217 protein-coding genes, 3 tRNA genes and 1 riboswitch (2 of these 221 only partly in view) are annotated in these 230686 nt (G+C 38.1%); of the genes, 123 read left to right on the forward strand and 97 right to left on the reverse strand.

The window, feature by feature from the left end; translation table 11 throughout:
• A protein-coding gene (locus tag ACQ7EO_RS07380; RefSeq protein ID WP_434279279.1) for a methylenetetrahydrofolate reductase C-terminal domain-containing protein crosses the window boundary here: on the forward strand, nucleotides 1-902 show its 3' portion. 487 nt of this gene lie to the left of the window's left edge; the window shows 902 of its 1389 coding nt (coding positions 488-1389); its start codon lies off the left edge, out of view; the stop codon is at nucleotides 900-902.
• A 22-nt stretch (nucleotides 903-924) separates the two neighbouring features.
• Here ACQ7EO_RS07380 and ACQ7EO_RS07385 read toward each other — a convergent pair whose 3' ends face one another.
• Entirely contained in the window at nucleotides 925-1587 is a 663-nt protein-coding gene (locus ACQ7EO_RS07385; protein WP_081401524.1) for an epoxyqueuosine reductase QueH, read from the reverse strand.
• 319 nt (nucleotides 1588-1906) lie between these two features.
• Here ACQ7EO_RS07385 and ACQ7EO_RS07390 point away from each other — a divergent pair, with 319 nt between their 5' ends.
• The 8 genes from ACQ7EO_RS07390 (at nucleotide 1907) to ACQ7EO_RS07425 (ending at nucleotide 12217) form a co-directional block, all read left to right on the forward strand.
• On the forward strand, nucleotides 1907-2821 hold the full coding sequence (locus tag ACQ7EO_RS07390; protein WP_004724679.1) for a LysR family transcriptional regulator: 915 nt from the start codon (nucleotides 1907-1909) through the stop codon (nucleotides 2819-2821).
• Nucleotides 2822-3302: 481 nt separating this feature from the next.
• A riboswitch (guanidine-I (ykkC/yxkD leader) is annotated at nucleotides 3303-3404 on the forward strand.
• A gap of 30 nt (nucleotides 3405-3434) precedes the next feature.
• Entirely contained in the window at nucleotides 3435-4190 is a 756-nt protein-coding gene (locus tag ACQ7EO_RS07395) for an urea amidolyase associated protein UAAP1 (protein ID WP_434279280.1), read from the forward strand.
• 11 nt (nucleotides 4191-4201) lie between these two features.
• A complete protein-coding gene (locus ACQ7EO_RS07400; protein ID WP_434279281.1) occupies nucleotides 4202-4870 on the forward strand; it encodes an urea amidolyase associated protein UAAP2 in 669 nt (222 codons plus the stop codon).
• 2 nt (nucleotides 4871-4872) lie between these two features.
• Nucleotides 4873-8478 carry an urea carboxylase gene (gene uca / locus ACQ7EO_RS07405; protein WP_434279282.1) on the forward strand — a complete coding sequence of 1202 codons (3606 nt, stop codon included), beginning with the start codon at nucleotides 4873-4875 and terminating at the stop codon, nucleotides 8476-8478.
• A gap of 331 nt (nucleotides 8479-8809) precedes the next feature.
• Nucleotides 8810-8935, forward strand: a complete 126-nt coding sequence (locus ACQ7EO_RS07410) for a hypothetical protein (protein ID WP_262086276.1) — start codon at nucleotides 8810-8812, stop codon at nucleotides 8933-8935.
• Between the two features lie 4 nt (nucleotides 8936-8939).
• Complete coding sequence (locus ACQ7EO_RS07415) at nucleotides 8940-9374, forward strand: CopG family ribbon-helix-helix protein (RefSeq protein WP_004822751.1); 435 nt, start codon at nucleotides 8940-8942, stop codon at nucleotides 9372-9374.
• Between the two features lie 12 nt (nucleotides 9375-9386).
• Entirely contained in the window at nucleotides 9387-11198 is a 1812-nt protein-coding gene (gene atzF / locus ACQ7EO_RS07420) for an allophanate hydrolase (protein WP_434279283.1), read from the forward strand.
• The gene (locus ACQ7EO_RS07425) at nucleotides 11195-12217 is read left to right on the forward strand and encodes an ABC transporter substrate-binding protein (RefSeq protein WP_434279284.1); all 1023 of its coding nucleotides are present in this window, start codon (nucleotides 11195-11197) and stop codon (nucleotides 12215-12217) included. Before atzF ends, ACQ7EO_RS07425 begins: the two co-directional genes overlap by 4 nt.
• 256 nt (nucleotides 12218-12473) lie before the next feature.
• Here ACQ7EO_RS07425 and ACQ7EO_RS07430 read toward each other — a convergent pair whose 3' ends face one another.
• From ACQ7EO_RS07430 to ACQ7EO_RS07455, 6 genes are all read right to left on the reverse strand, one after another.
• Nucleotides 12474-12803 carry a DMT family transporter gene (locus ACQ7EO_RS07430; RefSeq protein ID WP_004724663.1) on the reverse strand — a complete coding sequence of 110 codons (330 nt, stop codon included), beginning with the start codon at nucleotides 12801-12803 and terminating at the stop codon, nucleotides 12474-12476.
• A gap of 16 nt (nucleotides 12804-12819) precedes the next feature.
• Entirely contained in the window at nucleotides 12820-13707 is an 888-nt protein-coding gene (locus ACQ7EO_RS07435) for a hypothetical protein (RefSeq protein WP_434279285.1), read from the reverse strand.
• Nucleotides 13704-14708 carry an isopenicillin N synthase family dioxygenase gene (locus ACQ7EO_RS07440; protein ID WP_034611809.1) on the reverse strand — a complete coding sequence of 335 codons (1005 nt, stop codon included), beginning with the start codon at nucleotides 14706-14708 and terminating at the stop codon, nucleotides 13704-13706. The genes ACQ7EO_RS07435 and ACQ7EO_RS07440 overlap by 4 nt, the downstream gene beginning before the upstream one ends.
• A gap of 77 nt (nucleotides 14709-14785) precedes the next feature.
• Nucleotides 14786-15667: an ABC transporter ATP-binding protein gene (locus tag ACQ7EO_RS07445; protein WP_004822741.1), complete on the reverse strand. Its 882-nt coding sequence runs from the start codon at nucleotides 15665-15667 to the stop codon at nucleotides 14786-14788.
• A complete protein-coding gene (locus ACQ7EO_RS07450) occupies nucleotides 15667-16611 on the reverse strand; it encodes an ABC transporter permease (RefSeq protein WP_303577195.1) in 945 nt (314 codons plus the stop codon). The genes ACQ7EO_RS07445 and ACQ7EO_RS07450 overlap by 1 nt, the downstream gene beginning before the upstream one ends.
• 451 nt (nucleotides 16612-17062) lie before the next feature.
• On the reverse strand, nucleotides 17063-17296 hold the full coding sequence (locus ACQ7EO_RS07455) for a hypothetical protein (protein ID WP_004724652.1): 234 nt from the start codon (nucleotides 17294-17296) through the stop codon (nucleotides 17063-17065).
• A gap of 277 nt (nucleotides 17297-17573) precedes the next feature.
• On the opposite strand from ACQ7EO_RS07455, the gene ACQ7EO_RS07460 reads away from it, so the two are divergent.
• The 9 genes from ACQ7EO_RS07460 to ACQ7EO_RS07500 all read left to right on the forward strand — a co-directional run bounded on the left by ACQ7EO_RS07460 (nucleotide 17574) and on the right by ACQ7EO_RS07500 (nucleotide 26263).
• Nucleotides 17574-18185, forward strand: coding sequence for a LexA family protein (locus ACQ7EO_RS07460; RefSeq protein WP_004822739.1), 612 nt, complete (start codon nucleotides 17574-17576; stop codon nucleotides 18183-18185).
• Between the two features lie 349 nt (nucleotides 18186-18534).
• Entirely contained in the window at nucleotides 18535-19335 is an 801-nt protein-coding gene (gene rutD, locus ACQ7EO_RS07465; protein WP_303577196.1) for a pyrimidine utilization protein D, read from the forward strand.
• A gap of 723 nt (nucleotides 19336-20058) precedes the next feature.
• The gene (gene rutA, locus ACQ7EO_RS07470) at nucleotides 20059-21174 is read left to right on the forward strand and encodes a pyrimidine utilization protein A (RefSeq protein ID WP_303577197.1); all 1116 of its coding nucleotides are present in this window, start codon (nucleotides 20059-20061) and stop codon (nucleotides 21172-21174) included.
• A 5-nt stretch (nucleotides 21175-21179) separates the two neighbouring features.
• A complete protein-coding gene (gene rutB / locus ACQ7EO_RS07475) occupies nucleotides 21180-21956 on the forward strand; it encodes a pyrimidine utilization protein B (protein ID WP_434279604.1) in 777 nt (258 codons plus the stop codon).
• 88 nt (nucleotides 21957-22044) lie between these two features.
• Entirely contained in the window at nucleotides 22045-22428 is a 384-nt protein-coding gene (gene rutC, locus ACQ7EO_RS07480; RefSeq protein ID WP_244013320.1) for a pyrimidine utilization protein C, read from the forward strand.
• A gap of 91 nt (nucleotides 22429-22519) precedes the next feature.
• The gene (gene rutF, locus ACQ7EO_RS07485; protein WP_081407363.1) at nucleotides 22520-23089 is read left to right on the forward strand and encodes an NADH-dependent FMN reductase RutF; all 570 of its coding nucleotides are present in this window, start codon (nucleotides 22520-22522) and stop codon (nucleotides 23087-23089) included.
• Between the two features lie 24 nt (nucleotides 23090-23113).
• Entirely contained in the window at nucleotides 23114-24472 is a 1359-nt protein-coding gene (gene rutG / locus ACQ7EO_RS07490; protein ID WP_434279286.1) for a pyrimidine utilization transport protein G, read from the forward strand.
• 473 nt (nucleotides 24473-24945) lie between these two features.
• Nucleotides 24946-25185, forward strand: a complete 240-nt coding sequence (locus ACQ7EO_RS07495; protein ID WP_004724636.1) for a hypothetical protein — start codon at nucleotides 24946-24948, stop codon at nucleotides 25183-25185.
• Nucleotides 25186-25510: 325 nt separating this feature from the next.
• Nucleotides 25511-26263, forward strand: a complete 753-nt coding sequence (locus ACQ7EO_RS07500; protein WP_056517856.1) for a class II aldolase/adducin family protein — start codon at nucleotides 25511-25513, stop codon at nucleotides 26261-26263.
• A gap of 81 nt (nucleotides 26264-26344) precedes the next feature.
• Here the strand turns inward: ACQ7EO_RS07500 and ACQ7EO_RS07505 are convergent, their stop codons facing one another.
• Nucleotides 26345-27034 carry a pirin family protein gene (locus ACQ7EO_RS07505; RefSeq protein WP_004724634.1) on the reverse strand — a complete coding sequence of 230 codons (690 nt, stop codon included), beginning with the start codon at nucleotides 27032-27034 and terminating at the stop codon, nucleotides 26345-26347.
• A 174-nt stretch (nucleotides 27035-27208) separates the two neighbouring features.
• Nucleotides 27209-28438: a L,D-transpeptidase family protein gene (locus tag ACQ7EO_RS07510; RefSeq protein ID WP_034611785.1), complete on the reverse strand. Its 1230-nt coding sequence runs from the start codon at nucleotides 28436-28438 to the stop codon at nucleotides 27209-27211.
• A 275-nt stretch (nucleotides 28439-28713) separates the two neighbouring features.
• Between ACQ7EO_RS07510 and hemE the strand changes: the two genes are divergently transcribed.
• The 4 genes from hemE (at nucleotide 28714) to ACQ7EO_RS07530 (ending at nucleotide 33345) form a co-directional block, all read left to right on the forward strand.
• Entirely contained in the window at nucleotides 28714-29787 is a 1074-nt protein-coding gene (gene hemE, locus ACQ7EO_RS07515) for a uroporphyrinogen decarboxylase (protein ID WP_034611784.1), read from the forward strand.
• Between the two features lie 21 nt (nucleotides 29788-29808).
• Nucleotides 29809-30615: a DUF817 family protein gene (locus ACQ7EO_RS07520; RefSeq protein ID WP_034611783.1), complete on the forward strand. Its 807-nt coding sequence runs from the start codon at nucleotides 29809-29811 to the stop codon at nucleotides 30613-30615.
• 143 nt (nucleotides 30616-30758) lie between these two features.
• The gene (locus ACQ7EO_RS07525; protein WP_004822723.1) at nucleotides 30759-31229 is read left to right on the forward strand and encodes a DUF3015 family protein; all 471 of its coding nucleotides are present in this window, start codon (nucleotides 30759-30761) and stop codon (nucleotides 31227-31229) included.
• A gap of 169 nt (nucleotides 31230-31398) precedes the next feature.
• Nucleotides 31399-33345, forward strand: a complete 1947-nt coding sequence (locus ACQ7EO_RS07530) for an Lnb N-terminal periplasmic domain-containing protein (protein ID WP_434279287.1) — start codon at nucleotides 31399-31401, stop codon at nucleotides 33343-33345.
• 74 nt (nucleotides 33346-33419) lie between these two features.
• Here the strand turns inward: ACQ7EO_RS07530 and ACQ7EO_RS07535 are convergent, their stop codons facing one another.
• Nucleotides 33420-34253 (reverse strand): helix-turn-helix domain-containing protein, encoded by an 834-nt coding sequence (locus ACQ7EO_RS07535; protein ID WP_419286516.1) that lies wholly within the window; start codon nucleotides 34251-34253, stop codon nucleotides 33420-33422.
• Between the two features lie 308 nt (nucleotides 34254-34561).
• Here ACQ7EO_RS07535 and eat point away from each other — a divergent pair, with 308 nt between their 5' ends.
• The 4 genes from eat to ACQ7EO_RS07555 all read left to right on the forward strand — a co-directional run bounded on the left by eat (nucleotide 34562) and on the right by ACQ7EO_RS07555 (nucleotide 39549).
• Entirely contained in the window at nucleotides 34562-35992 is a 1431-nt protein-coding gene (gene eat / locus ACQ7EO_RS07540) for an ethanolamine permease (protein ID WP_004822717.1), read from the forward strand.
• 2 nt (nucleotides 35993-35994) lie between these two features.
• Nucleotides 35995-37377, forward strand: a complete 1383-nt coding sequence (locus ACQ7EO_RS07545) for an ethanolamine ammonia-lyase subunit EutB (protein ID WP_004724618.1) — start codon at nucleotides 35995-35997, stop codon at nucleotides 37375-37377.
• 15 nt (nucleotides 37378-37392) lie between these two features.
• The gene (gene eutC / locus ACQ7EO_RS07550) at nucleotides 37393-38208 is read left to right on the forward strand and encodes an ethanolamine ammonia-lyase subunit EutC (protein ID WP_434279289.1); all 816 of its coding nucleotides are present in this window, start codon (nucleotides 37393-37395) and stop codon (nucleotides 38206-38208) included.
• A gap of 471 nt (nucleotides 38209-38679) precedes the next feature.
• The gene (locus tag ACQ7EO_RS07555; RefSeq protein ID WP_434279290.1) at nucleotides 38680-39549 is read left to right on the forward strand and encodes a metal-dependent hydrolase; all 870 of its coding nucleotides are present in this window, start codon (nucleotides 38680-38682) and stop codon (nucleotides 39547-39549) included.
• Between the two features lie 170 nt (nucleotides 39550-39719).
• Here ACQ7EO_RS07555 and ACQ7EO_RS07560 read toward each other — a convergent pair whose 3' ends face one another.
• From ACQ7EO_RS07560 to ACQ7EO_RS07630, 15 genes are all read right to left on the reverse strand, one after another.
• Nucleotides 39720-40466 carry a hypothetical protein gene (locus tag ACQ7EO_RS07560; protein WP_434279291.1) on the reverse strand — a complete coding sequence of 249 codons (747 nt, stop codon included), beginning with the start codon at nucleotides 40464-40466 and terminating at the stop codon, nucleotides 39720-39722.
• Nucleotides 40467-40624: 158 nt separating this feature from the next.
• Nucleotides 40625-40984 (reverse strand): cupin domain-containing protein, encoded by a 360-nt coding sequence (locus ACQ7EO_RS07565; protein WP_434279293.1) that lies wholly within the window; start codon nucleotides 40982-40984, stop codon nucleotides 40625-40627.
• Between the two features lie 76 nt (nucleotides 40985-41060).
• A complete protein-coding gene (gene folE / locus ACQ7EO_RS07570) occupies nucleotides 41061-41609 on the reverse strand; it encodes a GTP cyclohydrolase I FolE (protein ID WP_171064926.1) in 549 nt (182 codons plus the stop codon).
• 126 nt (nucleotides 41610-41735) lie between these two features.
• Complete coding sequence (locus ACQ7EO_RS07575) at nucleotides 41736-42437, reverse strand: Smr/MutS family protein (protein ID WP_314338082.1); 702 nt, start codon at nucleotides 42435-42437, stop codon at nucleotides 41736-41738.
• 192 nt (nucleotides 42438-42629) lie between these two features.
• On the reverse strand, nucleotides 42630-43436 hold the full coding sequence (gene trpC / locus ACQ7EO_RS07580; protein WP_262086256.1) for an indole-3-glycerol phosphate synthase TrpC: 807 nt from the start codon (nucleotides 43434-43436) through the stop codon (nucleotides 42630-42632).
• An 18-nt stretch (nucleotides 43437-43454) separates the two neighbouring features.
• Complete coding sequence (gene trpD / locus ACQ7EO_RS07585; protein ID WP_434279294.1) at nucleotides 43455-44501, reverse strand: anthranilate phosphoribosyltransferase; 1047 nt, start codon at nucleotides 44499-44501, stop codon at nucleotides 43455-43457.
• An 18-nt stretch (nucleotides 44502-44519) separates the two neighbouring features.
• Entirely contained in the window at nucleotides 44520-45104 is a 585-nt protein-coding gene (locus tag ACQ7EO_RS07590) for an anthranilate synthase component II (RefSeq protein ID WP_004724599.1), read from the reverse strand.
• A gap of 113 nt (nucleotides 45105-45217) precedes the next feature.
• The gene (locus ACQ7EO_RS07595; RefSeq protein ID WP_419305833.1) at nucleotides 45218-45484 is read right to left on the reverse strand and encodes a hypothetical protein; all 267 of its coding nucleotides are present in this window, start codon (nucleotides 45482-45484) and stop codon (nucleotides 45218-45220) included.
• A 9-nt stretch (nucleotides 45485-45493) separates the two neighbouring features.
• The gene (locus tag ACQ7EO_RS07600) at nucleotides 45494-45757 is read right to left on the reverse strand and encodes a hypothetical protein (RefSeq protein WP_419305835.1); all 264 of its coding nucleotides are present in this window, start codon (nucleotides 45755-45757) and stop codon (nucleotides 45494-45496) included.
• A 57-nt stretch (nucleotides 45758-45814) separates the two neighbouring features.
• The gene (locus tag ACQ7EO_RS07605) at nucleotides 45815-46084 is read right to left on the reverse strand and encodes a response regulator (protein ID WP_434279295.1); all 270 of its coding nucleotides are present in this window, start codon (nucleotides 46082-46084) and stop codon (nucleotides 45815-45817) included.
• Nucleotides 46081-47424, reverse strand: a complete 1344-nt coding sequence (locus ACQ7EO_RS07610) for a hypothetical protein (RefSeq protein WP_434279296.1) — start codon at nucleotides 47422-47424, stop codon at nucleotides 46081-46083. The genes ACQ7EO_RS07605 and ACQ7EO_RS07610 overlap by 4 nt, the downstream gene beginning before the upstream one ends.
• A 12-nt stretch (nucleotides 47425-47436) precedes the next feature.
• Nucleotides 47437-48219, reverse strand: coding sequence for a hypothetical protein (locus ACQ7EO_RS07615; RefSeq protein ID WP_434279297.1), 783 nt, complete (start codon nucleotides 48217-48219; stop codon nucleotides 47437-47439).
• A 2-nt stretch (nucleotides 48220-48221) separates the two neighbouring features.
• Nucleotides 48222-48524 carry a hypothetical protein gene (locus ACQ7EO_RS07620; protein ID WP_434279298.1) on the reverse strand — a complete coding sequence of 101 codons (303 nt, stop codon included), beginning with the start codon at nucleotides 48522-48524 and terminating at the stop codon, nucleotides 48222-48224.
• A complete protein-coding gene (locus tag ACQ7EO_RS07625) occupies nucleotides 48524-48991 on the reverse strand; it encodes a hypothetical protein (protein WP_434279299.1) in 468 nt (155 codons plus the stop codon). Before ACQ7EO_RS07625 ends, ACQ7EO_RS07620 begins: the two co-directional genes overlap by 1 nt.
• A 216-nt stretch (nucleotides 48992-49207) precedes the next feature.
• Entirely contained in the window at nucleotides 49208-49963 is a 756-nt protein-coding gene (locus tag ACQ7EO_RS07630; RefSeq protein ID WP_434279301.1) for a S24 family peptidase, read from the reverse strand.
• A gap of 131 nt (nucleotides 49964-50094) precedes the next feature.
• On the opposite strand from ACQ7EO_RS07630, the gene ACQ7EO_RS07635 reads away from it, so the two are divergent.
• The 28 genes from ACQ7EO_RS07635 to ACQ7EO_RS07770 all read left to right on the forward strand — a co-directional run bounded on the left by ACQ7EO_RS07635 (nucleotide 50095) and on the right by ACQ7EO_RS07770 (nucleotide 71618).
• Nucleotides 50095-50301, forward strand: a complete 207-nt coding sequence (locus ACQ7EO_RS07635) for a transcriptional regulator (protein ID WP_434279302.1) — start codon at nucleotides 50095-50097, stop codon at nucleotides 50299-50301.
• 84 nt (nucleotides 50302-50385) lie between these two features.
• The gene (locus ACQ7EO_RS07640) at nucleotides 50386-50727 is read left to right on the forward strand and encodes a hypothetical protein (protein WP_434279303.1); all 342 of its coding nucleotides are present in this window, start codon (nucleotides 50386-50388) and stop codon (nucleotides 50725-50727) included.
• A 61-nt stretch (nucleotides 50728-50788) separates the two neighbouring features.
• Nucleotides 50789-51094, forward strand: a complete 306-nt coding sequence (locus tag ACQ7EO_RS07645; protein ID WP_434279304.1) for a hypothetical protein — start codon at nucleotides 50789-50791, stop codon at nucleotides 51092-51094.
• The gene (locus ACQ7EO_RS07650; RefSeq protein WP_434279305.1) at nucleotides 51091-52128 is read left to right on the forward strand and encodes a replication protein; all 1038 of its coding nucleotides are present in this window, start codon (nucleotides 51091-51093) and stop codon (nucleotides 52126-52128) included. The genes ACQ7EO_RS07645 and ACQ7EO_RS07650 overlap by 4 nt, the downstream gene beginning before the upstream one ends.
• The gene (locus ACQ7EO_RS07655) at nucleotides 52125-53588 is read left to right on the forward strand and encodes a DNA cytosine methyltransferase (RefSeq protein ID WP_434279306.1); all 1464 of its coding nucleotides are present in this window, start codon (nucleotides 52125-52127) and stop codon (nucleotides 53586-53588) included. The genes ACQ7EO_RS07650 and ACQ7EO_RS07655 overlap by 4 nt, the downstream gene beginning before the upstream one ends.
• On the forward strand, nucleotides 53589-53990 hold the full coding sequence (locus ACQ7EO_RS07660; RefSeq protein ID WP_434279307.1) for a DUF559 domain-containing protein: 402 nt from the start codon (nucleotides 53589-53591) through the stop codon (nucleotides 53988-53990). It begins immediately after the preceding gene.
• A gap of 4 nt (nucleotides 53991-53994) precedes the next feature.
• Entirely contained in the window at nucleotides 53995-54483 is a 489-nt protein-coding gene (locus ACQ7EO_RS07665) for a hypothetical protein (RefSeq protein WP_434279308.1), read from the forward strand.
• A 101-nt stretch (nucleotides 54484-54584) separates the two neighbouring features.
• Complete coding sequence (locus tag ACQ7EO_RS07670) at nucleotides 54585-55286, forward strand: hypothetical protein (RefSeq protein WP_434279309.1); 702 nt, start codon at nucleotides 54585-54587, stop codon at nucleotides 55284-55286.
• A 107-nt stretch (nucleotides 55287-55393) separates the two neighbouring features.
• Nucleotides 55394-56386, forward strand: a complete 993-nt coding sequence (locus ACQ7EO_RS07675) for a hypothetical protein (protein WP_434279310.1) — start codon at nucleotides 55394-55396, stop codon at nucleotides 56384-56386.
• Between the two features lie 52 nt (nucleotides 56387-56438).
• Nucleotides 56439-56915, forward strand: coding sequence for a hypothetical protein (locus ACQ7EO_RS07680; protein ID WP_434279311.1), 477 nt, complete (start codon nucleotides 56439-56441; stop codon nucleotides 56913-56915).
• Entirely contained in the window at nucleotides 56875-57516 is a 642-nt protein-coding gene (locus ACQ7EO_RS07685; protein WP_434279312.1) for a putative metallopeptidase, read from the forward strand. The genes ACQ7EO_RS07680 and ACQ7EO_RS07685 overlap by 41 nt, the downstream gene beginning before the upstream one ends.
• Before the next feature lie 58 nt (nucleotides 57517-57574).
• The gene (locus ACQ7EO_RS07690) at nucleotides 57575-58081 is read left to right on the forward strand and encodes a DUF2280 domain-containing protein (RefSeq protein ID WP_434279313.1); all 507 of its coding nucleotides are present in this window, start codon (nucleotides 57575-57577) and stop codon (nucleotides 58079-58081) included.
• Nucleotides 58078-59736 carry a terminase gene (locus ACQ7EO_RS07695; RefSeq protein ID WP_434279314.1) on the forward strand — a complete coding sequence of 553 codons (1659 nt, stop codon included), beginning with the start codon at nucleotides 58078-58080 and terminating at the stop codon, nucleotides 59734-59736. The genes ACQ7EO_RS07690 and ACQ7EO_RS07695 overlap by 4 nt, the downstream gene beginning before the upstream one ends.
• Nucleotides 59737-59748: 12 nt before the next feature.
• Nucleotides 59749-61158, forward strand: a complete 1410-nt coding sequence (locus tag ACQ7EO_RS07700) for a DUF1073 domain-containing protein (RefSeq protein ID WP_434279315.1) — start codon at nucleotides 59749-59751, stop codon at nucleotides 61156-61158.
• On the forward strand, nucleotides 61130-61819 hold the full coding sequence (locus tag ACQ7EO_RS07705) for a phage head morphogenesis protein (protein ID WP_434279605.1): 690 nt from the start codon (nucleotides 61130-61132) through the stop codon (nucleotides 61817-61819). The genes ACQ7EO_RS07700 and ACQ7EO_RS07705 overlap by 29 nt, the downstream gene beginning before the upstream one ends.
• 44 nt (nucleotides 61820-61863) lie before the next feature.
• A complete protein-coding gene (locus ACQ7EO_RS07710) occupies nucleotides 61864-63165 on the forward strand; it encodes a DUF2213 domain-containing protein (RefSeq protein WP_434279316.1) in 1302 nt (433 codons plus the stop codon).
• Nucleotides 63166-63167: 2 nt separating this feature from the next.
• Nucleotides 63168-63644: a structural cement protein Gp24 gene (locus ACQ7EO_RS07715; RefSeq protein WP_434279317.1), complete on the forward strand. Its 477-nt coding sequence runs from the start codon at nucleotides 63168-63170 to the stop codon at nucleotides 63642-63644.
• A 64-nt stretch (nucleotides 63645-63708) separates the two neighbouring features.
• Complete coding sequence (locus tag ACQ7EO_RS07720; RefSeq protein ID WP_434279318.1) at nucleotides 63709-64737, forward strand: DUF2184 domain-containing protein; 1029 nt, start codon at nucleotides 63709-63711, stop codon at nucleotides 64735-64737.
• A 9-nt stretch (nucleotides 64738-64746) separates the two neighbouring features.
• Nucleotides 64747-65121, forward strand: a complete 375-nt coding sequence (locus ACQ7EO_RS07725) for an STY1053 family phage-associated protein (RefSeq protein ID WP_046761228.1) — start codon at nucleotides 64747-64749, stop codon at nucleotides 65119-65121.
• 2 nt (nucleotides 65122-65123) lie between these two features.
• On the forward strand, nucleotides 65124-65528 hold the full coding sequence (locus ACQ7EO_RS07730; RefSeq protein ID WP_434279319.1) for a DUF4054 domain-containing protein: 405 nt from the start codon (nucleotides 65124-65126) through the stop codon (nucleotides 65526-65528).
• Nucleotides 65525-66022 (forward strand): hypothetical protein, encoded by a 498-nt coding sequence (locus ACQ7EO_RS07735; RefSeq protein ID WP_434279320.1) that lies wholly within the window; start codon nucleotides 65525-65527, stop codon nucleotides 66020-66022. Before ACQ7EO_RS07730 ends, ACQ7EO_RS07735 begins: the two co-directional genes overlap by 4 nt.
• Nucleotides 66015-66383: a hypothetical protein gene (locus ACQ7EO_RS07740; RefSeq protein ID WP_434279321.1), complete on the forward strand. Its 369-nt coding sequence runs from the start codon at nucleotides 66015-66017 to the stop codon at nucleotides 66381-66383. The genes ACQ7EO_RS07735 and ACQ7EO_RS07740 overlap by 8 nt, the downstream gene beginning before the upstream one ends.
• Before the next feature lie 2 nt (nucleotides 66384-66385).
• On the forward strand, nucleotides 66386-66922 hold the full coding sequence (locus ACQ7EO_RS07745) for a phage neck terminator protein (RefSeq protein WP_309285721.1): 537 nt from the start codon (nucleotides 66386-66388) through the stop codon (nucleotides 66920-66922).
• 9 nt (nucleotides 66923-66931) lie between these two features.
• Nucleotides 66932-68053 (forward strand): DUF3383 family protein, encoded by a 1122-nt coding sequence (locus ACQ7EO_RS07750; protein WP_434279322.1) that lies wholly within the window; start codon nucleotides 66932-66934, stop codon nucleotides 68051-68053.
• A gap of 9 nt (nucleotides 68054-68062) precedes the next feature.
• On the forward strand, nucleotides 68063-68506 hold the full coding sequence (locus ACQ7EO_RS07755) for a phage structural protein (protein ID WP_239045839.1): 444 nt from the start codon (nucleotides 68063-68065) through the stop codon (nucleotides 68504-68506).
• 13 nt (nucleotides 68507-68519) lie between these two features.
• A complete protein-coding gene (locus ACQ7EO_RS07760) occupies nucleotides 68520-68981 on the forward strand; it encodes a phage tail assembly chaperone (RefSeq protein ID WP_105712880.1) in 462 nt (153 codons plus the stop codon).
• A gap of 56 nt (nucleotides 68982-69037) precedes the next feature.
• Nucleotides 69038-69166 (forward strand): DUF6889 family protein, encoded by a 129-nt coding sequence (locus tag ACQ7EO_RS07765; protein ID WP_265596885.1) that lies wholly within the window; start codon nucleotides 69038-69040, stop codon nucleotides 69164-69166.
• A 16-nt stretch (nucleotides 69167-69182) separates the two neighbouring features.
• On the forward strand, nucleotides 69183-71618 hold the full coding sequence (locus tag ACQ7EO_RS07770) for a glucosaminidase domain-containing protein (protein WP_434279323.1): 2436 nt from the start codon (nucleotides 69183-69185) through the stop codon (nucleotides 71616-71618).
• On the opposite strand, the gene ACQ7EO_RS07775 is transcribed toward ACQ7EO_RS07770, so the two are convergent.
• Together ACQ7EO_RS07775 and ACQ7EO_RS07780 are read right to left on the reverse strand one after the other, a co-directional pair.
• Nucleotides 71615-71968 carry a hypothetical protein gene (locus ACQ7EO_RS07775; RefSeq protein ID WP_434279324.1) on the reverse strand — a complete coding sequence of 118 codons (354 nt, stop codon included), beginning with the start codon at nucleotides 71966-71968 and terminating at the stop codon, nucleotides 71615-71617. The two genes, ACQ7EO_RS07770 and ACQ7EO_RS07775, sit on opposite strands and share 4 nt — an antisense overlap.
• A gap of 4 nt (nucleotides 71969-71972) precedes the next feature.
• A complete protein-coding gene (locus ACQ7EO_RS07780; protein WP_434279325.1) occupies nucleotides 71973-72290 on the reverse strand; it encodes a hypothetical protein in 318 nt (105 codons plus the stop codon).
• A 140-nt stretch (nucleotides 72291-72430) separates the two neighbouring features.
• Between ACQ7EO_RS07780 and ACQ7EO_RS07785 the strand changes: the two genes are divergently transcribed.
• From ACQ7EO_RS07785 to ACQ7EO_RS07840, 12 genes are all read left to right on the forward strand, one after another.
• On the forward strand, nucleotides 72431-73060 hold the full coding sequence (locus tag ACQ7EO_RS07785; RefSeq protein WP_333666291.1) for a phage baseplate protein: 630 nt from the start codon (nucleotides 72431-72433) through the stop codon (nucleotides 73058-73060).
• Between the two features lie 2 nt (nucleotides 73061-73062).
• Nucleotides 73063-73362 carry a phage baseplate plug family protein gene (locus ACQ7EO_RS07790; protein WP_434279326.1) on the forward strand — a complete coding sequence of 100 codons (300 nt, stop codon included), beginning with the start codon at nucleotides 73063-73065 and terminating at the stop codon, nucleotides 73360-73362.
• Nucleotides 73359-74354, forward strand: a complete 996-nt coding sequence (locus ACQ7EO_RS07795; protein ID WP_434279327.1) for a baseplate hub protein — start codon at nucleotides 73359-73361, stop codon at nucleotides 74352-74354. Before ACQ7EO_RS07790 ends, ACQ7EO_RS07795 begins: the two co-directional genes overlap by 4 nt.
• 3 nt (nucleotides 74355-74357) lie before the next feature.
• A complete protein-coding gene (locus tag ACQ7EO_RS07800) occupies nucleotides 74358-75035 on the forward strand; it encodes a Gp138 family membrane-puncturing spike protein (protein ID WP_434279328.1) in 678 nt (225 codons plus the stop codon).
• 36 nt (nucleotides 75036-75071) lie between these two features.
• A complete protein-coding gene (locus ACQ7EO_RS07805; RefSeq protein ID WP_105712873.1) occupies nucleotides 75072-75428 on the forward strand; it encodes a hypothetical protein in 357 nt (118 codons plus the stop codon).
• On the forward strand, nucleotides 75428-76609 hold the full coding sequence (locus tag ACQ7EO_RS07810) for a baseplate J/gp47 family protein (protein ID WP_434279329.1): 1182 nt from the start codon (nucleotides 75428-75430) through the stop codon (nucleotides 76607-76609). Before ACQ7EO_RS07805 ends, ACQ7EO_RS07810 begins: the two co-directional genes overlap by 1 nt.
• On the forward strand, nucleotides 76602-77195 hold the full coding sequence (locus ACQ7EO_RS07815) for a DUF2612 domain-containing protein (RefSeq protein ID WP_434279330.1): 594 nt from the start codon (nucleotides 76602-76604) through the stop codon (nucleotides 77193-77195). Before ACQ7EO_RS07810 ends, ACQ7EO_RS07815 begins: the two co-directional genes overlap by 8 nt.
• Before the next feature lie 2 nt (nucleotides 77196-77197).
• Nucleotides 77198-79945, forward strand: coding sequence for a pyocin knob domain-containing protein (locus ACQ7EO_RS07820; RefSeq protein ID WP_434279331.1), 2748 nt, complete (start codon nucleotides 77198-77200; stop codon nucleotides 79943-79945).
• Nucleotides 79942-80358 (forward strand): hypothetical protein, encoded by a 417-nt coding sequence (locus ACQ7EO_RS07825; RefSeq protein WP_434279332.1) that lies wholly within the window; start codon nucleotides 79942-79944, stop codon nucleotides 80356-80358. The genes ACQ7EO_RS07820 and ACQ7EO_RS07825 overlap by 4 nt, the downstream gene beginning before the upstream one ends.
• A gap of 69 nt (nucleotides 80359-80427) precedes the next feature.
• Nucleotides 80428-80799 carry a hypothetical protein gene (locus ACQ7EO_RS07830; RefSeq protein WP_419331826.1) on the forward strand — a complete coding sequence of 124 codons (372 nt, stop codon included), beginning with the start codon at nucleotides 80428-80430 and terminating at the stop codon, nucleotides 80797-80799.
• The gene (locus ACQ7EO_RS07835; protein ID WP_434279333.1) at nucleotides 80796-81311 is read left to right on the forward strand and encodes a glycoside hydrolase family 108 protein; all 516 of its coding nucleotides are present in this window, start codon (nucleotides 80796-80798) and stop codon (nucleotides 81309-81311) included. The genes ACQ7EO_RS07830 and ACQ7EO_RS07835 overlap by 4 nt, the downstream gene beginning before the upstream one ends.
• A 217-nt stretch (nucleotides 81312-81528) precedes the next feature.
• A complete protein-coding gene (locus tag ACQ7EO_RS07840) occupies nucleotides 81529-82182 on the forward strand; it encodes a hypothetical protein (protein WP_434279334.1) in 654 nt (217 codons plus the stop codon).
• A gap of 192 nt (nucleotides 82183-82374) precedes the next feature.
• On the opposite strand, the gene ACQ7EO_RS07845 is transcribed toward ACQ7EO_RS07840, so the two are convergent.
• The 5 genes from ACQ7EO_RS07845 to ACQ7EO_RS07865 all read right to left on the reverse strand — a co-directional run bounded on the left by ACQ7EO_RS07845 (nucleotide 82375) and on the right by ACQ7EO_RS07865 (nucleotide 87398).
• Nucleotides 82375-83670 (reverse strand): DinB/UmuC family translesion DNA polymerase, encoded by a 1296-nt coding sequence (locus ACQ7EO_RS07845; RefSeq protein ID WP_434279335.1) that lies wholly within the window; start codon nucleotides 83668-83670, stop codon nucleotides 82375-82377.
• Nucleotides 83667-84284 carry a LexA family protein gene (locus tag ACQ7EO_RS07850; protein WP_434279336.1) on the reverse strand — a complete coding sequence of 206 codons (618 nt, stop codon included), beginning with the start codon at nucleotides 84282-84284 and terminating at the stop codon, nucleotides 83667-83669. The genes ACQ7EO_RS07845 and ACQ7EO_RS07850 overlap by 4 nt, the downstream gene beginning before the upstream one ends.
• 92 nt (nucleotides 84285-84376) lie before the next feature.
• Nucleotides 84377-85021 (reverse strand): SOS response-associated peptidase, encoded by a 645-nt coding sequence (locus ACQ7EO_RS07855; protein ID WP_434279337.1) that lies wholly within the window; start codon nucleotides 85019-85021, stop codon nucleotides 84377-84379.
• 174 nt (nucleotides 85022-85195) lie between these two features.
• Nucleotides 85196-86047, reverse strand: a complete 852-nt coding sequence (locus ACQ7EO_RS07860; protein ID WP_434279338.1) for a hypothetical protein — start codon at nucleotides 86045-86047, stop codon at nucleotides 85196-85198.
• Nucleotides 86048-86183: 136 nt separating this feature from the next.
• Nucleotides 86184-87398: a tyrosine-type recombinase/integrase gene (locus tag ACQ7EO_RS07865; RefSeq protein WP_434279339.1), complete on the reverse strand. Its 1215-nt coding sequence runs from the start codon at nucleotides 87396-87398 to the stop codon at nucleotides 86184-86186.
• A gap of 1481 nt (nucleotides 87399-88879) precedes the next feature.
• Here ACQ7EO_RS07865 and ACQ7EO_RS07870 point away from each other — a divergent pair.
• The 7 genes from ACQ7EO_RS07870 (at nucleotide 88880) to glnA (ending at nucleotide 95445) form a co-directional block, all read left to right on the forward strand.
• Nucleotides 88880-89665, forward strand: a complete 786-nt coding sequence (locus ACQ7EO_RS07870; protein ID WP_034611763.1) for a hypothetical protein — start codon at nucleotides 88880-88882, stop codon at nucleotides 89663-89665.
• A gap of 142 nt (nucleotides 89666-89807) precedes the next feature.
• On the forward strand, nucleotides 89808-90089 hold the full coding sequence (locus ACQ7EO_RS07875) for a hypothetical protein (RefSeq protein ID WP_034611761.1): 282 nt from the start codon (nucleotides 89808-89810) through the stop codon (nucleotides 90087-90089).
• Nucleotides 90090-90251: 162 nt separating this feature from the next.
• Nucleotides 90252-90611 (forward strand): hypothetical protein, encoded by a 360-nt coding sequence (locus tag ACQ7EO_RS07880; protein WP_034611759.1) that lies wholly within the window; start codon nucleotides 90252-90254, stop codon nucleotides 90609-90611.
• Nucleotides 90612-90726: 115 nt separating this feature from the next.
• A complete protein-coding gene (locus ACQ7EO_RS07885; RefSeq protein ID WP_034611757.1) occupies nucleotides 90727-91368 on the forward strand; it encodes a TonB family protein in 642 nt (213 codons plus the stop codon).
• Nucleotides 91369-91977: 609 nt separating this feature from the next.
• Nucleotides 91978-92919 (forward strand): hypothetical protein, encoded by a 942-nt coding sequence (locus ACQ7EO_RS07890; RefSeq protein ID WP_434279340.1) that lies wholly within the window; start codon nucleotides 91978-91980, stop codon nucleotides 92917-92919.
• Between the two features lie 134 nt (nucleotides 92920-93053).
• A complete protein-coding gene (locus ACQ7EO_RS07895) occupies nucleotides 93054-93587 on the forward strand; it encodes a GTP-binding protein (protein WP_096735536.1) in 534 nt (177 codons plus the stop codon).
• 442 nt (nucleotides 93588-94029) lie between these two features.
• The gene (gene glnA / locus ACQ7EO_RS07900) at nucleotides 94030-95445 is read left to right on the forward strand and encodes a type I glutamate--ammonia ligase (protein ID WP_016539490.1); all 1416 of its coding nucleotides are present in this window, start codon (nucleotides 94030-94032) and stop codon (nucleotides 95443-95445) included.
• Between the two features lie 215 nt (nucleotides 95446-95660).
• Here glnA and ACQ7EO_RS07905 read toward each other — a convergent pair whose 3' ends face one another.
• The 5 genes from ACQ7EO_RS07905 to ACQ7EO_RS07925 all read right to left on the reverse strand — a co-directional run bounded on the left by ACQ7EO_RS07905 (nucleotide 95661) and on the right by ACQ7EO_RS07925 (nucleotide 99007).
• Nucleotides 95661-96068 carry a DUF3106 domain-containing protein gene (locus ACQ7EO_RS07905; protein ID WP_434279341.1) on the reverse strand — a complete coding sequence of 136 codons (408 nt, stop codon included), beginning with the start codon at nucleotides 96066-96068 and terminating at the stop codon, nucleotides 95661-95663.
• A complete protein-coding gene (locus tag ACQ7EO_RS07910; protein ID WP_004822689.1) occupies nucleotides 96058-96384 on the reverse strand; it encodes a hypothetical protein in 327 nt (108 codons plus the stop codon). The genes ACQ7EO_RS07905 and ACQ7EO_RS07910 overlap by 11 nt, the downstream gene beginning before the upstream one ends.
• Nucleotides 96377-96991, reverse strand: a complete 615-nt coding sequence (locus ACQ7EO_RS07915; protein ID WP_434279606.1) for an RNA polymerase sigma factor — start codon at nucleotides 96989-96991, stop codon at nucleotides 96377-96379. The genes ACQ7EO_RS07910 and ACQ7EO_RS07915 overlap by 8 nt, the downstream gene beginning before the upstream one ends.
• Before the next feature lie 154 nt (nucleotides 96992-97145).
• On the reverse strand, nucleotides 97146-97922 hold the full coding sequence (locus ACQ7EO_RS07920; RefSeq protein ID WP_004724547.1) for a TrmH family RNA methyltransferase: 777 nt from the start codon (nucleotides 97920-97922) through the stop codon (nucleotides 97146-97148).
• A 110-nt stretch (nucleotides 97923-98032) separates the two neighbouring features.
• The gene (locus ACQ7EO_RS07925) at nucleotides 98033-99007 is read right to left on the reverse strand and encodes a class 1 fructose-bisphosphatase (protein WP_034611751.1); all 975 of its coding nucleotides are present in this window, start codon (nucleotides 99005-99007) and stop codon (nucleotides 98033-98035) included.
• Nucleotides 99008-99182: 175 nt separating this feature from the next.
• Between ACQ7EO_RS07925 and ACQ7EO_RS07930 the strand changes: the two genes are divergently transcribed.
• Both ACQ7EO_RS07930 and ACQ7EO_RS07935 read left to right on the forward strand, forming a co-directional pair.
• On the forward strand, nucleotides 99183-99368 hold the full coding sequence (locus tag ACQ7EO_RS07930; protein WP_004724542.1) for an NF038105 family protein: 186 nt from the start codon (nucleotides 99183-99185) through the stop codon (nucleotides 99366-99368).
• Between the two features lie 79 nt (nucleotides 99369-99447).
• Nucleotides 99448-100053 carry an SMI1/KNR4 family protein gene (locus ACQ7EO_RS07935; RefSeq protein ID WP_434279342.1) on the forward strand — a complete coding sequence of 202 codons (606 nt, stop codon included), beginning with the start codon at nucleotides 99448-99450 and terminating at the stop codon, nucleotides 100051-100053.
• A 161-nt stretch (nucleotides 100054-100214) separates the two neighbouring features.
• Here ACQ7EO_RS07935 and pal read toward each other — a convergent pair whose 3' ends face one another.
• The 7 genes from pal to ybgC all read right to left on the reverse strand — a co-directional run bounded on the left by pal (nucleotide 100215) and on the right by ybgC (nucleotide 106026).
• Complete coding sequence (gene pal, locus ACQ7EO_RS07940; protein WP_004822680.1) at nucleotides 100215-100784, reverse strand: peptidoglycan-associated lipoprotein Pal; 570 nt, start codon at nucleotides 100782-100784, stop codon at nucleotides 100215-100217.
• Nucleotides 100785-100835: 51 nt separating this feature from the next.
• On the reverse strand, nucleotides 100836-102119 hold the full coding sequence (gene tolB, locus ACQ7EO_RS07945; protein ID WP_434279343.1) for a Tol-Pal system beta propeller repeat protein TolB: 1284 nt from the start codon (nucleotides 102117-102119) through the stop codon (nucleotides 100836-100838).
• A 277-nt stretch (nucleotides 102120-102396) separates the two neighbouring features.
• Complete coding sequence (locus tag ACQ7EO_RS07950; RefSeq protein WP_434279344.1) at nucleotides 102397-102843, reverse strand: hypothetical protein; 447 nt, start codon at nucleotides 102841-102843, stop codon at nucleotides 102397-102399.
• A gap of 67 nt (nucleotides 102844-102910) precedes the next feature.
• Nucleotides 102911-104443 carry a cell envelope integrity protein TolA gene (tolA, locus tag ACQ7EO_RS07955; protein ID WP_434279345.1) on the reverse strand — a complete coding sequence of 511 codons (1533 nt, stop codon included), beginning with the start codon at nucleotides 104441-104443 and terminating at the stop codon, nucleotides 102911-102913.
• Between the two features lie 3 nt (nucleotides 104444-104446).
• Entirely contained in the window at nucleotides 104447-104896 is a 450-nt protein-coding gene (gene tolR, locus ACQ7EO_RS07960) for a protein TolR (protein WP_004724530.1), read from the reverse strand.
• Nucleotides 104896-105594 carry a protein TolQ gene (tolQ, locus tag ACQ7EO_RS07965; protein WP_004724528.1) on the reverse strand — a complete coding sequence of 233 codons (699 nt, stop codon included), beginning with the start codon at nucleotides 105592-105594 and terminating at the stop codon, nucleotides 104896-104898. Before tolQ ends, tolR begins: the two co-directional genes overlap by 1 nt.
• A 24-nt stretch (nucleotides 105595-105618) precedes the next feature.
• Complete coding sequence (gene ybgC / locus ACQ7EO_RS07970) at nucleotides 105619-106026, reverse strand: tol-pal system-associated acyl-CoA thioesterase (RefSeq protein WP_434279346.1); 408 nt, start codon at nucleotides 106024-106026, stop codon at nucleotides 105619-105621.
• A gap of 641 nt (nucleotides 106027-106667) precedes the next feature.
• On the opposite strand from ybgC, the gene ACQ7EO_RS07975 reads away from it, so the two are divergent.
• Nucleotides 106668-107810, forward strand: coding sequence for a tetratricopeptide repeat protein (locus ACQ7EO_RS07975; RefSeq protein ID WP_434279347.1), 1143 nt, complete (start codon nucleotides 106668-106670; stop codon nucleotides 107808-107810).
• Nucleotides 107811-108027: 217 nt separating this feature from the next.
• Here the strand turns inward: ACQ7EO_RS07975 and ACQ7EO_RS07980 are convergent, their stop codons facing one another.
• Nucleotides 108028-109437: a short-chain fatty acid transporter gene (locus ACQ7EO_RS07980; protein WP_434279348.1), complete on the reverse strand. Its 1410-nt coding sequence runs from the start codon at nucleotides 109435-109437 to the stop codon at nucleotides 108028-108030.
• 824 nt (nucleotides 109438-110261) lie between these two features.
• Here ACQ7EO_RS07980 and ACQ7EO_RS07985 point away from each other — a divergent pair.
• On the forward strand, nucleotides 110262-112445 hold the full coding sequence (locus ACQ7EO_RS07985; protein WP_434279349.1) for a TonB-dependent receptor domain-containing protein: 2184 nt from the start codon (nucleotides 110262-110264) through the stop codon (nucleotides 112443-112445).
• Between the two features lie 105 nt (nucleotides 112446-112550).
• On the opposite strand, the gene ruvB is transcribed toward ACQ7EO_RS07985, so the two are convergent.
• The 4 genes from ruvB to ACQ7EO_RS08005 are packed head-to-tail and all read right to left on the reverse strand — an operon-like array spanning nucleotide 112551 to nucleotide 116184.
• On the reverse strand, nucleotides 112551-113552 hold the full coding sequence (gene ruvB / locus ACQ7EO_RS07990) for a Holliday junction branch migration DNA helicase RuvB (protein WP_004724408.1): 1002 nt from the start codon (nucleotides 113550-113552) through the stop codon (nucleotides 112551-112553).
• A 17-nt stretch (nucleotides 113553-113569) separates the two neighbouring features.
• Complete coding sequence (ruvA, locus tag ACQ7EO_RS07995) at nucleotides 113570-114172, reverse strand: Holliday junction branch migration protein RuvA (protein WP_434279350.1); 603 nt, start codon at nucleotides 114170-114172, stop codon at nucleotides 113570-113572.
• A 9-nt stretch (nucleotides 114173-114181) separates the two neighbouring features.
• The gene (locus ACQ7EO_RS08000; protein WP_434279351.1) at nucleotides 114182-114844 is read right to left on the reverse strand and encodes a hypothetical protein; all 663 of its coding nucleotides are present in this window, start codon (nucleotides 114842-114844) and stop codon (nucleotides 114182-114184) included.
• Nucleotides 114844-116184, reverse strand: coding sequence for a deoxyguanosinetriphosphate triphosphohydrolase (locus ACQ7EO_RS08005; protein WP_004724400.1), 1341 nt, complete (start codon nucleotides 116182-116184; stop codon nucleotides 114844-114846). Before ACQ7EO_RS08005 ends, ACQ7EO_RS08000 begins: the two co-directional genes overlap by 1 nt.
• A 492-nt stretch (nucleotides 116185-116676) precedes the next feature.
• Between ACQ7EO_RS08005 and ACQ7EO_RS08010 the strand changes: the two genes are divergently transcribed.
• From ACQ7EO_RS08010 to ACQ7EO_RS08020, 3 genes are all read left to right on the forward strand, one after another.
• Nucleotides 116677-117417 (forward strand): hypothetical protein, encoded by a 741-nt coding sequence (locus ACQ7EO_RS08010; protein WP_434279352.1) that lies wholly within the window; start codon nucleotides 116677-116679, stop codon nucleotides 117415-117417.
• 185 nt (nucleotides 117418-117602) lie between these two features.
• Nucleotides 117603-121436 (forward strand): phosphoribosylformylglycinamidine synthase, encoded by a 3834-nt coding sequence (purL, locus tag ACQ7EO_RS08015; protein WP_434279353.1) that lies wholly within the window; start codon nucleotides 117603-117605, stop codon nucleotides 121434-121436.
• A 310-nt stretch (nucleotides 121437-121746) separates the two neighbouring features.
• On the forward strand, nucleotides 121747-121872 hold the full coding sequence (locus tag ACQ7EO_RS08020) for a KGW motif small protein (protein WP_004822645.1): 126 nt from the start codon (nucleotides 121747-121749) through the stop codon (nucleotides 121870-121872).
• A gap of 166 nt (nucleotides 121873-122038) precedes the next feature.
• Here ACQ7EO_RS08020 and ACQ7EO_RS08025 read toward each other — a convergent pair whose 3' ends face one another.
• Entirely contained in the window at nucleotides 122039-123283 is a 1245-nt protein-coding gene (locus tag ACQ7EO_RS08025; protein ID WP_262086299.1) for a transposase, read from the reverse strand.
• A gap of 304 nt (nucleotides 123284-123587) precedes the next feature.
• Here ACQ7EO_RS08025 and ACQ7EO_RS08030 point away from each other — a divergent pair, with 304 nt between their 5' ends.
• Together ACQ7EO_RS08030 and ACQ7EO_RS08035 are read left to right on the forward strand one after the other, a co-directional pair.
• The gene (locus tag ACQ7EO_RS08030) at nucleotides 123588-124118 is read left to right on the forward strand and encodes a hypothetical protein (protein ID WP_270386222.1); all 531 of its coding nucleotides are present in this window, start codon (nucleotides 123588-123590) and stop codon (nucleotides 124116-124118) included.
• Between the two features lie 4 nt (nucleotides 124119-124122).
• Nucleotides 124123-124530 carry a hypothetical protein gene (locus tag ACQ7EO_RS08035; RefSeq protein WP_434279354.1) on the forward strand — a complete coding sequence of 136 codons (408 nt, stop codon included), beginning with the start codon at nucleotides 124123-124125 and terminating at the stop codon, nucleotides 124528-124530.
• Nucleotides 124531-124550: 20 nt separating this feature from the next.
• Here ACQ7EO_RS08035 and ACQ7EO_RS08040 read toward each other — a convergent pair whose 3' ends face one another.
• The 9 genes from ACQ7EO_RS08040 to ACQ7EO_RS08080 all read right to left on the reverse strand — a co-directional run bounded on the left by ACQ7EO_RS08040 (nucleotide 124551) and on the right by ACQ7EO_RS08080 (nucleotide 135287).
• Nucleotides 124551-126194, reverse strand: a complete 1644-nt coding sequence (locus ACQ7EO_RS08040) for an ArnT family glycosyltransferase (RefSeq protein WP_434279355.1) — start codon at nucleotides 126192-126194, stop codon at nucleotides 124551-124553.
• Between the two features lie 5 nt (nucleotides 126195-126199).
• Nucleotides 126200-126595, reverse strand: a complete 396-nt coding sequence (locus ACQ7EO_RS08045; RefSeq protein ID WP_434279356.1) for a GtrA family protein — start codon at nucleotides 126593-126595, stop codon at nucleotides 126200-126202.
• 4 nt (nucleotides 126596-126599) lie between these two features.
• Nucleotides 126600-127577: a glycosyltransferase family 2 protein gene (locus ACQ7EO_RS08050; RefSeq protein ID WP_034613749.1), complete on the reverse strand. Its 978-nt coding sequence runs from the start codon at nucleotides 127575-127577 to the stop codon at nucleotides 126600-126602.
• 11 nt (nucleotides 127578-127588) lie between these two features.
• On the reverse strand, nucleotides 127589-128398 hold the full coding sequence (locus ACQ7EO_RS08055; RefSeq protein WP_434279357.1) for a ChbG/HpnK family deacetylase: 810 nt from the start codon (nucleotides 128396-128398) through the stop codon (nucleotides 127589-127591).
• A gap of 320 nt (nucleotides 128399-128718) precedes the next feature.
• Nucleotides 128719-130008 (reverse strand): glutamate/aspartate:proton symporter GltP, encoded by a 1290-nt coding sequence (gltP, locus tag ACQ7EO_RS08060; protein WP_004822623.1) that lies wholly within the window; start codon nucleotides 130006-130008, stop codon nucleotides 128719-128721.
• A 277-nt stretch (nucleotides 130009-130285) separates the two neighbouring features.
• Complete coding sequence (locus ACQ7EO_RS08065; RefSeq protein WP_419315008.1) at nucleotides 130286-131395, reverse strand: ABC transporter permease; 1110 nt, start codon at nucleotides 131393-131395, stop codon at nucleotides 130286-130288.
• Complete coding sequence (locus tag ACQ7EO_RS08070) at nucleotides 131388-132521, reverse strand: ABC transporter permease (protein WP_434279358.1); 1134 nt, start codon at nucleotides 132519-132521, stop codon at nucleotides 131388-131390. Before ACQ7EO_RS08070 ends, ACQ7EO_RS08065 begins: the two co-directional genes overlap by 8 nt.
• A gap of 2 nt (nucleotides 132522-132523) precedes the next feature.
• Nucleotides 132524-133780 carry an HlyD family secretion protein gene (locus tag ACQ7EO_RS08075; RefSeq protein WP_434279359.1) on the reverse strand — a complete coding sequence of 419 codons (1257 nt, stop codon included), beginning with the start codon at nucleotides 133778-133780 and terminating at the stop codon, nucleotides 132524-132526.
• 13 nt (nucleotides 133781-133793) lie between these two features.
• Complete coding sequence (locus ACQ7EO_RS08080) at nucleotides 133794-135287, reverse strand: TolC family protein (RefSeq protein WP_034613744.1); 1494 nt, start codon at nucleotides 135285-135287, stop codon at nucleotides 133794-133796.
• A 198-nt stretch (nucleotides 135288-135485) separates the two neighbouring features.
• Between ACQ7EO_RS08080 and ACQ7EO_RS08085 the strand changes: the two genes are divergently transcribed.
• Nucleotides 135486-135896 (forward strand): SRPBCC domain-containing protein, encoded by a 411-nt coding sequence (locus ACQ7EO_RS08085; protein WP_434279360.1) that lies wholly within the window; start codon nucleotides 135486-135488, stop codon nucleotides 135894-135896.
• An 85-nt stretch (nucleotides 135897-135981) separates the two neighbouring features.
• Nucleotides 135982-136578: a LysE family translocator gene (locus ACQ7EO_RS08090; protein WP_004822610.1), complete on the forward strand. Its 597-nt coding sequence runs from the start codon at nucleotides 135982-135984 to the stop codon at nucleotides 136576-136578.
• A gap of 40 nt (nucleotides 136579-136618) precedes the next feature.
• Here the strand turns inward: ACQ7EO_RS08090 and ACQ7EO_RS08095 are convergent, their stop codons facing one another.
• Nucleotides 136619-137431 carry an AraC family transcriptional regulator gene (locus tag ACQ7EO_RS08095; RefSeq protein WP_434279361.1) on the reverse strand — a complete coding sequence of 271 codons (813 nt, stop codon included), beginning with the start codon at nucleotides 137429-137431 and terminating at the stop codon, nucleotides 136619-136621.
• A gap of 351 nt (nucleotides 137432-137782) precedes the next feature.
• Here ACQ7EO_RS08095 and serC point away from each other — a divergent pair, with 351 nt between their 5' ends.
• Entirely contained in the window at nucleotides 137783-138862 is a 1080-nt protein-coding gene (serC, locus tag ACQ7EO_RS08100) for a 3-phosphoserine/phosphohydroxythreonine transaminase (RefSeq protein ID WP_004822607.1), read from the forward strand.
• A gap of 879 nt (nucleotides 138863-139741) precedes the next feature.
• Here the strand turns inward: serC and ACQ7EO_RS08105 are convergent.
• Complete coding sequence (locus ACQ7EO_RS08105; protein WP_004822598.1) at nucleotides 139742-140671, reverse strand: hypothetical protein; 930 nt, start codon at nucleotides 140669-140671, stop codon at nucleotides 139742-139744.
• A gap of 245 nt (nucleotides 140672-140916) precedes the next feature.
• Between ACQ7EO_RS08105 and ACQ7EO_RS08110 the strand changes: the two genes are divergently transcribed.
• The 7 genes from ACQ7EO_RS08110 (at nucleotide 140917) to ACQ7EO_RS08140 (ending at nucleotide 149085) form a co-directional block, all read left to right on the forward strand.
• Nucleotides 140917-141417, forward strand: coding sequence for a YaiI/YqxD family protein (locus ACQ7EO_RS08110; RefSeq protein ID WP_171066881.1), 501 nt, complete (start codon nucleotides 140917-140919; stop codon nucleotides 141415-141417).
• A gap of 190 nt (nucleotides 141418-141607) precedes the next feature.
• Nucleotides 141608-142516 carry a DMT family transporter gene (locus tag ACQ7EO_RS08115; protein WP_004822597.1) on the forward strand — a complete coding sequence of 303 codons (909 nt, stop codon included), beginning with the start codon at nucleotides 141608-141610 and terminating at the stop codon, nucleotides 142514-142516.
• A 298-nt stretch (nucleotides 142517-142814) separates the two neighbouring features.
• Nucleotides 142815-144206 (forward strand): LLM class flavin-dependent oxidoreductase, encoded by a 1392-nt coding sequence (locus ACQ7EO_RS08120; RefSeq protein WP_434279362.1) that lies wholly within the window; start codon nucleotides 142815-142817, stop codon nucleotides 144204-144206.
• A gap of 232 nt (nucleotides 144207-144438) precedes the next feature.
• Complete coding sequence (locus tag ACQ7EO_RS08125) at nucleotides 144439-145689, forward strand: SfnB family sulfur acquisition oxidoreductase (protein ID WP_434279363.1); 1251 nt, start codon at nucleotides 144439-144441, stop codon at nucleotides 145687-145689.
• Between the two features lie 32 nt (nucleotides 145690-145721).
• A complete protein-coding gene (locus tag ACQ7EO_RS08130; RefSeq protein WP_434279364.1) occupies nucleotides 145722-146978 on the forward strand; it encodes an acyl-CoA dehydrogenase family protein in 1257 nt (418 codons plus the stop codon).
• A 182-nt stretch (nucleotides 146979-147160) separates the two neighbouring features.
• Nucleotides 147161-147988, forward strand: coding sequence for an SDR family oxidoreductase (locus ACQ7EO_RS08135; protein WP_434279365.1), 828 nt, complete (start codon nucleotides 147161-147163; stop codon nucleotides 147986-147988).
• Nucleotides 147989-148134: 146 nt separating this feature from the next.
• The gene (locus tag ACQ7EO_RS08140; RefSeq protein WP_004822592.1) at nucleotides 148135-149085 is read left to right on the forward strand and encodes a LysR family transcriptional regulator; all 951 of its coding nucleotides are present in this window, start codon (nucleotides 148135-148137) and stop codon (nucleotides 149083-149085) included.
• A gap of 46 nt (nucleotides 149086-149131) precedes the next feature.
• Here the strand turns inward: ACQ7EO_RS08140 and ACQ7EO_RS08145 are convergent, their stop codons facing one another.
• Together ACQ7EO_RS08145 and cysS are read right to left on the reverse strand one after the other, a co-directional pair.
• The gene (locus tag ACQ7EO_RS08145; RefSeq protein ID WP_004822589.1) at nucleotides 149132-149752 is read right to left on the reverse strand and encodes a TetR/AcrR family transcriptional regulator; all 621 of its coding nucleotides are present in this window, start codon (nucleotides 149750-149752) and stop codon (nucleotides 149132-149134) included.
• A gap of 322 nt (nucleotides 149753-150074) precedes the next feature.
• Complete coding sequence (gene cysS, locus ACQ7EO_RS08150) at nucleotides 150075-151496, reverse strand: cysteine--tRNA ligase (protein WP_004822587.1); 1422 nt, start codon at nucleotides 151494-151496, stop codon at nucleotides 150075-150077.
• Between the two features lie 197 nt (nucleotides 151497-151693).
• On the opposite strand from cysS, the gene ACQ7EO_RS08155 reads away from it, so the two are divergent.
• From ACQ7EO_RS08155 to ACQ7EO_RS08195, 9 genes are all read left to right on the forward strand, one after another.
• The gene (locus ACQ7EO_RS08155; RefSeq protein WP_434279366.1) at nucleotides 151694-152686 is read left to right on the forward strand and encodes a KpsF/GutQ family sugar-phosphate isomerase; all 993 of its coding nucleotides are present in this window, start codon (nucleotides 151694-151696) and stop codon (nucleotides 152684-152686) included.
• Nucleotides 152687-152689: 3 nt separating this feature from the next.
• Nucleotides 152690-153229 carry a KdsC family phosphatase gene (locus ACQ7EO_RS08160; protein WP_004822583.1) on the forward strand — a complete coding sequence of 180 codons (540 nt, stop codon included), beginning with the start codon at nucleotides 152690-152692 and terminating at the stop codon, nucleotides 153227-153229.
• 39 nt (nucleotides 153230-153268) lie between these two features.
• Nucleotides 153269-153814 (forward strand): LPS export ABC transporter periplasmic protein LptC, encoded by a 546-nt coding sequence (gene lptC / locus ACQ7EO_RS08165; RefSeq protein ID WP_004822582.1) that lies wholly within the window; start codon nucleotides 153269-153271, stop codon nucleotides 153812-153814.
• 10 nt (nucleotides 153815-153824) lie between these two features.
• Entirely contained in the window at nucleotides 153825-154367 is a 543-nt protein-coding gene (lptA, locus tag ACQ7EO_RS08170) for a lipopolysaccharide transport periplasmic protein LptA (RefSeq protein ID WP_085942773.1), read from the forward strand.
• On the forward strand, nucleotides 154367-155110 hold the full coding sequence (gene lptB, locus ACQ7EO_RS08175; RefSeq protein ID WP_004724336.1) for an LPS export ABC transporter ATP-binding protein: 744 nt from the start codon (nucleotides 154367-154369) through the stop codon (nucleotides 155108-155110). Before lptA ends, lptB begins: the two co-directional genes overlap by 1 nt.
• 611 nt (nucleotides 155111-155721) lie before the next feature.
• On the forward strand, nucleotides 155722-170598 hold the full coding sequence (locus ACQ7EO_RS08180) for a BapA/Bap/LapF family large adhesin (protein ID WP_434279367.1): 14877 nt from the start codon (nucleotides 155722-155724) through the stop codon (nucleotides 170596-170598).
• A 115-nt stretch (nucleotides 170599-170713) separates the two neighbouring features.
• Nucleotides 170714-171310, forward strand: a complete 597-nt coding sequence (locus tag ACQ7EO_RS08185) for an IMPACT family protein (RefSeq protein ID WP_434279368.1) — start codon at nucleotides 170714-170716, stop codon at nucleotides 171308-171310.
• Nucleotides 171303-171920, forward strand: coding sequence for an acyltransferase (locus ACQ7EO_RS08190; protein ID WP_096734469.1), 618 nt, complete (start codon nucleotides 171303-171305; stop codon nucleotides 171918-171920). The genes ACQ7EO_RS08185 and ACQ7EO_RS08190 overlap by 8 nt, the downstream gene beginning before the upstream one ends.
• 128 nt (nucleotides 171921-172048) lie before the next feature.
• Nucleotides 172049-172891, forward strand: coding sequence for a universal stress protein (locus tag ACQ7EO_RS08195; protein WP_004719212.1), 843 nt, complete (start codon nucleotides 172049-172051; stop codon nucleotides 172889-172891).
• A 382-nt stretch (nucleotides 172892-173273) separates the two neighbouring features.
• Here the strand turns inward: ACQ7EO_RS08195 and ACQ7EO_RS08200 are convergent, their stop codons facing one another.
• Entirely contained in the window at nucleotides 173274-173939 is a 666-nt protein-coding gene (locus ACQ7EO_RS08200; RefSeq protein WP_004822576.1) for an O-methyltransferase, read from the reverse strand.
• A gap of 199 nt (nucleotides 173940-174138) precedes the next feature.
• Nucleotides 174139-175191 carry a Rieske 2Fe-2S domain-containing protein gene (locus ACQ7EO_RS08205; protein WP_434279369.1) on the reverse strand — a complete coding sequence of 351 codons (1053 nt, stop codon included), beginning with the start codon at nucleotides 175189-175191 and terminating at the stop codon, nucleotides 174139-174141.
• 857 nt (nucleotides 175192-176048) lie between these two features.
• Between ACQ7EO_RS08205 and ACQ7EO_RS08210 the strand changes: the two genes are divergently transcribed.
• The 4 genes from ACQ7EO_RS08210 (at nucleotide 176049) to pstB (ending at nucleotide 180859) form a co-directional block, all read left to right on the forward strand.
• A complete protein-coding gene (locus tag ACQ7EO_RS08210) occupies nucleotides 176049-177056 on the forward strand; it encodes a substrate-binding domain-containing protein (RefSeq protein WP_004822573.1) in 1008 nt (335 codons plus the stop codon).
• 103 nt (nucleotides 177057-177159) lie between these two features.
• Complete coding sequence (gene pstC, locus ACQ7EO_RS08215) at nucleotides 177160-178539, forward strand: phosphate ABC transporter permease subunit PstC (RefSeq protein ID WP_004822570.1); 1380 nt, start codon at nucleotides 177160-177162, stop codon at nucleotides 178537-178539.
• On the forward strand, nucleotides 178536-179930 hold the full coding sequence (pstA, locus tag ACQ7EO_RS08220) for a phosphate ABC transporter permease PstA (protein ID WP_004822568.1): 1395 nt from the start codon (nucleotides 178536-178538) through the stop codon (nucleotides 179928-179930). Before pstC ends, pstA begins: the two co-directional genes overlap by 4 nt.
• Before the next feature lie 17 nt (nucleotides 179931-179947).
• Nucleotides 179948-180859 (forward strand): phosphate ABC transporter ATP-binding protein PstB, encoded by a 912-nt coding sequence (gene pstB, locus ACQ7EO_RS08225; RefSeq protein WP_004719228.1) that lies wholly within the window; start codon nucleotides 179948-179950, stop codon nucleotides 180857-180859.
• A 477-nt stretch (nucleotides 180860-181336) separates the two neighbouring features.
• Here pstB and ACQ7EO_RS08230 read toward each other — a convergent pair whose 3' ends face one another.
• Nucleotides 181337-182683 carry a dicarboxylate/amino acid:cation symporter gene (locus ACQ7EO_RS08230; protein WP_004719230.1) on the reverse strand — a complete coding sequence of 449 codons (1347 nt, stop codon included), beginning with the start codon at nucleotides 182681-182683 and terminating at the stop codon, nucleotides 181337-181339.
• Between the two features lie 626 nt (nucleotides 182684-183309).
• Between ACQ7EO_RS08230 and sohB the strand changes: the two genes are divergently transcribed.
• The 3 genes from sohB to ACQ7EO_RS08245 all read left to right on the forward strand — a co-directional run bounded on the left by sohB (nucleotide 183310) and on the right by ACQ7EO_RS08245 (nucleotide 186217).
• Nucleotides 183310-184272, forward strand: coding sequence for a protease SohB (gene sohB / locus ACQ7EO_RS08235; RefSeq protein ID WP_004822565.1), 963 nt, complete (start codon nucleotides 183310-183312; stop codon nucleotides 184270-184272).
• Nucleotides 184273-184466: 194 nt separating this feature from the next.
• On the forward strand, nucleotides 184467-185609 hold the full coding sequence (locus ACQ7EO_RS08240; protein WP_004719235.1) for an acyl-CoA dehydrogenase family protein: 1143 nt from the start codon (nucleotides 184467-184469) through the stop codon (nucleotides 185607-185609).
• Nucleotides 185610-185917: 308 nt separating this feature from the next.
• Nucleotides 185918-186217: a DUF1905 domain-containing protein gene (locus ACQ7EO_RS08245; protein ID WP_004822562.1), complete on the forward strand. Its 300-nt coding sequence runs from the start codon at nucleotides 185918-185920 to the stop codon at nucleotides 186215-186217.
• 359 nt (nucleotides 186218-186576) lie between these two features.
• Here ACQ7EO_RS08245 and ACQ7EO_RS08250 read toward each other — a convergent pair whose 3' ends face one another.
• Complete coding sequence (locus tag ACQ7EO_RS08250) at nucleotides 186577-187095, reverse strand: DJ-1/PfpI/YhbO family deglycase/protease (RefSeq protein ID WP_004719237.1); 519 nt, start codon at nucleotides 187093-187095, stop codon at nucleotides 186577-186579.
• Nucleotides 187096-187346: 251 nt separating this feature from the next.
• Here ACQ7EO_RS08250 and pheA point away from each other — a divergent pair, with 251 nt between their 5' ends.
• From pheA to ACQ7EO_RS08270, 4 genes are all read left to right on the forward strand, one after another.
• Complete coding sequence (gene pheA, locus ACQ7EO_RS08255) at nucleotides 187347-188453, forward strand: prephenate dehydratase (RefSeq protein ID WP_004719240.1); 1107 nt, start codon at nucleotides 187347-187349, stop codon at nucleotides 188451-188453.
• A gap of 32 nt (nucleotides 188454-188485) precedes the next feature.
• The gene (locus tag ACQ7EO_RS08260; protein WP_434279370.1) at nucleotides 188486-190732 is read left to right on the forward strand and encodes a bifunctional prephenate dehydrogenase/3-phosphoshikimate 1-carboxyvinyltransferase; all 2247 of its coding nucleotides are present in this window, start codon (nucleotides 188486-188488) and stop codon (nucleotides 190730-190732) included.
• Nucleotides 190733-190850: 118 nt separating this feature from the next.
• Complete coding sequence (locus ACQ7EO_RS08265; RefSeq protein WP_004822559.1) at nucleotides 190851-191231, forward strand: hypothetical protein; 381 nt, start codon at nucleotides 190851-190853, stop codon at nucleotides 191229-191231.
• A gap of 21 nt (nucleotides 191232-191252) precedes the next feature.
• Nucleotides 191253-191837: a GAD-like domain-containing protein gene (locus tag ACQ7EO_RS08270; RefSeq protein WP_434279371.1), complete on the forward strand. Its 585-nt coding sequence runs from the start codon at nucleotides 191253-191255 to the stop codon at nucleotides 191835-191837.
• A gap of 86 nt (nucleotides 191838-191923) precedes the next feature.
• Here the strand turns inward: ACQ7EO_RS08270 and ACQ7EO_RS08275 are convergent, their stop codons facing one another.
• The 10 genes from ACQ7EO_RS08275 to ACQ7EO_RS08320 all read right to left on the reverse strand — a co-directional run bounded on the left by ACQ7EO_RS08275 (nucleotide 191924) and on the right by ACQ7EO_RS08320 (nucleotide 202422).
• Complete coding sequence (locus ACQ7EO_RS08275) at nucleotides 191924-192367, reverse strand: DUF2147 domain-containing protein (RefSeq protein WP_004822556.1); 444 nt, start codon at nucleotides 192365-192367, stop codon at nucleotides 191924-191926.
• Between the two features lie 185 nt (nucleotides 192368-192552).
• Complete coding sequence (rtcA, locus tag ACQ7EO_RS08280; protein ID WP_434279372.1) at nucleotides 192553-193584, reverse strand: RNA 3'-terminal phosphate cyclase; 1032 nt, start codon at nucleotides 193582-193584, stop codon at nucleotides 192553-192555.
• The gene (locus ACQ7EO_RS08285; RefSeq protein WP_434279373.1) at nucleotides 193562-193840 is read right to left on the reverse strand and encodes a CPCC family cysteine-rich protein; all 279 of its coding nucleotides are present in this window, start codon (nucleotides 193838-193840) and stop codon (nucleotides 193562-193564) included. The genes rtcA and ACQ7EO_RS08285 overlap by 23 nt, the downstream gene beginning before the upstream one ends.
• 487 nt (nucleotides 193841-194327) lie before the next feature.
• The gene (locus ACQ7EO_RS08290; protein ID WP_004822548.1) at nucleotides 194328-194789 is read right to left on the reverse strand and encodes a DIP1984 family protein; all 462 of its coding nucleotides are present in this window, start codon (nucleotides 194787-194789) and stop codon (nucleotides 194328-194330) included.
• Between the two features lie 2 nt (nucleotides 194790-194791).
• Nucleotides 194792-195700 (reverse strand): hypothetical protein, encoded by a 909-nt coding sequence (locus ACQ7EO_RS08295; protein WP_434279374.1) that lies wholly within the window; start codon nucleotides 195698-195700, stop codon nucleotides 194792-194794.
• 5 nt (nucleotides 195701-195705) lie between these two features.
• Nucleotides 195706-196971, reverse strand: a complete 1266-nt coding sequence (locus ACQ7EO_RS08300) for an RtcB family protein (RefSeq protein WP_434279607.1) — start codon at nucleotides 196969-196971, stop codon at nucleotides 195706-195708.
• 209 nt (nucleotides 196972-197180) lie between these two features.
• Entirely contained in the window at nucleotides 197181-197666 is a 486-nt protein-coding gene (locus ACQ7EO_RS08305) for a hypothetical protein (protein ID WP_096734453.1), read from the reverse strand.
• A 97-nt stretch (nucleotides 197667-197763) separates the two neighbouring features.
• Nucleotides 197764-198027: a hypothetical protein gene (locus ACQ7EO_RS08310; RefSeq protein ID WP_434279375.1), complete on the reverse strand. Its 264-nt coding sequence runs from the start codon at nucleotides 198025-198027 to the stop codon at nucleotides 197764-197766.
• A 1166-nt stretch (nucleotides 198028-199193) separates the two neighbouring features.
• Nucleotides 199194-200825 carry a TROVE domain-containing protein gene (locus ACQ7EO_RS08315; RefSeq protein ID WP_434279376.1) on the reverse strand — a complete coding sequence of 544 codons (1632 nt, stop codon included), beginning with the start codon at nucleotides 200823-200825 and terminating at the stop codon, nucleotides 199194-199196.
• Between the two features lie 619 nt (nucleotides 200826-201444).
• Nucleotides 201445-202422, reverse strand: a complete 978-nt coding sequence (locus ACQ7EO_RS08320; RefSeq protein ID WP_434279377.1) for a ribonuclease Z — start codon at nucleotides 202420-202422, stop codon at nucleotides 201445-201447.
• A gap of 273 nt (nucleotides 202423-202695) precedes the next feature.
• Here ACQ7EO_RS08320 and rtcR point away from each other — a divergent pair, with 273 nt between their 5' ends.
• Nucleotides 202696-204297 carry an RNA repair transcriptional activator RtcR gene (rtcR, locus tag ACQ7EO_RS08325; RefSeq protein ID WP_239045373.1) on the forward strand — a complete coding sequence of 534 codons (1602 nt, stop codon included), beginning with the start codon at nucleotides 202696-202698 and terminating at the stop codon, nucleotides 204295-204297.
• Between the two features lie 52 nt (nucleotides 204298-204349).
• Here rtcR and ACQ7EO_RS08330 read toward each other — a convergent pair whose 3' ends face one another.
• Nucleotides 204350-204982: an alpha/beta hydrolase gene (locus ACQ7EO_RS08330; RefSeq protein WP_004719268.1), complete on the reverse strand. Its 633-nt coding sequence runs from the start codon at nucleotides 204980-204982 to the stop codon at nucleotides 204350-204352.
• Between the two features lie 124 nt (nucleotides 204983-205106).
• Here ACQ7EO_RS08330 and yaaA point away from each other — a divergent pair, with 124 nt between their 5' ends.
• Complete coding sequence (yaaA, locus tag ACQ7EO_RS08335) at nucleotides 205107-205886, forward strand: peroxide stress protein YaaA (protein ID WP_434279378.1); 780 nt, start codon at nucleotides 205107-205109, stop codon at nucleotides 205884-205886.
• A gap of 42 nt (nucleotides 205887-205928) precedes the next feature.
• Here yaaA and ACQ7EO_RS08340 read toward each other — a convergent pair whose 3' ends face one another.
• A complete protein-coding gene (locus tag ACQ7EO_RS08340) occupies nucleotides 205929-206501 on the reverse strand; it encodes a hypothetical protein (protein ID WP_004822528.1) in 573 nt (190 codons plus the stop codon).
• Between the two features lie 56 nt (nucleotides 206502-206557).
• On the opposite strand from ACQ7EO_RS08340, the gene ACQ7EO_RS08345 reads away from it, so the two are divergent.
• Entirely contained in the window at nucleotides 206558-207190 is a 633-nt protein-coding gene (locus tag ACQ7EO_RS08345; protein ID WP_434279379.1) for an HD domain-containing protein, read from the forward strand.
• Between the two features lie 137 nt (nucleotides 207191-207327).
• Nucleotides 207328-208017 carry a hypothetical protein gene (locus tag ACQ7EO_RS08350; protein WP_419263378.1) on the forward strand — a complete coding sequence of 230 codons (690 nt, stop codon included), beginning with the start codon at nucleotides 207328-207330 and terminating at the stop codon, nucleotides 208015-208017.
• A 36-nt stretch (nucleotides 208018-208053) separates the two neighbouring features.
• Here the strand turns inward: ACQ7EO_RS08350 and ACQ7EO_RS08355 are convergent, their stop codons facing one another.
• The 4 genes from ACQ7EO_RS08355 to ACQ7EO_RS08370 all read right to left on the reverse strand — a co-directional run bounded on the left by ACQ7EO_RS08355 (nucleotide 208054) and on the right by ACQ7EO_RS08370 (nucleotide 209557).
• Nucleotides 208054-208491 carry a PaaI family thioesterase gene (locus ACQ7EO_RS08355; RefSeq protein WP_105713762.1) on the reverse strand — a complete coding sequence of 146 codons (438 nt, stop codon included), beginning with the start codon at nucleotides 208489-208491 and terminating at the stop codon, nucleotides 208054-208056.
• A 146-nt stretch (nucleotides 208492-208637) separates the two neighbouring features.
• The gene (locus tag ACQ7EO_RS08360) at nucleotides 208638-209024 is read right to left on the reverse strand and encodes a type II toxin-antitoxin system death-on-curing family toxin (protein WP_434279380.1); all 387 of its coding nucleotides are present in this window, start codon (nucleotides 209022-209024) and stop codon (nucleotides 208638-208640) included.
• The gene (locus ACQ7EO_RS08365; protein ID WP_166782259.1) at nucleotides 209021-209200 is read right to left on the reverse strand and encodes a hypothetical protein; all 180 of its coding nucleotides are present in this window, start codon (nucleotides 209198-209200) and stop codon (nucleotides 209021-209023) included. The genes ACQ7EO_RS08360 and ACQ7EO_RS08365 overlap by 4 nt, the downstream gene beginning before the upstream one ends.
• 111 nt (nucleotides 209201-209311) lie before the next feature.
• Nucleotides 209312-209557 (reverse strand): hypothetical protein, encoded by a 246-nt coding sequence (locus ACQ7EO_RS08370; protein ID WP_004719281.1) that lies wholly within the window; start codon nucleotides 209555-209557, stop codon nucleotides 209312-209314.
• A 166-nt stretch (nucleotides 209558-209723) separates the two neighbouring features.
• On the opposite strand from ACQ7EO_RS08370, the gene ACQ7EO_RS08375 reads away from it, so the two are divergent.
• Nucleotides 209724-210143: a GFA family protein gene (locus ACQ7EO_RS08375; RefSeq protein ID WP_434279381.1), complete on the forward strand. Its 420-nt coding sequence runs from the start codon at nucleotides 209724-209726 to the stop codon at nucleotides 210141-210143.
• A gap of 108 nt (nucleotides 210144-210251) precedes the next feature.
• Here ACQ7EO_RS08375 and ACQ7EO_RS08380 read toward each other — a convergent pair whose 3' ends face one another.
• The 6 genes from ACQ7EO_RS08380 to ACQ7EO_RS08405 form a co-directional block, all read right to left on the reverse strand.
• Entirely contained in the window at nucleotides 210252-212264 is a 2013-nt protein-coding gene (locus ACQ7EO_RS08380; RefSeq protein ID WP_270384133.1) for a lipase family alpha/beta hydrolase, read from the reverse strand.
• Nucleotides 212265-212366: 102 nt separating this feature from the next.
• Nucleotides 212367-213293 carry an ABUW_2363 family tetratricopeptide repeat lipoprotein gene (locus tag ACQ7EO_RS08385; protein WP_434279382.1) on the reverse strand — a complete coding sequence of 309 codons (927 nt, stop codon included), beginning with the start codon at nucleotides 213291-213293 and terminating at the stop codon, nucleotides 212367-212369.
• A gap of 148 nt (nucleotides 213294-213441) precedes the next feature.
• Complete coding sequence (gene cysE, locus ACQ7EO_RS08390; RefSeq protein ID WP_004822508.1) at nucleotides 213442-214266, reverse strand: serine O-acetyltransferase; 825 nt, start codon at nucleotides 214264-214266, stop codon at nucleotides 213442-213444.
• Nucleotides 214266-215099, reverse strand: coding sequence for an RNA methyltransferase (locus ACQ7EO_RS08395; RefSeq protein WP_434279383.1), 834 nt, complete (start codon nucleotides 215097-215099; stop codon nucleotides 214266-214268). Before ACQ7EO_RS08395 ends, cysE begins: the two co-directional genes overlap by 1 nt.
• Before the next feature lie 41 nt (nucleotides 215100-215140).
• A complete protein-coding gene (gene dnaE, locus ACQ7EO_RS08400; protein WP_209828518.1) occupies nucleotides 215141-218713 on the reverse strand; it encodes a DNA polymerase III subunit alpha in 3573 nt (1190 codons plus the stop codon).
• Between the two features lie 467 nt (nucleotides 218714-219180).
• Entirely contained in the window at nucleotides 219181-220053 is an 873-nt protein-coding gene (locus ACQ7EO_RS08405; RefSeq protein WP_004822502.1) for an ATP-binding protein, read from the reverse strand.
• A 201-nt stretch (nucleotides 220054-220254) separates the two neighbouring features.
• On the opposite strand from ACQ7EO_RS08405, the gene ACQ7EO_RS08410 reads away from it, so the two are divergent.
• The 5 genes from ACQ7EO_RS08410 (at nucleotide 220255) to ACQ7EO_RS08430 (ending at nucleotide 223003) form a co-directional block, all read left to right on the forward strand.
• A complete protein-coding gene (locus ACQ7EO_RS08410) occupies nucleotides 220255-221766 on the forward strand; it encodes a DUF3336 domain-containing protein (protein WP_434279384.1) in 1512 nt (503 codons plus the stop codon).
• Nucleotides 221763-222575, forward strand: coding sequence for a protein kinase domain-containing protein (locus ACQ7EO_RS08415; protein WP_434279385.1), 813 nt, complete (start codon nucleotides 221763-221765; stop codon nucleotides 222573-222575). Before ACQ7EO_RS08410 ends, ACQ7EO_RS08415 begins: the two co-directional genes overlap by 4 nt.
• Nucleotides 222576-222683: 108 nt before the next feature.
• Nucleotides 222684-222768 (forward strand) — tRNA-Leu (locus ACQ7EO_RS08420).
• A gap of 41 nt (nucleotides 222769-222809) precedes the next feature.
• Nucleotides 222810-222883: transfer RNA gene (locus ACQ7EO_RS08425), tRNA-Trp, on the forward strand.
• A gap of 35 nt (nucleotides 222884-222918) precedes the next feature.
• Nucleotides 222919-223003 (forward strand) — tRNA-Leu (locus tag ACQ7EO_RS08430).
• Nucleotides 223004-223176: 173 nt separating this feature from the next.
• Here ACQ7EO_RS08430 and ACQ7EO_RS08435 read toward each other — a convergent pair.
• The 7 genes from ACQ7EO_RS08435 to ACQ7EO_RS08465 all read right to left on the reverse strand — a co-directional run bounded on the left by ACQ7EO_RS08435 (nucleotide 223177) and on the right by ACQ7EO_RS08465 (nucleotide 228924).
• Nucleotides 223177-223380, reverse strand: a complete 204-nt coding sequence (locus ACQ7EO_RS08435) for a hypothetical protein (protein ID WP_004719296.1) — start codon at nucleotides 223378-223380, stop codon at nucleotides 223177-223179.
• A gap of 321 nt (nucleotides 223381-223701) precedes the next feature.
• The gene (locus tag ACQ7EO_RS08440) at nucleotides 223702-224481 is read right to left on the reverse strand and encodes an alpha/beta hydrolase (RefSeq protein WP_434279608.1); all 780 of its coding nucleotides are present in this window, start codon (nucleotides 224479-224481) and stop codon (nucleotides 223702-223704) included.
• Nucleotides 224463-225194: a hydroxyacylglutathione hydrolase gene (gloB, locus tag ACQ7EO_RS08445; protein ID WP_034613366.1), complete on the reverse strand. Its 732-nt coding sequence runs from the start codon at nucleotides 225192-225194 to the stop codon at nucleotides 224463-224465. The genes ACQ7EO_RS08440 and gloB overlap by 19 nt, the downstream gene beginning before the upstream one ends.
• Nucleotides 225195-225398: 204 nt before the next feature.
• The gene (locus tag ACQ7EO_RS08450) at nucleotides 225399-226019 is read right to left on the reverse strand and encodes a hypothetical protein (RefSeq protein ID WP_434279386.1); all 621 of its coding nucleotides are present in this window, start codon (nucleotides 226017-226019) and stop codon (nucleotides 225399-225401) included.
• 201 nt (nucleotides 226020-226220) lie between these two features.
• Nucleotides 226221-226916, reverse strand: a complete 696-nt coding sequence (locus tag ACQ7EO_RS08455; protein ID WP_004719300.1) for a methionine ABC transporter permease — start codon at nucleotides 226914-226916, stop codon at nucleotides 226221-226223.
• Nucleotides 226913-227938 carry a methionine ABC transporter ATP-binding protein gene (locus tag ACQ7EO_RS08460; protein ID WP_434279387.1) on the reverse strand — a complete coding sequence of 342 codons (1026 nt, stop codon included), beginning with the start codon at nucleotides 227936-227938 and terminating at the stop codon, nucleotides 226913-226915. Before ACQ7EO_RS08460 ends, ACQ7EO_RS08455 begins: the two co-directional genes overlap by 4 nt.
• Before the next feature lie 113 nt (nucleotides 227939-228051).
• Nucleotides 228052-228924 carry a MetQ/NlpA family ABC transporter substrate-binding protein gene (locus ACQ7EO_RS08465; RefSeq protein WP_004719302.1) on the reverse strand — a complete coding sequence of 291 codons (873 nt, stop codon included), beginning with the start codon at nucleotides 228922-228924 and terminating at the stop codon, nucleotides 228052-228054.
• A gap of 560 nt (nucleotides 228925-229484) precedes the next feature.
• On the opposite strand from ACQ7EO_RS08465, the gene ACQ7EO_RS08470 reads away from it, so the two are divergent.
• Nucleotides 229485-230147, forward strand: coding sequence for an RBBP9/YdeN family alpha/beta hydrolase (locus ACQ7EO_RS08470; protein WP_434279388.1), 663 nt, complete (start codon nucleotides 229485-229487; stop codon nucleotides 230145-230147).
• 95 nt (nucleotides 230148-230242) lie between these two features.
• On the opposite strand, the gene purD is transcribed toward ACQ7EO_RS08470, so the two are convergent.
• Nucleotides 230243-230686 carry the 3' end of a phosphoribosylamine--glycine ligase gene (gene purD, locus ACQ7EO_RS08475; RefSeq protein WP_004822476.1) on the reverse strand. It continues 840 nt past the right edge of the window, so only the last 444 of its 1284 coding nucleotides appear in the window; its start codon lies beyond the right edge, outside the window; it ends in the stop codon at nucleotides 230243-230245.

The following is a 230686-nucleotide window of genomic DNA, read 5'->3' on the forward strand; positions in this document are numbered from 1 at the left end:
AAGCAGGCGCTGATTATATTATTACCCAATTGGGCTTTGACCTCGTTGCACTTAAACAAGCGCATGAGTTTTTAATTGAAGAAAACTATACACAAAAAATTCTTGCTTGTGTGATGCCGCTGACTTTAGCACGAGCGAAATTTATGCTGAAACATAATGTCGCGGGTATTGTGATTACGCCACATATGCTTGAAGTGTTAGCCCAAGAACATGATTCTGATCAAACTGAAAATACTTATTTACGTTGTGCTTTACAAATATTGATTTGTCAGCATATTGGTTATGCAGGCGTACATCTTTCTGCGTGCCATAAAGCCGATGAGCAAGCGATTTTAACGGGTTATATTGAACAGTATCGACATCTTGATCTCAAACAATGTCAACAATTATGGGATCAATTATGGCAGCTTAAAACTGGCAATGAATTACGTCCAGCTGTAGTAGAAAAGTCTAAGCTGAGTAATTTGCATCAGAAAGTGAAATATCAATTTTTAGATACTATTCACAGTACCATGTTTAATTCCAATTTGGTCAAAGGGCTGGGTGCTTATATTTTTAGTGCGGGTTTTTGGAATAAAGCCCTTGCAGCAAAATTGCTGTTACAAGCGGAATATTTGAGTAAACATTTTATTGTAGGGTGTGAGAGTTGTGGCCAGTGTAGGCTGGCTGAAACCTTATATATTTGCCCTGAAACTTGCCCCAAAGGTCTGGCAAATGGGCCATGCGGTGGCACACATTTAGACCGTTGTGAGTTTGGGGATCGAGAGTGTATACACTCTGTCAAAGCTCGATTGGCTGAAGAAGTCGATCAAATTCAGGTATTAAAAAAGCAGCTGATTCCAACTGTACCGATAGAAATACGTGGAACCAGCTCTTGGAAAAACTGGTATGTGAAGCAGTGATAAGGGGAGGTGTCTGGATAAATTAATTTTCCTCATCCATCACGTTGGTATAAAACTTTTCACCTAATTTGATCCGGTCACGACCATTTTTCATGCGCCAGCGATTGGTATCTCGCAGTGAATAAACACAGCCACAGTATTCTTGTTGGTAAAATTCTTCACGTTTGCTGATTTCGATCATACGATGTGCACCGCCGCTTTTGCGCCAGTTATAATCCCAATATTCAATTTGTGGATAATGTGCAGCAGCTCGAATTCCACAGCCGTTAATTTGTTGCATATCTTTCCAACGCGATATGCCCAATGAACTGCTGATTAAACTAAATCCATGTTCGTGTGCGTAGAGTGCGGTTCTCTCAAAACGCATATCGAAACACATGGTACAGCGGATGCCTTTTTCAGGCTCATTTTCCATACCTTTGGCACGTTCAAACCAATTGTCTGTATCGTAGTCACAGTCAATAAATGGAATATTATGCTTCTCAGCAAAGCGAATATTTTCTTCTTTGCGAATTAAATATTCTTTGACTGGATGAATATTTGGATTATAGAAAAAAATTGAAAAGTCGATGCCTGATTCAATTAAGGTTTCCATGACTTCACCTGAGCACGGCGCGCAACATGAATGCAGTAACAATTTGTCGTGGCCTTGGGGGAGTGTGAGCTTTTGGCGTTCCAGAGTCATGCTAAACAATATAAAAAATGAATAATCTTCTATTGTAAAAGTTTTAAAGTCTTGTGGTGTTTGAATTCACTGAAATGTTTTCAGTCTATGCTGAAAGTTTTTAAGGATGATATTTTAAATCGCCAGATTTCGTTCATTCAAAAATGGAGTGATTTAATTGTATGGATGAGTAAGAGCATCTTCAATGTTTTGCTTATTATTTAAAAATGAATAAAAATAACAAATTTAAAATTTAAGTGAAAATAATTAAACGTAAACGCCATCAATCCGTTATGCTATAGCCAGATCACCTTTAACATATTAATTTGGTAATGACGGAATGTTAGAACTTCGACATCTAAAAACACTTACTGCTTTACGTGAACATGGTTCATTGGTTGCAGCAGCAGGAGATTTGTGTTTAACGCCTTCTGCTTTATCACACCAGCTTCGAGAGTTAGATCAATGGTTTGGTGTCGAAGTGGTGAATCGCCGCTCACGCCCTGTGAGTTTTTCTAATGTTGGTCAACGATTACTGAAACTTGCTGATGATATTTTGCCACAAGTGCAAATTGCCCAGTCTGATATTACCCGTATTGTGCATGGGCAAACGGGACGAATCGTTTTCTCTTCTGAATGCCACAGTTGTTTTGATTGGCTTATGCCATTGCTGAATCAGTATCGTCAGCAATACCCAGATGTAGATTTGGATTTTGCCTCAGGATTTGAAGCCAATCCGCATGAGTTATTACAAACCGGTGAATTTGATCTGTTAATTACAGCAGATCCAATTGCGCTAAAAGGGGTAGAGTATTTTCCAATTTTTGAATATGAATCGCGATTGGTGCTCTCAATCACGCATCCTTTAGCACGAATGAAAGAAATTACGGTGCAAGAGTTGGCGGAAGAAACCTTGGTGACCTATCCAGTGGATAAGCATCGGCTGGATATCATGTCTAGATTATTTATTCCTGCCAATATTCAGCCAAAACATATTCGCACCACAGACTTAACTCAAATGTTGATTCAACTTGTGGCAAGTGGTCATGGTATCGCAGCACTGCCTGATTGGGTGGTCAATGAATATGAGCAAAAGGGCTGGGTGGTTTCTCGCCGTTTAGATTGTGTCGCGCCTGAAGGTTTACGTCGAACCTTATATGCAGGTTATCGTGTAGAAGAAAAAGAAAAAGATTATTTTGATGGCTTTCTCAAGCAATTGGATAAATTCTCGAAAAAAAGAGCAACGTACTACTAAAATGTATTATTAATGAGTCATCGTGTAGCACCTGCTTGCTGAGTACCATGAATCACTTTAACACGCGCTGACTCAGGCTGGTTTTGGCCTGAATGAGCGCGTGTTTTTTATCGGGTGTTTTCGCTATATCCCTGAATTATCTTCTTAAGCAGAATATGAGCAAAAACAAAGCTTGGCTTTGCTTGCAGCGCAAGGTTTGCCATGCCATAAGCCAACCAATCGACGAGCCTAAATATTTTTGCGCCGTGTTGTTTCTATGACAGGTTTCTTTTAGAAAAGGAGTTTATTAGAGATAGCTTTCAATTAGAGATCGTTTTATTTAGAACGGATTTTTATTTGGCGCATCGCCATTTTTTAGCTCATTAATAACTCATTTTTGCTTTCGATGTCCTGAAATGCACTCTTATCGCACAAAATTAGTATTACTAAAGCCTAAAAACGTAATACTCAATTGGCACATCCTTTGCATTAAATAAAATTATAAAAAGTGATCTAGGGTTCCGATACTTGTCTAAAAGAGTATGTCTGGACCGAGAGTTCGCGGTTCGAAAGAACTACACGGAGGGATAAAAGCCCGGGAGGAAGTCAATAAACTATCCGAACAGGAGTGGCTATGCATACGACAAATTATCATGATCAACAGGTCATTTGGTCTGAAAAATTACCCGGTGGACATCACTGGTCAGGTCGCATTCCCAAAGGAAGCGTACTTCAATTTAAAGCTTTATCTGCCGATGCCAATGTCTCTTTATTTTGTGTGAATGCCCATGACAGGCTTGAGCGTTTTAATATGCCAGATAGTTTAAAAGGGCAACATACTGCTTTTTTAACGCAAGGTCATGTGTTGTATTCCGATTTGGGGCGGGTTATGGCCTCAATTATTCATGATGATCATGGCTGGAATGACGCTTTGTGTGGTCCAAGTCGTCCAGAACAAATCCAAGCTACTTTTGGAGTAAAGACATTCCACGATGCCCGAAATCAAATGATTCAAAATGGTCTAGATGGTTTGCTGATTGAAATGAGCAAATATTCACTTGGGCAAATCGACCTCAGCGCAACAGTGAATTTATTTTCAAAAGTGACCCCAGATGATGCGGGTGCATTGTCTTATATTGGCTCAGACAATACTGGGCAAATCATTGAACTGCGTTTTGAAATGGATTGTTTTGTATTCTTATCGGCTGCACCGCATGGTTTAGATCATTCAGCGCAATATGCCCCCGCTGATATAGAAATGGGTCTTTTTACTGCATTGCCCTTAACAGAAAACGATATTTGTCGAGATTCATGTCCGCAAAATCAACGTGCATTTGACAATAACCAGCGTTATTACGCGCTGAGTTCATCTCACAACACACGCATTTAAGGACAATCAGCATGAGCATTTTAACTTCAATCGAAAAACCTATTTTAGATCAAGCCTTGTTAAATGAAGTGTGTCCTGCGGGTGAAGCATGGATGGGTGAAGTAAAAAAAGGCCAATATTTCCGTATAGTTGATTTAGAAGGTAACCAAGCCGTCGATACCTTATTTATTTCAGCAGAAAACCCAGCAGAACGTTATAGCGCAACAGATACTTTGGCCATTAATCAACATGTTTACCTTGAAAAAGGGACAACCTTATACAGTAATTTAGGCCGTGCAATTGCGGTGATTGTCGATGATAACTGCGGTCGTCATGACACCTTAGGAGGTGCCTGTTCATGTGAAAGTAATACGGTTCGCTATGCGCATGACACTTATCCAATGCACAGTTGCCGTAATAATTTTATGTATGCATTAGCCAAGCATCCGATTGCACAAAAACATCAGTTAAACGTTCGGCACATCGGCCCCAATATTAATTTCTTTATGAATGTGCCTGTCAGCTCGGACGGTCATTTAACCTTTGCTGATGGTATTTCTGCCGCTGGAAAATATGTGGAAATTCAAGCAGAGATGGATTTGATCGTACTGATTTCAAATTGCCCGCAATTAAATAACCCATGTAATGGCTATAACCCAACGAAAATTCAATTGCTGATACACAATGGTATGGGAGCATAAATATGTTTAATAAAGTTCTTATTGCCAATCGTGGTGCAATCGCTTGTCGTGTGATTCGTACACTTAAAAAACTTGGTATCGCTTCCGTTGCTGTTTATTCAGAAGCTGATCAGGATTCTTTACATGTGACTTTAGCCGACGAGGCATTTTGTATTGGTGCTGCACCAGCACAACAAAGTTATTTAAATATTGAAAAAATTCTACAAATTGCCAAGCAAACTGGCGCTGAAGCAATCCATCCGGGTTATGGTTTTTTGTCTGAAAACGCGGAGTTTTGTGACCTATGTGAAAATCAGGGTATTGCCTTTATTGGGCCAACTTCAAGCCAAATGCTGGATTTTGGTCTAAAACATACGGCGCGCGAACTGGCGATTAAAAGCCAAGTGCCACTGTTGCCGGGGAGTTCTTTGCTTTCTGGTGAATTAGAAGCAATCACCGAAGCAGCACGTATTGGCTATCCTGTGATGTTAAAAAGTACCGCGGGTGGTGGTGGTATCGGTATGCGTTTGGTTTGGGATGAAGCTGAACTCAAAGACGCTTATCAAACTGTGTCGTATTTGGCCCAAGCCAACTTTAAAGATGCAGGTTTGTACTTAGAAAAATTTGTGCAGCATGCTCGACATATTGAAGTACAAATTTTTGGTGATGGAAAAGGGCAAGTGCTGGCTTTAGGGGAACGCGACTGTTCTGTACAACGTCGTAATCAAAAAGTCATAGAAGAAACGCCGGCACCACATTTAACCGATGAGCAACGTGACTATATTCAAACTGTCGCGATTCAACTCATGCAATCTGTGAATTATCGTTCAGTAGGTACGGTTGAGTTTGTGATGGATACTGAAACTGAGCAGTTCTATTTCTTAGAGGTGAATACCCGTCTGCAAGTTGAGCATGGTGTGACAGAACAAGTCTATGCTGTAGATCTGGTTGAATGGATGGTGACTTTGGCCAGTGGCGATTGGACAGCACCCACTGAAAAATTAGCGTCAAAAGGACATTCGATTCAAGTTCGCTTATATGCGGAAGATCCGATTAAACAATTTCAACCCAGCGCAGGCTTGCTGACCTATGTGCAATTTGATCAAAATGCACGGGTCGAAACATGGGTCGAAACTGGTTCAAATGTATCTTCATTTTATGATCCCATGCTTGCCAAAATCATTGTGACGGCATCAGATCGAGGTGCAGCGATTCAAGCCATGCAATCTAGTCTGGCAGATACACAGATTGCAGGAATTGAAACCAATCTGGAATACCTACAAAATATTATTGCGGGTGAGGTGTTTAATTCAGGGACACAAACCACACGCTTCTTAAATAGCTTTGTGTGGAAAACCCAAAAAATTGAGGTTTTACAATCGGGCATTCAAACCGCAATTCAGGACATTACTGGTCGGTTAGGGTATTGGGATGTGGGTGTACCACCATCCGGTGCAATTGATCCTTTAAGTTTAAATGTCGCCAACCAACTTTTAGGCAATCCATATAATACTTCTGGATTGGAATGTACTTTACAAGGGCCAAGTTTAAAGTTTCATTGTGACAGTCAAATTGTGATTACCGGCGGCGATATGCCATCTAAGCTGGATGGCGTACTGGTTCCAATGTGGCAAACCGTGAATGTTAAAAAAGGTCAGGTGTTAAAGTGTGGAACAATGAGCACTGGATGCCGAAGCTATATTGGGATCAAAGGTGGTTTCCATGTTCCCGAATATTTAGGATCAAAAGCAACCTTTACTCTGGGGCAGTTTGGTGGGCATGCAGGGCGTAATTTATTAATTGGGGATATGCTTGCGATTACTGAATATTCATCTGATCAAAGCAAAAGTTTAGCCGCAGATCAAATCCCTAAATTTGCGCGTCATTGGGAAATTGCAGTGATGTATGGTCCGCATGGCGCACCAGATTTCTTTACCAAAAACGATATTGATAGATTTTTTAGTAACCAGTTTGAGATTCACTATAATTCCAGTCGTACCGGTATTCGTTTAATTGGGCCAAAACCTGAGTGGGCACGTGAAGATGGCGGTGAAGCAGGTCTACATCCATCAAATATTCATGACAATGCTTATGCAATTGGTGCGATTGATTTTACAGGCGACATGCCGATCATCTTAGGGCCTGATGGTCCAAGCTTAGGTGGTTTTGTTTGTCCAGCAGTGGTGATTCATTCTGAACTTTGGAAAATTGGTCAGCTTAAAGCAGGCGATAAAGTTAAATTTATTCCTGTTAGTTATGCGCAAGCAAAAGCCTTGGATCAAACATATCATCAAAGTGTTATTGCTTCTGACACAGATGCGGTGAATTTTAATCCTGTATTCCACGCGGAAAATGACACATTAGAAAATGCTGTTTTAGCTACACGCGTAGCACAAGCAGATTTACCGAGTGTGACTTATCGACCTGCGGGGAATAGCTATTTATTAGTTGAATATGGTGATCTGGTTTTAGACTTAAATCTACGTTTCCGTATTCATGCTTTGATGCAATGGGTAAAAGAGCAGAATATCCACGGAATTATTGATCTCACCCCGGGGATTCGTTCATTACAAATTCATTTTGATTCAATTCAAATTGATCAACTTGAGCTCTTGGAAAAACTTCAACACGCGGAAGCGGAACTGCCTGATATACACAATATGCAAGTACCTTCACGGACCGTGTATTTACCACTGGCATGGGAAGATTCACAAACTCAATTGGCGACTGAGCGCTATACACAAATCGTCCGTCCTGATGCACCGTGGTGCCCTGATAATATCGAGTTTATTCGTCGTATCAATGGCCTAGCATCAAAGCAAGCGGTAAAAGATGTGGTCTATAGTGCCAATTATCTAGTCATGGGATTGGGTGATGTCTATTTAGGCGCACCGGTTGCCACACCACTTGATCCGCGTCAGCGTTTGGTCACAACAAAATATAACCCTGCACGGACTTGGACACCAGAAAATGCTGTTGGTATCGGTGGGGCATATATGTGTGTTTATGGTATGGAAGGTCCCGGGGGCTATCAATTTGTGGGACGTACCACACAAATGTGGAGTCGCTATCGTAAAAATGCCAATTTTGAAACTGGCAAGCCGTGGTTATTACGCTTCTTTGATCAGGTTAAATTTTATGAGGTTTCAGAAGCAGAATTGCTACAGATGCGCGAAGATTTTAAAGCAGGGCGTTTGCAACTGCGTATTGAAGACGGTGTGCTTAATCTGAAAGAATACAATGATTTCCTTGCTGCAAATCAAGACAGTATTCATGCTTTTAAACAGACCCAACAAGCCAACTTTGAAGCAGAGCGCCGTCGTTGGCATGCCGCAGGTTTACAAGAATATGTATCTGAAAGTTTAGATACTGTAGAGGATGGTGAAGCGGTCAGTATTCCCGAAGGTGGTTGTGCAGTTGAATCACATATGCCGGGTTCAATTTGGAAAATCGAATGTGCTTCTGGAGATATTGTTGAAGAAGGTGCAACCCTTGCGGTGATTGAAGCGATGAAAATTGAAATTCCGATTGTTGCACCTGAACGGATGAAGGTAGAAGCCATCACCATTGAAAAAGGCCAGACGGTTAAGACTGGACAGGTATTGTTTACCTTGGCACCTGTAGCCTGATAAAAATCAACACAGGAGCATCAGTGATGATGCTCCTTATCTGTTTCAAACATAGATTTAATTTTTTCTATTTGCTTTACAGCCATAATCCTATCAAGTGTCATAAGTTAGAAAGACTTAGCCGATTAAAATTAAAATAGCAAAGGCTTTACTGTTAAACCTATATAACGCTTCGCGCTATGCTTGTGCATTTAATTTGTTTTTGCCCAAAAATCATCCATAAATACACGCTAAAACCAGCAAAAACGTGGTTAAAAACTGGCACATTTTCTGCATTGTTATATCAGTAATACAAAAACCGAATTTGGTAATACTGAGATGGAGTTGTGCTATGAATCAGGTCAAAACAACAGTTAAAAAAACACATCCGCTTAAAGCATTTTTTGTTGATTTATTCAGTGTACGTGCAGGCGTGTATATCAAACAAAACACTTCTGTCAACAAGCTAAAAGGATAAGTCTGTGGCTAAACAAAAGTTGGCTCGAATCAGCATTACTGTACCTGAAGCAACGCTAAATGCACTCGATCAGAAAATTGTTGATCAGCACTACGAAAGTCGCTCTCAAGCGATTGTTGACATGATCAATAAACACCTGATTGCGGAACAGGCGCAAGCAAATGAAGTCATGGTCGGCACTTTGACCATTCTTTATGATGCAGGACAAATGCCACTTCGAAATCAACTGATTGATTTACAACAACAGTTTTTAACACAAGTGATCAGTTCACTGCATATTCAACTTGATCAACAAAAAATCTTACAAGTCATGCTGATGCAAGGGGCAAGTTCTGAGCTTCGGCATATAAGCCAACAATTTACAGCACTCAAGGGTGTGATCAAAGGGCATCTGGAGCTGATGGATGCTGTGATGCCACCAATTCTGCAAAATGATTAAATCGGGAGTAGAGTGATGCAAGACTTATGGACGATCCAAGACTGGCAAAAGGCATATATCAGTCAGCAAATCAAGATTGAGGGTTTAATCGATTATGTTAAAACCATTCACAATGACGATCATGCTTGGATTGAAATCGCATCTGCCACGCAAATTCAGGCACAAATCGAAGCGTTAAAACAGCAAGATATAGCTGATTTACCTTTATACGGTGTGCCATTTGCTGTTAAAGACAATATTGATGTCGCGGGGTTCCATACCACCGCCGCGTGTAAAGACGTTGAATATTTAGCAGCCACAGATGCAGTGGTGATTGCCAAGTTAAAAAAAGCTGGTGCTGTGGTGATTGGAAAAACTAACCTTGACCAGTTTGCAACGGGATTGGTCGGGGTACGTTCACCTTATGGCGCGGTCAAAAATAGTTTTAATCCAGAATATATCAGCGGTGGTTCAAGCTCTGGTTCATCGGTTGCGGTTGCAAATGGTATGGTGCCATTTAGCTTAGGGACCGATACAGCAGGTTCGGGTCGTGTTCCAGCAGGGCATAACAATATTGTTGGTCTTAAACCGACCAAAGGCTGGTTTTCAACCACAGGCTTAATGCCTGCTTGTAGAACAATTGATGTAATTTCTATCTTTGCTTTGAGCAGTGACGATGCTTGGACGGTTGCCAGTGTTATGCAAGGCTATGATGAAACAGATGAATATTCACGCACTCACCCCGCGAATGTTCCGACTCAGTTTTCTAAAGGGAAAATTGCCATACCCGCACAGCTTGAGTTTTATGGTGATAGCGAAACTGAAAAAGCTTTCGCAATCGCTGTAGAAAGAATTCAATCACTCGGCTATGAAGTTGAAAGCATTGATTTTACGGATTTTAATGCACTTGCCAAAGCACTCTATAACGAGGCTTGGGTTGCTGAACGAACTGTAGCGGTCGAAAAAGTGGTAACACGCGAACAAGCACATCCTGTTATCGCTGAAATCATTGCCCAAGCAGATAGCTTTAGCGCCACCGATGCACTTCAAGCTGAATATAAACGCGCTGTATTGGCTCGAAAAATTAATTTGGCTTTACAAGGCTATGATGCATTGATGGTACCGACCTCACCCACGATTTATTCTATTGCTGATGTTGAAGCTGACCCCATCATAAAGAACTCACTCATGGGGGCTTATACCAACTTTGTCAATTTTGCCGATTTAGCTGCAATAGCATTGCCCAATACAATTCGCTCAGATGGTTTACCCAGTGGAGTGACTTTTATCGCGCCTGCTTGGCACGATCAAGCTTTGGCAAATTTTGCCCAAAAATGGCAAGCACTGATAGCGCTTACATTGGGGAAATCTCAGCAGTATTATAAAAAAACGCTTGAGATTACTTCGAAAAATTCAGTCAAGTTAGCGGTAGTGGGCGCACATTTAACAGCGATGCCACTTAATTTTCAGCTCACTACACGTCAAGGGACTTTATTAAAGAAAGCCTATACCGCAAAAAATTACAAATTATTTGCTTTAAAAAATACCAGTCCAGCAAAACCTGGTCTGCAATCTGATGCAACAGGAACATCTATTGAAGTTGAGGTTTGGGATATTCCATTGGCAAATTTTGGGGCAGTCGTTGCAGAGGTTCCAGCGCCGTTGGGAATCGGTAATGTACAACTTGAAGATGGCAGTTGGGTTAAAGGTTTTATCTGCGAAGGCTATGCAATCAATGACGCTATAGATATCAGTCATTTTGGGGGGTGGCGTGCATATATACAGTCGCTAAATCAAACCAATACACAATTTAAAGGCGAAAAAACAGGGGGCGTTTCTGTATGATCCATAAATCATTATTATCAGTATCACTATTGTCTGCGATGTTGTTCGCTGGTTGTGACAACACAGCAAAAATTCCAGAAGCGAAAGAAGCTACTCAAGCTTCAGCAAATGCGAAAGCAATCACCATCGGTTATAGTGATTGGCCCGGTTTTGTGGCATGGCAGGTTGCGATTGAAAAAGGCTGGTTAAAAGAAGCTGGTCTCAATGTTGAGTTTAAATGGTTTGATTATTCTGCGTCACTCTCAGCCTTTTCAGCCAATCAATTAGATGCCGTATTTGTCACCAATGGCGATAACTTGGTGACGGCGTCAGGTGGTACCCAAGGCATGATGGTTATGGCGACGGACTATTCTGCGGGCAATGATGTGATTATTGCCAAAGATGGGATCAATAGTATTCAGGATTTAAAAGGTAAATCTGTTGGCGTTGAAAAAGGTCTGGTCGATCATTTGCTCCTTGCAACAGCAATGTCAGATCAAAAAATCCCAATCAATGAAATCAAATTGGTCAATTCTGCGACCAATCAATTACCGCAAGTCCTATCCAGCCCCGATGTTTCAGCGATTGCAGTATGGCAACCTGTAGCCAGTCAGGCATTGAAAGCGGTTGCAGGATCAAAAATCATTTATACCTCGAAGGATAAACCCGGTTTAATTTATGACACCTTGACCGTAAATATGAGTCATTTAACTGCACATAAAGATGAATGGAAAAAGATCCTTCAAGTGTGGGACAAAACGGTGAAATACATCAATGATCCTGCGACACATGCAGATGCTGTAAAAATTATGGCAATTCGTTCTGGGGTCGATCCAAAACAATACGAAACGATGGTGAATGGTACCCATTTACTTGATTTGGAAGCCAATCAAAAAGTCTTTAGTAAAGGCAATGGCTTTGATTCGATCTATGGCTCGTCGTATCACGTCAATAAATTTAACGTAGAAAATGGCATCTATAAAACTGAACAAAATGTCGATGGTCTGATTTATCCAACATTGTTACAAGAGTTGAAATAACGTTTTTTTAAAAGAGTCGAATAGTTTGAAAATAGCCTAAGCATGTCTTGGGCTATTTTTTAGCTGCAAAAGTTTTATTTAGAGCATAGAGATTAATCGCAAACTTTAAACAGATTTGAATGCTAGAGCCGCATTAGAAACTAAACAAATTTTAAAATTTTCACTTTAGTAGATTTGATAAAAAATCAGCAAGTTAAGTTTAAATTGAATAACAAGGGCATCACTTCAATCACATTAAAATATAAATATCTATTGATTATATTTCTGTGCTTTTTGAAAAAAGATGAATAATTAAAATTCCAATAATCATAAATACCAAACCGATGATTGCAGCTAAATCTAAGTGTTGTTTGTAGTAAAAGAAGCCGACTAAAGAGACTAAAATAATACCTGCACCCGACCAAAGCGCATAAGTAATACCAACAGGAATCGTTTTCATGGTCAGTGATAAAAAATAAATGGCAACCGCATATCCGATCACGGTGATGATCGATGCAGACAACTGACTAAAACCATCAGATGCTTTCATGGCAGAAGTCGCGATGACTTCTGCCACAATGGCAATGATTAAATATAAAAAAGACATTGCTTGGAAATATTCCTTATAAGGCTATTCTTGCATGATGGAAAAGGTGATTTTCTTCATGTTCAAACCAACTTTGGCTAGCAGTGGAAGTGCCCGTATGTGTAGTAAAACAAAAATCTTCTTGAAATACATCGAGTGTGAAATATAAACGGCAATGTTGACCATCGATAATTTGCTGTTGAACCAGTGTGTTGTGATCAAGCTGTTGGAAATTTTCAAGATCAATCTTGCTTCCAACTTTGTTGGTGATAGTACTAAGATCAATGATCTGTTGATCAAAACTGATCGAAACCTCATAGTCTTGGATAGCTTCTAGACTGATCTGTTGCTGAGAAATAGCATCTGTTAACGTCTCAGCGGATTTAAAAGCCTGTTGTATATCGGGATGTCGAGACTTGGCAAAGGCAATAAAATGATCACAAAGGATCAAGCCGCCATCCGCAGGATAACTGGTATTTAACTCAGTATTTTCAATTTTAAATAAACGTAAGCCAAGATATATGCCACGAGTCGCTTGTTGACGCCAATCCTCAACATAAGCATGGCTGGGTGAAAACTCGAGTATGGCATTGCCAATCGAATACAATTTTGCGGGTTCGGGCCATTGCACATGATTTTGATAATTACTGCTGAGATGCCATGAAAGCAATTGATTTTGAGCATCCCAAAGGGTATCGCCAACCCAACCTTGTCGTTCTAAAACGGGGGTTGATCGAGGGTCTTTTAAGCGTAAATCAATGGTAAATGTCTTGGATTGAAACCAATAGACGAGGGTATTTTCATCGGTTAAACCATTGGCAAAGGTAATGCTCTTACGGCGGAAAGCACCCAATAAGTATTGGGGTAATAAGCAGGTTGAGTCATCCGTTGGTTTAAGTTGTGTACAGAGTTCTAATAAGTTCATTTCGACTCCTCATTTTGGCTTAAACCAAATGAGTAAAGCGGGCGGGCATTTTCAAGTTGAATTTCGCCCCGTGCCACTTTTTCTTTGAGATACTGAAAGGTTTGTGCGGTTTGATTAAAAAGATGTTCACCACCTTTTAAAGGCGCATATTGTGCAGGCTGATCTTTGATTAAAGGCTGAATTACATAGTCATAATCACAAGAGAAGAAAAACGGGAATGAATAGCGTTCTTCAGCCACTTTTTTTACACGATGTTTGGTTGCTAAATATCGGCCATTGGATAAAATTTCCATCATATCGCCAATATTCATGACCAATGTATTTTCAAGTAGGGGGATATCAATCCATTGCCCCGTTTTATCAAGCACTTGTAATCCGGGCGCTGTGGGTAAGAGCAAAGTAAAACATTCATAATCGGTATGCGCACCGATACCTTCTTTATCCTGAATTTCAGGATGGTAAGGATAATGAATCAGGCGAAGTTGGCTGGGAGCTTTGGAAATATGTGCATCAAAATAATGCTCATCTAGACCAAGTGCTAGTGCAAAACTTTGGAAAATTTCATGCCCAACCGCTTTGATATGCTGATAATAGGCAGAGACTTGCTGCTTAAATATCGGGTCATCAGGCCACTGTGTTGGGCCAACCAAGGGGCGACGATCTGCTTGGCTCTGGTGATCATAATTGACATCATAGGCCTCTTTGAGATCATAACTTGTTTCAACAAAGCGTTCTTCACCGATCGGCACATAACCACTATGATTTTCTGATAAGCCAATATAATGCTGCATTTTAATGGCAGTATCTTGGGCAAAGTATTGCTGGGCAGTGTGATAAAGCTTTTGAAATAACTCAGGTTTAAATTGTTCTCCTGTTAAATATAAGAAACCAACATCTTTACATGCCTGATCTAAAGCGTGTGCGACCGTGAGTCGATCTTGAAGCTCAGGGCTGGAGAGTAAAGAAATGTCCACAAGCGGTAAAACATATGTGTTTGACATGAATATCACCAAGGTTGGCCGTCCAACAAAGAATTTAGCGATTTGGGTCGTCCCAAATGCTCTAAAAATCCGTCTGCTTATTGACCTGTACTGACTTGGGTCATACGCGGTATTTTTGGTAAGTCTTGTAGTGATGGATCAAGCTCATCTTCCTGAGCATGGACCAACTGATCCACTCGCGCTCTTAAATGTTGAAAAGCGGGCGTTGTCATAAGATCTAATGAACGCGGGCGCGGTAAATCTACTTCAATAATTTCTTTAATTTCACCAGGATTGGCTTTTAACGCGACAATACGGTCAGCCAATAAGATGGCTTCATCCATATCATGTGTAACAAAAATAATCGTGATATCAATGTTTTGCCATAAATCCATTAAGTGCTTTTGCATCTTCTGGCGGGTATGCGGGTCAAGCGCACCAAAAGGTTCATCCATCAATAAGATTTTTGGTTCATTAACCAAAGCTCGTGCAATAGCAACGCGCTGTTTCATTCCACCTGAAAGTTGATGTGGATATTGGTTTTCGTATTTGTCTAAGCCAATAATATTGATCCATTCCCGTGCATGGGCTTCCGCAGTCATTTGGCTGGCACCTTTCATTCGTGGGCCGAACATGACGTTTTCTTTAACCGTTTTCCAAGGAAATAGGGTATAGCCCTGAAATACCATGCCACGTTCAGGGCTTGGGCCTGTAATAGCTTCGCCATCGACCAAGATCTCACCACTATGGTATGGATCTAAACCTGCAATCACTCGGCTTAAGGTTGATTTTCCGCAACCTGATGGACCGATCACACAAATAAATTCACGCTTATGGATTTTAAGATCCAATTGATTTAAAACGGTTCGTTCAGTTTTACCATGTTTAAATACTTGACTGAGTTGTTTGGCCTCTAAGATGACAGGGCGTGCATAAATTTTTTGAAAATATTCAGCGGAATTAAAAGTTGAGTCATTCATTATTTTGCCCCTGCTTTCCATGCGAACATACGCTCGCCCAATTTCATTAATAACACATCACACACCAGTCCAATCACCCCGATAATCAAGATCGCAGCATAGACATTGTCAAAGTTTTGATAGCGTGCTTGTTGGGTAATAAACCATGTAATACCCGAGGTCGTACCAATCAATTCAGAGACAATCAAATAGGTCCACGCCCAACCCAACAAGACACGTAAATCACGGTAAATATCTGGAAAAGCCGCAGGAATTACTACATTGAATAGGCTTTTAAGCTTATTGGTTCCAAGGGTATAGCCGGCTTCAATTAAGCCTTTATCGACCATACGGGTTGTATTGGCAATAATTAGGATTTGTTGAAATAGCGTTCCAATTACAATAATCGCAATCTTAGGTGCATCATTGATTCCGAGAATGGCAACAGCAAGCGCACCGAATGCAGGTGCAGGTAAATAACGGAAAAATTCAACAAAAGGTTCTGTAAGTAGCGATATTTTTTGTGAGAAACCACAGAGGATCCCCAGCGGAATACCAAAAATTGAAGAGATTAAAAAAGCGGAAAAAACGATTTTAATACTGTGCCATAAGCTTTGATGAAACCATGGTGTATCTGGTTGTTCTGGCGGTGTGGTAAATGCAGTGACCAAGGCTTTAGCCACTTCATGTGGTGCAGGTAAGTAAATGGGATTAACTAAAATACCTTGTGGTGGTGCAGAATGGTGATCGACCGCATTTTGTGCCTCACTATAGAACACACTTTTTTCTACACGGCTGCCAACTTGAAAATACGAGACACTACCAGAATTTGTAATTTGCACTTGAGGGTGCCAAATAAAAGGTAAATAACTGACCGCACACCAGAGCAAAATAGGGATCAGAAAAGAACACAAGCTCAGTAATAGCTTGTTCTTTTGACCAATTTCCTTTGCGACATAACCCATATTTACCGCCCTCATTTTAGCTTGAGTATTACGATTATTGAAAAACGTAATATTTATTAAGCAAAATAAGTGCCATGAATAAACAGGAGGGATTGGATTGATCTGCGTATTTCAGCAGCTCGTGAATACGAGGTGATCAATGATCTTTATAAGTGACTGGTAAAGAACTCAGTAGAGGCTCAATAAAAGGACAAGATAATCAAGAAATGGATAAAGTAGGAATAACGAAAAAGAAATAATCAAACAAAAGATTATGGATGGTAAGCAGTTGATTCACAAGTTCAGTGCTTAAGACAAACATCTAAATGCAATCGATAGCGTGATCAATTGAAAATTAAATCGTCGTTGTATCGAGGGGAATACAACGACATTTTAATCACGAAATACATATCAAATCATAAACTTCAGTTGAATATTTAAGCAGATCCAATTTTATTAGGTTGGCATCCGCTTAAAGTGGAAGAGGTTCTAAACCTTTAACAATATCACTAAATTCAGAACCATTGAGCCAAAATGATTTCTTTAAAAATAATGTGGTCATGATACTTTCAGCGATATCGCTATTGGTATTTTCACAAAATAAACCATACTGGCTGCCTAACACATTATTGTCTTCAATCAAACGAATATAGTAAGCATGTTGTTCGTCTGCATAACCAAGAATTGCATCACGTTGAGTCGCCATTTTTATGTCTCCACATAGAAAATCAATCAATTAAGTGCTTAAGTGGGATCAGAGAACTTATTCAAAAATATCAATAAATTAACAAGATGTCTGTATTCTAAATTATTGATTTATGATAAGTATATTGATTATCTTTGTCGTCCTTGTTCAAATAGATGTATCAAAACTGATCGATAGAGTTATTGTTATTCAAAAAAAACTTGCCGTCAACTTGAATTTGTAACTTTTTCAAGCTATATTGATTTTACAGGCTTTTATGAAGCATATAGGATAAATAATGTCTAAGAAAGTAGAATTTGAACACGGAGGTGCGAGAGCCAATGCTGGGCGCAAGGCACAGTTTAGTGAGCCGACCAAAGTCATCCGTGTCCCAGAGTCACAAGTAGATTTTATCAAAAACTGGTTACTGAAAAATTTCAAAAACGGCCAGCTCAGTGATTTAAGCTCTAGCATAAATATCCAGACCATTCAGCCTAAGAATGATAAGGTTTATCAGATTCCGCTTGCGACAGAACGAGTCGCTGCTGGCGTGCCATTTTCTGTTCAAGATAGCATAGAACAATCATTGGATATGAATGAATATTTAATTCGAAATGAGAGTTCTACCTTTATTGTTAAAGCAAATTCGCTTTCAATGTTGGATGTTGGTATAGATATTGAAGACCCCTTGATTGTAGATCGTAGCATTTCTGCAAAATCTGGCGATATTGTCATTGCCCGTATTGATAATGATTTTACCGTGAAGCGCTTGATGATTGACAAGCAGTTTGATCCACCGAAAGTTTGGTTAAAAGCTGAGAATCCAGAATTTAAAAATATTTATATTGAAGAAGGGCAAGAATTTGAAATTTGGGGCGTTGTAACTTATAACTTAAAACGGATGCGTTGATTGAAACAATCTATACGGATAAGGCTGAAAGTCTTTGCTATTTTAAAGCAACATTCTTGTTGCTTTTTTTATGATACATTAAATGATTTGATTCAATGTCCAAATTTTAATGGGTAGGTCTATGTTTGGGATGTCGAATTATTTGAAAAAGATTCATTTCATCAAAAGTCTTTTTAGTTTTATGTCAAAAATATGCTGATGTTATGTTGAGCGTGTAAACGAATAGGATAAAAAATCCGAACGTTAACATTCTTTATCAAAAGCCTCAAAAAAACCAACTTAAACATAACAAGTATTCGGCATATTTTTTGCTGTTATTAAATGAACAAATTAATAGAATGGTAAAACAATGAGCTATCGAATTTTTCCATGTGTTACTCAGCAAGATGCTGAAATTGTCGTCTTATCTTCAGGTTTAGGTGGGCACGCTTCATTTTGGCAACCACAAATTGAAACATTAACCCAATATTTTCAAGTGCTTGTTTATGATCAAGAAGGTTGTCATGCGGATTCTGATGCATTGCCAACATCATACTCAATCAAAAATATGGCAAAACAAATTCTCGATATTCTGCAACAACAACAGATCAAACAATGCCATTTTATTGGACATGCTTTGGGCGCAGTCATTGGGGCAGAATTGGCGGTCTTGGTTCAGAACACAGATATATCATTAACCAGTCTTACTTTTATTAATGCTTGGGATGCGCTTGATCCGCATACACAGAAGTGTTTTCAGGCACGTATGACTTTATTAGAAAATGTAGGTGTTGAAGCTTATATACGGGTACAAGCTTTATTCCTATATCCACCTGCCTATATTTCAAAACATATTCAAAAAATTCAGGATATTGAAAATTCTGGATTTGATGATTTTCCACCCATCAACAATGTATTGGTACGTATGAATGCATTAATGAATTTTAAAATTTTACCTGAACATGTCGCAGCTTTGGCGAAAACGGATGTGTATTATATTGCCAACAAAGATGATTTTTTAGTGCCTTACCAAAAGAGTATCGATCTTAAAAAAGCATTGGGGCATGGCGTATTAACACTGTTGGAAACAGGAGCACATGCATCCTCAGTAACGGAGAGTAAGACATTCAATCAGATTTTAATTCAAAATTTAGTAGAAGAGGTGCTATAAACCACAACCTAAATATGGATTCACATCAATAGGTCTTAGTAACCAATCTCTCAATCGCTGGTTAGATAAGGAAACTAGCGCTGAACAAATTCAGTAGATTTATGATGTAGTAAAAATGGGGCCTATTTCTGCCAATCGTTGTCCTGTACGATTTATATTTTTTGACGATATTTTAGGTCAAAGTAAGATGAAAGCCAGTGCTTTCTTTAGAAAATGAAAGTTAGGAAAAACCATAACAGCTGCTAATAGGATTATTAATATTGGTTATGTTGCTCATAAAGAATATATGCAAGATTGCCTCGATTAGCTGTTGAGGATGCTTATAAAATATTATAAATATTGATTTTGTTATAGCTTTAATTGCGGTTTAAATTTTGATTTTTATTGGGTTATTTATTGTATTGAAATACTGGTTTATTCAAAGCCAATTGTTATGCCATCGAACCGCATTTTTATGCGGGTTTTTATTTTTTGTTCAATCAGATTTTAGAATTTTCAATGATCTAAAATGATGCATTTATGCACTATTTTAGTTTAATTTTTTTGCTTAATAAAATCTTAAATTTTACCAAAAGGTAAAATAAAAAATAATAATTAAAATTTTTTCAATAAAAACAATTCTCTAAATTTAGTGGCATGCAGTATGCATTGTTGATAATTATAAGCTGAGTGAATTTTTAATAAGATTTTTTTAGAATGTTTTTTGTCCAGTGAGGTTTAGCTATGAAAATTGGTGTGTTTTGTCCGATTGGAAATAATGGCTGGTTGCTTTCAGAAAATGCACCGCAATATAAGCCAACATTTGAGTTAAATAAACAGATTGTACAACGTGCAGAGCATTATGGTTTTGACTTTGCATTGTCGATGATTAAATTGCGTGGTTTCGGTGGTAAAACTGAATTTTGGGATTATAACTTAGAAACTTTTACATTAATGGCGGGTTTAGCTGCCGTCACCAGCAAAATTAAAATTTTTGCGACAGCCGCAACTTTGGTGATGCCACCAGCCATCGTGGCACGTATGGCATCTACGATTGATTCAATTTCAAATGGACGTTTTGGGCTAAATGTTGTGACGGGTTGGCAACCACCAGAATATACCCAGATGGGGCTATGGCCAGGGAATGATTATTTCTCTAAACGTTATGATTATTTATCTGAATATGTCGAAATTTTACGTGAACTTTGGGCAACAGGAACATCTGATTTTAAAGGTGAGTTTTTCCAAATGGAGGATTGCCAAGTTAAGCCTAAGCCACAAGCTGATATGAAAATTATTTGTGCAGGCCAGTCTGATGCGGGCTTAGCATTCTCAGCAAAATATGCAGATTATAATTTTGTCTTTGGCAAAGGGTTAAATACACCAATCGCCTACGCTGAAATTAATGACCGTTTAAAAGTACATACCGACCAAACTGGAAGAGATGTACAAACCTATGTGCTGTTTATGGTGATTGCCGCAGAGACAGATCAACACGCCATGGCGAAATGGGAGAGCTATAACCAAGGCGCAGATCTAGAGGCGATTAATTGGTTAATGAACCAAGGCGGCAAAGATCAAACATCGGGTACAGATACCAATATTCGTCAAATGGCTTCAAGTGTTTCACCCGTCAATATCAATATGGGAACAATCGTTGGTTCTTATGAAAATGTAGCCAAGATGCTGGATGAAATTTCTACAATTCAAGGTACAGAAGGGATTCTTTTAACTTTTGATGATTTTATACAAGGGGTTGAGGATTTTGGACAACGTATTCAGCCCTTGATGACTTGTCGTGAGGAGGTTGTTGCAAGCTATCAAAAACCAGCTCAACCCGTTTTGGAGAAAAGCGCATGACTATGATGAATGACACTAAAACTGTAGAACATCTGGTCTGTACAGATTTTACCGCACATGCAGGAACCGGCAGAGTCTTAAAAGCAGAACCAGAATCAATTCAGCTTGCACCAGAACAAACGGCGCTTATCGTGATTGATATGCAAAATGCGTATACCTCAATCGGTGGTTATTTAGATTTGGCTGGTTTTGATGTTTCAGCCACTCAACCTGTGGTCGCCAATATTAAAAAAAGCATTGATACAGCACATACCGCGGGCATTCAAGTGATCTATTTCCAAAACGGATGGGATGAGCAATATGTAGAAGCAGGTGGCCTAGGTTCTCCTAACTTTCATAAATCCAATGCCTTAAAAACCATGCGTAAAAACCCTGACTTACAAGGCAAGTTATTGGCAAAAGGGGGGTGGGATTTTGCATTAATTGATGAGTTAAGGTCTCAAGCTCAAGACATTGTGATCGAGAAACCACGCTATAGCGGTTTTTTTAATACAGCGCTGGACAGCATTTTACGTGCTCGTGGCATCCGAAATTTAGTTTTCGTTGGGATTGCCACCAATGTTTGTGTGGAATCAACCCTCAGAGATGGTTTTTTCTTGGAATACTTTGGTGTGGCGCTTAAAGATGCATGTTATCAAGCGGGTCCTCCAGCAGCGCAAGAGGCGGCCTTATATAACATTCAAACTTTTTTTGGATGGGTGTCTGACACGGCGTCATTTATAAAGACTTTTAATACTCAACAGGCACAGCCAAATCACCTCACTTTCAGTCGAACGGCTTAATGGTTTTCAACAGGTTATGTGTCTTGTGCCTTCTCTAGTATTGAAGTCTATGGTGAAGATGCTTTCAGGAAAAATAAAGGAATTCAAAATGTCGAAACAAGTTGTGATCCCAGCAGGTACGGCTAAGCCCCTTGCACCTTATGTGCCAGCAACCAAAGCAGACAATATTGTTTATGTCTCAGGTACTTTGGCTTTTGATGAAAATAATGATGTGGTCTGTGTCGGTGATGCCGCAGGGCAAACCCGGCATATTTTAGAAACCATTAAAAGCGTCATCGAAACTGCAGGTGGGACAATGGATGATATTACCTTTAACTCAATATTCGTCAAAGATTGGGCGGATTATGCCGCAGTAAATGTGGTCTATGCTGAATATTTTCCCAATGATAAACCCGCTCGATATTGTATACAGGTCGGACTGGTTAAACCTGAAGCCTTAGTAGAAATTGCATCTGTAGCACATGTGGGATAGAGCATGTCTAGATTTGTCTATGCGTTTTAATCATTTTTTTCAAAAAGAATTTTAACCTCGATGAACATTTGCGCATTGGGGTGGGAGCGTCATGATGCAAATGATCAAACAGGAAAGTGCACTTGCTGGTGAAATAATTGAGTTTAACACGCCGTGTGAAGCCAATGTCCATTTAGAAATCGATCAAGCTATCTTTAGACAAGGTATGTCTAATCTGGGTGCAGCGGTCAATGTGATCACTACCAAAGGTGATGCAGGGCAGGCCGGTTTTACTGCATCTGCAGTGTGCAGTGTAACGGATTCACCTCCAACCTTATTGGTATGTCTCAATCGGGCTGCTTCGGTATATCACATTTTTTCTGAAAATAAAGTTTTGTGTGTCAATACATTGGGTTCAAATCAAGCCGAATTATCGAATCTCTTTGGTGGCAAAACACCGATGCAACAGAGGTTTGCACAAGCTGAATGGAGTGAACTGGTGACGGGTTCTCCCGTGTTAGATAACGCCCTAATCTCATTTGATTGTGAAGTGGTATCCAGTCAAGTGGTCGGCAGTCATGATGTATTGTTTTGTCAGGTCAAAGCAATTCGTCACAACCCAAGTTTAAATGCGCTTCTATATTTCAAACGCAGTTACTGTGAACCTCAAAATGTATGTTGATCTCTCAATATGGGGACTTAGAAAATGGCGACAAAAGAACCATGGTTTACATCATTTAAACCATACACAGGAAATTTAGATCAAACCCCTGTGCAAATTGATGAATATTTACCTGTCGGAAAAAGTATTGTTTTGGGCTTGCAACATGCATTTGCAATGTTTGGTGCAACGGTTCTCGCGCCTTTGCTGATGGGCTTTGATCCCAATTTAACCATATTTATCACGGGTATCGGCACGATTTTATTCTTCTTGATGACGGGTGGAAGAATGCCGAGTTATCTCGGATCGAGTTTTGCATTTATCGGTGCTGTTGCAGCTGCAACGGGCTATGCAGGTGTGGGGTCAAATCCGAATATTGCCTTGGCTTTGGGGGGGACCATCGCTTGTGGTTTGCTGTATGCCGCGATCGGTTTAATTGTCATGAAGACGGGAACGGGGTGGATTGAAAAGTTGATGCCACCGATTGTTACGGGGGCAATCGTGATGATCATTGGACTAAATTTGGCACCTGTCACCATTAAAAGTGTTTCAGCAAATTCATTTGATACTTGGATGGCAATTCTAACCATTCTGTGTATCAGTGCAATTGCTGTATTTACCCGAGGCATGATGCGCCGCTTATTATTATTGTTGGGTTTGGTCTGTGCATATGTCTTATATTTTATCCTTGCCAATGTAATGGGCTTTGGCAAAGCTATCGATTTTGCAGTCATTAGCAATGCTGCATGGTTAGGCCTACCACATTTTGTTGCACCGACGTTTAATGCCAATGCCATGCTGTTAATTGCGCCTGTGGCAATAATTCTGGTCGCTGAAAATTTAGGTCATTTTAAAGCAGTATCTGCAATGACAGGCCGTGATTTATCACCTTATATGGGACGTGCTTTTTTTGCCGATGGTGTATGTACCAGCTTATCAGCTTCTGTTGGTGGGACAGGCATGACCACCTATGCTGAAAATATTGGGGTTATGGCTGTCACTAAAATTTATTCAACTACTGTCTTTGTGATTGCTGGGATCTTTGCCATTTTGTTGGGCTTATCACCTAAGTTTGGAGCTGTGATCAGTACTATTCCTGTTGCGCTTTTAGGTGGTGCTTCGATTGTGGTGTTTGGTTTAATCACAGTGGCTGGTGCAAAGATTTGGATTGATAACAAAATTGATTTCACTAAAAACAGTAGCTTAATTATTGCTGCGGTCAGCTTGATCATGGGGGCAGGTAATTTTAGTGTACATATTGGATCATTTGATCTGGGTGGAATTGGTACAGCAACTTTGGCTGCAATTTTATTGAATCTATTTTTAAATCGTGGAGAAAAACAGCCCGATGAGATCAAGCTAGAATCAAGTGATGCTGCAAAGTCCATATCACAGTCTTCTTAAGGCAAAGGGATAAGATTGTGACTTCAAATGATTAAACAGCAGATTTTACCGTGAAAAGCGTGGCATTTATTGGTTGTGGGGAATGGGATTGCGTATGACATCTCATTGAGCAAAATTTTGTACACGAGTGAAAGTATAAAATCGTGATTTTGCAAAGGTCAATCACATGCACAAAAATTGGGACGCTCGCAGTGAGTTTGTAAGAAGCGCTACAAGCAGAGGTAAGTTTTCCTTGTTTGACTATAAGTACGAGAACAGCATATAGGGGATGAATTCAAGCTTTAATATTGCAATTTTAAAGCGCTTGTAGGGGAAATTCTGATTCATATTCATGGATGAAATTTATACAGATATTACGAGTTTTTATGGTGATGCCCTATGCGACAAATTTTGTCGCATAGGGCGTTTCTCTATCTAGTATTTAATTCTCCAATAAATATAATAGAACCTGTAAGCACGATGAGATTTAAAATATGAAAGACTGGATTAAGATACGCGAAATTCTAAAAAATATTCAAAATCGACAAAATAAAAATCAGGCTATTTACTTAGTCGGTATGGTTGATTTAAACGAATTGGATATTTCATGGTTGATTGATGAAGACTACATTGAAATTGATGATGCTATTTCTTACTTAGATAATAGAGATATTGTTTTTATTAAAGATTTAACTTTTAAGGGTAAGAAGTTGCTCTATCAGCTCAGTATTTAAATCTATTTTTTATAACAACGAATGAGGGCGTTTTATAACAATAATGAAGAATTAAAATAAATAATAATTTAATTTTTTAATTTAATAAAAATAAATAAAAGATAAATCTTTATTATAATGATTTAATAAGTATAAATAATAAAAAAATATGATAATTAATAATTTTAATCCAAATCAATATTCAATTATTGGTTTGGATTTTTTATATTCTGTAACTCCAAAATTGATGCTTTAGTCGCCATTCACGAATTAAAACTTGTTAATTTGTTGAACTCTCGTTAAAAGTAATGATGTTTTATACATTGGCAATAAAAAGGATTTTAGGATGAAACGTCCAAAGCATATTGATAAGGCTGAATGGGAAGCACGTTGTCAGTTGGCAGCACTGTATCGTTTAATTGCACACTATAGAATGACCGATTTGATTGATACTCATATCAGTTTACGTGTCCCGCATGAGCCTGATCATTTTCTGATTAACCGCTATGGTGTGACATTTGATCAGATGAAAGCATCAGATTTGGTGAAGATTGATCATGAAGGGAATATTGTGGCCGATTATGACCAAGGGAAAATGGTCAATGTCGCAGGTTTCGTTATTCATTCTGCCTTGCACCATGCTAAAGATGATATTCACTGTGTTATTCATACTCATACGGCAGATGGGATTGCGGTGTCTGCACAAGAAAAAGGTTTATTGCCTTTGTCGCAACATGCACTGAAATTTTATAATAATATTGCTTATCATGAATATGAGGGCATCGCTTTTTCCACCGCAGAGCGAGAGCGTTTGGTTGAGGATTTAGGCAATTATCGTTGCATGATTTTACGTAATCATGGTTTGTTAGCCACTGGTAATAGTATTGCTAGAGCATTTCATGAAATTTATTTTTTAGAGCGGGCTTGTCAAGTTCAGATCAAAGCCATGAGCAGCTCAAAACTGCATTATCCGAGTAAGCAAATATGTGAATATACGGTCAAGCAATTTGAAAGTGATGCTGCTGAACCGATTATTCAGGCCGCTTGGAATGCTGCTTTATCATTGATTAAAGATCAGAAAAAAGATTATTGCGCTTAAACACTGCTGCTAACTTATTCAATAAGCTCGACATAAAAAACCTCCATATATTACATACGGAGGTTTTTTATTGCATACGGATTAGCTGTTTAAATCAAACCAAATAAATTGGCTATCTTCATGTGCAGTGAGTGTTGAATCTTCGTCAAATAAATAAGCATCACCTGCTTTAACGACTTGACCGGCAATATCAATCTCACCTTCGATCACATGTACATAGTTAAATTTTTGGGTTGCTTTCACTTCAAGTGTGTGACCTTTTTCCAAATATGCTGCTTTAATTTCAGCATCTTGACGAATATGCATCGGCGCATTGTCATTTGGTCCCACAATCAATTGCCATTCATTTGGTGATTTTTTAGGATCACGTTCAATTTGTTGATAATTCGGTTCAGCATCTTGAACATTTGGAATCACCCAAATTTGTAGCATATGAACGGCTTCATCACCTTGGTTGATTTCACTGTGTTGTACACCTGTACCCGCACTCATCAATTGCCATTCACCCGCATGGATATGACGTTCATTTCCCATACTGTCTTTGTGTGAAATGGTACCTTTGAGTACACAGGTCAAAATTTCCATATTGTCATGTGGGTGAGTACCAAAACCTTTATGTGCTGCAATGGTATCGTCATTGATTACACGTAAAGAACCAACACCCATATATTTAGGATCATACCAGCTACCAAAGGAGAAACTATGTTTGGTGTCTAACCAACCCATTTTTACGTGACCACGGTTTTCGCTGTGATGTAAAAAAGTATTCATCTCAAGTCTCCAATTCTTTATTTTTTAACATGAGTAAATATTAATATTTAACTAATTGGGATGAAATAGCAAAATAGCAACATGTTGTTTTGTTTTTGGAACGATAAAGTTTTTAGCTTTTGCAATAAAAAAACCAGTGTATGTACACTGGTTTTCATTTCATCAAGTATAAGATTATTCTAAGAATTTAACCGTTACACCCGATTTAACTTTTTTACCTAAATCATTGGCATCCCAGTTGGTCAAACGAATACAACCATGAGAAGCTGTTTTCGAAATTGCAGATGGGTTTGGCGTACCATGAATACCAAATGATTTTTTACTCAAGCCAATCCAGATGTTGCCTACAGGGGCATTTGGACCAGGTGGTAATGATAATGGTTTTAAGTTTTTGCCTTGTACAAAATTACTTGGCGAGTAACTATACCAAGGGTTGCGAGCAACACCGGTAACTTTATACGTTCCTGTTGGCGATGGCGTATCAGAACTACCAATTGTGGCAGGGAATGAGCCAACCATTTGGTTTTGCGCATTAAATAAATACAATTGTTTCGCACCTTTATGCGCCACAATTAAATGGATATTTTCAGGCAATTCGTTACGGATATTGGTGACAACGATTTTTTCACCAACTTTGTTAAATGTTGCTTTAGGATTAAGTTTCTTTAAGAACTCTTCATCCATATGGAATTTTTCACCCAACATTTCGGTGACACGGGTGTAGTACAAACCTGGCATTTTTGCTTGTAAAGCATAATCACGCGGAATTGATTTTGCATAAGGACCTTTTAGATCTTCAGCCGTTATCGTGTATTCCACAAAAGCAGGTTTATTGCCTTGTTGAGACACTAACGCATCCCAAGTTTCTTTGGTCAGCTCACCTGTCGGTTTAATACCATTCATTTGTTGGAATGAAGCAATGGCTTTCAGGGTATTCATACCGCTTGAACCATCAATTGCACCAGGTGAAGCATGTGCATTATTTAACATGACATGGGCACGGGCATAGACAGGGAATTGACCCTTGCCAATATTTTCGTACCATTGTGCATTGTTGATCCCATCCAAAGTCCATGATGCTTTCGGTGCATTGGGATTGCTTGCCGTTTTTGCAGTCGTGGTCTGTGGAGACGATGGGGCAATAGCAGTACCTGAGTTTTTATCCTCAGTTTTTTCTAAATTTTGTAGCGTGTTTGCAGCTTTGTCTAAGTCTTGTTGCTCTTGCTGGCTTATCTGTGTTTCTACACTTGAAGCAGAACTGTCAATAGCAAGTGGATCAATAGGATCTTCAACGGGAGCAGCAACTTTTTTAGGCGTTAGAGGTTGCTCAGCTGTAGATGCAGCAAAAGCTGTACCTGTTAATAAACAGCTTAAACTCAAAGCAAGAATTGAGCGAACGAACATGTAGATCAACCTTAAGAATTATTCATAATTTATGACTAAAAATCTGTGTAAGTATTGCAGAAATTATAAGGTGTTGCAGTATTTGTTTTGTGTTAATCATTTTTTTCTATAGACATTTTCTCTGTCAGCAGGTTTTGTTTTATTTTCGTATACCAAATGAAATTTAAATCAAAGCAAGCAAATAAAACTTTATTGAGAAAAATTTTCTAGAAATGGTTATGTAGCAGGCCTTTTTGCTATGATGGGGCGAATTTAATTTTTGATTGGGAAAGTAAATGACGACCTTAAAAAATGATCGTTTTCTACGTGCCTTATTGCGTGAACCTGTAGATACGACTCCAGTTTGGATGATGCGTCAGGCAGGACGTTATTTACCAGAATATCGTGAAACACGTGCGAAAGCAGGTGATTTTCTTTCTCTTTGTAAAAATACAGAATTTGCTTGTGAAGTGACTTTACAGCCTTTGCGCCGTTATGAGCTTGATGCTGCAATTCTATTTTCAGACATTTTGACTGTTCCCGATGCTTTGGGTTTAGGGCTTTATTTTGAAACAGGTGAAGGTCCTAAATTCCATAAAACAGTTCGTACTGAACAGGATGTGGCAAATTTACCCAAATTCGATGCCAAATCTGATCTGGCTTATGTCATGAATGCGGTTTCAACCATTCGTTCAGCTTTGGGTGGTCAGGTGCCTTTAATTGGTTTTTCGGGTAGTCCGTGGACCTTGGCAACCTACATGGTGGAAGGTGGTTCAAGTAAAGACTTCCGTTTTACCAAACAGATGATGTATGCACAACCTGAAGTTTTACATGCTTTATTAGATCGTTTAGCCGATGCTGTTATTGACTATTTAAATGCTCAAATTGAGGCTGGTGCTCAAGCTGTACAAATTTTTGATAGCTGGGGTGGCGCATTGGCGCATCGTGAATATCTAGAATTTTCACTCAAATATATGCAGAAAATTGTTGCAGGATTAAAACGAGAGCATGAAGGGCGCAAAGTACCTGTGATCTTATTTACCAAAGGCGGTGGTCAATGGTTAGAGCCAATGATTGCAACAGGTGCAGATGCATTTGGCTTAGATTGGACAACCCCGTTAAACGTGGCGCGCCAAACCGTTAATGGACGTGCAGCGCTACAAGGAAATTTAGATCCAGCAACATTGTATGGTTCAGCAGATTCTATTGAAAAAGCAACCAAAGCCATGTTGGATGATGCTTATGCCAATGGTGAGAAAACAGGTTATATCGCCAACTTAGGTCATGGTATTACCCAATGGGTTGATCCTGAAAAACCAAAAGCATTTATTGACACTGTACACCAATACAGTGCCAAATACTTAGGTTAACTTATTGTTGTAAATGCATTTATGATCTATTTTAAATCATTATATGAATTTCTATTTAAGGCAGCATCGGCTGCCTTATTTGGTATTTTATTGCTGATTGCATTTGTCATTACGGCAAAGATGGGTAGCCATGAATTTTATGGTTTGTTTCGTTATGACTGCTTATTGTTTTATGCGTTGATCATTCAAGCCTGCTTATTGTATTTAAGACTAGAATCCTGGGCAGAAGCGAAAGTTATTGCTTTATTTCATATCATGGCCATGGGGATGGAAATATTTTTAACACACCCGCAAATTGCCTCTTGGCAATATCCGCAACCTGCCGTTTTTAAGCTTTTGACCGTGCCTTTATTTGCAGGATTTATGTATTCGGCAGTCGGTAGTTTTTTTGCACGTTCACTGCGTTTGTATCAGGTTTCATTTTTAAATTTGCCCAGTTTTGCCAATATGTTGAGTCTGGCACTATTGTCATATATCAATTTTATGAGCAAATTCTTTATTCCAGATTTTCGAAATGTACTGTTCATTTGGAGTGTAGTGATTTTTTGGAAAACAAAAATTCGTTTTAAACTACAACAGCATGAATTTCAGCTTCCGATGTTACCTGTATTGGTTGTTTTGGCATTTATAATTTGGGTTGCTGAAAATATTAGTACTTTTAATAAAATTTGGTTGTATCCGAGTCAAGTAGATGCATGGCATATGGTGGGATGGGGTAAGCTAGGCTCGTGGTATTTACTGTTACTTTTAAGTCTGGTTTTGGTGCTTAAGATTCTTGGAGATCGTAATAAAAAGGGTGAATGGTCACTAAAAAAGTACAATAAATAATTTCGTAATTGTCACATTTAGATTTGCATATCTGAATTTATGTGATAAATCTAAATAGGTGTAATCAAACTTACACATAATGGAAAATAACAATTTACATATGTTGAATTAAAACAATGCATATGAAAATTCTGGAGAATTATATGTTAAAAAAAATCGCTTTGGCTGCTGTATTGGCTGCGGGTTCAAGTGTTGCTATGGCTGATCCAGATGTGGGTTGTGGTGTAGGTTCACAAGTTTGGGCTGGTCAATCTGGAAAAGTACCGAAAATTTTAGCGGCGACCACCAATGGTCTTTTTACTAACCAATTATTAGGTATTACGTTTGGTACTTTAGGTTGTAATGGCAATGGTAAAGTGACTGCGCAAGTTGTGACCTTTACCAATGAAAACTCAGAAGCACTTGCACGTGATATGGCTGTAGGTCAAGGTGAAAGCCTAAACGTACTTGCTTCATTGTTAAATGTTAAAGATGCAGATAAAGCACGTTTCAATGCTGTAGCGAAGTCAAACTTTGCAAGTATTTATTCAGCAGAAAATCAAAATTCTCTACAAGTATTAGCGTCACTTCAACAAGTGATGGCAAAAGACGAAGTGTTAAAAGCTTACGTTTAATTGCATCAAAAACCCTGCCTTGTTGCAGGGTTTTTTTATTTAAATTTTATCAAATATACATTATTGAGAAATGAATCGAACAGGAGTAAACATTGAGCGAACTCTTGTATTGAACCAACATTTCTTAATTGCGCAGTTTTATAATATATCTATATAAATTGATGATTGAATGAAATATTTAGCACTTAGTTTAAGCTTACTCAGTTCATTGTTTACCGTTCATTTACATGCGGAATCCGCTTTAGAGAATCAGCATGCATTAGAAAATGCGTTAAAACTGGCACAACAAAAACAATTAGCCAGTCATATCACCTGGAAACGTTTACTTTATGCAGAAGATGCCTCTGCTAAAGACTTAAATCACCATAACACTAGTCATAAAAGCACAAATCAAAGCGAAGTTAGTTATTCAGGTTATTTTTTTGCTCAAGATGGTCGCCAGAACATCCAAAATGAAATGAATGCAGATATCACTGCACTGTTTCAAGCCGCGGCTGCCAATCAATCCATTCGTTGTAAATTTCCTGCACGTAGCCAATGGTTGATACAACAACTAAATATTTCACAACAACAATTACCTGTTGTGTCCTGTCCTGAGTTTGATCAATGGTATGCACAAATCAAACCCTACCAAGTGACCTTGATTTATGCGACTGATTTTATGGGTAATCCAAGCTCAATGTTTGGACATACCTTGCTTCGTCTTGATCCTAAAGATCAAAAGCAGCTCAACTTAGTCTCTTATGCTGTGAATTATGCAGCCACAGTAAACAGCGATGACAATTGGTCTTATGCATGGAAAGGATTGGTTGGGAAATATCCTGGCGAATATTCTTTAATGCCTTATTATCGCAAAGTGAAAGAATATGGTGATTTTGAAAGCCGTGATCTTTGGGAATATGAACTCAATTTAAATCCTGAAGAAACTGCATTTTTGGTAAAACATATTTGGGAAATGCAAAAGGTCAGTTTTCCTTATTATTTTGTCAGTGATAATTGTGCCTATCGTTTATTGGGGTTGATTGATTTAGTCCGTCCAAGCTCGAATTTACGCAAGCAATTTACATATGCAGCGATCCCGATTGAAACCATTAAAGCCGTAGAGCAACAGGGATTAGTAAGAGAAGCGGTATATCGTCCAGCGTTAGAAACACAATTAAACTCACAGGCCAAACAACATGGTCATGCATTGGCAAAAAAAGCCCATGCAATTGCGGTATTAGAACCACAACAGATGCAAGCAGCTATCGCTGATTATGATGATCAAGATCGCGCAAAAATATTAGAAATGGCCTATGACGATTTATATTTACAATTCGTTGCTCGTCAGGTCGATGCAAGCTTTACTCAACCGCGTTTTAGACAACTGCTAGGCTTACGTAGTCAAATCACCATAGAGAAACAACGTTTAGCACCTGTGCGTCCCAAAGTTGATCCAGTCAATGGACATGATTCACGTAAGTGGTCCGTGGAAGCAGGTGAGGTTCAGGGTGAAAAATTTGTACAAATTGGTCATCGTCAGGCCTATCACGAACTAAAAGATCCGCAGGGTGGCTTTCGTACAGGCACGCAATTGTTGTTTTTGGATGGTGCTGCGCAATGGCGAGATGATCGACTTAAACTGGAACATCTCGACTTATTAACAGTAAACTCTTATAACCCCATTACCCCGTTTAAAATGCCAATAACCTGGGGTTTTACTTTAGGCTGGCAGCAAGAAGCCATTCAAAATGGACAATTTAGTGATCAGCAACAACATGGCGTAGTCAGTGCAAAAGCCCAATCTGGTTATACCCTTGCAGATGATGATCGTAAGCATCTTTGTTATGCAGAGTTACAAACACAGCTTCAAGCAGGTACATCATTGGATAAAGGTTGGCGCGTTGGACTGGGACCAACATTAGGCTGTCAAAATATATGGTCAGATCGTTTAAACACTATTGTTCAAGTTGAATTACCCTATTGGCAAGATTCAAGTGAGTGGAATTTACGTATCCAGAGTACACTGCAATATTCGCTCAATCGTCAAAATTCATTAAACGTCAATTGGGAGTACCAACAACAAAACCAACTCGATTGGCAAAAAATTGGTTTAGGCTTTGTACATTATTTTTAAAGCTAGATCTGGTAAATCGGATCTTGAGAATGAGACTTTGAGATAGGTATTAATCGATCGCAAGCCAAGGATGTTTATACAAGTAGATTATTGATCCTCATACTTAGAATCTGTTGCCAATTGTTTAGAAAAGGGCTTTTGGTTTTTATAAAGAAATGACCTTGGTACAGTTGTTTGACTGTATCAAGATAACCCGCATCGACAGCATCTTCCAACTCTTTAAAATCCGCATGAATTTCTGCCTGTATTTGATAGGTTCTTGCACAGATTAATTCGCCCACCTTATTTTTTAAATAAGAAATCTCAGATTTAAGCGTATTTAAACTGATCTGTTCATCGCCATAGAGATAAATATGTAGCTGTTCTAGGGTTAAGCCCAAAGGATTTAGAATCAAAATACAGATGATTTCAAACTGCCGTGGCGTTAAAAGGATCGACTGATCATTGATCATTATTTTCTGTGGTACTGAAAATGCATGGATAGTTAAACGATTAAAGGGCTGTGTATACAATTTTTGTGCAATGATCTCGGCGCATTGTGTAACGGCCAAATGTCCAAAAATATTTGCTTGATTTAAGCTGTGAAATAAAACCACTTCACCACATGCTTCCCCTGATGTTAAATCAAGAATAGGCGCACTATAAATATAGTGATCTGGCTTTGTTTCTAAATTTTGATCTTGCTGGAATTCTGCGAATGGATCTGTATTGGCTGAACACCACAGTAGATTTTTTTGCAGATCTCTAATTTGTATAACAACAGCAGCGAGCAGCGCTGTGTTGAGTAAATCCTGCTGACATTGAATCAGTGCCAATTGTAAAGCTTGCTGGGAACGTGAGTTTGCTTGAGTAGGGGGCAAATTTTCATTTTTGATTATTGGCTTTTTAGCATGTGGTTTTGAGTCCATCGCATAATCCATTTATGCATATATACTAAATAATATCTTAAATTAAATAAACAAATAACAAAGTAAATAAAATATATAAATTTCATTATTTTTCTTTTAATTATTCAATTTTCAATAACTTTTTCCGATTCTCTAGTTTGGTGCTATTCAACTTTTCTCCTACCTTTGTTTGATAGATTCATTTAAAAGCAGTTTTAACAACTGACAAGACGTTATGTTCATGGGATTGAACAAAAAACATTGACGTCATCCAAGGAAAGGCACTTTTTTTGCTTATACAAAAGAAGGCAAATTAAAAAGGAACGATGATGGACGCTCGAAATGAACAATCAACTATCGTAAAAACAGAAGATTCCAAAGAATATTTTGCTCAACGAGAATTAAAAAAGGGTGCTGTTGGCTGGTTACTCTTGGTCGGTTTAGGGGTTGCCTATGTGATTTCAGGTGACTTTGCTGGTTGGAACTTTGGTATCGCTCAAGGCGGTTGGGGCGGTATGTTTGTCGCAGTGATTTTTGCTGCGATTATGTATCTATGTATATGCCTCTCAATGTCAGAAATGTCGACCATGCTCCCTACAGCAGGTGGTGGATACAGTTTTGCCCGTATGGCTTTTGGACCATTTGGCGGTTATTTAACAGGAACAGCGATTCTGATCGAATACGCTATCGCTCCAGCAGCAATCGCGACCTTTATTGGTGCATATTGTGAATCCTTATTTGGAGTTGGCGGATGGTTAATTTATTTAATCTGTTATTTGGTTTTTATGGGGATTCATTTAAAAGGTGCAGGTGAAGCACTTAAAATCATGTTTGTGATTACTGCGATCGCAGTGGTTGCAGTGGTGGTGTTCCTTGTTGCGATGATTCCTCATTTTAACAGTGCCAATCTATTCGATATTGCAGTTGATTCATCTAAAGCCGGTGCGAGTAGCTTTTTACCCCAAGGTTATTTAGGGATCTGGGCAGCAGTTCCGTATGCAATCTGGTTTTTCCTTGCTGTAGAAGGCGTTCCTTTAGCTGCTGAAGAGGCCAAAAATCCAGCACAATCATTACCACGCGGTTTGATTGGTGCAATGTTGATCTTGGCTGCTTTTGCCATCTTGATTTTAATATTGAGTGCAGGTGCAGCAGGTGCAAGTGTACTTAAAGATTCAGGTGCCCCTTTGGTGGATGCGCTGGTTAAAGTATATGGGCACGGCATGTTGGCGAACTTTGTAAATTTTGTTGGCTTGGCTGGTTTAATCGCGAGCTTCTTCTCGATTATCTATGCCTATTCGCGGCAAATTTTTGCACTTTCTCGTGCGGGTTATTTACCGACGTCTTTATCATTGACCAACAAAAATAAATCGCCATATTTAGCCGTGATTATTCCGGGGATTATTGGCTTCTTATTGTCATTGACCAAACAAGGGGATTTACTGATTTTGATTGCGGTATTTGGTGCGACGATTTCTTATGTTTTAATGATGATGGCACATATCAAATTACGTATTTCACAACCTGATGTATATCGTCCATATCGAACACCCGGTGGTATTTTTACTTCCAGTATTGCGTTGATCTTATCAATTGTCGCCGTGGTTGCGGGTTTCCTTGTTGATCCTAAAGTCTGGTTTATCGCTTTGGGTATCTATGTGGTCTTCATTGTTTATTTTCTTGTTTATAGTCGTCATCATCTGATTTCAGGCACACCAGAAGAAGAATTTGCCAGCATTAAGGCAGCAGAACAGGAATTATAATTATGAGTTATCGTTATAGCGTTGCTCAGCAACAATATATTTTCCAAGATTTAAAGACCTTAATGGCTAAGGCAACCCCATTACGTTCTGGTGATGAGTTGGCCGGTGTTGCAGCCAGTAATGCAACGGAACGTGTGGCAGCACAGATGGCTTTGGCAGAAGTCCCATTAAAAACTTTTTTAAATGAAACAGTCATCGACTATGACAAAGATGATATTACGCGTTTAATTATTGATGAACATCGTGCTGATTTATTTGCGCCAATTGCGCACTTTACTGTAGGTGATTTTCGAAATTGGTTGCTGAGTGAAGATGCAACTTCTGAAAAATTGGCCAATTTAGCCAAGGGTTTAACGCCAGAGATGGTTGCTGCTGTGAGTAAAATTATGCGTAATCAGGATTTAATTCTGGTTGCAAGTAAATGTGAAGTGGTGACACAATTTCGCAATACGATTGGTTTAAAAGGTCATTTATCAACCCGCTTACAACCGAATCATCCAACCGATGATGTATTGGGTATTTCGGCCAGCTTATTGGATGGCTTGATGTATGGTAATGGTGATGCTGTGATTGGGATTAATCCAGCCACAGACAACTTACATAATTTGTCGGAATTGTTAAAGTTACTTGACCATATTATCCAAGAATATGAAATTCCCACGCAATCTTGTGTGTTAACCCATATCAGTTCTGGGATTCAACTTGCAGAACGTAATATTCCAATTGATTTAATGTTCCAATCCATTGCGGGTACGCAATTGGCCAATGAAGGCTTTGGTGTTACCTTGGATTTACTTCAGGAAGGATATGAGGCGACTTTAGCACTCAACCGAGGAACAATTGGTCAAAATGTCATGTATTTTGAGACTGGACAGGGCAGTGCTTTATCCAGTAATGCGCATCATGGTGTGGACCAGCAAACTATTGAAGCACGCGCTTATGCAGTGGCACGTAAATATAATCCATTACTGGTCAATACTGTGGTTGGGTTTATCGGTCCAGAGTATTTGTATGACGGGAAGCAGATTATTCGTGCAGGGTTAGAAGATCATTTCTGTGGCAAATTACTCGGTGTACCTATGGGTTGTGATATTTGCTATACCAACCATGCCGACGCAGATCAAAATGATATGGATGTGTTACTCACGCTATTTGGTGCTGCGGGAATTAACTTTATCATGGGAATTCCAGGTTCGGATGATGTGATGTTGAATTATCAAACCACATCTTTCCATGATGCCTTATATTTACGTCAGTTAATGGGATTAAAACCGGCCCCTGAGTTTTCGGCTTGGTTAGATCAGCAAGGAATTTTGCACCAAGAACAACGGCAAATTCATTGGCCAAGCAGTATGCCAAAAAACTTTGCTAAATTATTATCATAAAAAGGAGAGTAAACCATGAAGCTCTCAAAACTTGAAACTTTTCCAAATGGTTTTCATGAAGATCCTTGGCATAAGTTAAAACAATATACTGATGCCCGAATTGCGATGGGAAGAGTAGGATGTAGCATTCCAACTCAAGAACTGCTTAAGTTTCAACTCTCGCATGCACAGGCCAAAGATGCTGTTTTTCACCAATTAGATACTGAAAATATGCAAGCTCGGCTTAGAGATTTAAAATTTGAAAGTCTCATTGTGGAAAGTAAAGCAACCGACAAAGAAGTATATTTAAAGCGTCCTGATTTGGGCCGTGAGTTATCGGAGCAGGCTCAAACTCAACTCACGAATTATGTGCAACAGCACCCACAGCAATATAATGTATGTATCGTGGTTGGTGATGGCTTATCTGCACGTGCAATCGAAGAGAATGCCATTGCCTATATCGATTCCTTACGTGAACATATTGATGCTGAGGGCTGGAAACTGGCGCCAATTGTACTTGCTACAGGGAGTCGTGTGGCATTAGGCGATGAAGTGGCACAAAGTTTTAATGCACCCTTATTGATTATGTTGATTGGCGAACGGCCTGGTCTAAGCTCACCTGACAGTATGGGGGTGTATTACACTTGGAAAGCGCGAAAAGGCAGTATGGATTCAAGCCGGAACTGTATTTCCAATGTACGACCTGCAGGGCTGAGTATTCAAATTGCCACACAACGTTTAATGGCGTTGATGCGAAATTCATTTAAATTACAACTTTCAGGGGTCGATTTAAAAGATGACCACGTTGTTCCATTACAAAGCGATGAGCATCCTAAAAAATTATTATTCTAACGGCTAAATTTTTATATCTTGAACAAAGCAGTGCCTTGATGTTTAAGGCACTGCTTTGTAAATACTAGAGTATTTGTTCAAGCTTAAGTGTTGTGAAAACCTTTAAGTTTAAAAAATAAATCAAAAAACTAAGTGTACTTCTCTGAAATATCTTACATTTAATTTCTGTTATGACTCGGCATTTTTTATTGAATATGCTTGATGCGGCATTTCAGCAAAGTCTATTTTGAACTGAAAAAGACATTTGGACGATCCACTTTTTACACAGTTTAGATCATGCTGTTGATGGTATCGCAAACATATATCGACATACTTCGAGAGACTTATTCAATCAAAATATCATGAAATAGAGATGCAATGACATGTAAATGAGTCGAAATGACCTATGGAATTATACCCAGTTAAGTAAAATTCTAATAAGCGCACCAGCTAAATTAAAAAAATGATAATCAGCCAGAGGCAGGATCAACCATGGGCATTTTAAAAAAATTTATTAAATCGAGTGTGTATCATGAGCCATTACCTATTCGCCGTGATGTCAGATTTAATTTACCTGCGGATCGAATCGCAGATTGGCATACCGCCGCAGGTCCAATTTTTACCGCATTGCTAAATACGTTTTCTATTGTCTTGCCTATTGGTGAACGCTTCTTTATTGATGCAGTAAGGGCACATCGTGATTTAGTCCAAGACCCAGAATTACAAAAAGCGGTGACGGCTTTTATTGGTCAAGAAGCAATGCATGGACGTGAGCATGAAGAATATAACCAAGCCTTATTTGCACGCTCACCGATTGCACCAAAATTTGAAGCATTGGTTTTAGAGATTTTTGGTCTGCTTAAACAGCATTTACCTGCATATTTTTGGCTCAGTGGAACAATTGCATTAGAACATTTTACCGCTTTATTGGCAGATTCTGTATTACGGACACCTGAATTATTTGAAGGGGCTGAAGAACATTATGCCAATATCTGGCGTTGGCATGCTTTTGAAGAAACAGAACATAAAGCTGTGGCTTTTGATGTATGGAATACCGCAATGGGGCATGGTCCTTATGCCTATGCTGTTCGTAGTTTTGGATTGGTGGTCGCAACGATTGTGTTCTGGGGCTTAGTGATCCCTGTATTCTTGACCATTGTTAAAGGAGAAGGCAAGTTAAGCGATTTATCCAGCTGGAAAAAGACCTATCATTATACCTTTGGCGGCATTGGTGTATTGAGAAAGCAATTGGGAAATTATATCGATTATTTCCGTCCAAACTTCCATCCGTGGGACCATGAGAATCATCAATACATGCAACAAATGGAACAATTGATTTATCAATTGGCTGAAAAAAAATAATCAAATATCATATTTAAAGGATTGGCTGTGTGTTTGTGATTTATCGCACAGCACATGATTTTGAACAGCTTATCGAGCAGTTCATCATGGTGATTTGCTCGACTAGCTTTAAATCTGTATGAATTAAAAAAAACTTGAGAAAAATGATTCAGCTCAATCATTGATACAAACTATTTAAAAAATTTGCCTGCTTGAGAAAGGATCTTTTTGCCTTTTTGAGTGACTTCTAATGTGACATCTGGTGTTTCACTTGCACCTAAAACATTACGATAAACTACATATTGATATGTACCACTGTTAAAAATGTAGTGGTGATTGCCGCCTGAACCATCCATTTCAACACGACCTTGATTTAAAATCAGATCAGGTTTTGTCGCTTGCGACTGTTTTGTTCCCCAAGATGCATAACGGTATTTACCATTGGGCATAGCATCTATACGCACTTGAAATTTGGCGGTTTTAAACTGTAATTCAGGTGTTTTAAAATTTTTAAGTGATGAATGTAATTGAATTTTCTGTTGTGAAATCAATTGCGCTTTATATTTTTGTTCAGCATCACTACTGTAGTTGATGGCTTTAATTTTATGACCATCTAACCATAGTGTGCCACCATTGAGCATCACACCACGCCAACCCATACTTTCCCATTGTGATGGTTTTGAGTTGGCGATCTCTTGAATAAGTTGAGTATCAAACACTTGGTTAAAGCGTTGTTTCATCTGGGTTGCATTGGCAATACTTGGGATGGGTTCTTCACGATGTAAGGGGTAGGTAATGTTGTTTGAAATCGCGGTGATATTTTTATTTTTAAATAATTTAATGACACTTTGCACATCTTTTAATTCGTTGGCATTTAGATTGTCGGCAAAGGCGCTAGTGGCAGTTAACGCTGAAATCAAGATCAATAAATTTTTCATTTAAAATAATGGTATAAGGCTGAGATAATTTAAATCATATAGTTTTAAGTGGACAGTAAGTGAGTGTTTTACAAATATAAGCTATAAGAAAGCAAAAAATATAAAAAAGCTTATATTTGAACGCGCTGATCATCAAAAAAGTCACAAGTTTTAGTGGCTTAAACTTCAACCACAACAAAATATTTTTTAACTGCTTCAAGCACTTCAAATGTACCGATAAATGAAGGTGGGATAATTCCTGCTTCACCAGTTTTAATTTCTACAAATGATGATGTGTTTTTATCATGCAAACGTACAGAACCTTCAATCACCTGAAAAAATTCTTGTTTATTGTCTGCAAATTGAATATCCCATGCACCGACCTCGCATTGGCAAATACCACAATTCATATTGGGATGTTCATACAAACTTTGTGTAAGTCGTTTGGGATTTCCTTTAACCAATCGTTCTGCACGAGGATAATCGATAGTGGTTTCACTGTGCGTTAAACCATGACCTGCCAACCAAATTAAAGACATTGTAAAACCCTATCGTAAAATAAAGCCTCAATAAAATGAGGCTTTGATATTTATATTGCTTGCTGAATGATTAGTCTTAATGTGCTTCAGGCACGGCAGATAAAAACTCACGACGTGCTTCTTTATCTGTTTTAAAATCACCGACAAATGACACGGTACGTGTGGTCGATTCTTGTTTGCTGACACCACGCATCATCATACACATGTGCGCTGAATCAATGACCACCGCAACACCACGTGCTTGAGTAACTTCAGCCACTGCATCTGCAATTTGCTTTGTCAACTGTTCTTGAATCTGTAAACGGCGAGCAAACATTTCTGTGATACGGGCAAATTTAGACAGTCCTAAAACATTGCCAGAAGGGAGATAGGCAATATGTACACGACCATGAAAAGGCAATAAATGATGCTCACATAACGAATAAAATTCGATATTCTTTACCAAGACCATTTCATCATTATCAGAAGGGAAGACCGCATTATTGGTCACTTCTTCCAACGTTTTGCTATAGCCAGACGTCAAGTACGAAAAAGCTTTAGCCGCACGCATAGGCGTATCTTTCAGACCAGGACGGTCTAAGTCCTCGCCAACGGCAGTTAAAATATTCGCGTAGGATTGCTGCATAGACATAAAACGTGTTCACTTATACGGTTTGAACAAGGACGGCATTGTATCAGAAAAATGAATAATATTTTCTAATTACAAGATAAACCGACACTTAAGAGAGTTTTGATCATTTAAAACAAATGATCATGGATTTCCATTTGATTTTGGATTTCTTTCAGCACGTTTCAGTAAAACCAAAACTGCGCCTGTGCCACCTTGTTTTTCAGGAGCACTGACAAAAGCTAAAACATCACGATGTTGACGAAGCCAGCCGTTCACATAAGTTTTCAGTATGGCTTCTGGACCTTTGCCATGGACAATTTTAATGACATTTTGGTTTTCATCTTTTGCCATTTGAATGATTTGCAATACAGCAGAGCGTGCTTCTTCAACAGTACAACCATGTAAATCAACAGCTTCAAACCAGCGTAGATTACCAGCTTTTAAGTCTTCAAAAACTTTATGTTGTAGTGTTGCGATGCGATAGCTTAAAGCCGCCTGACTTGCAACAGGATTTAAAATCGCTTGTGTATCTGACAATTCTGCATCATTAATTTCAAATGCACCTTCAGCCGCTGCGCGTTTGGCAAGGGTTTTTGCATCTGGTTTTTTTCGCAAATCACTACGCTCGATTTTGGCAATATTGCCGTTATCGAGTTTGGTTACACCGCCAAGTGCGGTTTTAAACAAATCAGCATCATCTAACTCTTCAGGTGCTGTTACTTGTGCATTCTTACTTTCAGGTTGCACTGCAACTTTTGAAGCATGAGGAGAAGTGATTTGTTTTTTGAATTGTTTTAATAAATCAAGCTGTGATTTAGAGAATGTGGAATCAGATTTACTCATAATTGCAAAAAACAGTAAATGGACGGTATTAGGCGCTCAGTATAGTCTGAATCTTGTCAAATTTGAACTGAATTGAATTCACACCGTTATATCTGCGTTGATCGTGACTTGAATGTTGGGAGTTGAAAAATTTATAGGGGTGATTGGAGAAATATGAAAACAGGGTGAGCGAACTCACCCTTTGACTTTTAATTACACTGTTTCAGGCAGACCAAACAACGCATTAAATGCATGATCAGGGCGTGGTTGCTTCATAAAGCTTTCACCCACAAGGAACGAATGAATATCGTGTTCTTGCATCATGCGCACATCATCTGGTGTTGCAATACCACTTTCAGTGATCAGTAAACGTGAAGGTGGAAGTAACTTCTTCAAACGCAATGAGGTATTTAAATCGACATCAAAGGTTTTTAAATTACGGTTATTCACACCCAGTAAACAACGCTCTGAAAGTTGCAATGCACGTTCCAGTTCAGCCTCATCATGAACTTCGACCAAAACATCAAGGTTCTGCTCAAATGCGGTCTTTGACATTTCTTCAAGTTGTTGATCTGACAAACAAGCCACAATTAATAAAATACAGTCGGCATGTAAAGCACGCGCTTCGATAACGCCGTAAGGATTAATCAAAAAATCTTTACGTAGTGCAGGTAATTCACAGTGACTACGGGCGATCTGAATATTTTCATCAGCACCTTGAAAGAAATCTAAATCTGTTAAAACAGATAAGCAGGCTGCACCGGCTTGCTGGTATTGTTGAGCAATTTCAGCAGGGTTAAAATTTTCACGAATGATCCCTTTTGATGGTGAGGCTTTCTTTATTTCAGCAATCACACCTGGGCGTTTACTGTATAAAGATTTGGCAAAACCACGCACAGGTGTTGCAGCTTGGGCAAGCGCTTCAACATCGTTTAAACTACGTTGTTTTAAACGTTGAGCAAATTCTTCGTATTTACGATCAACTATTTTACCCAACATTGTATTGGCAATATCCACCATGATAACGTCCTCTAATCCTTAAGCTTCATACTCTTTGAGTGTTTTGGTAAATTCAGACAAAATGCCCATTTTTTCTAAAGCTTGCCCACCATAGATAATATCATGTGCTAAAGCGACACCTTGTTTATAACTCTTGGTTAGACCTGAAACATAGATACCAGCACCTGCATTTAATGCCAGCATACTGGCTGCTTTTTCACCTTTTGCTGATTTCTTCTTACCGAGCGCATCTTTGATTAATGCTAAGCTCTCAGCAGCACTATCAACAGAAAGACCAGTTAAGGTTTGAGATTCAATATCTACATCTTCTGGCTGAATCATCCATTCCGTGATTTCACCATTTTTTAATTCAGCAACATAAGTCGAGGAAGCCAAACTGATTTCATCTAAGCCATCTTTAGAATGAACCACCATGACGTGTTCAGCCTCCAGTTGTTTTAAAACTTCGGCCAGTGGACGACACAATTCTGTTGAAAATACACCAATCACATAGCGACGTACCCCAGCCGGATTCGTAAGCGGGCCAAGGAGATTAAAAATACTACGGAAGCCCAATTCTTTACGTGGGCCAGCCGCATATTTCATCGCTTTGTGGTGATTTGGGGCAAATAAGAAACCAACCCCCATTTCACGGATGCAACGTTCTGTCTGGTGCATATTTAGATCAAGGTTAATCCCGGCCTGTTCTAAAAGATCAGACGAGCCTGATTTAGAAGAAACACCACGATTTCCATGTTTTGCAATAGTTGCACCTGCTGCCGCAATAACAAATGAAGAGGCAGTAGAGACGTTAAATAGGTTTTGTCCATCACCACCCGTGCCAACAATATCAATTAAATGCGGGATATCCCCCACATCAATTTTAATTGCAAACTCACGCATTACACGTGCCGCAGCGGTGATTTCGTCAATACTTTCACCTTTTAAACGAAGTCCCATCATAAATGCACCAATTTGGGCATCTGTGGCTTCACCACGCATAATGGTACGCATCACTTCCTCCATTTGAGGTTGAGTGAGTTCGATATTTTTAGTGATGTTATTTAAAGCTTGTTGAATATTCATTATCTTGTACTACGCATATTAAGCATAAATTTCTAAAAAGTTTTTAAAGATCTGATGACCATGTTGACTCAGAATGGATTCTGGATGGAACTGCACGCCTTCAATTGGCAATGTCTTATGTTTGACACCCATGATTTCTTCGATAGAACCATCTGCTTCATTGGTCCAGCAAGTGACTTCCAGACACTCAGGCACACTGGCTTGATCAATCACGAGTGAATGATAACGTGTTGCTGAAAATGGAGAAGGCAAGTTGCTGAAGATCCCTTGGTCACTATGATACATGTCAGATAAACGACCATGCATCACCGTTTTGGCACGCACAATTTCGCCGCCAAAAGCCTGACCAATCGCTTGGTGACCTAGGCACACACCGAGTGTTGGAATTTTTCCTGCAAAATGCTGAATTGCAGGGATAGAAATTCCTGCTTCAGAGGGTGAGCAAGGACCAGGACCGATCACTAAGTACTTTGGTTGCCATCGTTCGATATCCTCTAAGGTCACGGCATCATTGCGAACAACTTTAACGTCTTGGTTTAACTCGCCAAAATATTGGACAATGTTATACGTAAAGCTATCGTAATTATCGATCATTAGAAGCATATCAAACTTAACCTTCTGAATTTTAAAACTAATTTTAAACTAGTGCTAAATCGTACTCAATTCTGTACTCAATGTGCTTAAGGTAACTTATTATTGGATATTAAAAAGCCACCTTAATTGGTGGCTATATTAGCACTGTTTGTCGTATCTTTTACAATGGTTTGAACATAACTCAAGAACCAATAACTCTTACGACCATCCTTAAAAGGGCGGGTAATAAAACCCTCCCTGATTTTACGGTCTAAGGTTTCAGGCTCTATATTTAGTAAGTGGGCGAATTCGGCTCGCCCAATTCTTCGTTCCTCTTTTTGGTTTACCAGTTGCTCCACAAGATTGGTTAAATGCTGAAGAGACTCTGATTCAATTTTTAGCGCACCCATTTCATCACCTCAACAAGCTTTCTTTCTAGAGCGTTTAATATCATTAGCCATAGAAAGAGTAGATTTTATAATTAACCTTTCAGCTTGATTAACATCATCAAGACTGTTCATATAACTAGCGATCGCATTACCAGCTATGCAAAATCCAAATTCAATTGCCATTTGTGGATCTGTCTTTTTTAGATGCTCAAACATAGGCCCAATCATTTGCTGGAACAGTTGTTCTGCAACTTCAGCGGGTGTTCCTTCAAGTTTTAAACTTGCTATATCCATTACATCCACCATAAATCTAAATTAATAATTACGTACCCATTTAATAAAATCATCACTTCAAGCAGCATTAGAAACCCTTCCATGTTTAGTCCTCAAAGTTATATCTGGTGAAGATAAGTGCTCCTCAAATTCCTTACCTAATTCAAAAGCTGCTGTATTCCCATTTAAGCCATCAGTTACCAATACATAGTGATGTTTCTTTTTGATTCCACGGTCGCTAATGCGCGCCGTGAAACCTTTAAATTTAAGATTTTTAACTTCATATCCAAGCTTTTCCAACCAAATTTGAAAAGCTCTTAAGTTTTTGGTTTTAACTACAGTTTTCAATTATTAGCTTCCCATGGTATGTCAGTTTCCATCATGAGGTCTGTTCGCCGTTGACTTACATAGCTCTTTAAACTTTCCTGAATTTGAGGATCACATTCGCTTATTTCATCTTCAAGTTTTGTAAGTTCAATCAAAGTTTTTGCTTCTTGAATCCTTACCATTAATGATGATTGGGATTTCTCTGGTGGGTTAAATTCAGCTAAACGTTTATGGATAGCATCCATAACTGGCTTTCGTTCTTCTTCAGTCCAATTCATTGTGTATTTGTATAGGGCGTTTGCTTCTTTAGGAGTCTCAACTATCTTTAAACGTTCTATCAACTCATCAAGAACCGATTGATATGGATGCAATGCAGGAGAATTATCATCTGCAATTAATGAATATTCTGTGGTGGTCAATTTTTCCTGAGAAACGATTGTGATAGGTTGGCTTAATTCAGACAATTTACTTTCCTTAGCCATCGTAATTTCAAGCATTTGTTCAGCTGAAAACCCTTGAGTATCAAGATCCCTTAAAGTGATTTCAATTTCTTGCTCAGACTCACAAGAGTTAATTCCATCTATATAAATTTGATGGTCTAAGCTTGTTAATTTTGGCGCATATTGTTCAGGATCAAGCTCTATCAACTTATCCTCTGTTAGCTTACATAGATGTTGAGTATGTTCACGCTCTAGATGACCATTCGCAAAAAACACCGGGCGTAACAAAAGAACAGCTTCTGTCGTAGTACAGTTTGCAATTTGCGCTGCAAATTTATTAATTATTAAGGTAGGATCTGTTTCAATTTCTGAAACTTCTTGAATAGTGAATCCTTTACGGCTTTCAGTCGTTGGCACTTTAACAACGTCTTGAGCTATTTCACTAGTTGACTCAGCTTTTTTACGTGTAGTTTTTTTGGATTTAGCTTCAGGTTTCATGAATTCTTGAAAATTCACAACTTTTAAAACTAAATTATTATTTATACCAAGTAAGCTTTGTATAGCTTTAGCTTGATTTTGGGCACTTTCAAAGTCACGCTGAACCGAACCATTTTTTACTGCTAATACCAATTCTTCATATTCAGGAATAAATTGTCCTTTAACAATACTTCCAGTATTACCCAGTAAAAACACATCTTGTCCTTCTGAAAGTTCTTCCAGAGAATAAGGTTTTAAGAATGTGTATCCATTAATTGAGATTTCATCAATCTTGATACAAAACTCATAATTCTGCATAGCAAAAACAGTAGCTGGGAATTGATCAAGATCGTCAAATTCCATCAACTCGCCTACAGCACGACACATGATATTTTTACCAGCAATTAATGCTGCGAAAGCTTCATTTCCATTTAAAATGTTCATTTTTTATTTTCCTCAATGCTGCATTTGATTTTGTTGTTGAACTTGGTTTATCGGTGGCGCTTCACTCCATCCCATTTGATCTGCTCGAGCACGGCAGGCTTTTGATATACCTGACTCGTATTGAGTGCCTTTGAACGTATTAATTGCTTTATCAAGGGTTTGAGGATTTTTCGCATCTTTAATAGCTTTTAGAGCATCGTTAAAACGCTGAGCCAATGGCTTTTGTTGCTGGCCACTAGCTTGATTATTTTGATTGCGATTCGGTTGTTGAGCCTGTCTCGAGTTTTGCTGATTATTTTGATTTTGAGAGGGCTGTTGTTTTTGCTCATTGTAATGTGCGGCAGCCATTTCTTGATATTTCCAGTCATCCCAAATACCTGAGAAAATATCACCAGCAAAACCAATAAAACTAAGTGCCTTAACCATTGCATCTGTTACTGATTTTTTAGGGGCATCTTCGTCATAAATCATTTTGCCTGTATTGGTTTTATACATGGCCATTGTTCCGCCCATATGTTCCACTGAACACTTTTTACCTTCTTGCATATACCAAACACGGACAGTTGCATAATGCATCATTGTTTCGGCATTACATTGTTGAAAACCTTGTTGAACTATTTCAATTCCCCAACCTTGGCCACAAGGGCCAAAAGTTTCTGTAGCACGTTGAACTAACCAATAAGGTTGAGGCGATGAGCCTTTATAAGACTTACCAGTAATGGGTTTTACTTTGCTTGGATCGGTAATGCTTAAAGAATTCCAAAGATCCATGTTTGTATTATTTGAATTTGTCATAATTATGCTCCAGTCCATCCCATACGTTTTTTATACGCACGACGTTCGTAAGAGGGGATATTTGAATTTTGAAGACCAATAGCCAATGCTTTACGCTTCTGAAACTTGCGCTCACGTTGAAAATTAAGGCTAATCCAAGGTTTCTCTAAGTGCTCTGCGAATTCGATAAGGTACAAATAGCCTGATTTACTAACTCGGTAGATTTCACCATTTTTCTGAATGTATTCAGACGAATAAATACGCATGCGAAATTCACCGTTTTCATCGCTGATGAATTCTGATTTTTTTGGAGTTGATGTATTCATTAGACAGCCTCCACCATACGGTTACGTTCGATGTAGTTAACTATCACTTGATTGATATTTCTGTGATCGTTGTAATCTGTGAAGTCGCGGTATTCCTTGCCGTTAATATCTTTAATTTGATCTATCGCAAGGTTTGTAATTTCGATGGCTGTAAAATCTGAACCTGGTACACCGTAATTGTCTTTATGAGCCTCTAAGTCAAAACTGACTTGTACAAAGAAACTATCAAGCTTGATTACTGCAATACCTGATTTATCAGATGTAAGTTTTAACGCTTGGATTCCATACTCTGAGGGAGTCACGTTTGGAACATTAACTGGTGGTTTGTATTCAGTAGCTTTTTGATCAATTACTAAAGCAATTGCGCCAGAAGTTAATAGACCGCTTATTAAAGCGACTTTGAAAAATCCCATAGGCTGTACACGATGTGTAACAATGGGATTGATTGAATGCGGTTTTGTGTTCATAATTAACCTGTAGTAAGGAAAAGCGCATTAGATTTCGAGGTCGGTGCGCTTTTTTGTTATCTGGTGAAATAATTATGCATATATGCATTAAATAATGCAATATAGAATTATGCATAATTGCATTATTTTTTTAATTCTTATGTTACAGCCATAAAAAAAGCCCACTTTAAGTGAGCTAAAACGATACTTATAGATTAATTGATTTTTTAATACTGATTAATTGGCATTAGGATGTTCATGTTTATGCTGGCTAGGTGGAACAATATCTGTAATAGCTGTGATGCTTTCCACATCATCCATATCAAAAGTAAGGCGTTCACCGCCATTCACTGCCAATAAATTAAGCACATTGTTGTGAATCCCAATAAATTCTTTGATCGTACAACGACCATCTTTTAAACACACTTGAACAAATTCAGATGGAGTAAGCACAGCATCTGGATCACAAACAACATACCATCCATTGCGAATAGCTGGATACATAGAATCTCCTGTACCCTTTATGCCATAAGCTTTATCACCCGCAGAATGTGTCGGAATATAACCGTCTCCACCATTACCTTCGTAACCCATATCGGTAAAAAAGCCATCCATACCCATTTTGCTATATGCTTTTACTGGAACCCATCTTTTTGAAAGTACGATTGGTTTTTCTATAACTCTTGAAAACAATACAGCATCTTCACTGTCTGGAATATTGTATTGTTTTTTGAAAGCTTCTATATCAAATTCCTTAAAACCATCTGCATTATTTTCAGATTTACTTAAATCTTTATCAAATAAGTCACTTACTGTAACTCCCGCCCATTCAGCAAAGGGTTCAAGAGTAGACCTTCTAGGGTCTTTAGTTACGCCGCTTTGAATACGAAAAATAGTGGATTGTTTGATTCTTGGGTTCTGTTGCTCAAGATCATTAGGGTTTGTTTTATGTTTTTTTAGAAGAAATTCAATATTCGATATTAAGTAGCTCATAACATTACAACCTTTGTTTTAAACATATTCTATGCGAAAAAGCATAAATAAAAAGAAATAACCCACATATGCATTGACAATTATGCAAACACGCATAAAATATAAAAATCATAGTGTGAGGAAATTTAAAAATGACCCTTAAAGAGAAAATTCAACTTTTACATTCAAAAGGGTACACCCAACAAAAAATCAGTCTTGAAACAGGAATTACACAAAGCTCTGTTTCTCGAATTTTGAAAGAAACCCAACAAAGTGTTCAATACGAAAAAGGACGAGCACTTGATTTGCTTGTAGCAAAAATATGTTCGTCATCTTTAAGTACTTTGGACCAGTTATGAATTTCGAAAAGAAGATCAGCACACTAAGCACGATCCTTAAGTTAGGGACTAACTTCGATCTTCTTAGATAAATAGGAGAACTTTATGACAACGGTTGTAATCGAGCAGCCAAAATTAGATGTTTTGGCGTCAACACGACTTCCTTCTAATTGGAATGAAGCAATTGAAAACAATAGTGTAAATCGAAGCGATTGGATTAGAGAAGCAATTAAACAAAGACTCATAGCTGAAAACCTAATTGTTTTAAATGAGTCTAATTTTTCACATAAAAATGAATGTAAACAAACGTATACATTGAATACTTCGTACACATCAAAGAATTCAAATGTATTCAGGAATGTATTCAGAGTTTTTGTAAAACAACTGGCACAAAAAAAGCCTGAGATTGCGGCTCAAGCTTTTTCTGCTCATTCATCACAAGGATAAACAATGAAGATCTTTAATTTAGCACAGAGGACAATTACTGGCAAATTTTCGTGGGGGTTATATGACAAATAGAGCCTTTCAGAAAGCACCTGAATCTAAGCAAGTGCAATGGACGCAATCATGGTTTGAGCCTGCATTGAATTCGCTTGAAGGTATTTTAAATGTCCGCCGTTCGAATTTACGCAAGATTAAGCGTGATGAATCTAATGCAGCAGTAACACGGGATGAATTCATAGAAATTTTAACTTGTGAACATCGTTTAACCATTTATCAAGCTAGTGAGATTATTTCTAGTTTAAATCGTGCAGGTGAAATTTTAATGTTTGGTCGATTCATTCAAGTAAATGATAAGGCTGGTGGTGTATGAGTAAATTTGTGCCCAATTCATTCATGGTCGCAAATGCATTTGTTGACCATGCTATGAATAAAATTAGCGATGCTTCATGCAAGGTATATCTCGTAATAGTAAGAAAGACTCGTGGATGGACTAAGGAGTGTGATGCACTTTCTTTGACTCAACTAGAAGAACTTACACGTAAAAGTCGCCCAACCGTTGTTAAATGTTGCAATGAATTGGTTAGAGTAGGTCTTGTAAAAAAACATGATCAATCAAAATATGGCAACGTTTATTCATTACTTGATAACTATGATATTGGTGAATTATTTAAGTTCCCTAGTAAAAAATATTTACTAGTTAAAGAATTTACATTGTTTAAAAATGAGCTAGTAAATAATTTTAACTACCCATCTAAAAGGACAGGGTATGATCAATTAATAGGCGATATTTACATAAATTTCCCTAGTAAAAAATCTTTACTAGTAAAAAGTTTTAACCAGACTAGTAAAAATATTTTACCTCTACTAGTAAAAATTTTTAACACACAAAATACAACTATCAAAAGACACTATCAAAATAATAAAAACGATTGGATTGATTTTAAAATTTTGAAATCTCAAATTACTTCGATCAATACGAACGTAAATGCTGAGAATATAATCAATGCTTCTTGGTTAAATCTCGAAATTTTAGCGTTTGAGGATTTCAACAAGGATCGCAATCATTCAGATCAAATGAAATTATTTTTCTTAGGTCAGTGGTTAATTCGTGCGTATTACAAATATGAAAAATTAAATAAACCTCACCAACAGTCAAAATCATTAACTGATCAACAAGGTTCGAACGAGGTCAAATTTGCTTCAATCAATCAGCTTTACATGTTTGCGAATAAACTTGCTCATTTACCCGAAGTAAGTAGCAAGTTCAGCTCACCTGGTGAAACTTATGAAAAATTAGCAGGGCGTATTGCAGCAAAACTTTCAGATCCTAAAGAGCGCCAAAGTTTTAAGCCTTACCTTGATCAACTTGGGTTCAAGTCTAAAGTTAAAAGGGCAGTGGCATGAATTTTAATTTATTACCCCATGAATTAATCGTTGATAACTTTGCAGGTGGTGGGGGGACTTCAACGGGGCTTGAGCAGGCATTTGGTAGACCTGTAGACATAGCAATAAATCACGATGCTAAGGCTTTGGCAATGCATCGAGCAAATCATCCGGAAACAAAACATTATTGCGAGTCTGTATGGGATATAGATCCAATTCAGGTTACTGGTAATCAACCAGTTGGATTAGTTTGGTTAAGTCCTGATTGTAAACATTTTTCTAAAGCTAAAGGTGGTAAACCTGTTGAGAAGAAAATTAGAGGATTAGCTTGGGTGGCATTACGTTGGGCAGCTAAAGCGCGTCCACGTGTAATCATGTTGGAAAATGTAGAAGAATTTAAAACGTGGGGGAGGTTGGCAGAAGATGGTAAGCCATGTCCTAAGCGAAAAGGCGAAACCTTTCGCTGTTTTGTGAACGCATTACGTCATCAAGGATATGAGGTCCAATGGCGTGAATTAAGAGCATGTGATTATGGAGCACCTACAATTCGAAAAAGATTTTTCATGGTAGCTCGTCGAGATGGATTACCAATTGTCTGGCCAAAACCAACACATGCAGATCCAAGATCGGTTGCTGTAAAAAGTGGAAAATTAAAACCTTGGCGTTCTGCAGCTGAATGCATAGATTGGTCAATTCCTTGTCCAAGTATTTTTGACCGAAAAAAAGCATTAGCAGACGCTACATGTCGCCGTGTAGCGACTGGCCTTGTACGTCATATTATTAATAATCCTGATCCGTTTGTAATTAATAATAAAAAAATTACAGCACCATTAATGACTGAAATTGCAAATACATCATCACCAAGATGTATGCCAGCAAATGAACCATTAAGAACTATTTGTGCTCAAGTGAAAGGTGGCCATCATGCATTGGTAACTGCCTTTCTAGCAAAGCATTTTACTGGAGTCGTCGGGAATAAAATTACTGATCCTGTAAGTACTATTACTGCCAAAGATCACAATAGCCTTGTTACAGGAACATTGGTAAAGCTTAGGAAAGGTTGTATAGGACAAGATGCAAAAGATCCATTACATACGATTACCTCTAGTGCAGGCCATTTTGCTGCTGTTCAAGCATTTTTAACTGCGTTTTATGGCAACGAAAAAGATGGGAATAGTCTAAGTGATCCATTAAGAACAATAACGGCTAAAGAACGTTTTGGCTTGGTTATGGTCAAAGGGGTATTACACCAAATCATTGATATTGGCTTACGCATGTTACAGCCAGTTGAATTGTTTAAAGCACAAGGATTTCCACTTACTTACATTTTTAGTTATGGAATTGATGAGTTAGGGCAAACCATTAAATTAACCAAAACTGAGCAAAACAGAATGGTAGGAAATTCAGTTTCTCCTTACCTAGCTAAAGCTTTGGTTATCTCAAACTTTAAACATGAAAATATTCTAAGAGGTGCTGCATAAGTGGAAAGCATCTCAATTGCTGAATATAAAAAGAAATACGCGCCTAAGGTGAAAAGAAAATCAAAGTGTAGTAATTCATTAAAAAAAGAACGTGTTGTAAGTGATGGTGAAGCAACATTAATTCAGCATTTGAGAGCTTACGGAATCGAATTTAGACAAGAGTATCAGTTCAATGAGAATCGTAAATGGAGGGCTGATTTTCATATAACTGGTACCAAGATTTTAATTGAGGTTGAAGGAGGTATTTGGAGCAATGGCAGACATACAAGGGCGAAAGGTTACATAGCAGATATGGAGAAATATAACTCAGCTCAGGAACTGGGTTATTTAGTGTTTAGGTATAGCACTGAACAGGTGAAAAGTGGCAAGGCAATTGAAGAAATTAGACGGTTGAAAAGGTGATTATATGAATGCAGCAATTACAATTATGCAGGCAACAGATTGGAAAAAGTACAGCTTTGAGGAATGGTGTCGCCAATTAGGGGCTTGGATAAATGGTGATAATGAAACAATGGTACGTATTGTAAAAACAATGCCAACAAAGCGAATTACTCAAAAGCAGAGAGAAAGACTGCTCGCTATGTATATAAATGATGAGAGTTTAAAGGATCGCTTATGTGTTCGTCGTCGTGGTACTTGTTGTCAACTGAATAGCAATGAAGCACGGGCATTCCAAAGATTGTTTTTAGATGTGCAATTGATTGAGGATGAAATTCTTCAAGAATGGATTTCTTCAGTATGGTCACATCATGTAATAGGTAATTCTTTAAGAGATATTTCTTCAAGTAATGACACAGCAGTGAATCAGATCAGACAAGATATTAAATGCGGACTGGCTTTTATTAAGAGTCGTTATTCTCATTTTGTCTTTGAAACTTTCGAAAAAACCGCTTGAGTGTGCGCACAGGTTATGGCATATTTGTGATAACTTGGTGATTTTTATATTGCCGCCGTCTAAAAACCTCGATATTCGAGGTTTTTTATTGGAAATTTAAAATGTTAATAAGATTAGATGTTCCACTTAAAATAAATCTTGAACTTGCTACTTTGATTTTTTTTGCTGCTATTGGGTATGCTTTTCTGATTAAAATAAATTTTTACTCTACTTTAGGGGTATCTTGGTTTGCAGGAAATCTTACGCCAAGTTACTTATTTTTTTCATCTGTGTCATACGTTATTGCTGGATGCTTAGGTGGTGTTTTAGGCTGGTTTTTACTTACATTGAAAAATAAAAGTTGGTGGAAATATTTGTTGTCTTTTTTAATTTTAATTTTGATTTGTATGGCTATTGTGATTTTGAGTTTGACTAATTGGTTGTATGCAACCCTCGGTATTTATACTAAATATATTTCATGGACTTTTTATATTTTATTAACTGCTTATTATGTTTTTAATTCTCTATTTCAACTTCAATATGCAGACAATAATAGGCTTAATTTTGGTATAATTTTTATGATTATCAGTGCTTATGTGATAGTTCCTTCGTTGTCTGGTTCTCTGGAAGCTAGAGCATTGCTAAAAAATCCATCTTATATTACATCAATGATAAAGATAAAGGATGATACTAATAATTGGTATTTAATTGATTATGTAAATGACAAAGCAATAATAATGCAGGGAAACAAAACACAAGTTTTTAAAATTATAGAATATAAGGATATTGTCCAAATAGATAACAGTCTAGTTCAAGTTAAATAATTTATTTCATTCTTAAAATAATTCTACTAACAAAATAACTACTTCATAGTGAGATTTTTTATTAATTGTGCTATAAATTTATCCTCAATAATTTATAGGGGATAGAGATGTTTGAAGATAAGACAAAAAATCAGCATTTCATATCAGTTGCAGAACAAAAGCTTAATGCTATGAATCCAAATGAAACTAAAAGAGAAAAAATTAGAGTTTACTCTTTTGATTTAATTGATAGAGAGCGATACACGATTGAGTTAAGTAGTCCTAGTACTATAAAAGCAGAAAAAAATTTAAGTTATTTAGATTTATACACTTTTGAAATACTAGATGATGTCCAAAGACTCTGTTTTGAAAAGCTATTTCAGAGGCTTGAAAATAGTGTGATTGAATGCACAAATAAAATTTTAGATGAAAATATCTTTACTGTGGATGAGTTTTTAAAAGTATTTAAAGCAAAAATTCTTAATATGATTAGGAATCCATATTGTATTAAATTCACATTGAACAGTTTTGGTGGTTTGTCAGATCACTACCCGACAAATATAGAGTTAAAAACTAAGTTTAATAAAATTAATGATTATAAAGTACCTAAAAAATTTTTAGAAACTTTTAATATCACAGAGGAGGATTATAAGAGTTGGTTGAAAATAATTTTCTTGATGATAACTCCTTTAAATTCTAACAAGTATATATTGGATGAAATGGCTGAAAATTTTTTTAATTTTGAAAAATATTTTCATATAATTAACCTTTTTAAATATAAGAACGAATCCTGTTTATTATCAGATAGAAGTTATGTGAATTTATCTTCATTATTTAAATCCACGAATGGTTTAACTTTTGGATTTAATTTACGTCATGATGCTTTTATTTATATGACTTTTCTACCTTGCGATTTGGAAAAATTAGCTAAAGAACTATTAGGGGAAAGAGGACAAAACATTGCAAAACTATTAAAAATTAATGGAGTAAAGCAAATTCAATCTAACCTAGTAATTCAACCTCATATTGATGACTTAGAGCTATTAAAAAATTATAATAGGCATGTAATTTATCAATGTGTAAATAATGTTTATGCAGCAAAAGAGAGTGTGTTGATTTAATTAAAATATGATAATACCCTCATAATGAGGGTTTTTTTATTTGGTGCTATTTATGGATATCAACCAATACATCAGCCTTATAAAAAAGAAGCCAATTAAAACAAATCCAAGAACAAGTCCACTGCCTAAAGCAAAAGAAGCATACCTAGAAGCATTTGAAGACTTTGAGCAATCGCTGATTTTATTCAAAATTAAATATGAGAAACTATTCCAATTTGAATCAACAAAACATTGGCGTTTTGATTTTCATCTTATTGAACTCAGAATTTTAGTTGAAATTTCTGGTGGACCTTGGTCGGGTGGTCGCAAAGGTAAGCTGAAAGACAAAGCTTGGAGTATGGATCGTTACGATGTTGCTGCCGAAATGGGTTACACCGTTGTTAGAATAGAGTCAGCACCAAGATATAAAATTCTGGAAGTTGGACCATTACAGGTCGAAGCTAATTTTTCTAGTCAGTGGATTAAGAATTTGAAGAGGCATATTTTCAATGGAACAGATCAGACCATTTCCACCGACAGAACTGATTGATCAAGCTGAGGAAGAAGAAGCGATTCGCTTGGCACCTGCAGCAGATCTAAAAGAATGGGTGTTAACCAACTTTCTTACGCTTGGCGGTGCACTTCATAATCCCGACCATGACCACATAGCAGAGCTATTACACGACGATGAAACTTTTTTAGCTTTCGCTTGGGCGTCATCTGCAGCTGTTGCTAAAAAGAGAATGGTACTTGGCCAGTGTGAAAAGGTCATGTTTAATCAAGGTGGTTGGCGTAAAGCTCGGCAAGAACAACAAATGCGCGACTGGTTTGGTTTTGTTCCCATTTATCTCATTACGGTTGATGCAAGTTTCTGTGAACGTTCGAACGATCGTGAATTTTGTGCTTTGATTGAGCATGAGCTATATCACATTGGTGTAGAGCGTGATGAAGATGGGGAAATACTCTATAGCGATCATACAGGCTTACCAAAGCATTATTTAGCAGGTCATGACGTTGAAGAGTTCATCGGGGTGGTCAAACGTTGGGGTACAAGCGAGAACGTCAAGCGAATGGTTGAGGTCGCTCAAAACCCGCCGTTTGTATCAGATTTAAATATTTCCAAGTGCTGCGGAACTTGTCTAGTAAATTGAGCCAATAGGCTCTTTTTTTTGTCATGTTTCCTTGATGAGCCTTGATGAAAGGTGATTTATGGCAAGGCTAAAAAAGGCTGAACAACTCTTTATAATTCGGTCACTTGCTCAGTTCATGACACCCACTGAAGTTGTTAGGGATATCAAGGAAACTCTTAATGTGATTGTTACACCTCAACAAGTTGAAGTGTACGATCCAACCAAAGTGGCTGGAAAGGATCTAAGGCAAGAATTTAAAGATGAATTTATTAAGGCACGTGAAGAATATTTAAAGCAGCCAATTCATAACATTAGTGGTGCAAATGACATTGTTCAGTTGCAAATTCTTAGTGACTTATTGATTTCTAAAAAAGGTAATGTTGTCTTATCGATCAAGATAATTGATCAAATTCAAAAGATCGTTAAGGGCTTTTATGAAAAGCGAGTGGAAATAACTGGCGCAGGCGGTGGGGCCATTAAAACTGAAAATATTCACGCCCCAATACTTCCACAATACACACCCGAAGAACTTGCAAAACTGACCCCGCAAGAACTTTCACGTTTAGCAATTACAGGTAAGTTATGACTTATGCACTGGATGAAATTGCACCCTTAATCAAGGCTTGGACAATCAATACACGTTTGCCTGATGTTATAGGGGAAATGAGCCGCCGTTATTATTATAAAGCGGTGACAGAGCAAAACGAATTAAGCAAACAGGCTGAACTTTATAAATGCCGAATTGATCCAGTGCATTGGTTTAATCATTGGATCTGGACTTATGATCCTCGTGGTATGTCATACGGGTTACCCGCAAATCTTCCTTTTGTGTTGCGTCCAAAACAAGTTGAACTTGTAGATTGGTTGCTTGAACGTGAAAACACTCAAACACATGGTTTGATTGAAAAATCACGTGATGAGGGAATGTCATATGTAGTTCTAGGATTTTTCTTGCATCGTTGGCTATTTGTTGAGGGTTTTGCTGGCGGTGTAGGAAGCCGTAAGGAAGAGTTGGTTGATAAAAAGGGTGACCCTAAAACGCTGTTTCATAAAATCCGAGATATGTTCAGTAAAATGCCTGATTGGATGAAGCCTAAGGGCTTTGTTGAAAAAGTACATGACAATTACATGCGTATCATCAATCCTGATAATGGAGCAACCATCACGGGTGAGGCGGGTGACAACATTGGCCGTGGTGGACGTACCACGATGTACTTTCTTGATGAATGGGCGTTTGTAGAGCGTCAAGAAGCGGTAGATGCGGCAATATCGCAAAATACCAACGTTCATATCAAAGGATCAACACCCAATGGTATTGGTGATAGATTTCATCAAGATCGCTTCAGTGGTCGATATTCAGTCTTTACCATGCCGTGGCGTGAAAACCCTGATAAAAATTGGACAGTCATTTACAACGGCAAAGAAATCCATCCTTGGTATGAAAAGCAATTGGCCACATTGGATGATGTTGTATTAGCTCAAGAGGTCGATATTAACTATGCCGCGTCTGTTGAGGGTGTATTAATTCCATCCGCATGGGTTCAGCTTTCTATTGATGCACATCTCAAACTAGGTATTGATCCTACTGGTGATCGTATTGGTGGGTTAGATGTTGCAGATGAGGGCAAGGATAAAAACTCTTTAGTGTGCCGTCATGGTGTTGTGATGGACTATCTCGACACTTGGAGTGGTAAGGGTGACGATATATTCGGAACTACTCAAAGAGCAATGGACATAAGCATAGAAAGGTCAATTGATACGCTTTTCTATGATGCTGATGGTTTAGGGGCTGGATGCCGTGGAGATTCGCGCGTCATTAATGAGCTACAGCGTGAAAAGGGATTGCCTGAAGTTGATGTACAACCGTTTAGAGGTTCAGGCGCGGTACATGATCCAGACGGGCAGATGGTAGAAAGTCGTTTAAATAAGGATTTCTTTGCCAACCTCAAAGCCCAATCGTGGTGGTCTTTACGTTTGAGATTTCAGGAAACTTTTAGAGCACTTGAAGGGCGTGAATATGATCCCGATATGATCATTTCTTTATCCAGTAAAGACATAGATCCAAAAGAGTTGGCATTACTTACCACTGAATTATCACAGCCGACTTATACAAAAAATGGCGTGGGCAAGATCTTAGTCAATAAACAACCAGACGGTACAGCATCACCCAACAGGGCTGATGGAGTCATGATCTGTTTTAATCCGCAAGTTTCATTCCTTAGCGTTTGGGGCAAGCTTTAATTCGAGAAAGATATGGGATTACTTAAATTTACTGCGGATAGTTTTCAAAACTTCGCGGCTCGGGTTGGCTTGGGTGCTGGAAGTCAACACGATCAATCAACCTACAGCGCAAATTACTTAAGTCGTAATCGATTGCTAGTTGAATCAATGTATCGATCGTCTTGGGTGGTCGGTCAAGTTGTTGATGTTGTAGCCGATGATATGACCCGAGAAGGCATTAACATGCGAGGCTTGCAGTCTCCAGAAGACGCAGAGGAAATCAATCAGGAATTAGATCGCTTACAAGTCTGGGATAAACTTAATAAAACTATTAAGTGGTCTCGGCTTTATGGTGGTGCAATTGCTGTCATGATGATTGATGGACAAAATGTCTCAACGCCGTTGAATATCAATACAGTGGCTAAAGATCAATTCAAAGGCTTAATCGTTCTTGATCGTTGGATGGTTGTACCGACTCTAGAAGATCTGGTCACTGAATATGGACCATATTATGGAATGCCTAAGTATTACGATGTGATTACCGATTCCGTCGGTTTGTGTAATCAAAAGATTCACTATTCACGAGTGATACGTATGGATGGTGTAGAACTCCCATATTGGCAAGCAATTGCTGAAAATTTATGGGGACAATCAGTTATTGAGCGCTTAGAGGATCGTTTAACAATTTTTGATAGTGCAACTTTAGGTGCTGGCCAGTTAGTCTATAAGGCACATTTACGCACATATAAGGTTAAAGGCTTGCGTGAGATCATCGCAAAGGGTGGACGACTTTATGATGCTTTAGTTAAGCAGATTCAACAGATTCGACAATGGCAATCTAACGAAGGTATGACCTTGATGGATGCCGAAGATACATTCGAAACACATCAATATAGTTTTACTGGTTTAGATAATTTGTTGATGCAGTTTGGACAACAAATTGCTGGTGCAACTGGGATCCCTTTGGTTCGTTTGTTTGGTCAATCCCCCGCAGGCTTTAGTGCAACAGGTGAAAGTGACTTATCTAACTATTACGATAATATTAATCAACAGCAAGAAGGCCGTATGCGTACGCCGTTGCAAACGCTTCTAGCTGTTGTGTCATTATCTAAATTAGGTAAAGCCTTACCTAATTCGTTTAAATTTGATTTTGCGTCTCTTTGGCAGATCGATGAAAAGGTTAAAGCCGATGTGGCCAATACGGTAGCTCAGGCAGTTACTACTGTTGAAGAAAGCGGATTAATCAGCCGTAAAACCGCTTTGAAAGAATTACGCCAATCTTCAGAAGTGACTGGAATTTTTTCACATATCACTGATGAAGAAATAGAAGCTGCAGACGATGACCCACCACCACCTAAGGGTGAATATGATGAAGAATCAAATCAACCGACTGACACCCAATCGGGCAAGAAAGATGGAGATTCGGTACAGTCAGCAGCTTAGAAAAATTGCGGGTTATATTGATACGATAGTTAAAGGCTTTAACGTAAATGATCCAAGATCACATGCTCTTATTGTTTCTGCCTTAAACGAGTATGCAAATACTTTAGATTTTTGGGCAAAAAATGCTGCAGGTAGAATTATCACAGATGTAGCTATACGTGATGAGAAAACTTGGTTGATTTATGCGCAAGATTTATCGCGAGGCGTCAAAGATCAAATTCGCAATACTGATATTGGTGCGGTGTATCAACAATTACTTAATGAGCAAATACGCTTAATTAAATCCTTGCCTCTTGATGCAGCACAAAGAATCAGTGATTTGTCTACACGTGCCTTAATTGAGGGTAGCCGAGCCAGTGAAATATCTAGCCTGATTATGGCCACTGGCCATGTGACCAAGTCACGTGCAAATACTATTGCACGAACTGAGGTGAGCCGAGCACAAAGTGTATTTACCCAAGCAAGAGCTGAAAATCTTGGATCTGAAGGATATATCTGGCGTACCAGTGATGATCTCGATGTGAGATATAGTCATGAGCAAATGAATGGAAAGTATGTGTATTGGGATGAACCACCAACACTAGATAAAATGACTGGCCATGCAGGATGTTTGCCGAATTGCCGATGCTATTGCGAACCAGTCATACCGGATGATTATTAACCACCTTTTTGGTGGTTTTTTAATGCCTATAGAAAGGTAAAACCATGTTTAAAAACAAACCAAAATCTAAAGCTACTGTAGATCGCTCAAACTTTTACACGACTGGTCAGATTGGTCGCACGCGGGAAACAACACCTGAAGGTTATTTACTTTGCCGTGATGTGCCAATTGCACGTATAGGTAAGCTGATGTATGGCGATGGTGAGGTACCAGTCACAGCAGATAAAGACAAGATCATTATTATTGAGCGTGGCGAAGATGTGCTTTTTGATCCGCGTACGATCGCAAGTTTTGAAGGTAAGCCAGTCACAGACGACCACCCAGATGATTGGGTGAATCCAGAGAACTGGAAAGATTTATCTAAAGGCTCTGCGAACAATGTCCGCCGTGGAGATGATATTGATTCTGATTGTTTAGTTGCAGATCTACTTATTACCGATAAAGCAACAATTGATGCGGTAATGGCTGGAAAGGTTGAAATCTCACTAGGTTATGATGCTGATTATACTGAAATTAGTGTCGGTAAAGGATTTCAAACTAATATTTTTGGAAATCACATTGCCTTAGTTCCTAAAGGGCGTTGTGGGTCACGTTGTAAAATTGGAGATAGCTTTATGGCTAAGAAGAAAATTAGTTTTGCTGATCGTATCCGCAATCTAGTTAAAACAAAGGATGCTGACGAGGCTGAGAAATTAGCAAAAGCAGTTGAAGACGAAGCGCCCGATATAAAAACTGAGGATGAAGATCCTGAGGATGAATCTGGTACACAAACTGGTGATGCTGCTGTCAATCGTGAAATTCTTAAAACTCTTAAAACAATGGATGCGCGTCTAGTTGCTTTGGAGAAGAAGAAAACCAAAGATTCAGAATCAGAAGAAACCGAAGATGATGACGATGAGGAAGCCGAAACCAAAGATGATATTTTAAAAGCTGAAGAAGCAGCTAAATTATCAGAACAAGGTGTTCAAAATCATACTGGTGACTCGTTAAAACAAGTATTGTCACGCGCTGAAATATTGGTACCAGGCATTAAATTGCCCACTATGGATAGTGCTAATAATGGCAAGGCTGTATTAAATGCTAAACGATCAGCACTCAAACAAGCATTCGCCACCACAGATGGTCAAAAAGCCATTTCACCATTTATTGGTGGAAATACAGATTTTGATGCAATGTCAGTTGCAACGATTGATGCTGCATTCATTGGTGCATCTGAGTTAATGAAACAGCAAAATAATTTAGCTGGTGTTCGTTCAGGTATTTCTACCCGTGACTTTGGTCGAGCGCCAGCATCACCTGCAGATATTAACGCCCGTAACCGTGAATTTTGGAATAAAGGAAAATAAGCATGAGTAATGCAATTTTATATCGTATGCCGTCAGGCATTCCGGGAGATGTGAGCCGAAAATCACATTCAACAATTGAAGCGCATCTTGCGGTCGGTAGTTTTGGTGCTTTCGGTGTATTTGGAAAATTAACGGCAGATGGAATTGTCCCTTTAACTGCTGCAGATACTGATGTTTATGGCTTAATTGTTCGCTCATACCCAACACAATCAGCCTTAAACGGCATGGGTGCTGCAATTCCCCAATCAGGAATTATCCAAGATGTATTGCGCCGTGGCTATATGACCGTTCGTTGTAATGCAGGCAATGCCAAAAAAGCGGGTACAGTATTTGTTCGTGTTGCTGCTGGTACCGAACTTAAACCTATTGGCGGTATTGAAGCAGTTGCAGATGCCACAAATACAATTGAATTGAAAAACGCCATGTTCATGCACGATGCAGATGCACAAGGCAATGTAGAAATCTCATTTAATATCTAAAGCTTAGTAGATGTAAAACAGGACGCTATAAGCGTCTATTTTTATGTCTGGAGAAAATAAAAATATGAGTAAATTACTCTTAGCCACTACCATGGCGCAGGCAGTAGCAATGGGCAATCCTATTCGTGCACGTACACGTGACAATGGTATGGGAATGCGCACCTTTGATGCTCAAACAGTGGATAGTACTGGTGCTTTCTTACTGGGTGAATTAGAGCGTCTCGATCAAACCATGCACGATCCATTGGTGAGCGTAACATGGGGGCGTGATGTTGACTTGCGCTCTGATGTGTCGATTGCTGATGAAACCTCATCCTTTACCAACTCTACTTTTGCAGCTGCAGGTGGTGCTTCACCGAACGGTAAATCATGGGTAGGTAAGAATACAGATGCTATCGCTGGTATTGCATTGGATATTGGTAAAACAGCGCAACCATTGACTTTATGGGCAATGCAGGTTGGTTGGACCATCCCAGAACTTGAGTCGGCACGTGCGGTTGGTCGTCCTGTAGATTCTCAAAAATTGTCAGGATTACAGCTTAAGCATCAAATGGATATTGACGAGCAAGTCTATATTGGTGATGAAATGATAGGCGTGGAAGGTTTACTTAACTCTTCAAAAGTGGGTGCTACCAACGTCAACAAAAGCTGGAAAACATCAACACCTCAAGAAATCTTGGATGATGTAAACCTCATTTTAAATAACGCATGGTTGGCATCTGGTTTTGCTGTATGCCCTGACAAGTTATTGTTACCGCCTAATCAGTTTAGCTTACTGACATCTCGAATTGTGAGTGATGCTGGTAATATCTCAATCCTTGAATTCTTAAAGCTTAATAGCTTGTCGAATAACGTTAACGGTCGACCATTAGATATTCAACCATCTAAGTGGTGTGTGGGTCGTGGTGTAGGTGGTACAGACCGTATGATGACTTATACGCAATCTGAAAACCGTGTTCGTTTCCCCCTTGTACCGTTGCAACGTACACCGATTGAATATCGTGATTTACGTCAATTGACCACTTATTTTGGTCGTTTGGGTGCGATCGAGTGGGTTTATCCTGAAACCGCTTACTATGCTGATGGGCTATAAGGAGTCACTATGTCAAAGTTAGTTCAGATCCTTTTGTCAAAGCAGCTCACTGTAAACCTTGGTCGTGATGACCAAGGGGAAGCAAAAACTATAGTACTGCAACCCGGCTTGCAAGAAGTTGAGCAAGATATTGCAGAACATTGGTTTGTTAAGGCACATGCGCAGGCAATTACTCCGAGTGATGCACTCTCAAGCGAGCTACAGGTTGCGCTTGATGCTGCAAATGCTGCAATTGAATCATTAACAGCACAGTCCACTGCAGCGGACGCAATGATTGATGAATTAGAAAAGGCGAGTAAAGCCAAGGATAAAGAAATTGCAGATTTAAAAGTGCAATTAACTAAGGCTCAACAATCCACTGCAGCGGACGCAAAAGGTAAATAATCATGATTACTGAATCATCCTTTCGTGAATCTATGCCGATGTTTGCCGATGTGAATGAATATCCATCCTTTCAGTTCAATTTCTACTTGAACCTTGGAAAAAAGCTATTGCCTGTTTCACGTTGGGGTGATCCTAATGATCCTGATGGTTTGATTGATTATGGTCTGACTCTTTTTATCGCTCACTATCTCACGCTTTACAAGCGTGGGATGGATGCTTCAAGTATTGGCGGTGATGCAGGAAAAGTCATAGGCAATGAAACGTCCAAATCAGTAGATAGTGTATCTAAATCAATGGATGTATCAGGTGTATTAATCACAGATGCAGGGCATTGGAATATGACGACCTATGGTATTCAGTTCTATGAGCTCATGATGATGGCTGGTGCAGGTGGTATTCAACTATGAGTGTAGCTTCAACAGGAAACGGATTACTCGATATTCTCAATGCTGTATCTGAGTTATCGAAAACAGATGTTTTGGTGGGTGTACCACATGGTGATGCCAGAACAGATGGAGACGGTATGACCAATGCAGCTATTGGTTATTTACTCGAAACTGGTTCCCCAGCTATGAACTTACCCCCACGACCGCATTTAGTACCTGGTATTGAAGAGGTTCAAGATGTTATCGCTGAAAAGCTAACATGGGCTGTTGATGCTGCATTAACTGGTAACACCAAGCGCATGTATTTCTATCTTGAATCTGCGGGCTTGAAAGCCACCATGAATGTTAAACGATTTATTAATGCGGGTGATTTTGCCCCATTAGCGCCGTTGACAATCAAAGGCCGTAAAGCTCGAGGGCGAAAGTCTGAAAAGCCATTAGTAGATACAGCTCAATACCGTAATTCACATACTTATGTTGTGATGCGCGGAGAGGAGGAAATTAAACGTGCCTAATCTTGATGTATCAGACGTTCTTCAAGATCCTGACTTTACGACAAAGGACCTTATTTGTAAGCGGATCGAGGTTGAAGTTGGAGAGAATGGGCGACCGATTAAAACTGAAAACAGTTTTAAATTTAGTGGCGTGGTGACAACCAATAGCGGTCAAAACATGGATCGTCGAGAAGATGGCACACTGATTAAAGGCGCAATAAATATTCACACCAAAACCCCATTAATAGCGGGCAGTAAAGGTCATCAAGCCGATGAGATTACTTGGAAAGGTAAAACTTACTATGTTGTTCAGGTGTTTGACAATTTGCATTATGGGCGTGGATTTAATAAAGCAATCTGTGACTTAAAACCTTTGGGGTAAAAATGGGTGACTCTGCAACAGGTGGTTATATTCCACCAAGCGGAGGTGCAGCCTATGACCAAGAATTAGAAGATATTTTTCAAGCTTTCATTGTAGGGGTTACATCTCTACAAGGTCAGTTCGTGCGCCCTCGCTGGCAAGAAGATCCACCACCTATGCCCGCCGTTGGCGTGGATTGGTGTGGTTTTGCAGTAAAGGCGCTCACCTCAGATGATGGTCCTATGTTTGAACAGCATGACGAGGATATGGATTCTATACGCCACGAAACCTTAAAACTGTTTTTATCCTTTTATGGCCAACGTGGTCAGGCATTTGCAAATATCTTTAAAGATGGTCTAGGCATTCCGCAAAACATTGCTCAATTACGTGAGCACAAAATCAAATATGTTGGGTGTGATGAAATTATCACCGCACCCGACTTTCTAAATCAACAATATGTGCATCGTTATGACTTGGTCGCTACTTTTAGACGTAAGACCAAACGGACGTATGCGGTCAAAACATTCAAGAGTTTTCAAATTAAAACTCATCGAAATTAGGAGTCTTAAATGACATTACCTGTTTCTAATGTCGTCAATGTCAGCATTAGTCTTGCTGCATTAGCGGCAGGGCCTCGTTCGTTTGGCTCTTTACTGATTCTAGGTTCAACTAGTGGTGTGATCGATAATATTGAGCGTATGCGCCAATATTCAAGCATCAAAGAGGTTGGCCAAGACTATGGCGTTGATGATCCAGAATATAAAGCGGCATTGACGTATTTTGGCCAATCACCAAAGCCTCGAACTTTATATATTGGCTATTGGCACAAAGATGGACAAACACCTGAAACTATTCAAGCTGCAATTACAGCATGTTTAGATTCACTAAAATGGTACGGTTTGGTTGTGGCATCTGACTTAACCGATGAACAAGTTTTATCTGTTGCCTCTCTGATTGAAGCGGCTGATCCTGTACGCGTGTTTGGTCATACGACTCAGGTAGATGATTCAACAAGCGCAACAAGCAAAACCGATATTGCTTACAAACTTTCAAATGCGAAGTACCGCCGTACCTTCTGTATTTTTTCAAGCACCAATGCTTATGCTGCAGCTTCAGTTTTTGGTCGTGCATTTAGCGTGAATTTTAACGGTACTAATACCACAATCACCCTTAAGTTTAAGCAATTGCCGGGCATTCCACCTGAAGATTTAAAAATCTCAGAAGCGAATGCATTGACGGCTAAGAACTGTAATGTTTTTGCCGGTTACGACAATGACACAGCCATTCTACAAGAGGGTGTGATGTGTGATGGAACATTCATTGATGAAATCCACGGCTTAGATTGGCTTAAAAATCATTTAGAAAATTCGCTTTGGAATCTGTACTACACCAACACAACCAAAATTCCCCAAACTGCTGCAGGCGTAAATCGTCAGTGTGGTGTACTTGAGCGCGCATGCGAGCAGGGAATGAATAATGGTTTGATGGGTGAGGGGCAATGGAATGGTGATAGCTTTGGGGCCTTAAACACTGGTGATTATCTACCAAAAGGCTTTTATGTATTTGCCAATAGCTTAGATGATCAAGCTCAGTCGGAACGTGAAGCACGTAAAGCCCCAGTATTTCAAATTGCTGCAAAGTTGGCAGGTGCAACACACTCTGCCGATGTTCTAGTCGCAGTCAATCGCTAAGGAGTCATTATGAGTACATATAGCTTTATGGATACCCAGTGCTCTTTAACGAGCGCTGACGGTGTTATCGATCTTGGGTATGGTGCAGGTATTGCAGAGGAAGGTATTACATTTGCAATGGCTGGCGATAAAAACACCATGACGATTGGTGCAGATGGTGAGGGAATGCATTCCTTACATGCTGATAACTCAGGTCAGGTCACGATACGTCTACTTAAAACATCGTCAGCAAATGCCAAGCTGATGAACATTTATAACGCTCAGAAAGGCGTTACACGTAAATGGGGCAAAAATACCATCACTTTGAATCATTCAGGCTCAGGTGATAACCACACTGCGTCCAAATGTGCATTTAAGAAAGTCCCTGATTATACCAATGCAAAGACAGGGGCAATGGTTGAGTGGGTTTTTGATTCAATCAAAGTCGATATGAAATACGGCACTTACGAATAAGGTTTAATTATCAATGAATGAACTCATCACAATTGGTGAGCATGATTACACGATCGGGCGCTTAAATGCGCTTGATCAATTTCATGTATCACGAAAAATCGCCCCCATCGTCCCTACGCTTATGCCAATCATTTCTGAGGTGGCCAAAGCGGATCTTGATGCCATTATCGATTCTATCAAGGAAGGCAATAATGATGACCTTGATGATTTAGAGCCTTTAGCTCAAGCCTTAGAGCCATTAATGGATGCATTCTCCAAAATGCCTGAAGAGGATGTAAATTACATCATTCACAAATGCTTATCTGTTGTGAAACGTGGTTCATCGGTCGTGTGTCGTGGTCAATCGATTATGTTTGATGATCTCGACATGGTGCAGATCCTCCCGCTTGTTGTTGCAGTGATTCGTGTCAGTCTAGGAAATTTTATTCAAGGACTGCTTATGAAGGCATCGACCATTCAGGAACAGTCCACATAGATTTTAAAAGACTTCCAGATAAAGAAGATTGGCTCTTACGTCCTGTAATAAAAGGCATGTGCAAGTTTGAATCTTTAAAAAATGGCAAGGTTGATTTGGCAGATATTGCATTGATGAATGATGCTCTTGATGTTGTTGCTGACAATGAATATTTGATCATTGAAGAGCGTGAAAAAGAAAAGTAAATAATTAGGTGGTTTTATGGCTGAAGAAGGTGTAATTCGCAACTTCATGGTTGCATTAGGTTTTAAAACTGATAATACCGGTTTGGGTCAAATGCAGGATGCAATGGGGCGTGTAGAGCTTAAATCGGCTTCGCTTAAAGTTGCCCTTTTGACTTTGGCCACTGGCGCGGTGATTGCAGTGCGGCAAACTGCAAGCGAGCTAGATAAGCTTTATTTTTCTTCTCAGCGCATAGGTGCTAGTGCAACCAACATTACTGCATTTGGTAATGCTATAAGCCAAATGGGTGGTAATGCTGAAAGCGCCATCGGCACATTAGAATCATTAGCTGAAAAAATGCGTAATTCCCCTGGTTATGAGGGAATGATTAATAGCCTTGGCGTGAATACAAAACAAGCCAATGGTGAGATGCGTGATCGTGTTGATGTAATGAAAGATCTAAGTGGTGTGCTTGCTCAAATGCCAGCATATCAGGCAAATGCTTATGCCAATTCATTAGGTATTGATCAAAATACTTTATTGGCTATGCGAGATGGTAAATTTGTATCGAACATGGAGAAATACCAAAAGATACAAGAACAGCTTGGCATGAATGATGATTTGACCAAATCAGGCAATGATTTCATGACTGAATACCGTGACCTGACTATGGTAACCAAGACAGGTTTTCAGGTCATTGTGATGCAAGCTGGAAAGGCTTTAATACCAATTCTGCGATTGCTTAACCAGTTAATACAAGCGGGGATTTCAGCATTTAGCCAGTTGAATCCCGAAATCAAGCAGATGCTTGGTGTAGGTTTACGCTTTGGCATGTTGGCCTTAGTTTTTGGTGGATTCATCAAAACGTTTGGGATGATCTTTAAATTTATACCAATGATCAAAAGCTTTATTGGCGTATTAAAACTTTTCCGTTTGGCTTTCCTTGCTTCACCGATTGGCATCATTTTAGCTTTAGCTGCAGCATTAGCCTTACTCTATGATGACTATAAAACATGGCGTGATGGTGGCAAGTCGTTATTTGATTGGTCTAAATGGACCAACGGCATTGATACCATTATTAATAAGATCAAAGACTTTTTAGATTTGCTCGATAAGATCAAAGATAAAGTTATTAACTTTGTTCAAAAGATTATTTCAGATCCAGTCGGTGCTGTTCAGGAAGTTGTCGAAACTACAAAAGATGTTTTATCTAATGTAGGCAATGAGCTGGCTAATCCCATTCCAGATGAAAATGGGGAAGTTTCTGCCCCACGTGATGCTATTGCTAATGGAATGGATGCAGGTTTTGGATTAGTTGATAAAGGGTTGGCTTTCTTTGGTGATAAAGATGCTCAAACTCGGGTAGATCAACGTGAACGTGATGAAATCGGTTATCAATCACAACCAAAGATCGAAACGCCTAAGAATGCTAAAGATTTAGCTAAATTTGCCGAAAATGCACCTCAACCCAATAAGCCAATAGCTCAATTGACGAATAGTGCTGAAAAACCACAGCCAAACAAAGCTCAAAGTTCTCAATCCATCAAAAATGAGAAACCTCAAAATAAAACAGCATTATCTGATGGCGTTAAGAGTGTTACTCAAAAAGGTATTGATGCGGTCGTTAATGTGGCTACGATGGCTCAGAATGTAGTATCAGAGGCAGTATTTAATAACTCAAACTCAAGTTCATTCAATAGAGTGGCTCCGATAAAAAGTGGCGCAACTGGCACTAAGCAAGTTGAGTTTATCCAAAAGTATTGGGGTATGGCTGTAAAAATAGCCGAAGCTTTAAATACCAAACCAGATTTAGTTATTTCTCAATTTGCTGCGGAAACAGGTTGGGGGAAGAGTATTATTAAGGGAACGAATAATCTGGGAAATATCAAAGCTGGTAAAAATTGGAAAGGAGATACAGTTAAGGCATATGATAGGATTGAAAAATCATATGATCCATACAAAGTGTATAAGACACCTGAAGATTTTGCAGAAGATTATATACAATTGGTTGGTAAGAGTAAGCGTTATCAGAATGTTAAGAATTCTAAAACCGCAATTGAATTTTATTCCAGTTTAAAAAAAGCAGGTTATGCAACGGATGTTAAATATGTAGATAAGGGCATTAAGATGCATAAAAGTGTTGTGTCTAGACTTGATGAGGATAGGATTTCTGTACCAAGTAAGAAACAGAATTCAATTAGTAAAAATTCACCAAGCACAGTTGCAAATTCCATCCCCCCAAAAATGCCCATTATTAACTCTTACGCTCCACCTTCAGGAAATCCTGACAAGACAAATATCAATAATTTAATTTCAAAAATGAATGCATCAAATGTCAATATTCATCAAGAATTTAAAACTGATATGACTATTAATGGAGCTAAAGAACCCATCGAATCAGCTAATGCCGCAAAGCGTCAGCAAGAAAATTCAATGGCTGTCATGGCTAGAAATGCTAAGAGCATATTTGCTTAATCAATTGGACTGATGCGACCAGATATTTTTAAGTCTTTTTCTTTGATCCAGCCTGAAGTATCTGTTCCATCGTTTGCAATATACATTACATAAATCCAATTTTGCTTTTCATTTAAAAATTCTTGATAGCCAATAACTGAATCTTTAGGAATTAAAAATGTTTTAGCATACTTACATTTATTTGATGGGGCAGAATGAAAGTATGCTCTATAACCCTTTTCACCCTTAACAGTGAATGCGTATTTTGTTCCATAATGTATGCCATCTTCATCAGCTAATTTATTTAAATCTTCACAATCCGCCCAAGCACCGCTACTGATTAAGATTGTAACTAGTAGTAATTTTTTCATCTTATTAATCCTTGGGTAATATAGGTTCATAGTAGCAAGTACAATGTTGGCATTTTAATCTATCTAGTGGAATAAGTGGGACGTCTGCTAGGTTGTAGACTTTTTTCATTCTTTTAATAGCAGGACAAGCATCTATATCTTGCTTATCTACAATGATTTTCACTCGTTTGATTTTAAGACTAGATTTTTTAAATCCTTCTAAATCTTTAGTATGGCTTTGACGTTTTTCATCAAAACCATAAACATTACGTTTAGCTTTCTTAATAGGTTTAGTTTCTATAACCTTTTTATTTGTTCCAAAAAGCCAAGAAAAGAGGCCCATATTCCTATCCTTTAATCATCGTGAAGCGGGAATAATAATTTTATGTAAATATTATTATGTGAAAACTTTTTAATAAATACCAGTAGTTACAGCATTAATTAAACCGAGCCTTAATTGCTCGGTTTTTTATTGGGTGAAATATGTCAATTAACACGATTTTAAATACAGCATTAGGCACTGTTGCTGCGTCACCTTTAACTGAAATAGCGGGTTCACTTTTGCTTGCAGGCCGTGGACGTACAATCATGGGGCTATTTGCAGATGTAACTATCGAAGAAAAGCACAAAGATGAATTAGTGATTACTGAGCATCCGACAGAGGTTGGATCTCCTATGGCTGATCATGCTTATAAAGAGCCGCCTGAGGTAATAATTAAAGTTGGTTGGTCAGAAAGTGCAGGCAAGTTAAATGGATTAGTAGGTGATTCGCTTTTATCTGAAACCACTGGCCTTGTTGCTGTATATGAAACCTTGCAACAGCTTCAAAACTTAAAGCAACTTTTGGTAATTTCTACAGGTAAACGTCTGTATTCAAACATGCTGATTAAATCTCTTGGATGCACAACGGATCTTCAAACTGAGAATGTCTTAATGATTGAAATGACATTGAAAAAAGTATTCTTAGTTCAATCCTCTGAAACAATTGTTTTACTTGATAACCAAACTAATCCAGCGACTACTGCTGGCGTATCCAATGGCGGTACGGTTCAAGCGACACCAGTAAATGAATCAACTTTGAGCAAGATTGCTACTGGTATTTTTGGGAGTTAATTATGGGCTTATATAAAATCCCTTTAGGTATTGGAAATCAAAAGTTCGCTGTTCAGCTCAATAAAATTACCTATAAATTGCAACTCATTTATCGATTAAATTATTGGTACTTGGATGTAATGGACGGTTCAGAAAATCCGATTATTTCGGGTTTGGCCATGAATCCAAATCTAGATTTACTTGAGCAACATCAACACTTAATCAAAGGCTCACTCTTTGTAACCAATTCAAATAAAGATGAGTCGCAAGGGTTTTATGATTTGGGTTCAAAAATCCAGTTGTATTGGAGTGATCCATCATGACATTACTATGGGACCGTAAGTGTAAATTAACTGTGCAAATTAATAATGGTCAACCTGAAGCGCTAGATCTATCCGACTTTAAAATTGTATTTCACATTGGACAGGCGACCACTTCAACACCGAAAGCTGCGGAATTTTATATTTACAATCTAAGTGAATCTACAATGAATCGCTTAGCTGGAATGAACAATGAACGTATTGAAACTACTTTAATTTTTGAAAGTGGATACATGCTTGGCCCTTTAGAAATCGTTTTCAAAGGTCGGGTTTTTCAATATCGCCGTGGACGAGATAATCCTACTGATACTTGGCTATGTATTCTTGCCCAAAGTGGTGACAGATTAAAAAATGCTGCCTTAGTGAATCAATGCGTACCTGCAGGTACCACGATTGATGATACGGGCAAAATTTTAATTGCTGAGGCAAATAAACAAGGAATTGAAAATGGTGATTTAGTGGATCTTCGCCAACAACAATATCCACGTGGACGTGTATTTTTTGGATCGTTAGAACAGAATTTACGTCAGTTCTATGAAGAAAATAATATGCTTATAGACTTCTCAGATGACACTTTGAGCATTGCGCCAGTGATTGGATATACACCAGTACCTGTTCAAGTGCTTACGCCTACAACGGGGATGGTAGGGATGCCACAATTAACAAGTGAGGGGCTTAAAGTTTCTTGCTTGTTGAATCCTAAAATGAAGTGGGGCGGGCGTGTTCAAGTCGATATGACCAACCTACAAACTGAGGGGTACGATATTTCCTATGGTGGCCAAGAAGTAGATCAAGCCCAAAAGGATCCTAGAATGGCTACCAATGCAGGTGGCCTTTTTCTTATTAGATCAGTTGAGCATCACGGAGATACTCGCGGCACTGAGTGGTACACGGATTTAGTTTGTATTGGTATTGATGCAATCGTACCTAAAACAGGGATTACCATTGAGGCGGTTGATGATAATTATCGGCCATCGGACACTGCAGGGGGATAGCCAATGGCTTTAAGTTTTAATGAGCTTTCACCCGATCAATTAACAATTATGCAAGATGCCATTAAAGCAGAATTGGCAAACTTCTGGACGGCCTTGCCTTGTGAAATTGATAGTTATAATGCTGAAGCTGTAACGGTAAATGTTCAGCCATTGATTAAGATCCCCGTAATGACCACCAGTGGTGATATTGAAACGGTTGAATTACCCGTTATTCAAGATGTGCCGGTGATGTTTCCTTGTGCTGGTGGCTTTACGATCACACACCCTATTAAAAAAGGTGATGAGTGCTTAGTTTCTTTTGCTGATCGTAATATAGATTTGTGGTGGCAGTCAGGCGGGATTCAAAATCCCTTTGATATGCGAAAGCATGATTTATCAGATGGATTCGCTTTTTTTAGGCCACAATCACAAACAAAAAAAATCAGTGATATTTCTACTGATAATCTAGAGATCCGTAATGATGAGAACAGTTGCAAGATTCAAATCACACCAGGTGGAGAGATTCATTTTATAGGTTCAAAGGCAATTTTTCATTGTGATGTGGAAATGAAAAAAACTTTGACGGTGACGGGCATTATCAAATCACTTGCAGATGTAGTGGCCAAGACAGTGAGTTTAATAAGCCACATTACAACAGGGGTTAAATCAGGCACTGATAATTCAGGACCACCAAAACAATAGATACATCAAAATGAGGGGCGCGAAAGCGTCTTTTTTATGCGCTATAGAAAACAAGATGAACAGGGTGATTACAGCTTTGGGTCAGGTCTAAATAACTTTCATATTGATAGTGCAGAGGCTGTTGCTCAGGCAATTGAAACAAGGCTCAAGCTATGGATTGGTGAGTGGTTTGCTGATACGTCAGATGGCACAGGTTGGTCTCAAGCAATTCTTGGAAAACAGTCTAAGAATTTATATGAACTCACATTACGCCAGCGAGTACTAGAAACCTTTGGAGTAACGAGTATTGAGTCTTTCCAAAGTTCACTTGATTCAGATACTCGCAGTTTAACAGTATCGATGACTGTGAATACTATTTATGGCCAAACTACAGTAACAGGGGCTTATGATTAATGGCAATTACAACAGTTGCACCAATCATTAATGAGAATGGGATTAGTGCACCCACGTATGATCTAATACTTGCTTACTTCAAACAGCAATATAAAAACATTTATGGGAATGATGTTTACTTAGAAAATGACAGCTTAGATGGTCAGTTTTTAGGAGTAGTATCTTTAGCCATTGCAGATGTGAATGCAGCATGTGTTAAAACATATAATTCATTTAGCCCCAAAACCGCTGATACTGAAGCTTTAACACGTAATGTCAAAATTAATGGCATTTCTCGCGCATTAGCAACGTACTCAACCGTTGATGTGACAATCACCGGTACTTCAGGAACGCTAATACGTGCGGGTGTAGTAGCGGACACCAATAACAATAAATGGATCTTGCCGTTAAATATTACGATTCCGCAATCTGGTTCTATTGTCGTTTCTGCTACAGCAGAAAATGCGGGTGCAGTTCTAGCTACAGCGAATGCCATTAAAATTATTTTAAATCCAACTCGAGGTTGGCAAAGCGTAATTAATCAGAACTCATCTTCTATTGGCCAAGATGCAGAAACCAATGCCAAGTTACGTCAAAGACAGGCTTTGTCGGTCGCAATTCCCTCTCAATCCTTACCTGATGGTTTACGAGGGGCAATTCTAGATTTGCCTAATGTCACGCGCTGTAAATTTTTTGAAAATAAAAAAACAGTAGTTGATGCCAATGGATTACCGCCTAAATCGATTTGTGTCATTGCCTATGGTGGTGACTCACAAGCGATCGGGAAACTGATCCACAAATATAAATCAATGGGATGTGATTTATATGGAAATACCAGTGTGATTGTCGTCAATGTTTATGGTGATGCAGAAACAATAGAGCTGTATAGGCCAGATGTTGTAAACATTAGTTTTAAGATACAAATCACAACGAATGATTCATACAGTGCAGATACTGAAGAATCAATTAAAAAGCTACTTGCTGAATATGTAAACGCATTAGACATAGGCGACAAGATCACCCAAAACAAGCTTATTGGTGCAGCCAATCTATACGGATCTGAACAGAGCCAGACTTATGAAGTTTCCTCAATAATTATTGTGGCCAACAATGTCGAATATTCCACTGATTATATTTTACCGTTTGGCTGCGTTGCTTTTTGTGATCCTTCATCGATCAAAATCGAGGTGACCAGTGGATGATAAAAAGATTGGTGATTATAGAAAACTAATTACTAGTCAGCATCGTTTAAAACCTAAATATATTGCAATGATCGAAGCAGTCAATTCCCCGTTAGTTGACTGCTTTAATTTTTTGAATAATTTACACAGCCACTATGATGTTGACACCGCAACAGATCCTTATCTAGAAACCTTAGCCCGTTGGACGGGAACACCCTTAATTATCCCCGGTGCAGCACAGCTTGAATATTTTGGTTTTATCGATCAAGAAAATGCACTGACATTTGGCGAAACAGATAACCCCGATGTGGGGGGATTCTTCCGCGAGTCTGGCCAATCAGGCACAGGTGGATTGATACCCAAAGGGCAATTTTTAAGAAATCTGATTAAGGCCAAAATTCTAAAAAATATAAGCACTGGAAATATAAACCAGACCAAAGAAATTTTTAGATTAGTCCTGAATCACGACAAATTTAAAGTGATTGACAATAAAGATATGTCAGTAACTTTCAAGTTTTTAACTCGAGAGTCTTACTCGGACAAAATTCTCGTTCAATTATTTTTCCCATTGCCTGCGGGTGTATCACTTATTATTGAGAGCATGTAAAAATGGCAGTTGATAAATTACCTGAATTTGCCAAAGATGGGCAAAAAAACACCGAAAATTTAAATCAAGAAGAAGGTTTTCCAGTCAATTTAAAACCTGCTCGACAATGGTTTAACTATCTATTTAATAAGCTTTCTTTGACAATTAATCAAATTATTGATGAAGATTATATTCGCCATAATGAGCTTGTCGACAATCTTGTTACCGATGTTTCAAATAAACCACTGTCAGCAAAACAAGGGAAATACTTACAAGATAATAAAATAGATCGTTCAATTAAAATTCCAGAAAATGCGGATTTGAATGATTATAAAAAAGAAGGAACTTATTTTGTAGATTACAACCTTACAGCTGAAACAATAAAAAATAGCCCGACTAATCTAGCTTTTACATTACAAGTAGATGTTACCGCTGGATTTATTCAACGTTTAACTACATATAAAGAAGCTGGTACACTTCAATACATCCGTTCTCAATATGTAAGTGGATGGACTTCTTGGTATAAAACATACAGTGAATTAGATCCGCAGCCGACTGTTGACGCAATTGATAATTTAACTTCAAATGATGCAAAAAGGCCATTATCAGCAAACCAAGGTCGTCTATTAAATATAAATAAATTTGATAAATCAGGTGGCAACTTAAGTGGTGAAATTTCTATTAATACTGGTGAAAGTTCACCTATTAAAACTGTAGTTAATAAATCAAATTCGATCACAACTAATTCACCCAATAACTTGGCAGCCATTATTCATGCACTTTCTTTTGGATGGTATGAATCAGAGTGGCAGATTGGAAATGTAAGGAGTGGATCTCAAGAAACAGCAGGCTTTGGTTTAACCTTAGGTAATTCAAATTTACGTTTTTTAGTGAATGCTAATGGTACCAGTAATTACGGTACATTTGATTCTGTCGGTAATATTACAGCCCCACTAGTCATTGGTAAATTACAAGGACGAGTAAGAACAGAAATCTCCGCTTTTAATTCTGATAATGCTTTTTTAGATAAATATACATCTGGCGATTCATCATCATTCTTTTTTGATAATGGCGGTGATAATAAATATTTTACGAATTTTTCTGTTGGTGTTTCTGCTAATTTACAGGATGGTGGTTATTTTCTAATTGGTGCTTCTCCACTAGACAATAAAATAAAAGCAATGTCTGGTGTTAAAGAAGCGAGTGGAGGATATAGACTTCAAAAGAATTTAACTTTACTTGATAGCGAGTCTAACAACAATGTTAAAGGCGATTTTGTGTGGGACCACCATAAGCTGGGTGGTTGGGCTAGAGGACTTGTCTTTAGAGCAAAAGCTGATAGTAGTTTATATTCAGGATTTGGCGCTTATGGCAATACTGATACAGTGGAGAGTGTTTATTTCGGCTTAAATGGGGAAAATCTGTGGGGTAAAGGCAACGGTAAAGGGGTTTGGCTAGACTCAAATGGTGCTTACACAAATTGTAAATGGACATTCACAGACTGGGTGTCAGGTGCTTTTAATGGTGTATTTGATGGTTTTGTTGTTGCAAAAGATACGCGAAATATAACCCCTGCCCAAATAGGTGGTGCAAGAATGGGCTATTATTTTGCTGAATACACAGGTATTAGATATGGGACAGTCACAGGCTCGACTTGGGGGGATTTTCTAGCACTCAACGGCTATAGTGATTCTTCAGGTGGTAAAGTAAATGGATTGTTTTTTGATAAAGTAAGTCATCAAATTTACCATTTCCAAAATAATTATGGAGCAAATAATTGGGGTACGCCTCGTCAAATTGCATATACGGATAACCAGACTTTTATAGGTTCTAATAAATTCAATGGAGACGTGCAAGTAACGGGTTCAATTTATGCTCAAAAGTTTAAAGGTGAAAGTGACTTTGGATTTCTATCTACTGATGAAACTAGAGCAAAAAGAATATTAACTGGTGGTTTACTTGCTTCAGATAGCTTTTCTGATTCAAGTAAAATTCCAAACTTGGGAATATTTTCTAAAGGTCATATATATACAGCATCTGATGTATGTTCAGATACATATCGCGGTTATGTAGCAATAGCAAAATTTATTGGTAATTTAGACGGGAAATTGTTTAATCCAAGAATGATTAATGGTGTAGCTTTTGATGCAAGTATTGACATTAATATCCCTCCTGTAAGCTTTTATATTACTGCAGGAGCTGATTTAAACAATTACCAATCAACAGGTTTCTTTTTTCAAGATTCTGATGCAGTAGCTCAACAAATTGCAAATGTGCCACAAGCCAATGCATTCTCATTGAGAGTTGAAAGATCTGCAGGTTGTTCTCAATGGTTTACGCCATATAACGGTGGTGGATTAACATATTATCGACATTTCTATAACGGATCTTGGTCAAATTGGGTTGTTTTAAAAGCTAATAGAATAACACTATCTGGTGCAATTATAGGTAGCGCAACTTTTGATGAATCTGGAAATATTAGTATCCCTACCAATTTACAAACTGGGATTGGTATTAATCAATATTATCAGGATGTTACTGCTTCAAGAATCTCAGGTGTTGTCTATACCAATAATACTGGAAACACAATTTTTGCAATTATTACGGCTTCAGGGAGTAATAACACTGCATTAACGCATCAAGTCAGTGGTGTTCAGTTTATAAATACCAATGAATCTTTATCGAGAACGATCTCATATGCTATTCCTGATGGGGCATCATACATGGTTACTGCAGCAACAATTTATAAATGGTCAGAGTTAAGACGATGAAATATTACAGAAATATCACTACTAACTTAATTCATGGGTTTGAAAGTGACGGTTCACAAGATGAACTTATAACAGATGAATTTAAGCCTTTAACAAAAGCTGAAAAAGAACGCCTTTTAAATCCACAGAAATTTCTAACAGTTGAGGAAAAAAGGGACATTTTCTTAAGTACGCTAAAACCGCTAACTCGTCGGCAATTTAAGCTCGCATTGTTAGAAAATGACTTACTCGATCGTGTTGAATCAACTATTGAGACTATTCCAGATTCCTTACTTCGTAAGCGCTTACAAATCGAATATACAGAGTCAGATGAATTTCAACGTCAATCAGAATCAGTTATTGCAATGTGTAATTTGCTTGAGCTTAAAGAGGAAGAAGTGGATTCCCTTTGGCAGAAAGCCATGACGCTTTAAGTCTAAATATCAAACGTTATCAATAGCACCGAAAGGTGTTTTTTTATTGCCAAAAATCAGGGGAACAAAGTGAACGATCCAATTTCTATCAAAGGCTTACCATGGCTTTTTAAAATTATGGCTGCGGTAATTGGGGCTATTTTTGCACTGACTTTATCAGGGGATATCGACACACAAGGGCGCATCAAAATCACCATGGGCGTTATTATGAAGTTCACTTTTAGTGTGGCCATTAGCTTATATGGTGGATCTGCATTTATTGAGTATTACGACTTAACCCACTACACACACATGGCACAGGGATTTGTCATGTTGATTTTTGCCATTTTTGGAATGCTATGTATTGGTATTGCTTACCAGTCCGTACAGCTTCTAAAAGGCAAATCTTTTAATGAAATAATCACAGAAATTAAGCAGGCATTTGGAGCAATATTTAAATGAATTTTGAAAAAGCATTTGATCGATTAATTGGCCACGAAGGTGGATTTTCAACTGATCGAAATGATCCTGGTAATTGGACGGGTGGAAAAGTTGGAAAGGGGACTTTTAAAGGTACAAAATACGGTATTGCTGCCAATACATACCCAAATTTAGACCTTAAAAACTTAACCATTGAACAAGCCAAAGCAATCTATAAAAAGGATTGGTGGGATAAATTAGGGGCTGATCAATTACACCCAGCGATCGTTTTTCAATTGTGGGACTTTGCTGTAAATGCGGGGAAGAGTCGAGCAATCAAGGAGCTACAACAGGCGGTTGGTGTTCCGGATGATGGAATTATAGGACCTAAAACAATTGCTGCAGTAAATGCTAAAGATGTGAATGATGTTCTATTACTGTTGGCTTCTGAGCGTTTGCGATTCTATACATCCTTATCGACATGGGGAGCTTATGGCAAAGGATGGACAAACCGCGTTGCAGAGAATTTAAAATATGCAGCTCAAGATAATTAGTTTATTTCTTTGCTTACTTTTAACTGGCTGCACAGCCCACACCATTAATACAAATGTGAGTGTGGGTATTTGTGTGAAAGCCCTCTGAGTGAGGGCTGATTAGCATAACGGCCATTATGTTAAATAGACTCATAATTTGATGAAAAGTTTTAGTTAATATATATTTAAGTAATAAAACCCTATATATTATAACCAATCAAAAATTCTGTTTCCTGATATGTTTAATAATATTAAATGGCTTTTAGCAGGGGTGCTTATTCCTGTTGTTGTTGTGATTCTTACATGGTATTTAAATCAAAGAGAACTTAAATATGAGTTGGAATATACTTATGAAGGGCCTATTACAACAGTATTAGGCACTTCTTACTCACTAACTATTACTAATACTGGTAAACAAATTCAGGAAGATATAGAGGTTTGGTTGCCTACAAGTTTACTTACTTTGAATGCCAGAGAGATTGAACTAAAGCTTGATTCTACAGTCCATAAGATTAAGGATTCTTCACTTATTCAAGTCAGCAATCCTCAAGTTAAGTTTGAAGAAATAGTGGATAAGGATTATAAACTTTTAAAGTTTAAATCATTAAGACCATCAGAAAAAATTACTTTTTCAGTTTTAAGTTTAGGTAGATTAACGTCAATTCATTCTGAATATTCGTTAGAACAATTGAGAGTAGTATCTAAACATAGTGTGGCGAAAGTAATTAAGAAAGATGATCAATTATTTGAAGTATATCAGGCGTTAACCTATTTTTTTATCATCTTAATAGTTGGTTTAATAATAGTTGGTATTATTTTTGATTTCTTCTATCCTAAAGATAAGAAAATCAGGATGTATGAAGAAGAAATCCGAAAATTAAGAGGACCATAATATAGGTGGGAATTTATTAAGTTTTCTTAAATTCAGCTTATACAAAATACTTGAAATTTCCATATAAGCATAAATTTTCTATATTAAACCATGACAGGATTTAGCGCACTAGCATGGTTTCTTTGTGACTTTTCATGTTTCACAGCTATTCTTTTACAATATTCAATGAATAAGTTGAATTTATCTAAATATTTATCGAACCTTAATCATCCCATTCTTTGTAAAATAATTCTTAGACAACATATCTCGACTCATAGACCACTTTCGATCTTTGAAATAGCAGGGACCTACAGAAATCTTAGCTTTGCCAAACTTTGACTGTATTTCTTCATAAGCCTGCATTAAGTTTTCATTCTGTATTCGTTGTTGATGATCTGAAAGAAGGTCAGGGATATGATTTGATTTCAGAATTAACTCTGAATAAAACACACCACACTTCTTGTATTTGATGTCTGGTTTATAAATTCTTTCCAACAATAAATAAGCAACTTCAACCAAATCTAAAACACAATCAGTTGGTTCAGCGAACTTATAAGTCTGTGCTTTGCTATAGTATGGAACAGATGCATCAAAAGGGTTGGACTGAACAAAAGCCGTAATCACACCGCACAATAGATTTTCTTTTCTCAACCTACCAACAGCATCTTGCACATACTTTGACATTGCTTCTTTTAAGTCCTGCAGCTCAGTGATTTTTACGCCAAAAGAACGGCTGGCTACAATTTGCTGCTTTGGTTTGGGTTGATCGTCAATTGGCATACATGAGATGCCTTGAAGCTCAAGTACAGTTCTTTGCATGCAGACAGTGAACATTTTCCCCATAACTGGCGGATTAGCTTTCGATAGATCTAAAACAGTTTTAATCCCCATATCATTGAGCTTTTTATTTTGCTTTCTGCCCACGCCCCATACTTCACCAACATCTACTAATGACCAAAAATAATCACGATATTTGGGATCCATAGTTGCCAGATCACACACTCCATTAAATCTATTTCCTTTCTTGGCCATGTGATTACCGATCTTAGCCTCAGTTTTACTTCGACCAATTCCTATGGAAACTGGTAAACCTATCCACTCTTGGATGCGTTCGCGCATGCCTTGGCAGTACGCAACAAGATCATAGTTGTGTTTAAAGCTTGTGAGATCGAGAAAACATTCATCAATTGAGTAGATTTCTTGCTCATGCGGTGCGACATAACTTGCAAGTATCGAATGAAATCGACGCGACATTTCAGCATATATTGCATAATTGCTTGAAAGTACTTGAACGTTATTTTTCTGAACTACATCTTTGATCTGAAAAAGTGGCACACCCATTTTAATGCCCATTGCTTTTGCTTCATTACTTCGAGCAACAGCACACCCATCGTTATTTGATAAAACTATAACAGGGACATTGTTCAATTTTGGGTTAAAGAAACGTTCACACGAGACATAGCAATTATTGATATCAATAAGAGCAAATATCTTTTCTTCATGTTTCATTTAAAGTTCTTAATAACTTTTGTGACAACGCCCCAAATTACGAGTTCTTGTTCAGAGCGGGGGAGTATGGGTTGATACTCAATATTTTCAGGTTTTAACCAGACTGCAGGTAAATTTCTAAGTTCATTTTCATTATGAAAAATATCAAACAATTCTTGATGAGACATTCGCTGTGTAATCATCATTCTTTTCACTGTGAAATCATTGTCAATGAATGCAATAACAATATCTTGGTGCTGTGAGCGAAGGCTTCTATCGACGATCAAATAGTCATTTATATCAATTCCAATGTCTTTCATCGAAAGTGATTCAACTTGAACAATGAAAGTGGCTTCTTTGTTTGATATTAGAAGGTCATTCATATCGACAGTTTTGTCGATGTAATCTTCTGCAGGAGAGGGGAAACCTGCAGCAATTTTGTTTAAAACTAAGGGGATTGAGGCATTAGTTATTGCTTGAAATGACAAGATTTTAGAGATGTCAGAAATTTGACGAGACTTTGAAGAATATTTTTTTATATCAATTACTTTAGAACCGTTCAAGTGGTCTAGATTTGCATCTTTAAGCCTTTGAAGTTTAGCTTTTGATGAGCTGTCATCTAATTTAATATCCATAAAAACACCACTTGATTGCGTTACATATTCAAGAGTTTAGTTTGTATGTTTTAAAATTTCAAATTTAAAAGCTGTGGATAATCATAGGTGATTTAAAATAGATCACTTTGTTTGGCTACTTCAGATGAATGGTCACGCGGAAAAGTGACAAACTCATCACGCATTTCAAAAAAATACTCATGTGCGTTTTCACGGTCAACATTCAACCAGTCATTTCGATATTCCTCGGGAATGACAATGATTGAGCGTTTTTCATCGGTAGGGGCATGAAATTGCTTCATGAAAGGGTGGTTGTCAGAATTGATTGTGAGCATTGAAAATGATCTGACTTTAGAGTCTTTAATCACTGCATCATCATAAATCGCTGCTACTGTGAAAGGCTGATCATCTTTTCGCTTGATCGTGTACCAGTGAGCTTTCCCATCAATATATTTAGGCTCATAGAACTCTTGCACTGGTACAAGGCAAAATTTGCTGTATTTCCATGCATGACGAAAGCTAGGTTTCTCAGCTACAGTTTCAGTTCTTGCATTATATGTATGAGAGCTAAATTTGAAGTCTTTCGCCCAGCTTGGTAAAAGACCGAATTTTCCAATATCTAAATCAAACCCCCGCATAATAATAGGCGCATGATAACCAGGATAAACGTGTGGTTTTAAATCTAAGCTCAACTGATCTTCGTGGACATCAAGCAAGGAGAGGGATTCTCTGCTGGGAATTTCATAGTTTGAGCACATTTCTTATTCTCGACATGCAAAACCTAATACTGATTATAAAACTATAACCATTGTATCTGTAGAAAGGTGAACTAATTTGTACAGTATGTTGGTGGAAATAAAGCAAATTTATCATATAATACGCCTAAAAAAATAGAATTTTAGCAATCAATTTTCTAAACATAATTTCTATCTTTATTTTTCAAGTATATTAATTAAAGATTCACCTTTTAAAACCAAATATTCGTTCTTATTGTTTTGATTTTCTATTCTAAAAAAAACATACTTGCCGTTATAATACTCTATATTTAAATTCACATCAGTTTTTAATTGGTTTTTTAATTTTATTGTTAGTATTTTTTCATTCATTGGTAAGTTTAGTTTATTAATGTGGGAGTAAAATAAATTAATTTTAGTTAATATAATAAATAGTATGCCAAATGTAAGAAATGTAAAGATTAAGAATGGTATAGTTTTTTCTGGTAGATTTTGTAATTTTTCTATAGCTTTATTAAATTCTTCTCTTGGGATATCAGATACTTTTTGATAATTTCTAAAAATATAGATGAGTGTTAAAGTAAAAAAAATATCAAATATGCATTTTAAAATAAAAAATTCTATTACAGTTTTAAAGACTAGGTAACCAATTGTAATGCTTTCAATTTCAAAATAACTAACAAAAGATAAATAACTTACCATTATCAATGAGAATAATAAAAAAGCAAATGTAGAACTTAAATTAGAAATGATATTTTTTAGATTCCAACCTAAAGTTATTTTTTTTAAATTATTTTCATTAATGGATTTTCTAAATATAAAATATATTATCCAAGCGAGAATGATTAAAAATAAAATTAATAATCCATCAGGAACAACTTGCTCAACGGCAAAAAAACGGACAAAAGAGGGATCTAAATTGAAAAGTTTAATAATTTGTAAAACTCCACCCAAAAGGGCTGGTAAAAATATAATTAAGCTCCAATTTTCTTTATAAAAGTCGAGGCTTTTCCATACTGGAATTTTTTTACTTGTATTAATACTAAACATCTTAACTCACCTTAGGAAATTATATTATAAATTTAGTAATCTCATATTAATAAACTGAAAATACTATTAATCAGATGTGGTTTATATTATCTAAGTGTATGAATATATACAATTTAAAAATATATTCAATGTGTGCTCATTTTCTTAATTGCCAGTTATCCACAATATCTGCCCAATCTTGCAGCATATTTCTTCGTTCTTCTAAATATCTTGCATGATTATATGAGGCTCTAGTTTTATTATCGTCAGCATGTGCTAGTTGCTTTTCAATCCAATCCTCATCATAACCTTTTTCATTCAGTAGTGTTGATGCTGTTGCCCTGAAATCATGTGCAGTTACTTCACCAAGCCCAATATATTCAAGCATTCTATTTAATGTCGTTGAGGCAATCATCCCAGTTTTATAAACTGAAGAAAAAACATATTCTTGGTTGCCAGTTACGACATATTGATCTTTCAAGATTTTAAAAATTTGATCAGACATTGGAACAATGTGAATTCTATTTTTTTTGGTTGTGCGTGTTTGTCCGGTACGTTTTGAAGCAATTGGGAATGTAATAGTTCTTGCTTCAAAGTCTACAAAATCCCACTGCATGCGCCTTATTTCAATTGTTCTTAACATAGAGTACAACATCGTCAGTCCTGCATTTTTTACGGTTGTAGATCCTCTATAGCTCTCCAATTTACTTCTTAAATTTTTAGCTTCTTCTTTCGTCAATGGTCGGGCATGTTCTACATCTGGTCGTTGGACTGCACCCACGACCGCAAGGGTAGGGTCGTACTCTGCGCGTAAACTAGTAATTGCATAACGCATAACAGCGCCTATAAATTTCCGATTTTGAATTGCAGTCACTTCACCTGAACCGAAGTTTTTTTGTTTTTTAATACGCTTAATCGTATTTTTCATGATTGTCAGAATATCAGCAGATGAAACTTCTTTAATGTCTTTGTGACCAATTACGTTGTAGACATCTTTTTTCATAGATGTGTCAAATTGATTTACATATCGTTCAGACTTTGATTTTAGATATTCGTTTTTATATTCTTCAGCAATATCTTTAAACGTATTCGCCACAACTTCAACTTGAGTGTTAGCTTTTTTTTCTTGAGCTGGATTTTTTCCACTTATTAAAAGTGCTTTAGCTTCGTCTCTTTTTTTTCTAGCTTCTGCAAGTTGAACCATTGGATATTCACCAACACCAACCATTGTAGTTTTTTTCTGCCATTGATAACGATAACGCCAATACTTTCGTCCATTTGGACGAACTTCAATATAAAGACCTAATGAATCTATAACTCTATAAATTTTGTCAGTCGGTTTTAGTGATTTTATTTTTGTATCGCTTAACATTGAGTACACTTTGGGAAAAATTTAGGTGTACTCAATAATGTACTCAATGTGATTTGTTTTGTATAGTTTTAAAAGGTTTTTTATAATTTGCTATCATCTTGATTTTTATTATTTTGATTAATTTAAAATTTGTTATAGTTTGCTGTAATTTTGCCAATGTCAATTTTCGATCATTAGAAGCATGTTGATACTAACCTATAGAAATTTATCAATTTATTTTGTTTAGTGGTTTTGGATACCCGTTAGGTTACCCGTTTTGAAAAAAGTACCTAGTTACAGCACAAAATAAAAAAAGCCTGCTAGGTGCAGGCTATGATATCAGATTCTTGTTTAAATTCTTCCACTTTTTGCTTTAGATAGGACTCATACAAGAACACATCTTTTTCGGAAATTCGATTCCGTTGTTTGATATTTCCTTACTTAATTTCAGAGTAAAATTTTTTCTGGCCATATCCGCCCAGTCTTCAATATATTGACCATACATTTTTTCAAGTGATTTGTAGTTAGTTCAGTTAAAAATCATTGGCTTTTGCATTGCTTAGACAAGCTACAGCATATCGGGTGTACTTAATTGCTTCAGATTAAATGGGGGGCAGATTAACTCTAATATTAATAAGCAACGGCAGTTGACTTTAGATGTTGAACCTTACAAATGGCAAACTGCGAAGGATGATTAAATTAAGCAAGTCTTGATTTAATATCAAAGTTTGCTTTATAAACAGATTTACATATTTTGGGTTAGGGAGGCTATTTATTGGATGAAATATATATTTTTCTTAGCAATAATAGTGTCACTACTCATAATTATCTATAAACCTAGTATTCCCTCAGAAAATAAAGAAAGTAAAGAATTTCATAGACTAGGGACAGTACTAACTGAATGCCAGGGCATAGACCCACCCAAAGAGCTGGATAAGAGAAAGTATTACGATTATTGTAAATGCGTTAAGAATCCTGTTGATGCACGTAACAAGGAAGAAAAAGAGGAGAGTTGTATTGAAGATTTAAGAGGCGCGAATTAGTCGGGATTTTTGTTTTATTTTTGGAATTCTTTATATAAGAATTATGAGTGTAGAGTAAAAAGTATGCTCATTGCACGACAATAAAGCTAAAGGATATGAGGGCGGGCGATCCAAATTTTTCGTCAGGATTAAATCAAATTATATTAATTTGGGCTTGAACAATAATTTTACTCATTTTATTAAATCCAAACTTCCTTCGAGAGAACTTTTAATAGGTGATATCAATGGAAATTAAGCAATTGTAACCGATTTATTCAGGCTCTGAATATTATTGTTTTTATTTGGACTAAGCATCTCGGTCTATACTTCGAAAGCCTTCTATTCTCCATTTTGTTAGATTGAACAATAGAGCGTGTATATTTGAAGTTGAGGACATTGGGAAAAATAGGCTAAATTAAATAAGATGAAAGTTTTTTATGACATAATTCTTTCAATGAGAACAACTTTTAAGAAATCAGTATGACAAGACTTCACATCGAAAATAAAAAAAATGCTCATTTAACAGATGAGGCTCAAGAGTTGATTTGCTTTGCAAAAATTTGTGATATTAAATCTTGGGAAGAAGTCCTGAATCAGTATGTAGAACTAAAAGAGAAAATTGCTCCCAAAAAAGTTTTATTGCTGTTAGAAGATATTGGACAATGTAACTATACTTCGATGCATGCTTCTATGGGTGATGGGCTTTACTTTGATGTATCAGAATATATTGAAGAAGGTGAAAACGAAGATGCCAGTTATGAGAATGCTTTACCTTTTGGAGTTCAGTATCATATTGAACAACTCTTAAAGCCAGAGAATCATGTAAGTATTCGTGACTTGCATGGAAAATTCAGTTATAGCCATCAAGATCTCTCTACTTTAATGCAGATTAATATGCATCCTGAGAAAATTTTGGATGAATGTGTAGAGGTAAAAGTATTAAGGAATACAACTGAAACTCAAAAGTTTGCAGCACAGCTAAATGGCTATTTTAGTTGCGATCTCAATCCATTTGAGTCTTTTAGCTTAATTCAATTTTTAGATAAAAATTTTGGCTTAGAGTACATTGGGTTAGGTGCAAGTTTATTATTCTTTATTAAAACACCAAAGTTTACAGCAAGTAGTTTAGATGAACTATTTAAAGAGTTGGATAAAATTTATAGTTTTAATCAAACTATGAGTACACAGTTGAAAGAACATTTTTTAGTTCATGATTATATCATTTTACCCTATGTAGAATCATTGGAAGTATTTGTTTTAGATTAAGATAGTTGCTGGATATGATCGCTCAGTACAATATACACAGTTTGAAAAATCACAATTAAATGTATAGCCAAACCTCCCTCAGGAGGTTTCTTTTTAACCCTATTATTAGTATCTTGGTCTAAATTTATAATTTAGGATAGGTATGAAAAAACTAATAATATATCTCTCTACAGGATTTTTGTTACTTTCTAGTATATCTAGCTTGTTTTATAGTCTTGATTTGTTTGAAAATTACCATTCAAAGGGAAGAGAATTGCCAGATAAAATATATTCTGTACCCTTAGATAGCCATGGCACAGTTCAATATGTATCCAAAGATCAAAATAATAGAATCAATTCCTTTTTTTACATCGCAGGGCTTTGTTTTATATTTTCTGCTGGAGGATTGATTTGGATTCAAAAAAATAAAGTTGGCGGTATTTGAACTGGAAAACTTAAACCAGAATGCCTGAGATATTCTTAAAACAGTATAATCATAAGCACTGGAATAGCTTTTTGCATAGACGGTTTTTGTGCATTCTTCTTAGACTGGTTCCTTTTTATCTAAATTATTAGTATCTTAATCTCATTAATTTAGGGGCATCCCATGAAAAGAATAATTTTAATTTCTGGTTTATTGATTTCAAATTTTTGTTTTGGAGCTAACTGGATAGAGGTTGAGAATAAAGAGGGGAGTTCAGTACAAGTAGATATAGACTCAGTTAAATCTATATCTAGTCAAAAAAAATTGGCATGGACTAGGGTGATAAAAAATGAAGATAATGATTTGATAAACTCGACTATGAACGTTGAAGTAGATTGTTCAAATAAAACTCTTAAAAATAAAGAATTAATTATTCGTGCAAATGAAGAAGTAGTTTTCCAAAATAGTAAAATGAATAATAAAACGTATACTCCAAAGCCTGATTCGGGTGCTGGGTTAATTCTAAAAACTTTATGTTCATAAGCATCGAAATGCATTAGTGCATTGACAATTATGTAACATTCTAAGCCAGTGGTTTTACACCACCTAAAATGTTAAATTTTATCTATTTATAAACACTAGTTTAAGTGAACTTTATATGAAAATTTTAAATATAATTTTAATTGCATTTTTATTTTGTCTTGGATCGAATGTTCAAGCTCAAGAAGGGCAAAAAATTACAAATGATACAACTTTAGCTAGGTGGATGAGAGCACCAAAAGTTTCGTTTAAAAATGAATTATTAGAAGGCTATGACAGGAATGTTGTAATCTCATTTAAAACTGACGCGAGTGGCAGGGTTGAACACGCTGAAGTGTTTAAAAGTAGTGGATTGGAAGAATTAGATCATAAAGTATTAAGGGCTGTTCAAATGTCTAAATTACGAGTTTGGAATGAAGGAGAAGAGAAAACCAATTATCCTGCTCGTGCAAAGCAACCTTTTCAATTTAATGTTTCAAGAGAAGCTAAATTCAACTATGAACCAAGAATCGCTGTAAAAAAATCAGATTTGGAGGGGGAAAATAGATCAATAACAATCTACTCAGAAGCTGATGACCATGGGAAACTTACCAAAGCAGAGATTACTAAAAGTAGTGGATTAACTAAATTAGATAATTACGTATTAAATGAATTTCGAGAAAAAGCAAGCTTTCAACCATTAAATATTAACGGCAAACCTTATCCAATTAAAAATAAAAAGGAATTTTATTTTTCTTTAGATTCTGCTAATGAAGGGTAGACTGTTTCTTTTCTGCAAAATTTAGTAAAACGAAACCCACTCTCCCGAGTGGTTTTTTATATTCTAAATCCTCAACAATTGCCATTAGTTAATTTTTAAAATTTTTGATAGTTTTCTAATATTAAGTCAAATAAAATAATAGAAACATAAGGGGGAATAAATAAAAAAACTAATTTTATTAGCAACTTTATAGCTAGCGCAAAGCAATACACGCTAAAAAAATTAATTGGGATGCATAGCAATATAAGATTAATTGATCAAATGAAAACAAATTTATTCATCTTATCGATATTAATATACAAATGTTATTAATATTTTTTAATAAAACATTTAGTTTTATTAAAATTGATTGGCATTATTACTCAGCTAAAATATCACTTGCCTAGCTTAATTTTAAATTAAATTGTTGAAATTTAATAAAATATTTTATTTGTGTTATCTGGGTTAAATTTTACTTGAGATTTTTTTTAATAACTATTCTTGTATTTTATACGCTTAATAGTATATTAAATTTGTACAAAATTTTTACAGCAAATATAGTGTTTTGTATTTTATTTTTAAATAAAAATGATAAACTGTTCACACTCTATATGGGGCCATGGGGGCTAAATGAAAGAAGAAATAAAAATCGCTATATTCGGTTTGAGTTTAAATGTGCTCGATGCAATTAAGCAGAAAATACGATCTATGTATGATGACTCACTTCAAGTAAGTTGGGCGAATATTGCTGACCCTCATTTAGATATTCTTCTTGTGAATGATATGTTTTTTAGTTCACCTACAATTCAAAATTTGGTCGGTGTCAAAAAAGTTCCTTATTTGCGTCTGGTCAATAAGAATGAAAAATCAGGGCAAATAGAAGGAGATAAATTATATTTACCTTTTTCACCCTCAGATGAAATTCGAAAATGGTTTAAAGATCGCTATTTACATGTACCTGTCAGTGATAAAACCGTCAATATTGTCAATCAGATTTCTAAAAAAGCCGATTTAACCAAGGTGGTTCCTGAGCTTTTTAATGAGCGAAATGGCAATGTTCAAGTATTCGACTCAAAAGGCAACATTGCATTAGTCAATATACGTACACAGCAAGTTTGGATAGATCCATTACGAAAAGTACAAGGGACGGATATTTCTTTAAATTTTACTTATGCAACTATGCAAATGGCACAGTCTGTGAGTACTTTTCAAGGTATAGAACTTAGATCTTGGGTGTGGAATTTATTGTGGTATTCAGATGATGTCAATATTCCAATCAGTTCTAACGATTGTTATAAACTGCTAGATTGGCCGCAACCGAATCATCAAAATGAAAGGCAAATGGTCTTTAAAATAGCAGCGTGTTTTGAATTGGGAGCAAGTGTTTCCCAAGTGGCTCAGAAAACAGGCTATAGCAAAGAACAAGTCGCTAAATTTGTTTCAATTGGTGTGTTAACCAATGCGCTAAAAAAAATAGCGCTTGAAGATGCAAAACTACTTACTGAGGAAAAACAATCTTCAGGCATTTTACGTGGGTTTTTTGGTAAGTTAAGGAAAAAATTAGGGCTTTAAGTGTGTAAAAACATGCAAATCAAATAAGGCTTGTAAAAATTAACCCTTAAATCAAGTTTGTTTAAACTGACACGATAAATAAATGCATAGTCAGTTTATATGATGTAGTGATAAGTTTAAAAATAGGTGATGATGTGATCTTACAAAAGTATAAAATTGTTTTTGGCGGTAAAATGGGTGCTGGTAAAACAGAAGCAATCAAATCATTATCTGAAATTTCAGTCTTATCTACAGAAGCACAAAATACAGATGAGCAAGCGCACAGTAAGGCATTGACCACTGTCGGGATTGACTATGGTGAAATCAAATTAGATGAAGGCGTTATTGTTGGATTATATGGTACGCCAGGGCAGGATCGCTTTGATTTTGTTTGGTCAGTGATATGTAAAGGTGCAATCGGAGCGGTCGTATTGATTGACCATACGCAAAAAGATGCACTTGAAGATTTAAAATTTTATTTTCAAAGTTTTAAGGAACATCTCAACAATATTGTGGTTGGTGTGACCCACATAGATGAAAACCCGCAGCATCTGTTAAAACCGTATAAAGATTGGATGCAGTTAAATCAATTGACCATGCCAATTTTTGCGGTGGATGCCAGAAAAAAAGATGATGTATTGGTCATGGTTGAAGCACTTATTGCAAGAGCAGAAGTTGAATTTGGCTAATTGTCGATATAGTAGATCATAGATTATAAAATCCCGTTGTTGTAACGAGGGTTGTACAGAGCAATGTTAAAGGCGTATACAGACTGAATACGCCTTATTTTAATGCTTTTGAAATATAAAATTGCCATCATCTTAAAAAATAGTCGATAAAAAGTGTTGTTCGCGTAATATAAGCACCAAGATAAAACATTTTATTCAGTTTGCACAAAAATAGTGCGTTAAAATTGTGCGTAATAATTTTAAAATGAGAAGTGTGTTTGAATATGGTGCAATTCTATTTGCACTCAGTATAATAGATGGAATTTAATCGTTGCTAAGCTTATTTTCTGATAAGAAATTCAATATTTTAGCAATTATTTTAAAAGTTGGTATGCTACTTGCTATATAAATACCAACTACTAACACGCACTTCACAAGTGCAACAAAAATTCATTGGAGCAAAATGAGCATGGCGAACAAGGTCCTTCAACTCATACAAGAAAGTGGCGCAAAATGGGTCGATTTTCGCTTTACTGATACTAAGGGTAAAGAGCAGCACGTAAGCTACCCATCAGACACTATCGATGAAGATACTTTTGAAGATGGTAAAATGTTTGATGGTTCTTCAATTGCTGGTTGGAAAGGCATTGAAGCATCTGACATGATTTTACGTCCAGATCCTGAAACTGCTTTCCTTGACCCGTTCTTTGCTGAAGCAACCATCGTCGTTACTTGTGATGTTATTGAACCATCTACTGGTCAAGGTTATGACCGTGATCCACGTTCGATTGCTCGTCGTGCGGAAGAATACCTAAAATCAACAGGTATTGGTGATACTGCATTCTTTGGTCCAGAACCAGAATTCTTTGTTTTTGACGAAGTTAAATGGGACATCGATATGTCTGGCGCTCGCCATACATTAATCGCTGAAGAAGCTGCTTGGTCTACAGGTAAAGACTATGAAGCAGGTAACTCTGGTCACCGTCCTCGTGTTAAAGGTGGTTATTTCCCAGTTCCTCCAGTAGATTCTTCACAAGATATGCGTGCTGAAATGTGTGCACGTATCGAAGACATCATGGGCCCTGGTCGTGTAGAAGTGCACCATCATGAAGTTGCATCTTGCCAATTAGAAATTGGTGTAAGCTTCAATACGATGGTTCGTAAAGCTGACGAAGTTCAACAGTTCAAATATGCTGTTTGGAACGTTGCGCATCAATATGCGAAAACAGCGACGTTTATGCCTAAGCCTATGGTTGGTGATAACGGTTCAGGTATGCACGTTCATATGTCTATCTCTAAAGATGGCAAGAACTTGTTTGCTGGTGATGAATACGCTGGTCTTTCAGAAATGGCGCTTTACTTCATCGGTGGTATCATCAAGCATGCACGTGCATTGAATGCGATCACAAACCCTTCTACTAACTCGTATAAGCGTTTGGTTCCTCACTTCGAAGCGCCAATTATGCTTGCTTATTCTGCACGTAACCGTTCTGCTTCGATTCGTATTCCATACGTTTCTAGCCCTAAAGGTAAACGTATTGAAGCGCGTTTCCCAGATCCAATGATGAACCCATACTTAGGTTTTGCGGCATTATTGATGGCTGGTCTTGATGGTATTCAAAACAAGATCCACCCAGGTGAAGCAGCTGATAAAAACTTATATGATCTTCCTCCTGAAGAAGAAGCTAAAATCCCAACAGTTGCGCATAGCCTAGATATGGCGCTTGAAGCACTTGAAGCGGATCATGAGTTCCTTCTTAAAGGTGGCGTATTCACAAAAGAAATGTTGGATGCATACATCGAGCTTAAAACTGAAGATGTACGTCGTTTAAATACGACGACTCACCCAGTTGAATTTGATATGTACTATAGCTTGTAATTCGTTTTCGAATTTAAGTGATGAAAAACCTGCCTTATGCAGGTTTTTTTATGCATGAAAATTAGAAATTCAGCATTTTAATTTTAAAATTATAAGAGGGGAGAATTGTTAGTAGTGGTGTGTTTTGATTTTGACGATATTGAGTTTGAAGATGCTGAGTTTAATGATAAAAAGCCAGTTAAATAACTGGCAATGAATGAAATTTAAAAATATGCTTAGTGTGAACCCGTGATATTCTGTTGATATTTCACCATATATTGTTCACGAATTTCATTACGCTCATCAGATGTTGACGCTTTTTGCATTTTTTTACGCATTTCGTTGCGTTCAACGGTGCTCATTTGCTGCCAGACTTCACGCATTTTTTGCTTTTCTTGTTCAGGAAGCTGAGTAAACCAATCCATGCGTTGTTGCAGTGCTGCACTTTGATCAGTCGGAATTTCTTTTAAATTTTGATAGCGCTTAATCAGTGCCTTTTGCTCATCCTCAGAAAGGGCATCCCATGTTTCATTGACTTGACTGTTCGCATCTTTAGAAAAAATCCAAAAACGTTCAAAACCAGCAAAACTTGTTTGTAGAAAACCAATAGCACAAAATGCCAAAGCTAATTTTCTAGCTGCCATGAGAATTTTTATCCTCACCAAATACCGATAACATGTCTAAATCTTCCATCATTTGAGGTGAAAGTTTAGGGCTAATCACCACTTGTTGTGGAACTTGTGATTCTGGTGATATATCAAAAGCATTGGGAATCACAACAAAACCAGTAATTGCCGCTGCAAGTGCAAAACCAGTCATTTTCCAGTGACCAAAACGTGAGGTTTGTTTATCTTGGATATGGTCAAGCACATTGTTCATCACCACTGCTTTATTGCGGTGATGACGTGCAGCTTCATCCAGTTTTGCCGTCACTTGTTTGGTGAAATCATCATTATTCATGTGATGAACCTCCATACGGATTTAAATGTGAGAGCGAAGTTCTTAGTCCTTGAATAGCTCTGTGATAATGAGTTTTTACACTACCTTCTGTACAGTTCATAATAGATGCAGTGGTTTGTGTATCAAATCCTTCCCAAGCACGTAACATAAATGCTTGTTGCTGGCGTACAGGGAGGCGGCTAATGGCTTCTTGAATTTCCTCAACGGTGACATCTTGATCTAGAAATTGAAGTGGATTAGGTGTGGATTCATCCACAATTTCCATAGCTTCTTCATCATCAGAATCTAAATCAATTTTTCGAAATAACGAAAATGGAGCAGCGCGTCGTGCTTCTTTGCGTCGCCAATCTTGTAATTTGTTATTTAAAATTGTATAGAACAGTGGATACCATTCTTCAGTGGATTTATCTGCATAAGATTTATGTAAGGAAATAAATGCTTCCTGTACCAAATCCATCGCAATCCCATTGTGACCTTGGGTTGCATTTTCCATCATCACTAGGGCACGACCCGTCACGTCCTGCATGAAAAAACGCAGGCGCTGCTCGCTCGTACTCGTTTGAGCACTTGCTGTTTCAGACTGTGACTTCTTTGGTGCTAAGTCCATAGAGATGGAAAATCCCGTCATGGGTACCCACCATTATTTTAAATTCATATCTCTATAACGTTAAAAAAATGGTTTGGGTTGACATGTAAATCAATTATTTTTTCAGTTTAAATGATTTTTTCCAATAACGGGCAATATTTAAAATAAATTAACCTTATAGTCGTTGTCTAACCATTTCAAAGAAACAAATCGAGCCAGCAACTGCAACATTGAGGGATTCTTGACCACCGGGTTGCGGAATAGATACCGCTTCTGCGCGTTTAAGGGCGAAATCTGAAACACCTTGACCTTCATTACCTAAAATCCAAACACATTGTTTGCGCAGGTTTTTAGTGTAAAGGCTTTCTGCCTGATGTGAACTGGTCACATACACAGGAATTTTAAATTGCTTGAGCAGGTCTTCAAGGATAACGTTTTCATATGTGTGTAATGAAAAATGCGCACCCATACCGGCACGTAATACTCGTGGTGACCATAATGATGCAGAACCTTTGGTACAGACAATTTGTTCAATACCCGCAGCGGCGGCTGATCTGAGTAATGTGCCAACATTGCCCGGATCTTGGACATTTTCAAGAATTAGCGTGTCTTCAGTAAAATTCAGTGCCTGAGTTGAACTTGGTAAATCCACAATGGCTAGACATGCAAGGCTGGTTCCAAGGGTACTTAAATCTTTGTATAAAGATTCACCGACAACAAACACGATACCTTGATATTGGTCAAGGATACTGCCTAAATCTTCATGATCTAAGGCATGTTCAGTGGTGAAAATTGAATTGATTTTTCGACCTTTTTCTAACCATGCAAGCGTAAGATGGGTTCCCTCAAGTACAGTTTGTCCTTGTTTTTTACGGTAAGTGTTTTGTTCAATTAAACCTCTGAGATGTTTAATTTTGGGATTGTCTTTTGATTCAAGGAAAATTGTAGGCATGGGAGAGTACGTCCAAAAAATTAAGTAGGGTCTGTGATCATTCTATAAAGAAATTGCAACAGACCCTAGCTGGCGTTACTCCCTAAATAGAGAGTAAGAAAAGAGAAGAATTAGTTGTGGTAGCTGGTAACAAGCTCAACTTCATTCTTAGAACCAATGATAACAGGAACACGTTGATGTAACTCAGTCGGTTGAATCTCTAAAATACGTGTACGACCTGTAGTCGATGCGCCGCCAGCTTGTTCCATTAACATACTCATTGGGTTGGCTTCATACATTAAACGTAGACGACCTGCTTTTTTAGGATCTTTGGTATCGTATGGATATAAGAAAATACCGCTACGACATAAAATACGATGAATATCACCCACCATACACGCCACCCAACGCATATTGAAATCTTTTTCACGTATAGATGTTTTACCTGCTTGTAGTTCTTCGATATAACGTTTTACAGGCGCTTCCCAATGACGTTGATTTGATGAGTTAATCGCAAACTCTTTGGTATCCGCAGCAACTTGAATATTTTCAGAAGTGAGCAAGAATTGCTTTTCTTCAGGGTCGTAAGTGAAGAATACAACACCCGCACCAACGGTCAAAGCCATCATTGTCGATGGGCCATAAAGTACATAACCTGCTGAAACTTGTTGAATCCCTGCTTGCATGAAGTCTTCAGCTTGCGTTACAGCATTTTGCGCAGGAAGGATAGAGAAAATTGTTCCTACACACATATTAATGTCAATATTGCTTGAACCATCTAATGGATCAAATAAAACCAAATATTTGCCATTGTCTTGAGCTGGGGTAAATTCATCTAATTCTTCAGATGCGAGTCCACCTACATTTGGATTGGCTTTTAAAGCATCAATCAAATAATCATTTGAAATCACATCAAGTTTTTTTTGCTCTTCACCTTGTACATTTTCATGTTGTGCACTCCCCAAGACACCAGCTAAAGCACCTTTCTGTAAAGCCTGATCGATGGTTTTACAGGTATTGGCAATTGTTTCAATCACATTGGCAAGTTCAGGTGTTAAGTTCCCTTGTTGTTGTTCTAAATATTGGGATAGGGTGCGATATGACATATCAGAGGTGCTCCAAAAGCGATAAATTTTTACAAACCAAATAATGGAGGCTATTTTAGATGAGTTCAGCACAAAATAGAAATTATCCTGTGTTATTTGTCGTGAAATTACCCTTGAAAGTATTTTAGAAAGTGTTATGTTGAATATACGTACAATAGCGTATAGGAGCACTGACATGACAACGACAAAGTTTGAAGCGACTCCGACTCCAAATGAAAGCATTGATTTAAAAGATATTAGTGCTGAAAAAGTGAAAGAAGCATGGAAGAATTACGAAGCTAAGCCTGAATTCAAGGAATTCAATAAGCATGACATGATTGAATCTATGCAAAGCCCCAAGCCAGATGAGTCAAAGGCTTAATCAATAAAAAGCGTTCATTGCGATATGAGCGCTTTTTTCTATTCATTTATTTTATATTAACTCTGAACAATAACGCTTCATGATAGAGATTGATCACAAAACAGACATTATCATTCCGTTTAATAAAATTGGTGACCCGGAGTGGGATGTTAAAACTCGCCTAATTTTAGAATCTCTTGCTGATTTAAATGATGATGAGATTGCACCTGCAATTGATGATGAGCAAATTTTAAAACTTGAACAGCGTTTAAATTGTCGCTTACCTGAATCTTTAAAGATCTTCTATCAACACTTTGGGATTGCTGATATTGGTGAACAATTGCAGCAATTTGATGATATTGGCTACTTAAAAGATATTTGGGCAGATGCACGGCAATATGCGCCTGAATTTAGTCAGGCCGATTTAGCAGTTTTACCTCATCTGATTACATTTAGTGATTATCTTGGTAATGGTAATATGTTTTGTTTTCATGATATTAGCAAAGAAATCTATTACTTTGATCATGATGACACACCTAATTTATATAAAATACTGGACTGTGTGGATGACTATATTAAAGGTTGTCTGATTTTAGTACAGTCTGAGTTTTTTGCTGAAGCGCATCCAGATGAGGTGGATGAATGGGTAGAGGAACGGTTTATTGCGTTATTTAATGAGCAAATACTCAAGAAATGGCGTTATTAATATAAATTACCTTGAACATGCTAAGCAGTTTCTTATTTTACTGTACTAAATCAAAATTTTATCTTGAAATACGAAAGCGCAGAATAAGAATAAGCTCTGGTAAAAATGCCCAATTCAATTGGGCATTTTTTATGGGCTATTTTAATAATGCAACTTTGGCATTATTTTAAAAGAGGAGGAACGGCTTCGTAGTTGATTTCAACACGGCGGTTTTCTTTCCAAGCCGCTTCATCATGACCAGCATTGATCGGCATTTCTTTACCGTAGCTAACTGCTTCTAATTGGTTTGCTTTAACACCATTGGTGATCAGGTAGCTTTCAACGGCTTTAGCACGACGCTCACCTAAAGCCATGTTGTACTCACGCGTACCACGTTCATCTGTATGACCTGTTAATGCCACTTTAGAGTTGGCATTGGCAATCAAGAACTGTGCATGTGCTTGTAGTGTTTGGTAGTCATCATTGGAAAGATCACTACTGTCATAATCAAAATGTACCACACGTTTTGCTAAAAATGCTTTATTGGCTTCAGTCACGCCTTTAGATGAAGCACCATTTAAATTTTGTGCATTTAAAGCAGCATCTTCACTTAAACCACTGGTATTTACTGTCGTCGCACTATTTGGATTGGTTCCTGACTCTACAGTGGCAGCAGGTTTACGGCTTGCACAACCTGTCATCACTAAGCTTGCTGCTAATAAGGGTAAAGCTAGATATTGAATTGACTTCATGTTGATCTCCGGTATTTCAATTTTAAATAAGTGATTTACATCTTGATTAAATTATTTAGGGGCCCAAGCAGGTTCACGTACTTCACCTTGTTCGCTTGGTAAGTTCATGCGGAAGCGACCATCTGTAGACATGATCGCCAATAAGCCACGATTACCTTCACGTGTTGCATAGACCACCATTTGCCCATTTGGAGAAAAACTTGGTGATTCATCCAAACTTGTTGGTGTCAAAATATTGGTGATACCTGTAGAAATTTCCTGAATGGCAACTTTGTAGTTACTACCAGAAGGGCGGTGTACCAATGCCACATATTTACCATCGGCACTTAATGTACCACGTGCATTAAATGCACCACGGAAAGTTAAACGTTTGGTCGAGCCATCATCAAAACTATAACGGTAAATTTGTGCTGATCCACCACGGTCAGATGTGAAAATAAACGATTTTCCATCTGGAGCATAACGTGCTTCTGTGTCAATTGCGCTATCGTTAGTCATGCGCTTCACTTGACGTGAATCTAAATCCATTTGATAAACTTCAGGATTTCCATGCATAGACGCAGTAAACAGCATTGATTTACCATCAGGAGAGAAACTTGGTGCACCATTTAAACCGCGAAATGCAGCGAGTTTTTCTCGTGCACCTGTGGCTAAGTCTTGGATATAAATAGCAGGGCGCTTGGTTTCAAATGAAACATATGCAATTTTTTTCGCATCTGGCGTCCAAGCAGGCGAGAGAATAGGATCTCTTGAACTTAATACCGTTTTAGGTTGCTCACCATCGGTATCTGCAATTTGTAAGGTATAACGAGTCTCTGGTGTTGCAGGGTTACGTAACACATAAGCAATACGTCCTGTGAAGTCACCTTGAATCCCTGTAAGCGCTTGATAAATTGCGTCACTGATCATATGTGCCGCAGAACGCATACGTGATGCTGGAATCGAGAGCAATTCATTTAATAGGAATTTCTGCTTTTCAACATCATAGAGTTGGTAATGTACTGCCAATGAACCATCTGCATTGGTTTTAGAGTCACCTAAAACCACATAAGGAACCCCAGCCGCTTTCCATGCTTCCGCATTTATATTGTTTATGTTTGCAGTTGCAGGAAGATTTTTTGATGAACTGGTAAAGCGCCCAGAGCGATTTAAATCTTGTTCAACAATAGGGTAGATAGATTGATCATTACTAAATGGAATGATGGCAATTTTAGGTGCAGATTCAGGTGCTTTGGCAATTTCTAATTGCAATTGTGCATATGATGTGGTGATCAATGCTGGACTAAATGCAACAATAATTGCGAATCCTAATAGATGTTTAGGCATGATTTTCATTGGACTTCATGTACTCAAATATCAATTTTTAACTATGCTTAGCTTTGTAGCACAAAGACATGATTTTAATCTATATAAAGCATGTAATTGTGAACAAAAGATTATCATTGAACAGATTTACTAAAAAAATTAAATTCAAATTTATTACACCAATGAATTTCGTCTTGATCTTTGGGCATTGTAAATGGTGCAATTTTAAAAATTACTTTTTTATAGATTTGACAACAATGTCATTGTTGCTGCCATTAAAATATATTATCTCGTGTTGAATAGAGTCTTATTCAACACGGAATTTGATGCGAATCACTTTTAATAGTTGATTGAGCGATGATTGTTTAGACATTTCAAAAGGTGCTGTTTGTTGAATCGCCATTTTGATTGCGTTTGAAAACGTTTCGCTGTCCTGTTCTGTGATTAAAATATCTTTTACATTCCCACTGTCATCTAAGTAAATAATAACATCGGCATTTTCTTGGATGATTGTTAAATTTCTCAACTTTTTAACAATACGATTGACTCTAGCGGTATTTATCCGCTGAGCCATTTGACTTTGTTGAAGTAATGCTTCTGTTGTTGGTACAGACGGTTTGTTTTCGTATGACGCAGAAGGTGGGTGTTGTTGCGTATTTACTTCAAGTATTTTTTCTTGCTCGATATTTTTTGCAAATAATAATGCAGTTGGAAAAAATAATGAAATTGCTACAAATATGGGTTTAACTCGCATTCGATTTTTCCGAGTGATTGTTCTTGTATTAAATTACACCCTGCCAAGACAGGGTGTAATTTTAAAATTATTTCACTGTAAAATTTGCACTAAAACTTCGTGCTTCGCGTCTGGCATCTGGATCAGATGGCATTGGGAAAGGTGCAGCATTGCGAACTGCTTGTTCCACACTTGCTTTTACATCTGGGTCTGATGCATTAACAATGATCGAGACCACAGAACCGCTATCCGTTAGTGTAACACGAGCTGTTGCCTTTTGACCTGTTGAGCCAGCTGGCATACGCCAAGCATTCCGGACTTTACTTTCGAAGTCCTTTTTCGCAGAAGATGCAACTTTTCTCGCTTCTGCCTTTTTATTTGCAGCAGCTTCTTTGGCTTTTTCAGCAGCAGAGGCTTTTTCTTCATCTAATTCGCGTGCTAGATCAGCTTTACGTTTTGCGTCCGCATCCGCTTTGGCTTTTGCAGCAGCATCTGCTTTAGCCTTTGCTGCAGCATCTGCTTTGGCTTTTGCAGCAGCATCTGCTTTAGCCTTTGCAGCAGCGTCCGCTTTGGCTTTTGCATTAGCATCTGCCTTGGCTTTTTCAGCAGCGTCTGCCTTGGCTTTTGCAGCAGCATCTGCCTTAGCCTTTGCAGCAGCGTCTGCTTTAGCTTTTGCATTAGCATCCGCTCTGGCTTTTTCAGCAGCATCTGCCTTGGCTTTTGCATTAGCATCTGCCTTAGCCTTTGCAGCAGCGTCTGCTTTAGCTTTTGCATTAGCATCCGCTCTGGCTTTTTCAGCAGCATCTGCCTTGGCTTTTGCATTAGCATCTGCTTTAGCCTTTGCAGCAGCGTCCGCTTTGGCTTTTTCAGCAGCTTCTGCCTTAGCTTTTGCAGCAGCTTCTGCCTTGGCTTTTGCAGCAGCATCCGCTTTGGCCTGTTGGGCCTTATCTGCGGCTTCTTTTCTGACTTTTTCAGCAGCTTCTGCTTTGCTTTTTGCTTCGGCATTGAGTCTTGCGAGTCTGGCTTTTTCCGCAGCATCCGCTTTGGCTTTTTGAAGTGCCTCTTGCTTGGCCTTAGCTGCTGCATCTGCTTTAGATCTTGCTTCAGCTTCTGCCTTAGCTTTCTCAGCAGCATTTTTAGCCTGCTTTACTTTTTCAGCTGCCTCTTGTTTGGCTTTTTCAGCAGCATCTGCTTTAGCTTGAGAAAGTTTTAAGGCTTTTTCTTGTGCTGCTTTAGCTGCTGCCATAGCCAATTGCTGTTCTAATGCGGCTGCCTTGGCCTGTTCGGCAGCTTTTTGTGCATCTATCGCCTTGGTATCTGGTGTGTTATTTGCTTCAGTTGGAATTTCTGGTGCAGTTTGATCGGGTTCCGCTGTTTGCTGAGTATTTTCTGCAACCTTGCTATCTGCCGTTTCAGTGGCATCAGTTTCTACTAAAGGCTTGGGTTCAGGCGGTGGTAAATCTTCGGGCTTAATTAAAACGGTTTTAATTTGCTTGGGTGGCTCAGGTGGTTGACTTAAACCGAGAAAAAGTAAGCCAGTAATCGCCACCACATGAATACCTAGGGTAAATCCAAGTGCAATCGCTTTTTCTTTAGATTGTGGCTTTTGAATATTTTTCATAACTTACTTTACAGACTCTGTCAGTAAACCTACTTGGCTTAAACCAGCATCTTGTAGTGTAGACATGAGTTTCATAACTTCACCATAAGGGCGTGATTCACTACCATTGATCAAGACACTCAATTGCTTGTTATTTGCTTGAGCCTGTTGCTGATTTTCTGTAAGTACTGTTTTTAACTCATCTAAAGTTAAAACCTCATTTTTATGGTTTTTATCTTCAAGTTTAATCGTACCATCTGCTTCTAAAGTCACGATGGCTGGTCGGTCTTCAGATTGAATTGGATTATTATTTGCTTGAGGTAAATCAACTTTAACACCCGTGGTAATCATGGGTGCTGTCACCATAAAAATAACCAATAAAACCAACATGACGTCGATATATGGAACGACATTCATATCACTTTTTAAAGGCTTTTTGACGCGTTCAAAACGTCCAGAACGTTGGATTGTCATTATTCATCTTCCTGTGTAGTTCCCACAGACTGACGTTGTAATAGCGCCACCATTTCTTCTGCAAATAATGCACGATCTGAATAAATCTCTTCGCCTTTTGCAGTGTAATGGTTAAATGCTAGTACCGCTGGTATTGCAGCAAATAAACCAATCGCAGTTGCAATCAATGCTTCAGCAATACCTGGTGCAACAGTGGCTAAGGTAACTTGTTCAACCTGAGCTAAGCCAATGAATGCACTCATAATGCCCCAAACAGTACCAAATAAACCAATATAAGGTGCGACAGAACCGATACTGGCGAGAGAGCTTAAGCCTTGCTCTAAACGGCCTTGATCACGACTGAGTCCTACACGCAAGATACGTTCAGTACCTTCAATCATCGATGCAGTTTCAGCATGACGTTTTTTAAGTTTTAAAAACTCACTTAAACCCTGATAGAAAATATCTTCTAAACCGCTTCGCTTGGAATTAAGCTGAGCATTGTTATATAAGGTATTGAGTTCAGCACCAGACCAGAAGATTTTTTGGAAGTGCTCATCGCCTTGATGTGCTTTCTTATAGCCCATATGCAACTTGGCAATCAAATACCAACTAAAAACAGATGCGAGTACTAAGATTAGCATCACCAATTGAACCACAGGGCTCGCTTGTAAAATTAAATCAGAGATGTGTAAAGAAGATTCTAGTTGTGTTGCCATAGTTACATGTGCCAAAAGTATTTTTTATTCGTGAGCTAATTCTCGAAGAATTAAATCACGGATTTCGTCAGGAATTCTACGAGGTTTCATATCTGTACCTAAACATGCCAATTCCACCTCGCCAGAAGCAAGCATGATTTCACCACGATATATATTCTGTTGCAACACAAATGACGAAGCTTTACATGAAACTACACTTGCTGTAACAGTAATAAGATCGTCCATGAGTATAGGGCGAGAATATTTCAATGCAATTTTATGCACGACAAAATTGTAATCTTTTTGATGCCAATAGTGGTCAATACCGGATGCACGTAGCCATTCTGTCCGTGCACGTTCCATAAAGCGGATATGATTGGCATGGTATACGATACCGCCAGCATCTGTATCTTCGATATATACACGGATTTGGAATTCGAATTTATTACTCATGTTGCTATGCATTCCTGTGTTGTTTATTGCATATCTATCAATTGCTTGCCAGTATTTACTTGCACTGATTCAATTTCAAATCATTCAGTTGAAAAAACAAGAACTTTATCTTGCTGATCTGATTGCTTGATTGAATTTTACAATACCTATAAGGGAACCTATCAACTACGCCAAAAGCATCTATGAGATGTTTTGAGAGAAACGGAAATCTACATGAACAGCAGACTGTTGCTTGAACAGTACGTGTATATAAGCTTTAGAGGCTATATTGTAGAAAAGTAAATTGATTTGCCCCACTTATAAATTTGCACAAAAGTTTAACCCTGACTTTGGCGCGAATTTTAGCACAAGGCATGCTTTCTCAAATGGCACAAGATTACAATTCGAAAGAGGAGAGAAAGGCTAACGGCGATTAGCTTGTGGATTCTGTTAATGAAGTGGCATTACTGTAGTAACGTTTAAAGCTAAAAAAATCTAGAACAAAATTAAACGCCGTAAAGAATATTTCACATAACACTCATTTTGTTGAATGGATTTTGATCTGCATGAAATTTTAATAAATAAAAAACGAATAAAATTTATTTCAATTTTAGTTGGAATATATTAAATTAAATCAATAATCTAATTTAAAAACGTAACCAATGAATATCAATAAAAGCCTATTTCATATAATTATTTTTCCTATATTGTTTTTTGTTAGTCCAACTTTTGCAAAAACTGTTAAATTTAAATATACCTCGAGATTAGCTAATCAAGGAGAGATAGATGCACAAAATGATCTTGGATGGATGTACGAGAATGGTCAAGGTGTAGTACAAAATTATGAAAAAGCGTTTGAATGCTATAGCAAGGCAGCTGCTCAGGATTGTGCTGTAGCACAAGCTAACCTTGGAATGATGTATCAACATGGTCAAGGTATAATAAAAAATTATGAAAAAGCGTTTGAATGGTATAGTAAGGCAGCTGCTCAGGGGGATTTGGATGCGCAAAATAACCTTGGATGGATGTATCAACATGGTCAAGGTGTAATTCAAAATTATGAAAAAGCATTTGAATGGTATGCTAAGGCAGCTGCTCAGGATAATGCTGTAGCACAAACTAACCTTGGATCGATGTATCAGAATGGTCAAGGCGTAGTACAAAACTATAAAAAAGCGTTGGAATTTTATAAAAAGTTAGCTGCGCAAGGTAATGCTGGTGCGCAAAATAACCTAGGAGTGATGTATCAGCATGGTCAAGGCGTAGTTCAAAATTATGAAAAAGCTTTTAAATTGTATAGCAAGGCAGCTGCTCAGGGATTTTTAGATGCACAATATTACCTTGGGTGGATGTATCAGCATGGCCAAGGTGTAGCTCAAAGTTATGAAAAAGCATTTGAATACTATAATAAAGCGGCTGCCCAAGGATATGCAGGTGCACAAAATAACCTTGGAGTGATGTATGTCACTGGTCAAGGCATAGCCCAAAATGATACGAAAGCATTTGAATGGTTTAACAAGGCGGCTGCCCAAGAAAATGCGGATGCACAAAATAACCTTGGATCAATGTATTACAAGGGGCTTTGCGCAACCCAAAGTTATGAAAAAGCATTTGAATGCTATAGTAAGGCAGCTGCTCAAGGGAGTGCAGGTGCAGAAAATAACCTTGGCGTATTGTATGAGAAGGGTCAAGGTGTACCCAAAAATTATGAAAAAGCATTTGAATGTTTTAGCAAGGCGGCTGCTCGGGGAGATGCAGATGCACAAAATAATCTTACTGAGATGTATGAAAAGGGTTTGGTATAGATCAAACTTGATTCCACTTATGTGTACCATTTTATGATGTATACCACTGATCTGATTATTAAAATTAAAGTAGTTAGTGATCTCCTACGATTAATTGAAGCTCGTTTGTAAGAAGATCAACTCTTGGTATGATCAATTTAGTTGTCGGCTTATTCAACAGAAGATTATGTTGAATAAGCCGTTTAAAATAATATTGTGCAGTAAAGCCTTTTACATCCTAAAAAGTAGGGGGCATATACGTTAAGGTACGTCCAAGAATCCACAATAAGAATAAAACTAAAGGTAAATGGAAGACAAGCTGGGTAACTGTAAACCCAATGACATCTTTAGCTTTTAACTTTAAAATTCCCAGCATAGGTAACATAAAGAATGGATTAATTAAGTTGGGTAAAGCTTCTGCTGCATTATAAATCTGAACAGACCAACCCAAATGTACTTTCAGATCGTGTGCCGCCTGCATGACATAAGGTGCTTCAATAATCCACTTACCACCCCCAGATGGAATGAAGAAACCTAAAATAGCTGAATATAACCCCATGACAATTGCAAAGGTTTCTTTGGATGCAATCGATACAAAAAATTCAGCAATATAATGAGATAGAGATAAATCCTGTGCGTTCATAGCACTTGTCATAATAAAAGCAATACTTCCATAGAGTGGAAATTGAATCAGTACGCCAGAAACCGCAGGGACAGCTTTAGAAACGGCATTTAAAAAATTTCGAGGCGTTCCGTGTAAAGCAATACCGAGCATTAAGAAGATAAAGTTGTAAGTGTTTAAACTGGAAATGGCAATAATCGGATTGCTTTTTGTAAATTCATTAAACATCCAGATCAGACCTAAAACCACAATTAAAATGCTCAGAATAGGGGAGTTTTCCAGCCAGTCACCTGGGCGTTTTTTGCTTTGGACTTCGGTCTTTTCATCTTCAAAATGAATATCAAATTCATCAATAGTTTTTATACTATTGCCTTTAGGTGCAGACCAGAATGCAATGGCAATTGACACGATAATCAATACGGCAGTCATAATCATAGACTGTGGTAAAAAGATCGTTTCAGTAAAAGGAATAATACCGGTTAAGTTATAAAGTGGTTCAGGTAAGCTCGCTTTGTTTGCCTGTAACTGGGCAGCGGAAGAACTAATACCCAGTGCCCAAGTTGCTCCCATACCAATAATAGCGGCTGCGGCAGCTGCACGATAATCCATATTCAGCTCTTTACGCTTGGATAGTGCAATCACCAAAAGGGCAGTTAAAACTGTGCTCATGGCCCAGTTAATCAGTGAAATCAACAGACTGACGGTCGCTACAAAAACAATAGCATTCCTTCCAGATGTGGGAATCTGAGCCATTTTTTGGATCAGCATTTCGACGGGTTTAGATACTGAAACCACATAACCAACGACAATCAACATACACATTTGCATCGTAAATGGAATCAAACTCCAAAAACCATTACCAAATGAAATTGCGACATCTTGAACAGAAGCTCCTATTCCAATCGCAGCTATGGCGACAATGATGACGCCTAACAAGGCAAAAATATAGGAATCAGGAAACCATTTTTCTGACCAATCACTGACTTTTATTGCAAGTTTTTGTAATATATTCTGAGTGTTATCCATATTTAAATATCCTATTTATTCGATTATGAAACCAGTACATCCATGTTGAAAATATTGATTTTCGGGCGATAACGATCAATATCAATGAGTTTGAATATTTGTATAAAAGACTCTCGAATGAGCTTTAGGTATATGCACTGTTAAATTTTTTCTAAACTCACATTCCATGCAAGTTCACTCAATTTGATTCCTTTTTTGTGTTGCTCAGTCAAAATTAGCAACTGTCCTTTTATTAAATTATTAGCATTGAATTGGCTTTTTTATAAATTTAAAGTTTTAAACGTACAATAAGAAAAACTCATCAATCAAAAATGTATGCCAATCTGCATTTGCAGCGTGAGATAAATGATGGCATTTGAATATCTATTCTATATTTCATAACTTCAACGCTCGACAAAACCCATTCATTCCAAAATTATTTTTTTGTAATTGTTTAAATAACCAGCATGGTTATATGATGCTTTGGTGTTTTTTTTAACTTTAAACTACTTATGAGCAGCCAATTGAGTGTAGGAGTTTATATTCGGAACTGAGTGAAAAGGATGTATCAAAGAGAATTTTATAAAATAATAAAATCAAATATTAACAATAACTTATTTGTTTTAAATAACAAATTTTTAATGGGATCAATGTAATTAAATCAGCCTATTAAAACCAACAAAAGTTTTTTATTAAGTTTTAATTAAATTAATGTGTAATAACTCTTTACTATGCTTGTTATTTTTTGTATGCTTTTTATTGCAAATGATAATTCTTATCATTCATATTTAGATGTTTTATTTGTTTTCAACTGTTTATGTCGTCCATCTACTGGAATTCTATTTATGAGTAAGTTTAACCTTCGTCCTATTTCAATCGCACTTTTAGGAATTACAACAACTTCAGCCTTTGCAAATAGCAAGACAGAATCTGCTACACAACAACTTTCAACAATTGTTGTTTCTGCAGCGGGTTATGAGCAAAAACTAAAAGATGCGCCGGCAAGTATTACTGTGATCACCGCACAAGATCTAAAAGATAAACGTATAAACTCAATTGCAGATGCTTTAGTTGATGTTGAGGGGGTTGATGTTAGCCCTGGTGGTGGAAAAACTGGCGGTTTAAATATACGTATCCGAGGGATGGATTCTGAGTATTCCCTTGTATTGATTGATGGTCGTCGTCAAAACAGTACTGGGGATATCACACCAAATGCTTTTGGTGAGTCAAATAATAGTTTTATTCCTCCAGTTTCAGCAATTGAAAGAATTGAGATTATTCGAGGACCTGCTTCTACATTGTATGGTTCTGATGCTATTGGTGGTGTGGTCAATATTATTACAAAAAAAGTTTCAAATGAATGGACAGGCTCCATCACACTAGAAGGGACGTTACTGCCAAACAGTTCAGATTTTGGTAATCAACGTGCTGCTGATGGATTTATTACTGGTCCAATCATCAAGGATTTGTTGGGAGTGCAACTTCGTGCTCGAAAAGCACAACGGAGTCAATCCAATGTGGGTTATCTCGATGTAAATGATAATTCAGTAGAGCTAAACATGGGGAATAACCCAACCAAATCAGATTTAGAAACCATTGGTGCTCGTTTAACATTTACCCCAACAAAGCAACATGACCTCTCGGTAGAATATGAAAAAACTGAACAATGGTACGATAATAGTAAGAGTCAACTTGGTACGCTTGGTGCAAATGGTGGTTATGATAAAACAAAAGAATTTAATAGAGATCGGCTAGCACTTGTACACACATGGCGCAATAAAATAGGGACCTTGGAATCAAGTATTAGTAATATTCAAACCGAAACTATTGGTCGACTTATTCCGTCGCGTGCTCAAGCAGGTTCAAGTGTAATCACACCACGTCTTTTAGAAAGTGAGGATACGATTTTTGATACTAAATTGACCACTCAATATTTTAAAGGACACAATATTACTCTTGGTGGACAATGGTGGGATGCAAGTATTAAAGATGGATTAAGGGTCAATAAGGAGGTGTCGTTTCAGCAATTGGGTCTTTTTGCTGAAGATACATGGGCACTTACCCCTGATCTAGCTTTAACGACGGGTTTACGTTTTGACAATCATGATACATTTGGTAGTTTTTGGACACCTAGAGCATATTTAGTTTGGAATGCAAATGACAATTGGACCTTTAAAGGTGGTTATAGTGAGGGCTATAAAGCACCTCGCTTAGAGCGCCTGACCAATGGGATTTATAATATTGGTGGACAAGGACGAACCCCTCTTTTTGGAAGTCCAAATTTAAAACCTGAAACAAGTAATAACTTTGAACTGGGTACTTATTTTAATAACGGTTCTAATTTTGATGCCAACATCACAGCATTTTTCAGTCAGATTAAAGATAAAATAGTCAATGGACCAGTGGAAAGAACCTGTGATGCCAATCTTACTAAAGCTGACTGTGAAAAAGAAATGGCAAACCTTGGTACACCATGGCAAATGCGACCTGAAGATACTGGCAAACGCGCTTGGGATCTTACTCGTCCGATCAATGCTCGAGAAGCAGAAATCTATGGTGTTGAAACAGGCTTAAATTGGGAGTTTGTACCGACTTGGAAATTTGGCCTAAACTATACATGGACAGTGGCAGAAATTAAGGACAAAAAGAATGGTAATCCGCCATTAAACGATACACCTAAACATATGGTCAACGCATCATTAAAATGGCAAGCGGATGATAAAATTCAATTATGGGCGCGAGGTGAATACCGGAGTGAACGTGCGCGTTTTACACCAGATTATTATAATAGCCTACCTCAAGTTAACCAAGAAGTTTATGATGCATTAGGTGATTATAAAGCATACGGTTTGATGCATATGGGATCAAATTTTAATGTAAATAATCAGTGGGATATTGCTGTGGGTTTATATAATGTCTTTGATAAAAACTTTGTTGATTATCAAAAAGTAGGTGCAGACTATTATAATCGGTATAAAAATACTCAAGAAGGGCGCCGTGTTCAATTGAGCACAACGTTTAAATTTTAATAAAACCCATCCTCGATTAGCATTAGAAAAGCCCTATTTGTATAGGGCTTTTCTATATAAAACTATAAAATAAACAAGGGAATATTGAATATTTCTTTGTATTGATTATTTTGGTTCAGGTGGTGTCATCCCAAACTGTAAATAGGCTTGGTTGGTTGCAATACGACCACGAGCGGTACGCATAGCATAACCCTGCTGAATCAAATAGGGTTCAATCACATCTTCTAATGTGCCTGAATCTTCAGCCATTGCTGCAGCCAAAGCTTCAACACCAGCAGGGCCGCCATCAAAACGTTCTAATAACATCGATAAATAACGACGGTCTAACGTATCTAAACCATCTTTATCAACATTTAACATATCCAATGCACGTTGTGCCATGTGTTGAGTGACTTCACCCGTACCTTTAACTTGTGCATAGTCACGGACACGACGTAACAAACGGTTAGCAATACGCGGAGTACCACGTGCACGACGAGCAATTTCTTTTGCACCATCTGCTGTTGTGGGAACATTCATTAATGAGGCTGAACGCGCCACAATATGAGTTAAATCTTCAACTGAATAAAATTCTAAACGTTGCACAATTCCAAAGCGATCACGCAAAGGTGAGGTGAGTAGACCTGCACGTGTTGTCGCAGCAACCAAGGTAAATGGTGGTAAGTCTAATTTTATCGAACGTGCGCCAGGGCCTTCACCAATCATGATGTCGAGTTGGTAATCTTCCATTGCAGGATAAAGAATTTCTTCAATTACTGGAGAGAGGCGATGAATTTCATCAATAAATAGCACATCACCTTCTTCCAGATTGGTCAGCATTGCAGCCAAATCACCTGCACGTTCCAATACTGGACCAGAGGTAGATTTAAGATTTCCCCCCATTTCACGGGCGATAATATTGGCCAATGTGGTTTTACCTAAACCGGGTGGGCCAAAGATCAATGTATGATCAAGTGCTTCACCACGACCACGAGCAGCGCCAATGAAGATTTCCATTTGCTCTCGTACAACAGGTTGGCCTATATAATCATCCAAAGAGGTTGGACGAATGGCACGATCAAAATGATCTTCGGGTTTTTCAGCCCCACTGATTAAACGGTCTTGCATGAGTGTCTTAATCTGTCTTATTTATTCATGGATTTAAGTGCAGCACGGATAATGTCGCTTGCTTCAGTATAGTCTGCTTTCACGGCATTAATCAGTTTTTGTGCTTCCAAAGGTTTATAACCTAAAGATTGCAATGCCGCTTCAGCTTCTGCAACAGCAGAATTGCCCGTAAATTGTATTTGAGTTGAAGTCGAATTACTCGGTGTGGTCCCTGTAGCAAAGGCTTTAAAGCGATCACGAAGTTCAATCATTAGACGTTCGGCTGTTTTCGCACCAACGCCAGGCACTTTAACTAAAGTTTTCACATCACCATTCTCAACAGTATGTACCAACATTTCGACACTGAGTGTAGATAGAATACCTAAAGCCATTTTAGGACCGACACCATTCACTTTTAGCAGGGTGCGAAAGATGATTTTTTCTTGAGCGTTAGAGAAGCCATATAGCAATTGAGCATCTTCACGGACGGCTAAATGTGTCCATAAGGTAACTTTTTGACCTTTTTGTAATTGGCAAAATGTTGAGAGTGGCGTGTCAATTTCATAACCCACGCCATTTACATTTAAAAGTACGGTAGGTGCTTCTAAAGCTAAGACTTCACCAATAAGACATCCGATCATTGAGTTTGTTCACTTATTTGTTAATGGTTGAATAGTAGATGCCATTTGCTCTAAACGCAAAATTGCTTTAAGAATTTCTTTGCGATTTCGGGCAGATTTTATCCAAGCAGGTAAACGATTAAAATAGGTTTTATTGGTATTTAAATAAGTTCTTTGTCTAAGGTTTGCAGAAATATAATCTTTTAAACAGTTAATATGTTCTTGATTATAGGCGAAAACAAGTCCATTTCTTGTTGATACACATAGTGTTAGGCAATAACCAAAATAAGGATCTGTATTGAAGCCGCGATTAAATTGTTTGCGTATATCAAATTGGTTAGGATAAATCCGTTTGGAAATTGGGCAAAAGTTGCAATTCAATTCAATAAATTGAGGAACAAAACTCTTTTTTGCATAGTATTGATGAAACTGAAATTTTCCACGTTTACAACGACAAGTTTCTTCAATATCTAAATAAACCCCAGAGAAATAGCCTAAGTTATTTTCCTGTTTGGCTTTTTGGTCAAATGATTTACAACAATTTTGGCAATTAAAAAAGGGTTGCTCGAAATCAACATCATCAATTTTTTTCGTATAGACGGTGGCATTTTTTAAACAAAATGGACATTCTACTAAAATAGGTTGCCGAGAAAATCTATTCAATGTGATTCCATCATCTACAAACCGTTTCATCAAAAGAATCCTACTTTATTACCTTGAAGTTCTTGCGCTAAGTTATAGGCTTGATGGTCTGAAAATTTACTCACAATATCTAAGACTTGCATAATATTGTCATAGTGATGATCACTAAAGCGTGCACCAAACCGTTCTAATATAGACAGTAAACGACCATCTTTAAAACTCAATGTTTTATTCGGTGTCGTAAGGGGAATAAAGGCATCTAAAATATGCTGTAAACTCTGATGGGCAATAATTTCCAAACCTGATTTTTGCGGGTGTTCAAAGATTTTTTCACGGGCAAGGTTTTTTGCTCGATCTATCCCGATCTCAATATCCTCAGCGCAGTATTGCAGTAATGAACCTTTTAGTTGTCCTGACAAAATTTGATAATGTTGTTTTGCGAAAGCAGTAGTTACTTCATCGACCAGACGTTTCATTACACGACCACGCAAAGCGGCAATTTTTTGTTGCCAAGTCATATACGGCATACTGAGTTCAGCGGGAACACCATAATCTCCTAGCAAATCAAGAAAAATAGGTTCAACTTCTTCATAGCTGAGCATATTGAGAATAATGCCGTCTTCTAAATCAATTAAGGCATAACAAATGTCATCAGCAGCTTCGAGTAAATACGTCAGCGGATGACGACACCAATGATACTCACCCAATTGAATTAAACCGAGTTGATCTGCAATCTGTTTAAGAATTTCTTTTTCAGCTTGATAACAGCCAAATTTAGCACGTTTGCTTGCAGGAGTATTTCCTTGAGATTCGATGGTCTTAGAAAGCCAAGGATACTTTAAGTAAGCTCCTAACGTTGCGTAAGTAAGACGCATACCTCCATCATGAGGATGATAGTCAATTTTAGTAAGTAGTCTTAAACCTTGGGCATTACCTTCGAACTGTCGTACATCTGCTTGTTGTTCAGGGCTCAGGTCTTGTAAAAAATTTGTATGTGCAGCGTCATCAAACCATTCTCGAATCGCATATTCACCAGCATGTCCAAAGGGTGGATTACCAATATCATGTGCCAAACATGCAGCTTGAATAATTGCTCCTACATCCGCTGGGGAGATCCAAACGGGGAGTTCATTTTTGATTTTTTCAGCAGCGAGCATTCCCAAAGAACGACCAATACACGACACTTCTAAAGAGTGCGTAAGCCGTGTATGAATACCATCATGTTGGGTTAGTGGATGGACTTGAGTTTTACGATTGAGTTGTCTAAAACTTTGCGAAAATATAATGCGGTCATAATCTTTATGAAATGGACTTCGTGCCTGTTCTGTACTTTGCTTTTTACTACCTAAACGAACTGTTGAAAGGAGTTCTAACCAACGCATTTGAGTCATTTATCATTATTCATTCTTTCGTTAATCGTATGATGCCAAATTTATTGAAAATGTACTAGGGGCGGGCGACATAAGTTGTCTTGGTAGGTTTATATTTGAGAAATATTTTCCCAGTATTTTTCACCCTTATATTTAAAATAACTTATAATAACGTCATAAAAGTTGGCTTCAACACTAAACCAATCATCTCTTGCTGTAATTGGATTCACGACAACAACAGAGCCATAATCAGGTTTTTCAGAATCAAGGCGAATTAAAAGCTGTTCACCATGACCTAAAAATTATCCAATAATACAATCGCCTGTTAATTTTTGATCTTTTCTATCCACTAAACATTGAGCAGTAAATTTTTGAATGATCAGTAAACCAATTTATAATCTAGATAGTCCAAACACTAGGAAAATTTCCATGATTAAAGTTAATATGTTTAGACTTATAAACAGTTAATATGAATAAGCATTATCCTTGTATCATTAAAAAATAGAGTAAAGCATGAATAAAAAATTCTTCTTATTAACTATGATTATTCTATTCGCAGGGTGTAGCCCCACTGATAAAAATCTATCCAATCAAAACAAAGAAATCGAAACTCAGAAAAAGATTGAAGCGAGCAAAGCTGAAATTGAAGAAAGTATTCCTGCCAAGCCTGAACCAGTAGATCAAGCTTTCGCGACCTTTGCTTTTCAAGAAACGCCAGATGGTCATCTGACAAATAATTGTGTTTGGACAGATGATCCAAATGCGCAAAATAAACAGTATTGGAGGATCTTACCGAGCAGTATGTTGAATGGAAAAGCTAAATTTACAATAGATGATCTTACGCCTAGCAAGGTGAAGGTTGGGCAACCAATTAAAAACTGCAACGAAGCTTATAAAAATGATGCGGCAAACTATGCATATGCGATCAATAAAAGTGGCGATTTGGTTAATGCGGTGGCCCTCAAGCTTGATCGAATGACTCAAAATGCAGATCATACCTATACAATTGATCTGAATAAGAACTCGCATCCTGAAAAAATCTATGTGTGCTATAACATGGAAAGTTTAGATGTATTTTTCATTGACTCTGCATCTCAAAACCCATATTTAGAACATATCAATGTCCGATTATCCTATGATATTGATGGCGAAATCGATCCTGAGATTTCTTGTGGAAAAGTCTTTTATCAAAAAAGCGGAATCATTGCGAAAGAAGATCCTAAAACGGGTGAGTTTCATTATACAGCTCAATAATTCAATTGTTACGAATCATGTTTAAAGACGAAAGTCAAAGTAAATCGGATATTTAAAACCAAGATTTCAGCGTTTTTTAAGTGGGATATGACTAGCTGAAATCTTGCTTTCACAGTAGAATATGCGCTCTCTTCAAGTCACATTGAGGTAGGTTGCCAAAACCTGCCCGTGGAGCCAAAAACAGCATGTTTATCGTTGCCGGTGCACCTGCACACTCTTCTTTTAAGCAAACACAACTATTAACACGCCTTGCGTCGATCAGTTCTGTTCAATCAATAGAAAGCCAATGGGTTTACCTTTTCGACCAAACGCTCAACGAGCAACAACAGCAATCTGCTTTACAGCTTTTAAACGATGGCGCATCGTTTGAAGTTCGTCGGGCTGCAAGTGACGAAGTCCAGATTTTAGTCACGCCACGTGTCGGTACAATTTCACCGTGGTCATCTAAGGCAACCGATATTTTTGCCAACTGTAATACACCTGTACACCGCTTAGAACGCGGTGTTTTGTTTACTTTAAAGGGGATTTCTGAAATCTCTAATGAAGTAAAACAAATTTTACATGACCGTATGACAGAAAGCGTTTTCAATAAAATTGATGACGCAACAGCTTTATTCTCTGAAACTGAGCCTAAGCCTTTAAACTCAATTGATATTTTGGGGCAAGGTAAAGATGCACTGGTTAAAGCAAACTCTGAGTTTGGCTTTGCCTTGTCAGATGAAGAAATTGACTATTTAACCGCAGCATTTAATAAGATGGGGCGTAACCCACACGACATCGAGTTGATGATGTTTGCTCAAGCAAACTCAGAACATTGTCGTCATAAAATCTTTGGTTCAGAGTGGACAATTGATGGTGAAAAACAACCATTATCATTGTTCCAAATGATTAAAAACACTTATAAAGAATCACCTACAGATGTTTTGTCAGCATATAAAGATAATGCTTCTGTAATTGTTGGTTTTGACACACAGCGTTTCTATCCGAAAAAAGATGAAGCTACGGGTCACCATATTTATAAATACAAGAGCCAAGCTGCTCACATTCTCATGAAAGTGGAAACCCACAACCATCCAACAGCAATTGCTCCATTTGCAGGTGCTGCGACAGGTTCAGGTGGTGAAATTCGTGATGAAGGTGCAACAGGCCGTGGTGGTAAACCAAAAGCGGGTTTAACGGGCTTTACGGTTTCTAACCTTAATATTCCCGGTTTTGAACAGCCTTGGGAAGAAAACTACGGTAAACCATCTCGTATGGCATCACCACTTCAGATCATGATTGATGGTCCTTTAGGTGGTGCAGCATTTAACAACGAGTTTGGTCGCCCTGCGTTAAATGGTTACTTCCGTACTTTTGAGCAAAATGTTAATGGCGAAGTAAAAGGTTTCCATAAACCGATTATGATTGCGGGTGGTTACGGGAATATCCGTCCTGACCATGTTGAAAAAGATGCAATTCAGCCAGGCGATTTACTGATTGTACTGGGTGGCCCTGCGATGCTCATTGGTTTGGGCGGTGGTGCAGCTTCTTCTGTAGATAGTGGTAAATTGGGTGAAAACCTAGATTTTGCTTCTGTACAACGTGAAAACCCAGAAATGGAGCGTCGTTGTCAGGAAGTGATTGATGCATGTTGGAGAATGGAAGACTTTAACCCGATCGTATCTGTACACGATGTAGGTGCGGGTGGTGTTTCCAATGCAATGCCTGAACTTGTGAATGATCACGAATTGGGTGCAACTCTTGATCTTCGTAAAATCCCATCACTTGAACCAGGCATGTCGCCAATGGAAATCTGGTCAAATGAAGCGCAAGAACGTTATGTGCTTGCTATCAAACCAGAATCATTAGAGTTATTTGAATCGATTTGTGCACGTGAACGTTGCCCATTTGCGGTATTGGGTGAAGCGACTGAAGCACGTCAATTGACTGTAAACGATCCATTGTTTGAAAACAAAGCAGTGGATATGCCAATGCAAGTCATGCTTGGTGGCACGCCACGTATGAGCCGTTCATATGAAACGATTCAACGTAAAGGTGATGAGTTTGATGCATCTAAAGTCGATTTAAAAGATGCGATCTTCCGTGTATTGAAAAACCCGACAGTGGCTTCAAAATCATTCCTAATCACCATTGGTGACCGTTCAATCACAGGTATGGTATCGCGTGATCAGATGGTGGGCCGTTGGCAAGTTCCAGTTGCGGATGCTGCGGTAACCACAACAAGCTTACAAGGCTATACTGGTGAAGCAATGGCAATGGGTGAACGTCCTCCTGTTGCATTGCTAAATCCTGCTGCTTCGGCACGTTTGGCTGTGGCTGAGTCCATCACCAATATCATGTGTGCCAATATTGAACAGATTAGCGATATTAAACTGTCTGCTAACTGGATGGCGGCCGCAGGTCAAAAAGGTGAAGATCAAGCATTATTCGAAGGCGTAAAAGCTATCGGTATGGAAATGTGTCCTGCATTGGGTATCGCAATTCCAGTGGGTAAAGACTCATTGTCAATGCGTACAACTTGGAATGACGAAGGCGAAGATAAATCTGTGACTTCACCAATGTCTGGTGTCATCACTGCATTTGCACCTGTGTTGGATGTTCGGAAAACATTGACACCTGAATTGAAAAATGAAGATTCAGTTCTGGTACGTATTGATTTATCTAAAGGTCAGTTCCGTTTAGGCGGTTCGATCCTTGCACAAGTGTATAAAGCAATTGGTTCTGTTACACCTGATGTTGATAACTTTGATGAGTTCAAAGCATTCTTTGCATTGGTTCAAGATTGGAATAATCGCGGTTTGATCAAGGCATATCATGACATCGGTGATGGTGGCTTATTGGCAACTGTTGCTGAAATGATGTTTGCTTCACGTTTAGGTGTAGCACTTGAAGATCAATCTACTGAAAGCTTATTTGCTGAAGAAATCGGTGCAGTATTGCAAATTTCTAAAGCAGACTGGGCAAGTTTGACAGATGAAGTTGCAACTTCTAGTTTAAGAGAAGCAATTCGTGTTGTTGGTACTGTCAATGATTCTGATAAATTGTCAGTGAACGGTTTGCTACTTGATCGTACTGAATTGCAACAAGCTTGGACTGAAGTGTCTCATCAAATTCAACGTTTACGTGATAACGTAGAAACCGCTGATTCAGAATTTGCATTAATTGGTGATAAAAACCATAAAGGTATAATTGCATTACCAACATTTGATTTAAATGAGCCTGTTGAAGCACCTTATATCAATGAACGTCGTCCAAACATGATGATTTTACGTGAACAAGGCGTAAATGGTCATGTTGAAATGGCTGCGGCATTCGATAAAGTTGGTTTTAATACGGTTGATGTTCACATGAGTGATTTACTTTCAGGTCGTGTAGATTTAGATGACTTTGAAGGTTTGGTTGCTTGTGGTGGTTTCTCTTATGGCGATGTTTTAGGTGCTGGTGGTGGTTGGGCTAAGTCTGTACTGTTTAATCCTAAACTTCGTGATCAATTTGAGAAATTCTTTAACCGTGACAATACTTTCTCTGTAGGTATTTGTAATGGTTGTCAAATGTTGGCTCAGCTTGCGCCACTCATTCCGGGTGCAGACAACTGGCCACGTTTCCGCCGTAATACTTCAGAAGTATTTGAAGCACGTGTTGTGAATGTGAAAGTTGAGAAATCTCCATCGATTCTTCTAGAAGGTATGGAAGGCTCTATTTTACCAATCGCTGTTGCACATGGTGAAGGTCGTGCAGAAACTTCTGCTGAAAACTTTGCTGCGCTAAATGCGGGTAATCAAGTAATTTTACGTTATGTAGACAGCATGGGTAATGCAACTCAACAATACCCATTGAACCCGAATGGCTCTCCTGAAGCGATTTCTGGGGTGACTTCAAAAGATGGCCGTGCAACGATTATGATGCCGCATCCTGAACGTAATTTCCGTGCAATTCAGCACTCTTGGAAGCCTGAAGAGTGGACTGAAGATGGTGCATGGTTACGTATGTTCCGTAATGCGCGTAAGTTTATTGGTTAATTAGATCTAGACCAATGAATTGTAAAAGCCCCGTAAGGGGCTTTTTTGTTTTTAAACTGATCAATATTTTCATTATCTCCACTCAAGGGTGAGATTTATGCTGCCACGTGATAGCGGCACTATGTATGATTAAATAATGAAACATCAAAATGAGTTGATTTATATCAAGTTAATTATATAGATAAGTATAAAATAATTTTAGTTACAGTTTTAACGTTGGTTTATTTTTTGCATGTTATACATTGTCTATTAAAAGACCGATGTTTTGCCCCAAAGATGTTCCATGATGTAGCAAGAATGAGGTGATAAAATGATAAGAACAGTCAATTATTCAACAGCAGATAAGGTCATCCTTCGTCAAAAAGGCTGGAAATGGTTTAGTGTTATTTTAGCTGTACAAATGCTGATTATTCTCAGTGCGTATTTAATTGCATAGCTAAAGAAACGAGTACGTTTTCTGATTGATAATTTTTAGATGATAATGACAAAAGCCACTTTATTGTGGTTTTTGTGCATTAAAGATCATTCATGAATCAAAAAATGATCATGTGGAGTGAATCATATTGGTATTGAAAGTCCCTTCTCCCACTGGGCATTGGTATCTACACATCTTTTTGTAGAGACTCTAATGCAATTTCAGCAATCAGCTTAAGGTCATCAACCGAATGTTCAGATAATAATTGTAGTGTATTCAGTAATATTGACAGACCAGCCAAAATTGCAGGAGCACTTTCCCTTGTTCCTCTTTTTTGTTGTCTTCCTGATAGACGTGTTAGAAAGACTCTAACTCTTGAATTTTTCTCATCATTTTCTCGCTGTATTCGCCAAGTTAACACACATGCCATACTTGCAATTAAGAGTCGTCTTAATATCGCTTGCGGAGTTGTTTGTAGCCATGACTCAATGTCATGGCCCGCCTGTTTTAACAACTTAAAATAGTTTTCTATTTTCCAACGCCAGTAATACCAAGTTGCCAATTCTATACTTGGAATTTCTGATGATACATTACTTAATAAGCTCCAACGAGAAAGTGATTTTCCTTGCTTATTTTTAACTTCAACTACAATCAGTCGAACGGTTAATGACTTTCCCTTTTGTGGTGGAACTCTTTTTCCCGTTTCGTCTTTCTGCATTGGTCTTGCATTACGTGTAATACTGATTTGAGTTTCACCAACATAGAGTTGTTCGCAATTCCCTTTATATTGAATTGTATGGGTTTGTGTAGTTGGTATTTGGTCTGACACTTCCCTTAACTTAACATCTTCTCCTTGATATTCAACACGATTTCCTTCTTTACCTCGAATAAGAAATAAATGTTCTTGTTGATTCAATAATCTAAGATGAGCAATTGAATCTCCTTCACGATCAATAATATGTACGAGTTTCTTTTCTATTGGTAAAGACTCAATATGTTCGATTTGTTCACATAGTGCATTTAAGTGGGTTTCTTTTATTTTATGCCCATCAGTAAATGTTGAATAACGTCCAGTAGCATCACATAAAGTTTGATCTAATGGTGCAATGGGTAAACCCGTTTCAGCATCAATTAATAAACTGCTTTGTAATTCATAGCCTTTGTCACTTGCATGTGTTCTTTTGAATCTATTTAACTTGTTGTTATGTTTGAAATATTGTAGTTGAGACCAATCATGAGCAACTAAGGCATAGTGGTGATTCGATAGAGCGATTTGTTCAAGCGCAAGTTTCTGAAGAGGCTGATTGAGTTGTTGAAATGAAACGTTTTCGTTATTTAAGAAACGCCAAACTGCTTGGGTTGTAGCAAAGCTAGTCTTTTGGGTAGAGGCAATATCTTTAAGCGCTGGGGCTAATGAAGCAAGTGGATTCATATTAAGTTTTACAAGACTTCCGTAGCGTTTAACTAATCGGTTATCTAAGTGTGGAATGTTAAATTGGAGAGCATGCTCTCCAATTTAACTTAAATAGATTTAATTGTGTAGATACCTATGCCCGCAGGGAGAAGGTTAGGATGAGGGTGCTTTTATGTTGATTTATGGTTTTAAAAAGGGCTTATGAAAGAAGTCTATTATGAATTTTTACATTTTTTTGTTCATAAAAATAAATGACCTAATCGTGACTTTAGAGTCCTTATAAAACATATTGCTTTCACAAACGACTGCTGGAAAATAATCTATGAAACAGTTTCAGAATATAAATAAAATAAGTTTACTTATAGTCGGTTTGATTTCTACACAATTGGTAAATGCTCAGAATATTCAGATAGATACACTTATCGATACTAAAGCGATCAATTGTTATGCACTTTTTCAACATCCTGAAAGTAAAATAGCTGTACTTTTACAAGATTTTAGCCGTGATGGGCAGAAAAATGTAAAGCTGAATAAATCTAAACAGACGATGATTATTGGTAATAATACATATTATGGTGTGCAAGGTTATCGCTATTATAAAACTGCACATACTGAACAGGATGATTTAGCAGTAGATCGTCATGTTTTTGGATCACAACTGATCAAAATTGCCTTACAAAAACATAAATCGGGTAAAACTCAATCCAATGGTTATTATTTTGTATTTAAGGGTACACCGACAACGGTGCTCTATCATTTACGTAAGGTTGTGGGTGATGATTGGAATATTGAGAACGCTTTAGATGAAACACCACAAGGAAACTCAAAATTGAGCTGTGGCTATACAAGGTAAATGAATGAATAGATATACATTTCTAATACCAATACTGATTTCTTTAACTAGCTGTTATCCGATATATAAAACACAGAAGCCTCAAGTGACTGTGACTGTTGTAAATGAGCAGGGAGTAGCAATTCCTGATGTAAAAGTCGTGTTAGTAACGGCAGTACATCCTGCAAAAATAGATGATCAATATGATGAAAAGTTCACAAATAAATTGGGGATAGTGAATTTTAAAAAACGGGCCGAATGGAAAGTTGAAAGCTTAATGATTCATGGGGGGCAAGTTTACGATTGGAATGTATGCCTTGCAAAAGATGGTTATTTAACCCAAGAGTTTATTAAGATAGCTTCAGATTCAAAAATTAAAATAATATTGCTCAAAGGAAACAATCCATCAAGAGAGTTTCCTTATTTTTGTTAATTAATTAGAGAAAATCACAATTAATTTATAATAAAAATATCAAAATTACGGCTGTGTTGAACATGATATTGATTTTGCAACGGATCTAATTTTAAATCTCCAGCTTTTGCAAAGACGACCAATTTTTGCTTAGATTTTATTGCTTGGTTAAATTGTGAAAACTCCCAAAGATACTGCGCTTTGTTGGCTTCAAAAAGTAAGCCATCTTTAAGTTCAAGGGAGGAACTATCAGTATTTACTTTTGACCAATCTTTTACAACATAAACAGGATTTTTGAGATTCAATAAGAAAGGAACATCATAGAAATAATTATTATAAAAAACGATAGGTTGATTCTTTGGAATATCTTGAACAAAACTAACCTGATTTGAGTTAGATTTAACATCAAAGAATTGCACGCTACTACTTGCCATACTACATAGCACCATCATACAAGCAACAATAAAGGTGAAAAAATCAATTTTATGTTTTTTAAACAAGACGATTAAGATACCGCAGAGAATCATCACAATTCCTGCAACTGCGAAAATTTGATTTTTCTCAGCGGAGTAAAAGCCAATATCTCGATGCATGGTAAATGTGGCAACGACTAAGCTACTCGCCAATACAAATAGTAATGTTGGAAGTGCATAAACTTGGAACTTGCTCAATTTATTTTCTTCAATGATTCGATTTGTCATAAATGCGAAAATCATTGTAAATGGGGCAATTGAGGGTAAAATATAACCTGCAAGTTTCGATGGTGGGATCGAGAAGAACAACAAAACGGACAACGCCCACCAGACGAGTAAACTAAAAATAGGTTGGGTTGTTTGTGCGCGAATGGCGTTGCTCGAAAATTTGAAGCCATTAGCGAGTATGATTGGTAAAAAATTCACAAACAGTAAGGCTGCATAAAAATACCAACCTTGTTTATTATTAAATTCGCCAGAGTTAAATCGACTAAATTGTTGCTCAATAAAAAAATAATGTAAAAAGTTTGGATAATGTTGTTGAACGATAAATACCCAAGGCAAAGCAATTAGCGCAAATAACAAGAGACCAAATGGGTTTAAAACTGCTGGGATTTTTTTCCATTGTCCTATGTAAATCATCCAAGGAAGAATAACCATTCCTGGAATCAGTACACCAATTAATCCTTTACTTAAAAATGCACATGCACATGCAAAATAACCGAGGAATAAAATATTTCTTTTACCACTGAGGATGAAATCTGCAAAGCAAAATACTGTTAAGCTAATCCAAGATGCAACTAATATGTCATGATTAATGTATTCAGCGCAGCCATAAAATAATAATCCAGTTGCTAAAATAGCAGTCGAAATTTGGGCAATTCTTTCATTCACATGTTTCTTAGTAAAAACAAATAAACTGACCAACATGATAATGCCAGCAAATGCAGGAACTAGACGAGCAACCCAAACATGTGAACCAAATATTTCCATTAAACTTGCTGTTAACCAGTGTAGTAAGGGGGGTTTATGCATAAATGGAATACCATTTAATCGTGGTATTAACCAATCATCACTTTCATACATCCAGCGGCTAATATCCCCATAACGTCCTTCATCTGGTACAGACATTGGGCGAATAAAAACTGAGATGAGTAACCAAAGTGATAAGCAAATCAGCAAAGTTTTAGATGAACGAAAAATAGGTTTCATGGCGCTTATCCTGAAAATTTAAAAGCAAAAAACTTGCTTAAAAAAAATGTAAAAATTGCTGTAATTACAATAGTTAAAATGATAAGAGTTGATAAATTTTCAGCATGGAAAAAATGCTGGGTCGTGAGTAGGAATGCTTCGTTAAAGATAAAACCTAGACAAGCAACAAGTAAAAATTTGGGTAATACATGTATATGTCGAGTTTTTTGTGCATTGAAGGTAATTATGCGATGTCCAAAGTAGCTCACCCAAAATGCAATGCTGAACGCCATTAAATTCTCTAACGCAAGTGTTATTGATGTGAGGTGTATAAGCAGCATTAACACCAAATAATGTGTTAATGCTGCAGCGCCACCAACGATACAAAATTTTGAAAACGCATAAATATTTGAATTAACCATATTTTTAAAAGATTTTATTTTTATTTGAAGGTGTGTAATGAAGGTACTTCGTATTGGAGTATTTATTGGAAACAATATAACGAGGTCGATCTTTTGTTTCCGTATAAATTCGGCTGATATATTCCCCCAATATTCCAATAAACAATAATTGAATACCGCCCAATAAGCTGATTTCAACAATTAATGTTGCCCAACCTGGGACTTTTATACCTTCGGCTAAAGTCTCAAAAATAATATAGAAGCCATAGGAAACCGAACAAAGTGCCAACAAAGCTCCAAATGCGATACACGCTCTTAAAGGAAGATTAGAAAATCCTGTAAGTCCTGAAAGGGCAAGGTTAAATAAAGCCTTGAAGTTAAAGCTTGATTGACCATTTTTTCTTTCTAACTCAGAGAAGTGAATACCAATTGATTTAAAGCCGACCCACGCATATAGACCTTTCATATAACGGTTTTTCTCGGGAAGTGTTTTAATCGCTTCTACGACTTTTTCATCTAATAAGCGAAAATCGCCTGCATTTTCAGGAATAACGACTTCTGAACTTAAATTGAGAATTCTATAATAAACATATGTAAATAAACGTTTTAGTCCAGATTCAGTATTTCTATTACGAATTCCATAAACCATGTCATAACCATTTTTCCAAAGATTGATCATGGTGGGAATAGCATCAAGAGGATGCTGGAAATCAGCATCGATCATTAAGGTTAGATTCCCCGTTGTATGATCTAGCCCTGCACTTAAGGCGGCTTCTTTACCAAAATTTCGTGACAGTTCTAAAATTTTAAGCGGATAGCGATCCAACATACTTTCAAGCACGGTCATGGTATTGTCTTTGCTACCATCATCAATCACGATGATTTCAAAGGAAACTTTTTGCTGTTCCAAGGTTGCTGCAAGAGCTGGAATAAATGTTTTTAAATTTTCTGCCTCATTATATGCAGGCACAACACATGAAATAAATGGTTCTAATCTATTCATAGCATTTCTACTCATAGCATTTGGCCTATTGGTTGGAGTTCAATATTGAAAGTTTTACAATCTCGAAAAAATTGTTCAGAGTTGAAATATTGGTACTCATCAATACGAGCATCTTGGATTTCGTCAAATTCTTTTGGTTGAGCAGCAGCAGGGTGGCACATGATCAATAACCCATTTTGAGCGGATTTTAGCCATTCATAATTCAGTGCAGCATAATTTTCATTCTTGAAATCATAAATTCCAGCAAAATAAGTATTCGTTTTGAAATGATTTTTTTGACTAAGTTTTAGTGTCTTTTTAGCACCAAGATATTCTAATGATTTGCTTTTGAACTGATATTTTTGAATAGAAATGGTGTGATCTAGATTGCGAATCCACCCGTTAAAGTTTTTTTCTTTTAATACATCGATTAAAACTTCACGAATGACAGGAAATTGGTGGATATGTTGGTGTCCATCTACAAAATTTGGCTGTGTACCAAGTGCTTCAACAAAAAGTTCCCATTGCTGAATTATACTTGTTCTTATTTTTTCTTTATTTAAAGTTCTTGACCATGCTCTTAACATGAGTTCATTAAGTGGATAATAAAGGAAGTTGCTAGGGTCAAAATAATGGGTAAAGTTAAGATGTAAACCAATTTCAATTGGATGATTTATCTCCGCTTTAAGCGCAAGTAATTTATTTGCGTGTTTATGCCAAATTGGTGATTGCGTCATACATGATGTTGCTTGCAAGGCATTTTTTTTAAGAAGTACACATACGGCATGACTGATTTCATCATTCAATGCAAAATCATCAGCACAATAACAAATCATTTTCATGTGTAGCACTTCCAATTGTTTATAGTGATTGAAAATTAAACAAAATTGTATTCCACATGTTCTTAGAACATATTGGACTGCTACTATTAAAAAAATGACTTAAAATAACCTGAATCGGAACTTAAAACGTTTTAAGCAAGAGAAGCCTAATCAATTGTTATAATCTATGTTTATGAAATTTATAAAAATATTAAAATAATTATTTATCTGCAGTTTAAGCAAGTATATGCATTTATTTTGTAAGTAAATTTACCGCTTAAATTTTGATAACTATAGCGTATAAAAAAACCACCCGAAGGTGGTTTCTCTGATCTTAAAAATTAATGTGTGGCATCAAAATTATAAGATTTTTGTTTTTCAGTATCGAATTTGCCTTCCCATTTACTAATTACGAGTACAGCAAGTGCATTACCAATCACATTTAATACAGTACGAGCCATATCTAAAATACGGTCAATACCCGCAATAAATGCTAAGCCTTCTAGTGGGATACCCACGCTGCCTAAAGTTGCCAATAGAACCACGAAAGACACACCAGGAACGCCTGCGATACCCTTAGAGGTAATCATCAGGGTCAAGACCAAAACAAGCTGTTGAGTGATGGTTAAATCAATACCGTAAAGTTGTGCAATAAAGATAGCAGCAATACTTTGATAGAGTGTTGAACCATCTAAGTTAAATGAATAACCGATAGGAACAACAAAACTGGTAATTGATTTTGGCGCACCATAAGCTTCCATTTTTTCCATCATACGTGGTAAAACGGTTTCAGAGCTTGCAGTGGAGTAGGCAAGAATAAGTTCATCTTTTAAGATTTTGATAATTGTCCAGATACTGAAACCACAGAATCTAGCCACAAAACCAAGCACAATAAAGATAAAGAACAGGATTGCCCCATAAACTAAAACAGCAAGTTTAATTAACGGTAATAATGAACTAAAACCAAAGTTTGCTACAGTCGCAGCAATCAAGCCGAATACACCAAATGGTGCAAACATCATGATCATGTGAGTTACTTTGAACATTGTTTCAGAAACAGCTTTTAACACGTCAATTAACGGTTGCTTGGTTTCTTTAGACAATGAACCTAGACCAATACCGAAAATGACTGCAAAGAAAATAATCGGCAACATGTGCCCATCACCCATTGCAGCAAAAATATTCGGTGGGATAAGTGAAAGAACTGTATTCACTAAGCCATGAGCTTCATGGCTGACTTCCTGTGTCGTTTCTTTATATTGCGAAATATCAGAGGTTGTCAGTGTAGACATATCAATGCCTGCACCAGGTTGGAATACATTGGCAGCAACTAAGCCTACAATAATTGCAACTGTCGTAATAATCTCAAAATAAACAATGGTTTTTAACCCAAGTTTACCGACACTTTTACTGTCACCCGCATTGGCAATTCCTAAAATCAGCATGGAAAGCACAAGTGGAATTACAATCATTTTGATCAGATTAATGAAAATCTTACCCAATGGTTGTAAAAAGTTTGCAATGATGTCACCGCGAATTTCAGGTGCGTTGTGCAAAAAAGCACCAACAAGAATACCTAAGAAGAGCGCAATAACAATTTGCCAAGCGAGGCTAATTCTCATTTTCTTCATACTGAGCCCTTAAAATTCAGATTTTGGCGAAAAGGAAAACTCTATCAAAAAAACAGAAAAGAAATCCCGCTAAAGCATGTGGGTGCCTTAGGGTGGGAGATTCTGAGTATTCAGAGTATTTCGAAAATGGCCTATTCTGACGCTATTTGCGTCAGCAATACTAACTTTTTTATCAAAAACGCGTTCAAATGATTAAAAATAGTTCAGTTTGATTAAAAGATTCGATTTTATTGTTAATTTTAATTCATTATATAAATTAAATTTCACACAACTATTCTTATTTTTTATATGTTTGCGTTAGGCGTATATATGCCCATATCATCAAAATTCCTGTTAAGCATACGAGATAAATTAACTTAGGAATAATCACCTGAATCGGCACACCCATTTGATTTAACTGAATAAATAAATTAATCCCTTGAGTGGACGGGAAGAGGTGAGCAAAATACTGCATCCAAGTTGGCATTGCTTGCAGGGGCCAAGCTGCACCTGAAAGTAAAAACAATGGAATTGAGGTGAAAACGATCAGATGTCCAGCACGTTCTGAAATATCTAGATAGCTGGCTAAAAGCATTGCCATTGCAATCACGCAACTAATAAAAATCGGAACGGAAAACAGCATGCCCCAGAAATTGCCGCCTCTCGGATAATCATTGATCCAGTAAGTGAAACCAAATAGATAATAGCAGCCGAGGCAACCAATCGTGAGTGCTGCTAGATAGATTCCAAAAAATTCAGCGGTTGTGGCTCGCCATCGTCGTTCTCGATACCCCGCAATCAACATGCACAGACCTAGAACAATAGTCTGGTGAATGATCAGCGGTGCAATTGCAGGAAAGATATAACTGCCATATCCTGAAAGTGTGTTAAACAACGGGATTTGATGGATCGGAAGCGCGACTTGGAAATGTGAAATTTTGCCAAACCTTTCGGCTTGCTCTGCAACCGCATTTTCAATTGCAGTGGCTAAGCCTAAACCAATTTGTTTGGTTTTAAGAAAATAAGCACTACTCAAATATAAACCAATACCACCAGCCTCACCTCGAACCACACTATTGGATAGGTTCTCAGGTAATAACAAAATACCATCGGCTTTTTGCTCTTGAACCATCCGTTTTGCTTGTTCAAAATTTCCAGTAATTTCAGTGATTTTTACATTGGGACTTTTGCTAACTTCAGTAATGATGGTATTGCTCAGATAGCTTTGTTCTTCATCTACAATAATAATCGGCAAACTTTCAGCCGTTTGCGCTTTATAGGCTGTAGGATAAAAAATGCTATAAAAAAATACTGAAAGCACCATGGTGGTCAAAATAGACGAGTTTTTCCCAATATTTTTAAAAGTGTCTATATAGTATCGAGCGAGCTCTTTAAAGAATTTAATCATGTCTTACTCCTTTTAAATTTTTATTGAGGAGTAAACTTGATAATGCAAAATAGAAAATACAATATGCGGCAAGAATAGCTAGAGGAATCATCGAAATAAAACTAGGACTGCCAACAACCCATTGCTCAGTTTGTAATTTCGCATAAGATGTATAGGGAATAATATTGGCCCAAAATTTGGTAAAAATTGGTGCATTATTTAAGGGAAGCGTTACGCCTGCAAAACTCAGCGAGGAGCCACCATAGACTGCAATAAATCCAAAAGTTTTAGATAAATTTTTAGTTGCGAGAACGACGGTACTACTGATCAGTGCATAGGCTGAATAAAGTAAGAACTGTCCAAGTAAAATTATCCATAGACTGCCAGCAATGAACCAACCTCGGATCACCACCAGCCAAAATAGCCATACCCAAGTCCAAAAACAGAAAATTAACACATAGACCATATTTTTTGCCAAAAGTGCATTCAATACAGATTTGTCTTGGACCCATTGATTTAAGGTGCCGTATTTCAATTCTTGCCCCACTGCAAAAGCCACACAACAACACAGCAATAAGTGCAAAATTGCTGGAATCATAAAGGGTTCTAAGTAGAACTCATAACTGAGATTGGGGTTGAACAGGGGAGAAATTTTTATATTTGCGGTGGAAAGTTCAGCATAAGGTATTTTATTTTCAAAATATGAATTCTTTGCAAAATCAGCAATCGCTTCAACCGTAGAGAGAAGCATCGCTGAAGAGATCCCATTGCCAATACTAAAATAGGACTGATTAAAAGCAATACTGATCTGTGCATCTTGTGCTTGAACCATACGTTGTTCAGCACCTGCTGGAATATGCACATATCCCCAAATCTTGGTCTGATTGAGCAGATGTTCAACTTCATTGGGATTGTCTGATACTGTGTAGATTGAAAGCGTATGATTATGACTAAGATACTTTTCTATATTGCGACTCAGTTCACTTTGATCTTGATCAATAATCGCAATCGGTAAATGTTCAGCTTTTCCTGCATAAAACATACTACTGAATAAAATAATCACAAAGAGCGGGGCAAGTGTGACTAAGCATAAATCCCATTTATGCTTGAGCAAATATTGAAGCTCTCTTAACATGCCCGCCCACATGTTTATTGGCTCTCTTTTAATTTAAAGATCACACTCATGCCTACTTTTAATTCAGGCACGGCTTCAGCGGGTATAAGCTTGACTTTAAAACTACGAATATCATATCCACCTGTCTGACGTGTGGTTTTAATAGTTGCAAACTCACCTTCAGCATCTATATTTTTGATGTTAAATGACACTGTTCTATTGAGTGCGGGTATAAAACCATCTAAGCTTTTTGCTTGATAAACTTGGGTGTATTGATCTTCACGGACATTTAAACTGACCCAATTTTCTTCATCTTGAATAATACTTACAACAGGGACACCAATAGCCACCAGTTCTGAGGGTTTACCATAAGTTTTAGATACAGTGCCGTTTACAGGAGAATATAGTTTGGTTTCCGCCTCTAAAGCATTGGCTTCCGCAACAGCGGCTTTTGCAATTTCGACTTGTGCATCAGCCCCAGATTTTTGTTCAGCGGTACTGCCACGTTTTGCACGTGCATATTGCTGATAAGCGGCTTCACTCATTTGAGTGGCTGATTGCGCAGCGGCATGCATTTCATCACGGCGTTGACGCGAAATTACTCCTTGTGCAAAGAGGTTAGCACCACGTTGATAGGTCGTTTTTGCAAGATTTTCTTGAGCTTTTACACTTTGCCAATTGGCATATAAGGTATCAATATTTTCTTGTTGAGAACCTCTGTCTGCCGTCGATTGTAAGGCTAAGGCGGATTGTAAACTCGCCAGCGCTTGTTGTTTTTTGGCAGCAATTTCTGGACTACTTAGGGTAACTAACAATTGTCCTTTTTCAATTTTTTGACCATCGCTGACAAAGATGCCTTCTATCCGACTTGGAACTTTAGTGCTGACATGTAATGTTTCAGCTTCAACACGTCCTTGAACATCGACTGTTTTAGGTTGATAACTTTTCCATAGACCAAACGCAATCAATCCCAATAATAGAATTAAAATTATTGCGCCAATGACCAGAATTGTTTTCTTTTTAGAAGGTTTTTGATCAGCGTTGATGTTTGTCGCAGCACTTTGTTCCTGTGCTGAGTCTCTGATTGGTGTTTCTTTTTCAGCTTCAATTTGATCGGCTGTAGGTTGTTGTGCTACAGCTGTATCAGATAAAGCTGTTGGATCTGAATTGTTTTGTGTATTCATTTCTGGATGAACTAAATTTTCATTTGATGAAATATCTGAGTTTGCATCAGCTTGCGAAGTTGAAGATGAATCATTTTGTCCATTGTGATGGTCATGCTGTTTTGTCATTTTATGCTCCATCTTAACGAATATAATCTGTATTAGTTTGATTGACGTAGTCTTTAAATTGTTCAATAGAACCATGGCTTTGTAGCAAAGTTGCTAGAGAGAGCACATATTTATAGGCATTGAGTGCTTTTTCTGTTTTGAGTAGGCTGAGTTGATTCTGTGCATCGATGACTTGAGTGGCGGTGCCCATATCTTCTTTGAATGATAATTGTTGGATTCTTAAATTCTCTAACACAGCTTGTTCATTTTGTTGCAGTAATTGATTGGACTGCTGTGCTGTGGCGAGTTCACTATAGGATTTGTAGATAATATTCTCAATCTCTTGTTGGGTGCGCGCTGTCATAAGCTCTGTTGCATATCTTTGTAATTCAGCGGCTTGGACATTTTTGTTTTTATCAATCCCTGAAAATAGGTTGTAGCGAGCAGCAACACCCACAATCCAGTTTTGGTTTTGATCTAAACTATATTCCCCAAACGCAAAAAGTGTTGGTTTTTTTGCGGCGCTCTGTATTTTGACATTCTGATTGGCAAGCTGCGTATCCATTTGCATTTTTCGAACTAGGCTTGAAGTTTCAGGATAAGAAGCAAGGAGTTGGTTGAGTGATTGGCTTTGCTGACGATTGACAAATAAGGGTGTCGTCAGTTGATCAATTTTGGATTTATGCAATAAATTTTGAAGTTGGAACTGACTGGCTTGTAAATTTGCCGAAGCATTTTGTTCTGAACGCTGGGCATTATTGCGCGCAACTTCAAATTGCATGCGCTGTCCTTTGCTAATAAATCCCTGTTTTTCAAGTTTGAGTGAATTGTCATAGTGTTGTTGCATTGCACTCAAATTGAATTGACTGGCATTGAACAGCTGTTGTTGTAATTGCACATTAAAATACGCCTGAATCACTTCAAAACGTTGTGTATCTTGCTGTTGTTTAGCATCGAGTTGACTACGTTCAACTTTTAAATTGGCAATCTGCTTTGTTGTCGAGGTAATCCCGCCAGTATAAATTGGCATCATCACAGAAACTGTAGGGCGAACAACTTCATCTTCAAGGACAACATTGGCTGTATCTGGAATTAAGCCAATACCACTATGAATTCCTTGGTTTAGTCCTTGTTTTAAAGGATCGGTGATATTCGATGGAATGTTCTGTTCAGATTGCCATTGATCAACCCGATCATTCACCCCTTGTGAAAGCGTCTGTTCCAGATTATTTTTGACCCCATTTAGCGGAATATCTGTTTCAGTATGAAACTTATAGGCACGTACATTTAAATCGATGCGAGGTAGACCAATATTTTTGACAGCCTCTGCTTGAAGTTTAGATGCTTGATTGAGTGCTTGATTGGCTTGGGTGGTATAAGAATTTTCAAGTAAATATTGTTCTGCTTGTACATAGCTTAGATTTTCAGCAAAGGTGACAGATACAAAGGCCGTATTTAAGGCTGCAAAACTGCTTACTTGTATCAATTTTGATAATGCTTTAAGTGAATAGCAAGTTTTAAATTTCATCTGAAAAATCATCAGCATTTGTTTAAATTTGAGACTATTCTAACCTTGAATGACTAGAATAAATAATCTAAATGTATACTTTAATATGTGTGGTTTTTGTAGTTTCGATCATCAGTATAAACCCGATTAAATTATAATCAAAACTATGATAATTCAATCAATAAATTGAATCTCAAAATATATCTAGGGAGAATAAAAATGGCAAGAATTACCGTTGAGTCTGTGGTCACAGCGCCAATTGAATTGGTTTGGGATATTTATAATAATCCTGAGGATATACAGCAATGGAATACCGCTTCAGCGGATTGGCATACAGTTAACTCTAAAAACGATTTACGTGAGGGTGGTCAATTTTCAAATCGTATGGAAGCCAAAGATGGCAGTATGGGCTTTGATTTTGCAGGTACATATACTGAAATTATTCCGCATAAAAAAATTGCCTATTCTTTTGGCGAGCGAAATGCTGAAGTTCACTTTGCACAGAAAAATGATGCTGTTGTGGTGAGAATTAGTTTTGATCCTGAAACGATCTATCCGATTGAACAACAGCAAGCAGGTTGGCAAGCAATTTTAGATAATTTTGCACGCTATGTAGAAAATAAAGTTTAGTTCTGCACAAACGTACAATACAAAACATTTCCACAGATTTACTTTGAGTTTCTGAAATTCGTTTAGATCAAAGTTGAGTGTTGTTGTGGAAATCTTTCTTTATACCTTGAGTGTGATGTATAGCCCCGGTCCTGTAAATTTCATTGGATTGAATTCAGGACTGCTTGGGCAGCTTAAACAATCCATCGGTTTTTTCATTGGGGTGGGTTGTGCAATGTTATTTCTATTTCTGACCTTGGGCTATGTTGGTGAGGCTGTTATTCCTCACCACTGGCTACACTATATTTCTTTGGTTGGGGCGGTGTATACCTTTTATATGGCTGTTAAAATGTTGACAGCCTATTTAGAAAGTACTGACAAAGCCGAACATCAACTGAGCTTCTTAAATGGTTTCTTAATTCAATTATTTAACCCTAAAGGGATTCTGGTTATTTTACCCGTCACGACAATTATGTATCCTGCTGCTAAAATTACAGGCGTGATGATTTTCGTTGTATCTTTGATCATTTCAATGGGTGCTGCTGGAGCGCCATTTGTATATGCTTTGGCGGGCAGGTTTTTAGGAGATAAAATTTCTGATCCTAAATGGTTTAATTATTTAAATAAAATTATGGCAATCATACTGATTGTTACAGGGCTTGGAATGCTACGCGATTTTATTATAGGAATGAATTTGCTGTGATGAAGCACCAGTTTGAAATGAATCTGTATGTATTTTACGCCTAAGGCAAGTGATTGATCTTTTTCCAATGCGCAGGGCTGAGCCCAAACGCTTGTTTAAAATGTCGGGTCATATGGCTTTGATCATAAAATCCAGCATCTGTTGCCGCCGTAACCAAAGAAGCCCCTTTGATTAAATTGATTTTAACTTTTTCCAGCCTCCGCATGGTTAAATAACGATGTGGGCTGGTTCCAAACAATAAACGAAAGTCGCGTGACAAACTCCAACGGTCGCGTCCAATATTTTTTTCTAAATCATCCAAGCTGATATTTCGTTCAGATACAGCATGAATAAATTCTCGAGCTTGTTCTGCTGCACGATAATCAAAACTTAGTCGTTGTGATAATGGTTGAACAGAAATTTCATTTAAAGCCATGGCCAGATCATACAGCGCATCTTCTTCTTCCAAGACTTCCATATGATTTTCGATGCTTTGTAGAAAAGTATTGGTGGCTTTAAATAATCGAGGATCTGTGCTGATCCCGTGTTGGATAAAGGGGAGAGGTTTACCCTTTAAAATAGATTGAATTTTTGCAGGTTCTATATACACCATACGATAGCGGAAACCATCTTGAGTACCTGATTCACCATCATGTTTTTCATCAGGATGCAGCACCATGGTCATACCTTGCTGGCTATGTTGCATGACACCTTGATAATGAAAACTTTGAACGCCTGAAAGTGTGCGACCAATGGCATAGGTATCATGCCGATGTGGTTCATAGGCATGATCATTAAAAAATGCTTCGATACGTTCAAATCGATCTGTTTCCGATGCTGTGCGAATCCAATCCTGATGATTTGATGCTGGCATTGAACATCTACCAATGAATAAAGTTTAAGCTGGATAAATTATAACTGAGTTCAGCTGATAAATTGAGTTTTCTATTGGTATATGGTTATGCGTAACGAATGTTCTAGTCTTGTGCAGTCAGCTAGAAAAGCAGGTAGATAACAAGTCATTGTTTTAGCGTTGTGTTTAAAAATATCAATGAGCAGTCTAACTAGAATATTTTGCTTCTCTCAATATCGATAGTTAATTGAATTATCAACTCTAAATCTCTAAACATATTGAAATATTGACTGACAAAGCTACTGCATGAAAGGTCGATTTGTGGTTAAATGCGCCTATTTCATTCGTTTCACTTTTAAAAAGGGAAAAATCATGCGCGCGTACAATTTCTGTGCTGGTCCTGCTGCATTACCTACTGCCGTTTTAGAAAAAGCTCAGGCTGAGTTATTGGATTGGCATGGTAAAGGCTTATCCATCATGGAAATGAGCCATCGTAGCAAAGACTATGTGGCTGTCGCTGAAAAAGCAGAAGCAGACTTACGTAAATTGATGAACATTCCAGAGAACTATAAAGTATTGTTCTTACAAGGTGGTGCATCACTTCAGTTTTCTGCAATTCCACTCAATTTATTGGGTAAAAATTCTAAAGCTGATTATATCCATACTGGGATTTGGTCAGAAAAAGCCACTCAAGAAGCGCAACGTTATGGCGATATCAATATCGTTGAAGCGGCAACAAGCATCAATGGAAAGCTTGCAATTTCTGAGCAAAGTACATGGAACTTGTCAGACGATGCGGCTTATGTCCATTATGCTGAAAATGAAACAATTGGCGGTATTCAATTTGCCAATATTCCAGAAACAGATAAACCTTTAGTTTCTGATTTTTCATCAAGTATTTTATCTGCACCATTAGACGTATCTAAGTTTGGTTTGATCTATGCTGGAGCACAAAAGAATATTGGTCCAGCAGGTTTAACTCTTGTGATCGTGCGTGATGATTTATTGGATCAAGCAAAACCTGAAATTCCAAGCTTGTTAAAATATGGTTCACAAGCAAAGAATGATTCTATGGTGAATACGCCAGCAACTTATGCTTGGTATTTGTCTGGTTTGGTTTTTGAATGGTTACTTGAGCAGGGCGGTGTAGACGCAATGTATAAAACCAACCTTGAAAAATCTAAACTGCTATATGGTTATATTGATTCTAGTGATTTTTATAATAACCCGATCGCACTTCCAAACCGTTCAATCATGAATGTACCGTTTACATTGGTAGATGAAGCATTGGATAAATTATTCTTGAAAGAAGCTGAAGAAAATCATTTGCTCAATCTTGCTGGTCATCGTTCAGTGGGTGGTATGCGAGCAAGTATTTATAACGCTGTACCTTTGGAAGGCGTACAAGCACTTGTCAACTTTATGGATGACTTTGCTCAACGTAACGGCTAATTTCACTTCAAAACATTTAAATGATTTGTTGTAGTTGAACAGGACCTTAATTTTTTCCTTGATTGAATAAACAGGGAAAGGGAAATTAGGGCCTGTAGACATAAAAAAATCCCTCCAGAGTGAGGGATTTTTTTATGTGAGATAAATGTCGTAAAACATTAAGTCGTCGGGAATATGCCTAATATATGGATCATCATTGCAGCTAAAAACATACCTAGAACAAAAAAGCAGCAGGCTCCTTTATCCAAGCGTAAGTGAAAACCACTAACTTGATTGATTAGACTAGTCGATTGTTCAGGTATAATTTTCATTACTGAGCCTAGATTTTTAAATTATTGTTTAAATCCTATTGGTTCGTCGTATTTTTAACATAATTGACTGGTTAAATAAAGTGCTAAATTACATTATTAATATGTTGCGGCTTTTATTATCTCTCGATCAATAAAAATATTATGAATTTATAATCATGGTTTTGTGGATAGATTGTGGATAACTTGACTGTTTTTTAGTCTTTATATGGATAATAATCCGATTTAGGTATAAAAACGAAGTCTATTTTTTAACAAGATCATGATATTTATTGGTTTAATTTTTATGCTTAAGCTGCTGTTTTTAAATTTATTTTTGAATTCGTTTTCTTGGGATTTTTCAAATAGGGGAATGTATTTATTATTTAAATAAACAGGCGATATTCTTCAACTTAAATAGTTTTAAAAAAGGCTGATTATTTAATTTTGAATTTAAACTGTGGATAACTGGTAAATTTGAATTCAAAAAGATAAAAAGTGAAAGGATCTATTTAGATATAATAGAAATGTTACAAAACATGTAATAAAAAAGCATGATGGGTTTTCCATCATGCTGATCATGTGTTTTGAATCAAGCAGCAGAATAAATGTTTGCTTGAATCCAGATATTACCGCGAATATATTGTCCAATTTCAAAATTTTTGAAAGCAGGATCCTTGGTTGCGATACGGACTAAGATTGCGGGTTGGTTCTCTTCAAGAATTAAAGTCACATCATAAAGGGTATAGTCTTGTTGCATAAACTGCATTTGAGTTTTACCGACCACTTTACCTTGAAACCAAGCTTCATCCTCTTGCCCTAGCGTTTCTCCATAGAGGTATGCCACCATTTTAGAAAAATCGACAGTAACAGGCGCTTTATCATCTTCTGACTTCGCTTCCCATGCATCAATTTGCTCTTGAAGGTTCTCAGGTGCAATACCATTATTTTGTGACAGGATATCGTTTAATGCACGATGGTGTTTGATTGAAGCAGGATCATCAACAATGATTTGTTCATGGTCAGAAACTTTTTCAAGTTCATAGGCCCATGCATTCAGTTGAACTTTATATTGCTGATCTTGCATATATTGATGGCCGTTTACACTGTACAAGCTGTCAAATGCATAAACTACACTATTTGTTCCTACCTTTAAGCTAAGTACTGCTTGAGTATTGGTTTTACAGGTAATAATACGGTCAATAGAAGCATTTAATTGATAGGGACTTTCAAAACTTGGGAAAGCCGTTTTTACAGCTTTAGGTTTGTTATTCTCAACATCAATCACTTGACAGAGCTGTACAGAAGAACCGCTTGGACCTTGGATTAACCAAGTTGATACATCCATATCGCATTCTTTTGAACAAAGCCCCATGGGCATCACTGGTGCATCCAAAGCCAAACCTAACCATTTGGGCACTTCGGACGTTGGATTTTCAGTCAATAGACTCCAATGTTCGACATGGCTACCAAAATTCTGATCTTCTATGATAATTGTTTCAGGTCTGTTTTGATTGTTCATTTTCACGATTTTAAATGCCTCTCTTATGCTATTAAATCGAGGGTGATTGCTAGATTTCAAGTCCTGAAATGTAAAATCATAAGAAAAACCAGAATATTAAACTCAATTGCTATAAACCACGCCCGAAATTGTTCTTTTAATCACCAAAAGCGAGATGCAAAATTTGATTGAATCTGAAAGTCGTTAAAGATTTGCGCGATAAATAAAAGAATATGCATAGGACAGCGAAGCGGCATTTTGCTAAAATGTTGAAAAATCTTTATCAGAGATGTTGTGTGCTGCCATTTAAACTTTGGGTCGATGCAGATGCTTTACCTAAAATTCTTCGTGAAGTGATTTTACGTGCATCAGACCGTTATCAATTAGAAGTTACTTTTGTTGCAAATCAGCCTGTGGGCATTACGCCGTCTGTACGGATCAACTCAATTCAAGCAATGTCGGGTGCAGATCAAGCGGACCAAGAAATTGTTGATCGTATGGGGGAGCATGATATTGTGATTACTCAGGATATCCCTTTAGCGGCACAGGTTATTGAAAAGGGCGGTGTGGCAATTCACCCACGTGGAGAGGTGTACACTTCAGCCAATGTCAAAGCTCGCTTACATTTGCGTGATTTTATGGATACTTTGCGCGGTGCAGGTGTACAAACAGGTGGGCCACCACCGATTTCTGAGCGTGATAAACGTGAGTTTTCGAGTAGCTTAGACCAAACCATTCTCAAGCAGAAACGTAAGACTTCGATATAAGTTTAATTCATGCTTTGAATAATCATCTGCGACTGATTTTTTCCACCTTTTGAATGACTCGACCTTGCTTTTCAATAGATCTTCACATTGCGTGATTAAGATTTAATTGAATTTGCAAAGATCAATGTAGAAATTCATTTTTAAACCTAGCACATTTTAATTCACATCCAGCAGTCATTTAGGAATCTATATGCCCTCCAAATCCAACCTGATGACGACTTATATTTTATTGGTCTTCATTTGGGCAAGTACGCCTTTGGCAATTGTATGGAGTGTGGCAGATTTACATATGATGTGGGCTCTAGTTTTGCGGTTTTTTATCGCTTTGCCGATTGCTTTAATTCTATTGCTGATTTTAAAAGTTAAATTACCGTTCAATAAAATTGCTTTACATAGTTATTTAGCCGGCTCATTTAGTCTGATTGGTTCGCAAATTTTTACCTATGCTGCGACCAGTTATTTAAGTTCAGGTATTATTGCTTTGATGTTTGGATTAGCTCCAATTATGGCAGGGCTTATTGGTCGTTTTGTTTTTGGTCAAAGATTATTGGGGATTCAATGGCTTGGGATGCTGGTTGCTGTTATTGGCCTCGCCATTATTTGTACCAGTAGTGGGGCAAGTCAACATGTACATCCTGTTGGAATCTTGTTGATGTTGATGAGTGTATTTACCTATGCTTTTTCGATCTTTTGGGTAAAAAAAGTAAATGCAGATGTTGTTCCGATGGCGCAAGCAACAGGTTCAATCTTGGTTTCTACGCTGGCTGCAATGTGTATTATTCCTTTTATTTGGCAGTATGCACCTACGCATATTCCCGAAACCAAATCATTATTGGCGTTGATTTATACCGTATTGATGGCTTCATTACTGGCTATGTTTTGTTATTTTAAATTGGTGCAAAATATTAAAGCCACGACCTTGTCACTGACGACTGTGATGACCCCGATGATTGCCATGTTTTTAGGTGCGATGCTCAATAATGAAAAACCGACAATGAGTGTATTTATTGGTGCGGCGGTTTTGATCTTTGGACTAATTTTATACTTCTATAAAGATTTTAAAGCACGTCAATTGCTGGCTAAAAAGATTGAAAATTAGCATCGAATTTTTCTTTTTTCTTTAGATTTTATCCTGAGTGATTAACCTTAAACTAAGTTTGGATTCATGCTTTTTAAATAAGATGTGTTTTTAATTTTTATACTAAGTTAATCATGATACTTATAAAATGATGAAAGCCAATATGAGTCATTTTTAATAAAGCACTTTTTATAAAATAGTATATTTACTTCACCATTTTAGATAAAAGCAATCATGATAATAATTGAAGATATTGAGATAAAAGAATAAAGATAAATGGCATAGGATAAAAATAATAACCAAGATGAGTTGAAGAGAAATGACGAAGCAGATCCACTTTAACGCCTTTGAAATGAATTGTATTGCCCATCAATCTCCTGGTTTATGGCGTCATCCTTCAGATCGTTCGACAGAATATAAAGATATTGAGTATTGGACTGATCTCGCTAAAATTTTGGAAAAGGGTGTATTTGATGGCATTTTTATTGCGGATGTACTCGGGATATATGATGTTTACCACCACAGTGCAGAACATGCATTAACAGGTGCAGTACAAGTCCCGGTCAATGATCCTTTGCAAATTGTTCCAGCGATGGCTGCGGTAACACGGCATTTAGGTTTCGGTGTAACTACATCAATATCTTTTGAACACCCTTATCCTTTTGCACGAAGAATCAGCACATTAGATCATCTTACCAAAGGTCGGGTGGGATGGAATATTGTCACCTCTTATTTGGAAAGTGGTTCTAAGAACTTGGGGCTAACTACGCAATTAAATCATGATGATCGCTACGATATTGCCGATGAGTATTTAGAAGTGCTGTATAAGCTGTGGGAAGGGTCTTGGGAAAATGATGCTGTTTTAAGAGATAAGCAGTCAGGAATCTTTGCTGATCATACAAAAGTTCATCCCATTTTACATGAGGGGAAATACTTTAAAGTCCCCGGTATTCATATTTGTGAACCTTCACCACAACGCACACCTGTGCTATACCAAGCAGGTGCGTCAGCTCGGGGACAAAAATTTGCAAGTCAAAATGCCGAATGTATTTTTATTGCGCCACCGTCAAAAATAGCCGCCAAGAAAATTGTTCAAAGTATTCGTGAAAAATTAAAACAGGAAGGGCGAGATCCTTATGCGGTTAAAATTTATACTTTATTGTCAATTGTAACTGATGAAACGGATCAAAAGGCACAGGCGAAATTTAAAGAATATCAGTCTTATGGAAGTTATGATGGTGCATTGACCTTGGTGTCTGGTTGGTCTGGTGTGGATTTTTCACAATATCAACCGCATGATAAAGTTGAGTATATTGAAACCAATGCGATTCAATCGATGTTAGATGCTTATGTCAATGCGGATCCTAAGCGTATTTGGACCATTGAAGAAATTGCCCATTGGAATAGTGTGGGGGGAAATGGCCCTGTATTGGTTGGTTCAGCACAGACGGTCGCTGATGAGTTACAACAATGGGTAGAAGATACCGATGTCGATGGTTTTAATTTAGCTTATATTCTTGCTCATCAAACTTTTATTGATATTGTAGATTTCATTGTACCTGAGCTACAACGCCGTGGTGTTTATCAAACAGAATATCGTCAGGGGACTTTACGAGAAAAACTATTTCAACAAAGTGCTTATTTGCCAGAGAATCATCGAGGCGCACAATATCGCAAAGACAATAAGAATAGCTTAGCGCAAGCAAGTTAGTCTAAGTCCAGTTTTAAATAAGCATCTAAAATAATTGTTTATTGCATATTGATTGTCCTCATCCTTTAGAAATTAGTCCACATTATGTGGGCTTTTTTTATGATTCTAATAGTTATGAATTTTAATGATAAATTTATGATTTTGTTTTGAATAATAAATGCATTTATTCATATAAATAGTATAAAAAAATAGTGCTAGTTTAAATCCATGCTTATTTAAAAGAGTAACAACAATGACTGATTTAAACCAAAAAAACTTTTCTTCTCAGACAGCGGTTCCTTTGCAATTTTTTGAATTGAATCATGATGCACATGTTATTCAATCAGATGCGGAAGCTATTCAAGTAGCGAAAAATTTGGCCAAAGAATTTGCCAAAGAGGCATCACAACGTGATTATGAACGTCGTTTGCCGCTTGAAGAGATACAGCTCTATTCACAAAGTGGTTTATGGGGGATTAATATTCCTCAGGCATTTGGTGGGGCTGAAGTGAAATATCGTACTTTAGCCGAAGTGGTGAAGATCATTTCTAGTGTAGATCCTTCGCTTGGGCAAATTGCTCAAAATCATTGGGCTTTTATTGAGCATCTCCGTTTAGATGCCAGTCCTGAACAGCAACAATTTTTCTTTGCTGAAATTTTAAAAGGTCGACGTTTAGGCAATGCGTTTTCAGAAAAAGGTAGCAAGACCGTTGCTGACTTAGAAACCAAAATACATAAAACTGCCCAAGGTTATGAAATTAATGGTCAAAAATTTTTTGCTACAGGGGCTTTATTGGCACATTGGGTACCTGTCGTAGCAGTTAATGAAGATGGGCTGCCTGTGGTTGCCTTAACGCCACGAACCAGTACAGGTCTGGAAATTGTCAATGATTGGTCTGGATTTGGACAAAGAACCACAGCAAGTGGAACTGTGTTACTAAAACAAGTTCAAGTCGATGAAAAATATATTGTGCCGATTCACAAAGCCTTTGAAAGACCTACAGCAGCAGGTGCGATTTCTCAATTTATTCAAGCCGCAGTAGATGCGGGTATTGCTCGTGGTGCAATTGATGAAACGATTCAATATGTACGCTTACATTCACGCCCTTGGATTGACTCTGGTTTAGAAAAAGCCAGCGATGATCCGTATACCATTGCAAGTATAGGGGAGTTAAAAATCAAATTACGTGCAGCCGAAGCTGTTTTAGACTTGGCTGGTGATGCAATTGATCAAGCAATTGCCGATCCATCTGAAGAGAATGCTAATCAGGCGGCATTACTGGTTGCAGAAGCCAAGGTATTAACAACTGAAATTGCCATTCTGGCTTCTAATAAATTATTTGAATTATCCGGTACTCGTTCAACATTGTCTGAATTAAATTTAGATCGCCATTGGCGTAATGCACGTACTCATACTTTGCATGATCCTGTACGTTGGAAATTTAATTTAGTCGGTAATTATTATCTCAATAACATTCACTTACCACGCCATGCGTGGAGCTAAGAATAACAATAACCAACAGATGGAGAGAAAAAATGGGTAACTTAGATATTCAAAACCGTTTTATTGAAGATTTATCAATCTCAGCAGATTATGACAAGGTTGCATCAAAATATCGTGCAATTTTTGAAAAGATTTCACAAGGTGTCGTTGAACGTGAGCAACAGCGTATATTGCCGTATGAGCAAATAGACTGGTTAAAACATGCGGGTTTTGGTGCATTACGTGTACCAGTCAAGTTTGGTGGAGATGGGGTGTCTTTACCTCAGTTATTTCAATTGCTCACTGAACTAGCTCAGGCCGATTCAAATATTGTACAAGCATTGCGAGGGCATTTCGCTTTTGTTGAAGATCGATTAAATGCACATAAGTTTAAGAATCAAGAATTATGGTTTAAACGTTTTGTGCAAGGTGATTTGGTGGGGAATGCATGGACTGAAATTGGTCATGTAAAAATTGGTGATGTGATTACCCGTGTGACTCAAAATAATAATCAATTGCTGGTCAATGGGAAGAAGTACTATTCGACAGGCACAATCTTTGCGGATTGGGTTGATTTATTTGCCTATGATGAACGTACGGATCAGCATGTTATTGCTGCGATTTCTCGACATGCTTCTGGGGTTGAAGTACAGGATGATTGGGATGGTTTCGGTCAAAAAACCACGGGGAGTGGCACTTTAACGTTAAGCAATGTTGCAGTCGAAGCAGACCATATTTTGCCTTTTGAGCAACGTTTTAAATATCAGACTGCGTTCTACCAAGTGATTCATTTGGCGACCTTATCGGGGATTGCACAGTCAGCAGTTGCAACATTTATTCATGAAGTACAAAAGCGTGATCGTATTTTTAGTCATGGCAATGCTGATTTAGTACGTAATGATCCACAGATTTTACAGGTGATTGGTAAAGCTTCAGCACAAGCCTATGCAAGTGAAAGCATTACCACACAAACAGCAGAAGCTTTACAGCGTGCATATATCAGTCACTTTAGTGAATCCGAAGTAAAAAATATTCAAGCAAATAATGATGCTGAATTAGAGGCAGCGCAAGGGCAGGTGGTTATTTCTGATTTAGTCTTGGAGTTAACCAGTAAGTTATTTAATGCGCTTGGCGCATCTGCAAGTACCACCACAAAACAACTTGATCGCTTCTGGCGCAATGCGCGGGTCGTATCTTCACATAATCCAGTCGTATATAAGGAAAAAGTGATTGGTGATTGGGAGGTCAATCGTGAACCATTGCCATTTGTTTGGCAAATTGGAACAAGTCCAAAAGTTGGCGCTGCCTAAAATTTAAATTTTAATCACATTTAGTCCAAAGCTTGCTTATGCAAGCTTTTGATTTTTATAAAGACCATAAAGAACAATAATTATTGTACTCATGAGTATACAAAATGGCAGATTTGGTACTATGAGGAGAAAAAAAAGTTAAGTAGATTAGTACAGCAAAAAACAAATACAACGAGGAAATCATGTCGCTTAAAGGAAAAACACTTTTTATTACCGGTGCAAGCCGAGGAATAGGGCGAGAGATTGCACTAAAAGCTGCACAAGATGGTGCGAACATTGTGATTGCTGCAAAATCTACACAAGAGCATCCTAAATTAGGAGGCTCGATTTTTACTGTTGCTCAAGAAGTTGAGGCGGCAGGTGGTCAAGCTTTAGCACTTCAACTGGATGTACGTGATCAAGATGCGGTTGCGCTTGCCATGAAACAAGCAGCAGCGCATTTCGGTGGAATTGATATTTTAATTAACAATGCTGGTGCGATTAAACTGTCTGGGGTAGAGACGCTTGACCCAAACCGTTTCGATTTAATGTATCAGATTAATACACGTGCTGTGATGGTATGTAGTAAAGCTGCGTTACCGTACTTAAAAAACAGTGACAATCCACATATTTTAAATCTTTCACCGCCGTTAAACTTGGATGAAAAATGGTTTGCCAGCTATGCGCCTTATACCATTACTAAATATGGTATGAGTATGCTGACTTTAGGGATGAATCAAGAGTTTGCCAGTTATGGCGTAAGTGTAAATTCACTTTGGCCAAGAACGATTATTGCCACAGCTGCAATTGAGTTTTCTTTAGGCGGTAAGCAATTATTTAGCAGAGCTCGTAAACCGAACATTATGGCAGACGCCGCTTATCGTATTTTAAACAGTGAGAAACGTGCTTTAACAGGACGTTTGTTGATTGATGAAGAAATCCTACGAGAGTCGGGTATTACAGATTTTTCTGAATATCGCTATGCTGATTCAGAGGATGAGTTGATGGTAGATTTGTTTGTTAAAGAATAATTGCTGAGCGGATCGCGCCAATAATCCGTACCGATTTTAAAATCCCGGTTTGATTGTTTAAAATCGGTACATTAAAACATTGGAAATTTTTATAAAAAAGCAGAAGATATAATATTGAATCTAAAAAATGAGTGAGATGTAATTTCGTGTATGAGTTAGATTGTAAGTTGCTCAGTATTTTTTACTATATCTACAAGTTTAAAAGTGTTTCTGTTGCCGCAGATCATTTAGCGATGAGCCAACCTACAGTAAGCAATATTCTGAACAAAATTCGTGTTCATTATAACGATCCGTTATTTTTACGGATTGGTAATGAAATGGTGCCTACAGAATTATCTAAACAACTTTATCCTTTGATCAGTGAAGCACTGAGTAAAGTTGAAATTATTAATAATTTTAGTGTGGATTTTGATGAAACAGCATCTCAGCAACAATTTACAGTTGCGATGACGGATGTTTCTCACTTAGTTTTATTGCCTAAAATTTCTCAATATCTCAAAGCACATGCACCACATGTCAAATTAAATGTTCGCGCCATCACCTCTGAAACCAGTTATCAGATGGCAAATGGTGAAATTGATTTGGCGATTGGTTTTTTACCGCAATTAGAAAATGGTTTCTATCAACAAAAATTATTCGAACAATTTTATGTGGTGATTGCATCTAAAGATCATCCACGATTAACTCAACAAAGCATGACCGTTGAGCAGTATTTGAGTGAATCACACATCGATATTGATGCGGGTGTGGGGCATTATCACATCGCCAATGAGCTGTTAAATCTGGATTTAAAACGTAATGTATTGATGCGTATTCCGAGTTATCTTGGTGTTGGCTTAGTGGTGCAAGATACTGACTCGATTGCAACCGTTCCTTATTATTTGAGCGAAGTCTTGTTGTCACGAGGAAACTTACAAATTTTTCCAGCACCAATTTCGTTTCCGACTTATTCGATTAAGCAGTATTGGCATATGTCATGTCACCATAAAACCAGCCATCAGTGGTTAAGACATATGTGTTATGAGATTTTTAGTCAGGTGAACTCAATGCCTTTACCCAGTCAGTTATTAAGCCATGGCGATCAGCCTGAAGTTTAGAGGATTTTTTAAACTAAATAGCTTAAGAACAGTTATCCTTTTAAGATTAATTCGCTTGATGCTCTGAATCGGTTAGCTTATCAGGTGTCATCAATGCTTGATTGACATAGAGTTTGATTAAGCGTTCACGAGAGCCAATAGACTTTTGATAGTGCGTAGAATTTAACAATAATGATGCGCCATAAGTCACTGTCCAGATATAAGACAAGTAATCACGGATTGACATACTACTGTTTAAGGCTTTGAGATGTGCTCCGAAAAGATCTTTAATTTCTAAAATACGTTGCTCACGTATGCTATAAAGTTCTTCGAATAAGTCTTTGAGTTTACGTTCATTATTGGTTAAACGCTCTTCAATCACATGCAGTAAAATTGTTCGATTCGAATTTAACATGTTATATAACATGTATTCGGATACATAGATTTTAATATCGTGATGATAGGCTTTAGAAATATCTAAAAGTCGTTTTTCATTCAAAATAATCAGTTCAAGATACAGCTGGTTTTTACTTTTAAAATGTTTATAGATTGTTCCTTTTGCGATATCAAGTTCAGCAGCAAGCTCACTTAACGTAATATCCTGATTATTATCAAGCAATAAGGTTTCTGCCATTGCTAAAATTTTCTCTTTGCGAAGAAGAAAATTCTGTTGGCGCACTGAACTCATTCTATTGATCCAAAACCACTGATGAAGAACTGGACTCAGAGTATATCAGCTATTTTGCTGATTCAATAAAACTATAGTCCATCATATTCAATAAAATATTTATTTTTTTAATGTATTTAATAATTTAGCTTTTATATAAGTAAATTAGGAGAGATAAAATTTCAACGAACAATTTATAAAACTAAACTTAAGTATGGTCATACGATGAATATAAAGAAACTGTAAGAGATGTACCGTTTAAAAACATATTTAGTCAGCAACGACTTTACAAAAAAACCTGATCATTTGATCAGGTTTTTCTTTTTAATAAAGCTCTTAGAAATTAATCCGCGCGGCGCCAAATGGTACCTTGACGTGTATCTTCCAGTACTACACCTTGAGCAAGCAAAGACTGACGGATTTCATCTGCACGGGCAAAGTCTTTATTTTTCTTGGCATCTACACGTTGTTGGATGAAATCTTCAATATCAGCTTCGGATAAGCCAAGTGCTTCTTGACCAATGTCTGATTTTAAAAAGTCATCTACATTGTATTGAACCAAGCCAAGGATATTGGTCAAGTGGCGTAACGTAGAATAATAAAGCGTAGATTGCGCTGCATTCTCTTCTTTAACCGCACGATTTAATTCTTTAATAATTTCGAATAAAACTGCAATTGCTTCAGATGTATTGAAGTCATCACGCATTGCTGAATTAAAGCGCTCGACGAGCGTTTCATCTAACAGGTCTGTGGTTTTATTGCCATAGACTTGTTGATACGCTTTAAATGCATGATAAAAACGAGAAAGCGTAGTTTTTGCTTCTTTTAGTGCAAAGTCCGAGAAGTTTACAGGGCTACGATAGTGTGATGACACAATAAAATAACGAATCACTTCAGGATGGAATTTCTCCATCACATCACGAATGGTAAAAAAGTTGCCTAAAGATTTAGACATTTTTTCGCCATCGACATTGATAAAGCCAACATGCATCCAGTAGTTTACATATTGTTCATCTGTTGCAGCTTCTGATTGCGCGATTTCATTTTCATGATGTGGGAATAAAAGATCTGAACCGCCACCATGAATATCGAAATGATTGCCTAAGCAGCAAGTTGACATTGCTGAACATTCAATATGCCAACCTGGACGGCCATTGCCCCAAGGTGAAGCCCATGAAGGCTCATTTTCTTTAGCATGTTTCCATAGCACAAAGTCAAATGGATGCTTCTTCTCAACTTCAACATCAACACGTTCAGAAGCGCCAGCTTGCATATCGTCAAGTTTACGTCCTGAAAGTCGGCCATAGTTCTTAAATTTTTCAACTTCAAAATAGACATCGCCATTTGCAGAAGGGTAAGCCGTGCCTTTATTGACAAGGTTGCCAATCATATTCTGCATTTGATCGATATAATCTGTTGCGCGGGGTGCCTCATCAGGTGCTAAGCATCCTAAATTTTCGGCATCATCATTCATCGCCTTGATAAAACGATCGGTCAAAGCTGTAATGCTTTCGCTATTTTCATTGGCACGCGCAATAATTTTGTCATCGATATCTGTGATGTTACGAACGTATTTAACATTCCAACCTTGACTACGTAAAAAACGAATAATGTAGTCAAAAGCAACCATCACCCGAGCATGGCCTATATGACAGTAATCATAAACTGTCATACCGCACACATACATGTCGATATGTCCTTCTTTACGGGGAACAAATTCAACTTTTTTTCGTTGCTCAGAGTTGTAAAGAACAAATGGTTGCATAGGTTTTCTAAAGGCTTCAACAAAATGATGATTAATCTTAACCTAAGCTCCATATTTCATAAAGTTTTATACGTTATTTTTCTAAGAAAATGAAATTTATACATTTAGGAAAGCAGCCTATTGTATTGCTATGCTAAAATAGCAAAAATATTCCATTCGATATTCAAAACTCTTTATAGAGTTAAGGTTAGCCCATTTTGAATCCTGAAAATAAATCAAATCAAGTTGATTTTCAAAAAGTTGCACTTGAAACTTTACGCATTGAAGAACATGCCATAGAGATTTTAGCGACTCAAATTGATGAACGCTTTACGCGCGCATGTGAAATTATTTTACGGTGCCAAGGGCGTTTGGTGATTACGGGTATGGGGAAATCTGGGCATATTGGGCGGAAAATGGCAGCAACTTTCGCATCAACAGGCACACCATCATTCTTTATGCATCCTGGTGAAGCAGGGCATGGCGATTTGGGTATGTTGGTCAAAGGTGACGTGTTGATTGCAATTTCAAACTCTGGAAAGAGTGATGAGATTATGATGTTGATGCCACTGATTAAGTATTTGGAAGTGCCTTTAATCACCATCAGTGGTGATGACAAAGGACCTATGCCACAAAATGCAGATGTTGCGTTGACACTTGGAAATATTAAAGAAGCATGTCCATTAGGTTTGGCACCCACCTCAAGTACTACTGCAACATTGGTATTGGGCGATGCACTGGCTGTGGCGCTATTAGATGCACGTGGTTTTACTGCAGATGATTTTGCAATGTCGCATCCTGCTGGTGCATTAGGCAAACGTCTGTTGTTACATGTAAAACATTTGATGCGTACAGGCACTGATTTACCAAAAGTATTTCCTGATACACCAATGAATAAAGTTTTGTACGAAATTTCCAATAAGCGTTTAGGTTTAACCACTGTTGTCGATGAAAATGACACCTTATTGGGCATATTTACCGATGGTGATTTACGCCGTTTAATTGATAGACAGCAAGGTTTTGATGTGAACTTGCCTGTATCCGCGGTCATGGTTCAAAATCCTTCAACCATTTCTAAAGAAGCACGTGCAGTTGAAGCTTTAGAAAAAATGAATGAAAAGAAAATTAGTCAATTTATTGTCGTTGATGATGCCAATAAAGTGATTGGTGTAATTAGTATGCATGACCTGATTCAAGCTGGAGTAAATTAATCAATGGCTTCTTATGTTTTACTGGAACAAGCGCGTCATATTGAAGCATTGGTTTTAGATGTAGATGGAATTTTGAGTGATGGTTTTGTGACGTTGACCAATACTGGGGATGAAATTAAATCCTTTGATATTCGCGACGGATTAGGCATGAAGCTGGTGCAAAAATCTGGAATTAAAGTCATCATTATCACTGGACGTAAAAGTAATATTGTTGAAAAACGTATGGCTGATCTTGGCGTGGATTTGGTCTTTCAAGGTCGTGAAGATAAAGGTGCTGCACTTAAAGAAGCCTGTGCTCAATTCAATTTAGATCCTGAAGACTGTTTATATATGGGCGATGATTGGCCAGATCTTTCTGCCTTTGCAATCGCAGGGATGAAAGTCACTGTACCTAACGGGCATGTAGAAGTGCGTCGTCGAGCAGATTTAGTCACACAGGCAATGGGTGGGCGTGGAGCTGTGCGTGAAGTCTGTGATATGTTGCTGATGGCAAAAGGCACTTACCAAGAATTACTTGAAAAATATACAGCTATACCGCATTAATAGCGTAAATTCAGATTGATCAAATGTTGAATGTAATTTATGGATACTAAGGTTTTATATGTGACTGCAGTTGTCATCGCGGCAATCAGTGGTGGCTATTACTATTACAGTGGGAAAGGCAAAAAGTTGGATGCGAATTCAGCCAAAAGCATGACGTATACTGCTGAGGGTATCCAGTTGGTCCAAACAGATGAAAAGGGCAATCTTTATGTTCGTGCTCAAGTGGATCGTTTAGAACAAGATTTACAAAGAAAAACTTCAACACTGAGTAACCTCAATGCTTCGATGTTTCATCAAAATAAAGTTGATTCAACTTTTTTTGCAAAACAAGCACGAGGATTTAATGACAATGAAAAAGTCGTTTTATCTGGACAAGTTAAAGCGACCAAGATTGGTGAACGAGGGACCATGGAATTTCAGACAGACGAGTTAACGGGGTATCCTAAAATACGTCAGTTTGAAACGACTCACCAAGTGACTGTTAATGCACCTGATGCAGAATTTATTAGTCAGGGTTTAAAAGCTGATTTAAACCAAGGTCAATATGAATTTGCACATATTCGAGGAAAGTATGTACCTAACTAAGCCTTTTTTAATGAAACAATCTTTCCTAATAAAAGCGATCTGCACTGCCGGTTTAATGGGCTTGTCTGCAGCAGCATTTGCATTACCGTCAGATCGTAATCAGCCAATCTCATTGGTTGCAGATAAAGCAACCTATAATGAAGCTGCGGGTGTAACGACATATACCGGTAATGTCATCATTGAGCAAGGTACAATGAAGCTTCAAGCTGCTTCAATTGTGGCTCAATTGAATAAGAATAAGCAAATTAGTACCATTACTGCCACTGGCGGCCCAGCAAAGTTTCAACAACAAGTTGATACGGCAAAGGGTGTTGCTCGTGGAGAAGCACAAAAAATTATTTATAATGCCGAAACAGGTATTATTAATTTAATTGGTAATGCTTATCTATATCAAGATGGAGCAAGTATTCGCAGCAGTTCATTAAAATACAGTATGAACAAAGGTGATATTGAAGCTTCTGGTAGTTCAAATAGCACAGGTTCAGCGAAAGGACGTGTACAAATTATTATCCCGCCAAATAGTACCAAGTCTTTCCCTGGAGCGCGTGATTAATGACAGCATCGAATCAGCCTCAAGTGCTTTGTATCAAACATTTAGCAAAAGTTTATAGTAAACGTTGGGTGGTCAAAGACGTTTCATTCAGTATGCAAAGTGGACAAATTGTGGGTTTGCTTGGGCCGAATGGTGCGGGTAAAACCACCAGTTTCTATATGGTCGTTGGTTTGGTGCGAATGGATAAGGGCGAAATTCATCTTGATAATGAAGATATTTCTGATTTAGCTATGCATCAGCGCGCACGTAAAGGAATTGGTTATCTTCCACAGGAAGCTTCAATTTTCAGAAAATTGACGATTGCTGAAAATATCATGGCCATCCTTGAAACACGTAAAGATTTAAATAAACAGCAGCGCCAACAACGCCTCAAAGAATTATTGGAAGATTTTAAAATCACCCATATTAAAGATTCTCTTGGAATGAGTGTGTCAGGTGGTGAGCGCCGTCGTGCAGAGATCGCACGAGCACTTGCAGCTGATCCAAAATTTATGCTTTTGGATGAACCTTTTGCAGGTGTCGATCCAATCTCGGTAGGTGATATTAAAGATATTATTCGACAGTTAAAAGATCGTGGGATCGGGGTTTTGATTACCGACCATAATGTTCGTGAAACTTTAGCGATTTGTGAGCATGCTTATATTGTGAGTGAAGGTGCTGTGATTGCGGAAGGAACGCCAGAAGAAGTGTTGGCAGATGAAACCGTGCGCCAAGTGTATTTGGGTGATGATTTTACCGTATAACCACTCAGATTTTTTTAAAAGATGAAGGATCACCTTCATCTTTTTTTTTATTTTTTGAGACCCAAATTTTAAAAATTCCAATTTTGATTCAATATTTTATTAATTATTATTTCATTTAAATTTAACAACATAGTTTTAATGTGATGCTCTTCACATATAGAAAAATGTGTTACATGTTTTGTTTAAAATTTAATCTAAGTCAAATTCTTAAGTTTCTATAATACCCATAAAAATTAAATGGGAATTTATTATTTTTAAGCGCTATGAATAGTATGGGAATAATAGAATGTTTCATTTTAAAAGGGTGAGACTATTAATAAAATTTAAATAAATTTATAAAAGTGATCATTGATAATGTTAGTAATGAATATAAAGTGATAATTAAATTTAATCGCAATAAATTAGTAAAATAAACAACTAAGATTTTAACTAAATGATAATTGCATCACAAAGTAAAGGTTTTAAAAAAGATCAATCATTTAGCCATTATAGACAAGCACTGTTTTTTATATGTATATGTGATTTTAATATTAAAAATATACACTTGTGAAATTTATCTCACTTATTTATCTTTTTTGCATAACAGTGAATTATAAGACGGAAAAAATATTATGAAAAACATCACTATTTATGAAAAAGGAACAGCTAAGGTTCTCACTCAAGATTTAGTTAATAAACACTACTCAGTGTATAAAGTAAATCTTGATAGCGCAGAAATAGCCAAGATTGTAAAAGTTAATAATAATTTGGAGGTTTATTTAAAAAATGGAGAAAAAGTTGTTATTGATGATTTCTTTATTGGTGAAAAACCAAAAGAATTTACAATAGAAACTGCAGATGGAAAGCATTATTTACTTAACTTTCTTGAATTTGATGCAACTGGCACTGTAACTAAAATTGATTATTTAGGGATTACCGATTTTCAAGAGTATTTAGTTGGCCATCATAGTGCTGTACCTGCATGGGCATGGGTTGCAGCTGCAGCTGGGGCGATCGGAATTGCAGCAGCATCAGGGGGAAGTGGTGGTTCAAGCCATTCAGGAAGTGGTGATAAAACAGGACCAAAACTAAGCTATGATATTTTAGATAATCAGAAAATTAAAATCACTGCAGATGAAGCAAGTAAAATTACAATAGTCGATGCGAGTGGTAAAACAATTGGATCAGGACAACTAAATCAAGCAGGTGCGCTTGAAATTAATTTAACAAGACCTTTGGTTGATAATGAAAAAATTACTATTACAGCAACGGATAATGCAGGGAATAAAACAACTGAAACAATAAATGTGGGTGATGTTACAAAACCTGAAGTCGAAATAAATATTATTGATAATGATACTATTCAGGTCAATTCAAATGAACCTGGTAGTAAAGTTATAATTAAAAATGAAGCAGGACAAATAATTGCTGAGGGTGTAATTGGTCCTGATGGAAAATTAATAGTTGATTTAAATACGCCTTTAACTGACGGCAGTAAGATTATTGTTGACGTTATTGATGCCGCAGGGAATCAAACAGAAAAAGTAATTACAGTAGGTGATGTAACACCGCCAATTATTAGTACAACTATTCAAGATGCGACCCATATTCAAGTCACTTCAAATGAAGCTGGTCAAGTTAAAATCACGGATGGTCAAGGTAATGTAATTGGTACAGGTACAATTACAGGTAATAACACGGTTGATAATATTCAGTTAACACGACCACTTACAGACGGTGAAACTATTAAGGTTACTGTGACAGATGGTGCTGGTAATCCAAAAACAGTTGAAATTACAGCAGGTGATGTAACTGCACCAGTGATCACTACAACCATTCAAGACGCAACTCATGTTGAAGTTACTTCAAATGAAACGGGTCAAGTTAAAATCACGGATGGTCATGGTAATGTAATTGGTACAGGGACAATCACCGGTAATAACACGGTTGATAATGTTCAATTAACACGACCACTTACAGACGGTGAAACTATTACGGTCACTGTGACAGATGGTGCAGGTAATCCAAAAACAGTTGAAATTACAGCAGGTGATGTCACAAATCCACAATTTCAATCTGCGCATGTGGATAGTTCAGGAACACAATTAACCCTGACCTATAGTGAAGCATTGGATAGTGCTAACTTACCTCCATCGAGCAGTTTTTCGGTTAATGTGGGTGGTCAACTTGTTAATGTGACAGGTATATCAGTCAATGGTAATGTCGTGATATTGACTCTCGGTACACCAGTGACAGCTGGTCAGACCGTTACTGTGGGTTATACCGACCCAACCACGGGCAATGATCCAAATGCGATTCAAGATACAGCAGGCAATGATGCAGCAACACTTCCACCGACAGCGGTAGACAATGGTTCAACTGTGCCTGGTGGAGATACCACAGCGCCGACCTTTGTCAGTGCAACGTTAGATACAGCAGGCACATCGCTCACCTTGACCTATAGTGAAGCGCTAGACTCAGCAAACTTACCGCCATTAAACAGTTTCGTGGTAACCGCAGATGGTCAGGTGGTACCTGTAACAGGTGTTACCGTGAATGGCTCTAGTGTGGTGTTGACCCTGGGCGCACCAGTGACTTTAGGTCAAGCGGTGACGGTGGGTTATACCGATCCAACCACGGGTAATGATCCAAATGCGATTCAAGATACAGCAGGCAATGATGCAGCAACACTTCCACCGACAGCGGTAGACAATGGTTCAACTGTGCCTAGTGGAGATACCACAGCGCCGACCTTTGTCAGTGCCACAGTGGATCTATCGGGTACTACATTGACCCTGACCTATAATGAAGCGCTTGATCCATTACATCCACCAGTTGCAGGCGACTTTGCAGTGACTGCAGATGGTCAGCTTGTCCCTGTAACGGGTGTTGTGGTGGTGGGCAATAACGTGGTGTTAACCTTGGGTGCACCAGTGACTTTAGGTCAAGCGGTGACCGTGGGTTATACCGATCCAACCACGGCTAATGATCCAAATGCGATTCAAGATACAGCAGGCAATGATGCAGCAACACTTCCACCGACAGCGGTAGACAATGGTTCAACTGTGCCTAGTGGAGATACCACAGCGCCGACCTTTGTCAGTGCCACAGTGGATCTATCGGGTACTACATTGACCCTGACCTATAATGAAGCGCTTGATCCATTACATCCACCAGTTGCAGGCGACTTTGCAGTGACTGCAGATGGTCAGCTTGTCCCTGTAACGGGTGTTGTGGTGGTGGGCAATAACGTGGTGTTAACCTTGGGTGCACCAGTGACTTTAGGTCAAGCGGTGACCGTGGGTTATACCGATCCAACTACGGGTAATGATCCAAATGCGATCCAAGATGCAGCTGGCAATGATGCGGCAACCCTACCAGCAACAGCGGTAGACAATGGTTCGATTATTCCTGGTGGCGATACTACAGCACCGACCTTTGTCAGTGCCACAGTGGATCTATCGGGTACTACATTGACCCTGACCTATAATGAAGCGCTTGATCCATTACATCCACCAGTTGCAGGCGACTTTGCAGTGACTGCAGATGGTCAGCTTGTCCCTGTAACGGGTGTTGTGGTGGTGGGCAATAACGTGGTGTTAACCTTGGGTGCACCAGTGACTTTAGGTCAAGCGGTGACCGTGGGTTATACCGATCCAACTACGGGCAATGATCCAAATGCGATCCAAGATGCAGCTGGCAATGATGCGGCAACACTTCCACCGACAGCGGTAGACAATGGTTCGATTATTCCTGGTGGCGATACCACAGCACCGACCTTTGTCAGTGCCACAGTGGATCTATCAGGGACTACATTGACCCTGACCTATAATGAAGCGCTTGATCCATTACATCCACCAGTTGCAGGCGACTTTGCAGTGACTGCAGATGGTCAGCTTGTGGCTGTCACCGGTGTTGTGGTGGTGGGCAATAACGTGGTGTTAACCTTGGGTGCACCAGTGACTTTAGGTCAAGCGGTGACCGTGGGTTATACCGATCCAACTACGGGTAATGATCCAAATGCGATCCAAGATGCAGCTGGCAATGATGCGGCAACCCTACCAGCAACAGCGGTAGACAATGGTTCGATTATTCCTGGTGGCGATACTACAGCACCGACCTTTGTCAGTGCCACAGTGGATCTATCAGGGACTACATTGACCCTGACCTATAATGAAGCGCTTGATCCATTACATCCACCAGTTGCAGGCGACTTCGCAGTGACTGCAGATGGTCAGCTTGTCCCTGTAACGGGTGTTGTGGTGGTGGGCAATAACGTGGTGTTAACCTTGGGTGCACCAGTGACTTTAGGTCAAGCGGTGACCGTGGGTTATACCGATCCAACCACGGCTAATGATCCAAATGCGATCCAAGATGCAGCTGGCAATGATGCGGCAACACTTCCACCGACAGCGGTAGACAATGGTTCGATTATTCCTGGTGGCGATACCACAGCACCGACCTTTGTCAGTGCCACAGTGGATCTATCAGGGACTACATTGACCCTGACCTATAATGAAGCGCTTGATCCATTACATCCACCAGTTGCAGGCGACTTTGCAGTGACTGCAGATGGTCAGCTTGTCCCTGTAACGGGTGTTGTGGTGGTGGGCAATAACGTGGTGTTAACCTTGGGTGCACCAGTGACTTTAGGTCAAGCGGTGACCGTGGGTTATACCGATCCAACTACGGGTAATGATCCAAATGCGATCCAAGATGCAGCTGGCAATGATGCAGCAACCCTACCAGCAACAGCGGTAGACAATGGTTCGATTATTCCTGGTGGCGATACTACAGCACCGACCTTTGTCAGTGCCACAGTGGATCTATCGGGTACTACATTGACCCTGACCTATAATGAAGCGCTTGATCCATTACATCCACCAGTTGCAGGCGACTTTGCAGTGACTGCAGATGGTCAGCTTGTCCCTGTAACGGGTGTTGTGGTGGTGGGCAATAACGTGGTGTTAACCTTGGGTGCACCAGTGACTTTAGGTCAAGCGGTGACCGTGGGTTATACCGATCCAACCACGGCTAATGATCCAAATGCGATCCAAGATGCAGCTGGCAATGATGCAGCAACCCTACCAGCAACAGCGGTAGACAATGGTTCGATTATTCCTGGTGGCGATACTACAGCACCGACCTTTGTCAGTGCCACAGTGGATCTATCGGGTACTACATTGACCCTGACCTATAATGAAGCGCTTGATCCATTACATCCACCAGTTGCAGGCGACTTTGCAGTGACTGCAGATGGTCAGCTTGTCCCTGTAACGGGTGTTGTGGTGGTGGGCAATAACGTGGTGTTAACCTTGGGTGCACCAGTGACTTTAGGTCAAGCGGTGACCGTGGGTTATACCGATCCAACTACGGGTAATGATCCAAATGCGATCCAAGATGCAGCTGGCAATGATGCGGCAACCCTACCAGCAACAGCGGTAGACAATGGTTCGATTATTCCTGGTGGCGATACTACAGCACCGACCTTTGTCAGTGCCACAGTGGATCTATCGGGTACTACATTGACCCTGACCTATAATGAAGCGCTTGATCCATTACATCCACCAGTTGCAGGCGACTTTGCAGTGACTGCAGATGGTCAGCTTGTCCCTGTAACGGGTGTTGTGGTGGTGGGCAATAACGTGGTGTTAACCTTGGGTGCACCAGTGACTTTAGGTCAAGCGGTGACCGTGGGTTATACCGATCCAACTACGGGTAATGATCCAAATGCGATCCAAGATGCAGCTGGCAATGATGCGGCAACCCTACCAGCAACAGCGGTAGACAATGGTTCGATTATTCCTGGTGGCGATACTACAGCACCGACCTTTGTCAGTGCCACAGTGGATCTATCGGGTACTACATTGACCCTGACCTATAATGAAGCGCTTGATCCATTACATCCACCAGTTGCAGGCGACTTTGCAGTGACTGCAGATGGTCAGCTTGTCCCTGTAACGGGTGTTGTGGTGGTGGGCAATAACGTGGTGTTAACCTTGGGTGCACCAGTGACTTTAGGTCAAGCGGTGACCGTGGGTTATACCGATCCAACCACGGCTAATGATCCAAATGCGATCCAAGATGCAGCTGGCAATGATGCGGCAACACTTCCACCGACAGCGGTAGACAATGGTTCGATTATTCCTGGTGGCGATACCACAGCACCGACCTTTGTCAGTGCCACAGTGGATCTATCGGGTACTACATTGACCCTGACCTATAATGAAGCGCTTGATCCATTACATCCACCAGTTGCAGGCGACTTTGCAGTGACTGCAGATGGTCAGCTTGTGGCTGTCACCGGTGTTGTGGTGGTGGGCAATAACGTGGTGTTAACCTTGGGTGCACCAGTGACTTTAGGTCAAGCGGTGACCGTGGGTTATACCGATCCAACTACGGGCAATGATCCAAATGCGATCCAAGATGCAGCTGGCAATGATGCGGCAACCCTACCAGCAACAGCGGTAGACAATGGTTCGATTATTCCTGGTGGCGATACCACAGCACCGACCTTTGTCAGTGCCACAGTGGATCTATCAGGGACTACATTGACCCTGACCTATAATGAAGCGCTTGATCCATTACATCCACCAGTTGCAGGCGACTTTGCAGTGACTGCAGATGGTCAGCTTGTGGCTGTCACCGGTGTTGTGGTGGTGGGCAATAACGTGGTGTTAACCTTGGGTGCACCAGTGACTTTAGGTCAAGCGGTGACCGTGGGTTATACCGATCCAACTACGGGCAATGATCCAAATGCGATCCAAGATGCAGCTGGCAATGATGCGGCAACACTTCCACCGACAGCGGTAGACAATGGTTCGATTATTCCTGGTGGCGATACCACAGCACCGACCTTTGTCAGTGCCACAGTGGATCTATCAGGGACTACATTGACCCTGACCTATAATGAAGCGCTTGATCCATTACATCCACCAGTTGCAGGCGACTTTGCAGTGACTGCAGATGGTCAGCTTGTGGCTGTCACCGGTGTTGTGGTGGTGGGCAATAACGTGGTGTTAACCTTGGGTGCACCAGTGACTTTAGGTCAAGCGGTGACCGTGGGTTATACCGATCCAACTACGGGCAATGATCCAAATGCGATCCAAGATGCAGCTGGCAATGATGCAGCAACACTTCCACCGACAGCGGTAGACAATGGTTCAACTGTGCCTAGTGGAGATACCACAGCGCCGACCTTTGTCAGTGCCACAGTGGATCTATCGGGTACTACATTGACCCTGACCTATAATGAAGCGCTTGATCCATTACATCCACCAGTTGCAGGCGACTTTGCAGTGACTGCAGATGGTCAGCTTGTCCCTGTAACGGGTGTTGTGGTGGTGGGCAATAACGTGGTGTTAACCTTGGGTGCACCAGTGACTTTAGGTCAAGCGGTGACCGTGGGTTATACCGATCCAACTACGGGCAATGATCCAAATGCGATCCAAGATGCAGCTGGCAATGATGCGGCAACCCTACCAGCAACAGCGGTAGACAATGGTTCGATTATTCCTGGTGGCGATACTACAGCACCGACCTTTGTCAGTGCCACAGTGGATCTATCGGGTACTACATTGACCCTGACCTATAATGAAGCGCTTGATCCATTACATCCACCAGTTGCAGGCGACTTTGCAGTGACTGCAGATGGTCAGCTTGTCCCTGTAACGGGTGTTGTGGTGGTGGGCAATAACGTGGTGTTAACCTTGGGTGCACCAGTGACTTTAGGTCAAGCGGTGACCGTGGGTTATACCGATCCAACTACGGGCAATGATCCAAATGCGATCCAAGATGCAGCTGGCAATGATGCGGCAACACTTCCACCGACAGCGGTAGACAATGGTTCGATTATTCCTGGTGGCGATACCACAGCACCGACCTTTGTCAGTGCCACAGTGGATCTATCAGGGACTACATTGACCCTGACCTATAATGAAGCGCTTGATCCATTACATCCACCAGTTGCAGGCGACTTTGCAGTGACTGCAGATGGTCAGCTTGTGGCTGTCACCGGTGTTGTGGTGGTGGGCAATAACGTGGTGTTAACCTTGGGTGCACCAGTGACTTTAGGTCAAGCGGTGACCGTGGGTTATACCGATCCAACTACGGGTAATGATCCAAATGCGATCCAAGATGCAGCTGGCAATGATGCGGCAACCCTACCAGCAACAGCGGTAGACAATGGTTCGATTATTCCTGGTGGCGATACTACAGCACCGACCTTTGTCAGTGCCACAGTGGATCTATCAGGGACTACATTGACCCTGACCTATAATGAAGCGCTTGATCCATTACATCCACCAGTTGCAGGCGACTTCGCAGTGACTGCAGATGGTCAGCTTGTCCCTGTAACGGGTGTTGTGGTGGTGGGCAATAACGTGGTGTTAACCTTGGGTGCACCAGTGACTTTAGGTCAAGCGGTGACCGTGGGTTATACCGATCCAACCACGGCTAATGATCCAAATGCGATCCAAGATGCAGCTGGCAATGATGCGGCAACACTTCCACCGACAGCGGTAGACAATGGTTCGATTATTCCTGGTGGCGATACCACAGCACCGACCTTTGTCAGTGCCACAGTGGATCTATCAGGGACTACATTGACCCTGACCTATAATGAAGCGCTTGATCCATTACATCCACCAGTTGCAGGCGACTTTGCAGTGACTGCAGATGGTCAGCTTGTCCCTGTAACGGGTGTTGTGGTGGTGGGCAATAACGTGGTGTTAACCTTGGGTGCACCAGTGACTTTAGGTCAAGCGGTGACCGTGGGTTATACCGATCCAACTACGGGTAATGATCCAAATGCGATCCAAGATGCAGCTGGCAATGATGCGGCAACCCTACCAGCAACAGCGGTAGACAATGGTTCGATTATTCCTGGTGGCGATACTACAGCACCGACCTTTGTCAGTGCCACAGTGGATCTATCGGGTACTACATTGACCCTGACCTATAATGAAGCGCTTGATCCATTACATCCACCAGTTGCAGGCGACTTTGCAGTGACTGCAGATGGTCAGCTTGTCCCTGTAACGGGTGTTGTGGTGGTGGGCAATAACGTGGTGTTAACCTTGGGTGCACCAGTGACTTTAGGTCAAGCGGTGACCGTGGGTTATACCGATCCAACTACGGGTAATGATCCAAATGCGATCCAAGATGCAGCTGGCAATGATGCGGCAACCCTACCAGCAACAGCGGTAGACAATGGTTCGATTATTCCTGGTGGCGATACTACAGCACCGACCTTTGTCAGTGCCACAGTGGATCTATCGGGTACTACATTGACCCTGACCTATAATGAAGCGCTTGATCCATTACATCCACCAGTTGCAGGCGACTTTGCAGTGACTGCAGATGGTCAGCTTGTCCCTGTAACGGGTGTTGTGGTGGTGGGCAATAACGTGGTGTTAACCTTGGGTGCACCAGTGACTTTAGGTCAAGCGGTGACCGTGGGTTATACCGATCCAACTACGGGCAATGATCCAAATGCGATCCAAGATGCAGCTGGCAATGATGCGGCAACACTTCCACCGACAGCGGTAGACAATGGTTCGATTATTCCTGGTGGCGATACCACAGCACCGACCTTTGTCAGTGCCACAGTGGATCTATCAGGGACTACATTGACCCTGACCTATAATGAAGCGCTTGATCCATTACATCCACCAGTTGCAGGCGACTTTGCAGTGACTGCAGATGGTCAGCTTGTGGCTGTCACCGGTGTTGTGGTGGTGGGCAATAACGTGGTGTTAACCTTGGGTGCACCAGTGACTTTAGGTCAAGCGGTGACCGTGGGTTATACCGATCCAACTACGGGTAATGATCCAAATGCGATCCAAGATGCAGCTGGCAATGATGCGGCAACCCTACCAGCAACAGCGGTAGACAATGGTTCGATTATTCCTGGTGGCGATACTACAGCACCGACCTTTGTCAGTGCCACAGTGGATCTATCAGGGACTACATTGACCCTGACCTATAATGAAGCGCTTGATCCATTACATCCACCAGTTGCAGGCGACTTCGCAGTGACTGCAGATGGTCAGCTTGTCCCTGTAACGGGTGTTGTGGTGGTGGGCAATAACGTGGTGTTAACCTTGGGTGCACCAGTGACTTTAGGTCAAGCGGTGACCGTGGGTTATACCGATCCAACCACGGGCAATGATCCAAATGCGATCCAAGATGCAGCTGGCAATGATGCGGCAACCCTACCAGCAACAGCGGTAGACAATGGTTCGATTATTCCTGGTGGCGATACCACAGCACCGACCTTTGTCAGTGCCACAGTGGATCTATCGGGTACTACATTGACCCTGACCTATAATGAAGCGCTTGATCCATTACATCCACCAGTTGCAGGCGACTTTGCAGTGACTGCAGATGGTCAGCTTGTCCCTGTAACGGGTGTTGTGGTGGTGGGCAATAACGTGGTGTTAACCTTGGGTGCACCAGTGACTTTAGGTCAAGCGGTGACCGTGGGTTATACCGATCCAACTACGGGTAATGATCCAAATGCGATCCAAGATGCAGCTGGCAATGATGCGGCAACCCTACCAGCAACAGCGGTAGACAATGGTTCGATTATTCCTGGTGGCGATACTACAGCACCGACCTTTGTCAGTGCCACAGTGGATCTATCGGGTACTACATTGACCCTGACCTATAATGAAGCGCTTGATCCATTACATCCACCAGTTGCAGGCGACTTTGCAGTGACTGCAGATGGTCAGCTTGTCCCTGTAACGGGTGTTGTGGTGGTGGGCAATAACGTGGTGTTAACCTTGGGTGCACCAGTGACTTTAGGTCAAGCGGTGACCGTGGGTTATACCGATCCAACTACGGGCAATGATCCAAATGCGATCCAAGATGCAGCTGGCAATGATGCGGCAACACTTCCACCGACAGCGGTAGACAATGGTTCGATTATTCCTGGTGGCGATACTACAGCACCGACCTTTGTCAGTGCCACAGTGGATCTATCGGGTACTACATTGACCCTGACCTATAATGAAGCGCTTGATCCATTACATCCACCAGTTGCAGGCGACTTTGCAGTGACTGCAGATGGTCAGCTTGTCCCTGTAACGGGTGTTGTGGTGGTGGGCAATAACGTGGTGTTAACCTTGGGTGCACCAGTGACTTTAGGTCAAGCGGTGACCGTGGGTTATACCGATCCAACTACGGGTAATGATCCAAATGCGATCCAAGATGCAGCTGGCAATGATGCGGCAACCCTACCAGCAACAGCGGTAGACAATGGTTCGATTATTCCTGGTGGCGATACTACAGCACCGACCTTTGTCAGTGCCACAGTGGATCTATCGGGTACTACATTGACCCTGACCTATAATGAAGCGCTTGATCCATTACATCCACCAGTTGCAGGCGACTTTGCAGTGACTGCAGATGGTCAGCTTGTCCCTGTAACGGGTGTTGTGGTGGTGGGCAATAACGTGGTGTTAACCTTGGGTGCACCAGTGACTTTAGGTCAAGCGGTGACCGTGGGTTATACCGATCCAACTACGGGTAATGATCCAAATGCGATCCAAGATGCAGCTGGCAATGATGCGGCAACCCTACCAGCAACAGCGGTAGACAATGGTTCGATTATTCCTGGTGGCGATACTACAGCACCGACCTTTGTCAGTGCCACAGTGGATCTATCGGGTACTACATTGACCCTGACCTATAATGAAGCGCTTGATCCATTACATCCACCAGTTGCAGGCGACTTTGCAGTGACTGCAGATGGTCAGCTTGTGGCTGTCACCGGTGTTGTGGTGGTGGGCAATAACGTGGTGTTAACCTTGGGTGCACCAGTGACTTTAGGTCAAGCGGTGACCGTGGGTTATACCGATCCAACTACGGGTAATGATCCAAATGCGATCCAAGATGCAGCTGGCAATGATGCGGCAACCCTACCAGCAACAGCGGTAGACAATGGTTCGATTATTCCTGGTGGCGATACTACAGCACCGACCTTTGTCAGTGCCACAGTGGATCTATCAGGGACTACATTGACCCTGACCTATAATGAAGCGCTTGATCCATTACATCCACCAGTTGCAGGCGACTTCGCAGTGACTGCAGATGGTCAGCTTGTCCCTGTAACGGGTGTTGTGGTGGTGGGCAATAACGTGGTGTTAACCTTGGGTGCACCAGTGACTTTAGGTCAAGCGGTGACCGTGGGTTATACCGATCCAACCACGGCTAATGATCCAAATGCGATTCAAGATACAGCAGGCAATGATGCAGCAACACTTCCACCGACAGCGGTAGACAATGGTTCAGTTGTTCTTCCGCCACTTAATGCTGTAAATGATGAGTTTGCATTAAATCTAGGTCAAGAAGTTCGTGAAAACCGTACAGAAGTTGCGGGTTCAGATATCGCAGTTGTTGATCTCTTAGGGAATAATGCTACTGGTCTAGATTTCTCAATTCCACAAACGACAGGAAGTGCAGGTAAGGCAACGACTGGTAATATTTCGGTCACAGTTTCGCAACAAGACCTGATTTCGGTCGGTGAGGCTGTTCAGATTGTTATTTATCAGCAAACCGCCAATGGACCAGTGGAGGTTGCACGTGGTAGTAGCCAAGGTGGAATTGTCACAGTTGGTGGTATTGGAATCATTGGTGTCGTGAATAGTAACGACTCAATTAAACTTGATTTCACTAATTTACCTGAAGGTAATTATACAGTTGCAGTTAAAGCAGATGATAGTGCTCTAACGACGTTACTCAAAGATGTTGCTATTAGTGACCTTGGAGGCGAAGGAGAAATTCTGGGGGCTTCAAATGCAGCAGCTATCGGAGTAGCAATTAATGCAGTACTTGGCCCAGTATTGGGTGCTCCAATTCTCGCTTTAGTCAATACAATCTTAATCCCTGTTAATACAATCGGTTTACCACTTTCAAGTGTAGTGAACCAGTTACTAGATGTATTACCAATTGGAGTAATTGATTATATTGTTAATGCTGCGGTTGCTCCTTTATTATCAAACTTATTAACGATTTATGAAAAAACAAATATTAGCGTAACGGGAACTGAAGAAGTTTTTGCTAACTATGCATTAACAGGCAATGTTTTTGCTGATAATGGCAATGGACAAGATGTAGTCAGTGGTGGTTCGATCATTGAAATAGATGGTGCGTCTGTTACACCAGGTACTGTTACGATTCAAGGAGAGTATGGAAGCCTTGAAATTAATACTCTAACAGGAGCCTTTACCTATACGGTGACAGCCGGAGAAGCAGCTCTTGGAAAAACTGAAATATTTGATTATAAGCTGTCGAATGGAACAACATCTGACACAGCTCAAATCATTATTAATATTGCAGGAACGCCAGCAGACCCAGGTGAATTAACACCACCAGATCATGTTGATCAGGTTGTTGCTCATGATGACCTTGCAACTGTTAAAAATTATCATGAATCCGCGGGTGATGATGTTGGTGTACATGGTCGAGCTTCACAATTATTGGGTGTAAATTTACTCGGATTAAATATCTCTTTAGGTAATACAGTACCATTTAATTTTGAAGTTGAAGAAAACAGCACGTCAAGTATTCATGTCAATGTAAGCGGTAGTGTTGTAAGTGCTGCGATAGGCGGTCTTATTGGTGCTTTATTAGGTACGGCAGATAAGTTTTTCAATGCTGTACTTGAACGTCAATATGTGGATGAAAATGGTGTAATACAAAAAGAACACTTCATCGTGGAGGATGCTGTAAAGCTAACGCCACCTGGATTGTTGGGCATTATCTTTAATTATTCTGGTCAGATTAATTTAGATAATTTGCCACCAGGCGTTTATACCATCGCACTGCAAGAGAAACCAACGGATTCTGGTTTATTACAACAAATCTTGAATTTATTGGATTCGACAGCATCTGCACAGTTATTTGGTGGTGTTGAATTAACCATGCAAGACCAAACCAATAAATATTTAGGTTCAAGTACCATAGAAGGAAATGTAATTACAAGTGTGGATGGTGCAGATGAAGTAAATACAACAACATTTGTCACTAAAGTGGCCAATGAAGTGGGGGATCCTGCAGTCACATTATCAGGTGCAAACACGGTTGTGGTTGGTGCTTACGGAACACTTTATATTTCTCCAAACGGACATTATAAATATGTAAGTAATGGTAATCCTGCGGATATTGGTAAGGTAGATACATTTACCTATACGATCAGGGACTTTAATGGTAGTGAAGCCTCTGCGCATTTGAATATCCGTATCGATGGTGATAACTCTGGCGTGGTTTGGGATAATACAAATCCTCAAAATGATGTTTCTCTTCCAGCCCCAATCATTCTAGACAATGCAGAGCATGTCGCTATCGGTGCTGTAACGAATGTGGTGCAAACAGTAAGTGCAGCTAATCAAGGTACATTTAATGTTACAGCTGGTATATTTGGTTTAGGTGGTAGTGGTACTTATACTGCGACAACATTTGATATTGCGAATACTGATACTTCAAAAGTACAAATTAAAGTTAATGTGCCAGCACTTTCAATTTCTGTATTGCCAACCTTTGTTTTAACAATCAAGAATGCAAGTGGTGTAATCGTCGGTACAAAAACAGGTACACCTTTACTCAATGCACTTGGAAGTTCATTAACTGTAGATATTGATAATTTACCACCAGGTAAATATACAATCGAAGCATCTGCATCAGGTAATACAGGTCTTGGATTTACTGCTACAGTGAGCTTAGCGCAAGATATTACTCACTATAATGAAATTGGCCCAGTAACCGCAGCTCCAATTATTGGCAACATGTTGACAGATGATACTTATAATCCATCTTATGCAAAATTCAGTATTGATACGGGGAGTGGCCACTTTGTTGAAGTGGGATATAACGGCGTAACTGTACAAGGTGAATATGGCAGTCTGTTTGTTAAAAGTGATGGAAGCTATGTGTATACACCGAGTGCAGGCGTAATTGGTCGTCAAGAAGTATTCGATTACAAACTCTCTGTTTTTGGTCAAGATCATATAGCATCTCTTACAGTAACTGTTGATGCAATAACGACTGGTGATGCTCTACGTAATACACTGATTAGTGGTGAACTGAATGATACCTTTACAGGTCATGCTGGTTCAGATGTACTTGTATATCATGTATTGGAAAGTGCAAGTGCAAGTGGTGGAAATGGTGTTGATCATTGGACAGACTTCCATTCTGGAAATGTGAACACTGATACGAATGCAGACATCATTGATATTTCTGATTTACTGATTGGTTTTAACAGTGCAAATATCACAGCTGATTTAACAGCATCGGCAAACTATTTGAAAAACTATCTTGGTGTAAGAGTTGATGGTAATAATGTCACACTCACCCTAGATCGTGATGGTGCAGGAACTACGTACACTGGCAAAACTGATTTACTCCAATTGGATAATTTGGCGCAATCAGGTGCTGCATTTAACGGCAAAACTGAAGATGATATCTTGAAACTCTTGCTTCAAAATCATCAGCTTGTCCTGTAACTTAGTGAATGAATAGAAAAAAACCCTAAGTTCGCTTAGGGTTTTTTATTGTCCAATGTATTTTAAAAGCACGTTATAATGGCAATATATTGAGTTTGAATGTTTTATTTTCATTATGGTTTATACACTTGTATCCGAAACGATTTTTGAGGAAGATATTAAAAAGAGTCGATTTCAAGCCATTGCAGCGCCTGTTGAAAATGAACAGCAAGTTAAAATGTTTCTGGAAAAACATTTAGATCTAACAACAACACATCAATGTTGGGCATGGAAAATAGGTCATAATGTTCGTTTTAATGACGATGGTGAACCTTCAGGTACAGCAGGTCGCCCGATCCTTGCGACCATTGAGGGCAATGATTTAACCAATGCAATTGTATTGGTCAATCGTTGGTATGGTGGCATCAAGTTGGGCACAGGTGGTTTAGTTCGTGCCTATGGTGGTTGTGCAGGGCAATGTCTGCTTTTGGCTGAAAAAATAGAACTAATTGAAAAGAAGAAAATTTATTTTCAATGCCAATTTAGCGAATGGTCAATTTTTCAGTATGAATTGAATACTCAAGACATTGAATATACAGAACAATATACTACTGAGGGGGTTGAAGTTGAAGCATTATTACAAATACATCAAATTGATCCAATTAAGTTAAAAATTCAAGATGTAACGCGCGGGCGTGAGCAACTTAAATTGTTGGAAGACGTTGATGATTGAACAAGACCCATTATTGAAATATCGTGAACAACATAAGCATCGCTTAAATTATATGCCGTGGCTGTATTATTCACTTAAACCGAAAAATCGAGTTTGGGCTGAGCAGTGGCAGCAGCAGTATCAAGCGTATTTGATGGCAATGGAAACTGTTGAAATAGGTCAAAATTGTTTTATTTCACCATTGGCGCATATTTTTGCTGAGCCTGGTCGGAAAATTGTCATTGGGGATAATACTTTTATTGCGGCAGATTGTACCTTGCATGGACCGTTAGAGATTGGTAATGAAGTCGCGATCAATCATCATTGTATTTTAGATGGGGGCAAAGTCGGTATTAAATTGCATGATCAAGTCCGAATAGCTGCCTATTGTCATCTTTATGCTTTTGATCATGGGATGGATTTGAATATTCCGGTTTATCAACAAGCTGTGACTTCCAAAGGCATTGAAATTGGTCAGGACGTCTGGTTGGGCGCGCATGTTGGTGTGAAAGATGGTGTAAAAATTGCTTCACATGCGGTGATTGGAATGAATAGTATGGTCACTAAAAATGTAGCTGAACGAGAAATTGTGGCAGGGAACCCAGCGCGTTTTATTCGTTATCGTGAATGAACGCACAGTTTGTACAAATACATAATTAAATTATGGAATTAATTACATAAAGTTGTCCAAACTTATAAAAACTTATGCTAATTTAAAATAATATAGACCCAAAGCTGTAAAGCTAAAGCGAGGTTAAAATGAACAGAGTAGTGGCTTGTATTGACTCTTCTCCGTGCATCAATGCATTGGCAGAAGCAGCCGCATGGATTGCTCAAAAAACTGGTCGTGAACTGGTTTTATTGCAAGTATTGGATTATTACCCTGCAAGTTATCATTTAGGGGAAATTAGTGGGGTAATTGGCTTTGAAAGTAATGCGATGTTACTTAAAGAGCTGGCTGAACTTGAACAAAAGCAAAGTGAGTTAGCACTGGATTACAGTAACAATTTACTCAAGCATATTTCTGAAATGATTCAAGAAAAATACAATATCACACCAATTCAAATTCAAGCCAAAGGTGATTTTCTCGAACAAAGCTTCAATGAATTGACTGAAGATGATATCGCTGTCATCGGTCGAGTGGGTGAGCGTTCAGCTGAGAAGAATAAAATATTGGGCAGTAATGTTGAAAACTTTATTCGTGGAACCAAAAGTACCGTATTAACTGTTGGGCAAACATTTAAACCACCTACACGGTTTATTTTTGCTTATGAGCTTTCAGAAACATGTCAAAAAATGCTAAAACGTGTTGAAAAAAGTGATTTGCTTAAACTTTTACAATGCCATTTACTCTATGTCGGTGATCATCCTGAAATTCTCAATGAGCCTGCGCAACGTTTAAAAGATGCAGGTTTAGATGTGGTGGTAGAGTACCGTTATGGTGATGTTGCTGAAAATATTTTGGATTATCAAGATCAGCATCAAATTCAATTGATTGTTCTAGGTGCATTTAGTCATAGTAAAATTCATCAATTCTTTTTGGGTAGTGTAACGACCACTATTTTTAGAAACGCTGCAGTTCCATTGTTGGTCGCAAAATAAGTTTGATTTGAAGATAAAAGACAACGCGATTGAGCAATCGAGATTCAGTCAAATGACCGATCAAACAGAAGAGATGAAATGCCACAAATAATATGATTTGTGGCATTTTTTTTGATTAAAAAATTTGATAAAAATATTGCATTTTGAAATGCAAGCACTTTTTCATGAACCATGAATTTAACTGGTTGAAAATTAATCGACGATTAAAAGTGTTTTATTTTCATGTATTTATTAAAGCATTATTGAGTTATCCACAATTCTACAAACAAGTTCAGGGGATAACTCTAAGAGAATGATTGAAGCTACGATGGACTTATTAAAATTTTAGCTATAAAAAAAACTGCTATCTAAATAGCAGTTTTAAAAATTAAATCAGCATGCTTTATTTTACTATCGCAATAGCAAAACCATCATGTCCTTTGCTACCTACAGTTTGCAAAGCTGTACATGACAGAATTTTAGGATGGTTTTGCATGGCTTTATACATGTCACGGATCCCTTCAATACTTGGTTTCACATTGTCTGGGTCAAGAATGTCACCAGCACGAATCACGTTGTCCAAAACAATCACTGTACCTGAATGCGACAGGTTTAAGCTTAATTCTAAATATTCAGGATAGCTTTGTTTATCAGCATCGACAAAAATAAAGTCAAAAGGTTCTGTAGCTTCAGGCAACGCTTTTAAAATATCAGCTGCACGACCACACTTTAATTCAACGGTTTGTTTGAGCTTGGCCTGATCTATATTTTCTTGACCTAAAGCAGCATGCGTATCACGACCTTCAATCGTTAAAATATAGCCATCTTCAGGTAGCGCACGGGCTAACCACATGGTGCTATACGCTGCAAAAGTACCTAATTCTAAAACACGTTTGCACTTGTTCATTTGAATCAACATTTGCAATAACATGCCTTGATTTGCGGCAACAGCAAGGTGGTCTGGAAATCCTTTATCCTCAGTGTTTTTTAATGTTTGTATGAGGATTGGATCTTCAGGAATTAAATGTGATTCGATATAGGCATCGATGTCTGACCACATTTGTTGCATGTTATACCACCTAATTGGAGTCACTTCATTTATGTAATGTGCATTTTAATCTTTTAATCGAAGAGTGCAATTTTAATAGAAACTTTTGAGTTAAATTTAATCAACTGGAAAAAATATAAATATATAGAGCGATACATTCAGGTTTTATTGTTTTAAAGAAGCCTGATCAACTTCTATAAAACATGGTGATGAAACTGATTTATGCGGCGAATAATGGGCTAAATCCAATTTTCCTTAATAAACGGCGATACATACTTGAACTGCGATCAGCAGGGAAGTGCGCCTCAATGGATAAATCTAAAGGTAGATATTCTGGTTTTTGTGTCTCAACGATCAAACGGTCTTCTTCAAAGATTTTAAGGTTGTATTCGTAAGCATCTTCTATTGGTAAATCTTGATCATAGTTACGACAAATGGGGGCAAATAATCGAGTACTACGTGCTGTCATGGGCGAGGCAGCATTCATAATGACCTGTTTCGCTTGATTGGGGAAATGAATGGTTAATGTTGCGGTAAAAGGTAAATGAATTTCAAAATGGCGTAACCATTGAAAATCCGCTTGTCCTAATTGATCTAGACCAATTGGGTAACGACCCACACTACTGATATAATCAGCACTAAAACCATAGTCTGTTTCTTGTGTGGTGTAATCAGGCACTTCAGTATTTTCTGGATCACCAAAAGTTTCTGGATGTACCCATGCAAAATGAGCAACATCGATAAAGCCTTCCAATTGTCGACCAGCAAAGCATTTTAAATCGACTTGAGGACAAACCAGTTGTTGGTACGTGGTCTCATCCCAATGCGGCATGTTTGGAATATTGGCTATATCCTGTTTTTTTGCTAAAAGTGAACACCAGATTAATCCATAATGTTCAACAGCAGCATAGGTTTTTAGGTGGAAACGGTCCGAAATTTTATGATTCGGGTGTGCAGGTATACGATTACATTTTCCATTTTCACCAAAGCGTAAACCATGATAACGGCAAACGATACCTTGACCATCATTTGTTCCGATGCTTAAAGGAACACCGCGATGTGGGCAGGCATCTTTGGCAACAATGATTTCAGTATCTATTTTATAAATGACCAATGGCATATCCAGCAACATGGTTCCGAGTGGTTGCTCAGTAATATCTTTTGCTAATGCAATTGGATACCAATATTGGGCTAAGAGCTGCCAGTCATGTTCGGAGAAACTCATATGAACGGGGAGGTCTGGGTTAAAGTTGTTCAGTGTTTTGCTATTCATATTCAAATCTTTTAGGGAATGCTCATTTGAATATAAAACAATGCTGTGTTCTTTGAAATTTCAATTATTGTGTGGAATGATTAAGAAAAATAGAACACTTGATTGCATAGTAGGCATGCGCAGCGGCGATCATTTATATCTGCTTAGCTGTAATAATCTTTTAACATTTTTCCAAAATTTAATAAAAATGAGCTGACTACAATAAGTGCGATGGAGAAACTGCTGCAAAAGAAAATAATTTTTTGATAATTTAACCTGCAACTATTCATTAAAGGCAAATAGTAGACCTGATACATTGAACGTAAGGTTTGCATGGTTAATATAAATAAACTGATGAAGCTAAAACTAATGACAATATTTTGGATCAGATTGTATTGACTAATTTGTGCCAATAAAAAGTAAATAATCCAACAACTCATATAGATAATAAACGTGATCATGCTGGCTGAGGCTACCATTTTTAGAAAAGTTTCATGCCATTCTTTACGATTTAATCTGATCATTTAAATTGCTCTTTTTATTTATCTTAATGGTTTTTAGATGAGAAAATAAGGCTATCACGACATAGAGTGTCGCTTGAAATGGGTAAACCTCAATACAGCTTTTGTGACATACACATGAAATATTACAATTTGAATTGTAATATCCTCAAATTTAAAAAATAGAACACAGTTGATTACATATTGAATTTAAAAGATTTTTAATAAAATCAAATGTGAATTATCAAATATCATAAAAGCGTCATAAAGCTGTAACTTATTTGTCATATTTTAAAATCAAAATGCAGTTATCCGAAAAGTACGACACAACAAGAAGTGGTGTACTTCAAAATAGCAGTTTATTTAAGAGAGAAAAGAATGCGCATTAATCACATCGCACTTGCATTAGCAGTTTCAGGGGCAGCAGTAGCAGCAAACGCTCGTGATACCATCCAAATCGCTGGTTCTTCTACTGTACTTCCTTATGCGAGTATTGTTGCTGAAGAATTTGGTAATACTTTCCCTCAATTTAAAGCACCTGTAGTTGGCTCAGGCGGTAGTTCAGCTGGTCTTAAACAGTTCTGTTCAGGTGTAGGCGATAACACAATTGATATCGCAAATGCTTCACGTAAAATTAAAGATACTGAAATTGCAGCATGTAAAAAAGCTGGCGTAAATAAAATCCAAGAAATAAAAATCGGTTATGACGGTATCGTTTTTGCTTCAAATGCAAGCAAAGCAGCTTATAAATTACGTCCACAACATGTATTTGCAGCCCTAGCAGCTGAATTACCATCAAATGGTAAATTGGTACCAAACCCATATACACGTTGGAACCAAATTGATAAATCGCTTCCAAATGAGCCAATTACTTTAGTTGTTCCAGCTTCTAACCACGGTACACGTGAAGTGTTCCAAGAGAAAATGGTTGAAGCGGGTTGCGAAACTTACGATTACTTCAAAAAGTTAGACAAAGATGCACAGAAAAAAGCATGTTCTAACTTCCGTAAAGACGGTAAAGTAATTGAAATTGCTGGTGATTATACTGAAACTCTAGCACGTTTAAAAACATCTCCAAGTGCGGTAGGTGTATTTGGCTTAGGTTTCTATGACCAAAACAAAGATAAATTACGTGTTGCGACAGTGAACAACGTTGTTCCTTCTGAGCAAACTGTACTAAATGGTACTTACCCTGTATCTCGTCCTTTATACTTCTATGTTAAAGGTGAGCATTTACAGTCAATCAAAGGCTTAAAAGAATATACTGAATACTTCCTTAACAAGAAAGTATCTGGTAAAGGTTCTAAGCTAGACAAAGCTGGTTTGATTTCATTGTCTGACGCTGAACGTGCAAAAGTATTGGCTGGTTTTAAAGCTGGTAAATAATAAAACCGCAATAATGGAGCTGATGGTGGGTGACTACCATCGGCTTTCCTTGCTAAGTAGAGTTTTTTCAAATCATTAAAATTGAAAAAACGGTGGAGAATACATGAATCTGCTACTCATTGGCGTGTTATTGGCTTTAATCGCTATCGCATATCAAATCGGGCTACGAAAAAGCCGAAGCCTAGCAGGTAAGGGAAATAACACTGCAATTTTACATTCACGTCCTGGCTATTATGGCTCTTTGGTGGCGTTGTGGTGTGGAATCCCAGCTTTTTTAATTTTGATTGTTTGGAACTTGGTAGAACCAAGTGTTTTACAACATCTAATTTTAAAAAATGTTCCAGCAAATATTGCTTCATCGCTAGATACAGCTGGGGTAGATGTACTGGTAGATCGTATTAAAGCAATTGCCTCTGGCTTTGGTGTGACAGATACGCCAGCAGCTTATGAGGTTGCAGCTGCAGAACAACTCTCAAAATTTGAAAGAATTGGCTCGTTTGCAAAGTTTGCTGTGGTAACTTGTGCTGCGATCCTTGGATTGATTTGGGCAAGAAAAAGAATTAGTCAACAATTTCGTGCACGTAACGAAGTTGAAAAAACCATTAACGTTGTTTTGATCCTGTGTTCAGGTGTTGCGATTCTCACGACTGTGGGTATTGTGATGTCGATGTTCAGTGAGGCGATGCACTTTTTCCAGTTTGTAAGTCCAATCGACTTCTTCTTTGGTACAGAGTGGAATCCTGGCTTTAGTACTTCAGGTAATGCTGAAGGAAGTTATGGTTTATTACCATTACTGTGGGGAACACTCATGGTCAGTGGTATTGCGCTACTGGTTGCTGTTCCACTGGGTTTAATGATTGCAATTTATCTTGCTGAATATGCTTCTCCTCGATTCCGTTCATGGGCAAAGCCGACAATTGAAGTTTTAGCGGGTATTCCAACCATTGTTTATGGTGTTTTTGCCATGATGGTGATTGGCCCAATCTTCAAATCAATTGGTGATTCTATTGGTGTTGAAGTCAATGCGACCAGTGCATTAACAGCAGGTTTTGCAATGGGTATTATGATTATCCCATTCGTATCTTCTTTGTCAGATGACATTATAACTCAAGTGCCACGTGCCTTACGTGATGGTTCTTTAGGTTTAGGTGCGACCAAATCTGAAACCATTCGTCAAGTGGTTCTTCCAGCTGCCTTACCAGGTATTACGGGTGCATTCTTACTTGCAGTATCTCGTGCAGTCGGTGAAACCATGATTGTGGTACTTGCTGCTGGTAATAGTCCATTGTTACATATCAATCCACTTGAAGCTGTTTCAACTGTTACTGTAACGATTGTAAAACAATTAACAGGCGACACAGACTTTGCAAGTCCGCAGGCATTGGTTGCGTTTGCACTGGGTTTAACTTTATTTACCATTACATTGTGTTTAAACATTGTCGCACTTTATATTGTGCGTAAATATCGTGAGCAATACGAATGAGTACATCGAATACATCTCCTGTGGATCAAAATGTATTTGATCCTCAAGCTGCCGCTGAGTTGCGAGAAAAACGTAAAGCTAAAATCGCCAGCTCATTGTCAAAACGCCATCGTAAAGAAAAGACCTTCCGTTTTGCTGGTTTTTCAGCAGTGATTATTGGTTTGGCATTTGTTGCAATTTTATTTGGAAGTATCTTATACAAAGGGTTGCCAGCATTTTGGCAAGCAAGTATGACTGTACCTGTGTATTTTGATCCAAGTATGATTGATGCTGGACCAAAACCAACACAAAAAGTGGGCGAATCTCCTGCTGTATTTCAAGAGCGTTATGTCGACTGGCAAACTAAAATGGGTATGGTCGATTGGGATGCATTGATTGTAAATGCAATCATTGCAAAAGACCCTGCACTCGAAAGTCGTCGTGATGATCTTTCAAGTATTTACACCAGTTCAGAAGCATATCGTATCCGTGATATGGTTTTTAAAGACCCAGCATTGATTGGTAAAACGGTAGAACTTAATTTCCTTGCTGATGCCAATATTGATGTGTGGTTGGCTGGTCATATCGATCGTTCATTGCCTGATGAGCAGCAACAACTTAGTCCAGAAGTACGTAAACTTTCTGATGACTTGGCTGCGAAAGGGATTATTAACCGTACTTTTAACACGCAAATGTTCACCAACCCAGATTCACGCAGCTCACCAGCAACAGCAGGTTTGGCTGGTGCATTTATGGGTTCATTGTTCATGATGTTAATTGTGATCGCGATTTCTATTCCATTGGGTGTAGCAAGTGCGATTTATCTAGAAGAGTTTGCACCGAAAAACTTTATTACTGACATCATTGAAGTCAATATCAATAACCTTGCAGCAGTTCCATCGATTGTATTTGGTTTATTGGGTGCTGCCATCTTTATTGGTTGGATGCATTTACCTATATCCGCACCTTTGGTTGGTGGTTTGGTCTTAAGTTTAATGACTTTGCCTACAGTAATTATTACCACACGTGCTTCATTGAAAGCAGTACCACCATCAATTCGCCAAGCGGCGTTAGGTATTGGTGCTTCTCGTTTACAAACTGTATTCCACCATGTATTGCCTTTGGCTCTACCGGGGATTATGACAGGTGCGATTATTGGTATTGCTCATGCATTGGGTGAAACCGCACCATTACTATTAATTGGTATGAGCGCTTTCGTTGCAAATATTCCAGTATCTCCATTAGATCAATCTACGGCTTTACCTGTTCAAGTTTACTTATGGCAAGGTAATGAATTACGTAACTTCTTCGAAGGGCGTACGGCTGCAGCCATCATTGTGTTATTGGCACTTATGGTCGGATTAAACAGCTTTGCAATTTGGTTACGTAAGAAATTTGAAGTTCGCTGGTAAAAGAGGGCAGAATAGAGATGAATACTGTAGAAACTAAAAATTCCTTAAGACAGGATACAACCGTGAATTCTGAACAATCTCAATTTACATCGACTGATAGTAAGCAAAAGCAAGCAAGCACTTCTTTTGTCTCCCAGTTTGAGTCTTCGACACCGAAGAAAGAAAAAAATACAACTGTGAAACTTAGTGCTGAAGATGTGCATGTTTACTATGGTGACGCAGAAGCGATTAAGGGTATTGATCTTCAAGTTTATGAAAATGAAGTGATTGCATTTATTGGACCATCAGGTTGTGGTAAATCAACATTTCTACGTACCTTGAACCGTATGAATGATACGATTGATACTTGCCGTGTAACAGGTAAAGTGCGCTTAGACAACCAAGACATTTATGATCCAAATCTAGATGTTGTGTTGCTTCGTGCTCAAGTTGGAATGGTATTTCAAAAACCAAACCCGTTCCCTAAATCAATTTTTGATAATGTTGCTTATGGGCCTAAACTGCATGGTTTGGCCAAAGATAAGTATGATTTAGAAGAGATTGTTGAAAATAGCTTGCGTAAAGCAGGTTTGTGGGATGAAGTTAAAGATCGTTTAAGTCAGCCAGGTACAGGTCTTTCAGGTGGTCAGCAACAACGTTTGTGTATTGCACGTACGATTGCGGTAAGCCCTGAAGTGATTTTAATGGATGAACCATGTTCTGCACTCGATCCAATTGCAACAGCAAAAGTTGAGGAGTTAATCTCTGAGCTTTCTACGCAATATACAATCGCAATTGTAACCCACTCCATGCAACAAGCAGCGCGTGTTTCTGATCGTACAGCATACTTCCATTTAGGTGACTTAATCGAAGTGAACTCTACAGAGAAAGTCTTTACTCAACCAGATCACCAATTGACTGAAGCTTATATTACCGGCCGTTTCGGTTAAGTAGAATATTAATCAAGATAAGTTTAGATGTGAAATTAAAGGGCCGAAAGGCTCTTTTTTTATAGATAAAGTATATAAGCATCTGATGCAATGAATCAAATTGATGAGAATGGTGGATCAAAAACTATTAAAAACTTAAGCTTTAAAATAATGAATGGATCGTCTAAATCTTTTCTTTGATGAGTACTGAAATAGGGGGAATACGGTTTTCGTTAAGTCTTTTGAATGAAGTATTTTTGTTTAAGTTGTTTGAATAAAACCAATCTATTGAGAATGGGTAAATTAGACAAATGCTTTTTTAAGAAATACATCATTTTAAGCTTTATGTATTAAACCTATTTTTCGGTTAGTACCTCATTTTATATGCGAATAGCAGTTGATTGTTAGTTGTAATTTTCTGATCTACTCATAGTTGCTTTATATAAAAAAGGAGCTCAAAAGCTCCTTCTTATTACAAATATTGCTTATCGGATGTTTTTAATCGATTGGATCTTCACGATGTTGTTCAACTGCTTTAGCATCATAGTGTGCTTTACTCGGATGAGCGAATGCAGCAGCCAGTTTGTCTTTGTCTAAAGCATTGTCCCAACGTGCCACAACAATCGTTGCACACGCATTACCGACTAAATTGGTCAGTGCACGGCATTCAGACATAAAGCGGTCAATACCTAGAATTAAAGCCATACCTGCAACAGGAACTGCTGGAACAACAGACAATGTTGCAGCTAAGGTAATAAATCCAGCACCTGTAACACCAGCAGCGCCTTTAGAGCTCAGCATTGCAACGAGCAATAATAAGATTTGGTCTTGAATACTCAAATCGATATTACATGCTTGTGCAATAAAGAGCGCTGCCATCGTCATATAGATGTTGGTACCATCGAGGTTAAATGAATAACCGGTAGGAATAACCAAGCCAACTACGGATTTTTCGCAGCCTGCTTTTTCCATTTTACGCATCAATGATGGAAGTGCGGCTTCAGATGAACTGGTCCCTAAAACTAACCATAATTCATCTTTGATATAGCGAATCAGATCTGTAATTCTAAATCCATTATAACGTGCTACAGCACCCAAAATAACCAGAATAAAGAGTAAGGCCGTGATATAGAATGTCATAATTAAAAGTAAAAGATTTCCAATACTTTCAATACCATACTTACCAATTGTAAATGCCATTGCACCAAAAGCACCAATCGGAGCAAATTTCATCAGCATTCCAACTAAATGGAATACGGGTGCTGTAAGGTTATTTAAGAAGTCTACAATCGGTTGACCTTTTTCTCCTACCGCAGCCAAGGATAAACCAAATAATACGGCAACAAATAGAACTTGTAGAATGTCACCACTTGTTAATGGGCTAACGATGGTTGTTGGAAGAATATTCAGTAAGAAGTCAACAATCGAAGCATCATGTGCTTTTTCAGCGTACTCAACAACTTTCTCTGATTTTAATGATGTAGGGTCAATATTTAAACCTTGTCCTGGTTTAATAATATTGGCAACAATCATCCCGACGATTAATGCGAGTGTAGAGAATGTCAGGAAATAAAGCATTGCTTTACCCGTTACTCGTCCTACAGTTCCCATATGTTTCATGCCTGATATTCCAGTGACAACCGTCAAGAAAATAACAGGCGCAATAATCATTTTGACCAGTTTAATAAATGCATCACCTAATGGTTTTAAACTTGCACCAATATCTGGCCAAAAGTGTCCAAGAAGGATACCAAGTACAATGGCAAAAATAACCTGAACATAGAGGATTTGATAAAACTTTTGTTTTTTAGGGGGTAGGTGTTCATCGTGTGAGGAGATATCCATACTCAATCCTTATCCTTGATGTTGATAAAATTAAACATTTTTTAAAGAAATGACACGCAAATGTTCATAAATTTGAAAAATGTAATTATTCTTTTTAACGTGTTGATTTTAAATAGTTTAATCAAAATAACAAATATGTTATTTAGATAAAAAGAGCTGGTAAATAACCCAATATAAATTTTTAAAATGTGTGATATATGATTATTTGTATTTTCTGTTTGATATAAACATGTCTATGTTTTTTTATGTGAATTTGTCATAAGAAAAGCCAGCAAAAGTTCTACCAAGTGGCATTTGCGTTATTTTCAAGATAAAGTCGCTGAATATGCTGAAATCTGCAAAGCTTAACTTAGATGTAAAAACTATTAATAAAATCTTAATTTATTCAAAACGCTTATCTTTGCTCGAATTTTCATGCGTTTTTAAGTATAAAAAAAAGCTATATATTCTATAACTAAAATTTAGTTATTGTTGATTTTAAACGTATAGATAAACCTTTTGACCATGCATCAAGTTGAAGAGAATTGAGTTTTGTCGAATTTTTCAAAAAGTGTATTGAAATTTAACTGATCCGTCCGCATCTTATTAGAAAAGCATTTCCTTGAATATTCGAGATTATAAATTCTATGTTATTTCATTTACCCAAAGTACCCGCAGAAATTCGCATCAGCCATTTAAATGCTCGAATTAATGAGCAAAGAAAAAGAATTGCTCAGTCAACTGCATCGAAATTGGAATTGTTTCAACTGACTCAACAGTTTGTAAAAGAAGCACGTGTACGTAAAAAAAATAATCAAAAAATCTATGTCTTAGATTTTAAAGGAGATGTACAGGCTTCAGCTGTAGAAAACTTAAGAGAAGAAATTACATTAATTCTTGCGACAGCAAAAGCAGGGCGTGATCGTGTCATCGTACGTTTAGAAAGCCCGGGTGGTATGGTGCATGGTTATGGTCTTGCAGCTGCACAATTGGTTCGTTTACGCGATGCAGGCTTTAATCTGACGATTTGTGTGGATAAAGTGGCTGCGAGTGGCGGTTATATGATGGCGTGTATCGCAAGTGAAATCGTCTCTGCACCATTTGCTGTGGTTGGTTCGATTGGTGTTGTTGCGCAAGTCCCTAATTTTAATCGACTGTTAAAAGAACATCATGTTGATTTTGAGCTATATACTGCAGGTCAGTTTAAACGTACTGTGACGATGTTTGGTGAAAACACCCCAGAAGGTAAAGCAAAATTTGAAGAAGAGTTACAACAAACGCATCAATTATTTAAGCATTTTGTTGAAAAATATCGCCCGCAACTCAATGTCGAAAAAGTTGCAACAGGTGAACACTGGTATGGTGAAGATGCGCGCAATTTAAATTTAGTGGATAAATTGCAAACTTCAGATGAATATTTGCTGAGCTTATTGCCACAACATGACGTATATGTGATTCAAACACGTCGTAAGCCAACACTTGGCGAGAAGTTAGGTTTACAAGCTGCACAAATGGCAGATGCCTTAATTCCATCCGTTGTGAATAAATTGATGAGTGAGATCACCAAGCTAAATTCCTCTTTACCGATGTTTAAAGACGATAAATTCTAAGTTTTGATTATTCATTGACAACCTAAGGAGTAATTGGGGAAAGCTGATTACTCTTTTTTTATGGAAAAGTCTTTTCTTTATTCGCAAAAATGCTCAGAAAAAATGACCTCATGTGGTCATGACAAGTCTGCAAAAAATGATTAGCATGCTAGGGATCATAAAATCAAAAACTCAGATTGAAAGGAATACAAGACATGTTGGCATATGATGCAGATTTAGAACTTTTTCGTGATAACTTTAAACGTTTTATGAGTGAACACGTTGCTCCATTTTATGAGCAATGGGAAAAAGAAGGTTTAATGCCACGTTCAGTATGGTCATTATTGGGTGAAAATGGCTATCTTTGTGTAGATGTACCTGAAGCGTATGGTGGTTATGGCGTTCCAACTGAATATTCATTGATGTTGGTTGAAGAGTCTGCACGTGCAGGCTATGGCGCATTGTCTACCGCGATTTCATGTCATTCAGAAATTGCAGCCCCTTATATTTTGCATATTGCCAACGAAGAACAAAAACAATACTGGTTACCGAAAATGGTGTCAGGTGAAGTGGTGGGCGCAATTGGAATGACGGAACCGGGTGCAGGTTCAGACCTACAAGGGATGCGCAGTAGTGCGATTTTAAATGGTGACCATTATGTTTTGAATGGTTCTAAAACGTTTATTTCAAATGGTCAACATGCAGATTTAGTGGTATTGGCAGCAAAAACTGATCCTCAAGCACGTGCAAAAGGGGTGTCACTTTTATTGGTTGATACACATCTAGATGGTTTTAAAAAGGGCACCAACCTCGATAAAATTGGTTTGCATTCTCAAGATACCTCAGAACTGTTCTTTGATAATGTTAAAGTTCCAGCAAATCAATTGTTAGGTAGTGCAGGACAAGGTTTTGCCTATTTGATGCAAGAGTTACCTCGTGAACGTACTGCAATTGCAGCAACGGCACTTGGTGCAATTCGTGGTGCAATCGATATCACTACTCAGTATGTACAGGAACGTCAAGCGTTTGGTCAGAAAATTGGCAGCTTCCAAAATACTCGTTTTGTTTTGGCTCAAGCAAAAATTGATGAGTTGGCAACAGCAGCATTCTATAACCAAAATCTAGCTTTGTATAAACAAAGTAAATTGGATGTTGAAACAGCAGCAGCTTTAAAAAGTTTTAGTACGGATATGCAGATGAAAATCATCGACAGCTTGCTACAACTGTTTGGTGGTTATGGCTATATGACGGAATATCCAATTTCTCGTTTCTTTGTAGATGCACGTATTCAGCGTATTTATGGTGGTACAAATGAAATCATGAAAGAAATCGTGGCGCGTGGCATCATTGGTCGATAGTGCAGATGTAACAATAATATAAATATAAGCTGTTCGTGTTTTTTATGAAACATGAACAGTTTTTTTATTTTGATGGGAATATATTGAGAAAAATCAAATAAATAAATTGAAAAAAAACAAACATTAAAAAGTAGAGATAGAGCAAACAACAATTGATCAAATACGTAGGTGTAGGTCTTGTTTGCTTGATTGGATTTGTACAATAATAAGTCAGTGGTAATGTGCTCATGCCTTATCTAAAAAATAGAATTGGCGAATGAAATAGATATAACAACGATAAGCTGTTTAAACTTTTGAGTGAAATTAAAATGATGGATCATGAAGTTTCTTTTCAAATTGAATCAACAGTCCAGCACTATTTAGGTGTTGGTGGATGGCATTATGCTCTTATTTCCAAATTACAATCTGAAGAAATAAAAAAATACATTCATCAGAAACGAAGCTGGGGTGCTGTACCTATTACTGTCACACTGGGTAAAAGTATCTGGAAAACATCTATATTTCCTGACAAGCAATCAGAGGGCTATTTACTGCCACTTAAAGCAGAGATTCGCAAAAAAGAGAAGATATATTCAGGAGATCATATTTCTTTTTCAATTCTGTTATAAGTTTTAATGGTCAAGCTTTGAGTAGGTATATTTGACCACTAGTGAGGCTGTATTGAATAAGTCAACTCATATCGCTGTAAAGCCCTTACAACGTGATTTTAGCTTAAACGTTTAGACCCATTGGTACAGGCAATGATGCGTGAATTAATGATTTCGCTTTTTGGATGAGCTTTTAAATTTTTATATTAAGCTTCAGTCGTAAATCCTTTTTAAAGCATAGATTAACATAAAAGCTCCGTCATCCTAGCCTTTTCCCAAATGGGGAATGGGCTTTCAATACCCATATGATTCATGCAATATGATTATTTTGACTTATAAAAGAGATACAAAATCTCATAAATAAGGTTAAAACTAATAAACTAAGCACTTAATACATTTAAACATTCATTGATAAAGATAGGTAACTCAAAAGTTGAACGTGAAGAAATATATAAATTGTTGTCGTTTACCACTTCGCGATCAAAAACCACAGCGCCAGCGTCTTTAAGTTCTTTGAGGATATCTTCAATTGAGGTTAAGCGCCGTCCAATGGCAATTTGTGCATCGATAAGCAAATGGCTACTGTAACAACATAAAAAAATAGGTTTTTGCGCATTGGCAAAATTACGTAAAAAATCAATAAATCGTTCATCTTCTTTAAGATGATAAGGGGAATATCCACCCGGAATCATCAGCGCATCAAAATCCCGAACAGAGATTTCATCAATGCCTAAATCTATACTGACCGAAGATTTTCTTTGTTTGCTATACACAATATTCCCAGCAGACTTTTCAATATTGCGCACAGAATGGCTTGCAGCTCGAAAAGCTTCAACGGGATGATGATATTCCGCATCTTCGAAATCATGGGTAATGAGAACAGCGATTTTTTTATTCATATTCTATGACTCGAAATGCGCTTATGCTTTTTATCATAGAGCGCAATGCTTAAAATTCTATAGCTGCTTTGTAATTCATTTTGTAGTCAGAAAAGTTATAAAGTGATGACATTTTATTCAATATATAAGTTGAAAGTGAAACATTGAAAAATGCACTATTGCCCAACAAATTAAACTGAACTATTGTTATACTATCAGTGGTCTAAAACATAGACTTCTCGTAATTCTCGACTTTAAAGGGCGACATAACAATGATCAACGATGATCAAAAAACGACTTCTCTAGATCTTGCTCAAATCCGTGAAGATATTGACTCTGTAGATCAGCAAATCCAACAACTTATCAATCGCCGTGCAAAACTGGCGGAATCAGTTGCTAAAGCAAAATTTGCAGCAGAAGAGAATCCGTTATTTTATCGTCCTGAACGTGAAGCACAGGTTTTACGTCAAGTTATGGAGCGCAATGAAGGGCCATTGTCAGATCAAACTATGGCACGTTTATTCCGTGAAATTATGTCTGCATGTTTGGCACTTGAAGCACCACAAAGTATTGCATTTTTAGGTCCAGTCGGCACTTATACTCATTCTGCTGTATTAAAACATTTTGGTCAGGATGCTGTGGTTCGTCCACTACCAACGATCGATGAAGTGTTCCGTGAGGTTGAAGCGGGCAGTGCACATTATGGTTTAGTTCCAGTTGAGAACTCATCTGAAGGTGTGGTCAACCATACTTTAGACTGTTTTAAAGCATCGCATTTAAATGTGATTGGTGAAGTTGAATTGCGTATTCATCACCAATTCCTGATTTCTTCAAATACTCGTAAAGACAGTATTAAACAAATTTATGCACATCAACAAACACTTGCGCAATGTCGTAAGTGGCTGGATGCACATTATCCGGGTGTAGAACGTGTAGCTTTAAGCTCAAATGCAGAGGCTGCACGCCGTATTCGCAATGAATGGCATTCAGCAGCAATTGCATCTGATGTGGCTGCAAGTATCTACGACTTAGAAGTTCTCCACGGCAATATTGAAGATAACCCTGAAAATACGACACGATTCTTGGTCATTGGTCGTGAAAAAGTACCACAAAGTGGCAATGATAAAACCTCATTACTGATTTCAGCACATGACCGTGCAGGGGCTTTATTGGAAATTCTTGCACCATTTGCAAAACACAACATTAGTTTGACCAGTATTGAAACCCGTCCAGCATTACCTGAAAAATGGGCGTATGTATTCTTCATTGATCTTGAAGGTCATGTGGAACAGGACAATGTTAAAGCGGCGATTGAAGATATTCGCCCACTGGTTAAAGAAGTACGTGTATTGGGTTCATATCCGATTGCTGTGCTTTGATGTCGTTGTGAAATAGGTGGTTCAAAATCGTTATGTCACAACCTTTATTTAAAAAAGTTGCTTTTATTGGACTTGGACTGATTGGTTCAAGTCTAGCCCGTGTGATTGCAGCCGAACATCTTGCTGAAAATGTTGTTGCGTCAACCCGCTCAAAAAAAACGCTGGAAGATGCAAAAGCTTTAGGAATTATTTCTGCGGGTTTTAGTGATCCTGTAGAAGCTGTAAAAGATGCAGATTTAATCGTTCTGGCTTTACCCGTTCGCGCGACACAGAAAGTGCTTGAAACGATTCAAGCTTATGTTTCTGAAAATGCCATTATTACTGATGTCGGAAGTACCAAAGGGAATGTGGTGGCTGCAGCACATGCTGTATATGGTGAAAATCTTCCTGTAGGTTTTGTACCTGGTCATCCAATTGCTGGTGCAGAACATACTGGTGTTCATGCAGGTAAAGTTGACTTGTTTGTGAATCATAAAGTGATTCTAACGCCGTTGCCGAGCAGTGCTGATTGGGCAGTTGAAAAACTGATTCAGCTTTGGCAGGCTGCAAAAGCTGAAGTCATTTGTATGGATGTGGACAAACATGATGAAGTGTTGGCACATACCAGTCATTTACCGCATCTGATGGCATTTAATCTGGTCGAACAGCTTGCAAATCGTGAAGATAACTTAGATATTTTCCGTTATGCCGCTGGAGGTTTTCGTGACTTTTCACGTATTGCTGCCAGTGATCCGCAGATGTGGCATGATATATTTTTTGCCAATAAAACAGCCATATTGAAAGCAGTTGATGGTTTTGAAACGCAACTTGCGACATTACGTCAACTGATTGAAGATGAGAATTCACAAGCCCTGATGGGATTGCTAGGACATGCACAAGCGGCACGACAGCATTTCAATCATATGCTCGCCAATAAACCTTTGATGGAGAAAAATAAGGTGACACAACAATTTACCATTTTGCCAGGTGAGAAGACATTTAAAGGTAAATTTACCGTGCCGGGTGACAAGTCAGTGTCACATCGTTCCATCATGTTTGGTGCAATCGCTGAAGGTACAACCCACGTTACAGGTTTCCTTGAAGGTGAAGATGCTTTAGCAACACTTCAAGCATTTCGCGATATGGGTGTCAGTATTGAAGGCCCTAAAAATGGTGAAGTGACCATTCATGGTGTGGGTATTCATGGTTTAAAAGCGCCCAAAACGGCACTGTACATGGGTAATTCTGGTACGTCGATGCGTTTGCTTTCAGGCATGCTTTCAGCACAACAGTTTGACTCTGTGATGACGGGTGATGCGTCTTTGTCTAAGCGTCCAATGGAGCGTATTGCAAAACCTTTACGTGAAATGGGTGCGCAAATTCAAACCACGGGTGAACGTGGTACTCCGCCTGTTTCTATTACTGGCGCTCAAGCACTTAAAGGTATTCATTACGATTTGCCAATGGCATCTGCGCAAGTCAAATCTGGAATTTTATTGGCAGGTTTATGGGCAGAGGGTGAAACATCTGTGACTGAACCTGAACCAACCCGTGACCATACTGAGCGTATGTTACGTGCTTTTGGTTATGCTGTAAAAACGGAAGGTAATCGTATTTCATTACACGGTGGTGGCAAGTTAGTTGGGACAGAGATTCAAGTGCCTTCTGATATTTCTTCTGCTGCATTCTTTATGGTGGGTGCTGCCATTACTGAAGGTTCAGATATTACCCTTGAAGCTGTTGGGATTAATCCAACTCGTACAGGCGTAATCGAAATCCTGAAGCAAATGGGTGCAGACTTAACTGTTGAAAATGAAAGAATTGCAGGCGGTGAGCCGATTGCTGATATACGTATCCGTGGTACCCGTACATTGAAAGGCATTCATATGCCTGAAGATCAAGTACCGTTGGCAATTGATGAGTTTCCATCTTTGTTTATTGCTGCGGCATGTGCTGAAGGGAAAACGGTGTTGACAGGTGCTGCTGAATTACGGGTTAAAGAGTCTGATCGTATCCAAGTGATGGCAGATGGTTTAAAAACCATGGGGATTGATTGTACGCCAACTGATGATGGCATCATCATTGAAGGAAAAGGTAAATCGGGCGACTGGTCTGCAATTTTCTCTGGCGGTGAAATTGAATCGCACCATGACCACCGTATTGCAATGAGTTTTTCGATGGCGGGTTTACGGAACTCAGGCGAGATAAAGATTATCGGTACTGAAACTGTAGCAACAAGTTTCCCAACATTTACTGAACTCACTAATCAGGCGGGGCTTCAGATTCAAGTCACCGAATAAATCAGTCCTTGTCTAATATTTGTATAATTAATTAAAAACAGCCAAGCAAATGCTTGGCTGTTTTGTTTATATTGCTTATTCTAAAACCATACAACTATAAAGCCTTTTGGATGAAGCAATGAGAACATTACAATTTACAGCAAACTGTGAGAATCATATTAACAGTCACAACCATGGTGAAAATGTATGTTATGTCACTCAGGAATACGTGACGACCTTGTTGTTAAAACAACTGTCTCAATATGGCTTTAAAGCGGAAACAACACACTCCGATGAAGACCTTGCTGTCAGCGTAGAAAATCATCCAATTGGTTTGGGGGTTAATTGTCATTTAAATGATCAAGGATTATTAACTTGTGAAATTTCAGCCCATGCTGATGAAGAGCAAGCATGGTTTAAGAAGATTGCAACCCAGAGCATGATTAAGCAATTGGCAAATGCTGTAGAAAATACATTAAAAGAAGATGATGCGTTTAGTGGATTTGAATGGAAAGTATAAGCAGGGCTAGAGAAGATACTTATGCAATTACAAACATTTATCGATAAATTTTCAGTAGATCAGGCGGGAAACACAGTAAGCCCTGAAACTGTAAAAAAATATCAAGCGTATTTACCTGAAGCGCTCTTAGAGCTTTGGCAAAATCATGGTTTTGGCTTTTATGGTAACGGTTTGCTACAGATCATTAACCCTGAGCTTTATCAAGATGTGCTTTGGTCATGGTTAATGAAAGATCAACCTGATATGACTCGGTTACCCATTGCTATTTCAGCGTTTGGTTTAGTGTTTTATTATCGTTTATTAAGCGATGATGGCGATGAGGATGTATCCTTTATCGACCCGCACAACTCGGATATTGGGGTAACAGCTTGGTCATTAACAGATTTTTTTAATGACTGGATTTGTGATGGTGAGATCATTGAGCAATTTTTAGAAAAATCAGCTTTAGCAAAGGCACAAACTCAATATGGTAAATTAACTGATAATCAAATGTATTGTTATCTTCCTGCACTGAGATTGGGTGGGCGTGCCAGTGATCTCAATTTAGATAAGGGTGATGCAGCCACACATTTAGATTTTTTATATCAACTTGCTGTGAATAACTGATTTAAAAATCATTCAAAATAGAGGTTTAGAAATGACAGTTTGCTTGAGATAAAACTGTCATTTCTATTATGAATTAAATTATGCTATTACTCGACACGTAACCATGTTTGGCTACGACCTACTGCTGAAATACCGAAATATCCACGAAGAAATAGTTTCTTGCCATTTGGGCTGACTTTACCTTTTAAGCGATAGATTTTACCTGAAACTGGGTCAATAATTTTCCCATCAGTATAACTCACATGATCATCTGTCTTTAGCCCAGAGATTACCTGTAAGCCAATAATTGGCTTGTTGGTATAAGGTGCAGGGCAATTGGTGCAAAATTCTTTTGGGGTGTAGCCTGGGCGTGGTGTTGCTTTTAATGCTGTACCCGCATAGGTACCGTTACTTTGTTTTTCAATTTTAACCAGTCCCTTTGCTTCACCAGTTTTGTCATCGATATAACGCCAAGTTCCCACGATATCTTCTGCAAAAGCTGTCGATGTTAAAAATGCGATACATGCTGTCCCCAATAAAACTCTCATCATTTCCCTTATTCCTTAAGTGGGTATTTTCTACTTTAAAATCATACTTATTTAAGGCATTGATTATATAATGAATAGTTGGGTCATTTATTTACATAATGTGCCAATAAATATGAAATTTAAAATGAATTGGCACATAAAGATAAGCAATTGATGAGCTTGTAAACTGGATTTAGCATAGCTGAAGCTTATGTGATGACACTCACCTTAAAAATATCATTGATTGCTTCAAAGTGAATTTCACAATCTAAGAATTTTTGAATCATTTCAGCTTGTGTCGTAGTGTGTTCACTGACAACTTGAGCAGTAAATGCACCGCCTTTACCTAAAGCTAAAGGCAATAAAAGTTGGTCTGCTAGATATTCGTCAGCCACAGCATCACAAGCTAAAAAGGATTTAACTTCTTTGGCTAAATCATGCGCTACTTTTTCTGCACTTTTCTTCATTTCACCTAACGCAGAAAATACTTGTTGGTGGTGTTGGTAATTTAACACCACAAAAGCCGTATTCCCTTGACTAATCCCTTGAAAATTTAGTCTATTACGTTGGCTTAAGCTCAATTTGTTATGCAATACTTCCAGTTCACGATCCGCAATATTCTGTTGAATATTTAAAGCAGCGGCATAGCCATGTATTTCCAGTAATTTGCCTTTATCTAATACTGAATATTCAAGCTTATCTATCCACGGATAAGTTGTAATATTGATTTGACCCGCACCAATTGGAAAGAAACCAGCACGTTCGCATTCAAAGTCGATTTTTATTCCAAGTTTATGAAGAGCTGGTAGAAAGCAAGACTCTATGAAATCTGCAGTCGGTGCCATTGGATTATGTGTTCCGCCGTGGATACTGATGTGACTGATTTCATTTTGCATCATCAGTGCAGGCAGTAGTGTTTGTAAAACCAATATTGTGCTACCCGCTGAACCAATATGAAAATCATATTTACCCGCCTGAACTTGTTGGGGTTGGAAATATAATTTTTGTGAATGTAGTTCAGCGCCTTCCACAATGGCATTACTGATGCGTTGTGATGCTTGTACACAGACTAAATGCTGTCGCATTAAGCCCGGCTTTTTACGCCCTGCACGAATATTCACAAGCTCAAATGGAATACCCGTTAACATAGACAATGAAAGGGCAGTTCTTAAAATTTGCCCTCCACCTTCGCCTTGTGAGCCATCAATTTGGATAGTTTTATTTTTTACTAATGTGTTCATTTTGTTTTTCATCATTTCTTTCTAAATCATTCGGTTTTCGAACATGTTTTAAAAACCGTAATTCACTTACAGTATATTGTTGATAATTATCTTGTGCCTCTGCTAATGAGATTGCATTTGCACCACTTTTTGAATTTGGATGAATATTTTGTACAGGATCATCTTCCCAAAAACAAACTGGACAAATCTCAAAGTCAAAATTACCTGAAGGTTGATCTCTAGTGTAATGATGACAACAAGAACAAGGGTAATTCATTAAAAATTCCTAAAAGGGGTGAACATACTGTCAGTGCATGGTGATGCTTAGTGCATTTTAACTTTGCTTTCACAAAGGTTTGCCTTGTACGTAGTGATGGGTTGATTTGTGCTTAAAGTTTTAAGCTAACCCGCTCGCTCATCAAGCCACTACACCTTATTTTCAATCCTGTGTTGTGGAGGTGGGGGATCTTGCACTCGCCCAGTATGTTCGGGTTTTCTCAAATGACGAATCACTTGAGATAAGGTGAAATATATTGTCAGTACGTGGTAATGCAGTGTGAATAGTTACTCTGATTCACAAAGGTTTAAGTGATGAAAGGTGATGGATTTGATTGGTGCGTTTCCGCTCTAAATCCGCTTCGCTGTCATTACCCAAAAATGATGCTGACTTTTATTTCAATCTATACAGCCTTAGATCTTGTACTCGCCCAATATATTTCGAGGTCTGATAGGGTAGGCCCTATCAAAGCTTTTAAATGATGGCTTTAAACGTCAAGTAAATCAACTTGCCAATTGGTGGCTTGTATCAATACATTCAAGTCGCGTAATTTGGCACTGATATCATCGGATTGTTTTTGCAATGATGATACTGGAATGACCTTATGCCATTTTATTTCACGTGTACTATAGCGGTCAGGCTCACGTTGTGTGTTGCTGATGGCAGACGTTAAAATTTTATGGCGCTCGACAAGCTCATCACGTTGAGTAAGTAAAGCCAATAATGAACGACCATCTGTTAATTTTGCCAAAGCATTGGTTTGATGAATGGCATAAACAAGTTTTTGGGATTCTTGAGTTAATGCAAATACTTGCTTTAATAACTCGTTTGGATCCTCGGATGGCTCATCACCATCTTGTACCAATACGTTCGCATTGATACGTTGTTTTAATGAGGCGAGTTTCTTTTGTTGATCGCTTCGTAATAAAAGTGCTTCTGCAAGTTTCATTGTTAATAGACCTCAATATTTTTATGAAGATGAATTTTGTTTTGTAAATCATCTAAAGTTATATGAATATCAGTTTTTGGATTAAATATACACCAACCAAAATTATCAGATTGAGCTAAATAAAATTTAGAATGTTTATTGAAAATAGGTTCTAAAGCAATATCAATGTTATGAGTAATAACTTTTTCAATATATTCTCCGATATCATCAAAAGCCCTTTGAATATCGAGTAATTTGTTTGAAGAATAAGAGCTATCTCCTGAGCTTGTAATGCCTTCACCAAGAAACATTGACATTAAACATTTTCTATTTTTTAAAACTACTGGAACATTAATGTTTGCCTTTCTAAGGATTATCCTATCTTTATCAGTAACTTTCTGAGATAAGCCGATAGCATTTTTTATCCAAAGTGGGTCAGTAATATGTGACCAGTTTGAATCCAGAATTTCTAATAAATCTGTATCTGCAAAAGAGTCATGATTTTTAATATCCAAGAGATAAGCTGAATTTTGATTAAAAAAAACATATAAAAGTTCTCCACTTCTTTTCTTAGTGATATTGAAATCATAGAAATGTAAATGATGAATACCCCAGTCGTAGAGGAGAAAATCATGTCGTGAAACGTGATTAATATTCCTACTTAGATAGCCAGTAACATCTTTTCCATTTTTTAACGACTCTATTAAATTTTCAAAAGCTGATTTCAAATGAGTTGGACATTGCAACTCATTTGAAATATAGACTTTTCTAGGAGTCGATGAGATTAATTTTTTTTGCCAATTAAAATAAGCTAAGGCAATATCTGTTGGTGTCTTTTTTTGAGCATTAAGTTTTAAACCATACTTATTTAACTCTAAATTGAGAAAATTTGTATAGTCTTGGAATAGTTTTTTTGAAATTGCATTTTCCATATTTTTTATCCCTTTACACAAACAACCTGACTTAAGGTATAAACCACTTCCACCAAATCGCTTTGCGCTTTCATCACATCTTCAATAGGTTTATAGGCAGATGGAATCTCATCAATCACGGCTGCATCTTTACGGCATTCTACACCTTTGGTTTGTTCAATCTGATCTTCCACAGTAAACAACTTTTTCGCTGCAGTACGGCTATGTACACGACCAGCCCCATGCGAACATGAACAGAAAGACTCCTGATTTCCCTTACCTTTGACAATAAAAGACTTGGCACCCATTGAACCCGGAATAATTCCATACTCACCCAAACGGGCACGTACAGCACCTTTACGTGTTACCAGTACTTCCTGACCAAAGTGTTCTTCTTTATCCACATAATTATGGTGGCAGTTTACAGCCTCTACTTTGGCATTAAATGGTTTGTTGATGATGATTCGTAAAGCTTGAACCGCAGCTTCCATCATTAACTCACGGTTTTTCATGGCAAATCGTTGTGCCCAACCCACTGCAAACCAATAATCATCAAAGTGTTCAGTCCCTTCCACTAAATAAGCTAAATCTTTATCAGGCAGGTTAATAAAATGCTTTTGCATATCTTTACGTGCAAGCTCAATAAAGTGATTACCAATCGCATTTCCAACACCACGAGAACCTGAGTGCAACATAATCCATACTTGTTGATGCTCATCTAAGCAGACTTCAACAAAATGGTTTCCTGTTCCCAAAGTACCCAACTGTTTATGGTTGTTGGTATTTTTCAAACGGGGATGCTTAGCGCAAATATATTCAAAATCAGTCACCAACTCAGCCCAAGCCTGATCAACACGTGCAGTAGGTGTCTCCCATGAACCTCGGTCACGACGACCACGACCTTTGGTCATACCATGTGGAATTAAACGTTCAAGTTCGGTACGCAGTGCGTATAAGTTATCTGGTAAATCTGATGCGCTTAGCGAAGTACGTGCGGCCATCATTCCACAGCCAATATCTACACCGACCGCAGCAGGGATGATTGCGCCTTTGGTTGGAATTACACTCCCAATCGTTGCTCCGATTCCGACATGTACATCTGGCATCACTGCCATCCATTTATAAATAAATGGCATTTGTGCTGTCTTTAATAATTGGTCTTTCGATTTCTCATCGACAGGGACACCTTTGGTCCACATTTTTATAGGAACACCTTTAGCATCCTGAATTACGTTATAAGTACGTTCCTGTGCTAAGGAAGTTTGTTTTTCGATTTTTTCTGCGACTAACATAGACATTGCTTTGATCCTTTTCAAAACCTGCCTGCCAAGCGGTTGCAGGCAGGTGATATTTATATACATCTCATGATGTATGCTCTATATATTGCAGAGAGTGTGCCAAGTTTTATGGGTTTGAGATTTTTATTTGTAAGTTATTGAATAATATTATTTTATAGTGGTGGTAAAGTGTTGGGGTGTATATTTAACAAAAGGTTTTATATTTAATTTATATCTGTAAATATATTTAAATATATATTTTTATATCCTCTTAGAAGTATGCTTATTGCATTTTTTTCGCCACTAATGATTATATAATAATTTATTTCACTATCTGGAAGATGAAGTTTTAGAAAGTACATAGCGTTGCTGGGAAACTGATATCCATAACATTGTGCTATATAGTCGAGTATACGGAATGTGAGGAAGCTCTTTTTATCGTCTAATTTTTGTGTCGGTAAAATGGTATTACACAATAAAAAATTAGGAAATATATGACTTTCTAATTGCCTAAGTGAAATTTGTTCTGTGATTAACTTATATTTTTTAAAATGTGGATAGTTTTTAAAAAAATTGTTTTTTACATCTAAATCATCATCATATCGAATATAGTCAGCAGTGATTAAAAATTCTCTGATTTGCCCATCTGCTTCAGAAATACCTTCTAAATAGCCTGCGAGATGACGAACTTCACTTTTGTTTAATTTCATTTTTTCACTTTATATTTCAATATCCACGTTAGTCGTACATGGATATTGAAAGTTAGATAATGGGCTAAAACTATTGAGTTGAATACTAGTGACAGATTTATGTAGGATCTATTGCTAAAGCTTGATAATGTTCTTCGATATGGATTTTTAACCTCAGTGCGAGAGGATCATCTTCTAGGATTTGACTATGCCCATGTAAAAGTTTCAGTTCGCTTTTTTTACGACGTTTACTTGGCGGTTTTTCATGATAGTTATGGCATTTCTTATACCATTGGTTGGTTTCTAAATAGTACTTTTTGACTCTTAGTTTTTCTAAAGCAAGATCAAGATTGTTATCTTCAACAATAACTTGTATAGACATGATTTGCGTTTTACAGACTGACACCTGTCTTTGGTTTTGAGTTAAGACTCCAAGCTAGCAAATTTTTTGTTGATTCACAAGCATCGCTTTTAAACATGATGAGTTTAAAAAGAAAAACAGTCACAAACGTTAAGATCCGATTTTGTGAGTGAACACGATAGAAGGGCCTAACCCCTGCACTAAGGCGTTACCATGTAATCCAATTTATATTCGTGACTGCTTATCGTGTAAATCTATTTATTATAATGAGAGTACATCAACAAAAGGCTGAAGACAGTCGTGGCTCTACCAACTGAGCTACTGTATTTTGTCATACAGGGTGGTATCGAAGCACCGACAAACGCGTAATGTAGTCCTCAAAGCATTTGATCTACTTTTATTATTGCATATACAAGATCAAAAAAAGTTGGTGTTGGATATGTGCAGTACCCGAAATACTGTGCGTGAGATCGCGATGTAATCCAACAGGCATTTGATCATTTAAACATAGGTCAAAGCCCATCAACAAATTTGATTATAAGACAAACAATTCACCGCTTTTGCTTTAAGCGACTGTATATATACAGCAGAGGAATCTAACCTCTGATCTGTGAATTCTAATGTAGTCCTATGAGTATTTGATGGACTGATGACCCCAGCATATTTTCATATACTGCCCTACAAGTGAATCAACAAGTTTTTCAAAGACATTCGTGCCTTACCACTTGGCGACCATCATCGCAATGATGGGGTGGATTCGAACCACCGATGACGTCAATTTTAAGATGTAGTCCTTGAAGCATTTGATTCTTTTACTGCTTTGCATAAACAAAATGTTAAAGACGTTTCGTTGCTCTATCCAACTGAGCTACTTTTCAAACTTGGAAAAGAGTGAAAAGGGTGGATTTGAACCACCGACCTACGCATTAAAGATGTAGTCCTTAACGCATTTTATGCGATGTATTTTGCCAACAAAGGTGTCGATAAAACATCAATTATTCAAAGTAATGTAGTTCTATCTGCATTTGGCAATTTCTTACTTAGCACAACAATTAAATATAGAAACAGCATAATCTTGAAATGTAGTTCCTATGGCATTTGTGCTTTTTATCTAACCCAGTCTTATCAAGTGTGGACATTGTTAAATGTAAACACTTGAAGAGACTCGATCAAATTTGTTTATACATTCAGCTTGCATAAAGCTGAGTTTGTGTAATATCTATTTTTTCAATTTCGTTTACCCAATGATCTGCATGCATTTCATTTTTGGCAAAACTTTCAATCAGTTGAAATACCGTATCGGAAAACCCACCGATATTCATCACATCGCTATGTTCAGGCATTTGTGTGGTGGTATAGGGTTGCAAATCAACACACACCAGTTTTGCATCAGGGTTATGCTGTTTTAACTGTTTCCAATAATGCATCATCCCTGTTTTTCGATGTGATCTTGGAACTTGATCTGCCCATGATTCATTATCAGAGAAGTAAATTACCATATCAACTTTGGCATTTTCTTTCACTAACAGTTCCAAAGGCTTAGAGCAATCAGTTCCACCACCACACATGCTGGCAAACTTTTTAGCCAAAGCAAAAATATCAATTTCTGACTTTTGCTGTTTTCCAAAATTTTTTCGTTTTAAATATTCCTGTACTTTGCTGAAATTGGATAATTGACGAACTTCAGTATCAAACGGCATCAAACGAATATTTGGATTTACATATTTAAATGCACTAGCAAATAATGCAGCAGCATCTACGCAACGTAACTGAGAGGTTGCACCCTGACGATAACCCGTCACAGAACTCGACATCGAACCTGAAACATCAATCGCAATCACCACATTTCCTTCAAGTTTCGGTACATTGGCGATGGCGCGCTGCATAGCAAACTTTAGCGCATTGGCAATTTCATGTGGCATATCCTCTGCAAGTGCTGACCAAGCCATCATCAATTGATATGGAAATACTCGACTTTTGGCTATGGCTTGCTCATCCATCAATTTATCGGCAATGATTTTTGTCATACCTTTGATTTTAAAAACATCATGGCGTAAGAAGGTATTTAAGTTCATGCGTAGCATTTGCCAAGAACCATTTTTTGCAATTTCGGCCCATTGTTGCGTATTCAAATTTAAATTGGTTAGAAGCTGCAACGGCACTTTAGGTACTTGTGTTGCTGTTCCCAATCGAAACTCTTCCAATGCTTGCACTTGAGTCGGAAGTTGGACAAGTTGGTATTCTTTTCCTAGGACATAGGCAAAAAAAGCATCGTGTTGAACTGTCTTTGGTTTTGGATGGGTCATTTTTAACACATCGGCAAGTGAAGGGCTGTTTCCAATATTGGCCGCAATCAATTGTTGATCCGATGCTGAAAGAATCCATTCATTGACCATACGTTTCGGTAATGAACCTAATGATTTACGACCAATCATTCCAGAGCGCATGATTTGAACAAAATTTCTCAACTGTTTTCCATTATCAATAATCAAAGGAAAAACTTGCTTAAATAATTCTGCATCAAGTTCAGAAAGTAAAGCCAATAACACCACTGGTGTATCTTTCATATGTGCCTTTTGGCGAGCATAAATTGCAGTTTTAGCCACAAATTCAGGCTCTACTTCAAGCGCTAGGTTTAGAATATTATCAAGTTGCACTTGTGCATTTTGATAAAAGGTCTGATTCAGTGTACCTGTTGCAGCAAGCTGCGCTAATGCGGCACGAGATTTTAATTTATATGCGCGACCACCAGCTTCGTTGTATTCAATGGTTTTTGGTTTTGCCTGTTGTTTAGAGGCAAAAATTGTCTTGTTCGCCATGACAGCATCCTCAAGTGATTTTTTAATTTCTTGAGATAGATATTGCAGAGAGTGTGCCAAGTTTTGCTTTGGAATGAATTTTTATTTTTAAATGACTGATTTTATGAGTTTAAAAGTTTTAAAAATTCAGCGGTTATGTGTTTTTAAATTTAAAAGTTATAAAATAAAATATCTTTATTTATAGGTTTTTATCTTTATTTCTATTTTTAAAATAAAAAATCAATGAGCCTAATGTTGTGCAAATAAAAAAGGACACTAAATCCAGCTAAAAGCAAAGTTAGTTGGGGTACAGTCAACCTATTAAAAAACTCAGACACAAAAAGATGTTTTTTTTAATTCATATTTTTAATTAAATTAATTGCATGGCGGAATAAACTATTTGAATATAAAAAGCTTGCACTGCCACACCTTACATTTAAAGTTTAAATAGCTTTTCGAAGAGGATGCCAAACCTTGCGCTGCAAACAAAGCCGTGCTTTGTTTTGCTCATGTTGGGCGAGGGATAGATCCTGGTACCCAGCATTCCTACACACAATGGGCGATATCCATATCGCCACACGATAGAACGATCATCTATGATTCGACAATATTGCATAGCGTTAAATTGAAGTTGGGAAAATTACTTTTCCCAGGGTTTCCCAGAGCGAAGCTGTGTTAATTCGCCGTGCATATTTAGTTCATACTGATCAAAATCATCAGCAATGTAAAAATTGCCATGATAGTACTGGGCAATTTCATCACCAATGGTCTGCACACCTTGTGCATCGTGGTAACGGGCACTGATATGTGTTGCAATTAAATTGGGTAGCTGAATCGATTCGGCAAACTCAGCGACCATTTTTGCAGAACTATGCATTGGGCTTGCGCCTACTTTATCCAATACAGCTTGGGTATAGGTGGTTTCATGAATCAGTAGTGCCGCATCCTGACAAGCGTTGGATAGTAATTCTGGCTGGTCGTTATCTCCACCGACAATAGCATAAACACTTTGAGCGTTTTGAATAAGAACATCTTGACTTAAGATGGACTGTCCATTCCACTCAATATTTTGACCTTGTTGTAGATCGCCCCAGAGTTTACCTTTCGGAATTTTGAGTTGATTTAAAACCTCAGTATTGAGTTTGCGCTGAGTTTGTGTCGCTTTAAAGCCATAAGCATAACTTGTCACACGGTGGTGTAAGTGATGAACGTCAATAGAAATATGCTCATCCAATTGCAATGGACTCGTCAATGTATTTACATCGATAAAATGTATTGGATAAGGCAGGAAAAGTTCAGTGAATTGACAGGTTACTTCTAACCATTGCTGAATTTCTTTGGGTGCAATCAGCGTGATTGGATCTTTACGTGCATTCATACCAGCACTTGCCAGTAAACCCATCAAGCCATAACAATGATCGCCGTGTACATGCGTAATGCAAATGGCTTTTAAATGTTGTAAAGAGAGTTTTGCTTGTTGAATACGATGCTGTGTACCTTCGCCTGCATCAACCAATATCCAGTCTTTGCTTTTGCAATAATGAATCGCTAAACCTGACACATTGCGTGTTAATGTGGGCACACCAGAGGATGTCCCTAAGAATGTAAACTGTAACATGAGGAATTAAAACCTATTGAATATTTAAAATGTTTTCTATGATTGTTTTTACAACAAAGCAGGGTGGATTCCATCAAAAAAATGTCGAATCAGACGGTGATGGGAGAAGTGAGTAAAAGCTTTGTACATCAATAGTATAGTCGCATTATATTCAAAAGAGAAACTGAGATTTTTAAAATATTAAAAAATGACGGTATAAACAGTATTTGATTTTTGACAAAATAAAACTATGCTTTAAGCAAGATATATAAAATTTTATAGATTTATAGAAATATGCAAAAATTTAAAAAAACAGTCGTGATTGGTTTTGTGGGTTCTACTTTAGATCAAGGGAAAAAACTTGATCGCTGGCAACGCTGGCGTCCCACCATGAGTTTATTGATGCATGAAGATTTAGTGGTTGATGAGCTGGTTTTGTTACATGATCGCCGTAATGTCAGCTTAATTGATCATTTGCGACAAGATGCTTTAGAAATCTCACCACAAACCCAGATTACTGGCCATAAGGTGAATATCCGAGATCCCTGGGATTTTTCGGATATGTATGGTGCATTATATGACTTTGTAAAATCATATTCTTTTGATACTGAGAACAATCATTATCTATTACATATCACTACAGGTACGCATGTTGCACAAATATGTTGGTATTTATTAATTGATGCGCATTATTTACCAGCCAAACTCATTCAAAGTGCACCTACAGGTAAACAACAACCTGAGGGTGAATATCGGATTATAGATTTAGATTTATCTCGATATGCAGCATTAACCCAGCGGTTTGAACATGAACAGTCTGAAAATTGGCAGCAGTTAAAAGCCAATATTGCCACGAAGAACCAAAACTTTAATCAAATGATTCAAGAAGTAGAACTGGTTGCAACACGCTCAAGTGCGCCAATTTTGATTATGGGTGCAACCGGGGTCGGTAAGTCGCATTTAGCCAAGCAAATTTATCAATTGAAAAAGGAAAAATTTCATCTTTCAGGACGCTTTATTGATGTGAACTGCGCAACGCTGGTTGGTGATAGTGCGATGTCGACATTATTTGGTCATAGTAAAGGTGCATTTACAGGCGCTATTGCAGCACGTACTGGTTATTTAAAAAGTGCGGATAATGGCATTCTATTTCTCGATGAAATCGGCGAGCTAGGGTTGGATGAGCAAGCCATGTTGCTCAAGGCCTTGGAGGATAAGTCATTCTTTCCTGTAGGAAGTGATAAAGAGGTTCAGGCTGATTTTCAGTTGATTGCTGGAACCAATCGAGATTTACGTGAGGAAGTTCGTGCAGGGCGGTTCCGTGAAGATCTATGGGCTCGCTTAAATACATGGACCTTCTTTTTACCGAGCTTAAAAGATCGTGTGGAAGATATTGAACCGAACATCACCTTTGAATTACAGCGTTTTGCTGTTGCACATCAACGTCAGTTACGTTTTCATACCGATGCCTTAGAAAAATATTTAAAATTTGCGCAATCTGCAGATGCCAGTTGGCAAGGGAATTTTCGTGATTTAACTGCAAGCGTGACACGTATGGCGACTTTAGCCAATGGCGAGCGTATTGGTTTACATGAAGTAAATGCTGAGATTGGCCGACTACAACAAATTTGGAATATTGCTGAAAATAAAGATGCGTTAACCCAATCGTCACTGATGAAAATTTTAAGTGCTGAACAAGTGGCGCAGATTGATGAATTTGATCGTATTCAATTGCAAGGGGTGATTGAGGTTTGCCAAAAATCGAAATCCATGGCCGATGCTGGCCGGCGTTTATTTTCTGTATCTCGTGAGCAAAGACAAACCACCAACGACAGTGATCGCGTGAAAAAGTATTTGGCGAAATTTGCTCTGAGTTGGGATGATGTGAACGGATAAATAAAGTGAATCATTCACCTTATTTATCCTAGAATTCTTTTTAAATTCAGATTTATGGCACAAGAAGAAAACGCGAAATTGCGATTCTTAACTGCTTTAAATAACCTGTAAAGAAATGGTTTGCACCTGGCAATACGGTAATTAAATGGCGCTGTGGTTTCGCCCATTCAAGCAAATCAGAGAGTTTAGTCGTCGGATCTGCTTCACCGTGTACAAATAGGATATCGCCTTTAATTGCTGGGGTAACATAATGACGCAGACCATCTACAGTGGATGTTGGTAAACCACATAAGATCACTTGTTGCGGTTTAATTTCATCAGGTAGCGCATGATAGGCTTTTGCCATTACATGTGCACCAAAACTAAAACCGCCAACATAGAAAGGTAGACTTTTGTGTAATTGTCTAACGTGTCTAATGACCTCTAGAATATCTTCAGTTTCAGCAAAGCCTTCATCATGGATTCCATCGCTTTGTCCAGAACCACGAAAACTTGGGCGATAGACCACACAACCCTGTTCAGAGAGGATTTGTGCAAGTAAAGCAGGAACTTTATGTTGAGGTGTACCACCTTGCAGTGGGTGAGGATGACAAACGACAGCAAAACCTTTTACTTCGCCCACAGGATAGTCAACAAAAACTTCAATTTTGCCAACCGAACCTTGAATGAACAGTTGTTCGGACATAATTTAAACGATCATAAGCAGGGAAGTGCGATAGTTTACCGATTCTGTTCACAGAAAACATGAATTGGAATTAAAATATCCCGACTGTTATAGTTTGATTAGTTATTTTTTGATCAGGAAGACCATGCTCGCCTTAATTTCCCCTGCTAAGACGCTCGATTACCAGTCAGCACTCCCGACCGATACGCACACTCTACCAAGACTGCTGGATCAATCTCAACAGCTTATAGACCTAAGTCGTAAACTCTCCGCTTCAGATATTGCCAGTTTGATGAGTGTCAGTGAAAAAATTGCCAATCTCAATGCGGAGCGTTTCCGTGACTGGAATGCTGACTTTAGTTTTGCCAACGCGCGACAAGCAATTTTTGCATTTAAAGGCGATGTTTATACAGGTCTGGATGCATATAGTTTGTCGCAAGACGATCTCAAATTTGCGCAAGATCATTTACGCAGCTTATCTGGTCTATATGGCTTATTACGTCCTCTTGATTTAATGATGCCGTATCGTTTGGAAATGGGAATAAAACTTGCCAATACCCGTGGTCATAACCTTTATGAATTTTGGGGAGATCGAATTACCGATTTGATCAATCAGGATTTACAACAAAGCGGCTCGACGTTATTGGTCAATATTGCTTCTGATGAATACTATAAATCGGTCAAGGAAGCAAAAATTCAGGCTGATATTATTAAACCAGTATTCTTAGACCAGAAGAATGGTAAATATAAAGTGATTAGCTTCTATGCTAAAAAAGCGCGTGGCTTAATGGCTCGATACATCATTCAAAATCAATTGAAAAAAATGGATGATCTTAAATCCTTTAATACTGATGGTTATTATTTCGATGCCGAGAGTTCATTGAAAGGTGAACTGGTATTTAAGCGTGATGAGCAAGTTGCTTAAGTATTTCAATCGTTTAATGTATTGAAAGAGAGTTGGCTTGCTTTAAGCCAGCTCTTTTTCAAAAATAATGTATTCATGACCAAGCGAATTTACCGCTTTGATTTGAACAAAATCAAAGCCATCTAATTTTAATTTCTCAGCAGAAATTATTTCCCCCGAAATAAGCTCAATTTCACCATCTTGATTGAGAAAATCATTTAGTTCTTCATCATAATCTATATTGTGATAGACACTAAAAATGATCTCGAATTCATCCTGATTGTCCTGATCTTTATAAAAATGGATTAACGGTCTTTCGGTGATTTGTTCATGTGTAAACTCATCACAGAACATGGGATCATAGCCATGTTGCGTACCATCAAAAAGTAAAATTTCTTCATTGCTTTCTACATCTACCGCGTAGATGAGTTCTGGTGCAAAGTCTGTCCCACAAATGAGCTGATATTCTTCAAAAATCTCTCCATAATATTTGATTTTAAATCGTTTATTTTGTGTGGAGGACTGTATTTGACCTCGCCATTCAATATCAATGAGATCTTGAAAATAGTCAACGTGTTTATAACAAGCAAATTTGTCTAAATGAGAAGGGGCTAAAAATTTTGATTTATTGATCATGGGATAACAGCCAAAAATGTTGTATTAATATATAAAGTCTTAGATGTTCTATAAATATGATCATAGCTAAAACAGAAGATTACCTCAAACCATTCAATCAGTATTGGGGTGAATTTGCGAATCACATAGCAATCGAAACAGAGCAGTGTATTTTTTTACAGCAGTTGCTTGTTGCTGCTTATACTGAGCCACAACGTCATTATCATACGGTTCAACATATTGTCGAATGCCTTGCGTTATTTCACCAAGTAAAAGCGCAATTGAATGATCCTGTTGCTGTTGAGTTGGCAATTTGGTTTCATGATGCCGTTTATAATCCACAAGCAAAAGATAATGAACAACAAAGTGCTCAATTAATGCGCGAGCATTGTGCGGATATTTTAACGCAATCGGTCTTAGACAAAGTTTCTCAATGGATCATTGCAACACAAGAGCATCAACCGTCTAAACAGCATGATTTAAATTATTTACTTGATATCGATTTAGCAATTTTAGCTAGTTCTGTTGATCGTTTTGCAGAATATGAACAACAAATTCAACAAGAATACGCGTGGGTTGATGCAGAAATCTATAAAGTCAAAAGAGCAGAAGTTTTACAGCATTTTTATCAAATGCAACCTTTGTATCAGACTGAATATTTTAGAAAACATTTTGAGCAAAATGCGAAAGTAAATTTGTCAAAACTTTAAAGGTGAATTTATATCAGAGCAGAAATCGTTATTATTCGGCCTTTTATAAATTTGCTGATTTCATTTTTATAGTTAAATTTCATAACTTTAAGTATTTATTTTATTAAGAAACCTTAGTTTGTATTTAGGAAAATATTTTGAACATTGTCAATATTTTGAGTTTATCAGGGCTTGTTTTCTTAAGCGCTTGTTCTCAACAAAATTCTCAGAATGCAGCTCCAGCGGAGTCTACGAAAAAAGCAGCGATTGCAGCAGATAATAATGACAAAGTTGATCGTGCAAAAGCTGATACAGGAAAGGCAAGCAGTGAAGTTGAAGTCGAAATTCCTACGACTGTTACTGAAGCAAAAATAGAGCATAAATCTAAAGGATTAAATTATCCTGATGAGCTTATACAGCAGGTAAAAGATGCGCAGAAACATTGTAAGCAAGCTGTAGCGGTTGATATGAAAGATGTTGTTACGGTTGTGGATTTAATTGGGGATGATCAGCCAGAATATATTTATGAACCTGACTCGATTAGGTGTGTTGAAGATGGTGTATTTAGAGGGCATGGGGGAGATCAGCTGGTGATCTACCAATCTAAAGATCATAAAACCATACAAGAAATTTTTAACAGTGCGGTATTTTCTTATCAGATTATCAATAATCAAGCCAAAGCTATCGTTCAAGTCGAAGTTGGTGGAGGATATTGTGGGCAAAACATGGCAGAAATTAGCCGTGCAGAAGCAATCAATTGCAAGCGTAATCTGGAATGGGATGAGAGCCTAAAACAGTTGAAGATGGGTAAGATGTATGTTGATGAACCGAAGGCTAATGCTGAATAAGTGCTATTCAATATAAATAGCACTCTAAGCAGTCAATTATGCACGAATAATCATACAGGTCGCTGTTGCATGTGCATATAATTTGCCATCTTCATCGACCAATTTCCCTTCAGAAATGGCAAGACTTTTACTTAAATTAATCAACTGTCCAATAGCAAATAATTGCTTATTTTGAGGTACAGGGCGGCACATTTTTACATTTAAATCGATGGTGCCATAACCTACGCCTGCTTCTAGGGTGGTATGTACTGCACAACCTGTTGCTGAGTCTAAAACTGTTGCTGCAAAACCGCCATGTACGCCGCCTAAAGGATTTAAATGACGTTGGTCCGCTTTGACTTTAAAACTTGCATGACCATGCGAAATTTCATGTAAATCCATCGGGATGGTTTCACTAATCGATGCTCTAGGAATTTGTCCAGCAACCATTGCTTGTAGAAATTCAAGCCCTGTCATTTCTTTTGGGTGTTTCATATATTTATCCTTTATATAGGGTTCTAAAAGAGAACTTAAAGTAAAATATGATGTTGGGGGATTTACTGTCAAACTTTTTATTGAATTTGAACGATTGAGTTTTATTTTGGGGTGTTTGAAATAAACAATGAGTTTTTTATAGATGACTAAATTTCAGAAATTTCATACAAGAAATCAGAAACACTTAATGCCAATACTTCATGATGATCCTGTGATTCAACAATATCAACCATGAGATCATCAAGTCCTGTGTGATCTTTGATTGAAACGCCTTGGATTTCTAAAAAAGTTAACATTGTTGCAAGTCCAGTACGTTTATTTCCATCGACAAAGGCATGTCCTTTAGCGATAGCAATTCCATACCAAGCTGCAATCTCAAATAAATCTTGAACATCATTGTAATACATTTGTTGATCTATACGGCTGAGTACACCTTCAAGTTTAGCGTAGTCACAACCTGCACGGCCTACTCCTGTTTCCTTCAAGATTTCATCATGAACAGCAATAACAAAAGTAGATGTGATTAGACTCATTTGTAAGCAAGCTCGTTAAGTTCATCTTTGTGTTGATGAATTACGCGTTTAACGCTATGCATCACAATACGCTTAGTCGCTTCATCGTTACTGAATTGCATAGATAAAACTTGACCTGCTATAGTTGGGCGAGCTTTTCGATTTTCAATTTTAAAATCTTTAAGTCGCTTAACCATATTGCACCTCACACTATTTATTTAATATTCATAATATAACATACGGTTTATATTATAAAAAAACTAGAAGAAGAAAATTATAAATTCAAACACTTAGTGCATATGAAGTTTTTAATGTTCAAAATCGTAGAATTTTTCAATATGGTTGGATTGATGAATGATTTTTAAATCAATTCTTTCACCCGTTGCCCACGTGGCAATCGATGCTTGTAAGTCGACATCAATAATATCGAGCTCTTTACATAAGGTTTGATCACTTTCAATCACAATGAATTGAGGTGATTGTGTCTTTAGACACTTTGCAATATACCGTTGAATATTTTGGAGCTGATAAACATCTATAATTTTATAACGCATACTTTTCCAAATATTATATTTAAATTGTTGTATTGACTAATTTAGAGCGAATCATTTCGGTTTTCAATTAAAAAACATCCGTATGATAAAAAATATCTGTTTCACTATAATTTCACTACATCATTGTAGTATCTTTATGGAAAATTTATAAAACAAGGAAATCATTATGAAAGGGCAATGTGTTTGTGGGGCAACAACGTTTACGGTTGAATTAAAAAATCATGATGTTCATGCGTGTCATTGTTCAATTTGCAGGAGACAAACGAGCGGTGTAATTATGACGATTGATGTCGAACAGGGCAGTTTACAGTTTACTCAAGATGAGCACTTAAGCATTTATAATTCTTCTGCTTGGGGCGAGCGAGGCTTTTGTAACTGCTGTGGCACAAATTTATTTTGGCGGACTAAAGACCAGGGTTATTGCAATATCAATGCATTTGCATTGGATCAACAGCCTCAAGATATAAAATTCGATATGGAAATTTTTATAGACAATAAGCCTGAGTTTTATGCTTTTAACAATGAGACAAAAAAACTAACCGAAGCAGATGTAATCGCGCTTTTTGCAGGAACCACTGATTTATAAATAAGTTATTCACTGATTCGGATAAGACCTTAGATTTTTATAAAACCAATAATCCTATGCCAGCCAATTTAAGATTGACTGGCATTTTTATGTGCTTGGACGCTGAGTTTAAGGTTTATAAAGCCCAAGTTCGGTCAAATGTAATCTTAAAATCCGTCTAAGTTCCAATACCGCTTCAGGTGTCTCTTGGATCGAATGACCACCTTTGATAATTTTCTCAGATACTGCGCCGTCCAAATGTGAGCTGGTATATGGAACGATTCCATCCGTCATCACGTTAGGATCGTTGCTATTGGTGATATTGCCCATAATTGAATGATAGATCATGTCTTTCTTTGGCATCACGTTTTCAGTCAATTTGGTGAAGTTTGAGCTATGACTTAAGTCACTTGGACCATTTTGAATCAGTCCATGCCCAACATCTTTTAAAAAGTTTTTTGCATTTAAATCACGTTCATCAATAGAGTCAGCTAAAGCCCCCAAGAATGCACCTGGCAGCTTAATAATTCGACGGGCAGCTAAAGTGAACCAACGATCAGCAAATGCAGTACCACGATGTGGTGCTGAAATAAAAATAGCACGATCAAAATTAGGCACAGATTGAATGGTCAAACGAGATTTGAACATTGGATCATCTTTAAATTTATCAAATTTACGATTGTTCAACATCTTTAAGGCAGGTTGCGTCAGATTAGCATCACTGACTAATAAGCGCGCAATAATCCCGCCCATACTATGCCCAATCAACACGGCATCTTTAGCAGAAGCCGAATTCTGATTAATTGAAGCAAAACCTTGATTAATGATGGCATTGATCTGAAAACGGCTTTCTAAGATCGGCATATTGGTTGAATAAAAAACCTGCCAGACTTGATAGTGCTCACGTAATACATTGTCGCCCATAATATCATTGGTTAAACGAATCCACGCTTCAGGGCTACTGGCTAAACCGTGTACCAAAACAATCACTTTCTTATTTGGGTTATACGGTTCAAGCATATATAAATGAGGCATGGTCAGGCTTTGATCGCGATCAATTAAGCTCAAATAAGCTGCAATGCCTAAGTTGTTTTGAGCCAGCCATAGGCCATAGGGAGCTGAAAAGTTTGCAGCAAGTGGGTATTGCTTACCGCCAATTTTTAAATTTTCAATGCTATACGGGTCATACACATTCAGTTGAAAATTTGGGTTATGTAAGATGTTCTGTAATGATTCATTTGCATTTTCAGGTTGTGCTGCAATACTGACCGATAAATAACGCGGTTGATGAATATTGGGATTCATGCCATTTTTGTATTTATAATCAAATGGATTCACAATATATTTGTTTTCTTCAGGTGCTGTCGTGTTGGGTAAAATTGCGACAAATTCTGCACCGAAACCGTCTCTACGGTTGATCGAGCGTAATCCTGAGAAGTTTAAATTATAGCTTGAAACGAGATCTTCAAGTTCAATTTGAGCCAGTGCAGGGTAGCCATTAAAATTAATACGATAAGTGCTTTTGCCCACTTTAATTTGTTTTGCCACTTTTTGGTTTTTATTTCTTATGGCATATGTCGAAATCAGTTTGGCTAAAGCTTGATTATAAAAGTCACGTATCTGAACTTGTCTGTTGTTAAAAATACGGTCTTGAGGTTGGCGTTCAGTTTTAAACAAATAGGCATAACTATAACGGATACTGTTATCTAGCATCACCATTTGCTGATCTAAACATTGCTCATAGTTTTTCTGAGAGGCTTGCTGCTTTTCAGTGGATTGATGTTTTGAAAAAAGACTGACTTTACAATTAGATGAGTCACCAAGATTGATTGCTTTGGTTAAGTAAATTTCACTTGCGGTGGAAAGCAATTGTTCATCTTGAATCTGTGGAATTTCGGCTAAATCGGCCACACATTTTTCGGGTTCATCTGTACATGATTTGGCTTCACGTCCAGTCATTGATAAAACATTTAAGCTGGCTTCACTCATTTTTGAACGGGTTAAAATGCTGTCACGTTCATTGGCAATGGTTACGTTCACCTTTTGATTTTTTACACTGACAACTTGGCATCCAGATAAAATCAATGGGCTCATTGCTAAAGCACAAAGCAAAATATTGTTTTTTGAGTATTGCATAATCATTAACTAGATCAATCTTTGTCTGAATCATACGTTAGTTTTATCCAATTTATAAACAAAAAAATAGACTGAATGTTCAGCCTATTTTTTTAAAAATTTATAAATTTATTTTGCCAGAGCTGGGTTTTTCAAAACCTGCCAAACGTTGTAACGACCTTGCTTTTCAATTTCTTGAATTAAGCGATCTGCAACTTCAGCTTCTTCTGGGTATTTCACTTTATAGTTTTTCAAGGTTTGGATCGCATTTTTCTTTTGCTCCATACCAATAAAGTTGTTTGCAGAAGATAAATAGGCTTCTTGAACACCCTGTTTGATGGCTTTATCTAAATATGGAATCGCTTCTTTTTGACCGCCACCCTCAGATAAAGAGAAACCAAACCACAAGTTTGCTTCAGCATCATCTTTGTTGATTTTAAGAATACGTTGAGCATACTCTAATGACTTGGTGGTATAAGAAGAACCTAAGTCAAGGTTACGGCCTAAAACACTAGCTTTAAATGCACGAATCAAAATATCAAAAGAAGCATTTGGTGCCGCAGCCAATTGGTCAAGCTGAGTAGAGACTTCTTTCAACTTGCCTTCAAAGCCTTTACGTTCTTTACGGTCACTAAATTGTGGTGGGTAATGACGTGCTTTGCCTTCAACCATTTGCAAGAAATCATCAATGGCTGTGATGTCAATTTCATTGTTTCCAGCAAGTACTGCATATTTCATAGCACGCTGTGAGCTATTTACTGTAGGTACAATCAGTTTATTGGTATCTAAAATGATTTTTTGGTTTGGATTTGCTGGATCTGTCACTTCGAGTTTGTTTACAGGTTGAGCCGCTGCTTTTTTTAACTCTAATTCAAAAACTGGCGGTTGCGAGTAATCGAAAGGGTTTAATGCATAGAACGGAGGAGACAATTCAGGCTCAGTGTAAATAAACGGCTCGTTAGCATCTATTTTATTCTGTTGCTTGGTCGGTGTTGTTGAACACGCAGTAAGTAATGATGTTGCGAGCAATGCATATGCCAAAGGCTTAATCGTCATGTGTTTCTTCCATTAATTTATATTAAAAAACGTGCATGCGCATCAGTCTATGAAAAGACGTCTGAACATGCAACTTGATTTGGTTCGTATTATTAAAAATTATACATTACAGTCTATTGACACTTCATTTTGGAAGTATTAGGAAACCTTATGCTTTCGATGAGTGGTTTTGTGCTTCACATTCACGTCTAACTTCTTCAATAATTTTGATTTCATCTTCACTTAAAGGCTGTTCAATATTGTGTTGTAAATTAAAGGTTGGGTCTAAAAGTGATAAACGCTGGCACAAACTATTGATGCGTTTTTCATTTTGTTCCAAACGATCTAACAAAACACGCATACCATCAAGCATAGGGTCGGATTGTTCTGGTACGGCTGCATAGGCTTGAAATTCTGTGTTTTCAATACCACTGGTCATTTCTTCTGGACAACTTGGTTCTGGTGTAGTGACGATTTCTTTATCTTTGCTAATAAAGCGAGCAGGATTACCTACCGCCGTGACGCCATCAGGTACAGCTTTAGTCACTACAGCATTTGAGCCGACTTTAGCATTTTTACCGACCACAAAAGGGCCTAGGATTTTTGCACCAGCGCCTACTACAACACCGTCTGCTAAAGTCGGATGACGTTTACCTTTATTCCATGTAGTGCCACCTAAAGTCACCCCATGGTACAAGGTGACATCATCACCAATTTCTGCTGTCTCACCAATCACCACACCCATACCATGATCGATAAAAAAGCGTTTACCTATTTTAGCGCCAGGGTGAATCTCAATACCTGTAGTAAAACGACTAAAAGAAGACAAAATGCGTGCTGAAGTTTTACAATCTTTTTCCCATAATTCATGGGCAACACGATGCATGATTAATGCATGTATCCCAGGATATGTGGTTAAAACTTCAAATGTATTACGCGCAGCAGGATCTCGCGCAAATACAGCTTGGATATCTTCTTTAAGCTGTTTTAGCATTAGTTTTGATCCTCATCTTTTGACTTTTTCCATGTACCATTATTTAAGGCTTGAACTCGGCTAAAAATGCCTCTTAATAAATGATATTCCATCTTATCTAATTGTATACGCCCAAATAATCGACGCAAGCGTAAAGGCAGTAAACGCGGGTTTTTAGGGTCTAAAAATTCGATATCAGCCAACATTTTTTCAATATGCGGATAAAATTGTTCCATTTGCTCATGTGTGACCAACGGTTCATCCCAATGCATATCATCTGAATCTGTTACCCGCATCACTGCTTCAGTATCCAGTTTCTTATCAGCCAATTCTAATGTTGCCATACGCATTTCATAGCACAGTACTTGAATTGCTTGGGCAACATTTAACACACCATATTCACTATTCACTGGTACGGTGACATGAAAGTTTGCCAGTGCAAGCTCTTCATTGGTTAAACCACGATCTTCACGACCGAAGACAATAGCGATTTCTTGCTGATGTTGAATAACCGCTTGCATAGATTTTTGCGCCGCAGGGCGTGCATCAAGCAAAGGCCACGGAATGGTGCGACTACGCGCACTGGTTCCAAATACGATATGACAATCTTTAATGGCATTTTCTAAGCTGTCGACAATTTCTATGTGCTTAATCAGATCTGCCGCACCCGCTGCCAAGGCATCTATATCTGGGTGAGGGTAGGTTTTAGGTGCAACGAGCACAAGTTTAGTTAAGCCCATTGTTTTCATTGCACGTAGAGCACTTCCGATATTGGCAGGAAGTGTCGTATTGACCATGACAATACGTACATGACTTAAATGCTGTGAAATCACAGCATTGTCGAAAATATCCATGAATATTCCAAAATATTAAGCTTTAAATTCAAATAGGGAGGTTAGGAGAATTGGCCTGCATCTGCCATATAGTCATCCATTGCATCATCCATACTCATATTTTCTGGCGGTGGTGCAACTTGAGTCGGTTGGGCAAGTCCACGATGATCCACGGCTTTTGCCGCTTTAGATTTGACTTGGTATTCAATATGAATAGATTCTTTACCAAAGTAATCACGTAATTTTGAAAGTAACTCATCCAATGGGGCAACTTTCCATTGTTGACCTAAATGTAACTCAGCCGTGGCATAGTCATAATCTAACTGGATCTGCATTGGAATGTGTTGACACATATCGACATTACAGAAAGGCAGTAAGATCTTTTGAATATCCGAGGCTAAAGTTTTCGTCATCACTTCAGTATTCAGTGTGATGGCAATGCTATTGGCACGCTTTTGTCGAATTTCATTGAGGGTGAATGCTTTGGTCAAACGACCCATAGGGCGGTCAAAACCTTCACGTTCATAAATTTCACCTTCAATCACCACCACTTTTTCATTTTGAATAATGTCTTTAAAGCGTTGGAAGCGTTCATGATTCGCAGAGACTTCGATACGTGCTGTGCCGTCATCAAGGGTAATCATCATTCGATTTGGGAAATTGGCGATATCGACCACTAAACCAGCGAAAACAGTGGTTACACCACGGCGAGTAGGGGTTAATTCATTAATTTTATTTGGAATAAAGGATTTTAATTCTGCACGATAGACATCAATTGGATGACCTGTCAGATATAAACCCAATGTGTCTTTTTCGCCTTTTAGACGCACTTCATCAGACCACGGTTTTACAGGTTTAGCTGGCTTACGTTGAACCTCTTCAACTTCACCAAATAAGTCCATAATGCCCGTTTCACGATTTGAACGTGCTTGTTCAGCGGCTTGGACGGCTTCTGGAAGTTGAGCCATTAAACTTGAACGTTCAATTCCCAAACAGTCCAGTGCACCAGCGCGAATCAATGCTTCCAATGTTCTTTTGTTGATTTTCTTCAAATCTACACGGTGGCAGAAATCGAATAAATCTTTAAAAGGACCATCTTGCTCACGTGAATCAATCACGGATTGCATGGCTTGTTCGCCGACACCTTTAATTGCACCTAAGCCATAAATAATGGTGTTTACATCACTGGCATAGAATTGGTAGAACGACATATTTACCGATGGCGGCAATACCACTAAGTTGTTGATTCGGCAGTCATCAATTAAAAATACAATGTTATCTGTATTTTGCATTTCCGAAGACATGACCGCAGCCATAAATTCAGAAGGGTAATGTGCTTTTAACCAAGCCGTTTGATAGGCAACTAAAGCATACGCAGCGGCATGTGATTTGTTAAAACCATAGCCTGCGAATTTTTCCATATAGTCAAAGATATGGTTGGCTGTACCTTCATCAATATCTTTTTTCGCAGCACCTTCAATAAAGGTGGCACGTTGCTTGACCATTTCCTCAACTTTCTTTTTACCCATCGCACGACGAAGTAAATCTGCACCACCCAGTGTATAGCCAGCACAGAACTGTGCGGCTTGCATCACCTGTTCCTGATATACCATGATCCCATAAGTGGGTTCGAGTACACTTTCTAACAGCGGATGTAAGTATTCAAATTCACCACCATGCATACGATGGATAAAGTCAGGAATAAGGTCCATTGGACCCGGTCGATATAAGGATACGAAGGCAATAATTTCTTCAAATTTACTTGGGCGTGCTTCTTTAAGCATTTTTTTCATGCCCACGGATTCAAACTGGAATACAGCGGTAGTATTTGCGTCCGCAAATACTGCATAGGATTTAGGATCGTCTAAAGGAATGTTTGAAATATTTAACGGCTTATCAGATTGAATACGCTTATTAATATTTTGAATCGCATCTTCAATTACAGTAAGGTTACGTAAGCCCAAGAAGTCGAATTTTACTAAGCCCGCAGCTTCTACATCATCTTTATCGAATTGGGCAACCCGCCCTGTACCATCAGCTTCACACAAAATTGCCGAATAATCGGTGATTTTAGTTGGTGCGATCACCACACCACCTGCGTGTTTACCTGTATTACGGGTAATGCCTTCAAGCTTGAGTGCCATTTCCCAGATTTCAGCAGCATCGTCATAATCTGGGTTGGATGGATTGGTCACAATATCTTTAAGTTGTGGTTCAGCCTCAATAGATTCTTCTAAGGTGAGTCCTAAAGGTTTAGTCGGAATCATTTTAGAAATACGATCTGCCAAACCGTAAGATTTACCTAAAACTCGTGCTACATCTCGAATCGCACCTTTAGCAGCCATGGTACCGAAGGTTGCAATCTGAGAAACCGCATCACGACCATAATGGCGTGCTACATAGTCAATGACCTTATCGCGCCCAGCGATACAGAAATCGATATCAAAGTCGGGCATGGATACACGTTCTGGGTTTAAGAAACGTTCAAAGAGTAGGTCATAACGCAGCGGGTCTAAGTCAGTAATTTTTAAACTATAAGCGACGAGTGAGCCTGCACCTGAACCACGACCGGGACCCACAGGAACCCCATTGTTTTTAGACCATTGAATGAAGTCCATGACGATGAGGAAGTAACCGGGGAAATCCATTTTATTGATAATGCCAAGCTCATAGGCCAGACGTTCATCATAAGGCTTACGAATTTCAGCCCAATCTTCATCACGTGTTTCAACAGGGTAAAGGAAGTCTAAGCGTTCTTCTAAACCAATTTCAGAAAGATGCTCAAAGTAAGAATGGATAGTATGACCTTCCGGAATTGGATAGTCTGGTAGATCATGGAATCCTAAACGGAGTGAAACGGTACAACGCTTTGCAATTTGTAAGGTGTTTTCTATGGCACTTGGAATATCTGCAAACAGCTGAATCATTTCAGCAGAGGTTTTAAAATATTGCTCAGGGCTGTAATGCTTAGGACGTTTACTATCGCCTAGAACATAACCATCTGCGATACAAACGCGTGCTTCATGTGCTTCATAATCTTCTGGTCTAACAAAATGCACATCATTATGCGCCACAACACCAATATTATATTTTGCAGCGAGTTTAACCGCTTCTTCGTTGAAGCTTTCTTCTAATGGGCGACCTGTACGTGTCAGTGCTAAATAAACACGATTGCCAAATTTTTCGATCCATTGTTCTAACAGCGGTTCGGCTTTTTCAGGATAAGCTGCACAGAGCATTTCTCCGACATCACTATGTAGGCCCAAAAGTACAATGATGTCTTGAGACTGTTCAAGTACCCAATCTTTTTGTACACATGGAATCGACAGCTGTTGTCCTTCAATAAAGCCGCGAGAGACAATTTCAGTCAGACCACGCCAGCCTTTATTGGTCATTGCCAGTAAGGTTGCTTTATGGTTTGCATCATTTAATCGAATTACACTGCCGAAAATAGGTTTAATCCCTTTCCCCAGCGATTTGTTGTAAAACTTAACTGCTGCATGCAGGTTGGATAGGTCTGTAATGGCTAAAGCGGGCATTTCATCAGATGCGGCAGCTTTAATCAGATCAGGTATACGTACGATCGATTCTGTAATCGAGAATTCGGTATGAATACCAAGATGAACAAACTGCATAGACCTATCCTATATGAAACTGTCGGCTATTTTATCACGCTTAAACTGTGATGTGCTGAAATAAAATGTTCTGGATGAATTATTGCTTTGCATTTAAGTATTTGAAATATATTTAAATATACTTAATTTTTTAATTTTGGCTTTTAGTTGCATGATTAACCAGCAGTCAGTTTGAGTTGTGTGTTGATGGTCTTTTTTACATAGAAACGAATAATTTAAGCTTTATTTGAATGATATGGATTGAATGAAACAGGGTAATCCATTCAAGCTATTGTTATCGAATGGGACAAAGAAGCAGTGAAATTTTATCGGGTGATAAATGGGTTTAGCATGAATGAGCTTATTGGACGTTTTGATATCGCTATTCGCTTAGCTTACTTATTCTTATCGCACATGATCTAACTGATAAATAATAAAAGCCCTGACTGTTGTTCAGTTAGGGCTGTGTATATCTAAAAAAGTCGGACTTATAAAGCCTTTAAACGTTCTGAACCAATCCAATGTTTAGAAAATTGATATGCTGCACGCCCTGAGCGTTGACCACGAGCTTGACACCATCTTAATGCTTCAGCACGAACATCATCAGCAAAGGGCATGTCTGCTTTTGCTAAATAATGCTCCACAATTTCTAAATAAAGATTTTGATCCATTGGATAAAACGACAACCACAAACCGAAACGATCTGATAATGAAATCTTTTCTTCGATGGCTTCTTGTGGATGCAACTCTTTATATTGCGGTACATCGACTTTGGTTACAGGCGTGTTTTCATGCATAAATTCAGGCAATAAATGACGGCGGTTACTGGTCGCGTAAATCACAAAATTACTTGAGCCAGATTGTAGCGAGCCATCTAACACGCTTTTTAAACTACGGTAATTTTCATCTTCAGCATTAAATGCCAAGTCATCACAATAAACGATGAACTTTTCTGGGCGATCTTTAATAATTTTTTGAATTTCTGGCAAGTCAGACAGATCATCTCGTTCAATTTCAATTAAACGTAAGCCTTGTTCTGCATACTGGGTAAGTAAAGAACGGACAATGGATGATTTTCCTGTGCCGCGTGAGCCAGTCAGTAAAATGTCGTTGGCTGGTAAACCGTGTAGAAATTGTTCAGTATTTTGTAAAATTTTAGCTTTCTGACGTTCAATCCCTTTAAGATCATCCAAATGCATTGCTTTCGGGTTATAAATCGCTTTGAGTTGTTTATCGTGCCACCTAAAAGCCACTGCTGCAAAGTCAGTATCTTGTTTCTTTTCAGGAAGGACTTGATGTAACTGATCAAGAACAGTGGATAATTTTTGGATGATATTGTCAGGTAAGTCGAAAGTTGCCATATCCGTTCGCTATTTTCAGAAATTACAATGTGTGGTTGATATTAGCACAGTAATTTTATTGAGCTAATCTCAATAGGCGATAATTGGAATCTAAAGCAAGAATTAAATGACTTATGGTAATTGATTATCTGGTTATTTTTCAGCATAGTTTATCGACAGGTATTTAAAAGTGTCGGATTAAAAATCAAAGGAATATTAGAAATGTTATTAGAACTCACTCAAGATTTAAATCCGCATCAGGCTTATCGTATTAAAAAACTAAAAAGAAAACTGAAACATGCGGAAAACTATGAAGAGTGGAAATCTATAGCGTTAAAACTGGATGAAGAAACGGGGGCACAGGAGTGGAAGCTAGATAATACCTCTCCATATTTTGATGCTGAAATTATTTCCCATCGGTTAAATTTATTGCGCCGTTACCGTCTGCAAAATCGCACCCAAGATTTGATGTATATCCTAAGAGAAGGATTTAGTCACGATGTTGCCAACATCGGGCATCCGATGCTATTTGCACATACCTATGTTGGAACTAAAAAAATAATTGAAGATTATATTGATGAAGTTAGCAATAGTTTGGCATTCATCGCTTCAGAAAGTTGCCAAGCTTTGTGTCATGAAAGCAAAAGGAAGTTTTTTGAAAACTGTGAAAAGGCCTATGGTCAGCCCGCACTGATGTTTTCAGGTGGTGCAACATTAGGTTTATTCCATAGCGGTGTCTGTAAAGCATTAATGGAACAAGACTTAATGCCAAAAGTACTTTCTGGTTCAAGTGCTGGGGCAATCATGACGGCGATGCTGGGGGTAAATGAACCGGGTGAGATTCCAAACTTGCTGAGTGGTGACCAGTTTTATAGTGAAGCTTTTCACTTCCGAAGCTTAAAAGAATTAATCAAAGGCAATGGTGGTTTTGCTGATGTCCGATATCTTAAAAAGTTCTTGGTCGAAAATTTAGGTGATGTAACGTTTCAGGAGGCGTTTGAAAAATCAGGCTTAGATATCAATGTCACTGTTGCGCCTTATGATGTTTCCCAAGAAGATGTACGAATCATGAATAAATATACCTCACCAGATTTATTGGTCTGGAGTGCAGTATTGGCATCATGTGCTGTACCGGTTTTATTTCCACCTGTGCGTTTGATCAGTAAACGTTACGATGGTGTACATACTCCTTATTTGGCAAATACGCGTTGGGTAGACGGCAGTGTCCGCAATGATTTCCCCCAAGAGCGCATGTCACGTCTTTATAATTTGAATTACACCATTGCCAGTCAGGTTAATCCACATATTGTACCGTTTATGCAGAATGATGAAGAACGTTACCGTAGAGATTTACTGAGTTGGCCTGAACGTATAGTGCGTAGTCAAGGACGCATGGCTGCAATGGGGATCATGGACTTTGCCAGAGGCCGTATGGGACGAGTTCCTTCTATGCGTCGTTTACTCGATCACGGTTACGGTATTATTGACCAGCGCTACTATGGTGATGTCAATATTATTGGGGAGTATAGTCTGCGCCATTATAGCTATATGTTACAGAACCCACGCCCATATCTATTTAAGCTATTGCAACAAGAAGGTGAGCGTGCAACTTGGCCAAAAATTTCAAGTATAGAAACACATGCGCGGATTGGTAAAACAATCCAACATTGTCTAGAAGTTTTGAATCATCCGATGACGAAAGATATACCCGCAGAACAATTGACCGAAGTATGAGCCAAAGCAGAATTCTTCCAATTGCATATAATACAATCCAAAGTCAAAAATTTGGTCGTCGTGTTTATCAAATTCAGCAGGGTCAGCAATTGTTTTGGTTGAAATTACAGCTCAAAAATTCAAATCGCTGTTATCAACAACACTTTTTCAATGAGCTGAACTGTTATAGCGAGTTGAATGCATTGGAGACTGAAGCTCAACCTGTATTGTTAAATTTCTCAATATTTGATCCATTTCAGCAATTTAAAATGGATGAAGAGGTCATTGATCAAGCTTTATGGGTGGAAGATGCCCCAAAGCTTTTTCAGGATCTGCCTGATCGACTTAGTTTGGCTGAAATTGGTAAGCGATTAGTACTCAGCTTAGATGTGCTTGAACATTTGCATGACTATGGTTATCTGCATGGCGATATCAAAGTTGAGCACTTTCGAGTTAAGGATGAGAAAAGTTATTTGATTGACTTTGAACAGGCTGTAAACACCGCTCAAGAGGCAAATTTAACAAATATCGCAACACATACAGCAACACCACGGTATATGGCACCAGAATTGTTTCATGCGCAACCAAAATCATTTCAATCCGATATTTATGCGTTAGGAATTGTTTGGTTGGAGTGGTTGACACAACAGCGCTTATCGGCAAAAAGCTATCAAGATTGGGCATTTTTGCATTGTCAGCAGTTAAATGTGGTGTTATCAGAGCGATTTAAAATTTTTGAAATGGTTTTAACAGCGATGTTAATGAAAAAAGCAGGGCAACGTTGCTCAAATATTTATCAAATAAAACAAGTATTAAGCCAAATTGTTTAAACAAAAAGCAGTATTTGCAACATTTGTTTTTTATTTAAACAAACGAGTGTCTTTTTCGAAAAAAGGGCTTGTCATAATAAAATGATCTCTATAATATACACAGCCATTGGGGACGTGGCGAAATTGGTAGACGCACTGGATTTAGGTTCCAGCGCCGCAAGGTGTGAGAGTTCGAGTCTCTCCGTCCCCACCAAGCAATTCATTTTGTGGTACTAAAACAAAATGAAGGGTTATAGAGGATTGGTGTAATGGTAGCATGACGGTCTCCAAAACCGTTCGTCAAGGTTCGAATCCTTGATCCTCTGCCAAGTTATTTAAAAGACTACAGCGTTAGTTTTTATTCGGGGACGTGGCGAAATTGGTAGACGCACTGGATTTAGGTTCCAGCGCCGCAAGGTGTGAGAGTTCGAGTCTCTCCGTCCCCACCAAATTTAAAAAAGCATGATGAAAATCATGCTTTTTTTTATGCCTAAATTTTTATTCTAACTATGCTGTATCGTGATTAAAGGTTTCTTAGAATTAGAATTTTAGCCAGATCAATAAAAAGACCTAAACGAAATCGTTTAGGTCTTTTCAAAGAGAAACTTCATTTAGACACTTACTAAGCCTTTAAGTGATCTTCAAATTCTTCACCGAGCTGCATTGCTAAGTTATTACCAGATAAATCACAAGTGACTAAACCATATTCTTTTTTAAAGCTGAAAGTAAATCCTTTTCCATCAGCTAAATTTTTTACTGAATAGCCTAATTTTTCTAACCAAATACGAAAAGCGATTAAATTCTTTGCCTTTACAACCTTTTTCACAGAAGATCTCCTTAATTCCTGCCTATAAATTTAATAGGGGTGATCATTAAATTTTTAAAGGGGAAATTTGATGAAACTTATTTTTTATATCAATATTTGAGCAATTTGAGAAATGAGGCTTTTGTATCAATGCGTATTTTTTTGCTGCTAATATGGATGAAATGTGAATTTAATAAAAAATATTAAAATAAAACAATGGATTAATTAATTCTAAAAACTGTGTTTGTAATATTTTGATGCAAAGATATCAGTTTAAAAAAGCAGAATTTTTCTCATTTTCACTGTGGTTAAATGTAAGTAAATTTAACAGAAGCATGGGGATTACAGCTGTACAGGATGATGTTGATCTAAGAAATCTAAAATATCGCCAAACAGTTGTGTCTGATCTTTACCTAAAGTCATGAGATGCCCAGTATTGGGATAACTTTTAATTTGTTTTTTTGTAGAATTCACATGATTATAAATGGTTTGTGCACTGGGATAATGTGCATCATCTAACTCACCATACAATAAAAAGATAGGTGCGCGAATTAAAGAAATATCACTTATGGTTACGGCAACAAATTGATGAAATGGCTGTAGTTGTATTGCTGCTTTATTTTCTAAGCTTTTTAAGCCTAAACCTGTATGAGTGTTTTCAAATTGGTGGAGATATTCAGCATAGTGCTTTAGTCGCTTAAAAAGATCATTTACACTTCGATCCTGTGGCGCAGACATGCTAATACATGCATCAATTGGAAAGTGCTCAGTGAGTTTTAACGATAAAATTGCACCTAAAGAAACCCCAATGGCAGCAATATGCTTATAACCCTGATTTTCTAAGAATTGATAAGCATTATATGTATCTTGCCACCAATCCGCTGTCGTGTAATTGAGAAACTCATCAATCGTTAAACCATGCCCAGCGTAGCTAGGCACATAGCAAGTGTAGCCATGTTGATGCAGAAATTTTGCTAAGGCCTTCATATCTTGAACGGTACTGGTATAGGCATGTAATAACAGTACCGCCCGCTGCGAGGCTTTTAAAAACAGAGGCTTAGGCTGGCGCAGTTTAACATTGTAAAAACAATAATCGTGATTGCTTAAAAATGATCTTTCAATGCACGAATACGTGCAAATTCTTCAGCACTTTCAACACGTAAAAAGGGATTGGTTTCAAGTTCAAGTTCAATGGTGCTGGGCAAGGTGATTTTCCCTTGTTCACGAAGCTGTTTGATTTCTTCGGCACGTTGTTGTATCGCTCGGTTCTCTGGCTCGATATGCAAAGCAAATTGTGCATTAGAAAGCGTATATTCATGGGTGCAGTAAACTTTGGTTCTTGGTGGTAAAGCAGCAAGGCGATTGAGAGAGTGATAAAACTGTTCAGCAGTTCCTTCAAACATACGTCCACACCCCATAGCAAAAAGGGTATCACCACAGAAAACGCTGTCTAATGCATCAATAAAGTAAACGACATGCCCTAGGGTGTGACCTGGCACAGCAATAATGTCGATGTTTAATCCATGAAATTCAAATTGATCATCGTGTTGCAGCGGGTAGGTAATAAAAGGAATGTGACTTAGTTCAGCACGAGGCCCATAAACAGGGATATTATGATCTGCAATCAATTCTGGAACACCACCAATATGGTCTTTGTGCCAGTGTGTAAGCCAAATTTGTTTTAAATTCAGTTGATGCTCAAGGCAATAATCTTCAACCAGCGATGCTTCTGTGGGGTCAATTGCAACGACATCGTGGCTGTGACTGTCTTCGATCAGCCAAATATAGTTTTGTAATTGATTTTTTACATCTATGACGTGAATTTTAAATTGCATCGTTGAATTCCATATATATGCTGATACAAATTTAATAGCAAAATTAGGCTATAGACAAGTTGGAAAGCTGATTGTGGGCATATTTATGTGAAAACATATGTAATTCGGTTGTACGGCATTGTATTTGATTGAACAAACAAGTCTTGCGGTAGGTTATTCTTTTAGAGAATAGCATATAGACCAATACGCTATTCTCACTAAAATTTAACAGGTCAAGCCTTGGCTGATTTCTAATTTACTGAGTTTGCCATTTTTAAAACTAAAATCGACATAACTGCGATAGCCTGTTTCAAATTCAGCAGGATTTTTTAAAAATTCTTTGGCTTCCGACGCAGTTAACATTAAAACATGGGTGCCAGTTTTGGCACTGTTTGGAAAGTCTTTTTTAAATTGATTGATGCTATACAGATTGGTGATGGGTTTATTGTTAATCAGGATTGTATCCGTGATCGCTGGCGCATTTGTCCAAGAAAGCCAAATTCGCCCTTTGGTCGTACCAAGTTGTTGAAAAGTATTTTTGCTTTTATAAAAAGCGTCAGATTTAATCTGTGGATTTTCTTCACTAAAAATGTCAAATGTTAGATTTTTTCCTGATGCAGTAGAGATTGAGTATTCATAGTTTCCTGTACATTCTGAAAATGTTTTTATAGGTTTTTGAGAGGTTTTTCCAAGCAATTTTTCAATTTGTGTTGCACTTACTGCTTGGTTGAGCTCGACACCATTAACTTTCACTGTGGTGGTGTAATCTTCTGAATGTTGCGCAGCAAAACTGCAAATAGGTAGCATAAGGAGCAACGGGGCGATGGTTTGGGTAAAATTATTCATTTCAAATATTTCTTAAGTTTTCTATAACTTAATCAGTTCTGAAGGATTGATCAAGAGCAGTTGATCAAATGAGTAGAATTAAAAAGGATCTATAAATTTTATAAGTATTTATATCTGTAGCTAACTCAAGAAATAAAAAATACCCTCAACAAGGAGGGTATGATTTTAGAACTAAGTACAACTGGAAATGGCAGGCAAGGATTATCGAAGCTTAGATAACCAATTTCCAAGACTCTGTACAATTTGTACAAGGATCAATAGGACAATCACAGTGAGATAAACCACACTTTGATCGAAACGTTGATAACCATAAGAAATTGCTAAATCACCAATACCGCCAGCGCCTACAGCACCCGCCATCGCTGTTGCACCAATCAAGCTAATGGTTGCTGTAGTAAGGCTCAGAATGAGTGAGCTACGAGATTCAGGGATAATAAATTTAAAAATAATCTGCCAAGGCGATGCACCCATTGCCTGTGCAGACTCAATAATCCCTTCATTCACTTCAAGCAATGATGTTTCTACAAGACGACCAATATAAGGACCAACATAAATGGTCAACGGTACAATCGCAGCCCAAGTACCAATAGTTGTACCCACGATCGCTTTGGTGAGTGGGAAAACCGCAATCAATAGGATAATGAAGGGCAGGGAACGTAGCGCATTGACGATAGGATTTAAAATCTGATAAACAGCGCGATTGGGTAAAATACCATTAGGGCGAGTGACCAACAAGGTAATTGCTTGAACAAAACCCCAAATGGTACCAAACAGCATTGCAAAAATGACCATTTGAATGGTTTCTTGCATCGCTGTAACAAATTGGTCAATGCTTAAAGAGCTTTTCCAAAATGGTGCTGTGAGCGTAGTGAGCCATTGTACAATGAGTTCTCTCATAGTCTAACTCCTGACTGTTCCACCTTGACCCCATTTTTTTCAAAGAAATCTATGGTTTGGCGAATGCTTTCGGTATCTCCCAAAAGTTGTATAAACATTTGACCGATCACTGAACCATTAATTTCAGTCATATTGGCAAATAAAATATTTAAGCTGACATCAAATTGCTTAATTGCTGCTTGTACCACGGTCTCTTGCGCTGAAGTACCCAAAAATTGCAGACTATAAATACTTTTATGATTTTGATTTTCGAGATTGTTTAAGATATTAACAGGGAGTTGTTGCTGTAAAACGGTTTGAATAAAGTTTTTCGTCGTCGGGTGTTGCGGTTGACTAAAAATTTCTAAGGTAGAACCAGTTTCAATCACTTTGCCTTGTTCCATGACCGCAACAAAATCACAAACAGATTCAATTACATCCATTTCATGCGTAACCATGACAATGGTAATCCCTTGCTCTTGATTAATCTTTTTAAGCAAAGCAAGAACAGATTTCGTGGTTTGTGGATCAAGCGCAGAGGTTGCTTCATCACAAAGTAAAATTTTGGGGTGGTTGGCCAAGGCGCGTGCAATACCGACACGTTGCTTTTGACCTCCCGAAAGTTCATCTGGAAAAGCATCTTTTTTGTGCTTTAGATCAATAAACTCAAGTAACTCATTTAAACGTTTTTCACGTTGGTCTTTACTGACACCTAGCAACTTTAACGGCATTTCAATATTGTCAGCTACAGTTTTGGTTTGTAGTAAATTGAAATGCTGAAAAATCATGCCTATATTTGCACGTTCTTGACGTAATGCACGTGCATCAAGTGCCGTAAAGTCTTTTTGATTAATGATGACTTGCCCTTGGTTAGGACGCTCAAGCAAGTTAATCAAACGGATTAAGGTACTTTTACCTGCACCACTATAGCCGATAATGCCAAAAATACTGCCCGCTGGAATCTCAAGATTAATCTGATCCAGTGCACGTATGGTTTGACCTTTCAACTCATAGTGTTTTGAAATGTTTTTAAATTCAATCATATCGTCAAAAACTATAGCAAAAAGAAAAAACAGGCAAATTCACTTTGCCTGTTTTATGAGGGCCTGTAGACCTTTCATAAAAGAATGGTCAATAGACCTGATCCATTATAAAACTATTTTGATTCTGTAAGATAGCTTACAGGTTTATTCACATCAACTTTAGTTCCACCGAAGTGTTCTTGAACATATTTACCTACAGCAGGAACATGATATAACTCACCCACTTTTTTCAAAAGGGCATCGTCTTTACGTGCATCTGCAACAGCAAGTACGTTGACATTCATTTTGGTTGTTTGGTCAACTGGCTCATAATAAACCGAATCTTTAAGCACGTTTAAACCGCCTTCCATTGCCAAAGTATTACCTAAAACAATTGCATCAACTTCATCTTTAGCACGTACCGCAGTCGCCATTTGAATAGGTTTGATGACAATTTTCTTCGCATTTTCAGTAATATCAGCAGGTGTGCCTTTGACTAAATCAAAGCCATCTTTCAATTTGATGAGACCAGCAGATTGTAAAAGTAACAATGCGCGTGATTCATTTGCGCCATCATTTGGAATAGCAATGGTTGCGCCGTTGGCAAATTCTTCAACTTTTTTAATTTTACTAGAGTAAATGCCCATTGGCTCTAAATATGTTGTAGAGATTGGTGCAATTTTTTCTTTGTTTGATTGATTGAAAGCAACAAGATATGCATAAGATTGGAATGCATTGATATCGACTTCTTTGTTCGCAACAGCAGTATTCATTGCAACATAGTCAGTGAAGTTTTTAACTTCTAATTTAATTCCAGCTTGTTTTGTTTCTGGTAATGTTGCGATATAGCGCCAAATATCTGCATCTGAACCTGTAGAAGCCATGGTAACGACTTGTTCTTTACCTGCATCTGCTTGGGCAGCATCATTTTTTGGAGCTTCTTGTTTTCCACAAGCAGAAAGAGTGAGCACAGACGCGCTAAGTAAAACGCCAAACAGCTTTTTCATGAATAAGTCCTAAGTAGCAAATGCAGTAGAATTTTGTCCTTTGCATTCTCGATCATTTAAATCGAATTTTTAACATTTTGAAAATAAATAATGCGGTGACGTACTTGTCTGATTGCGCTATCTATATTCTTTACATTTGAGGATTAGCAGTCTGTTTTAAAAGAATTTTAATTGTTTAAAATAGACTCTAAAGATTTGTTTATCATATCAATAAATGAAAATTATACATAGTGGCTGCGTGTTGACATTGGGTAGTGATGTCGTTGTTTGAATATCAATGTTTTTATTAATTTAATAAAGAAAACAAATGCTTTTGTTGAATGCTAAACGATAAATGTTTAAATTTTATACTTATTCATAATATATAAATTTTTTAGGATTTATTATCTTTTTTTTGAATAAGTAAAATAAAATTAGATCTGTACCTATAGCAGTACAGTGATAAACATTATTAGGGGGTGCTAGGCGAAATGGAGGGATTTTATTCAAACAGTGATTGACATTGACACCACTGTCATACTTTAACATGGAGATCTTATCTAACTCAAAGAGATCGATAAATGAAATTAATCATCTTTCTTTTAAGCAGTTTTTTATTGCTAAATACTGCATATGCTCAAAATAATGTCTATATCATTCATGGTTATGGTGCAAATGTGGATGATCATTGGTTTAATTATCTTGAGAAAAATTTACAAGATAAAAATACTAGAGTTGTAAAGATCGCATTGCCGAACTCCAGCAATCCAAAGCTTTTACAGTGGAAGCAAACCTTAAAAAATAATATTGCTCAAATTGATCAGCATACATTTTTTGTTGCGCACAGTTTAGGATGTATTACGTTGCTTGATTTCCTGTCTGAATCTGATTTTCAACAGATAGGTGGTGTTGTCTGTGTATCGGGATTTTCGAATAAATTGGCAGTACTACCTCAGCTGGATTCATATATCACTGAAACGAATAAGGATTTTTCTTTTAAAAATAAAATATTGAATCGGAAAATGTTTATATCGAGTAATGATCAATATGTTCCAACTGATTTAAGTATCTTGTTGGCAGAAAAATTGGCGTTTCCATATGAAATTATTCCCAATGCTGGACATTTTCTAGCCAGTGATGGATATCGGGAATTTCCTCAATTATTAGATTGGCTTCAAATGGTCATTGGTGGTGTTGATGAGGTCGGTGGTTCAAATGATTCAGCGCAAAATCAATCAAGGTAATTAATCTTATATTTATTATTCTGGAAGAGCATTACTCACTAAAAATTTACCAAATAAAAAAACCCGCCTTGGCGGGTTTTACAACTCAATCGAGTTTAAGCATTTTCACGAGCAATCGCACGGTAACCAATATCTTTACGATATTGAACACCATCAAAAGTCACTTTTTGGCAAAGTTCCAAGGCTTTAGCTTGCGCTTCACCAATTGTGTTACCCAATGCAGTTACGCAAAGTACACGACCGCCAGCAGTCACTACATCACCATTGGCATTGTTTGCTGTACCTGCATGGAAAACTTTCGCATCTGTCATTTGGGTATCTAAACCTGAAATCACGTCATCTTTGCTCGAAGTTTCAGGATAGCCTTTAGACGCAAGCACAATACCAACAGTTTTACGCTCATCCCACGCAGCTTCAGCGGGTAAGTTACCAGCAATACCGGCTTCAACTAAATCAACCAAAGAAGATTTTAAGCGCATCATGATCGGTTGAGTTTCAGGATCACCAAAACGGCAGTTAAACTCAATGACACGAGGTTG

Origin of the sequence: Acinetobacter sp. CE-15, from assembly GCF_051059255.1 — a bacterium.
In the GTDB taxonomy this organism is placed as follows: Bacteria; Pseudomonadota; Gammaproteobacteria; order Pseudomonadales; family Moraxellaceae; genus Acinetobacter; species Acinetobacter guillouiae.

Bases quoted from the DNA above. Each gene is read 5' to 3' on its own strand.
- ACQ7EO_RS08105 (WP_004822598.1), bottom strand. From the start codon at position 140,671: ATGAACAATCAAAACAGACCTGAAACAATTATCATAGAAGATCAGAAT.
- pal (WP_004822680.1), bottom strand. From the start codon at position 100,784: ATGAAGTCAATTCAATATCTAGCTTTACCCTTATTAGCAGCAAGCTTA.
- ACQ7EO_RS07545 (WP_004724618.1), top strand. From the start codon at position 35,995: ATGAGTTATCGTTATAGCGTTGCTCAGCAACAATATATTTTCCAAGAT.
- ACQ7EO_RS07805 (WP_105712873.1), top strand. From the start codon at position 75,072: ATGCGCTATAGAAAACAAGATGAACAGGGTGATTACAGCTTTGGGTCA.
- ACQ7EO_RS07650 (WP_434279305.1), top strand. From the start codon at position 51,091: ATGAGTAAATTTGTGCCCAATTCATTCATGGTCGCAAATGCATTTGTT.
- ACQ7EO_RS08075 (WP_434279359.1), bottom strand. From the start codon at position 133,780: ATGACAAAACAGCATGACCATCACAATGGACAAAATGATTCATCTTCA.
- lptA (WP_085942773.1), top strand. From the start codon at position 153,825: ATGAAACAATCTTTCCTAATAAAAGCGATCTGCACTGCCGGTTTAATG.
- hemE (WP_034611784.1), top strand. From the start codon at position 28,714: ATGACGACCTTAAAAAATGATCGTTTTCTACGTGCCTTATTGCGTGAA.
- ACQ7EO_RS07930 (WP_004724542.1), top strand. From the start codon at position 99,183: ATGACAACGACAAAGTTTGAAGCGACTCCGACTCCAAATGAAAGCATT.
- ACQ7EO_RS07385 (WP_081401524.1), bottom strand. From the start codon at position 1,587: ATGACTCTGGAACGCCAAAAGCTCACACTCCCCCAAGGCCACGACAAA.
- eutC (WP_434279289.1), top strand. From the start codon at position 37,393: ATGAAGCTCTCAAAACTTGAAACTTTTCCAAATGGTTTTCATGAAGAT.
- ACQ7EO_RS08460 (WP_434279387.1), bottom strand. From the start codon at position 227,938: ATGATTGAATTTAAAAACATTTCAAAACACTATGAGTTGAAAGGTCAA.
- rtcR (WP_239045373.1), top strand. From the start codon at position 202,696: ATGCAAAAATTTAAAAAAACAGTCGTGATTGGTTTTGTGGGTTCTACT.
- ACQ7EO_RS07820 (WP_434279331.1), top strand. From the start codon at position 77,198: ATGGCAGTTGATAAATTACCTGAATTTGCCAAAGATGGGCAAAAAAAC.
- ybgC (WP_434279346.1), bottom strand. From the start codon at position 106,026: ATGAGTAATAAATTCGAATTCCAAATCCGTGTATATATCGAAGATACA.
- rutC (WP_244013320.1), top strand. From the start codon at position 22,045: ATGTCGAAACAAGTTGTGATCCCAGCAGGTACGGCTAAGCCCCTTGCA.
- ACQ7EO_RS08285 (WP_434279373.1), bottom strand. From the start codon at position 193,840: ATGAATTACCCTTGTTCTTGTTGTCATCATTACACTAGAGATCAACCT.
- ACQ7EO_RS08080 (WP_034613744.1), bottom strand. From the start codon at position 135,287: ATGAAATTTAAAACTTGCTATTCACTTAAAGCATTATCAAAATTGATA.
- ACQ7EO_RS08315 (WP_434279376.1), bottom strand. From the start codon at position 200,825: ATGGCGAACAAGACAATTTTTGCCTCTAAACAACAGGCAAAACCAAAA.
- ACQ7EO_RS07675 (WP_434279310.1), top strand. From the start codon at position 55,394: ATGTTTGAAGATAAGACAAAAAATCAGCATTTCATATCAGTTGCAGAA.
- ACQ7EO_RS07625 (WP_434279299.1), bottom strand. From the start codon at position 48,991: ATGAACACAAAACCGCATTCAATCAATCCCATTGTTACACATCGTGTA.
- ACQ7EO_RS08450 (WP_434279386.1), bottom strand. From the start codon at position 226,019: ATGAATAATTTTACCCAAACCATCGCCCCGTTGCTCCTTATGCTACCT.
- cysE (WP_004822508.1), bottom strand. From the start codon at position 214,266: ATGCTAAAACAGCTTAAAGAAGATATCCAAGCTGTATTTGCGCGAGAT.
- ACQ7EO_RS08245 (WP_004822562.1), top strand. From the start codon at position 185,918: ATGATGGATCATGAAGTTTCTTTTCAAATTGAATCAACAGTCCAGCAC.
- ACQ7EO_RS08115 (WP_004822597.1), top strand. From the start codon at position 141,608: ATGCCCTCCAAATCCAACCTGATGACGACTTATATTTTATTGGTCTTC.
- rutG (WP_434279286.1), top strand. From the start codon at position 23,114: ATGGCGACAAAAGAACCATGGTTTACATCATTTAAACCATACACAGGA.
- ACQ7EO_RS08145 (WP_004822589.1), bottom strand. From the start codon at position 149,752: ATGAGTTCAGTGCGCCAACAGAATTTTCTTCTTCGCAAAGAGAAAATT.
- yaaA (WP_434279378.1), top strand. From the start codon at position 205,107: ATGCTCGCCTTAATTTCCCCTGCTAAGACGCTCGATTACCAGTCAGCA.
- ACQ7EO_RS07670 (WP_434279309.1), top strand. From the start codon at position 54,585: ATGTTAATAAGATTAGATGTTCCACTTAAAATAAATCTTGAACTTGCT.
- pstB (WP_004719228.1), top strand. From the start codon at position 179,948: ATGAATACTGTAGAAACTAAAAATTCCTTAAGACAGGATACAACCGTG.
- ACQ7EO_RS08085 (WP_434279360.1), top strand. From the start codon at position 135,486: ATGGCAAGAATTACCGTTGAGTCTGTGGTCACAGCGCCAATTGAATTG.
- ACQ7EO_RS07555 (WP_434279290.1), top strand. From the start codon at position 38,680: ATGGGCATTTTAAAAAAATTTATTAAATCGAGTGTGTATCATGAGCCA.
- ACQ7EO_RS08035 (WP_434279354.1), top strand. From the start codon at position 124,123: ATGAATAGATATACATTTCTAATACCAATACTGATTTCTTTAACTAGC.
- ACQ7EO_RS07700 (WP_434279315.1), top strand. From the start codon at position 59,749: ATGGGATTACTTAAATTTACTGCGGATAGTTTTCAAAACTTCGCGGCT.
- ACQ7EO_RS08025 (WP_262086299.1), bottom strand. From the start codon at position 123,283: ATGAATCCACTTGCTTCATTAGCCCCAGCGCTTAAAGATATTGCCTCT.
- ACQ7EO_RS07450 (WP_303577195.1), bottom strand. From the start codon at position 16,611: ATGGGTTATGTCGCAAAGGAAATTGGTCAAAAGAACAAGCTATTACTG.
- ACQ7EO_RS08355 (WP_105713762.1), bottom strand. From the start codon at position 208,491: ATGAAACACCCAAAAGAAATGACAGGGCTTGAATTTCTACAAGCAATG.
- ACQ7EO_RS07920 (WP_004724547.1), bottom strand. From the start codon at position 97,922: ATGCCTACAATTTTCCTTGAATCAAAAGACAATCCCAAAATTAAACAT.
- uca (WP_434279282.1), top strand. From the start codon at position 4,873: ATGTTTAATAAAGTTCTTATTGCCAATCGTGGTGCAATCGCTTGTCGT.
- ACQ7EO_RS07770 (WP_434279323.1), top strand. From the start codon at position 69,183: ATGGCTGAAGAAGGTGTAATTCGCAACTTCATGGTTGCATTAGGTTTT.
- ACQ7EO_RS07615 (WP_434279297.1), bottom strand. From the start codon at position 48,219: ATGACAAATTCAAATAATACAAACATGGATCTTTGGAATTCTTTAAGC.
- ACQ7EO_RS07705 (WP_434279605.1), top strand. From the start codon at position 61,130: ATGGAGATTCGGTACAGTCAGCAGCTTAGAAAAATTGCGGGTTATATT.
- ACQ7EO_RS07980 (WP_434279348.1), bottom strand. From the start codon at position 109,437: ATGGATAACACTCAGAATATATTACAAAAACTTGCAATAAAAGTCAGT.
- ACQ7EO_RS07785 (WP_333666291.1), top strand. From the start codon at position 72,431: ATGTCAATTAACACGATTTTAAATACAGCATTAGGCACTGTTGCTGCG.
- ACQ7EO_RS07495 (WP_004724636.1), top strand. From the start codon at position 24,946: ATGAAAGACTGGATTAAGATACGCGAAATTCTAAAAAATATTCAAAAT.
- ruvA (WP_434279350.1), bottom strand. From the start codon at position 114,172: ATGATCGGATGTCTTATTGGTGAAGTCTTAGCTTTAGAAGCACCTACC.
- ACQ7EO_RS07390 (WP_004724679.1), top strand. From the start codon at position 1,907: ATGTTAGAACTTCGACATCTAAAAACACTTACTGCTTTACGTGAACAT.
- ACQ7EO_RS07845 (WP_434279335.1), bottom strand. From the start codon at position 83,670: ATGAAACATGAAGAAAAGATATTTGCTCTTATTGATATCAATAATTGC.
- gltP (WP_004822623.1), bottom strand. From the start codon at position 130,008: ATGAAGAAAATGAGAATTAGCCTCGCTTGGCAAATTGTTATTGCGCTC.
- ACQ7EO_RS07425 (WP_434279284.1), top strand. From the start codon at position 11,195: ATGATCCATAAATCATTATTATCAGTATCACTATTGTCTGCGATGTTG.
- rutF (WP_081407363.1), top strand. From the start codon at position 22,520: ATGATGCAAATGATCAAACAGGAAAGTGCACTTGCTGGTGAAATAATT.
- ACQ7EO_RS07655 (WP_434279306.1), top strand. From the start codon at position 52,125: ATGAATTTTAATTTATTACCCCATGAATTAATCGTTGATAACTTTGCA.
- ACQ7EO_RS07620 (WP_434279298.1), bottom strand. From the start codon at position 48,524: ATGAATACATCAACTCCAAAAAAATCAGAATTCATCAGCGATGAAAAC.
- pheA (WP_004719240.1), top strand. From the start codon at position 187,347: ATGATCAACGATGATCAAAAAACGACTTCTCTAGATCTTGCTCAAATC.
- ACQ7EO_RS07985 (WP_434279349.1), top strand. From the start codon at position 110,262: ATGAGTAAGTTTAACCTTCGTCCTATTTCAATCGCACTTTTAGGAATT.
- ACQ7EO_RS08320 (WP_434279377.1), bottom strand. From the start codon at position 202,422: ATGTTACAGTTTACATTCTTAGGGACATCCTCTGGTGTGCCCACATTA.
- ruvB (WP_004724408.1), bottom strand. From the start codon at position 113,552: ATGCAAGACCGTTTAATCAGTGGGGCTGAAAAACCCGAAGATCATTTT.
- ACQ7EO_RS07795 (WP_434279327.1), top strand. From the start codon at position 73,359: ATGACATTACTATGGGACCGTAAGTGTAAATTAACTGTGCAAATTAAT.
- ACQ7EO_RS08095 (WP_434279361.1), bottom strand. From the start codon at position 137,431: ATGCCAGCATCAAATCATCAGGATTGGATTCGCACAGCATCGGAAACA.
- ACQ7EO_RS07685 (WP_434279312.1), top strand. From the start codon at position 56,875: ATGGAACAGATCAGACCATTTCCACCGACAGAACTGATTGATCAAGCT.
- ACQ7EO_RS08065 (WP_419315008.1), bottom strand. From the start codon at position 131,395: ATGATTAAATTCTTTAAAGAGCTCGCTCGATACTATATAGACACTTTT.
- ACQ7EO_RS07410 (WP_262086276.1), top strand. From the start codon at position 8,810: ATGAATCAGGTCAAAACAACAGTTAAAAAAACACATCCGCTTAAAGCA.
- ACQ7EO_RS07520 (WP_034611783.1), top strand. From the start codon at position 29,809: ATGATCTATTTTAAATCATTATATGAATTTCTATTTAAGGCAGCATCG.
- ACQ7EO_RS07690 (WP_434279313.1), top strand. From the start codon at position 57,575: ATGGCAAGGCTAAAAAAGGCTGAACAACTCTTTATAATTCGGTCACTT.
- ACQ7EO_RS08365 (WP_166782259.1), bottom strand. From the start codon at position 209,200: ATGGTTAAGCGACTTAAAGATTTTAAAATTGAAAATCGAAAAGCTCGC.
- lptB (WP_004724336.1), top strand. From the start codon at position 154,367: ATGACAGCATCGAATCAGCCTCAAGTGCTTTGTATCAAACATTTAGCA.
- ACQ7EO_RS08070 (WP_434279358.1), bottom strand. From the start codon at position 132,521: ATGTGGGCGGGCATGTTAAGAGAGCTTCAATATTTGCTCAAGCATAAA.
- ACQ7EO_RS08135 (WP_434279365.1), top strand. From the start codon at position 147,161: ATGTCGCTTAAAGGAAAAACACTTTTTATTACCGGTGCAAGCCGAGGA.
- ACQ7EO_RS08130 (WP_434279364.1), top strand. From the start codon at position 145,722: ATGGGTAACTTAGATATTCAAAACCGTTTTATTGAAGATTTATCAATC.
- trpD (WP_434279294.1), bottom strand. From the start codon at position 44,501: ATGAATATTCAACAAGCTTTAAATAACATCACTAAAAATATCGAACTC.
- ACQ7EO_RS07525 (WP_004822723.1), top strand. From the start codon at position 30,759: ATGTTAAAAAAAATCGCTTTGGCTGCTGTATTGGCTGCGGGTTCAAGT.
- pstC (WP_004822570.1), top strand. From the start codon at position 177,160: ATGAATCTGCTACTCATTGGCGTGTTATTGGCTTTAATCGCTATCGCA.
- ACQ7EO_RS07600 (WP_419305835.1), bottom strand. From the start codon at position 45,757: ATGGATATAGCAAGTTTAAAACTTGAAGGAACACCCGCTGAAGTTGCA.
- ACQ7EO_RS07665 (WP_434279308.1), top strand. From the start codon at position 53,995: ATGAATGCAGCAATTACAATTATGCAGGCAACAGATTGGAAAAAGTAC.
- folE (WP_171064926.1), bottom strand. From the start codon at position 41,609: ATGCAGCAATCCTACGCGAATATTTTAACTGCCGTTGGCGAGGACTTA.
- ACQ7EO_RS08410 (WP_434279384.1), top strand. From the start codon at position 220,255: ATGTTATTAGAACTCACTCAAGATTTAAATCCGCATCAGGCTTATCGT.
- ACQ7EO_RS08305 (WP_096734453.1), bottom strand. From the start codon at position 197,666: ATGAAATTAAACAAAAGTGAAGTTCGTCATCTCGCAGGCTATTTAGAA.
- ACQ7EO_RS07870 (WP_034611763.1), top strand. From the start codon at position 88,880: ATGACAAGACTTCACATCGAAAATAAAAAAAATGCTCATTTAACAGAT.
- ACQ7EO_RS07530 (WP_434279287.1), top strand. From the start codon at position 31,399: ATGAAATATTTAGCACTTAGTTTAAGCTTACTCAGTTCATTGTTTACC.
- ACQ7EO_RS08205 (WP_434279369.1), bottom strand. From the start codon at position 175,191: ATGAATAGCAAAACACTGAACAACTTTAACCCAGACCTCCCCGTTCAT.
- gloB (WP_034613366.1), bottom strand. From the start codon at position 225,194: ATGCAATTTAAAATTCACGTCATAGATGTAAAAAATCAATTACAAAAC.
- cysS (WP_004822587.1), bottom strand. From the start codon at position 151,496: ATGCAACCATTTGTTCTTTACAACTCTGAGCAACGAAAAAAAGTTGAA.
- ACQ7EO_RS08160 (WP_004822583.1), top strand. From the start codon at position 152,690: ATGGCTTCTTATGTTTTACTGGAACAAGCGCGTCATATTGAAGCATTG.
- ACQ7EO_RS08200 (WP_004822576.1), bottom strand. From the start codon at position 173,939: ATGCAACAAATGTGGTCAGACATCGATGCCTATATCGAATCACATTTA.
- ACQ7EO_RS07760 (WP_105712880.1), top strand. From the start codon at position 68,520: ATGAATGAACTCATCACAATTGGTGAGCATGATTACACGATCGGGCGC.
- ACQ7EO_RS08190 (WP_096734469.1), top strand. From the start codon at position 171,303: ATGATTGAACAAGACCCATTATTGAAATATCGTGAACAACATAAGCAT.
- ACQ7EO_RS08120 (WP_434279362.1), top strand. From the start codon at position 142,815: ATGACGAAGCAGATCCACTTTAACGCCTTTGAAATGAATTGTATTGCC.
- ACQ7EO_RS07840 (WP_434279334.1), top strand. From the start codon at position 81,529: ATGTTTAATAATATTAAATGGCTTTTAGCAGGGGTGCTTATTCCTGTT.
- ACQ7EO_RS08405 (WP_004822502.1), bottom strand. From the start codon at position 220,053: ATGGCAACTTTCGACTTACCTGACAATATCATCCAAAAATTATCCACT.
- ACQ7EO_RS07500 (WP_056517856.1), top strand. From the start codon at position 25,511: ATGAAACGTCCAAAGCATATTGATAAGGCTGAATGGGAAGCACGTTGT.
- ACQ7EO_RS07950 (WP_434279344.1), bottom strand. From the start codon at position 102,843: ATGCGAGTTAAACCCATATTTGTAGCAATTTCATTATTTTTTCCAACT.
- ACQ7EO_RS07800 (WP_434279328.1), top strand. From the start codon at position 74,358: ATGGCTTTAAGTTTTAATGAGCTTTCACCCGATCAATTAACAATTATG.
- ACQ7EO_RS08045 (WP_434279356.1), bottom strand. From the start codon at position 126,595: ATGGTTAATTCAAATATTTATGCGTTTTCAAAATTTTGTATCGTTGGT.
- ACQ7EO_RS08470 (WP_434279388.1), top strand. From the start codon at position 229,485: ATGAAATTAATCATCTTTCTTTTAAGCAGTTTTTTATTGCTAAATACT.
- ACQ7EO_RS07565 (WP_434279293.1), bottom strand. From the start codon at position 40,984: ATGTCTTTAATTTGGTTGGCAGGTCATGGTTTAACGCACAGTGAAACC.
- ACQ7EO_RS07875 (WP_034611761.1), top strand. From the start codon at position 89,808: ATGAAAAAACTAATAATATATCTCTCTACAGGATTTTTGTTACTTTCT.
- ACQ7EO_RS07455 (WP_004724652.1), bottom strand. From the start codon at position 17,296: ATGGCGACTCAACGTGATGCAATTCTTGGTTATGCAGACGAACAACAT.
- pstA (WP_004822568.1), top strand. From the start codon at position 178,536: ATGAGTACATCGAATACATCTCCTGTGGATCAAAATGTATTTGATCCT.
- ACQ7EO_RS07755 (WP_239045839.1), top strand. From the start codon at position 68,063: ATGAGTACATATAGCTTTATGGATACCCAGTGCTCTTTAACGAGCGCT.
- ACQ7EO_RS07865 (WP_434279339.1), bottom strand. From the start codon at position 87,398: ATGTTAAGCGATACAAAAATAAAATCACTAAAACCGACTGACAAAATT.
- ACQ7EO_RS07790 (WP_434279326.1), top strand. From the start codon at position 73,063: ATGGGCTTATATAAAATCCCTTTAGGTATTGGAAATCAAAAGTTCGCT.
- ACQ7EO_RS08110 (WP_171066881.1), top strand. From the start codon at position 140,917: ATGTTGAAAAATCTTTATCAGAGATGTTGTGTGCTGCCATTTAAACTT.
- ACQ7EO_RS08180 (WP_434279367.1), top strand. From the start codon at position 155,722: ATGAAAAACATCACTATTTATGAAAAAGGAACAGCTAAGGTTCTCACT.
- ACQ7EO_RS07695 (WP_434279314.1), top strand. From the start codon at position 58,078: ATGACTTATGCACTGGATGAAATTGCACCCTTAATCAAGGCTTGGACA.
- ACQ7EO_RS08055 (WP_434279357.1), bottom strand. From the start codon at position 128,398: ATGAAAATGATTTGTTATTGTGCTGATGATTTTGCATTGAATGATGAA.
- ACQ7EO_RS07775 (WP_434279324.1), bottom strand. From the start codon at position 71,968: ATGAAAAAATTACTACTAGTTACAATCTTAATCAGTAGCGGTGCTTGG.
- ACQ7EO_RS08385 (WP_434279382.1), bottom strand. From the start codon at position 213,293: ATGACGATTAAGCCTTTGGCATATGCATTGCTCGCAACATCATTACTT.
- ACQ7EO_RS08395 (WP_434279383.1), bottom strand. From the start codon at position 215,099: ATGGATATTTTCGACAATGCTGTGATTTCACAGCATTTAAGTCATGTA.
- ACQ7EO_RS07905 (WP_434279341.1), bottom strand. From the start codon at position 96,068: ATGGCAGCTAGAAAATTAGCTTTGGCATTTTGTGCTATTGGTTTTCTA.
- ACQ7EO_RS07635 (WP_434279302.1), top strand. From the start codon at position 50,095: ATGACCCTTAAAGAGAAAATTCAACTTTTACATTCAAAAGGGTACACC.
- rutA (WP_303577197.1), top strand. From the start codon at position 20,059: ATGAAAATTGGTGTGTTTTGTCCGATTGGAAATAATGGCTGGTTGCTT.
- ACQ7EO_RS07880 (WP_034611759.1), top strand. From the start codon at position 90,252: ATGAAAAGAATAATTTTAATTTCTGGTTTATTGATTTCAAATTTTTGT.
- ACQ7EO_RS08230 (WP_004719230.1), bottom strand. From the start codon at position 182,683: ATGGATATCTCCTCACACGATGAACACCTACCCCCTAAAAAACAAAAG.
- ACQ7EO_RS07645 (WP_434279304.1), top strand. From the start codon at position 50,789: ATGACAAATAGAGCCTTTCAGAAAGCACCTGAATCTAAGCAAGTGCAA.
- ACQ7EO_RS08185 (WP_434279368.1), top strand. From the start codon at position 170,714: ATGGTTTATACACTTGTATCCGAAACGATTTTTGAGGAAGATATTAAA.
- ACQ7EO_RS07575 (WP_314338082.1), bottom strand. From the start codon at position 42,437: ATGAGTAAATCTGATTCCACATTCTCTAAATCACAGCTTGATTTATTA.
- ACQ7EO_RS08465 (WP_004719302.1), bottom strand. From the start codon at position 228,924: ATGAAAAAGCTGTTTGGCGTTTTACTTAGCGCGTCTGTGCTCACTCTT.
- ACQ7EO_RS08290 (WP_004822548.1), bottom strand. From the start codon at position 194,789: ATGAAACTTGCAGAAGCACTTTTATTACGAAGCGATCAACAAAAGAAA.
- ACQ7EO_RS08270 (WP_434279371.1), top strand. From the start codon at position 191,253: ATGCAATTACAAACATTTATCGATAAATTTTCAGTAGATCAGGCGGGA.
- ACQ7EO_RS07395 (WP_434279280.1), top strand. From the start codon at position 3,435: ATGCATACGACAAATTATCATGATCAACAGGTCATTTGGTCTGAAAAA.
- ACQ7EO_RS08340 (WP_004822528.1), bottom strand. From the start codon at position 206,501: ATGATCAATAAATCAAAATTTTTAGCCCCTTCTCATTTAGACAAATTT.
- ACQ7EO_RS07885 (WP_034611757.1), top strand. From the start codon at position 90,727: ATGAAAATTTTAAATATAATTTTAATTGCATTTTTATTTTGTCTTGGA.
- purL (WP_434279353.1), top strand. From the start codon at position 117,603: ATGTTTATCGTTGCCGGTGCACCTGCACACTCTTCTTTTAAGCAAACA.
- ACQ7EO_RS07640 (WP_434279303.1), top strand. From the start codon at position 50,386: ATGACAACGGTTGTAATCGAGCAGCCAAAATTAGATGTTTTGGCGTCA.
- ACQ7EO_RS07890 (WP_434279340.1), top strand. From the start codon at position 91,978: ATGAAAGAAGAAATAAAAATCGCTATATTCGGTTTGAGTTTAAATGTG.
- ACQ7EO_RS07610 (WP_434279296.1), bottom strand. From the start codon at position 47,424: ATGAACATTTTAAATGGAAATGAAGCTTTCGCAGCATTAATTGCTGGT.
- ACQ7EO_RS08360 (WP_434279380.1), bottom strand. From the start codon at position 209,024: ATGAGTCTAATCACATCTACTTTTGTTATTGCTGTTCATGATGAAATC.
- lptC (WP_004822582.1), top strand. From the start codon at position 153,269: ATGGATACTAAGGTTTTATATGTGACTGCAGTTGTCATCGCGGCAATC.
- ACQ7EO_RS07855 (WP_434279337.1), bottom strand. From the start codon at position 85,021: ATGTGCTCAAACTATGAAATTCCCAGCAGAGAATCCCTCTCCTTGCTT.
- ACQ7EO_RS07680 (WP_434279311.1), top strand. From the start codon at position 56,439: ATGGATATCAACCAATACATCAGCCTTATAAAAAAGAAGCCAATTAAA.
- sohB (WP_004822565.1), top strand. From the start codon at position 183,310: ATGTTATTTCATTTACCCAAAGTACCCGCAGAAATTCGCATCAGCCAT.
- ACQ7EO_RS08210 (WP_004822573.1), top strand. From the start codon at position 176,049: ATGCGCATTAATCACATCGCACTTGCATTAGCAGTTTCAGGGGCAGCA.
- ACQ7EO_RS07595 (WP_419305833.1), bottom strand. From the start codon at position 45,484: ATGGGTGCGCTAAAAATTGAATCAGAGTCTCTTCAGCATTTAACCAAT.
- ACQ7EO_RS08050 (WP_034613749.1), bottom strand. From the start codon at position 127,577: ATGAATAGATTAGAACCATTTATTTCATGTGTTGTGCCTGCATATAAT.
- ACQ7EO_RS07915 (WP_434279606.1), bottom strand. From the start codon at position 96,991: ATGGACTTAGCACCAAAGAAGTCACAGTCTGAAACAGCAAGTGCTCAA.
- glnA (WP_016539490.1), top strand. From the start codon at position 94,030: ATGAGCATGGCGAACAAGGTCCTTCAACTCATACAAGAAAGTGGCGCA.
- rutB (WP_434279604.1), top strand. From the start codon at position 21,180: ATGAATGACACTAAAACTGTAGAACATCTGGTCTGTACAGATTTTACC.
- ACQ7EO_RS08000 (WP_434279351.1), bottom strand. From the start codon at position 114,844: ATGAAACGGTTTGTAGATGATGGAATCACATTGAATAGATTTTCTCGG.
- ACQ7EO_RS08020 (WP_004822645.1), top strand. From the start codon at position 121,747: ATGATAAGAACAGTCAATTATTCAACAGCAGATAAGGTCATCCTTCGT.
- ACQ7EO_RS07925 (WP_034611751.1), bottom strand. From the start codon at position 99,007: ATGTCATATCGCACCCTATCCCAATATTTAGAACAACAACAAGGGAAC.
- ACQ7EO_RS07975 (WP_434279347.1), top strand. From the start codon at position 106,668: ATGAATATCAATAAAAGCCTATTTCATATAATTATTTTTCCTATATTG.
- ACQ7EO_RS07510 (WP_034611785.1), bottom strand. From the start codon at position 28,438: ATGTTCGTTCGCTCAATTCTTGCTTTGAGTTTAAGCTGTTTATTAACA.
- ACQ7EO_RS07725 (WP_046761228.1), top strand. From the start codon at position 64,747: ATGTCAAAGTTAGTTCAGATCCTTTTGTCAAAGCAGCTCACTGTAAAC.
- ACQ7EO_RS07765 (WP_265596885.1), top strand. From the start codon at position 69,038: ATGTGCAAGTTTGAATCTTTAAAAAATGGCAAGGTTGATTTGGCAGAT.
- ACQ7EO_RS08005 (WP_004724400.1), bottom strand. From the start codon at position 116,184: ATGACTCAAATGCGTTGGTTAGAACTCCTTTCAACAGTTCGTTTAGGT.
- ACQ7EO_RS07430 (WP_004724663.1), bottom strand. From the start codon at position 12,803: ATGTCTTTTTTATATTTAATCATTGCCATTGTGGCAGAAGTCATCGCG.
- ACQ7EO_RS07935 (WP_434279342.1), top strand. From the start codon at position 99,448: ATGATAGAGATTGATCACAAAACAGACATTATCATTCCGTTTAATAAA.
- ACQ7EO_RS08265 (WP_004822559.1), top strand. From the start codon at position 190,851: ATGAGAACATTACAATTTACAGCAAACTGTGAGAATCATATTAACAGT.
- ACQ7EO_RS07850 (WP_434279336.1), bottom strand. From the start codon at position 84,284: ATGGATATTAAATTAGATGACAGCTCATCAAAAGCTAAACTTCAAAGG.
- ACQ7EO_RS08380 (WP_270384133.1), bottom strand. From the start codon at position 212,264: ATGATTATGCAATACTCAAAAAACAATATTTTGCTTTGTGCTTTAGCA.
- ACQ7EO_RS08330 (WP_004719268.1), bottom strand. From the start codon at position 204,982: ATGTCCGAACAACTGTTCATTCAAGGTTCGGTTGGCAAAATTGAAGTT.
- ACQ7EO_RS07440 (WP_034611809.1), bottom strand. From the start codon at position 14,708: ATGTCAAACACATATGTTTTACCGCTTGTGGACATTTCTTTACTCTCC.
- ACQ7EO_RS08375 (WP_434279381.1), top strand. From the start codon at position 209,724: ATGAAAGGGCAATGTGTTTGTGGGGCAACAACGTTTACGGTTGAATTA.
- ACQ7EO_RS08370 (WP_004719281.1), bottom strand. From the start codon at position 209,557: ATGCGTTATAAAATTATAGATGTTTATCAGCTCCAAAATATTCAACGG.
- ACQ7EO_RS07710 (WP_434279316.1), top strand. From the start codon at position 61,864: ATGTTTAAAAACAAACCAAAATCTAAAGCTACTGTAGATCGCTCAAAC.
- ACQ7EO_RS07810 (WP_434279329.1), top strand. From the start codon at position 75,428: ATGGCAATTACAACAGTTGCACCAATCATTAATGAGAATGGGATTAGT.
- ACQ7EO_RS07750 (WP_434279322.1), top strand. From the start codon at position 66,932: ATGACATTACCTGTTTCTAATGTCGTCAATGTCAGCATTAGTCTTGCT.
- ACQ7EO_RS07505 (WP_004724634.1), bottom strand. From the start codon at position 27,034: ATGAATACTTTTTTACATCACAGCGAAAACCGTGGTCACGTAAAAATG.
- eat (WP_004822717.1), top strand. From the start codon at position 34,562: ATGGACGCTCGAAATGAACAATCAACTATCGTAAAAACAGAAGATTCC.
- ACQ7EO_RS08345 (WP_434279379.1), top strand. From the start codon at position 206,558: ATGATCATAGCTAAAACAGAAGATTACCTCAAACCATTCAATCAGTAT.
- rtcA (WP_434279372.1), bottom strand. From the start codon at position 193,584: ATGAACACATTAGTAAAAAATAAAACTATCCAAATTGATGGCTCACAA.
- ACQ7EO_RS07735 (WP_434279320.1), top strand. From the start codon at position 65,525: ATGAGTGTAGCTTCAACAGGAAACGGATTACTCGATATTCTCAATGCT.
- ACQ7EO_RS07835 (WP_434279333.1), top strand. From the start codon at position 80,796: ATGAATTTTGAAAAAGCATTTGATCGATTAATTGGCCACGAAGGTGGA.
- ACQ7EO_RS08250 (WP_004719237.1), bottom strand. From the start codon at position 187,095: ATGAATAAAAAAATCGCTGTTCTCATTACCCATGATTTCGAAGATGCG.
- ACQ7EO_RS08240 (WP_004719235.1), top strand. From the start codon at position 184,467: ATGTTGGCATATGATGCAGATTTAGAACTTTTTCGTGATAACTTTAAA.
- ACQ7EO_RS08275 (WP_004822556.1), bottom strand. From the start codon at position 192,367: ATGATGAGAGTTTTATTGGGGACAGCATGTATCGCATTTTTAACATCG.
- ACQ7EO_RS08295 (WP_434279374.1), bottom strand. From the start codon at position 195,700: ATGGAAAATGCAATTTCAAAAAAACTATTCCAAGACTATACAAATTTT.
- ACQ7EO_RS07715 (WP_434279317.1), top strand. From the start codon at position 63,168: ATGAGTAATGCAATTTTATATCGTATGCCGTCAGGCATTCCGGGAGAT.
- tolR (WP_004724530.1), bottom strand. From the start codon at position 104,896: ATGACAATCCAACGTTCTGGACGTTTTGAACGCGTCAAAAAGCCTTTA.
- trpC (WP_262086256.1), bottom strand. From the start codon at position 43,436: ATGGTGGATATTGCCAATACAATGTTGGGTAAAATAGTTGATCGTAAA.
- ACQ7EO_RS07460 (WP_004822739.1), top strand. From the start codon at position 17,574: ATGTCTAAGAAAGTAGAATTTGAACACGGAGGTGCGAGAGCCAATGCT.
- ACQ7EO_RS07825 (WP_434279332.1), top strand. From the start codon at position 79,942: ATGAAATATTACAGAAATATCACTACTAACTTAATTCATGGGTTTGAA.
- ACQ7EO_RS07860 (WP_434279338.1), bottom strand. From the start codon at position 86,047: ATGTTTAGTATTAATACAAGTAAAAAAATTCCAGTATGGAAAAGCCTC.
- ACQ7EO_RS07560 (WP_434279291.1), bottom strand. From the start codon at position 40,466: ATGAAAAATTTATTGATCTTGATTTCAGCGTTAACTGCCACTAGCGCC.
- ACQ7EO_RS07400 (WP_434279281.1), top strand. From the start codon at position 4,202: ATGAGCATTTTAACTTCAATCGAAAAACCTATTTTAGATCAAGCCTTG.
- serC (WP_004822607.1), top strand. From the start codon at position 137,783: ATGCGCGCGTACAATTTCTGTGCTGGTCCTGCTGCATTACCTACTGCC.
- ACQ7EO_RS08010 (WP_434279352.1), top strand. From the start codon at position 116,677: ATGAATAAAAAATTCTTCTTATTAACTATGATTATTCTATTCGCAGGG.
- tolA (WP_434279345.1), bottom strand. From the start codon at position 104,443: ATGAAAAATATTCAAAAGCCACAATCTAAAGAAAAAGCGATTGCACTT.
- rutD (WP_303577196.1), top strand. From the start codon at position 18,535: ATGAGCTATCGAATTTTTCCATGTGTTACTCAGCAAGATGCTGAAATT.
- dnaE (WP_209828518.1), bottom strand. From the start codon at position 218,713: ATGCAGTTTGTTCATCTTGGTATTCATACCGAATTCTCGATTACAGAA.
- ACQ7EO_RS08415 (WP_434279385.1), top strand. From the start codon at position 221,763: ATGAGCCAAAGCAGAATTCTTCCAATTGCATATAATACAATCCAAAGT.
- ACQ7EO_RS08310 (WP_434279375.1), bottom strand. From the start codon at position 198,027: ATGTCTATACAAGTTATTGTTGAAGATAACAATCTTGATCTTGCTTTA.
- ACQ7EO_RS07535 (WP_419286516.1), bottom strand. From the start codon at position 34,253: ATGGACTCAAAACCACATGCTAAAAAGCCAATAATCAAAAATGAAAAT.
- tolQ (WP_004724528.1), bottom strand. From the start codon at position 105,594: ATGGCAACACAACTAGAATCTTCTTTACACATCTCTGATTTAATTTTA.
- ACQ7EO_RS08195 (WP_004719212.1), top strand. From the start codon at position 172,049: ATGAACAGAGTAGTGGCTTGTATTGACTCTTCTCCGTGCATCAATGCA.
- ACQ7EO_RS08300 (WP_434279607.1), bottom strand. From the start codon at position 196,971: ATGTTAGTCGCAGAAAAAATCGAAAAACAAACTTCCTTAGCACAGGAA.
- ACQ7EO_RS07745 (WP_309285721.1), top strand. From the start codon at position 66,386: ATGGGTGACTCTGCAACAGGTGGTTATATTCCACCAAGCGGAGGTGCA.
- ACQ7EO_RS08040 (WP_434279355.1), bottom strand. From the start codon at position 126,194: ATGAAACCTATTTTTCGTTCATCTAAAACTTTGCTGATTTGCTTATCA.
- tolB (WP_434279343.1), bottom strand. From the start codon at position 102,119: ATGAAAATCATGCCTAAACATCTATTAGGATTCGCAATTATTGTTGCA.
- ACQ7EO_RS07730 (WP_434279319.1), top strand. From the start codon at position 65,124: ATGATTACTGAATCATCCTTTCGTGAATCTATGCCGATGTTTGCCGAT.
- ACQ7EO_RS07720 (WP_434279318.1), top strand. From the start codon at position 63,709: ATGAGTAAATTACTCTTAGCCACTACCATGGCGCAGGCAGTAGCAATG.
- ACQ7EO_RS08030 (WP_270386222.1), top strand. From the start codon at position 123,588: ATGAAACAGTTTCAGAATATAAATAAAATAAGTTTACTTATAGTCGGT.
- ACQ7EO_RS08125 (WP_434279363.1), top strand. From the start codon at position 144,439: ATGACTGATTTAAACCAAAAAAACTTTTCTTCTCAGACAGCGGTTCCT.
- ACQ7EO_RS08260 (WP_434279370.1), top strand. From the start codon at position 188,486: ATGTCACAACCTTTATTTAAAAAAGTTGCTTTTATTGGACTTGGACTG.
- ACQ7EO_RS07590 (WP_004724599.1), bottom strand. From the start codon at position 45,104: ATGCTTCTAATGATCGATAATTACGATAGCTTTACGTATAACATTGTC.
- ACQ7EO_RS07445 (WP_004822741.1), bottom strand. From the start codon at position 15,667: ATGAATGACTCAACTTTTAATTCCGCTGAATATTTTCAAAAAATTTAT.
- ACQ7EO_RS08455 (WP_004719300.1), bottom strand. From the start codon at position 226,916: ATGAGAGAACTCATTGTACAATGGCTCACTACGCTCACAGCACCATTT.
- ACQ7EO_RS07435 (WP_434279285.1), bottom strand. From the start codon at position 13,707: ATGAACTTATTAGAACTCTGTACACAACTTAAACCAACGGATGACTCA.
- ACQ7EO_RS07910 (WP_004822689.1), bottom strand. From the start codon at position 96,384: ATGAATAATGATGATTTCACCAAACAAGTGACGGCAAAACTGGATGAA.
- ACQ7EO_RS07780 (WP_434279325.1), bottom strand. From the start codon at position 72,290: ATGGGCCTCTTTTCTTGGCTTTTTGGAACAAATAAAAAGGTTATAGAA.
- ACQ7EO_RS07630 (WP_434279301.1), bottom strand. From the start codon at position 49,963: ATGAGCTACTTAATATCGAATATTGAATTTCTTCTAAAAAAACATAAA.